224 protein-coding genes, 3 tRNA genes, 1 other RNA gene and 3 pseudogenes (2 of these 231 cut by a window edge) are annotated in these 225,953 nt (G+C 64.7%); 104 read left to right on the top strand and 127 right to left on the bottom strand.

The window, feature by feature from the left end; genetic code table 11:
• Positions 1-628, bottom strand: partial view of a TetR/AcrR family transcriptional regulator gene (locus P6U30_RS32805; protein ID WP_407166870.1) — the 5' portion only. 29 nt of this gene lie to the left of the window's left edge; the window shows 628 of its 657 coding nt (coding positions 1-628); its start codon is at positions 626-628; its stop codon lies off the left edge, out of view.
• Positions 629-726: 98 nt separating this feature from the next.
• On the opposite strand from P6U30_RS32805, the gene P6U30_RS32810 reads away from it, so the two are divergent.
• The gene (locus P6U30_RS32810) at positions 727-1,371 is read left to right on the top strand and encodes a glutathione binding-like protein (RefSeq protein ID WP_407166871.1); all 645 of its coding nucleotides are present in this window, start codon (positions 727-729) and stop codon (positions 1,369-1,371) included.
• Positions 1,372-1,435: 64 nt separating this feature from the next.
• Here P6U30_RS32810 and P6U30_RS32815 read toward each other — a convergent pair whose 3' ends face one another.
• The 9 genes from P6U30_RS32815 to P6U30_RS32855 all read right to left on the bottom strand — a co-directional run bounded on the left by P6U30_RS32815 (position 1,436) and on the right by P6U30_RS32855 (position 7,835).
• Positions 1,436-1,903, bottom strand: a complete 468-nt coding sequence (locus P6U30_RS32815) for a DUF1348 family protein (RefSeq protein ID WP_407166872.1) — start codon at positions 1,901-1,903, stop codon at positions 1,436-1,438.
• Positions 1,904-1,987: 84 nt separating this feature from the next.
• Positions 1,988-2,437, bottom strand: a complete 450-nt coding sequence (ybgC, locus tag P6U30_RS32820; RefSeq protein ID WP_407166873.1) for a tol-pal system-associated acyl-CoA thioesterase — start codon at positions 2,435-2,437, stop codon at positions 1,988-1,990.
• Positions 2,438-2,440: 3 nt separating this feature from the next.
• The gene (locus P6U30_RS32825; protein WP_407166874.1) at positions 2,441-2,815 is read right to left on the bottom strand and encodes a type II toxin-antitoxin system VapC family toxin; all 375 of its coding nucleotides are present in this window, start codon (positions 2,813-2,815) and stop codon (positions 2,441-2,443) included.
• Positions 2,812-3,003, bottom strand: coding sequence for a type II toxin-antitoxin system VapB family antitoxin (locus tag P6U30_RS32830; RefSeq protein WP_407148636.1), 192 nt, complete (start codon positions 3,001-3,003; stop codon positions 2,812-2,814). The genes P6U30_RS32825 and P6U30_RS32830 overlap by 4 nt, the downstream gene beginning before the upstream one ends.
• 84 nt (positions 3,004-3,087) lie before the next feature.
• A complete protein-coding gene (locus P6U30_RS32835; RefSeq protein WP_407166875.1) occupies positions 3,088-4,005 on the bottom strand; it encodes a metallophosphoesterase in 918 nt (305 codons plus the stop codon).
• A 179-nt stretch (positions 4,006-4,184) separates the two neighbouring features.
• Positions 4,185-5,234, bottom strand: a complete 1,050-nt coding sequence (ruvB, locus tag P6U30_RS32840; protein WP_407148638.1) for a Holliday junction branch migration DNA helicase RuvB — start codon at positions 5,232-5,234, stop codon at positions 4,185-4,187.
• A 196-nt stretch (positions 5,235-5,430) separates the two neighbouring features.
• Positions 5,431-6,048: a Holliday junction branch migration protein RuvA gene (ruvA, locus tag P6U30_RS32845; protein ID WP_407166876.1), complete on the bottom strand. Its 618-nt coding sequence runs from the start codon at positions 6,046-6,048 to the stop codon at positions 5,431-5,433.
• Positions 6,049-6,427: 379 nt separating this feature from the next.
• Positions 6,428-6,955 carry a crossover junction endodeoxyribonuclease RuvC gene (gene ruvC, locus P6U30_RS32850; RefSeq protein WP_407166877.1) on the bottom strand — a complete coding sequence of 176 codons (528 nt, stop codon included), beginning with the start codon at positions 6,953-6,955 and terminating at the stop codon, positions 6,428-6,430.
• A gap of 133 nt (positions 6,956-7,088) precedes the next feature.
• Positions 7,089-7,835: a YebC/PmpR family DNA-binding transcriptional regulator gene (locus P6U30_RS32855; protein WP_407166878.1), complete on the bottom strand. Its 747-nt coding sequence runs from the start codon at positions 7,833-7,835 to the stop codon at positions 7,089-7,091.
• 198 nt (positions 7,836-8,033) lie between these two features.
• On the opposite strand from P6U30_RS32855, the gene P6U30_RS32860 reads away from it, so the two are divergent.
• Entirely contained in the window at positions 8,034-9,794 is a 1,761-nt protein-coding gene (locus P6U30_RS32860; protein ID WP_407166879.1) for a methyl-accepting chemotaxis protein, read from the top strand.
• Between the two features lie 120 nt (positions 9,795-9,914).
• Positions 9,915-11,339, top strand: coding sequence for a methyl-accepting chemotaxis protein (locus P6U30_RS32865; protein ID WP_407166880.1), 1,425 nt, complete (start codon positions 9,915-9,917; stop codon positions 11,337-11,339).
• A gap of 133 nt (positions 11,340-11,472) precedes the next feature.
• Here the strand turns inward: P6U30_RS32865 and P6U30_RS32870 are convergent, their stop codons facing one another.
• The 5 genes from P6U30_RS32870 to P6U30_RS32890 form a co-directional block, all read right to left on the bottom strand.
• A complete protein-coding gene (locus tag P6U30_RS32870; protein WP_407166881.1) occupies positions 11,473-12,300 on the bottom strand; it encodes a TIGR00282 family metallophosphoesterase in 828 nt (275 codons plus the stop codon).
• A 2-nt stretch (positions 12,301-12,302) separates the two neighbouring features.
• On the bottom strand, positions 12,303-12,881 hold the full coding sequence (locus P6U30_RS32875; protein WP_407166882.1) for a 5-formyltetrahydrofolate cyclo-ligase: 579 nt from the start codon (positions 12,879-12,881) through the stop codon (positions 12,303-12,305).
• A gap of 248 nt (positions 12,882-13,129) precedes the next feature.
• Positions 13,130-13,290, bottom strand: a non-coding RNA gene (gene ssrS, locus P6U30_RS32880) — 6S RNA.
• Positions 13,291-13,856: 566 nt separating this feature from the next.
• A complete protein-coding gene (locus P6U30_RS32885; RefSeq protein WP_407148646.1) occupies positions 13,857-14,240 on the bottom strand; it encodes a cell division protein ZapA in 384 nt (127 codons plus the stop codon).
• Complete coding sequence (locus P6U30_RS32890) at positions 14,237-14,557, bottom strand: DUF4164 domain-containing protein (RefSeq protein WP_407148647.1); 321 nt, start codon at positions 14,555-14,557, stop codon at positions 14,237-14,239. Before P6U30_RS32890 ends, P6U30_RS32885 begins: the two co-directional genes overlap by 4 nt.
• Positions 14,558-14,891: 334 nt before the next feature.
• Between P6U30_RS32890 and tkt the strand changes: the two genes are divergently transcribed.
• From tkt to P6U30_RS32930, 8 genes are all read left to right on the top strand, one after another.
• Positions 14,892-16,874 (top strand): transketolase, encoded by a 1,983-nt coding sequence (gene tkt, locus P6U30_RS32895; protein ID WP_407166883.1) that lies wholly within the window; start codon positions 14,892-14,894, stop codon positions 16,872-16,874.
• 164 nt (positions 16,875-17,038) lie between these two features.
• On the top strand, positions 17,039-18,046 hold the full coding sequence (gene gap / locus P6U30_RS32900) for a type I glyceraldehyde-3-phosphate dehydrogenase (protein ID WP_407166884.1): 1,008 nt from the start codon (positions 17,039-17,041) through the stop codon (positions 18,044-18,046).
• Positions 18,047-18,203: 157 nt separating this feature from the next.
• Positions 18,204-19,400: a phosphoglycerate kinase gene (locus P6U30_RS32905; RefSeq protein ID WP_407166885.1), complete on the top strand. Its 1,197-nt coding sequence runs from the start codon at positions 18,204-18,206 to the stop codon at positions 19,398-19,400.
• A 55-nt stretch (positions 19,401-19,455) separates the two neighbouring features.
• Positions 19,456-20,523 carry a class II fructose-bisphosphate aldolase gene (gene fba / locus P6U30_RS32910; RefSeq protein WP_407166886.1) on the top strand — a complete coding sequence of 356 codons (1,068 nt, stop codon included), beginning with the start codon at positions 19,456-19,458 and terminating at the stop codon, positions 20,521-20,523.
• A gap of 179 nt (positions 20,524-20,702) precedes the next feature.
• Positions 20,703-21,728: a class I fructose-bisphosphate aldolase gene (locus P6U30_RS32915; RefSeq protein WP_407166887.1), complete on the top strand. Its 1,026-nt coding sequence runs from the start codon at positions 20,703-20,705 to the stop codon at positions 21,726-21,728.
• A complete protein-coding gene (locus tag P6U30_RS32920) occupies positions 21,729-22,406 on the top strand; it encodes a thiamine phosphate synthase (protein ID WP_407166888.1) in 678 nt (225 codons plus the stop codon). It abuts the gene before it with no gap.
• Between the two features lie 7 nt (positions 22,407-22,413).
• Positions 22,414-23,508: a tetratricopeptide repeat protein gene (locus P6U30_RS32925; protein ID WP_407166889.1), complete on the top strand. Its 1,095-nt coding sequence runs from the start codon at positions 22,414-22,416 to the stop codon at positions 23,506-23,508.
• A 239-nt stretch (positions 23,509-23,747) separates the two neighbouring features.
• Positions 23,748-24,542, top strand: coding sequence for an inositol monophosphatase family protein (locus P6U30_RS32930; protein ID WP_407148655.1), 795 nt, complete (start codon positions 23,748-23,750; stop codon positions 24,540-24,542).
• A gap of 95 nt (positions 24,543-24,637) precedes the next feature.
• Here P6U30_RS32930 and P6U30_RS32935 read toward each other — a convergent pair whose 3' ends face one another.
• Together P6U30_RS32935 and P6U30_RS32940 are read right to left on the bottom strand one after the other, a co-directional pair.
• The gene (locus P6U30_RS32935; protein ID WP_407166890.1) at positions 24,638-27,793 is read right to left on the bottom strand and encodes a multidrug efflux RND transporter permease subunit; all 3,156 of its coding nucleotides are present in this window, start codon (positions 27,791-27,793) and stop codon (positions 24,638-24,640) included.
• Between the two features lie 6 nt (positions 27,794-27,799).
• Positions 27,800-29,008, bottom strand: a complete 1,209-nt coding sequence (locus tag P6U30_RS32940) for an efflux RND transporter periplasmic adaptor subunit (protein WP_407166891.1) — start codon at positions 29,006-29,008, stop codon at positions 27,800-27,802.
• A gap of 486 nt (positions 29,009-29,494) precedes the next feature.
• On the opposite strand from P6U30_RS32940, the gene P6U30_RS32945 reads away from it, so the two are divergent.
• The 4 genes from P6U30_RS32945 (at position 29,495) to P6U30_RS32960 (ending at position 32,476) form a co-directional block, all read left to right on the top strand.
• On the top strand, positions 29,495-30,481 hold the full coding sequence (locus tag P6U30_RS32945) for a flagellar motor protein MotA (protein ID WP_407166892.1): 987 nt from the start codon (positions 29,495-29,497) through the stop codon (positions 30,479-30,481).
• 15 nt (positions 30,482-30,496) lie between these two features.
• Positions 30,497-30,880, top strand: coding sequence for a VOC family protein (locus tag P6U30_RS32950; RefSeq protein ID WP_407166893.1), 384 nt, complete (start codon positions 30,497-30,499; stop codon positions 30,878-30,880).
• Positions 30,881-31,909: a peptidoglycan -binding protein gene (locus P6U30_RS32955; RefSeq protein ID WP_407148660.1), complete on the top strand. Its 1,029-nt coding sequence runs from the start codon at positions 30,881-30,883 to the stop codon at positions 31,907-31,909.
• A gap of 117 nt (positions 31,910-32,026) precedes the next feature.
• The gene (locus tag P6U30_RS32960; RefSeq protein WP_407166894.1) at positions 32,027-32,476 is read left to right on the top strand and encodes a GNAT family N-acetyltransferase; all 450 of its coding nucleotides are present in this window, start codon (positions 32,027-32,029) and stop codon (positions 32,474-32,476) included.
• Positions 32,477-33,382: 906 nt separating this feature from the next.
• On the opposite strand, the gene P6U30_RS32965 is transcribed toward P6U30_RS32960, so the two are convergent.
• The gene (locus P6U30_RS32965; protein ID WP_407166895.1) at positions 33,383-33,685 is read right to left on the bottom strand and encodes a PilZ domain-containing protein; all 303 of its coding nucleotides are present in this window, start codon (positions 33,683-33,685) and stop codon (positions 33,383-33,385) included.
• A gap of 306 nt (positions 33,686-33,991) precedes the next feature.
• Between P6U30_RS32965 and P6U30_RS32970 the strand changes: the two genes are divergently transcribed.
• The 4 genes from P6U30_RS32970 (at position 33,992) to P6U30_RS32985 (ending at position 38,196) form a co-directional block, all read left to right on the top strand.
• Complete coding sequence (locus P6U30_RS32970) at positions 33,992-35,509, top strand: AMP-binding protein (protein WP_407166896.1); 1,518 nt, start codon at positions 33,992-33,994, stop codon at positions 35,507-35,509.
• A gap of 144 nt (positions 35,510-35,653) precedes the next feature.
• A complete protein-coding gene (locus P6U30_RS32975; RefSeq protein ID WP_407166897.1) occupies positions 35,654-36,625 on the top strand; it encodes a S1C family serine protease in 972 nt (323 codons plus the stop codon).
• Between the two features lie 199 nt (positions 36,626-36,824).
• Positions 36,825-37,889, top strand: coding sequence for a phospholipase (locus P6U30_RS32980; protein WP_407166898.1), 1,065 nt, complete (start codon positions 36,825-36,827; stop codon positions 37,887-37,889).
• 100 nt (positions 37,890-37,989) lie between these two features.
• Positions 37,990-38,196 (top strand): hypothetical protein, encoded by a 207-nt coding sequence (locus P6U30_RS32985; protein ID WP_407166899.1) that lies wholly within the window; start codon positions 37,990-37,992, stop codon positions 38,194-38,196.
• A gap of 170 nt (positions 38,197-38,366) precedes the next feature.
• Here the strand turns inward: P6U30_RS32985 and P6U30_RS32990 are convergent, their stop codons facing one another.
• The 6 genes from P6U30_RS32990 to P6U30_RS33015 form a co-directional block, all read right to left on the bottom strand.
• Entirely contained in the window at positions 38,367-39,038 is a 672-nt protein-coding gene (locus P6U30_RS32990; RefSeq protein WP_407166900.1) for a DsbA family protein, read from the bottom strand.
• Between the two features lie 34 nt (positions 39,039-39,072).
• A complete protein-coding gene (locus P6U30_RS32995) occupies positions 39,073-39,810 on the bottom strand; it encodes a sulfite exporter TauE/SafE family protein (RefSeq protein WP_407166901.1) in 738 nt (245 codons plus the stop codon).
• Positions 39,811-39,945: 135 nt separating this feature from the next.
• A complete protein-coding gene (locus P6U30_RS33000) occupies positions 39,946-40,668 on the bottom strand; it encodes an LrgB family protein (RefSeq protein ID WP_407166902.1) in 723 nt (240 codons plus the stop codon).
• Positions 40,665-41,051 carry a CidA/LrgA family protein gene (locus tag P6U30_RS33005; protein ID WP_407166903.1) on the bottom strand — a complete coding sequence of 129 codons (387 nt, stop codon included), beginning with the start codon at positions 41,049-41,051 and terminating at the stop codon, positions 40,665-40,667. Before P6U30_RS33005 ends, P6U30_RS33000 begins: the two co-directional genes overlap by 4 nt.
• Positions 41,052-41,115: 64 nt before the next feature.
• Positions 41,116-41,559, bottom strand: coding sequence for a PaaI family thioesterase (locus P6U30_RS33010; protein ID WP_407166904.1), 444 nt, complete (start codon positions 41,557-41,559; stop codon positions 41,116-41,118).
• Positions 41,560-41,564: 5 nt separating this feature from the next.
• A complete protein-coding gene (locus P6U30_RS33015; protein WP_407166905.1) occupies positions 41,565-41,999 on the bottom strand; it encodes an acyl-CoA thioesterase in 435 nt (144 codons plus the stop codon).
• A 99-nt stretch (positions 42,000-42,098) separates the two neighbouring features.
• Here P6U30_RS33015 and P6U30_RS33020 point away from each other — a divergent pair, with 99 nt between their 5' ends.
• Complete coding sequence (locus P6U30_RS33020) at positions 42,099-42,656, top strand: TetR/AcrR family transcriptional regulator (protein WP_407166906.1); 558 nt, start codon at positions 42,099-42,101, stop codon at positions 42,654-42,656.
• A 64-nt stretch (positions 42,657-42,720) separates the two neighbouring features.
• On the opposite strand, the gene P6U30_RS33025 is transcribed toward P6U30_RS33020, so the two are convergent.
• Positions 42,721-43,215 carry a hypothetical protein gene (locus P6U30_RS33025; RefSeq protein WP_407166907.1) on the bottom strand — a complete coding sequence of 165 codons (495 nt, stop codon included), beginning with the start codon at positions 43,213-43,215 and terminating at the stop codon, positions 42,721-42,723.
• Between the two features lie 180 nt (positions 43,216-43,395).
• Here P6U30_RS33025 and P6U30_RS33030 point away from each other — a divergent pair, with 180 nt between their 5' ends.
• Positions 43,396-43,683, top strand: coding sequence for a PsiF family protein (locus P6U30_RS33030; protein WP_407166908.1), 288 nt, complete (start codon positions 43,396-43,398; stop codon positions 43,681-43,683).
• A gap of 268 nt (positions 43,684-43,951) precedes the next feature.
• Positions 43,952-45,037, top strand: coding sequence for an AbrB family transcriptional regulator (locus tag P6U30_RS33035; protein ID WP_407166909.1), 1,086 nt, complete (start codon positions 43,952-43,954; stop codon positions 45,035-45,037).
• Positions 45,038-45,116: 79 nt separating this feature from the next.
• On the opposite strand, the gene P6U30_RS33040 is transcribed toward P6U30_RS33035, so the two are convergent.
• Positions 45,117-45,689 carry a disulfide bond formation protein B gene (locus P6U30_RS33040; protein WP_407166910.1) on the bottom strand — a complete coding sequence of 191 codons (573 nt, stop codon included), beginning with the start codon at positions 45,687-45,689 and terminating at the stop codon, positions 45,117-45,119.
• 155 nt (positions 45,690-45,844) lie between these two features.
• On the opposite strand from P6U30_RS33040, the gene P6U30_RS33045 reads away from it, so the two are divergent.
• From P6U30_RS33045 to P6U30_RS33055, 3 genes are all read left to right on the top strand, one after another.
• Positions 45,845-45,929: transfer RNA gene (locus tag P6U30_RS33045), tRNA-Leu, on the top strand.
• A gap of 222 nt (positions 45,930-46,151) precedes the next feature.
• A complete protein-coding gene (locus tag P6U30_RS33050; protein ID WP_407166911.1) occupies positions 46,152-47,522 on the top strand; it encodes a tyrosine-type recombinase/integrase in 1,371 nt (456 codons plus the stop codon).
• Positions 47,523-47,934: 412 nt separating this feature from the next.
• On the top strand, positions 47,935-48,105 hold the full coding sequence (locus P6U30_RS33055; protein WP_407166912.1) for a hypothetical protein: 171 nt from the start codon (positions 47,935-47,937) through the stop codon (positions 48,103-48,105).
• A gap of 280 nt (positions 48,106-48,385) precedes the next feature.
• Here the strand turns inward: P6U30_RS33055 and P6U30_RS33060 are convergent, their stop codons facing one another.
• The 5 genes from P6U30_RS33060 to P6U30_RS33080 form a co-directional block, all read right to left on the bottom strand.
• Positions 48,386-49,963: an FAD-dependent monooxygenase gene (locus P6U30_RS33060; protein WP_407166913.1), complete on the bottom strand. Its 1,578-nt coding sequence runs from the start codon at positions 49,961-49,963 to the stop codon at positions 48,386-48,388.
• A 161-nt stretch (positions 49,964-50,124) separates the two neighbouring features.
• On the bottom strand, positions 50,125-51,366 hold the full coding sequence (locus tag P6U30_RS33065; protein ID WP_407166914.1) for an amidohydrolase family protein: 1,242 nt from the start codon (positions 51,364-51,366) through the stop codon (positions 50,125-50,127).
• Positions 51,367-51,468: 102 nt separating this feature from the next.
• Complete coding sequence (locus tag P6U30_RS33070; RefSeq protein WP_407166915.1) at positions 51,469-51,867, bottom strand: nuclear transport factor 2 family protein; 399 nt, start codon at positions 51,865-51,867, stop codon at positions 51,469-51,471.
• A 146-nt stretch (positions 51,868-52,013) separates the two neighbouring features.
• Entirely contained in the window at positions 52,014-52,619 is a 606-nt protein-coding gene (locus tag P6U30_RS33075) for a protoglobin domain-containing protein (RefSeq protein WP_407148683.1), read from the bottom strand.
• 600 nt (positions 52,620-53,219) lie between these two features.
• Entirely contained in the window at positions 53,220-54,107 is an 888-nt protein-coding gene (locus P6U30_RS33080; protein WP_407166916.1) for a helix-turn-helix transcriptional regulator, read from the bottom strand.
• A 783-nt stretch (positions 54,108-54,890) separates the two neighbouring features.
• On the opposite strand from P6U30_RS33080, the gene P6U30_RS33085 reads away from it, so the two are divergent.
• Positions 54,891-56,549: a recombinase family protein gene (locus P6U30_RS33085; protein WP_407170596.1), complete on the top strand. Its 1,659-nt coding sequence runs from the start codon at positions 54,891-54,893 to the stop codon at positions 56,547-56,549.
• Here P6U30_RS33085 and P6U30_RS33090 read toward each other — a convergent pair.
• The 4 genes from P6U30_RS33090 to mnmA all read right to left on the bottom strand — a co-directional run bounded on the left by P6U30_RS33090 (position 56,506) and on the right by mnmA (position 59,090).
• Positions 56,506-56,582 (bottom strand) — tRNA-Met (locus P6U30_RS33090). The two genes, P6U30_RS33085 and P6U30_RS33090, sit on opposite strands and share 44 nt — an antisense overlap.
• Positions 56,583-56,698: 116 nt before the next feature.
• Positions 56,699-57,070 carry a hypothetical protein gene (locus P6U30_RS33095; RefSeq protein ID WP_407166917.1) on the bottom strand — a complete coding sequence of 124 codons (372 nt, stop codon included), beginning with the start codon at positions 57,068-57,070 and terminating at the stop codon, positions 56,699-56,701.
• Positions 57,071-57,122: 52 nt separating this feature from the next.
• Entirely contained in the window at positions 57,123-57,758 is a 636-nt protein-coding gene (locus P6U30_RS33100; protein WP_407166918.1) for a class I SAM-dependent methyltransferase, read from the bottom strand.
• Positions 57,759-57,902: 144 nt separating this feature from the next.
• Positions 57,903-59,090 carry a tRNA 2-thiouridine(34) synthase MnmA gene (gene mnmA, locus P6U30_RS33105; RefSeq protein WP_407170597.1) on the bottom strand — a complete coding sequence of 396 codons (1,188 nt, stop codon included), beginning with the start codon at positions 59,088-59,090 and terminating at the stop codon, positions 57,903-57,905.
• 356 nt (positions 59,091-59,446) lie between these two features.
• On the opposite strand from mnmA, the gene P6U30_RS33110 reads away from it, so the two are divergent.
• The 6 genes from P6U30_RS33110 (at position 59,447) to P6U30_RS33135 (ending at position 66,622) form a co-directional block, all read left to right on the top strand.
• Positions 59,447-61,033, top strand: a complete 1,587-nt coding sequence (locus P6U30_RS33110) for a flagellar hook-length control protein FliK (protein WP_407166919.1) — start codon at positions 59,447-59,449, stop codon at positions 61,031-61,033.
• Positions 61,034-61,043: 10 nt separating this feature from the next.
• Complete coding sequence (locus P6U30_RS33115) at positions 61,044-61,748, top strand: flagellar hook assembly protein FlgD (protein ID WP_407166920.1); 705 nt, start codon at positions 61,044-61,046, stop codon at positions 61,746-61,748.
• 579 nt (positions 61,749-62,327) lie between these two features.
• On the top strand, positions 62,328-62,762 hold the full coding sequence (locus P6U30_RS33120; protein ID WP_407166921.1) for a MarR family winged helix-turn-helix transcriptional regulator: 435 nt from the start codon (positions 62,328-62,330) through the stop codon (positions 62,760-62,762).
• A gap of 58 nt (positions 62,763-62,820) precedes the next feature.
• Positions 62,821-63,330 carry a 2Fe-2S iron-sulfur cluster-binding protein gene (locus tag P6U30_RS33125; protein ID WP_407166922.1) on the top strand — a complete coding sequence of 170 codons (510 nt, stop codon included), beginning with the start codon at positions 62,821-62,823 and terminating at the stop codon, positions 63,328-63,330.
• Positions 63,327-64,313, top strand: coding sequence for an FAD binding domain-containing protein (locus P6U30_RS33130; protein ID WP_407166923.1), 987 nt, complete (start codon positions 63,327-63,329; stop codon positions 64,311-64,313). Before P6U30_RS33125 ends, P6U30_RS33130 begins: the two co-directional genes overlap by 4 nt.
• Positions 64,314-64,354: 41 nt before the next feature.
• A complete protein-coding gene (locus P6U30_RS33135; protein WP_407170598.1) occupies positions 64,355-66,622 on the top strand; it encodes a xanthine dehydrogenase family protein molybdopterin-binding subunit in 2,268 nt (755 codons plus the stop codon).
• A gap of 286 nt (positions 66,623-66,908) precedes the next feature.
• Here P6U30_RS33135 and coaA read toward each other — a convergent pair whose 3' ends face one another.
• Together coaA and P6U30_RS33145 are read right to left on the bottom strand one after the other, a co-directional pair.
• On the bottom strand, positions 66,909-67,841 hold the full coding sequence (coaA, locus tag P6U30_RS33140; protein ID WP_407166924.1) for a type I pantothenate kinase: 933 nt from the start codon (positions 67,839-67,841) through the stop codon (positions 66,909-66,911).
• A 188-nt stretch (positions 67,842-68,029) separates the two neighbouring features.
• On the bottom strand, positions 68,030-69,640 hold the full coding sequence (locus P6U30_RS33145; RefSeq protein ID WP_407166925.1) for a L,D-transpeptidase: 1,611 nt from the start codon (positions 69,638-69,640) through the stop codon (positions 68,030-68,032).
• 451 nt (positions 69,641-70,091) lie between these two features.
• On the opposite strand from P6U30_RS33145, the gene P6U30_RS33150 reads away from it, so the two are divergent.
• From P6U30_RS33150 to P6U30_RS33175, 6 genes are all read left to right on the top strand, one after another.
• The gene (locus tag P6U30_RS33150; protein WP_002714638.1) at positions 70,092-70,367 is read left to right on the top strand and encodes a DUF1153 domain-containing protein; all 276 of its coding nucleotides are present in this window, start codon (positions 70,092-70,094) and stop codon (positions 70,365-70,367) included.
• Positions 70,368-70,540: 173 nt separating this feature from the next.
• Positions 70,541-72,178: a flagellar basal-body MS-ring/collar protein FliF gene (gene fliF / locus P6U30_RS33155; RefSeq protein WP_407166926.1), complete on the top strand. Its 1,638-nt coding sequence runs from the start codon at positions 70,541-70,543 to the stop codon at positions 72,176-72,178.
• A gap of 1 nt (position 72,179) precedes the next feature.
• Positions 72,180-73,265, top strand: coding sequence for a flagellar motor switch protein FliG (fliG, locus tag P6U30_RS33160; protein ID WP_407166927.1), 1,086 nt, complete (start codon positions 72,180-72,182; stop codon positions 73,263-73,265).
• Complete coding sequence (gene fliH, locus P6U30_RS33165) at positions 73,265-73,888, top strand: flagellar assembly protein FliH (protein ID WP_407166928.1); 624 nt, start codon at positions 73,265-73,267, stop codon at positions 73,886-73,888. Before fliG ends, fliH begins: the two co-directional genes overlap by 1 nt.
• A 19-nt stretch (positions 73,889-73,907) precedes the next feature.
• Entirely contained in the window at positions 73,908-74,258 is a 351-nt protein-coding gene (fliN, locus tag P6U30_RS33170; protein WP_407166929.1) for a flagellar motor switch protein FliN, read from the top strand.
• A gap of 51 nt (positions 74,259-74,309) precedes the next feature.
• Positions 74,310-75,695 carry a sigma-54 interaction domain-containing protein gene (locus tag P6U30_RS33175; RefSeq protein ID WP_407166930.1) on the top strand — a complete coding sequence of 462 codons (1,386 nt, stop codon included), beginning with the start codon at positions 74,310-74,312 and terminating at the stop codon, positions 75,693-75,695.
• 40 nt (positions 75,696-75,735) lie between these two features.
• On the opposite strand, the gene P6U30_RS33180 is transcribed toward P6U30_RS33175, so the two are convergent.
• The 9 genes from P6U30_RS33180 to P6U30_RS33220 all read right to left on the bottom strand — a co-directional run bounded on the left by P6U30_RS33180 (position 75,736) and on the right by P6U30_RS33220 (position 83,085).
• Positions 75,736-75,891, bottom strand: a complete 156-nt coding sequence (locus P6U30_RS33180; protein ID WP_407166931.1) for a hypothetical protein — start codon at positions 75,889-75,891, stop codon at positions 75,736-75,738.
• 205 nt (positions 75,892-76,096) lie between these two features.
• The gene (locus P6U30_RS33185; protein ID WP_407166932.1) at positions 76,097-76,690 is read right to left on the bottom strand and encodes a flavin reductase family protein; all 594 of its coding nucleotides are present in this window, start codon (positions 76,688-76,690) and stop codon (positions 76,097-76,099) included.
• Between the two features lie 7 nt (positions 76,691-76,697).
• Entirely contained in the window at positions 76,698-77,543 is an 846-nt protein-coding gene (locus tag P6U30_RS33190) for an ATP-binding cassette domain-containing protein (RefSeq protein WP_407170599.1), read from the bottom strand.
• A gap of 10 nt (positions 77,544-77,553) precedes the next feature.
• Entirely contained in the window at positions 77,554-78,360 is an 807-nt protein-coding gene (ssuC, locus tag P6U30_RS33195; protein WP_407166933.1) for an aliphatic sulfonate ABC transporter permease SsuC, read from the bottom strand.
• Positions 78,357-79,538 carry an FMNH2-dependent alkanesulfonate monooxygenase gene (ssuD, locus tag P6U30_RS33200; RefSeq protein ID WP_407166934.1) on the bottom strand — a complete coding sequence of 394 codons (1,182 nt, stop codon included), beginning with the start codon at positions 79,536-79,538 and terminating at the stop codon, positions 78,357-78,359. The genes ssuC and ssuD overlap by 4 nt, the downstream gene beginning before the upstream one ends.
• Positions 79,520-80,473, bottom strand: coding sequence for a sulfonate ABC transporter substrate-binding protein (locus P6U30_RS33205; protein WP_407166935.1), 954 nt, complete (start codon positions 80,471-80,473; stop codon positions 79,520-79,522). Before P6U30_RS33205 ends, ssuD begins: the two co-directional genes overlap by 19 nt.
• A gap of 39 nt (positions 80,474-80,512) precedes the next feature.
• Positions 80,513-81,463: a sulfonate ABC transporter substrate-binding protein gene (locus P6U30_RS33210; RefSeq protein WP_407166936.1), complete on the bottom strand. Its 951-nt coding sequence runs from the start codon at positions 81,461-81,463 to the stop codon at positions 80,513-80,515.
• Positions 81,464-81,506: 43 nt separating this feature from the next.
• Complete coding sequence (locus tag P6U30_RS33215) at positions 81,507-81,809, bottom strand: hypothetical protein (RefSeq protein WP_407166937.1); 303 nt, start codon at positions 81,807-81,809, stop codon at positions 81,507-81,509.
• A 70-nt stretch (positions 81,810-81,879) separates the two neighbouring features.
• Complete coding sequence (locus P6U30_RS33220) at positions 81,880-83,085, bottom strand: LLM class flavin-dependent oxidoreductase (RefSeq protein WP_407166938.1); 1,206 nt, start codon at positions 83,083-83,085, stop codon at positions 81,880-81,882.
• Between the two features lie 219 nt (positions 83,086-83,304).
• Between P6U30_RS33220 and P6U30_RS33225 the strand changes: the two genes are divergently transcribed.
• The 5 genes from P6U30_RS33225 to P6U30_RS33245 all read left to right on the top strand — a co-directional run bounded on the left by P6U30_RS33225 (position 83,305) and on the right by P6U30_RS33245 (position 86,824).
• Positions 83,305-84,414: an ATP-dependent RecD-like DNA helicase gene (locus P6U30_RS33225; RefSeq protein ID WP_407166939.1), complete on the top strand. Its 1,110-nt coding sequence runs from the start codon at positions 83,305-83,307 to the stop codon at positions 84,412-84,414.
• 297 nt (positions 84,415-84,711) lie between these two features.
• Positions 84,712-85,428, top strand: coding sequence for a peptide-methionine (S)-S-oxide reductase MsrA (msrA, locus tag P6U30_RS33230; protein WP_407166940.1), 717 nt, complete (start codon positions 84,712-84,714; stop codon positions 85,426-85,428).
• Positions 85,429-85,608: 180 nt separating this feature from the next.
• Positions 85,609-86,019 (top strand): peptide-methionine (R)-S-oxide reductase MsrB, encoded by a 411-nt coding sequence (gene msrB, locus P6U30_RS33235; protein ID WP_407166941.1) that lies wholly within the window; start codon positions 85,609-85,611, stop codon positions 86,017-86,019.
• A gap of 128 nt (positions 86,020-86,147) precedes the next feature.
• Positions 86,148-86,312, top strand: coding sequence for a DUF3309 family protein (locus P6U30_RS33240; protein ID WP_407166942.1), 165 nt, complete (start codon positions 86,148-86,150; stop codon positions 86,310-86,312).
• Positions 86,313-86,533: 221 nt separating this feature from the next.
• Positions 86,534-86,824 (top strand): hypothetical protein, encoded by a 291-nt coding sequence (locus tag P6U30_RS33245; RefSeq protein WP_407148706.1) that lies wholly within the window; start codon positions 86,534-86,536, stop codon positions 86,822-86,824.
• A gap of 95 nt (positions 86,825-86,919) precedes the next feature.
• On the opposite strand, the gene P6U30_RS33250 is transcribed toward P6U30_RS33245, so the two are convergent.
• The 5 genes from P6U30_RS33250 to P6U30_RS33270 form a co-directional block, all read right to left on the bottom strand.
• Positions 86,920-87,456, bottom strand: coding sequence for a DUF4112 domain-containing protein (locus P6U30_RS33250; protein WP_407166943.1), 537 nt, complete (start codon positions 87,454-87,456; stop codon positions 86,920-86,922).
• A 546-nt stretch (positions 87,457-88,002) separates the two neighbouring features.
• On the bottom strand, positions 88,003-88,431 hold the full coding sequence (locus tag P6U30_RS33255; RefSeq protein ID WP_407166944.1) for a DUF5413 family protein: 429 nt from the start codon (positions 88,429-88,431) through the stop codon (positions 88,003-88,005).
• Between the two features lie 207 nt (positions 88,432-88,638).
• A complete protein-coding gene (locus P6U30_RS33260) occupies positions 88,639-90,198 on the bottom strand; it encodes a hypothetical protein (RefSeq protein WP_407166945.1) in 1,560 nt (519 codons plus the stop codon).
• 35 nt (positions 90,199-90,233) lie between these two features.
• Positions 90,234-91,526, bottom strand: coding sequence for an adenylosuccinate synthase (locus P6U30_RS33265; protein ID WP_407166946.1), 1,293 nt, complete (start codon positions 91,524-91,526; stop codon positions 90,234-90,236).
• A 176-nt stretch (positions 91,527-91,702) separates the two neighbouring features.
• Entirely contained in the window at positions 91,703-91,852 is a 150-nt protein-coding gene (locus tag P6U30_RS33270) for a hypothetical protein (RefSeq protein ID WP_407166948.1), read from the bottom strand.
• A gap of 25 nt (positions 91,853-91,877) precedes the next feature.
• Between P6U30_RS33270 and ybaK the strand changes: the two genes are divergently transcribed.
• Positions 91,878-92,360: a Cys-tRNA(Pro) deacylase gene (gene ybaK, locus P6U30_RS33275; protein WP_407166949.1), complete on the top strand. Its 483-nt coding sequence runs from the start codon at positions 91,878-91,880 to the stop codon at positions 92,358-92,360.
• Positions 92,361-92,378: 18 nt separating this feature from the next.
• On the opposite strand, the gene P6U30_RS33280 is transcribed toward ybaK, so the two are convergent.
• Genes P6U30_RS33280 through P6U30_RS33290 form a run of 3 tightly spaced genes read right to left on the bottom strand, consistent with a single transcriptional unit; the run spans position 92,379 to position 94,613 of the window.
• Positions 92,379-92,597: a hypothetical protein gene (locus tag P6U30_RS33280; protein WP_407166950.1), complete on the bottom strand. Its 219-nt coding sequence runs from the start codon at positions 92,595-92,597 to the stop codon at positions 92,379-92,381.
• A 38-nt stretch (positions 92,598-92,635) separates the two neighbouring features.
• The gene (locus P6U30_RS33285; RefSeq protein ID WP_407166951.1) at positions 92,636-93,988 is read right to left on the bottom strand and encodes a cytochrome P450; all 1,353 of its coding nucleotides are present in this window, start codon (positions 93,986-93,988) and stop codon (positions 92,636-92,638) included.
• Positions 93,936-94,613 carry an acyl-homoserine-lactone synthase gene (locus tag P6U30_RS33290; RefSeq protein WP_407166952.1) on the bottom strand — a complete coding sequence of 226 codons (678 nt, stop codon included), beginning with the start codon at positions 94,611-94,613 and terminating at the stop codon, positions 93,936-93,938. Before P6U30_RS33290 ends, P6U30_RS33285 begins: the two co-directional genes overlap by 53 nt.
• A 78-nt stretch (positions 94,614-94,691) precedes the next feature.
• On the opposite strand from P6U30_RS33290, the gene P6U30_RS33295 reads away from it, so the two are divergent.
• The 6 genes from P6U30_RS33295 (at position 94,692) to P6U30_RS33320 (ending at position 99,430) form a co-directional block, all read left to right on the top strand.
• Complete coding sequence (locus P6U30_RS33295; RefSeq protein WP_407148715.1) at positions 94,692-95,465, top strand: LuxR family transcriptional regulator; 774 nt, start codon at positions 94,692-94,694, stop codon at positions 95,463-95,465.
• Between the two features lie 109 nt (positions 95,466-95,574).
• Positions 95,575-95,706, top strand: coding sequence for a hypothetical protein (locus P6U30_RS33300; protein ID WP_407166953.1), 132 nt, complete (start codon positions 95,575-95,577; stop codon positions 95,704-95,706).
• Positions 95,703-96,074, top strand: a complete 372-nt coding sequence (locus P6U30_RS33305; RefSeq protein ID WP_407166954.1) for a hypothetical protein — start codon at positions 95,703-95,705, stop codon at positions 96,072-96,074. Before P6U30_RS33300 ends, P6U30_RS33305 begins: the two co-directional genes overlap by 4 nt.
• A gap of 153 nt (positions 96,075-96,227) precedes the next feature.
• The gene (locus P6U30_RS33310; RefSeq protein WP_407166955.1) at positions 96,228-97,154 is read left to right on the top strand and encodes a DMT family transporter; all 927 of its coding nucleotides are present in this window, start codon (positions 96,228-96,230) and stop codon (positions 97,152-97,154) included.
• 95 nt (positions 97,155-97,249) lie between these two features.
• On the top strand, positions 97,250-98,059 hold the full coding sequence (locus P6U30_RS33315; RefSeq protein WP_407166956.1) for an MlaD family protein: 810 nt from the start codon (positions 97,250-97,252) through the stop codon (positions 98,057-98,059).
• Between the two features lie 216 nt (positions 98,060-98,275).
• Positions 98,276-99,430 carry an alpha-hydroxy acid oxidase gene (locus P6U30_RS33320; RefSeq protein WP_407170600.1) on the top strand — a complete coding sequence of 385 codons (1,155 nt, stop codon included), beginning with the start codon at positions 98,276-98,278 and terminating at the stop codon, positions 99,428-99,430.
• Between the two features lie 517 nt (positions 99,431-99,947).
• On the opposite strand, the gene P6U30_RS33325 is transcribed toward P6U30_RS33320, so the two are convergent.
• Positions 99,948-100,352 (bottom strand): hypothetical protein, encoded by a 405-nt coding sequence (locus P6U30_RS33325; RefSeq protein ID WP_407166957.1) that lies wholly within the window; start codon positions 100,350-100,352, stop codon positions 99,948-99,950.
• Between the two features lie 78 nt (positions 100,353-100,430).
• On the opposite strand from P6U30_RS33325, the gene P6U30_RS33330 reads away from it, so the two are divergent.
• The 3 genes from P6U30_RS33330 (at position 100,431) to P6U30_RS33340 (ending at position 103,251) form a co-directional block, all read left to right on the top strand.
• The gene (locus tag P6U30_RS33330; RefSeq protein WP_407166958.1) at positions 100,431-101,045 is read left to right on the top strand and encodes a TetR/AcrR family transcriptional regulator; all 615 of its coding nucleotides are present in this window, start codon (positions 100,431-100,433) and stop codon (positions 101,043-101,045) included.
• Positions 101,046-101,178: 133 nt separating this feature from the next.
• The gene (locus P6U30_RS33335; RefSeq protein ID WP_407166959.1) at positions 101,179-102,024 is read left to right on the top strand and encodes a metal-dependent phosphohydrolase; all 846 of its coding nucleotides are present in this window, start codon (positions 101,179-101,181) and stop codon (positions 102,022-102,024) included.
• A 279-nt stretch (positions 102,025-102,303) separates the two neighbouring features.
• Entirely contained in the window at positions 102,304-103,251 is a 948-nt protein-coding gene (locus P6U30_RS33340; protein ID WP_407166960.1) for a DMT family transporter, read from the top strand.
• Between the two features lie 246 nt (positions 103,252-103,497).
• Here P6U30_RS33340 and P6U30_RS33345 read toward each other — a convergent pair whose 3' ends face one another.
• The gene (locus P6U30_RS33345) at positions 103,498-105,183 is read right to left on the bottom strand and encodes a methyl-accepting chemotaxis protein (RefSeq protein ID WP_407166961.1); all 1,686 of its coding nucleotides are present in this window, start codon (positions 105,181-105,183) and stop codon (positions 103,498-103,500) included.
• Positions 105,184-105,451: 268 nt separating this feature from the next.
• On the opposite strand from P6U30_RS33345, the gene P6U30_RS33350 reads away from it, so the two are divergent.
• The 4 genes from P6U30_RS33350 to P6U30_RS33365 all read left to right on the top strand — a co-directional run bounded on the left by P6U30_RS33350 (position 105,452) and on the right by P6U30_RS33365 (position 109,987).
• On the top strand, positions 105,452-106,495 hold the full coding sequence (locus tag P6U30_RS33350; protein ID WP_407166962.1) for a C-terminal binding protein: 1,044 nt from the start codon (positions 105,452-105,454) through the stop codon (positions 106,493-106,495).
• Positions 106,496-106,644: 149 nt separating this feature from the next.
• Positions 106,645-107,982, top strand: coding sequence for an ABC transporter substrate-binding protein (locus P6U30_RS33355; protein WP_407166963.1), 1,338 nt, complete (start codon positions 106,645-106,647; stop codon positions 107,980-107,982).
• Between the two features lie 159 nt (positions 107,983-108,141).
• Complete coding sequence (locus P6U30_RS33360) at positions 108,142-109,098, top strand: carbohydrate ABC transporter permease (protein WP_407148730.1); 957 nt, start codon at positions 108,142-108,144, stop codon at positions 109,096-109,098.
• Entirely contained in the window at positions 109,091-109,987 is an 897-nt protein-coding gene (locus tag P6U30_RS33365) for a carbohydrate ABC transporter permease (RefSeq protein WP_407166964.1), read from the top strand. The genes P6U30_RS33360 and P6U30_RS33365 overlap by 8 nt, the downstream gene beginning before the upstream one ends.
• Positions 109,988-110,162: 175 nt before the next feature.
• Here the strand turns inward: P6U30_RS33365 and P6U30_RS33370 are convergent, their stop codons facing one another.
• The 7 genes from P6U30_RS33370 to P6U30_RS33400 all read right to left on the bottom strand — a co-directional run bounded on the left by P6U30_RS33370 (position 110,163) and on the right by P6U30_RS33400 (position 116,957).
• Entirely contained in the window at positions 110,163-110,984 is an 822-nt protein-coding gene (locus P6U30_RS33370) for a TonB family protein (RefSeq protein WP_407166965.1), read from the bottom strand.
• 106 nt (positions 110,985-111,090) lie between these two features.
• On the bottom strand, positions 111,091-112,032 hold the full coding sequence (locus P6U30_RS33375; RefSeq protein ID WP_407166174.1) for an IS110 family transposase: 942 nt from the start codon (positions 112,030-112,032) through the stop codon (positions 111,091-111,093).
• Positions 112,033-112,350: 318 nt separating this feature from the next.
• Positions 112,351-112,794 carry a TonB system transport protein ExbD gene (exbD, locus tag P6U30_RS33380; RefSeq protein ID WP_407166966.1) on the bottom strand — a complete coding sequence of 148 codons (444 nt, stop codon included), beginning with the start codon at positions 112,792-112,794 and terminating at the stop codon, positions 112,351-112,353.
• Positions 112,795-112,798: 4 nt separating this feature from the next.
• A complete protein-coding gene (gene exbB / locus P6U30_RS33385) occupies positions 112,799-113,527 on the bottom strand; it encodes a tonB-system energizer ExbB (RefSeq protein ID WP_407170601.1) in 729 nt (242 codons plus the stop codon).
• Between the two features lie 86 nt (positions 113,528-113,613).
• The gene (gene hutX / locus P6U30_RS33390; protein WP_407166967.1) at positions 113,614-114,123 is read right to left on the bottom strand and encodes a heme utilization cystosolic carrier protein HutX; all 510 of its coding nucleotides are present in this window, start codon (positions 114,121-114,123) and stop codon (positions 113,614-113,616) included.
• 11 nt (positions 114,124-114,134) lie between these two features.
• The gene (locus tag P6U30_RS33395) at positions 114,135-114,470 is read right to left on the bottom strand and encodes an antibiotic biosynthesis monooxygenase family protein (protein WP_407166968.1); all 336 of its coding nucleotides are present in this window, start codon (positions 114,468-114,470) and stop codon (positions 114,135-114,137) included.
• A 138-nt stretch (positions 114,471-114,608) separates the two neighbouring features.
• Positions 114,609-116,957, bottom strand: a complete 2,349-nt coding sequence (locus P6U30_RS33400) for a TonB-dependent hemoglobin/transferrin/lactoferrin family receptor (protein WP_407166969.1) — start codon at positions 116,955-116,957, stop codon at positions 114,609-114,611.
• A gap of 264 nt (positions 116,958-117,221) precedes the next feature.
• Here P6U30_RS33400 and P6U30_RS33405 point away from each other — a divergent pair, with 264 nt between their 5' ends.
• Genes P6U30_RS33405 through P6U30_RS33420 form a run of 4 tightly spaced genes read left to right on the top strand, consistent with a single transcriptional unit; the run spans position 117,222 to position 120,272 of the window.
• Positions 117,222-117,428, top strand: a complete 207-nt coding sequence (locus P6U30_RS33405; RefSeq protein WP_407170602.1) for a hemin uptake protein HemP — start codon at positions 117,222-117,224, stop codon at positions 117,426-117,428.
• A gap of 8 nt (positions 117,429-117,436) precedes the next feature.
• Positions 117,437-118,387 (top strand): hemin ABC transporter substrate-binding protein, encoded by a 951-nt coding sequence (locus P6U30_RS33410; RefSeq protein ID WP_407166970.1) that lies wholly within the window; start codon positions 117,437-117,439, stop codon positions 118,385-118,387.
• On the top strand, positions 118,384-119,484 hold the full coding sequence (locus P6U30_RS33415) for a FecCD family ABC transporter permease (protein WP_407166971.1): 1,101 nt from the start codon (positions 118,384-118,386) through the stop codon (positions 119,482-119,484). Before P6U30_RS33410 ends, P6U30_RS33415 begins: the two co-directional genes overlap by 4 nt.
• Positions 119,481-120,272 carry a heme ABC transporter ATP-binding protein gene (locus tag P6U30_RS33420; protein ID WP_407166972.1) on the top strand — a complete coding sequence of 264 codons (792 nt, stop codon included), beginning with the start codon at positions 119,481-119,483 and terminating at the stop codon, positions 120,270-120,272. The genes P6U30_RS33415 and P6U30_RS33420 overlap by 4 nt, the downstream gene beginning before the upstream one ends.
• Before the next feature lie 307 nt (positions 120,273-120,579).
• Here the strand turns inward: P6U30_RS33420 and P6U30_RS33425 are convergent, their stop codons facing one another.
• The 10 genes from P6U30_RS33425 to P6U30_RS33470 all read right to left on the bottom strand — a co-directional run bounded on the left by P6U30_RS33425 (position 120,580) and on the right by P6U30_RS33470 (position 133,175).
• A complete protein-coding gene (locus P6U30_RS33425; protein ID WP_407166973.1) occupies positions 120,580-122,244 on the bottom strand; it encodes a mucoidy inhibitor MuiA family protein in 1,665 nt (554 codons plus the stop codon).
• A gap of 383 nt (positions 122,245-122,627) precedes the next feature.
• The gene (locus tag P6U30_RS33430; RefSeq protein ID WP_407166974.1) at positions 122,628-123,800 is read right to left on the bottom strand and encodes a thiolase family protein; all 1,173 of its coding nucleotides are present in this window, start codon (positions 123,798-123,800) and stop codon (positions 122,628-122,630) included.
• 595 nt (positions 123,801-124,395) lie between these two features.
• Positions 124,396-125,985: a phosphoglycerate dehydrogenase gene (gene serA / locus P6U30_RS33435; RefSeq protein WP_407148741.1), complete on the bottom strand. Its 1,590-nt coding sequence runs from the start codon at positions 125,983-125,985 to the stop codon at positions 124,396-124,398.
• 236 nt (positions 125,986-126,221) lie between these two features.
• Positions 126,222-127,394, bottom strand: a complete 1,173-nt coding sequence (locus P6U30_RS33440) for a phosphoserine transaminase (RefSeq protein ID WP_407166975.1) — start codon at positions 127,392-127,394, stop codon at positions 126,222-126,224.
• Positions 127,395-127,730: 336 nt separating this feature from the next.
• Positions 127,731-128,201, bottom strand: coding sequence for a GNAT family N-acetyltransferase (locus P6U30_RS33445; RefSeq protein WP_407166976.1), 471 nt, complete (start codon positions 128,199-128,201; stop codon positions 127,731-127,733).
• Between the two features lie 21 nt (positions 128,202-128,222).
• A complete protein-coding gene (locus tag P6U30_RS33450) occupies positions 128,223-128,813 on the bottom strand; it encodes a glutathione S-transferase family protein (RefSeq protein WP_407166977.1) in 591 nt (196 codons plus the stop codon).
• A gap of 152 nt (positions 128,814-128,965) precedes the next feature.
• Complete coding sequence (locus P6U30_RS33455) at positions 128,966-129,787, bottom strand: outer membrane protein (protein ID WP_407166978.1); 822 nt, start codon at positions 129,785-129,787, stop codon at positions 128,966-128,968.
• A 182-nt stretch (positions 129,788-129,969) separates the two neighbouring features.
• A complete protein-coding gene (locus P6U30_RS33460) occupies positions 129,970-130,833 on the bottom strand; it encodes an outer membrane protein (protein ID WP_407166979.1) in 864 nt (287 codons plus the stop codon).
• Positions 130,834-131,439: 606 nt separating this feature from the next.
• Positions 131,440-132,786 (bottom strand): phosphoglucosamine mutase, encoded by a 1,347-nt coding sequence (glmM, locus tag P6U30_RS33465; RefSeq protein ID WP_407166980.1) that lies wholly within the window; start codon positions 132,784-132,786, stop codon positions 131,440-131,442.
• 212 nt (positions 132,787-132,998) lie between these two features.
• The gene (locus P6U30_RS33470) at positions 132,999-133,175 is read right to left on the bottom strand and encodes a hypothetical protein (RefSeq protein ID WP_407166981.1); all 177 of its coding nucleotides are present in this window, start codon (positions 133,173-133,175) and stop codon (positions 132,999-133,001) included.
• A 106-nt stretch (positions 133,176-133,281) separates the two neighbouring features.
• On the opposite strand from P6U30_RS33470, the gene P6U30_RS33475 reads away from it, so the two are divergent.
• The 3 genes and pseudogenes from P6U30_RS33475 to P6U30_RS33485 form a co-directional block, all read left to right on the top strand.
• Positions 133,282-134,418, top strand: coding sequence for an L-lactate dehydrogenase (locus P6U30_RS33475; RefSeq protein ID WP_407166982.1), 1,137 nt, complete (start codon positions 133,282-133,284; stop codon positions 134,416-134,418).
• A 229-nt stretch (positions 134,419-134,647) separates the two neighbouring features.
• Positions 134,648-134,770: pseudogene (locus tag P6U30_RS33480) on the top strand (alpha-hydroxy-acid oxidizing protein); the annotation flags it as partial.
• Between the two features lie 218 nt (positions 134,771-134,988).
• Positions 134,989-135,111, top strand: a pseudogene (locus P6U30_RS33485) (alpha-hydroxy-acid oxidizing protein); the annotation flags it as partial.
• Positions 135,112-135,285: 174 nt separating this feature from the next.
• Here P6U30_RS33485 and P6U30_RS33490 read toward each other — a convergent pair.
• From P6U30_RS33490 to P6U30_RS33525, 8 genes are all read right to left on the bottom strand, one after another.
• Positions 135,286-135,894: a hypothetical protein gene (locus tag P6U30_RS33490; RefSeq protein WP_407166983.1), complete on the bottom strand. Its 609-nt coding sequence runs from the start codon at positions 135,892-135,894 to the stop codon at positions 135,286-135,288.
• 192 nt (positions 135,895-136,086) lie between these two features.
• On the bottom strand, positions 136,087-136,665 hold the full coding sequence (locus tag P6U30_RS33495; RefSeq protein ID WP_407170603.1) for a hypothetical protein: 579 nt from the start codon (positions 136,663-136,665) through the stop codon (positions 136,087-136,089).
• Between the two features lie 114 nt (positions 136,666-136,779).
• Positions 136,780-137,622 (bottom strand): shikimate dehydrogenase, encoded by an 843-nt coding sequence (locus P6U30_RS33500; RefSeq protein ID WP_407166984.1) that lies wholly within the window; start codon positions 137,620-137,622, stop codon positions 136,780-136,782.
• Between the two features lie 31 nt (positions 137,623-137,653).
• Positions 137,654-138,292: a YoaK family protein gene (locus tag P6U30_RS33505; RefSeq protein ID WP_407170604.1), complete on the bottom strand. Its 639-nt coding sequence runs from the start codon at positions 138,290-138,292 to the stop codon at positions 137,654-137,656.
• Positions 138,293-138,415: 123 nt separating this feature from the next.
• Positions 138,416-140,464, bottom strand: coding sequence for an elongation factor G (locus tag P6U30_RS33510; protein ID WP_407166985.1), 2,049 nt, complete (start codon positions 140,462-140,464; stop codon positions 138,416-138,418).
• Between the two features lie 373 nt (positions 140,465-140,837).
• Positions 140,838-141,323, bottom strand: a complete 486-nt coding sequence (locus P6U30_RS33515; RefSeq protein ID WP_407166986.1) for a DUF992 domain-containing protein — start codon at positions 141,321-141,323, stop codon at positions 140,838-140,840.
• Between the two features lie 243 nt (positions 141,324-141,566).
• Positions 141,567-142,085 carry a DUF992 domain-containing protein gene (locus P6U30_RS33520; RefSeq protein WP_407148754.1) on the bottom strand — a complete coding sequence of 173 codons (519 nt, stop codon included), beginning with the start codon at positions 142,083-142,085 and terminating at the stop codon, positions 141,567-141,569.
• Positions 142,086-142,333: 248 nt separating this feature from the next.
• The gene (locus P6U30_RS33525; RefSeq protein ID WP_407166987.1) at positions 142,334-143,536 is read right to left on the bottom strand and encodes a pyridoxal phosphate-dependent aminotransferase; all 1,203 of its coding nucleotides are present in this window, start codon (positions 143,534-143,536) and stop codon (positions 142,334-142,336) included.
• A 620-nt stretch (positions 143,537-144,156) separates the two neighbouring features.
• On the opposite strand from P6U30_RS33525, the gene P6U30_RS33530 reads away from it, so the two are divergent.
• Positions 144,157-144,810, top strand: a complete 654-nt coding sequence (locus tag P6U30_RS33530; protein WP_407166988.1) for a glutathione S-transferase family protein — start codon at positions 144,157-144,159, stop codon at positions 144,808-144,810.
• A gap of 158 nt (positions 144,811-144,968) precedes the next feature.
• Here P6U30_RS33530 and P6U30_RS33535 read toward each other — a convergent pair whose 3' ends face one another.
• On the bottom strand, positions 144,969-145,175 hold the full coding sequence (locus P6U30_RS33535) for a hypothetical protein (RefSeq protein ID WP_407166989.1): 207 nt from the start codon (positions 145,173-145,175) through the stop codon (positions 144,969-144,971).
• A 42-nt stretch (positions 145,176-145,217) separates the two neighbouring features.
• Between P6U30_RS33535 and P6U30_RS33540 the strand changes: the two genes are divergently transcribed.
• Positions 145,218-145,367 carry a hypothetical protein gene (locus tag P6U30_RS33540; protein ID WP_407166990.1) on the top strand — a complete coding sequence of 50 codons (150 nt, stop codon included), beginning with the start codon at positions 145,218-145,220 and terminating at the stop codon, positions 145,365-145,367.
• Positions 145,368-145,384: 17 nt separating this feature from the next.
• On the opposite strand, the gene P6U30_RS33545 is transcribed toward P6U30_RS33540, so the two are convergent.
• Positions 145,385-145,738 (bottom strand): DMT family protein, encoded by a 354-nt coding sequence (locus tag P6U30_RS33545; protein WP_407166991.1) that lies wholly within the window; start codon positions 145,736-145,738, stop codon positions 145,385-145,387.
• Between the two features lie 209 nt (positions 145,739-145,947).
• Between P6U30_RS33545 and P6U30_RS33550 the strand changes: the two genes are divergently transcribed.
• From P6U30_RS33550 to P6U30_RS33560, 3 genes and pseudogenes are all read left to right on the top strand, one after another.
• Positions 145,948-146,760 carry a PAS-domain containing protein gene (locus P6U30_RS33550; RefSeq protein ID WP_407166992.1) on the top strand — a complete coding sequence of 271 codons (813 nt, stop codon included), beginning with the start codon at positions 145,948-145,950 and terminating at the stop codon, positions 146,758-146,760.
• Positions 146,761-146,854: 94 nt separating this feature from the next.
• Positions 146,855-147,316, top strand: coding sequence for a GNAT family N-acetyltransferase (locus P6U30_RS33555; protein ID WP_407166993.1), 462 nt, complete (start codon positions 146,855-146,857; stop codon positions 147,314-147,316).
• 288 nt (positions 147,317-147,604) lie between these two features.
• Positions 147,605-147,727 (top strand): annotated as a pseudogene (locus tag P6U30_RS33560) (aldo/keto reductase); the annotation flags it as partial.
• A 195-nt stretch (positions 147,728-147,922) separates the two neighbouring features.
• On the opposite strand, the gene P6U30_RS33565 reads toward P6U30_RS33560, so the two are convergent.
• Both P6U30_RS33565 and P6U30_RS33570 read right to left on the bottom strand, forming a co-directional pair.
• A complete protein-coding gene (locus P6U30_RS33565) occupies positions 147,923-149,152 on the bottom strand; it encodes a DUF1501 domain-containing protein (RefSeq protein WP_407166994.1) in 1,230 nt (409 codons plus the stop codon).
• Positions 149,149-150,714: a DUF1800 family protein gene (locus tag P6U30_RS33570; protein WP_407166995.1), complete on the bottom strand. Its 1,566-nt coding sequence runs from the start codon at positions 150,712-150,714 to the stop codon at positions 149,149-149,151. The genes P6U30_RS33565 and P6U30_RS33570 overlap by 4 nt, the downstream gene beginning before the upstream one ends.
• A 315-nt stretch (positions 150,715-151,029) precedes the next feature.
• Here P6U30_RS33570 and P6U30_RS33575 point away from each other — a divergent pair, with 315 nt between their 5' ends.
• Positions 151,030-151,719: an HAD family hydrolase gene (locus P6U30_RS33575; RefSeq protein ID WP_407166996.1), complete on the top strand. Its 690-nt coding sequence runs from the start codon at positions 151,030-151,032 to the stop codon at positions 151,717-151,719.
• Between the two features lie 118 nt (positions 151,720-151,837).
• Here the strand turns inward: P6U30_RS33575 and P6U30_RS33580 are convergent, their stop codons facing one another.
• Complete coding sequence (locus P6U30_RS33580; RefSeq protein WP_407166997.1) at positions 151,838-152,467, bottom strand: TetR/AcrR family transcriptional regulator; 630 nt, start codon at positions 152,465-152,467, stop codon at positions 151,838-151,840.
• A gap of 92 nt (positions 152,468-152,559) precedes the next feature.
• Here P6U30_RS33580 and P6U30_RS33585 point away from each other — a divergent pair, with 92 nt between their 5' ends.
• Positions 152,560-153,351, top strand: a complete 792-nt coding sequence (locus tag P6U30_RS33585) for a crotonase/enoyl-CoA hydratase family protein (RefSeq protein ID WP_407166998.1) — start codon at positions 152,560-152,562, stop codon at positions 153,349-153,351.
• Positions 153,352-153,471: 120 nt separating this feature from the next.
• Here the strand turns inward: P6U30_RS33585 and P6U30_RS33590 are convergent, their stop codons facing one another.
• Positions 153,472-154,179: a glutathione S-transferase N-terminal domain-containing protein gene (locus P6U30_RS33590; protein WP_407166999.1), complete on the bottom strand. Its 708-nt coding sequence runs from the start codon at positions 154,177-154,179 to the stop codon at positions 153,472-153,474.
• 189 nt (positions 154,180-154,368) lie between these two features.
• Entirely contained in the window at positions 154,369-154,602 is a 234-nt protein-coding gene (locus P6U30_RS33595; protein ID WP_407148769.1) for a hypothetical protein, read from the bottom strand.
• Between the two features lie 147 nt (positions 154,603-154,749).
• On the opposite strand from P6U30_RS33595, the gene P6U30_RS33600 reads away from it, so the two are divergent.
• The 4 genes from P6U30_RS33600 (at position 154,750) to uvrB (ending at position 159,249) form a co-directional block, all read left to right on the top strand.
• On the top strand, positions 154,750-155,652 hold the full coding sequence (locus P6U30_RS33600; RefSeq protein ID WP_407167000.1) for a LysR substrate-binding domain-containing protein: 903 nt from the start codon (positions 154,750-154,752) through the stop codon (positions 155,650-155,652).
• A gap of 141 nt (positions 155,653-155,793) precedes the next feature.
• Positions 155,794-156,015, top strand: a complete 222-nt coding sequence (locus P6U30_RS33605) for a hypothetical protein (protein ID WP_407167001.1) — start codon at positions 155,794-155,796, stop codon at positions 156,013-156,015.
• Positions 156,016-156,026: 11 nt separating this feature from the next.
• Positions 156,027-156,209: a hypothetical protein gene (locus P6U30_RS33610; RefSeq protein ID WP_407167002.1), complete on the top strand. Its 183-nt coding sequence runs from the start codon at positions 156,027-156,029 to the stop codon at positions 156,207-156,209.
• A gap of 127 nt (positions 156,210-156,336) precedes the next feature.
• Positions 156,337-159,249 carry an excinuclease ABC subunit UvrB gene (gene uvrB / locus P6U30_RS33615; protein WP_407167003.1) on the top strand — a complete coding sequence of 971 codons (2,913 nt, stop codon included), beginning with the start codon at positions 156,337-156,339 and terminating at the stop codon, positions 159,247-159,249.
• Positions 159,250-159,357: 108 nt separating this feature from the next.
• On the opposite strand, the gene P6U30_RS33620 is transcribed toward uvrB, so the two are convergent.
• The 3 genes from P6U30_RS33620 to P6U30_RS33630 all read right to left on the bottom strand — a co-directional run bounded on the left by P6U30_RS33620 (position 159,358) and on the right by P6U30_RS33630 (position 160,704).
• Positions 159,358-159,858, bottom strand: a complete 501-nt coding sequence (locus tag P6U30_RS33620; RefSeq protein WP_407167004.1) for a GNAT family N-acetyltransferase — start codon at positions 159,856-159,858, stop codon at positions 159,358-159,360.
• A 321-nt stretch (positions 159,859-160,179) separates the two neighbouring features.
• Positions 160,180-160,371: a hypothetical protein gene (locus tag P6U30_RS33625; protein ID WP_407148777.1), complete on the bottom strand. Its 192-nt coding sequence runs from the start codon at positions 160,369-160,371 to the stop codon at positions 160,180-160,182.
• A gap of 84 nt (positions 160,372-160,455) precedes the next feature.
• Positions 160,456-160,704 (bottom strand): hypothetical protein, encoded by a 249-nt coding sequence (locus tag P6U30_RS33630; protein ID WP_407167005.1) that lies wholly within the window; start codon positions 160,702-160,704, stop codon positions 160,456-160,458.
• 141 nt (positions 160,705-160,845) lie between these two features.
• Between P6U30_RS33630 and P6U30_RS33635 the strand changes: the two genes are divergently transcribed.
• The 6 genes from P6U30_RS33635 to P6U30_RS33660 all read left to right on the top strand — a co-directional run bounded on the left by P6U30_RS33635 (position 160,846) and on the right by P6U30_RS33660 (position 165,614).
• Positions 160,846-161,664: a hypothetical protein gene (locus P6U30_RS33635; protein ID WP_407167006.1), complete on the top strand. Its 819-nt coding sequence runs from the start codon at positions 160,846-160,848 to the stop codon at positions 161,662-161,664.
• A 551-nt stretch (positions 161,665-162,215) separates the two neighbouring features.
• Positions 162,216-162,653, top strand: a complete 438-nt coding sequence (locus P6U30_RS33640) for a nuclear transport factor 2 family protein (protein ID WP_407167007.1) — start codon at positions 162,216-162,218, stop codon at positions 162,651-162,653.
• Between the two features lie 346 nt (positions 162,654-162,999).
• Complete coding sequence (locus tag P6U30_RS33645) at positions 163,000-163,266, top strand: hypothetical protein (protein ID WP_407167008.1); 267 nt, start codon at positions 163,000-163,002, stop codon at positions 163,264-163,266.
• 197 nt (positions 163,267-163,463) lie between these two features.
• Positions 163,464-163,898 carry a nuclear transport factor 2 family protein gene (locus P6U30_RS33650; RefSeq protein ID WP_407167009.1) on the top strand — a complete coding sequence of 145 codons (435 nt, stop codon included), beginning with the start codon at positions 163,464-163,466 and terminating at the stop codon, positions 163,896-163,898.
• 224 nt (positions 163,899-164,122) lie between these two features.
• The gene (locus P6U30_RS33655; RefSeq protein ID WP_407167010.1) at positions 164,123-165,040 is read left to right on the top strand and encodes a hypothetical protein; all 918 of its coding nucleotides are present in this window, start codon (positions 164,123-164,125) and stop codon (positions 165,038-165,040) included.
• Positions 165,041-165,197: 157 nt separating this feature from the next.
• A complete protein-coding gene (locus P6U30_RS33660) occupies positions 165,198-165,614 on the top strand; it encodes a hypothetical protein (RefSeq protein WP_280975495.1) in 417 nt (138 codons plus the stop codon).
• A 397-nt stretch (positions 165,615-166,011) separates the two neighbouring features.
• Here P6U30_RS33660 and P6U30_RS33665 read toward each other — a convergent pair whose 3' ends face one another.
• The 3 genes from P6U30_RS33665 to P6U30_RS33675 all read right to left on the bottom strand — a co-directional run bounded on the left by P6U30_RS33665 (position 166,012) and on the right by P6U30_RS33675 (position 167,367).
• Complete coding sequence (locus P6U30_RS33665; protein ID WP_201456095.1) at positions 166,012-166,155, bottom strand: hypothetical protein; 144 nt, start codon at positions 166,153-166,155, stop codon at positions 166,012-166,014.
• Positions 166,156-166,314: 159 nt separating this feature from the next.
• Positions 166,315-166,797 (bottom strand): MaoC family dehydratase, encoded by a 483-nt coding sequence (locus tag P6U30_RS33670; protein WP_407148785.1) that lies wholly within the window; start codon positions 166,795-166,797, stop codon positions 166,315-166,317.
• 105 nt (positions 166,798-166,902) lie between these two features.
• Positions 166,903-167,367 carry a MaoC family dehydratase gene (locus tag P6U30_RS33675; protein ID WP_407167011.1) on the bottom strand — a complete coding sequence of 155 codons (465 nt, stop codon included), beginning with the start codon at positions 167,365-167,367 and terminating at the stop codon, positions 166,903-166,905.
• 328 nt (positions 167,368-167,695) lie between these two features.
• Between P6U30_RS33675 and P6U30_RS33680 the strand changes: the two genes are divergently transcribed.
• Positions 167,696-167,989, top strand: a complete 294-nt coding sequence (locus tag P6U30_RS33680; RefSeq protein ID WP_407167012.1) for a DUF4282 domain-containing protein — start codon at positions 167,696-167,698, stop codon at positions 167,987-167,989.
• 351 nt (positions 167,990-168,340) lie between these two features.
• The gene (locus tag P6U30_RS33685; RefSeq protein WP_407170677.1) at positions 168,341-168,466 is read left to right on the top strand and encodes a hypothetical protein; all 126 of its coding nucleotides are present in this window, start codon (positions 168,341-168,343) and stop codon (positions 168,464-168,466) included.
• 208 nt (positions 168,467-168,674) lie between these two features.
• Here P6U30_RS33685 and P6U30_RS33690 read toward each other — a convergent pair whose 3' ends face one another.
• Positions 168,675-169,355, bottom strand: coding sequence for an AAA family ATPase (locus P6U30_RS33690; protein ID WP_407148788.1), 681 nt, complete (start codon positions 169,353-169,355; stop codon positions 168,675-168,677).
• 156 nt (positions 169,356-169,511) lie between these two features.
• Complete coding sequence (locus P6U30_RS33695; protein ID WP_407167013.1) at positions 169,512-169,853, bottom strand: hypothetical protein; 342 nt, start codon at positions 169,851-169,853, stop codon at positions 169,512-169,514.
• 389 nt (positions 169,854-170,242) lie between these two features.
• Here P6U30_RS33695 and P6U30_RS33700 point away from each other — a divergent pair, with 389 nt between their 5' ends.
• Positions 170,243-170,947 carry a phosphatase PAP2 family protein gene (locus tag P6U30_RS33700; protein ID WP_407167014.1) on the top strand — a complete coding sequence of 235 codons (705 nt, stop codon included), beginning with the start codon at positions 170,243-170,245 and terminating at the stop codon, positions 170,945-170,947.
• 117 nt (positions 170,948-171,064) lie between these two features.
• Here P6U30_RS33700 and P6U30_RS33705 read toward each other — a convergent pair.
• The 3 genes from P6U30_RS33705 to P6U30_RS33715 form a co-directional block, all read right to left on the bottom strand.
• Positions 171,065-171,141: transfer RNA gene (locus tag P6U30_RS33705), tRNA-His, on the bottom strand.
• Positions 171,142-171,323: 182 nt separating this feature from the next.
• Complete coding sequence (locus tag P6U30_RS33710; RefSeq protein WP_407167015.1) at positions 171,324-171,758, bottom strand: phasin; 435 nt, start codon at positions 171,756-171,758, stop codon at positions 171,324-171,326.
• A gap of 312 nt (positions 171,759-172,070) precedes the next feature.
• Complete coding sequence (locus P6U30_RS33715) at positions 172,071-172,454, bottom strand: phasin family protein (protein WP_407167016.1); 384 nt, start codon at positions 172,452-172,454, stop codon at positions 172,071-172,073.
• Positions 172,455-172,781: 327 nt separating this feature from the next.
• Here P6U30_RS33715 and P6U30_RS33720 point away from each other — a divergent pair, with 327 nt between their 5' ends.
• Positions 172,782-176,441, top strand: coding sequence for a PAS domain-containing protein (locus P6U30_RS33720; protein WP_407167017.1), 3,660 nt, complete (start codon positions 172,782-172,784; stop codon positions 176,439-176,441).
• 325 nt (positions 176,442-176,766) lie between these two features.
• Here the strand turns inward: P6U30_RS33720 and P6U30_RS33725 are convergent, their stop codons facing one another.
• Positions 176,767-177,084: an ArsR/SmtB family transcription factor gene (locus tag P6U30_RS33725; protein WP_407167018.1), complete on the bottom strand. Its 318-nt coding sequence runs from the start codon at positions 177,082-177,084 to the stop codon at positions 176,767-176,769.
• A gap of 56 nt (positions 177,085-177,140) precedes the next feature.
• Here P6U30_RS33725 and P6U30_RS33730 point away from each other — a divergent pair, with 56 nt between their 5' ends.
• Positions 177,141-178,085 (top strand): threonine/serine dehydratase, encoded by a 945-nt coding sequence (locus P6U30_RS33730; protein ID WP_407167019.1) that lies wholly within the window; start codon positions 177,141-177,143, stop codon positions 178,083-178,085.
• Positions 178,086-178,314: 229 nt separating this feature from the next.
• On the opposite strand, the gene P6U30_RS33735 is transcribed toward P6U30_RS33730, so the two are convergent.
• The 4 genes from P6U30_RS33735 to P6U30_RS33750 form a co-directional block, all read right to left on the bottom strand.
• Positions 178,315-179,532: an IS4 family transposase gene (locus tag P6U30_RS33735; protein WP_407165572.1), complete on the bottom strand. Its 1,218-nt coding sequence runs from the start codon at positions 179,530-179,532 to the stop codon at positions 178,315-178,317.
• A 403-nt stretch (positions 179,533-179,935) separates the two neighbouring features.
• On the bottom strand, positions 179,936-180,580 hold the full coding sequence (locus tag P6U30_RS33740) for a GNAT family N-acetyltransferase (RefSeq protein WP_407167020.1): 645 nt from the start codon (positions 180,578-180,580) through the stop codon (positions 179,936-179,938).
• A gap of 1 nt (position 180,581) precedes the next feature.
• On the bottom strand, positions 180,582-181,232 hold the full coding sequence (locus tag P6U30_RS33745; RefSeq protein ID WP_407148797.1) for a 3-oxoacid CoA-transferase subunit B: 651 nt from the start codon (positions 181,230-181,232) through the stop codon (positions 180,582-180,584).
• Positions 181,232-181,960: a CoA transferase subunit A gene (locus P6U30_RS33750; RefSeq protein WP_407148798.1), complete on the bottom strand. Its 729-nt coding sequence runs from the start codon at positions 181,958-181,960 to the stop codon at positions 181,232-181,234. Before P6U30_RS33750 ends, P6U30_RS33745 begins: the two co-directional genes overlap by 1 nt.
• Before the next feature lie 240 nt (positions 181,961-182,200).
• On the opposite strand from P6U30_RS33750, the gene P6U30_RS33755 reads away from it, so the two are divergent.
• From P6U30_RS33755 to P6U30_RS33770, 4 genes are all read left to right on the top strand, one after another.
• A complete protein-coding gene (locus tag P6U30_RS33755; protein WP_407167021.1) occupies positions 182,201-184,159 on the top strand; it encodes an AsmA family protein in 1,959 nt (652 codons plus the stop codon).
• Positions 184,160-184,318: 159 nt separating this feature from the next.
• Complete coding sequence (locus P6U30_RS33760) at positions 184,319-185,704, top strand: ABC transporter substrate-binding protein (RefSeq protein WP_407167022.1); 1,386 nt, start codon at positions 184,319-184,321, stop codon at positions 185,702-185,704.
• 376 nt (positions 185,705-186,080) lie between these two features.
• The gene (locus P6U30_RS33765; protein ID WP_407167023.1) at positions 186,081-186,950 is read left to right on the top strand and encodes a carbohydrate ABC transporter permease; all 870 of its coding nucleotides are present in this window, start codon (positions 186,081-186,083) and stop codon (positions 186,948-186,950) included.
• Positions 186,947-187,798, top strand: coding sequence for a carbohydrate ABC transporter permease (locus P6U30_RS33770; protein ID WP_407148802.1), 852 nt, complete (start codon positions 186,947-186,949; stop codon positions 187,796-187,798). Before P6U30_RS33765 ends, P6U30_RS33770 begins: the two co-directional genes overlap by 4 nt.
• Before the next feature lie 4 nt (positions 187,799-187,802).
• Here P6U30_RS33770 and P6U30_RS33775 read toward each other — a convergent pair whose 3' ends face one another.
• From P6U30_RS33775 to P6U30_RS33785, 3 genes are read right to left on the bottom strand one after another with little or no spacing between them, the layout of a single operon-like run.
• Positions 187,803-188,612 carry an ABC transporter permease gene (locus P6U30_RS33775; protein ID WP_407167024.1) on the bottom strand — a complete coding sequence of 270 codons (810 nt, stop codon included), beginning with the start codon at positions 188,610-188,612 and terminating at the stop codon, positions 187,803-187,805.
• Positions 188,612-189,526 carry an ABC transporter permease subunit gene (locus P6U30_RS33780; protein WP_407167025.1) on the bottom strand — a complete coding sequence of 305 codons (915 nt, stop codon included), beginning with the start codon at positions 189,524-189,526 and terminating at the stop codon, positions 188,612-188,614. The genes P6U30_RS33775 and P6U30_RS33780 overlap by 1 nt, the downstream gene beginning before the upstream one ends.
• Complete coding sequence (locus P6U30_RS33785) at positions 189,523-190,623, bottom strand: ABC transporter ATP-binding protein (protein ID WP_407170605.1); 1,101 nt, start codon at positions 190,621-190,623, stop codon at positions 189,523-189,525. The genes P6U30_RS33780 and P6U30_RS33785 overlap by 4 nt, the downstream gene beginning before the upstream one ends.
• Positions 190,624-190,915: 292 nt before the next feature.
• On the opposite strand from P6U30_RS33785, the gene P6U30_RS33790 reads away from it, so the two are divergent.
• A complete protein-coding gene (locus P6U30_RS33790; protein WP_407170606.1) occupies positions 190,916-192,145 on the top strand; it encodes a tetratricopeptide repeat protein in 1,230 nt (409 codons plus the stop codon).
• A gap of 44 nt (positions 192,146-192,189) precedes the next feature.
• On the opposite strand, the gene P6U30_RS33795 is transcribed toward P6U30_RS33790, so the two are convergent.
• Together P6U30_RS33795 and P6U30_RS33800 are read right to left on the bottom strand one after the other, a co-directional pair.
• Complete coding sequence (locus P6U30_RS33795) at positions 192,190-193,713, bottom strand: ABC-F family ATP-binding cassette domain-containing protein (protein WP_407167026.1); 1,524 nt, start codon at positions 193,711-193,713, stop codon at positions 192,190-192,192.
• A 350-nt stretch (positions 193,714-194,063) separates the two neighbouring features.
• On the bottom strand, positions 194,064-196,751 hold the full coding sequence (locus tag P6U30_RS33800) for an EAL domain-containing protein (protein ID WP_407167027.1): 2,688 nt from the start codon (positions 196,749-196,751) through the stop codon (positions 194,064-194,066).
• 259 nt (positions 196,752-197,010) lie between these two features.
• Between P6U30_RS33800 and P6U30_RS33805 the strand changes: the two genes are divergently transcribed.
• Positions 197,011-198,114, top strand: a complete 1,104-nt coding sequence (locus P6U30_RS33805) for an NAD(P)/FAD-dependent oxidoreductase (protein WP_407167028.1) — start codon at positions 197,011-197,013, stop codon at positions 198,112-198,114.
• Between the two features lie 80 nt (positions 198,115-198,194).
• Here the strand turns inward: P6U30_RS33805 and P6U30_RS33810 are convergent, their stop codons facing one another.
• Positions 198,195-198,380: a YdcH family protein gene (locus P6U30_RS33810; protein WP_280975469.1), complete on the bottom strand. Its 186-nt coding sequence runs from the start codon at positions 198,378-198,380 to the stop codon at positions 198,195-198,197.
• Between the two features lie 241 nt (positions 198,381-198,621).
• Between P6U30_RS33810 and P6U30_RS33815 the strand changes: the two genes are divergently transcribed.
• The 3 genes from P6U30_RS33815 to P6U30_RS33825 all read left to right on the top strand — a co-directional run bounded on the left by P6U30_RS33815 (position 198,622) and on the right by P6U30_RS33825 (position 199,533).
• The gene (locus tag P6U30_RS33815) at positions 198,622-198,828 is read left to right on the top strand and encodes a YdcH family protein (protein WP_029085523.1); all 207 of its coding nucleotides are present in this window, start codon (positions 198,622-198,624) and stop codon (positions 198,826-198,828) included.
• A gap of 208 nt (positions 198,829-199,036) precedes the next feature.
• Positions 199,037-199,246: a hypothetical protein gene (locus P6U30_RS33820; protein ID WP_407167029.1), complete on the top strand. Its 210-nt coding sequence runs from the start codon at positions 199,037-199,039 to the stop codon at positions 199,244-199,246.
• Positions 199,247-199,281: 35 nt separating this feature from the next.
• Complete coding sequence (locus tag P6U30_RS33825) at positions 199,282-199,533, top strand: hypothetical protein (RefSeq protein ID WP_407167030.1); 252 nt, start codon at positions 199,282-199,284, stop codon at positions 199,531-199,533.
• 41 nt (positions 199,534-199,574) lie between these two features.
• Here the strand turns inward: P6U30_RS33825 and P6U30_RS33830 are convergent, their stop codons facing one another.
• A complete protein-coding gene (locus P6U30_RS33830) occupies positions 199,575-200,261 on the bottom strand; it encodes a GGDEF domain-containing protein (RefSeq protein WP_407167031.1) in 687 nt (228 codons plus the stop codon).
• A gap of 151 nt (positions 200,262-200,412) precedes the next feature.
• On the opposite strand from P6U30_RS33830, the gene purE reads away from it, so the two are divergent.
• The gene (gene purE / locus P6U30_RS33835; protein ID WP_407167032.1) at positions 200,413-200,901 is read left to right on the top strand and encodes a 5-(carboxyamino)imidazole ribonucleotide mutase; all 489 of its coding nucleotides are present in this window, start codon (positions 200,413-200,415) and stop codon (positions 200,899-200,901) included.
• A complete protein-coding gene (locus P6U30_RS33840; protein WP_407167033.1) occupies positions 200,898-202,001 on the top strand; it encodes a 5-(carboxyamino)imidazole ribonucleotide synthase in 1,104 nt (367 codons plus the stop codon). The genes purE and P6U30_RS33840 overlap by 4 nt, the downstream gene beginning before the upstream one ends.
• Positions 202,002-202,093: 92 nt before the next feature.
• On the opposite strand, the gene aqpZ is transcribed toward P6U30_RS33840, so the two are convergent.
• Positions 202,094-202,816: an aquaporin Z gene (gene aqpZ, locus P6U30_RS33845; RefSeq protein ID WP_407167034.1), complete on the bottom strand. Its 723-nt coding sequence runs from the start codon at positions 202,814-202,816 to the stop codon at positions 202,094-202,096.
• A 261-nt stretch (positions 202,817-203,077) separates the two neighbouring features.
• Here aqpZ and rpsU point away from each other — a divergent pair, with 261 nt between their 5' ends.
• Complete coding sequence (gene rpsU, locus P6U30_RS33850) at positions 203,078-203,374, top strand: 30S ribosomal protein S21 (protein ID WP_407148814.1); 297 nt, start codon at positions 203,078-203,080, stop codon at positions 203,372-203,374.
• Positions 203,375-203,703: 329 nt separating this feature from the next.
• Complete coding sequence (locus P6U30_RS33855; protein WP_407167035.1) at positions 203,704-204,240, top strand: tetratricopeptide repeat protein; 537 nt, start codon at positions 203,704-203,706, stop codon at positions 204,238-204,240.
• 15 nt (positions 204,241-204,255) lie between these two features.
• Here the strand turns inward: P6U30_RS33855 and P6U30_RS33860 are convergent, their stop codons facing one another.
• From P6U30_RS33860 to P6U30_RS33915, 12 genes are all read right to left on the bottom strand, one after another.
• Complete coding sequence (locus P6U30_RS33860) at positions 204,256-205,089, bottom strand: hypothetical protein (protein ID WP_407167036.1); 834 nt, start codon at positions 205,087-205,089, stop codon at positions 204,256-204,258.
• Positions 205,090-205,363: 274 nt separating this feature from the next.
• Positions 205,364-205,648: a cupin domain-containing protein gene (locus tag P6U30_RS33865; RefSeq protein WP_280975459.1), complete on the bottom strand. Its 285-nt coding sequence runs from the start codon at positions 205,646-205,648 to the stop codon at positions 205,364-205,366.
• Positions 205,649-205,687: 39 nt separating this feature from the next.
• Positions 205,688-207,019 (bottom strand): sodium:proton antiporter, encoded by a 1,332-nt coding sequence (locus tag P6U30_RS33870; RefSeq protein WP_407170607.1) that lies wholly within the window; start codon positions 207,017-207,019, stop codon positions 205,688-205,690.
• A gap of 91 nt (positions 207,020-207,110) precedes the next feature.
• Positions 207,111-208,208: a calcium:proton antiporter gene (locus P6U30_RS33875; protein ID WP_407167037.1), complete on the bottom strand. Its 1,098-nt coding sequence runs from the start codon at positions 208,206-208,208 to the stop codon at positions 207,111-207,113.
• A gap of 55 nt (positions 208,209-208,263) precedes the next feature.
• Complete coding sequence (locus P6U30_RS33880) at positions 208,264-209,070, bottom strand: alpha/beta hydrolase (protein ID WP_407170608.1); 807 nt, start codon at positions 209,068-209,070, stop codon at positions 208,264-208,266.
• Positions 209,071-209,272: 202 nt separating this feature from the next.
• Positions 209,273-210,673: an NAD(P)(+) transhydrogenase (Re/Si-specific) subunit beta gene (locus tag P6U30_RS33885; protein WP_407167038.1), complete on the bottom strand. Its 1,401-nt coding sequence runs from the start codon at positions 210,671-210,673 to the stop codon at positions 209,273-209,275.
• A gap of 39 nt (positions 210,674-210,712) precedes the next feature.
• Positions 210,713-211,030: a proton-translocating transhydrogenase family protein gene (locus tag P6U30_RS33890; protein ID WP_407148820.1), complete on the bottom strand. Its 318-nt coding sequence runs from the start codon at positions 211,028-211,030 to the stop codon at positions 210,713-210,715.
• 12 nt (positions 211,031-211,042) lie between these two features.
• Positions 211,043-212,167 carry a Re/Si-specific NAD(P)(+) transhydrogenase subunit alpha gene (locus P6U30_RS33895; protein ID WP_407167039.1) on the bottom strand — a complete coding sequence of 375 codons (1,125 nt, stop codon included), beginning with the start codon at positions 212,165-212,167 and terminating at the stop codon, positions 211,043-211,045.
• 142 nt (positions 212,168-212,309) lie between these two features.
• On the bottom strand, positions 212,310-212,462 hold the full coding sequence (locus tag P6U30_RS33900) for an aa3-type cytochrome c oxidase subunit IV (protein ID WP_407148822.1): 153 nt from the start codon (positions 212,460-212,462) through the stop codon (positions 212,310-212,312).
• 82 nt (positions 212,463-212,544) lie between these two features.
• Entirely contained in the window at positions 212,545-212,940 is a 396-nt protein-coding gene (locus P6U30_RS33905; protein WP_407167040.1) for a type II toxin-antitoxin system death-on-curing family toxin, read from the bottom strand.
• Between the two features lie 12 nt (positions 212,941-212,952).
• Complete coding sequence (locus P6U30_RS33910; protein WP_407167041.1) at positions 212,953-213,177, bottom strand: AbrB family transcriptional regulator; 225 nt, start codon at positions 213,175-213,177, stop codon at positions 212,953-212,955.
• A gap of 122 nt (positions 213,178-213,299) precedes the next feature.
• Positions 213,300-215,201, bottom strand: coding sequence for a M3 family oligoendopeptidase (locus tag P6U30_RS33915; RefSeq protein ID WP_407167042.1), 1,902 nt, complete (start codon positions 215,199-215,201; stop codon positions 213,300-213,302).
• Positions 215,202-215,343: 142 nt separating this feature from the next.
• Between P6U30_RS33915 and P6U30_RS33920 the strand changes: the two genes are divergently transcribed.
• From P6U30_RS33920 to P6U30_RS33930, 3 genes are all read left to right on the top strand, one after another.
• Positions 215,344-216,828 carry a sigma-54-dependent transcriptional regulator gene (locus tag P6U30_RS33920; RefSeq protein WP_407167043.1) on the top strand — a complete coding sequence of 495 codons (1,485 nt, stop codon included), beginning with the start codon at positions 215,344-215,346 and terminating at the stop codon, positions 216,826-216,828.
• A 335-nt stretch (positions 216,829-217,163) separates the two neighbouring features.
• The gene (locus tag P6U30_RS33925; protein WP_407167044.1) at positions 217,164-219,527 is read left to right on the top strand and encodes a L,D-transpeptidase family protein; all 2,364 of its coding nucleotides are present in this window, start codon (positions 217,164-217,166) and stop codon (positions 219,525-219,527) included.
• Positions 219,528-219,794: 267 nt separating this feature from the next.
• Positions 219,795-221,378, top strand: coding sequence for a DUF882 domain-containing protein (locus tag P6U30_RS33930; RefSeq protein ID WP_407167045.1), 1,584 nt, complete (start codon positions 219,795-219,797; stop codon positions 221,376-221,378).
• A 38-nt stretch (positions 221,379-221,416) separates the two neighbouring features.
• Here the strand turns inward: P6U30_RS33930 and P6U30_RS33935 are convergent, their stop codons facing one another.
• The 3 genes from P6U30_RS33935 to P6U30_RS33945 form a co-directional block, all read right to left on the bottom strand.
• Positions 221,417-223,180, bottom strand: coding sequence for an adenylate/guanylate cyclase domain-containing protein (locus tag P6U30_RS33935; RefSeq protein ID WP_407167046.1), 1,764 nt, complete (start codon positions 223,178-223,180; stop codon positions 221,417-221,419).
• A 138-nt stretch (positions 223,181-223,318) separates the two neighbouring features.
• Entirely contained in the window at positions 223,319-223,591 is a 273-nt protein-coding gene (locus P6U30_RS33940; RefSeq protein WP_407167047.1) for a DUF2312 domain-containing protein, read from the bottom strand.
• A 275-nt stretch (positions 223,592-223,866) separates the two neighbouring features.
• Positions 223,867-224,169, bottom strand: coding sequence for a DUF1244 domain-containing protein (locus P6U30_RS33945; protein WP_407167048.1), 303 nt, complete (start codon positions 224,167-224,169; stop codon positions 223,867-223,869).
• A gap of 206 nt (positions 224,170-224,375) precedes the next feature.
• On the opposite strand from P6U30_RS33945, the gene P6U30_RS33950 reads away from it, so the two are divergent.
• Positions 224,376-224,981 carry a DUF1036 domain-containing protein gene (locus P6U30_RS33950; RefSeq protein WP_407167049.1) on the top strand — a complete coding sequence of 202 codons (606 nt, stop codon included), beginning with the start codon at positions 224,376-224,378 and terminating at the stop codon, positions 224,979-224,981.
• A protein-coding gene (gene pyk / locus P6U30_RS33955) for a pyruvate kinase (protein ID WP_407167050.1) crosses the window boundary here: on the top strand, positions 224,978-225,953 show its 5' portion. The gene runs 464 nt beyond the window's last position; the window shows 976 of its 1,440 coding nt (coding positions 1-976); its start codon is at positions 224,978-224,980; its stop codon lies beyond the right edge, outside the window. The genes P6U30_RS33950 and pyk overlap by 4 nt, the downstream gene beginning before the upstream one ends.

Below are 225,953 nucleotides of genomic sequence, written 5' to 3' on the forward strand. Positions count from 1 at the left end.
CGCCATTCACGATCGCTTCGAGTTCCTGGCGCGGCACGCGGGCACGGGCGCGGATCGCGATGGTGTGGATGGTGGCCGATGCGAGATGCGCGAGCGCGGCCTCATCGGCTGTCTCCGGCAACTCGCCGCGCTCCTTGGCGAGGCGGAAGCAGATCGAAAACGCCTTGTCCAGTTCGGTGAGACCCTCCAGGACCATGGCGCGGATGTCGGGATCAGCCACCGCTTCGGAAGCCCCCGTCATCACCGTGAAGCAGCCGCGCGGCGAGTCCCCTTCGGTGTAGATGTCGAGCGCGATGGCGTAGATGCGCGCCAGCCGCTCCCGCAGCGGCGCCTCGGCGCGGAAGATGTCGACCATCGCGGCGCGCGCCTCGTCGCGATAGCGCTGATAGCTCTTGATATAGAGCGCGCGCTTGTCGCCGAACGCGCCATAGAGGCTCGGCCGGTTCATGCCGGTGGCGGCGCTGAGATCATCGAGCGAGGTCGCGGCAAAGCCGTCGCGCCTGAACAGATCGAGCGCCTTGCCGAGCGCGACGTCGGGCACGTAGGCACGCGGCCGCCCGCGCCGCTTCGGCACGGCAGGCGCATCGATCTTGGCAGCAGATGGCGGCTTTCTATTTTTTTGTACCATGTCGCATTAAATTCCTTGACGCCTTCGATATTATTCGAGACAGTACAAAAATCAACCCGGCCGGAAGATCCGCGCCCAGCACCGCCAAGGAGGCACCCATGGACCTTTATTTCTCGCCACTCGCCTGCTCGATGGCGACCCGTGTCGCGCTCTACGAGGCGGGCCAGCCGGCCAACTATCTGGAGGTCGATCCCAAGACAAAGCAGGTGCGTAGCGACGGCTCCGACTTCAACAAGCTCAACCCGCTCGGACTGGTGCCGACGCTGCGCACCGACGACGGCGTGGTGCTGACCGAGAACGCCGCGATCCTGCAATATGTCGCCGACCGCTTTCCGCAGGCCGGTATCGGCACGACATCGAGCACCGAGCGTTCGCGGTTGCATCAGTGGCTGTGCTTCATCGGCACCGAACTGCACAAGGGCCTGTTCCTGCCGCTGCTCGACAAGAAGGCGCCGCCGGAGGCCAAGACCTATGCGCTGGAGAAATACACCTCGCGGCTCGATTATCTCGAGGATCACCTGAAGGGCCGCGACTATCTGCTCGATCATTTCAGCGTCGCCGACGCCTATCTCGTCACCGTCATCAACTGGACGATGGCGACCCCACCGATCGAGCTCGCCAAATGGCCGGCACTGAAGGCCTATTACGAGCGCCTGCGCACGCGGCCCTCGGTCGCAAAGGCGATCGCGGAGGAATTCGAGCTCTACAAAGCCGAAATCGCCCGCCATAAGGCGGCGGCGTAGCGCGGTCTCTCACCACGCGTCGTCCCGGCCTAGTGCGCCATTGCGCACTCGGCCGGGACGACAACTAAAACGGCTCCGGCCCCAATCCGGGCACGTCGGCCGGCCGCGGCCCTGGGGCGGGCCAGTGGAAGCGGCGGTCTTTTTCCGCGATCGCGATGTCGTTGATCGAGGCTTCGCGCCGTCGCATCAGGCCGTGCTCGTCGAACTCCCACTGCTCGTTGCCGTAAGAGCGAAACCAGTTGCCGCCGGCATCGTGCCATTCGTACTGGAAGCGCACCGCGATGCGGTTGCCGTCGAACGCCCAGAGATCCTTGATCAGGCGGTAGTCGAGCTCCCTTTCCCATTTGCGGGTGAGGAAGGCTACGATCGCCTCGCGGCCTTGAAATACCTCGGAGCGGTTGCGCCAGCGGCTGTCCTCGGTATAGGCGAGCGCGACGCGCGCGGGATCGCGCGAATTCCACGCATCCTCCGCCATGCGCGCCTTCTGCGCAGCGGTCTCGCGGGTGAAGGGTGGCAGCGGCGGGCGTGACATCGGCGATCCCTCGCGGTTGTGATCACGCGCAAATTTATCGCGCCGACGCCAGGAGTCGATGGCTCCGCACCTATCGACCGATAGCTAGGCCAAATCGGCCTTCATCAGCGCGCGAATGGACTTCGGAATCGGCTGCGCGCGGCCGCCGCTGACGAAGGCGACGCGGACCTCGGCCTTCACAAGCACGTCATCGCCGCGCCTGACCTCCTGCGCCAGCATGATGGACGCGCCCTTCACCGCGATCGGCCAGGTCACGACGTCGAGCACGTCGTCCATTCGCGCGGGCTTGAGGAAGTCGAGCGCCATCGAGCGCACCACGAAGGCGAACCCGCCGGTCTCAGCCTCTGCCTCCTCGAACAGCGCCTGCTGCTCGGCGCCCATCAGGCGAAGATGGTTGGTACGCCCGCGCTCCATGAAGCGCAGATAGTTGGCGTGATAGACGATGCCGGAGAAGTCAGTGTCCTCGTAATAGACGCGGACCTTCATGTGGTGGCGGCCGTCGCGGATTTCGCCGTCGAGGATGGGTGAGGTCATCGGCTATTCCGCAATCCTGGCCGCGAGCGACAGCGCCTCGGCTGTTGCCAGCGCGCGCTTGTCGCGCGTCCAGAACACCGTCTCGGGTGTCAGCGCGGTGGCCGCCAGCAGATGCGCATCGACGTAACCGATGCCTGAGCCGGACAACTTTCGATTCGAGATGAAGGTCAGGACTTCGTCGGTCGTTGCGACGATCGCCTTCGGAAGTGCGTTCAGGTCATCCATCATTTCCACGATCTTCGGCACGTGTCCGAGCACCAATTCACCTATCACGAATGGATGCATGACAACCTCGCCGTGATCAAGAAGTCTCACCAGCCGCGGATCGCTACGACGAAAATGATCGATCCAGATCGACGTGTCGACGAGCACAGTCATTTCGGGCGACGGCGCGGAGGCGCCTTGGCGTCGGGTCGCGAGCCTCCCATCCGGGCGAGCCGGCGGGCGGCCTCGCGCTCGACGAACGCCTTCAATGCCTCGCGGATCACCGCGGACTTCTCCGTGACGCCGGCGAATTCCTGCGCCTTGGCAAACAACTCGTCGTCAATTGCAATTGTCGTTCTCATGGCAAGGATTCCTCGACATCAAATATAACATCAGATGATGCGAGATTCCATGCCGCTGTCGGGTCGTAGGCCGCGCAAGCGTGGTCAGGAGACCAACGGCCTCTTTGCACCGAGCGTCACCTGCACGATCTCGGGCGGCACGCCGAGGCGGAACGGCATGATGCTGCAGCCGAGGCCGCCGGAGACGATGACATCGGTCTTCAGCTTGAGATGGCCGTAGGCGAGCCGCATGCCGTGCTTCACGGGCACCGCGGGCGACCAGCCGAGCAATCGAACCTGGCCGCCATGAGTGTGTCCGGACAGTTGCAACGCGACGCGCGAGGGCACGCGGAGCGCGATGTCGGGCTCGTGGGCGAGCAGGATCACCGGTGCATCGTCGGTGACCTTGGCAAGCGTGGCGCCGAGATCGTCGGCGCCGACATGCGCGAGATGGCGAAAGCGCCGCGCCGGCAGATAGGCGAGCTGGTCGCCGAGGCCGGCGAGCCAGAACGGACGGCCGTCCTTGACGAGCCGCACCGCATCGTTCTCGTAGACCGGAATGCCCACCCGCTCCAGCGCCCGGCGCGCGATCGGGACGCCCTGCCCCTGGCGCTGCACGGCCTTGTCTTCCCAATAATCGTGATTGCCGAGGATGGCGTGCACGCCGAGCGGCGCCTTCAGGCCCTTGAGCACCGCGGCCCATTCCGACGCCGGAATGAAGCGCGTGACGTGACGAAGGCCTGCGACATAGTCACCGAGCATGACGATGAGATCGGCATTCAACGCGTTGGTGCGGTCGACAATCTCGGCGATGCGATCGAGCGACATCCAGGGATCGCAAGCATGAATATCGGCGAGCGCAGCGATCTTGAGCGGAAAATCCGCCGGCCAGCGCCGCGGCGACAGATCGTAGCGCGTGAGCGTGAGCCGAACGACCGGCTCGCTGACGCCATAGGCTGCGGTCGAGGCGCTGGTGGCGGTCAATCCGCCGACGGAGCGGAGGAAGTTGCGACGTGAAATCATGGACCTGCGATCGCTGATGCCTGATCGACCTAAGCCGCGCGATTGGAGCGGAATTGGGCCGCCTTTGTGCGGAAGGCGGGCAGATGTCGCAATGGTTACCGATGGCCTGGGCCGCGTGACGGAACCTATCGCACATTCAACTTTTCGAGAGTGCCGCGGCGGACATCACGCCCGCGCGATCAGTCCTCGTCACCATTGCCGCCGAACAGACCGAACTGCGCGGGATCGCGGTTGGGCTCGGCAAGGCCGAGATGGCGGAAGGCATGCGAGGTCAACAGGCGGCCGCGCGGGGTGCGCTGCAGATAGCCGCACTGGATCAGATAAGGCTCGATGATGTCCTCGATCGCGTCGCGCGGCTCCGACAATGCCGCCGCCATGGTCTCGACGCCGACCGGGCCGCCGCCATAGTTCAGAGCGATCGTCGTCAGATAGCGGCGGTCCATCGCATCGAGGCCTGCGCTGTCGACCTCGAGCGCGCTCAGCGCGCGGTCGGCGATGCCGCGGTCGACGGAATCGGCATCCGCTGCGGACGCAAAATCCCTGACCCGGCGCAACAGGCGGCCGGCGATGCGCGGCGTGCCGCGGGCGCGGCGCGCGATCTCGTTGGCACCGTCGGAGCTCATGCCGACGTTGAGCACGCGCGCGCCGCGGGTGACGATCTTCTCCAGTTCCTCCTCGGTGTAGAAATTCAGGCGGATCGGAATGCCGAAGCGGTCACGCAACGGATTGGTGAGCAGGCCTGCGCGCGTGGTCGCGCCCACCAGCGTGAACTTCGACAGATCGATCTTCACCGAGCGCGCCGCCGGTCCCTCGCCGATGATCAGGTCGAGCTGGAAATCCTCCATCGCCGGATAGAGCACCTCTTCCACCGCAGGGCTCAGGCGATGGATCTCGTCGATGAACAGCACGTCGCGCTCTTCGAGATTGGTGAGCAGTGCGGCAAGATCGCCGGCCTTGGCGATGACGGGACCCGACGTCGCCCGAAAGCCGACGCCGAGCTCGCGCGCGACGATCTGCGCCAGCGTGGTCTTGCCGAGACCCGGCGGACCGACGAACAGCACGTGATCCAGCGCCTCGCCGCGCTTCTTCGCCGCCTCGATGAAGATCGAGAGATTCTTGCGCGCCTGCGCCTGGCCGACGAACTCCGTCAGCGACTGCGGACGCAGCGCGGTGTCGCCGACGTCATCGGAGCGGCGCTCGGGCGTGACGATGCGGGAGGGCGTGTTCATGACGCAAAACCAGCACGAGAGCGTTGTTCTCCTTCTCCCCGCCCTTGCGGGGAGAGGGTTGGGGTGAGGGGCTGCATCCGCGAGCGAGACATGCGTTCAGACCTGTACCCCCTCACCCGGATTGCATCTGCGATGCAATCCGACCTCTCCCCGCAAGCGGGGAGAGGTAAAGAAAGGACCGGCTTCGATACGCAGCTCACTTCGACAATTCCTTCAGGCCCAGCCGGATCAGGTGCGCGGTCTCGGCACTCTCACCGGCGCTGCGCGAGGCGGCGGCGATCGCGGCGGCGGCCTGCGGCTGGCCATAGCCGAGATTGACCAGCGCGGAGATCGCATCCGTCACCGGACGCGGCGCGCGGTTGTTGTCGATCGCGCCCGAGAGCTGCACCACTGCCGGATCGACATCGGCAAAGCCCGGCGCCTTGTCCTTCAATTCGCTGACGATGCGCTCGGCGACCTTCGGCCCCACCCCCGGCGTGCGGGCGACCGCCGCCTTGTCGCGCAGCGCGATGGCATTTGCGAGGTCGGTCGGCGACAGCGTGCCGAGCACCGCGAGCGCCACTTTGGCGCCGACGCCCTGCACGGTCTGCAGCACGCGAAACCACTCGCGCTCATGATCCGAGCGGAAGCCGAACAGCTTGATCTGGTCCTCGCGGACATAGGTCTCGATCGACAGCACGGCCGCCCCGCCCGGCGACGGCAGCGCCTGCAACGTGCGGCTGGCGCAGTGCACCTGGTAACCGACGCCACCGACATCGAGGATCACATAGTCCTCGCCGTAGGAATCGATCAGGCCCTTGAGCTTGCCGATCATGATGCCACCCCGGATATGGTGCTCGCGCCGCGTTCGAGTCCTTCAGCATCAGTGAGGGACGCACCGGCGGAGGGGTTCCCTCCCCCGTTGCGGGGGAGGGCTAGGGAGAGGGGTGCCGCTTGCTCCGCCTTACGAGGCAGAGCACGGACGACGCTCACATCGTGATCGATTGTCGTACGAGCTTCGTTGATGCGTCGTCGTCGCATCGCATGGGTCTTCGCCCGCGGCTTACCCCTCTCCCCGACCCTCCCCCAACGCAAGTCGGGCCTGCCTGACTTGCGTAAATTCACGATGCGCAACCGGGGTAGACCCCAGTTGCGTGGGGGAGGGAGCCTGACGAGCGTGCTCTCCTCACGTCGTGTGAACGCGCAATCGCCCCTCATAGGTTCGCCACCTTCAGCCGCAGCGCGGCGCTCTGGCGGTGATGCGCGTGGGTGATCGCGATCGCCAGCGCATCGGCCGCGTCGGCGGATGGCGGCTCGGCTTTCGGCAGCAGAATCTTCAGCATCACCTGGATCTGGTTCTTCTCGGCATGTCCGGCGCCGACCACGGTCTTCTTGACCTGGTTCGGCGCGTATTCCGCAATCGCAATGCCGAACATTGCGGGCGCCAGCATGGCGACGCCGCGGGCCTGGCCGAGCTTCAGCGTGGCAGCGCCGTCCTTGTTGACGAAGGTCTGTTCCACCGCCGCCTCCGCCGGCTTGTAATCGCCGAGCACGGCGGCAAGCCCCTCATGGATCGCGAGCAGGCGGCTCGCGAGCGGCAGATTGTCCGGCGGCTCGACCGAACCGCAGGCGATGTAGACCAGCCGATTGCCCTCGGTCTCGATCACGCCCCAGCCGGTGCGGCGGAGGCCCGGATCGATACCGATGATGCGGACGGGGGAGCGAATCGGCTGCGATGTCATGGGGGAGTGATACCGCCTGCGCACCGGGAACGAAACACAAACGGAGCGTCATCCCCTGCCCCGCTTGTCCTGCCCGCTCGTCATCCCCGCGAATGCGGGGTCCAGTACGCCGCGGCAGTTCCGATCAAGCGCGTCAGCCACCCATCTTCGCGATCAGCGCGTCGGACACTTCGAAATTGGCGAACACGTTCTGCACGTCGTCGTGCTCGTTCAGCACGTCCATCAGCTTCAACAGCTTTTCGCCGGTCTCATCGTCGACCGAAACGGTGTTTTGCGGCTTCCAGGTCAGCGCCGCCTTGCGCGGCTCGCCGAACTTCGCCTCCAGCGCCTTGGCGACCTCGCGGAAGGTGTCCTGCGAGGCATAGACCTCGTGGCCGCTTTCGCTGGAGACCACGTCGTCGGCGCCGGCCTCGATCGCCGCATCCAGCATGGCGTCGTCGGAGGCGACGCTCTTGTCGTATTCGATGATACCGGTGCGGTCGAACATGAAGGCGACCGAGCCGGTTTCGCCGAGATTGCCGCCGGATTTGGTGAAGAAGGAGCGGATGTCGGAGGCGGCCCGGTTGCGGTTGTCGGTCAGCGCCTCGACGATCACGGCGACGCCGCCGGGACCATAGCCCTCGTAGCGGATCTCTTCGTAGTTCTCGCCATCGCTGCCGGCCGCCTTCTTGATGGCGCGTTCGATGTTGTCCTTGGGCATGTTCTCGGCGCGCGCCGCGACCACGGCGGCGCGCAGACGCGGATTCATCGCCGGATCCGGCGTGCCCAGCTTGGCCGCCACGGTGATTTCGCGCGCCAGCTTGCCGAAAAGCTTCGACCGCTGGGCATCCTGCCGGCCCTTGCGGTGCATGATGTTCTTGAATTGGGAATGGCCGGCCATGCGAGGTCTCTTCGAAGCGTCAGGTCAAAGGGGGATGGAAAACGCGGCCTTATAGGCCCCCACCGGCCAAAATCAAAGATCGGCGGGACGTTCCGTTGCAGATACTACCGCATGCCGGAATATCAGGCACCTGTTAACCATGACTTCATGCCCGGATGAGAGGATCGGCCGTCCCAATTCCCATACCCAAGGGTCCCCATGGCGTTCGGTTTGTTTCGAAGGCGAGGGCCGGAGCCGGTTGCGCCCGCCGTGAAATCAGAAGTTCCGGCCGCGAACACCGCGCCCGAAGCCATCACCTCGACCGAAAGCGATTCGGCGCGGGAGATCCTGGAACTATTGGAACTCGAGCTCGGCGGCATGATCCGTCAGCTCGAGCGCGCCGCGGGTTCGGTGGCCGCCGGTGCCGACGCCACCGCCGCGACACTCGCGACCATCCGGGCACGCACCGACGCGCTGACCGGCCGCACCACCGCCGCGCAGAGCACCGCGACGACATTCTCGGAGGCCGCCGACAGGTTCACCCATTCCGCCGAGGGCATCGGCCAGCAGGTGCGCAACGCCAGCAGATTGGCCGATGACGCCGCGGCCGCGGCGCGCGAGGCCACCGCCAATGTCGATCGCCTGCGCGAATCCTCGGCCGCGATCGGCAACGTCGTCAATCTGATCGCGCAGATCGCGCGCCAGACCACGCTGCTCGCGCTCAACTCGACGATCGAGGCGGCACGCGCCGGCGCCGCAGGCAAGGGCTTTGCCGTGGTCGCAACCGAGGTCAAGGCGCTCGCGGTGCAGACCCAGAGCGCGACCGAGGAGATCACCAAGAAGATCGAGGCATTGCAGAAGGACGCGACCGGCTCGGCGGACGCGGTGCACCGCATCTCGCAGGCGATCGAGGCGATCCGCCCGGTCTTCGAGCATGTCAACGGCGCGGTGGTCGAGCAGAACCAGATCACCGGCGAGATCGGCCAGAACGCCGCATCCGCATCTCACTTCATCGTCTCGGTCGGCACCAGCGCCGGCGAGATCGACAGCGCAACGCAGGAAGCAGCAAGGCACGGCGACAATGTCGCCAGGGCCGGCAAGGCCGTGACCGCCTTCGCCCAGAAGCTGAAGGCGCGCTGCGCGGTGCTGCTGCGCCAGGACGAGCGCGGCGATCCGCGCAAGAACGAACGTCTCCCCTGCAGCTTCAAGATCGAGATCACGACCGCGCGCGGCAGCGTCACCGCGCCGGTCTACGAGCTCGCGATGGACGGCATCCTGATCGGCGGGGCCGAGGCCGACGAGCTCCCGACACATGAGAGCCTGAGCGCGACCTTGCAGGATATCGGCGTCTGCCGGATCAGGATCGGCGAGCGCTCCAAGGCCGGCGCACAAGCGCGGTTCGAGGCTCCGACCGCCGCGCTGCGCGAGAAGATCGAAGACAGAATGTGGGCGATCCACGAGGAGAACACCGAGTTCGTCACCCGCGCGATGGAGGCAGGCAGCGCGCTGACCAAGATCTTCGACAACGCGGTCGCCGGCGGCGCGGTGGCGATCGACGACCTGTTCGACACCGACTATGTCGAGATACCGGGCACCAATCCGGTGCAGTACCGCACCAGGATGCTCGATTGGGCGGATCGCGCGCTGCCGCCGTTCCAGGAGGCATTCCTCGCCAGGGATCCGCGGATGGCGTTCTGCGTCGCGATCGACCAGAACGGCTACCTGCCCGTCCACAACAAGCTCTACTCGCATCCGCAGCGCCCCGGCGACGTCGCCTACAACACGGCCAACTCCCGCAACCGCCGCATCTTCAACGACCCGGCTGGGCTTGCCGCCGGCCGCAACCAGCGCGCCTATCTGATCCAGACCTACGCGCGCGACATGGGCAACGGCACGACCGTGATGATGCGCGAGATCGACGTGCCGATCCGCGTGCGCGGCCGGCACTGGGGCGGCTTCCGCACCGCCTACAAGCTTTGACCATTCTTGTAGCTCGAGTGCACGCTCAGGCAAGACCGACGGCGCGAATCACGCTTTCAAGATCGGAATGGAGAATGCCGCGACGGGTCGACGGGCGGTTCTGACGGGGGAAGCTCGAAAATGTCGGTCGCGCAAGCCGCAGTTCTGGACACGTCATCCGGCCGGACGCTGGCCGAACGGCTCATCGACCAGCTCGCCGACCGGATCGGCGGACTCGGTGTGGAGCTGGCCGACATCACCGGCAACGTCCAGGAGGTGGCAAGTCGCGTCAGCAACCAGTCGGAGCGCTTCCACCATTTGCAGGAGACCGCCGAGACCATGGTCTCGGCCAATCACGACATCGCCAATGCGTCGCAGGCGGTGCAATCGACCACATCCGCCGCGGTCGGCCAGATCGCGGAATCTCGCAGCGTGGTCGAGACCGCGGTCGGTCACATCGCAGAGCTCGTTGCGGCGGTCGGACGGATCGAGGCACGGCTTGCCGCGGTCGGCTCGGCGCTGAGCCAAGTCGCCAAGGTCTCGGGTTCGATCGAGGCGATCGCGAAGCAGACCAACCTGCTCGCTCTCAATGCCACCATCGAGGCCGCGCGCGCCGGCACCGCCGGTCGTGGCTTTGCCGTGGTCGCAAGCGAAGTGAAGAGCCTGGCGGAGGCGACCCGCCAGGCGACGCATCAGATTTCCGACACCGTGCGCGATCTCGACGGCCAGATCAGCAGCCTGATCGGCGAGAGCAGCGATGCCTCGCTGCGCGCAAAGAGCGCCGGCGAAGGCGCCCGACAGATTTCCGGCATCATCATGCGCGTGCAGGAAGGCTTTTCATCCGTGGGCGCCGAGATCGACAGCGTGGCGCGCGCCGCGACCTCGAATCTCGGTCATTGCGACACCGTGATCGCGGAACTGAACGAGCTTGCCAAAGGCGTCGAACTCTCCTCGCGTGACCTCAAGCACGCCGACGAGCGGGTGACGAAACTGCTCGAAACCTCGGAACACTTGATCGCGATGATCGCAGACAGCGGTGTACAGACCTCGGACGCGCCGCTGATCCGCGTCGTGATCGAGACCGCAAAGCAGATCTCGGAGCTGTTCGAGCACGCGATCGCGCGCGGCGAGATCACACTCGCACAATTGATGGACGAGAAGTACCGGGAGATAGCAGGCACCGATCCGAAGCAGTATCTCACCGACTACGTGGCCTTCACCGACCGCGTGCTGCCCGCGATCCAGGATCCGATCCAGAAGAGCGACCCGCGCATCGTGTTCTGCGTCGCCTGGGCCAAGGGCGGCTATCTGCCGACGCACAATCCGAACTACCGGCTGCCGCAAGGCCCCGATCCGGTCTGGAACAACGCCAATTGCCGCAACCGCCGCCTGTTCAACGATCGCGCGGTGAAGAAGGTGGCGGCAAACACAAAGTCGTTCCTGTTGCAGACCTATCGCCGCGACATGGGCGGCGGCAATTTCGTGCTGATGAAGGACCTGTCATCGCCGATTGTCGTCGGCGGCCAGCACTGGGGCGCATTCCGGATGGGCTTCCGGCAGAGCTAAGCGAGCACCCCGTAGCCCGGACGAGCCGTCATTGCGAGGAGCGATAGCGACGAAGCAATCCATTTCGTCACTTGCCGTGAGATGGATTGCTTCGCTCCGCTCGCAATGACGAACGGGGGCAGCAATTCGATCCTCACTTTACCCAGAACTCCGGCACCGCGGGCGCAAGCCGGCCGCCGGCGCGCACCGGCGCGACCTTCAGCGCAAGCCCGGTCGCATCGTCGGTTTCGACCGCGACCCCGCTCAGCGTTGCGGGTCCCGACGCCGGCTCGAAGCGGGCGGACGGAATGCCGGTGAGGAAGCGCTGCAGCGGCTCCTCCTTCTGCATGCCGATCACCGAATCATAGTCGCCGGTCATGCCGGCGTCGCTCATATAGGCGGTGCCGGCGGGCAGCACCTGGTGATCGGCGGTCGGCACATGGGTATGGGTGCCGACCACGAGGCTGACGCGGCCGTCGCAGAAGTAGCCCATGCCCTGCTTCTCGCTGGTTGCTTCACCGTGGAAGTCGACCACGATGGCGTCGGCGCCCCGGCGCAACGGACATGCTTCGAGCTCGCGCTCGATTGCCGCGAACGGATCGTTGGCGGACGGCTCCATGAACACGCGACCGATCGCGTTGATGACCAGCGCACGCTTGCCGTTCTTGGTGTCGATCAGCGCAGCGCCGCGACCGGGCGAATGGCGCGGAAAATTCAGCGGGCGGATCAGCCGCGGCGCGCGCTCAATGAACACCAGCGCTTCCTTCTGATTCCAGGCGTGGTTGCCGAGCGTGACCGCATCGGCGCCGGCGTCGAGCAGCTCCTGATAGATCGCCTCGGTGATGCCGAAGCCGCCGGCGGAGTTTTCGCCATTGACGATGACGAGATCGAGCGACCAGTCCCTGATCATTCCGGGAAGGTGATCGGTGATGGCGGTGCGGCCGGTCCTGCCGACGACGTCACCAACGAAGAGAATACGCAATGCTAGGCACTCCGGAAATCGAACGTCTTGCGTTCCGTTAGCACATAATCCAGCGGAACGTCGTGCGACAACGCCGGGATCGCCTTGGTTTCCTGGGCGGCGAACGCCAGTCCGACGCCGATGACATGCTTGGCCTTGCGCAGATGCGCGAAGGTATAGTCGTAATAGCCGGCGCCGTAGCCGATGCGGTGGCCGAGCCGGTCGAAGGCGGCCAGCGGCACCAGCATCACATCAGGATGCACCTCGGCCGCAGCCGGCGACGGCTCCGGGATGCCGAGCGGCCCAAGCATCAGCCTCTCATGCGGCGCCCAGGCGCGGAACGTCAGCGACTGGCCGCGCGCATTGATGCAGGGGAGCGCGAGCCGCGCGCCGTTGGCCGCAAGCTTCAGCATCAGCGGTGTCGGATCGATCTCGCTGCGGATCGGCGAATAGCCCGAGACGATCATGCCTGAGGTGATCTCGAACGGTGCGCCGCGCTTGGCCAGCGCCTCGGCGGCAGCGCGGCGTTGCTCGTCGCTCAGCGCGTCGCGCTTGGCCAGCGCGAGCGCCCGGAGTTCGGCCTTCGATGGAGATGCATGCATGACCATCTTCCGCTGTCATCGTCCGCGACAGCGGACAATCCACCATTCCAGAGACGCCCCTGTCTTGCGGCCAAGCCGCGGCGTACTGGACACCCCGCATCGACGGGGCAGGCACTGCTAGTCAATCAAACCGCCGCAACGAAAAACATCACAAACCGAAAGCACGATCCGGAAAAATGCGAAGCGTCTTCCGAGGAGATCATGCTCAAACACAGCACGAAAGCGCGATGACCTCATCGCGCTTTGAGTGCGAAGCCGCAGAGGCCGTTGGAGCGCTCGATCCCGGAGTTCCCTACGAAAGTAGGTGGGCACCATATGTCCGGGTCCACGGACCCGGCCAGGGACAGTTCCCTAAAGGATCGATAAGGCCCCGGGGATATATGGCTCCTGACGCACGACGCAGCTTCGCGAGGCTAATGTAGCCATCGTTGCCGCAATCCGCCAGCGGTAACAGAGACGCAGAGCTCACGCTTTCTCTTCATCCACCCCTGGATGGCACTTGCGGGAAGACGCGTTGGCAAAATATCGAAAAACAACCCCATGCAAAGTAGCCGGCGGTGGCTGGCGTTCGATCAGGCTACTTGACGCGTCGGGCAACTCACCGATATTCTTCCAATATTCCGAAATCAAGCAGACGCACGCTCGCCCCAGGGGGCATATGGCGTTTGCGTGCTTCTGCAACCGACGTTTCCACGTCGTCATGGCCGATAGCGATATGCGATAGCTCGCCCCACCAGGCAGGGCAATTGCACATGCCGCCTTGGGCGGCTGCGCACCTTGGGCGGCTGCGCACGTCCTCGGTCTCGTGGTTCGAGACGCGCCGCAAGCGGCGCTCCTCACCATGAGGGTCTACTAGTGTGCCGCAAAAACAAGACTTCATCCTGAGGAGCCCGCCAAAGGCGGGCGTCTCGAAGGATGGGCCACAGGGCGTTTTTCTCCCAAATGCAATTGCCCTACCCCGCCAGGGGAGGGTGATCACCCGATCGCGATCCCGCCGCCGACGGTGCGGTTGAGCACCTGCGTGGTGTGCTCGATCCGCTCGGCCGCAGCGTTGAGCGCGTTGCAGACGGCGACCTGAGTCGCGCGGGCGCGGTCGGCCGCGGCCACACGCGCGTTGCGGAGCTGTTCGACCTCTTCCTCGAGGTTGCGGATGCGCGATCCGGCGTCGACCAGTTCGTCGCAGGCGGTGAGCGCCGCCATCACCGTGAGCCGCGCATCACCGATCTCGCCGAATTTGCCGCGCAGCGATTCAATGCGCTGCTCGAGGTTTTCCGCGAGCTTGAGCAACCGCACCTCCTGGCCTTCTTCGCAGGCCATCCGGTACTGCCGGCCATTGATGGTGACGTTGATGTGGCTCATCTCGTCTCTCCGCTCTCCAGCACGGCGCGGATGGTGCCGATTGCTGCGTCGAGCTTTTCTGCGATCTCGCGATTGGCGCGCTCGAGCTTGCGCGTCTTGACCAGCGATCCGTCGAGCTCGTCGGCGAGCCTGGAGCGATCGGCGCCGAGCGCCTGAATGCGGCTCGCCAGCTCGTTCTCGTCGCGATCGGCCTCGCGCCGCCGCTCCACCGAGCTCTCCAACGCATCGAGCGCCGCCATCAGCCGCTTTGTCGCAGCATCGATATCGGCAAGTGGTGCCTCGGTATTGCCAGACCCGTTGGCGGGACGATCACTCATGACACGCGGCGCGGACCTTCATCAGTTGGTCTTGGGTAGCCTGCTTGAGACAAGCCTGCCGCACGGCAAAACCGGCGTATCGGCAAGCGGTTAGGGGATGAAATTTACGTGGCGAGCGAGGCCAGCGCAATGTCGCTGCAGAACTATGCACCGAACAATCGAAACGGCCGATTTCGAGCAACTTTTCCCCGTTTTGGGGCGTTTGATCGCCTTGGACTTGAGGATTTGAGGTGCTAATCCACCCCGCAACCCCGTAAGGCCATCACGCGCGTGTCGCGGCTGCCCGCCCCGATGCGTCCCGCAACCAACTCCTCATTTCAGGCGGACTTTCATCATGACGCAAGTCGATCACACCCGTATGGCCAATGCGATCCGTGGCCTTGCCATGGACGCCGTCGAGAAGGCGAATTCCGGCCATCCCGGCCTGCCGATGGGTGCTGCCGACATCGCCACGGTGCTGTTCACGCAATTCCTGAAATTCGATGCGGCCGACACGGCCTGGCCCGATCGCGACCGCTTCGTGCTGTCGGCCGGCCACGGCTCGATGCTGCTCTATGCCTTGCTCTACCTCACCGGCAACAAGGACATGACGCTCGATCAGATCAAGCATTTCCGCCAGCTCGGATCGACGACGCCGGGACACCCTGAGAATTTCCATACCAAAGGCATCGAGACCACCACCGGCCCGCTCGGCCAGGGCATCGCGACCGCAGTCGGCATGGCGCTGGCCGAGAAGATGCTCGCTGCCGAGTTCGGCAAGAAGATCGTCAACCACCACACCTATGTGCTCGCCTCGGACGGCGACCTGATGGAAGGCATCTCGCAGGAAGCGATTGCGCTCGCCGGCCACTGGCGGCTCAACAAGATGATCGTGCTGTACGACGACAACGGCATCTCGATCGACGGCCCGACCTCGATCGCGGATTCCGTCGACCAGGTGAAGCGTTTCAAGTCGGCCGGCTGGGCCGCAGAGCTGATCGACGGCCAGGACCCGCAGGCGATCGCCGCCGCGATCACCCGCGCGCAGAAGTCGAACAAGCCGTCGCTGATCGCCTGCAAGACCACGATCGGCTACGGCGCGCCGCACAAGGCCGGCACCGCCAAGGCGCATGGCGAGGCGCTCGGCGCCGACGAATTGAAGGCCGCCAAGGAGAAGCTCGGCATCTCGCTCGAGCCGTTCTCGGTGCCCGATGACGTGCTGAAGGCCTGGCGCGAAGCCGGTGCCCGCGGCGCCGCCGCGCACAAGGCGTGGGATGAGCAGTTCGCCCAGCTCGGCAGCCGTAAGCGCGCCGAGTTCGAGCGCCGCATCCGTCACGAGCGTCCGCAGTCGCTCGCCAAGGCGCTGCGCGCGCACAAGAAGGCGCTCCTGGAAAATCCGCTCAATGTCGCAACCCGCAAATCGTCGGAAGCCGCGATCGAGGTGATCGCCGCGGCGATGCCGATGGAATTCGTGGCCGGCTCCGCCGACCTCACCGGCTCCAACAACAACAAGGCGAAGTCAGCGGTAGCGTTCGGGGCCAAGACGCCGAAGGGCCGCTTCATCCATTACGGCATCCGCGAGCACGGCATGGCGGCGTGCCTCAATGGCATCTTCCTGCATGGCGGCTTCGCGCCGAACGGCGCGACCTTCCTGGTGTTCACCGACTATGCGCGCGGCGCGATCCGGCTGTCGGCGCTGATGGGTACCGGCGTCGTCTACGTCATGACCCACGACTCGATCGGCCTCGGCGAGGACGGCCCGACACACCAGCCGGTCGAGCACCTCTCGGCGCTACGCGCGATGCCCAACATGCGCGTGTTCCGTCCGTGCGATGCGGTCGAGACCGCCGAGTGCTGGGAACTGGCGCTCAACCGCGTCGAAGGCCCGACCGTGCTGGCGCTGACCCGCCAGAACCTGCCGCAGCTCCGCACCACGGCGCCGAACGACAACCCGTGCAGTCACGGCGCCTATGAGCTGGTGCCGGCGCAGGGCGACGCAAAAGTGTCATTGTTCGCCTCCGGTTCCGAGGTCCAGCTCGCGGTCGAGGCGCAGAAGCAGCTCGCCGAGCGCGGAATCGCGACGCGGGTGGTTTCGGTGCCGTCGCTGGAATTGCTGCTGACGCAGCCCGCCGAGCGCCAAAACGCCATTATCGGCAACGCTCCGGTCAAGATCGCGGTCGAGGCCGCCGTGCGCTGGGGCTGGGATGCCGTGATCGGCCACGATGGTGAATTCGTGGGCATGCACGGTTTCGGCGCCAGCGCCCCGGCGAAGGACCTTTTCAAGCACTTCGGCATTACTGCCGAGGCCGTCGTTAACGCTGCGCTGAAGCGCGTCTGACGCCGGCCAGACGCCCGCCGGCCGAAGGTTGAGCTTGCCGCGAAAAAGGATTACCAAAGCTCCATCTTTTCCGTCCGCGCCCGGCCGAACCGGGCGTTCCGCCGTAAAACCCTCGTGGGAGGTCTCCCGCGGGGCGGGCATCAGCTTTTAGAGGAGAGACGAGCATGGCAATCCGCGTCGCGATCAACGGGTTTGGACGTATCGGCCGCAATGTGTTGCGGGCCATCGCGGAGTCCGGCCGCAGGGATATCGAGGTGGTCGGCATCAACGACCTCGGCCCGGTCGAGACCAACGCGCATTTGCTGCGCTTCGATTCCGTGCACGGCCGTTTCCCCGGCACCGTGACCGTCGAGGGCGACTCGATCAGCGTCGGCGACAGCAAGATCAAGGTCTCCGCTGAGCGCGATCCCTCCAAGCTGCCGTGGAAGGCCCTCGGCGTCGACGTCGCGCTGGAATGCACCGGCATCTTCACCGCGAAGGACAAGGCTTCCGCGCATCTCAGCGCCGGTGCCAAGCGCGTGCTAGTCTCGGCCCCCGCTGATGGCGCCGACGCCACCATCGTCTACGGCGTCAACCACGAGACGCTGACCAAGGACCACATGGTGATCTCGAATGGCTCCTGCACCACCAACTGCCTGGCTCCGGTCGCCAAGGTGCTGAACGACACGGTCGGCATCGAGACCGGCTTCATGACCACGATCCACGCCTACACCGGCGACCAGCCGACCCTCGACACCCTGCACAAGGACCTCTATCGCGGCCGCGCGGCGGCGATGTCGATGATCCCGACCTCGACCGGTGCGGCGAAGGCGATCGGCCTCGTGCTGCCGGAGCTGAAGGGCAAGCTCGACGGCGTCGCGATCCGCGTGCCGACCCCGAACGTCTCGGTGGTCGACCTCAAGATCGTCGCCAAGCGCGCGACCGACGCCAAGGAGATCAACGAGGCGATGAAGCGCGCCTCCGAGCAGCAGCTCAAGGGCATCCTCGGCTACACCACCGCGCCGAACGTCTCGATCGACTTCAACCACGATCCGCACTCGTCGACCTTCCACATGGACCAGACCAAGGTGCAGAACGGCACGCTGGTGCGGGTGATGTCGTGGTACGACAACGAGTGGGGCTTCTCCAACCGAATGGCCGATACCGCCGTCGCGATCGGAAAGCTGCTCTAAGACAGACGATCCTGATGCCCGGCCTTGTGCCGGGCATCATCGTCTTGCTCCTCCGTCATCCCGGGGATGGTTCGAACGACCAGCCCCCGAATCTCGAGATTCCGGGTCGCTATTCCACATCGCCCGGGAATGACCGCTCAGAGTTCGAGTTGACCCCATGACAAAATCATTCCGCACCCTCGACGACATCGACATGAAGGGCAAGCGCGTGCTGCTCCGCGTCGACCTCAACGTCCCCATGGAAAATGGCCGCGTCACCGACGCCACCCGGCTCGAGCGCGTCGCTCCCACCATCACCGAAATTTCCGACAAGGGCGGCAAGGTGATCCTGCTGGCCCATTTCGGCCGGCCGAAGGGACGCGATCCCAAGGAGTCGCTCAAGCCGGTCGCCGAGGCGCTGTCGCGGGTGATCAAGCGCCCGGTCGCCTTTGCCGACGACTGCATCGGCGACGCCGCGGCCAAGGCGGTCGCAGCGCTGAAGGACGGCGATATCCTCTGCCTCGAGAACACCCGCTTCCACAAGGAAGAGGAAAAGAACGACGCCGGCTTCGTCGCTGAACTCGCAAAGCTCGGCGACATCTGGGTCAACGACGCATTCTCCGCCGCGCACCGCGCTCACGCCTCGACCGAAGGCCTCGGTCACAAGCTGCCGGCCTATGCCGGCCGCACCATGCAGGCCGAGCTCGACGCGCTCGGCAAGGCGCTGGAGGCGCCGACCAAGCCGGTGATCGCGATCATCGGCGGCGCCAAGGTGTCGACCAAGATCGACCTTCTGGAGAACCTGGTGACCAAGGTCGATGCGCTGGTGATCGGCGGCGGCATGGCCAACACCTTCCTGCACGCGCAGGGCGTCGCGATCGGCAAGTCGCTGGCCGAGAAGGATCTCGCCGCCACCGCGCTCAAGATCCTGGACAAGGCCAACGCCTCGAATTGCGCGATCATCTTGCCGGTCGACGCCGTGGTCGCCAGCCAGTTCTCGGCCAATGCGCCGTCGCATGCCTACGGGCTCGACGCGATTCCCGCCGACGGCATGATCCTCGACGTCGGCCCGCAATCGATCGCGCGCATCCATGCCGCGATCGACGATGCGGCAACGCTGGTGTGGAACGGACCGCTCGGCGCCTTCGAGCTGACGCCGTTCGACCGCGGCACGGTGGTCTCGGCGAAGCATGCCGCCGAGCGAACCAAGGCGAAGGAGCTGATCTCGGTCGCCGGCGGCGGCGACACCGTCGCGGCGCTGAACCAGGCCGGCGTCGCCGGGGATTTTTCCTACGTCTCGACCGCTGGCGGCGCATTCCTCGAATGGATGGAAGGCAAGCCGCTGCCCGGCGTCGAAGTTCTGAAGAAGGGCTGAGGGCTAACTCACATCCGATCACGCGCGAAAGCGCTGCAATACAGGGAGAAAATGAATGGCTCGCATCACGTTGCGGCAACTGCTCGATCACGCGGCTGAGCATGATTACGGCGTTCCGGCGTTCAACATCAACAATATGGAGCAGGCGCTGTCGATCATGGCCGCAGCCTCCGAGGTTGACGCCCCCGTCATCATCCAGGCCTCGCGCGGCGCGCGCTCTTATGCCAACGACGTCATGCTCAAGCACATGATGGACGCCGTCACCGAGATCTATCCGCAGATTCCGGTCTGCGTGCATCTCGACCACGGCAATGAGCCCGCCACCTGCATGACGGCGATCCAGGCCGGCTTCACCTCGGTGATGATGGACGGTTCGCTGAAGGCCGACGGCAAGACCCCCGGCGACTGGGACTACAATGTCGGCGTCACCAGGACCGTGACCAACATGGCCCATCTCGGCGGCATCTCGGTGGAAGGCGAGCTCGGCGTGCTCGGCTCGCTCGAGACCGGCATGGGCGACAAGGAAGACGGCCACGGCGCCGAGGGCAAGCTGTCGCATGACCAGTTGCTCACCAATCCCGATGAGGCCGTGAAGTTCGTCAAGGAGACCAAGGTCGACGCGCTGGCGATCGCGATGGGCACCTCGCACGGCGCCTACAAGTTCACCCGCAAGCCCGATGGCGACATCCTCGCCATGAACGTGATCGAGGAGATCCATCGCAAGCTGCCGAACATGCATCTGGTGATGCACGGCTCGTCCTCGGTGCCGCAGGAGCTGCAGGACGTCATCAACGCCAATGGCGGCAAGATGAAGCCGACCTGGGGCGTGCCGGTCGCCGAGATTCGGCGCGGCATCAAGAACGGCGTGCGCAAGATCAACATCGACACCGACAACCGCATGGCGATGACCGGCCAGATCCGGAAGGTGCTGAAGGACAATCCGGAAGAGTTCGATCCGCGCAAGTACCTGAAGCCCGCCATGGAGGCGATGACCAAGTTGTGCAAGCAGCGGCTGCAGGAGTTCAATACCGCGGGCCAGGCCAGCAAGATCAAGCGGGTGCTGACCACGGCGGAAATGGCCAAGCGCTATGCCGCAGGCGAGCTCAACCCGAAGGTCGCCTGACGGGATCGTCGCCTGACAACATTAACGGCGGGACATCGCTTCTGACGCAGTTGGGAACGGTGTCCCTGCCTAACGGGCCGCCGCCGCAACCTGCCGGCCGCGACGAACGTTTTCTAGGCAATTGCCCGAGAACCGCCTATTTTGGTTTGCAAAGGCAATGCGCTCCGGAGGACGTCTCGATGAATCTTGCTGACCTCAACAAAGTCGCCCTCGCCATGGTCACCCCGGGCAAGGGCATCCTCGCCGCTGACGAATCCACAGGCACCATCAAGAAGCGATTCGACGCCATCAAGGTCGAATCGACCGAGGAGAACCGCCGCGACTATCGCGAGATGCTGTTCCGCTCGCAGGAGGCGATGAGCAAGTACATTTCCGGCGTCATTCTCTACGACGAGACGATCTGGCAGAACGCCAAGGACGGCACGCCGCTGGTCAAGCTGATCGAGCAGGCCGGCGCAATCCCCGGCATCAAGGTCGACGAAGGCACCCAGCCGCTGCCCGCCTGCCCCGGCGAGCTCGTCACCGTCGGCCTCGACAAGCTCGCCGAACGGCTGAAGAAATATTACGAGCGCGGCGCGCGCTTCGCGAAATGGCGCGCGGTGATCGATATCGGCTCCGGCATCCCCACCATGACCGCGATCCGCGTCAATGCGCACGCGCTGGCGCGCTACGCCGCGCTGTGCCAGGCCGCGCAGATCGTGCCGATCGTCGAGCCCGAAGTGCTGATGGACGGCGACAACGACATCGACCGTTGTTACGACGTGACGCAGCGCGTGCTGAACAGGACCTTCCAGGAATTGCGGGTGCAGCGCGTCGCGCTCGAAGGCATGATCCTGAAGCCGAACATGGCGATCTCCGGCAAGAAGTGCGCCAAGCAGGCCTCGGTCGAGGAGGTCGCCGAGAAGACCGTCCGCCTGCTCAAGAGCTGCGTGCCGGCCGCGGTCCCCGGCATCGCGTTCCTCTCCGGCGGGCAGAGCGACGAGGAAGCGACCGCGCATCTCGACGCCATGAACAAGCTCGGCACCCTGCCCTGGCATCTCACCTTCTCCTATGGCCGCGCGCTGCAGGCCGCACCGCAGAAAGCGTGGTCCGGCAAGCCCGACAACATCGCCGCAGGCCAACGCGCCTTCTCGCATCGCGCCCGGATGAACGGGCTGGCGAGCACCGGCAAATGGAACGCCGGCCTCGAGAAACAGGCGGCATAGTTGGCGACCAAGCCCGTTCCGCCGCGGCCGGCGCCGCGCCTCTATCTCGCGACGCCGCCGGTCGACGAGCCTGCGCAGCTTGCGGCTGAGCTCGCCGATCTACTGGCCGCGGCCGACGTCGCGGCGGTGCTGGTGCGGCTCAGCGAGACCGATCAGCGCACCATGATCTCACGCGTCAAGGCGCTGGCGCCTGCAATCCAGAATGCCGGTGCGGCGCTGCTGATCGACGGACATCCCGAGCTCGTCGCCCGTGCCGGCGCCGATGGCGCGCATCTGAGCGGTCTCGCTACGATGGAGGACGCCCTGCCGTCGCTGAAGCCCGACCGCATCGTCGGCGTCGGTGGTCTTGCGACGCGCCACGATTCCATGGCCGCGGGTGAGGCCGGCGCGGACTACGTGCTGTTCGGCGAGCCCGACGCCAATGGACAGCGGCCCTCGGTCGAGGCGATCGCCGAGCGGCTGCAATGGTGGGACGAATTGTTCGAGCCGCCCTGCGTCGGCTTCGCCGTCTCGCGCGAGGAGGCCGAGGCATTCGCGACAGCCGGTGCGGATTTTGTGCTGGTCGGTGACTTCGTCTGGGCCGATCCGCGCGGCGCGAAAGCCGCCCTGATCGACGTCGGTGAAGCGCTTGTGCAGGCGCACGCCAGGACGATCGGAAAGGCCAGGGCCGAGGGATGACGCCGGAATGAAGTGCCTGCGTCAGATAGGTGTTGCGCTCGGCTGCACGATGCTGGCGAGCGGCGCGGTCGCGCAGCTCTCGATCACGCCGCCGGCGCAGCAGGCGCCGGCGCCAAAGAAGGAGGCTCCGAAGGAGCACAAGCCGAAGGTCCATTCGCCGGTTGCCAAGAAGCCGGCGCCGAAGCCTGCCGCACCGCCCGCGGCCGCCGCAACCCCCACTCCGTCGCCTTCGCCGCCCCCGACGACAGCCTTCGAAGACCCCAACGTCGACCTCGTCTACGGCGCCTATCAGCGCGGACTGTATAAGACCACCTTCGACCTCGCGACTGCGCGCGCCCAGTACAACAACGACGCCAAGGCGATGACGATGCTCGGCGAGCTCTACGCCAACGGGCTCGGCGTCAAGCGCGACTACGTCAAGGCCGACGAGTGGTACAAGCGTGCCTCGGACTCCGGCGACCGCGAGGCGATGTTCGCGCTCGCCATGATGAAGATCGCCGGCCGCGGCGGGCCGATCGACAAGGATTCCGCGGTCAAGCTGCTGGCCTCGGCGGCCAAGCTCGGCGAGCCCAAGGCGGCCTACAATCTCGCGCTGCTTTATCTCGACGGCCAGACCCTGCCCCAGGATCTCAAGCGCTCGGCCGAGCTGCTGCGCATGGCGGCCGACGCTGGCAGCCCTGAAGCACAATACGCGCTCGCAACGTTCTACAAGGAAGGCACCGGGGTGCCGAAGGACCTGGAAAAGGCGGCGCGACTGCTGCAGGCCGCCTCTCTCGCCGACAATGTCGACGCCGAGGTCGAATATGCCATCGCGCTCTACAACGGCACCGGCACGCCGCGGAATGTGCCGGCCGCGGTGGCGCTGCTGCGCAAGGCGGCCCGGCAGAACAGCGCGATCGCGCAGAACCGCCTCGCCCATGTGCTGGCGACCGGCGCGGGTGCGCCGCTGGACAAGGTCGAGGCGCTGAAATGGCATCTGGTCGCGAAGACCGCCGGCAAGGGCGACCCCGACCTCGACGACATCCTCGCCGACATGTCCGCCGAGGACCGCGCCAAGGGCGAGGCGGCCGCCCGGAAATGGATCGGAAACAACGTCAAATGACGCCTTGACGGCGCCACTTCCAGAGGGCACCCAGTCGGTGAACCCAAGGCGGTACCCTCTCACCCCGTCATCCTGAGGTGTGAGCCTTGCGGCGCAATCGCGCCGCCGGGCGAGCCTCGAAGGAGGCACGGCCCGGCTGGCGGCCGTGCATGCTTCGAGACGCGCGTTCCGCGCTCCTCAGGATGACGGGACTACTTTTGAACCCGCCCCGCACGATCACACCAAAGAAATCATCCATCATGCTCTACTCCGCCCTCATCAATGTCATGGTCAAAGCCGCGCGCCGTGCCGGCCGCAGCCTCAAGCGCGACCTCGGCGAGATCGAGCATCTCCAGGTGTCGATGAAGGGGCCGGCGAATTTCGTCTCGCTCGCCGACAAGCGCGCCGAGGAGATGCTCTACACCGATCTCGCCAAGGCGCGTCCGGGCTACGGCTTCCTCGGCGAGGAAGGCGGCAAGCGCGAGGGCACCGACAAGAGCCATACCTGGATCGTCGATCCGCTCGACGGCACCACCAACTTCCTGCACGGCATCCCGCAGTTTGCGATCTCGATCGCCCTCGCGCGCGAGGGCACGGTGATCGCGGGCGTGATCTACAACCCCGCCAATGACGAGCTCTATATCGCGGAGCGCGGCAAGGGCGCCTTCCTCAACGACCAGCGCCTGCGCGTCGCCGGCCGCCGCCAGCTCAACGAATGCGTGGTCGCCTGCGGGCTGCCGCATATCGGCCGCGGCAACCACCAGGTGGCGCTGCAGGAGATGGCCGCGCTGCAGACCAAGGTTGCGGGCTTCCGCCGGTTCGGCGCCGCCTCGCTCGACCTCGCCTTCGTCGCTGCCGGCCGCCTCGACGGCTATTGGGAACGCAATCTCAGCCCCTGGGACATCGCGGCGGGTCAAATCATGGTCAAGGAGGCCGGCGGCACGGTGTCCGGCATCCAGGGCAACGACGACCCGCTGCAGACCGGCCACGTCGTCTGCGGCAACGAGTTCGTGCACGGCGAGTTGATCAAGATCCTGAAGCCGCTCGGGCAGTAGACACTCGTCATGCGCGGGCTTGACCCGCGCATCCATCAACCTTCGCGAAGAGTCGCCGCTTCGATGGATGGCCGGGTCAAGCCCGGCCATGACCATCAGCGCGTCCCCGGCGCCGGCGCCGGTGGACCGTACACCTCACCCTTCTCCGTCGCCTGCTCCCGGTCGCCGGCCAGCACGCGCTGCACGCTGACGAAGAACACCGGCACCAGCAGCAGCGCCAGGATCACCACCGCGATCATACCGCCCATCACTGATGTGCCGAGCGCTTGCTGGCTGGCGCCGCCGGCGCCGGTCGCGATCGCCATCGGCAGCACGCCGCAGACGAAGGCAAGGCCCGTCATCAGGATCGGACGGAAGCGCAGGCTGCACGCCTCAATCGTCGCCGCGACCAGCGGCTTGCCCTGGGTGCGCAGGTCCTTGGCGAATTCGATGATCAGGATCGCGTCCTTGGCGGCGAGACCGATGATGGTGATCAGGCCGACCGTGAAATAGACGTCATTGGGCAGGCCGCGCAGCGTCGCCGCCACCACGGCACCGAGAATGCCGAGCGGCACGGTGAGCAGCACCGCGAGCGGAATGGTCCAGCTCTCATAGAGCGCCGCGAGCAGCAGGAACACCACCAGCACCGACAGCGCCAGCAGGAACGGCGCCTGCGAGCCCGACAGCTTCTCCTGCAGCGACTGGCCGGTCCATTCATAACCGAAGCCGCGCGGCAGCTTGTCGGCCAGCCGCTCCATCTCGGCGATCGCATCGCCCGAGGTGAAGCCGGGTTTCGCCTCGCCGGAGATGCGCACCGCCGGATAGTAGTTGAAGCCCGCGATCTGCGTCGGTCCCTTCGACCATTCGATGGTCGTGAAGGCCGAGAACGGCACCAGTTGGCCGCGGCTGTTCTTGACGTTGTAGTTCAGGATGTCGTCCGCATTCATGCGGCTGGTCTTGTCGGCCTGCACGATGACGCGCTGCATGCGCCCGCGGTTCGGGAAGTCGTTGATGTAGTTCGAGCCGAGGTTGGTCGAGATCGTGTTGTTGATGTCCTCGAAGGTGACGCCGAACGCGCCCGCCTTCTCGCGGTCGATCATCAGATTGACCTGCGGCGCCGGCGGCAGGCCTTCGACATAGACCTTCTGCAGGATCGGGCTCGCGTTGGCTTCGGTGACGAGGCGGTCGGACGCGGCGATCAGCGCCGCATAGCCCTTCTGGCCGCGGTCCTGCAGGCGGAACGAGAAGCCCGAGGAGTTGCCGAGATTGTCGATCGGCGGCGGCTGCAGCGCCGAGATCCGGGCATCGCGGATCGACGACAGCTCGCGGTTGATGTCGGCGACGATGGCGGCCGCGGAATCCTTCTCACCCCGCTCCGACCAGTCCTTCAGGGTGATAAAGGCCTGCGCAGTATTCATACCCTGGCCGAGGAAGCTGAAGCCGGTGAGAAACGTCACGTTCTCGATGCCGTCGCGCTGCAGCAGATACTTCTCGACCTTCTCGACGGCGGATTCCGTGCGCGCGTAGGACGATTCCGACGGCGTCTGCACGTCGGTCGTGATGAAGCCCTGGTCGTCGACCGGCAGGAAGCCGCCCGGCAGCCGCACGAAGCCGTAGGCGACGCCCGCAAACAGCACGGCATAGATCAGCATCAGGCGGCCGGTGCGCTTCAGCGAACCCTGCACCGTGCGCGTATAGCCGGCGCGGCTGGTGTCGAGCACGCGGTTGAACCAGCCGAACACGCCCTTGCGCGCATGGCCGTGGCCCTTCTGCACCGGCTTGAGCAGCGTCGCGCACAGCGCCGGCGTCAGCGACAGCGCGAGCAGCGCCGAGAACGCGATCGCCGCGACCATGGTGACCGAGAACTGGCGGTAGATGATGCCGACCGAACCGGGGAAGAACGCCATCGGCACGAACACCGCCATCAGCACCAGCGTAATGCCGATGATGGCGCCGGTGATCTGCGACATCGCCTTCTTGGTCGCTTCCTTGGGCGGCAGGCCCTCCTCGGCCATGATCCGCTCGACGTTCTCGACCACGACGATGGCATCGTCAACGAGGATGCCGACCGCCAGCACCATGCCGAACATCGTCAGCATGTTGATCGAAAAGCCCGCGATCATCAGCGTGGCGCAGGCGCCAAGCAGCGCCACGGGGACCACGATGGTCGGGATGATGGTGTAGCGGATGTTCTGCAGGAACAGGAACATCACGATGAAGACCAGCACCACCGCCTCGACCAGCGTCATCAGCACCTTCTTGATCGAGGCCTCGACCACCGGCGTGATGTTGTAGGGGATGTCGTAGCCGATATTGGCCGGGAAGAAGCGCGACAGCTCCTTCATCTTGGCCTCCACCGCGCTCGCGGTCGCCAGCGCATTGCCCTTCGGCGACAGCAGCACCGAAAGACCCGCGGTCGACTTGCCGTTCAGGCGCGTGTTGAACTGATAGCTGAGACCACCGATCTCGATCCGTGCGACGTCGCGCAGGCGGACCGTCGAGCCGTCATTGTTGGCGCGCAGGATGATTGCGCCGAACTCGTCGGGCGAGGAGAGCTGGCCCTTCACCAGAACCTGCGCGGAGATCTTCTGCGTATCGGTGCTCGGCTCGGCGCCGATGCTGCCCGAGGCCACCTGGGCGTTCTGCGCCGTGATCGCCTTGTTGACGTCGTCGGCGGACAGGCCGTAGCCGACCAGCTTGGCCGGATCGATCCAGATGCGCAAGGACCGCTCGGTCGAGTAGAGCGTGGCGCGGCCGACGCCGGGGATGCGGCGGATCTCACCCAGCACGTTGCGGATCATGAAGTCGCCGAGCCCCACCTCGTCGAGGCTGCCGTCGGTCGAGTTCAGCGTGATGATCTGCAGCACGGCGGAGGAGGCTTCCTCGACCAGGATGCCCTGCTGGATCACGGCGCGCGGCAGCCGCGCCTCGACGCGCTTGAGGCGGTTCTGCACCTCGACCGAGGCCTGGCTGGTGTCGGTGCCCGGCTTGAAGTTGGCGATGATCTCGACCTGGCCAAGCGAGTCGCTGGTGGACTCGAAGTTCAGGATGTTGGCGGCGCCGTTCAGCTCCTCCTCGATCAACCGCGTGACGCTGTTGTAGAGGTTCTCCGGCGACGCGCCGGGATAGCTGGTCGAGATCGAGATCGAGGGCGGCGCGATGATCGGATATTGCGCGACCGCGAGCAGCGGGATCGAGATCGCGCCGATCAGACAGATGAACAGCGCGACGACCCAGGCGAAGATCGGCCTGTCGATGAAGAAGCTAGGCATCGACGATCACCGCTGGACGTGGGCGGCTTGCTGCGCGTCCGTCGCGGTTTCGGCCGTCGCGTCGACCTGCTTCCAGAGATGCGGCCGCACCTTGTCGCCGGCGGCGAATTTCTGGAAACCCTCCACGACGACCTTGTCGCCGGCCTTCAAACCATCGGTGACGAACCACTGACCGGCCTGCAACGAGCCGGTGCGAACGGCCTGCACCGCCACGAGGTTGTTGTCCTTGACGACGTAGACCTCGCTGCCGCCGCCGCCATTGCGCTGGATCGCCTGCTGCGGCACAGCGATTGCGTCGGAATCGATGCCCTGCTCGATCTGCACGCGCACATACATGCCGGGCAGCAACACGCGGTGCGGATTCGGGAACTCGCCGCGCAGCGTCACCTGACCGGTATAGGCGTCGACCTTGGCGTCGGAAAACAACAGTTTGCCCGGCAGCGGGTACAGCGAGCCGTCGTCGAGCACGAGACGGACCTTCAACGCATCGGGCGCGATGCGGTCGAGATCGCCTCTCTCGAAGGCGCGGCGGAGCTGGTGCATCTCGCTGGCCGATTGCTGGAAGTCGGCATAGATCGGGTCGATCTGCTGGATCGTCGCCAGGCTCGTGGCATCGTTCTGCACGACGAGCGCGCCCTCGCTGACCAGCGCCGCGCCGACGATGCCGTCGATCGGCGCCCGGATCGTCGCATAATCCAGGTTGAGCTTGGCGCGCGCGACTTCGGCCTCGCGGCCCTGAACGTCGGCCTCCGCCTGCTTCAGCGTGGCGATCGCCTTCTCGTTCTCGGCCTCCGGCGCGGCGCGCTGGCTGGTCAAGGTCGCGATGCGGCGAGCCTGCAACGAGGCCTGCTCGAGCACCGCCTTGGCGCGCGACAGCGCGGCCTCGGTCGACTGCAATTCCACCTCGAACGGGCGCGGATCAATCTGGTAGAGCGGATCGCCGGCCTTGACCTCGCTGCCCTGGTGGAACATGCGGTTGACAACGATGCCGGACACGCGCGGGCGCACCTCGGAGACGCGTGTCGGCGCGATCCGGCCCGGCAACTCGCGGACCATGGCGCGTGCCTGCTGCTGCACGGTGACGACACTGACGTCCGGCTCGGGTGCCTGCGCGGCGGCGGTCGCGGTGTTCGGTTCGTCGCAGCCCGCAAGCAATGGCGCCACCACGGCCAGCATCAATGCAATGCATGCCGATTGCGCGCGAAGTCCAGACATCGGAAAGGTCGCCCTGATTGGTGTGAACACAGAAATGGCGGTGCCGCATCGACACCGCTTCGTTGACCGGCAGAAAATAAAATGTGCTTGCTGCGACGCAATGCATTCCGCGGGCGGCTCATTGTCACACAAGCCTATCGCCCTGAAACTGCGGCATCTTTTGTCGACTCACTGGATTGTGACGAAGGTTCCATCGCAAGCTGTGGTCTCCATTAAGGGATGTGTGCGCGGGAACGCGGTAATGGCGTGCGCGCAACGGCCGCATTTCGCACCTTTGCGTCGAATCGCCTCGTCCGCCGATCGGGATGGTGCGAACCGCACGGCGCGCGTGAGCAACCGGAACGTCTGCTCAAGGTGTGTGCGAAAGGCCGCCGTCAACCGAAGATTCCCGGTTCGTGGACCGGATGCGGCTTTCCTTACTTTCCTCCCTCCGCCGCTGTGCCATATTGATCGCAGATGCGGCCTTCGCGAACGGATGATCCGGCAATGCCCCCTTCCCGCTCCGACATGGAGATCGAATTGAGCAAGCTGTCCTCGCCCCGGATCTTCCTGGTGCGGATGCTGGTGTTTCTGGTGCTCTGCGGCCTGGTCGGGGTCGTGCTGTACAAGCAGATCGTCACCGCCTTCTTCGCCAATCCCGGGCTGAACGCGCTGATCGGCGCGGTGCTCCTGATCGGCATCATCCTGGCGTTCCGCCAGGTGATCCGGCTCTATCCGGAAGTCGCCTGGGTCAACAATTTCCGCATCGCCGATCCCGGCCTTGCGATCGACCGCCGCCCGAAGCTGCTGGCCCCGATGGCCGCGATCCTCGGCGGCGAGCGCACCGGGCGGATGAGCATCACGCCGCAGACCATGCGGCATCTGCTCGATTCGATCGCGACCCGGCTCGACGAGGCCCGCGACATTTCGCGCTACATGACCGGCTTGCTCGTGTTCCTCGGCCTGCTCGGCACCTTCTGGGGCCTGATCGAGACGGTAGGTTCGGTCGGCAAAGTGATCGACAGCCTCAAGGTCGGCGGCGATGCCGGCGCGCTGTTCGATGCGCTGAAGGAGGGCCTTGCCGCGCCGCTCGGTGGCATGGGCATTTCGTTCTCGTCCTCGCTGTTCGGCCTTGCCGGCTCGCTGATCCTCGGCTTCCTCGACCTGCAATCGAGCCAGGCGCAGAACCGTTTCTACACCGACCTCGAGGACTGGCTCGCCACCACCGTGCGCGGCATTTCCGGCGAGGAGTCCGCCGTCGGCGGCGAATTGCAGGGCGCGATCGACCGGCTGCGCACCGCGGTCGAAGAGGGCGGCGGCAACCGCGGCAGCACGGCCGCGATGGCCAATCTCGCCGAGGCGATCCAGGGCCTGGTTGCGCATATGCGCACCGAGCAACAGATGATCCGGGAATGGGCCGACGGCCAGGGCGAGCAGAACCGCGAGATCAAGCGCCTGCTCGAGCGCCTCGCCCGCCAACCCGAGAAGAGCTGAACCACGGAGGTCAGTTTGCTGGACCACGTCACACTCGGCGTCCGAGATGTCGAACGCTCGAAAGCCTTCTATGACGAGGCGTTGCGTTCGCTCGGCATCAGCCGCCTCTATGCAGAAGGCAACCGATTTGCGGGTTACGGCATCCGGCCAAAAGCCTTCTTCTGGATCGGCGAGCGCAACGTGATGCAGACCGGCGCGCATATTGCGTTTACAGCCAGTGACCGCGCCACCGTGGACCGATTCTACGAGGACGCGATCAAGGCCGGCGGCAGGGATAACGGACGGCCCGGAATTCGGCCGCACTATCATGCAAACTATTACGGCGCCTTCGTGCTCGATCCTGACGGCCACAACATCGAGGCCGTCTGCCACGCGCCGCAGCAAACGAAGGGAATCTGAATGGCCCTTGCCCGCACACGCCGCAGCGAATCCGCCTTCAACTACTGGCCCGGCTTTGTCGATGCTCTGTCGACGCTGGTGCTGTCGATCGTGTTCCTGCTCACAGTGTTCCTGGTGGTGCAGTTCTTCCTGTCGCAGGAGGTCACCGGCAAGGACAAGGCGCTGGAGCAGCTCAACGCCAAGATCGCCCAGCTCAACGACCTCCTGTCGATGGAGAAGCTCGGCAAGCTCAACCTCGACGACCAGATGGCGCAGTTGCGCGCCAGCCTCGCCACCGCCGAGGGCGAGCGCGACCGCATGAAGGGGCTCTATGAGGGGCTTGCGAGCTCCGGCAACGATGCACAGGGCCGCGCCAACGAGCTCAGCAAGGCGCTGGAATCCGAGAAGGGCGTCTCCGCGCGCGCGATGGCACAGATCGAGGTCTTGAACCAGCAGATCAGCGCGCTGCGCCGCCAGCTCGCCGCCCTGGAAGAGGCGCTCGACGCCTCCGAGAAGCGCGACAAGGAATCGCAGAACCGCATCACCGATCTCGGCCAGCGCCTGAATGTCGCGCTGGCGCAACGGGTGCAGGAACTGTCGAAATACCGCTCCGAGTTCTTCGGCCGCCTGCGCAGCATCCTCGGCAACCGCCCCGATATCCGCATCGTCGGCGACCGTTTCGTGTTCCAGTCCGAGGTGTTCTTCGACACCGGACAGGCAACGCTGCTGCCCGAGGGCAAGACCGAGCTCGACACGGTGGCCAGCGCGCTGATCGATATCGACAAGAAGATCCCGAGCGAGATCCCCTGGGTGCTGCGCGTCGACGGTCACACCGACGTGCGGCCGATCAGCAGCCCGGTGTTCAAATCGAACTGGGAGCTGTCCTCGGCGCGCGCGATCTCGGTGGTGCAGTATCTGGTGTCGCTCGGCGTGCCGCCACAGCGCCTCGTCGCCGCCGGCTTCGGCGAATTCCAGCCGCTCGACACCGGGCAGAACGACGACGCCTACAAGCGCAACCGCCGCATCGAACTGAAGCTGACGGAGAAATGACGAGACCCATGGCCTCGCTGCCAAGGCATCTTCACGATCGCGCGAAAGGAAGATGCCGGGGACATCTGCACTCGGACGCGCGTCGCGCTTTTGCCCGGGCATGACAATGGTTCTTCGATGACCGCTCCCTTTCGCCTTCGTCCCTATCGCGCCGCGGACGAGGACGCCGCGATCGAGCTGTGGCGCGAGACCTGGCAGCAGGCTTATCCGTCGATCGATTTCAACGCGCGCTTGGCGTGGTGGCGCGAGCGCTGGCGCAGCGAGCTGGTGCCGAACGCTTCGATCATCATCGCCGAGCAGGACGATGCGCTGATCGGCTTCGTCACCATCGATAGGCAGGGCTATCTCGATCAGCTCGTGGTCGATCCCGGTCACTGGGGCTCGCCGCTCGCAAGCGCGCTGGTCGACGAGGCCAAGCGGCTGTCGCCCGACGGCGTCACGTTGTTGGTCAACAAGGACAACGCCCGCGCCATCCGCTTCTACCAGCGCAACGGCTTCGTGCATGCCGGCGAGGACATCAACCCGACCTCGGGTCGGCCAGTGCTGAAGATGGCATGGACGCCGTGAGGGGGAAAAGCACAACGCCCGCTGCTGTCGTCCCTGCAAAAGCTGTCAAACGCGTTGCGCGGACATGACGGTGATGGAGCTAACCACCGCTCTCGCCCACTCGTCGTCCCTGCGCAAGCACTAGGGCATCTACATGTCTTCCGGAGTCTTCTCAACGACTTAGCTTAGCAACGCAGAGAAACGCCGCACTTTTGCTAAGCTCTGCTCGCGAAATGGCGTCATCGAGTGGCAAGCAAGTCCTTGATCGAGAGTCACTTTTCGGTCCGGAAAAGATGTGTAGATGCCCTAGTGCGCAAGCAGGGACCCATACGCCGCAGCGGATGTTGCGTGAACGCGACTCGGCGTTCCAGCATCGCTGAACAATGACTAACTGTGGTTATGGGTCCCTGCTTTCGCAGGGACGACACCTGGGAATAGTTCTCGCTCGATGTCTCATGCCGTCATTGCGAGGAGCGCAAGCGACGAAGCAATCTATCGCGCCGCGCCGGCGTGGATCACGAAAACAAGAAGGTGCCGATCAGCAGACCTGCCGCAAACGCCCAAAGCCCCAACGTGCAAGCTGAAACGACGCGTGCAAAGTTGCGCAAGTCCACGTCTTGCAGACTATCGTGAGCGCGATCCGTCAATTGCTGGCACCCCCCTGCGGTGGCCGCCGTGACATCTCTGACGTAGCAGACAGTCTCCACCCCATAAGCGCCCAAATGAAGGCGACAAATGGTCATGCCGGCTCACGCATTTACGCAATGCACGGAGCAGTGCGTAACGCGTCGCGAAGGGCTGGTACGCCCGACACCCTTTCCTCGAGATTACCAGCTTTATTCAAAGCCGAGCAAGACACGAAGGTGGGCCGCCGCAAGATATCGCTCAAAGATAGAGACTTGTAACGGCCCTGTCGGCCGCCGGCCTTCAGCCCGAGGCCTGGCCGTCCGCTGGCTCCGCCGCGATGAATTTGAGCCCATAGGTCTTGCCGCGGCGCCAGACGACTTCGCAAGGATGGCGTTTGGAATGATCGGCCAGCAGCCTCAGCGCGAGCCGGTCCTTGACGTCGAATACCAGTTCGGTCGTGATCTTGGCGCCGCCCGGCGAGACGTCGACCACCGCGCATTCGCTCTCGGTCACGCCATCATCGACCGTGATCCAGGCTGCGCGGTTGTTGAGCTGGCGTCGCGGCTCGCGACTGACCTTCACCCGTGCCCCGTTGCTCGCCATCGTCACGACCCTTGAGGACGTTGGGCGCCACGCGTCGTGTGACGCGGAGTGCGCACAACCGCTTCAGTCACAATGCCGCCCTTCCCGTAAAGTCCGGCTTAGCGCGATCGCTTGAACTTTACCGGAATCTTGACGCGGCTTTTAGCCAACACGGATTTCGCAATCGCATCAGCGGGATACCGATCGCACCGGAAACCTTCAACTTGACTCGGTGACGGCACTGTTGATGAAGTGCAGCCGTGGCATGCGCCACTCCCACCTGCAACAAGAGCGGCTCCAAGACGCCCCTTCCGACGGAAACGACCCATGCTGATCCCCTTAGCCGACGTGCCGCGCTGGTATGCCGAGCGCAAGCCCGCGGACGCCATCGCCGTCAGTCACGGCCACGACATGCTGACCTGGGAGCAGCTTGAGCGCAGGGCGAATGCGCGGGCGCGCGCCTTTGCCGCCAAGGGCGTCAAGCCGGGCGACTTCGTCGCGATCGGGCTGCCCAACAGCAACGCGTTCTTTGAAACCACCTTTGCGGTGTGGAAGTGCGGCGCGACGCCGACATCGCTATCCTGGCGGCTGCCGCGCGGCGAGGCGGCCGCGGTGCTCGACATCCTCAAGCCCGCGCTGGTGGTCGGCGGCGAGGCCGACTGGAACGCGCCGAACTCACTGCCGGCGAATTTTACGCCGGAAGGATTTTCCGACGAGCCGCTGACCGCGCCCATTCCGCGCTACTGGAAGGCGATGACCAGCGGCGGCTCGACCGGGCGACCGAAGGTGATCCTCGATCACGGTCCGGCGGTCCTCGAGACCACGGCACCGCTGCCGCTCGGGATTCCGTTCGAGGCATCGGTGCTCAACCCCGGGCCGCTCTATCACAACGCGCCGTTCATCCTGTCGCATTACGCGCTGGCCGGCGGTGGACGGCTGACAGGCATGGTCAAGTTCGATGCCGAGGAGACGCTGCGACTGATCGAAGCGAACCGCGTGCAATGGGTGAACTTCGTGCCGACCATGATGCACCGGATCTGGGCGCTGCCCGAGGAGGTGCGTACCCGCTACGACGTCTCCAGCCTGCAAATGGTGTTTCACATGGCGGCCCCGATGCCGCCGTGGCTGAAGGAGAAGTGGATCGAGTGGCTCGGGCCGGAGCGGATCTGGGAGCTCTATGGCGGCACTGAACGGCAGGGCGCCTGCGTGATCTCGGGCGTCGAATGGCTGGCGCACAAGGGCTCGGTCGGCAAGATCGGCGAGACCGCGAAGCTGCGCATCATCGGCGAGGACGGCAACGACGTTGCACCCGGCGAGACCGGCGAGATCTATTTCCTGCCCAATGACGGCGCCGGCACCACCTATCACTATCTCGGTGCCGCGCCGAAGCGGCGGCCGGACGGCTGGGAATCGCTCGGCGACATCGGCCGTCTCGACGAGGAAGGCTATCTCTATCTCGGCGACCGTCTCGCCGACATGGTGCTGCGCGGCGGCGCCAACATCTATCCGGCCGAGGTCGAGGCTGCGGTGAGCGAACATCCCGAGGTGCGCTCCTGCGTCGTGGTCGGGCTGCCCGATCCGGAATTCGGCCAGCGCGTGCATGCGATCCTCGAGCTCGCCGACGATGCGGATGCGCAGAGGATCGCCGACGGCATGGGCGACTTCCTGAGCGACCGGCTCAGCCGCTACAAGCATCCCGAGAGTTTCGAGCGCGTCGCGGTGGCACTGCGCGACGATTCCGGAAAAGTGCGCCGCACGCTGCTGCGCGACGAGCGCGCCGCCTGGATCAAGGAGGATCGCGCGTTCCGCATCATGCCGGCGCGCAAGACGTCAAGAGCCGATTGAGTTCAATTCATCTTGCGAGGAGCATGCCTGCACGCCACATGAGCTGTGCAGGCGGCCGCTTGGGGTATATCTTTTCACTTTCCCTGCCGGCAGAACCTCGGATTTACTCCGGGTTCCCTCGCCCTGCACGCCAGGAGACCCTTCATGCCCTCAATGACCGAATGGAAAGTGCCGCCGGCCTTTCAGCCTCGCTCCGAAGATTATCGTTTCGATCTCGATCGCGCGCTGATGAGTGTGGTCGGCCTGCATTCGATCATTCCGCCTGACGCCTTCAGCGCGGAAACGCTCGGCACCGAGCGCGCCGGCAATGGCGTGGTGATCGATGACGGGCTGGTGTTGACGATCGGCTATTTGATCACCGAAGCCGAGGCGGTGTGGCTGCATCTCGGCGACGGCCGCGTGGTCGAAGGACATGCACTCGGCTTCGATTTCGAATCCGGCTTCGGGCTGGTGCAGGCGCTCGGCCGGCTTGATCTCGACCCGCTGCCGATCGGCTCGTCGGCGGCGACAAGGATCGGCGACGATGTCGTGGTCGGCGGCGCCGGTGGCCGCACGCGATCGGTCGCAAGCCAGATTGCGGCGAAGCAGGAATTCGCGGGCTATTGGGAATATCTGCTCGACGAGGCGATCTTCACCTATCCGTCGCATCCGAACTGGGGCGGCACCGGGCTGATCTCCAACACCGGTGAACTGATCGGCATCGGCTCGTTGCAGCTCGAACGTGAGCGCTCGGGCCGCGCCGAACACGTCAACATGGTCGTACCAATCGACCTATTGAAGCCGGTGCTGAACGATCTGCGCAAGTTCGGCCGCGTCAACAGGCCGGCGCGGCCGTGGCTCGGCATGTACACGACCGAGATCGACGACCGCGTCGTCGTGGTCGGCATCGCCAGCAAGGGACCGGCAGCGCTCGCCGAACTGAAGACCGGCGACGTGATCCTCGCGGTCGCGGGCGAGAAGATGACGAGCCAGACCGACTTCTATCGCAAGCTCTGGTCGCTCGGCGCCGCCGGCGTCGACGTGCCGCTGACCGTCTACCACGAGGGCGTCACCTTTGACGTGACCTTGACCTCGATCGACCGCGCCAGGCTGCTGAAGGCGCCGCGGCTGCACTAGGGTGCAATGAGTTTCCGATCGATCGCTCTCCCTTCACCTCTCCCGCTTGCGGGGGAGGTCGCCGCGCGCAGCGCGGCGGGTGGGGGCTCTCTCCACTCAGGGGTCCTCGCTCGCGGCAATACCCCCACTCCAGCCCTCCCCCGCAAGCGGGAGAGGGAGTGCAATCCCGTCACGGCTCCAACCAAGAAAGATAGCACCGATGAGCGAGGCCGTGGTCGATAACATCGTGGCCGTGCTGCCACCACTCTTGCAGACGCTGGAATCGCTGTCCTTTGTCGCGCGCAATCTCAACCCGCCGGAGTTCGGGCGCGTCATGGAGATCGCGGGCGAGCCCGACGAGGCGTTGCAGGCAGTGCGGCCGCGGCTCGCCGACTGGCCGGAGAAATTTGCGCATATCAAGACGGCGCTGGATGCCGCCATCGACGCCGCGCTTGCGGGCTATGCCGGCCTGCGCGCGGTGCAGAACGGCGAAGGCGACCTCGTCAGCGTGTTTCGCGCGCTGCGCTATGGACCGCGGGCGCTGGAGGCGCTCTATCCGTTGACCGAGTTGCCGCCGGTCAGCAGCTTCTTCATCGCGCCGGAATTGCGCGAGGACGCCGAGTTGCAGGCCAAGCTCGCGGCCGTTCCCAATGACGACACCGGCGTCTTTCACGAGCGCAACGAGCCCGGCAGCCGCGGCGGCTTCTCGATGTACGTGCCGGAATATTACGCGCCGGATCGCGCCTGGCCGCTGGTGATGGCGCTGCACGGCGGCAGCGGCAACGGCCGCGGCTTCCTGTGGAGCTGGCTGCGCGATGCCCGCAGCCGCGGCGCCATCCTGGTCGCACCGACCGCGACGGGACAGACCTGGGCGCTGATGGGCAACGACAGCGATACGCCGAACCTGAACCGCATTCTCGACCAGGTGCGCCAGCGATGGCGCATCGACGAGACGCGCCTGCTGCTGACCGGCATGAGCGACGGCGGCACGTTCAGCTATGTCACCGGTCTCGACGGCGCCTCGCGCTTCACGCATCTGGCTCCCGTTGCAGCCACGTTCCATCCGCTGATGGCGGAGATGGCCGATGCTGATCGCTTGCGGGATCTGCCGATCTTCATCACCCATGGCCGGCTCGACTGGATGTTTCCGGTGCAGACCGCGCGGCAGACGCAGGGGCTGCTGTCAGCCGCCGGCGCCAGAGTGATTTATCGCGAGATCGACGACCTCAGCCACGCCTATCCCCGCGAAATCAACGGCGAAATATTGCAGTGGCTGAACGGGTGATTTGACGGCCGTCATCATTTCGCCATCGGAGCGCTCGCGTCAGCGGCCGGAACCAACCTCTCCGCCCCGACGTTATCCGGCCAATACCGGAGGACTCGTGATGCGAATCTTTGTCGGAATGATCTTGGGCGCGCTGATCCTGATCGGCGCCGTCTACGTCTACGATTCCATGCAGACATCGCGCGTGGCGAACGGAGAGGTGGCGCAGGAGAGCCGTACTCTGGTCAATTGGGACGTCGCAGCCCAGGACTGGAACGCGTTGAAAGCGCGAGCGCATGAGGAATGGACCAAGATCGCGTCGAAGTAACGGCGCACTTGAGACCGCAGCTAAAGCGCGATGAGATGGGGGTCGAATCGTCATCGCGCTTTAGCTGCGTGTTTGAGCATGATCTTTTCTGAAAACCGCTTCGCACTTTCCCGGATCATGCGCCAACGGCCTCTTCCGAGCGGAAGCGGCCGTCACTCGTTGCGATGAGCTCAGTTCTTCTCGATCTTGCGGCCCATATTCGCCTTGCGGGCGTCGGCGATCGCCTGCTCGAACTGAGCCATGGTGAGCACGCCGGGCACGCGATACTTGCCGACGATGAAGGACGGCGTGCCGTTGAACCCGAAGGCTTCCGCCTGCTCATTGTTGCGCGCGAGCACCGCGTCGATCGCCTTCGCGTTGGTGTCGAGATCCTTCTTGAGGCGATCCATGTCGAGGCCGGCGCCCGAGAGCAATTCGCTGATGCGCGGCTCGGTGATGCGCGAGTTGACCGCCATCATCGCCTCGTGCGCGACCAGGAATTTGTTCTGGTACCGCGCCGCAAGCGCCATCCGCGCAGCGACTTTGGACACCGGCCCCAGGATCGGCCAGTCCTTCAGCACCAGGCGGACCTTGCCGTCGTCCTGCACCACCTGGCGCAGCTCCGGTTCGAGCTTGCGGCAATAGGGACAGTTGTAGTCGAACCACTCGACGATGGTGATGTCGCCATCGGGATTGCCCGCCACCGGAATATCCGGATCGCGCAGCACCTGCGCTTCGGTCAGGACCTTCTCTTCCTCGGCACGGGCAGCTCCCGCGGCCAGCAGGGCGACGCCGGCGCCGAACAGGCCGAGCGCCTCGCGGCGGGTGGGGATGATCACGGATGGTTTTGTCAAGCGGTTCATATCTGGCTTTCGCGGGGGCCCTTCGGTTCTACGCTCAGGACCCGTGGATGTTACGCACCAGCATATAGATTGCGACCACAATAATGACAGTCGCGAAGACGGTGTTGAGTGCGCCGCGGCGTTCGGACAGGTGCCGGGCGCTGCGCGTTCCCGCCAGCCCCCCGGCGACGCCACCCGCGACGAATAGCGCGGCCAGCCCCCACGACACCAGCCCGGACCACGCATAGCTCAGGGCCGTGGTCATGCCGAATGCAGTGACGGCGACCAGCGAGGAACTCACCGCGTTCATGATCGGCATGCCGGTCGCCAGCATCAATGCCGGCACGATCAGGAAGCCGCCGCCGATGCCGAAAAAGCCGGACATGGTCCCGGTCGCGAGCCCGAGGCCGACGATCGCCAGCATGTTGTCCATGCTGAACTTGACGCCGGTCAATCCGACCCGCGCCCGGGTCTTCAGCATCAGGGCAGCGATCACCAGCATCACCAGTGCGAACAGCGCGAGCAACTTCTGTCCGTCGAGCATCTTGCCGAGGATCGAGCCGCCGAACGCGCCACACATGCCGGCGAGCGCGAACACGATCGCGCAGGACCAGATCACCGTGCCGCCGCGGGCATGGTTGGAGAGATTGATTGCGGCATTGGCGGCGACCGCGATTGCGGACGTGCCGATCCCGACATGCGGCTCGGGCACGCCGACCACATAGACCATCAACGGCACCGCCAGGATCGATCCGCCGCCGCCGACCAGGCCAAGCGAGAAACCGACCAGCATGCCCGATGCCAGTCCAAGCACACTTTGCGTTGCGGAGAAGACCAAGGGGAACAGACTCGCGTTTGAGGCCGCGACCCTAGAAGGATTTGCTGCCCGATGCCATGCCCATAGCACAAAACTGCACTGCAATTGCCGTCAGTGCACCAGAAATGTCACGGCGAGCGGCACCAGCAGCGCGGTGACCAGGGCGTTCAGGCTCATCGCGATGCCGGCAAAGACACCCGCCACCTCGTCGACCTGGAAGGCGCGCGCGGTGCCGATGCCATGCGCGGCGATGCCGACCGCAAAGCCGCGGGCGCGATAGTCGGTGATGCCGGTCAGGTTCATCAGCGGCGTCACCACGATCGCCCCCATGATGCCGGTGAGGATCACCGACACCGCCGTCAGCGACGGATCGGCATGCAGGGATTCGCTGATGCCCATGGCGACGCCCGCCGTCACCGACTTCGGCGCCAGCGACAGGATGACGTCGCGCGGCAGGCCGAAGGCCTGCGCCAGCAGCACGACGGAGACGATCGCCGTGATCGAGCCGACCGCGAGCGCGACCAGCATCGGCAGGATCGCGGCGGCGACCCGACCGCGGTTCTCGTACAGCGGCACCGCAAGCGCGACGGTGGCGGGGCCGAGCAGGAAATGCACGAACTGCGCGCCGGCGAAATAGGTGGTGTAGGAGGTCTTCGTCAGCAGCAGGAAGACGCCGATGATCCACACCGAATGCAGCACCGGATTGGCGAGCGGATGGCGGCGTGTCCTGAGCGACACCGCGTCGGCCGCCGCATAGGTCAGCAAGGTCACCGTCAGCCACAGCAGCGGCGACTGCGAAAGATAGACCCAGAGCGAGAACGGATTGTCGCTCACGGTTTGCCCTCGCCGCGCGACAACAGGCTGCTGGCCGCGACGAAGGTTGCGACCGTCGCCAGCAACGTGATGATGACCGACACCGCAAGGAGCGCCAGGATCGCGACACCGCGCTCGGCGAGCAAATCCAGCTTCTGCACCACGCCGACACCGGCGGGGATGAACAAGAGCGAGAGATTGGCCAGCATCGCGCGGCTCGTGCTCTCGACACCGTCATCGCCAAGCGGCCCGCGCGCCAGCACCGGAAAACGGTCGCGCGCCAGCAACAGCAGGACAAGCAGCAGAAGGCCGACCACCGGGCCTGGCACCGGCGCGCCAAGCGCGCGCACCACGACCTCGCCGATCAGTTGGCACACAAGGATCAGGCTAAGGTTGGCGATCATGCGAGCAGCGTCCCCACGATCCGCCTATCAGGTCGCCGCAGCCGCGGCTTGTCAATGCATTACACTACTCCCTTCGCTGCAGCGCCATCAGCGTGCCGGTCATGGTCGCGACCAGCGCCTCGGCGCCGTCGTTGTGCGCATAGGCACCGGCTTCGCAGAATGTCAGGGTCCGGCCGGGCTTGACCACGCGGGCACGAAACGTGAAGCGCTCGCCTTTGGCGGGCGCCAGCAGGTTGGTCTTGAACTCCACCGTCAGGATATCGGAGCCGGCGGGCATCAGGGTGAAAGCGGCGACGCCGCACGCATTGTCGAGCGCCGCGGTGATGATGCCGGCATGAACGAAGCCGTTCTGCTGGGTGAAGTCGGGCGAATAGGGCATCGCAAGCTCGACCTCGCCGGGCTCCATGTGCACGATGGAAATACCGAGCGTCTGCATCGCGCGCTGCCGCTCGAACATGTCGGTGGCGACGGCGCGGTAGTCCGGGTTCTTCGGCTGGAACGACGGCATCACGGTCACGCAATCGTTGGTTCTGACGGCACCAGGTGCTGCATCGCGGTGTAGCGGATCGCCGGCGCGAACGGCGCCGACTTGCGCGCGGCGCGATCCATGTGCACGGCCGTGATCTCGCAGGTCGCGGCAACCTCGCCGGTTTCCGCGTTGCGCATCTCGTGCAGCAGGCGGATCGCCTTGTCGCGGAATTCCAGGAGCCGGCTCTTGACCTCAACGATGTCGCCGGCGAGCAGCTCGCGCTTGTAGGCGATGTTCTGCTGCACGGCGGCCATGCCGCGGCCGGACTCGCGCAGATAACCCGGCGTCAGGCCGAGCCGCGCGAACATGTTCCAGCTCGCCTCGTCGAACTTGCCGACATACCACATGACGTTCATGTGGCCGACGTGATCGCAATGCCAGGGATAGACCGTGCCCCGATAGGTCGCCTCGCCTTCCATCGTGCCGTCCCGTTTTTGGTTTGTGATACGGTAGCGTATCAGCGCCCGGACGGGCTAGCAATACGGTACCGTATCACAAGGCCGCGCGCGGGAGACGAGATGACTGAGGGCAAGGGCGACGTCTGGGTGGCAGCAGGTTTCGCCGAGCTCGCGCGCTCCGGGATCGACGGGGTGCGGGTCGAGGTGCTGGCGAAGACTCTCGGCGTCACCAAGGGCGGCTTCTACCGTCGCTTCAGGGATCGCGCTGCGCTGCTCGAGGCCATGCTGTCGCGCTGGCGCGACGGCCGCATCGCCACGATCGAGAAACACACCGCGCTCGACGGCGCGACCGCGCGCGAGCGGCTGAAGGCGATCATCACACTCTATTCCGGGCATATGAACACCGAGGCGATGGCGATCGAGCTTGCGATCCGGCAGTGGGCCCGCACCGACGAGGCCGCGGCGAGCGCGGTCGCCAGCGTCGACGCCGCGCGGCTGAAGAATGTCGGACAGCTCTATCGCGCGACCGGACTTCCGGCCGAGCAGGCCGACGCCAAGGCCTTCCTGTTCTACTGCTTCATCTTCGGCCAGAGCCTGCTGTTTCTCGAACGCGGCCCGCGCAGCCGGGCACAACTGCTGGCCAAATCGGCGGACAAGCTGCTCGACGACGGGCCGTGAAGCGGGAGCCACAAAAAAGCGGCCGGCGTGGCGCCGGCCGCTCAGCAATGTCGATCAGGCGAACTCAGGCCGCGCCCTTCAGGCGCTTGTTGCATTCGCTGTAATAGCCGCCGCCCTTCTGGATCCACTTCAGCCCGCCATTGCCGCCGGTCGACTTGTTGGCGTTGTACTGGTCGACGCAGGTGTGCATGCGCGCCTTGCCTTCGGACTCCTTGGAGTATTTGGGATCGACGGCGTTGGGAAATACTGCCTGGCCTGTGGGCGTTGCGGGCGCCGCGGCGGGAGCGGCTTCCCGCTTGGCTTCCTTCGGCGCGGCCGGTGCGGGTGCAGCGGCAGCCGGAGGCGGCGCGGCAGGTGCCGCGGCCGGGGTTGCGTCGGCGCCGCACTGGGTCTTGCGGAAATCATTCCATTTCTGACCGTTGAGGCTGCCGTCGGCCTTGGCGGCCTTGTACTTGGCGCTACACTCCTGCATGGTCAGGGCATGCGCTGGCGCGCTCGCCGCAAAGGCTGCGAAACCCGACACGGCAATCACGCACAACAATCTGGTCTTGATGGTCATCCCTGGTCTCCCTTGGGGGGCAATGGCATAAGACCATTATCCTAGCGCAACCGTCGCGTGCGACAACGCGCGGGCCCGCTCGGCCGCTAAAATTTTGTCTCAGCCAAAATGTCGCACGTTCATCCGCGGTTCAGCATCGCCGCGCGACCGTCCCTGCCTCCATTCCCACGAGGTGCACCCATGATGAAGATTTCCTCGCTCGCGACCGTCGCCGCCCTTGCCACTGCCCTGGCGATGGGCGGAGCCTTCGCGCAAACCCCCGCGCCGGCTCCCGGCGCCGCTCCCGCTGCCACGGCCAAGGCGCCGAAGGAAGCCAAGCCGCGCAGCGCCGCTTCGATCGAATGCTCGAAGCAGGCGGACGAGAAGGGTCTGAAGGGCAAGGAGCGCAAGAAGTTTCGTCGTGAATGCATGAAGGAAGCCGGCGGCAAGGCGGCCCCGGCAGCGGCGCCCGCTCCGGCCAAGCAGTAAATCGACAAGGTTCACGCGCCGCGGGCGCCGGCCCGGATTGAGCGGTGCGCATCGACCAAGCGGTCGCGTATCCCCGGCGATCGAATCGCCCCGGATGGCCTCCGGGGCGATTTCTTTGCGTCGGCTCTTGCGCCGTGCGCGGACCAACCGCCTGACGGAATGTCTTGTCTCCGTCACAAATCTCGCTTGTCGCAGGTCGACCGGCCGATGCATTGCTGCAACGCGCCGATGCAATTGTTCCGTTAACGCGGATTTGCCATAAGACGGCGTGACCCTGATCCGCGCATCGATAGCACCTGCCGTTCCCAGCCGCGCCAAACTGCTCAGCGCGCTCGAGACCATCGGCATCGGAAGCGCCGGCGGGTTATTGTTCTTCTGGGCTCAGTTGCCGGGCGGGCTGATCTCCGGCGCGATGACCGCAGTCGCGATCGCTGCGCTGATGGGGCGGCCGCTCGCGATGCCGCCGGTGCTGACGCAATCGGTGCTGCTGCTGCTCGGCATCTCGCTGGGCTCCCTGATGTCGCAGCAATTGCTGCAGCACATGGGCTCCTATCCGCTCACCATCGGCCTGCTGGCGCTCGCGACCTTCTGCTCGACGTTCGGCTCGAGCTACTATCTGCAGCGCGTGCACGGCTGGGACCAGACCTCGGCCTTCCTCGCCGGCAGCCCGGGCGCACTTTCGCAGATCACCATCCTCGCCGCCGAGAAAGGCGCCGACGTCGCAGGCATTGCCGTGGTGCAGACCATGCGCGTGATCATCTTGACCGCGGCGCTGCCGATCATGCTGGCGGTGAGCGGGGTGACCCATGCCGCGCAACTGCCCCTGCCGACGGGGGCCGCCTCCCCATTCGGCCTCGCGGTTCTGATCGCGGCGTCGATTGCTGTCGCGCTGTTGCTGCGCTGGGTGAAATTTCCGGCAAGCTGGATGTTCGGCGCGATGCTCGCCTCGAGCCTGCTGCACGGCGCGGGATTGGTCGACGGCGGCTTGCCGCCCTCGATCCGCAACGTCGCACTGGTCGGCATCGGCGCCGTGATCGGCACCCGCTTCGCGCGGATGAAGATCTCGACCCTGCTCAAGCACATCAATGCCGGGATCGGATCGTTCGCGATCGCGATCCTGACCTCCGCCGTATTCGTCACGGTGATCGCGTTCACCACCCATGTGCGGCTGGCGGATGTCGTGGTCGCCTTCGCGCCCGGCGCGATGGATGCGATGCTGGCGCTGGCGCTGACGCTGCACATCGACCCGATCTTCGTCGGCGCGCATCATCTGTCGCGCTTCGTGTTCGTCACCGTCTCGACGCCGGGCATCATCCATCTGTTCGGACGGCCACAGGACGATGTCGACGATTAGGTCGAGAGCGTAGAAAGCGTAGGATGGGTAGAGCGCAGCGAAACCCATCGGCACTTCGCGGGTCAGTAATCGTGGGTTGTCACGCCCTGGCGGTCCTCGCCAGGCCCCAGGCGGCGATCGCAGCCATCAGCAGCGAGATCAATACGTTGTAGCCGGCGAGCGAGATGCCGAGGAAGCGCCACTGCACTTCGTCGCAGCGCACCACCTTGACCTTGTCCAGTTGATCCAGCAGCGAGCCGGCCTTGCCGAAATCCACCATCGGACCGGTGCAATCGGTCGGCCCCTGCCAGAGCCCCCATTCGACGCCGGCGTGGTAGGCACCGAGCCCGGCATTGGCGAGCGCCGCGAGGCCGAGGAGCGCAAGTCCGCCCAGCAGCACCGGGCGCGGTGCCTTTCTCGCGGCCGCAAGCGCGACCACCGCGCCGAGCGGGACCGCGAGATAATAGGCATAGCGCTGCTCGAGACAGAGCGGACAGGGCACGATCTCCAGCACGAGCTGGAAGAACCAGGCGCCTGCCAGGGTCGCCAAAGCGATCACTGCGATCGCAGCCGATGCCGTCAGCGCGGGATTGCCGGCTGCGCCAGCATGCGAAGGATGGGCGGTGGCGAGCGTCACGGCGGGTCTCCTGCGAGCATCATCCGGTTGGGCCATCGGCCTCCTCCATGCTCAAGGCGGGTCGTATCTCGCGAAAATACCGCTGTCGAGGCGCGGGACAATCACATCCGCGCGGGTTGACCGTGACGGGCCGCCCGCTATAGTCCGCCGCGCTTCGCGACCCGGGGCCCCCAACGGCCCTGGTCACGAATGCCCCTGTGGCGGAACTGGTAGACGCGCTCGACTCAAAATCGAGTTCCGCAAGGAGTGCTGGTTCGATTCCGGCCAGGGGCACCAACTAGCCTGTTCAGCCCCGTTCCAAATCGTCCGCAACCGTTCGCGCAGTGCTCGGAAGCCCTTGAAAAATAGGCACTTCCGCGTACAGTCTGGTTCGTCACTGTTTGTTCTCCTCCGATCCCAGCCGCCCGATTTGCTGGTATTTTTGCTGGTATCGTGCTGGTATCGGGAGAACAAACGTTCACGGCGACTTTCGCTTTTCCGAATGAAGGAATTGAGCATATGGCCGGCAAGAACGACGGCGCATGCGCCAATCCCAAGCAGATCAGGACCGACGTCGACTGCCGCGCCGCTCGACCGAAATTTGACAATGGCGCGTGGAGTCCCGCCAAGATTTCCGACGTGACCGGCGGCTGGCTCTATCTCTTCGTCACGCCGGACGTGAGCAGGCCCGGCAACGCTGCCTCCAAGCTCTGGCGGATGAGTTACCGTTTCCACGGCCGCCAGAAAACCTACTCCATCGGACCTTACGGCAACGGCAAGGATGGCACGTTCTCGCTCGCCGACGCGCGGCGCGAGCGTGACAAGGCCAAAGACCTGCTGAAGGACGGCAAGGACCCGAGCACCGAGAAGCAGCTCGATAAGCACAGGCAGGCGGCTGCCCGGCCCTTCGGGCAATGGGCCGACGAGTGGCTCGCGAAGAAGAAGGTGGAGAAAGTCAAACGCGGCAGGATCGTCGCGGTGCGCGATCCCAAGACCATCGAGGTGCTTGAACTCCGCGTCCGCTACGTCAAGAAGCGCTTCGGCAAGCTGTGCCGGCAGGACATCAAGCGTCCAGACGTGCTCGCTTTCATGCGTTCATACGAAGCCGAGGGGAAACTGGAAACCCGCGACCGCGTGCGCAGCATCGGTGAGCAAATCTGCGACTATGCCGATGTCGAAGGTGACGGCTACAATCCATTCCGCAACCTGCGTGGGCAGATGATTGCCAACATTTCGACGCCGCGTCCCGGCGTCACCGAACCACGGGACGTGACGCGCGTCTTCAAGCTCATCAGCGCACCGTGGACGAAAGCGAGGTTTGGTGACGTTGTTGGCCTTGCCTTGCGCTTCGATGCGCTGACCATTCCCCGCCCCGGCATGGTCAATGAAATGGAGTGGAGCGAGGTCGATTGGGATGCCAAACGCTGGACTATTCCAGCCACCAAAATGAAGACCGGCTGGGACCATGTGGTGCCTTTGTCACGGCAGGCACTTGCAATCCTGCGTAGCGTTCAGAAGCTGACCGGCCATCGCCGGTACGCGTTTTCGTGCTCGAAGGACGCGCCGCTATCGAACAACACGCTCAACAAGCGCCTGCGGCTGCTGGGCATTGACACCAAGACTGATCATTGCGCCCATGGATTCCGGACCACGTTCTCGACACTGTCTCACCACGAAGAGATCAAGGACGCCAAGGTATGGGATGGCGATGTTGTCGAGCTGCAGCTTGCGCATCTCGATAAATCGACCGTGGAAGGCCTCTACAAGAAGCACGGGCCGCTCGCGCTGATCGGCTCGCGCACCAAGCTGATGCAGCATTGGGCTGATCGGATCGACCACTGGCTCGATCCCAAGAAGGTGATGCCGGTCAAGGGAGGCGCGCAGGCTTGAGTCACCTAAAGCGACCTTCTGGATCGCCTGCGCCGGCATCGCAAGAATCGGTGGTTGCAGGACGCGCAAGACTCGCTTCTTGAGATGGCGGGACCATCGTACAGATCAACGGCAAACGATCCTTGCACAAAGGGTCTTCCGAGAGCCCGTCGACAAACCCAAACTCGTATATGCAAAAGTAGCGAAGAAGCGTGCCTCAATTCCGCGACGATAAGCACGAAGATAGAAGAGGCCGCCTATCATGGCGGCCTTAGATTGCCATAGGACTTTGCATCAACGCTCGTTGGAGTTCCTCAAGTGAGGCTTTGATTAGTTTGCAACGGGTTACGTGCAACTTCCAGAGGGTCGATTATGAATCAGCGGCCGACAGGTACGCCGCCTTCTGTTCGCGATGTGTCCATGACGCCGAACTGTGAAGGCGACCATCCCTAAGCACAACTACGTCAAGGAGAAGCTCGCTGTTCAGAAAATTGCCGGCCGCATGGCCTCGACCTCTAACCAGGTACTACGCTTGGTCGATCTTTCTATGCTCACGATCAGCTTGGAATCTTGGGCGGGTAAGGAAGCGTTTTTGAAAGCGTAGAGGTACTGGCGATTCTGGATTTGTACCCAGGGCGACGCAGGTGCAAGGGCTAGTTCATGCAATTCGTTGGAGCCTCCAAATCAAAACCCATAATCCGATTTGAGTCTCTGTCTGTTGGAAAGCCCGTGGCCTCATGCGTGTGCATGTCGAGGCTGTAGGTGCAGCCATTGTTGAGAGGCTGGTGCTCTGATCAGGTGAAAGAGACTGCGCGCCAATCCGCAAGCTTGGACACAGGTCTCCGCGGTAAACCTGCATCGCAGTGTACGCAGCTTTGACAGCATCAAGCCTTGACTTGATGACGTTTCTCGGTTTCCCGTCGGACCGGGAAATCTCGGCCCGTCAAGCGAGAGAAATAGGGAGCCAAGCGAGTTCCAGCGTCGCTTAGGCTGCACCGCAAGCCGACGTATCCGTCCGGCCTGATCAGATGCACGGCCGACCTACCGAATGGATGGCCTGTCTGAACTGCCCACACGACCCGTACCCAAGCCGGAATCCCTGTCTTAAGGACATGCTCGGCGTCTCCGAGATCATCGCCCGTGCTGCTGATCAACAGCGTTGTGTCACCTTGCCTTAAAAGATTATAAAGCCTGCCGCTTTGGCCGTCATCTGAGACCTCGATGTCAGGCGCCCGGTCGCCAGCCGGAATGTCGGAGCCGGGCGTGTAGTGGTCTTCGCAAATCGAGCTGTGCCGATATCCGATCGCGAGCTCCGATACGGCTTCCCCTACCCTTTGGCGGAGGCGTCCGAAACTCGACACGATGGGGACCAGGTGGTCGCGGAGATATCGTGCAACCGGGTTCTTGAGGGTTACAAATCGCGTAAGTCGATCCGAATTACGGATCACCATCTCATCTATCGGCAGACGCTCGGATTGATAGCTATCGAGCAGGGTCGGGTCCGCCATATCGCGAACGACGAATGCGAGCTTCCAAGCTAGATTGAATGCGTCCTGAATGCCGGTATTCATCCCCTGCCCGCCCGCGGGACTGTGAATGTGTGCGGCGTCGCCGGCCAGGAAGACGCGGCCCTTGCGGAGTTCTTGGACCTTCCGGTGGTGCAGGCGGAATTTAGAGAGCCAGCGAGGAGAGTGGAGCTTCATTCCACTGGGCCCTCTTTCGTCGATCAAGGCCTGGCACTCCGCCAGACTCGGTTCGTCGCCCCAGGTCTTGGGCGGATTGTCCGCCACAACTCGGTACCGCCCATCCTTCAGTGGGAAAAACGCGAGCGGCCCCTTCGCCGCCGTGAAGACGTGGAATGCAGAGGTGTCGAGGTCCCCGTCGACATGAACGTCGGCCAGCATGAACTCATCTTCGTAGCTCGCGCCCTCAAATGAGAATCCCAGCAAATGCCTCACCAAACTGTGCGCCCCATCGCACCCGATGACCCATTCGAACTCAGCATCCTCGAACGTACCGTCGACCCTGCGTAATCCGACCCGTACCGCTGAACGGTCCTGAACGCAGCCGATGAGTTCGGTCCCCCGCTCGACTTTTACTCCGTACCGGCTCAGACGGCTCTCGAATATCTCTTCAGTCTCGTTCTGCGGAAGTAACAGCATGAATGGATATGTCGTTTGCAGATGATCGAAATCGACCTGCGCAATCATGTCGCCAGCTTCGTCGAAGATCCTGCCCTGCCGGGCGGGATGGCCCTGCTTCAGGAATCGATCCACGTCCATATCCGCGATCTGCAGGATTTCCAGTGTTCGCGCCTGAACAGCGATCGCGCGAGACTTCTTCGAAATGGCGTGTTCCTTTTCAACGATTCGACATTGAATGCCGTATCGCGCGAGCTCGCAGGCCGCCACCAATCCCGTTGGACCCGCACCAACGATCAGTACTTGTTGGGTAAAGGCCATGTCTTTCCTCGTTCCTTGCGTTGCGCATTAGCATACAGGAGGAGAGGCATTCGGCATGCCATCGTCCGGCTGCCAGTGCTAAGCCGATCTCCGCATACCTCGCGTTCGAGCGCAGATGAACGAAGCGAAGATTGACGATTGGCGCCTCAACTCCCGCCTAGTCATCGCGCCAATTCATTCTTGACAATGATTCCATCCTTCATGATGAGCTTGAGGTTGCGCGACGGATCTAGAAGAACCCGGAGATCCAAAAGAGGGTTACCGTCGACGATCAGTAAGTCGGCATAGGCGTCGGGTGCAATAACGCCGAGTTTTCCTTTCTGAAGTAGAAGCTCGGCGTTAGTTGTGGTCGCAGACTTGAGAATCTCTTGAGGAGAATCGAATTCCAGCCGCACTTCGAGCTCTCTGAGCTGAGATTTTTGCGCTTCCGGCCCCCACAGATCGGTACCGAGCGCGATGGGAACCCCGCGCTGCTTGGCCCACGAATAGACTTGCTTGCCTCGGTCGATCGTGCGCTTGAGGTTGGCAACAATTTCGCGAGATAGTCCCATCTCATCTGCAGTTTCGACGCGCTGGACGAGCGAGATAAAGGTTGGATCGAAGAAAGCTTCAGCATCACGCATCTTGGCTACGGTTGATTCTTCCATGAAGTTTCCGTGCTCGATCGAACGGACACCGGAGCGCAGGCAGCGTTGCGCTCCTTCGTCGGTATAGACATGGGCCATGACGTACGTACCGCGCGCGGCTGCCTCTTCGACGACGGCCAGCAATTCTGCTTCAGAAAATTCATAGCGCGTGGCCGTTCCTTCGGCCGGAAACACGACGCCCCCGGAAACAAAAACCTTTATCTGCGTCGCACCTTTGCGCAATTCTTCGCGGGCAGCCTGCCGAACCGCATCGACGCCGTCTGTGATCATAGACATGACGGACATTGGAGTAACGTGACCGCATGGATCGGTTACTTCGGTGGGCGTTCGGAAGTCGGCTCCGCCGCCCGTCTGCGTGAGTGCCTTTCCCGAATAAAAAAGCCGGGGGCCAAGGATCTTACCCTCCTTTAGCAAGCGGGCGATGCCATAGTCCGCGCCGCCCGCCTCTCTTATCGTCGTAAATCCATCCTTTAGGCTGCTGTGCAGATAGCTCGCGGCAGCCATAGCGATCTCCGATCCTGGATAAGTCAGGTTCTTCGGGCTGAGGGAAAGCCCTGTGACGTGAGCATGTGCGTCGATGAGGCCGGGCATAAGAGTCATACCCGCAACATCGATGATGGTCATATCGGGCCGGTCGACCGATTCATCCGTCACCGCTTCGATCCGGTTGTCGCTTACCAATACGTTCAGGTTTGGTCGCAGATGCGGTTCACCATCGAGCAGGACGCTTGCGTTCTTGAACAGAATAGACGGCATCGTCTCTCACTCCGCGCTTTCTCCCTCTATCGACCCCGTCGCTTCTGGACGCTTCGTGCCCCCTGAGCACGAAGTAAATATGTAGCGGGCGGTGTCTTGTCTCTAGTCATTCTCGCCGCGATGGAATTCGTTGCGCTGGAGCACGCGGAATCCGTACCATCCCCAGTACACGCAATGGCGTTGAATCAGGCCGTCGTCGTTGAGATCCATCGCCTCGACAAAGTCCATCTGCTCGCCTTTGCCCGCATCGCGCGGGTATTCCCAGATCAACCGCTTGCCATCGGTAAAGTAACCGGTCCGATAATACTGCCGCACTGGCGGCTTTCGGATCGCTAGGATGTCAAAGAGCGGCCGAATCTCTTTGTGACCGTGCAGGTAGCCGCGATCGATGCCCAGAAGGTGTGGCACGAGCGGACTCTCGAACCAGGCATCCTCGGCATAAAGCGCGAGCAGCGCGTCCGCGTCGTTGTGCGACAGCGCATCGTTCCAGGCAAAATACATTCGCTCGATCGGCGTCGAACCGGCTGTGATCAGGTTCTTTGGCAGCGTCCTTTCGTCCATTGCGTCACTCCATCCAGCTAGTTTCCTGTTTGCTCCCACGCCCTTCGTTCGCTTTCGAATTAGTGCTTCGACGTGTTTGGGCGCGATCAGAAGTCACCTTCCCGGATATAAGGTTGCACCCACAATGTGGCCTGCAGGATCATCGACTTCCACCAAGCGTCGTACATTCGGTTGACGATGTCCGGCGGATGGCCGTTCCTGGCCAGGAATGGTCGCATCGGCACGACGATCGTCGAGCAGAATGCGAGGAGATCCCGGGCGCGGATATGGCCCAGCGTGTGGCCGTGGTCAGTCTTGTTCTTCTTGGATCGATGATGGCGCAGCCCGATTTCGTATTGATAATCGAGCCACGCCTGATCGTATTTGGCGCGAGCCGTGTCGATCACCCACTGACCGAACCGCTTTGCCACTGCCTTTGCGTACTCGCTATCTACTTCGTGCGTCTTGGGATCTTCGTCGTAAGCGCGAAGATGGGGGTGATCGAAGATGACACCGCGCCATACCTTAAGCAGGTCCTCGACCTGATCCGCGAGTACGTCTTCCGACATGCGCAGATAAACGACGTCCTCCTCTGAGAAGAGCGCTGATTTTTTCAGCTCTTCCCACTCCTCGATGGTGATTGGCGATTTGGCAACCTTGTTGGTACCGAAATCATATCCTGGAATCTTCTGTTGTTTGCCGGCGGCGTCCATTACTTGTCCTCCTGTCGTTCAACGGAACGGGTGCAATCGCTCGGCCCCACCGGGTCGCGACAACACAGAAGCGCACCCGCGCCGCATAAGTCTTGGCGGCAGTGGCTCGAACCGTTTACGTGAGCCGAACGCCGACAACTGGAGATCGTTGCATAGTGCAGACTATCAAAGTGAGACGCGTGATCTCCAAATGGTGCAGGTCCCTTATCAGAATGGCCGGCAGCTGAGCCTCACCGCTGCTAGAACGGCACACGTCGGGAGGACGTCTTTCGCTCCTCCATGTGTCAGCCGCGATCGAGCGCGCTATACGGATGCGCCGGACTGGGGTCCGATAGGCCTCCATGCGCGGCGTTATCGAATGCGTCTTCGTTCAGCAAGGCGCAACTCCAGCGATTGCCGGCCAGTCGATCCGATCATTGAGTAGTCGAGAGGATTTGTCGCCGCTATCGAGAAATGGGACGCACTATCGGTAAATAGGCCTCAGCTGTTTTGCCGTCCCTTTCTTTCGGAATGCTTCGGAAAGTGAAGCTGGCGCTCCGGTGTACGAGAGGCTTCCGGTTTCGTGCGCGCGAGTTGGATACGCACGTCGCCCGGGAGTTATCAGAGTCGTGACCGATTGCGATACTCTGACGGCGTGCAACCTGTCGCTCTGCGGAAGGTCGAACCGAAATGTGCATGGCTCGAAAAGCCGACATCGAGCGCTATTTCGACGACCGACTTTTCGGTCGCAGCCAGCAATTTCTTCGAGCGCTCGATTCTGCGGGCAAGAAGATATCGATACGGCGGAACTCCCACCGATTTTCTGAAGGCACGACAGAGGTAGTGCGGCGTCATGCCTACGATTGCGGAGACCTCTTCCAAACCGACATCGTGCACGATGTTCTCTTCGATGAAATCGAGCACTCGCTTCAATTTCCAGTCCGGTAGCGCGAGCTGCTTCGATTCTCGTCCCGATCCAGCATATCGCGCCACCAGATGTGTCGCGATATGTCTGCCGGCTGCTCCGATCAGAAGCCGGGAAAGATTGGAACCCTCTGCACATTCGGCGACCAGTTCGGCTACGGTGTGTCGTATCAAATTGTCCTCCGCCACAAGCGGGGTCTTGAAGCACAACCGTTGTCTCGGAACACCGATCTCAGACGCGATCTCCTCTACCAATGCTCGCCTCACGAACAGCAACGTAACGGCAATATCGCAATCCCATGTCCACCTTTGCGAGGTGTATGCAGGACTCACCGAAATCTTGCCGATCGGCCTTAGCTGACGTTCCCGCTTGCCTTCGATCACTCTCTCGAGCCTCGGGGTGCCGCTGTCTTGAACCGCGACACGGAGGAGGTCGAGAGGCTCGTGCTGCCAGCCGCCCGGCTCCAGATTGTACCGTTGCAACCGAATTCCATCATGCGAGACATTAAGCGTGAGCGATTGCCCAGCCTTTCGGGCGGCCAGTTCGGATCCGGAAAAGACGGAATCCACTGGAAAGGCAACCATCTGATCGCGCCTCCGACGACCTGCCCGCGCTTCGTTCGATTATGATGCTCGATCAATCTTTCGGCGAAGCGGTCGTTTCTAACTATCTTCGGATTTTGCGTGCGGCTCGTTTTGGAACTCCAACCTCCGTGCCACATTGAGGAAGATTGCGCTCTGGAGCCGCGACATAAGCATCCATTGCAAACCGTCGTCGACGTCGGACAGTCTCGCTCGCCACGGCATTGATTTCATTCTGGATCAGATTGTTCCGCCTGCACTCATGCTCGCCTGTGAGCGCCGTGGCGGAGCTTTCCGGCGCCGCGGCATCATGGGAAAACGACGATTGGGCCCTGATCGGCATCTACGCGTATCTGCAGCGCCAGGGTGAGGTGGCCGGGTGCGCCAAAACACGAGGCGCTCGAACAGAAACTGACTTCGCGAGCCGGTTACTTGGCCGAGGCGCTCTCTCCGAGCGCGTGCGTGGCTGCTCGTTACGGCTTCGCAACAGCGAAGTCTTTGGCGGCCGCAACCGTTCCAATCTCACTTTTTCTTCGCCGCGGCAGCCGAATGCTCGACGAGCTGATTGCTGCCGTTCCGCTTAGGTGCCGCCCGAGCATGATGGTAGGGGTGATCACCACCGCGGGACTTTGTCTATGGCAGGCGCGTGCACCTCGTTGAGTTGCGCGATGAATTAGAGATTGATCTTGAGGAACGCGCATCGCAAATTGTCCTTGCGGACAAGTCCAGACAAGGCAATCCTACGCCTCGCGCGCGTACTTGCTCGTCTAGCCGCGAGGGAAGATCATGAAAGAGAGCTCGCCAGCCGAAGCGACGAGGAAAAGAGCGACGATCTACGCTCGATTCTCAACCGATCTTCAGAATGAGCGATCAATTGAAGATCAGCTTTCACTCTGTAGAAGTTATGCCGAGCGCGAAGGCTTAACCGTTATCAGCACGTATGAAGATCGGGCTCGTTCAGGCGGCTCGGTCATGGGACGCGAAGGTCTTCTGCGGATGTTGGACCGCGCCCGGGAACGATCCTTTGACGTGGTGGTCGTCGAGGCACTCGATCGCCTCTCTCGCGATATGGAAGATCTCGCAGGCATCCATAAGCGACTGTCTTTTCTCGGAATCGAGATCCGTGCGGTTCATGAAGGCGTCGTCAACACCGTGCTGGTCGGCCTTCGCGGCCTAGTCGGGCAACTCTATCGTGAGGACAATGCTCATAAGGTGCGTCGTGGCCAAGCAGGGCGGGTCAAGCTAGGTCTGGCAGGAGGCGGCCTGACTTACGGATACACCGCAGTCGCCGGAAAAAACGGCGAACGGATCATCGTCGAGGACGAAGCCCAAGTGATCCGCCGCATCTTTCGGGAATACGTGGACGGTCGAACGCCTCGCGACATAGCGCACGATCTCAACAAGGAGAGGATATCACCTCCGCGAGGCCGCGCATGGAACGCCTCGACAATCAATGGCAATCTTGAGAGGGGTTCCGGCATTCTACAGAACGAGCTTTATGTGGGGCGCCTCGTCTGGAACAAAGTCAGGATGGTGAAGGATCCCGACTCGGGAAAGCGCCTGTCACGACCAAATCCTAAGAGCGAATGGCAGGTGGCTGAAGTGCCGCATCTGGCAATCATTAGTCCGGAGCTGTTCAAAGCTGCTCAGCAACGGAAGGAAGAGCGCGGTCGCGCCCACCCAAGCTATCAGCGTCGACCTCGTCGGATGCTTTCTGGCCTGCTCCGCTGCGGTTCATGCGGCTCGGGCATGGCAACCAACGGGCGGGATAAATCGGGGCGCGTTCGCATTCGCTGCTCCGCGGCGACGGAGAGCGGCACGTGTCCCGACGCTAAGACCTTCTATTTGGACGCCGTCGAGAGCGCAGTCCTCAGCGGGCTAAAGGCGGAGTTGCGCGCGCCCAAGGTTATTTCGGAGTACGTACGCACGTATCTCGACGAGCGGAAGCGCCTCGCGGCTACAGCAAACGCAAACCGGCACCGCCTAGAGCAGCAGCTTGGTCAACTAAACCGGGAGATCGAGAGGCTGGTAGATTCGATCGCAAAAGGACATGGTGATCCATCAATTCTAGGGCCGCGATCGACGGCCCTGGATGCTGAGCGAAGGCGGATACGTGAGGAGTTGCGGAATGAACCGGCCGACCCGAAGGAAGTCGCGCTGCATCCGGCCATTCTCAAACGGTATGAGGAGCAGCTCGGTAAGCTTGAAGAAGCTCTTGGGAAAGGTGTCAGTGGAGGCGACGGAGAAGCCGCAGAAGCCATCAGAGACCTAGTCGAGACAGTCACTGTGTTCCGGGATCCAGCACGTACCGGTGGTGTAGCGGTAGAAATAGCGGGCCGGCTAAATGCCCTACTCGGGGAAGAGGCCTATCCGAACCGCGTAAAAGGAGTGTGGGGAAAGGTGGTAGCGGGGGAGGGACTCGAACCCCCGACCCCAGGATTATGATTCCCGTGCTCTAACCAGCTGAGCTACCCCGCCACGGCATCGCGATCGGCGGCATGAGTGCCGCGGGCGCGAACGCGCGGCATATAAAGAGCGGGGAGCGCGCCTGTCAAGCAAACCCGGCCTCTCCTGCAACTTATTGGAGACAGGCTTTATTTCGGCCGGACCGACTGGTCGCCGCCGGGGCTGCCGGGCGGCGGAATCACCGGGGTATTGCCGCCATCCGGGGCCGGCGCGCGCATTTCGGGATCGACACCGGACGGAGGACACAGCACGCCATCGGATTTGGAGAGCTTGTCACCCAACGGCTCGCTGCTCTGGCCGGTCGTGGTTCCCTCCGACGCGTTCGGGTTCGGGTTCGGATGACCTGGCTGCTGGGTCGGCGCGCAATTCGCCGTGCGCGGAGGCGCAGGCGGCGCGGTCTGCGCCTGGGGGGTGGCCGGCGCGGGCGGCGCCTGTGCCGCGGCCACGACAGGCAGCGCCATCAGCAGACATGACAACGCGAGTGTTTGATTGATCCGCATGTAAGCCAACGACGCGGGCGCACCGATGTTCCTGGTCAGAATCGTCGCAACCTCACGATTTTCGAAAGCGGATCAACGAGAAATGCCCCAGCGGCGGCATCGGTCGCCGTTCTGCAAGGCTCACGCCGCCATGCTTGGCGGCCCAATTGGTCAGCCGTTCCCACGGGAATTCCGGACGCCAGCCGAGCCGCCGTGCCAGCGGCGCGAAGGCGAGCTCGAAGATCCGGCGCGGCCCGCTTTCGGCCCCGATGTGATTGACCAGGATCAGCTCGCCGCCCGACTTCAGGACGCGAATGAAATCGTCCAGCGTCGCTTCCGGATCGGGCACCGCTGTGATGACATATTGCGCCACCACCGCGTCAAAAAATGCGTCGGGAAAAGCGAGGTTCTTGGCGTCCATCACCGCCAGCATCTCGACATTGCTGAGGCCCAGCGCACGCACGCGCTTAAGCGCCCGCCGCAGCATCGGCTCGGAAATATCGACCCCGCACAGCTTCGTCGTGCGCGAATATTCCGACAGCGACAGTCCGGTGCCGACGCCGACATCGAGCACGCGTCCGCCGATCCGGTCGGCCTCCGCAATCGTCGACTGGCGACCGTGGTCGAACACCTTGCCGAACACGAGATCGTAGATCGGCGCCCAGCGGCCATACGCCTTTTCGACCCCGTCGCGGTCGATGTCCCCCATTACCTGCCCCAAATCACGCGATCATGATGCGACGGCTAGACGTCGCATCATGATCGCAGCCCCTTGTTTGAACCTGAGCTCCGCACAAGCGTATTCCGCGTTTGTCACGAGGGAAAACCGGTTGCCAGCTCTACGGATCATGCGCTAGCCGCGGACCGCCTCTGCGAGCGGCGCCATCGCATCCCGCGTCGCCACGCGGCTTGCGCTCGCGCTCTTGATGAAGCCGCCGCCGAGCACGCGGGGCTGCCCCGCGGGCGCGTCGTAGAACACGCAGGCCTGGCCGGGCGACACGCCCTCCTCGCCCGCGACAAGCTCGACCTCGTAGCCGCCATCGACGGCCCGCAGCCATGCCGGCTGCGGCGCGCGGGTCGAGCGGACCCGGACATACATCTCGATGCCGTCGCCGATCACGCGATCGAGCGCGCCGTCGCCGATCCAGTTGACGTCGCGCAGCGCGATCCGGTCCATCCGCAGCGCCTCGCGCGGCCCGACCACCACGCGGCGGGTCGCGGCATCGAGCTTGACCACATAGAGCGGGCTGCCCGATGCGATGCCGAGACCCTTGCGCTGACCGACGGTGAAATGAACGATGCCCTGGTGCTGGCCGATGACGTTGCCGTTGAGATCGACGATGTCGCCGGGCGCGATCGCGTTCGGCTTCAGGCGACCGATGATGTCGGTGTAGCGGCCGGTCGGCACGAAGCAGATGTCCTGGCTGTCCTGCTTGTCGGCAACCTCGAGACCGAAACGCCGCGCCAGTTCGCGGGTCTGCGGCTTGGTCATGTCGCCAAGCGGGAAGCGCAGGAAGTCGAGCTGCTCACGCGTGGTCGCGAACAGGAAATAGCTCTGGTCGCGATCGGCGTCCGCCGCGCACACCAGCGAACGCGATCCGTCGGCGAGCCTGCGCGAGGCGACATAGTGGCCGGTGGCGAGCGCCTGCGCGCCGAGCTCGCGCGCGGTTGCCAATAGGTCGCGGAACTTGACCGAGCGGTTGCATTCGATGCACGGCACCGGCGTCTCGCCGAGCGCGTAGCTGTCGGCGAAATTGTCGATCACGGATTCCTTGAAGCGGCTCTCATAATCGAGCACGTAATGCGGGATGCCGATCCGCTCGGCGACATTGCGCGCGTCGTGGATGTCACGGCCCGCGCAGCAGGCACCCTTGCGATGGGTTGCAGCGCCGTGGTCGTAGAGCTGCAACGTAATCCCCACCACGTCGTATCCCTGCGACTTCAACAGTGCAGCCGTCACCGAGGAGTCGACGCCGCCAGACATGGCGACCACGATCCGTGTGTCCTCAGGGCGACCTTCGAGATCCAGGGTGTTGAGCATCGTCAAGGGGTCATCGATCATGTCGCGGCGCGCCTTCCGGGCTCCGCGACGGGATTAAAAAGCCTGTGTCCAGAGAGCCTTAGAACGCGTCCAAGGCCTGATCGGTCAGTTCGGGACGCGTTGGAGACCCTCTCTAATATAGGCCGTATTCCGGGGAGGCAATCAGGGGAAGTGACGGGTTGCCGCGCGCGGAGGGCAAATCTTGCCGCCGGGCAAAAAGGAGGCCCCGCCGGGACCCGGTTCCGGCCTCCGTCACCCCGAGTTAACTGACTGAAATACCTTGAATTTCCGTGAGGCCCCCGGCTGGCCCGGTCCTTGCTGACAAAACGCCGGAAGTCTCTTTGCGAGGGTCGGCGGTGGTCAGCGTCAAGTCGGAAGCATTGGCAAGCCTGTCTTTCCAGGGCGCGGCGCCTCGCCCGGGGCGTCCGGACCTGGCCCAGCAGGCGGACGGTGGCAGCTTTGCCGCGCTGGTCGACAGCAACACGCCGACCAGCAACGACGACCGCGCCTACGACGGGCCGGCCACGCAGCCCCCGCCCCCACGGCGCTCCGAGGATTCGCCGTCGCCGGCGGACGCGCGCGCCCGCGATACCACCACGGCCCCCGACCGGCCGTCGCCAGACGATAGCAAGGCTGCCGGCAGCAGCGACGCGCCGCGCAAGAGCAAGTCGAAATCGAAGTCGGACGACTCCGGCTCGACCGCGAAAACCCAATCCACCGACAACAAGCCGGCGGACGCCCAGCCCGACGCTCAGCCGACTCCATCCGACAATGCGGCGGCGGCCAACGCAACCAATGTCGTCGCCACGGTCGTTCCGGTTGCCGCTGCCCCGATCGATCCAAACGCCGCAGCCACAACCACCGCGTCCACCAAGCCCGCGGCCCCGCTGGCGATCGCGGCCGCGGCGATCGCTGCGAGTTCGGCGATCGCCGGCACCGGCGCTCCCAACGGCACCGACACCGCAACCGCGGCAACCACCACCGCCAACGCCGGCAATATCGCCAAGGCGGCGGGCGTGAAGACCGAGGCGCAGGTCGCGGCCAGCGCCGATGCGACGACGACGGCCCAGGACGCTGCGACAGCGAGCGTCAGCCCAACGCTCACCGCAACGATCGCGGCCACGACACCCGCCGTGAAGGCGGCGACGCAGCAAGTCACCACACCAGCGGCCGTGAAGGATGCGGCCGCCACCGCGCCTGCCGATCAGGACGGCACCGCCGCATCCAATAATGCCGCTGCGGCGACGCCGACGACTATCGTTCCCCAGGTGACCCAGCCCGCTGCCGTCGCCGGCAAGGCGAAGGCCGCGGACGGCGCTGTGGATGCCATCAAGGCGGACACCGACGGCAACGCCGCGCCGGCGCCTGCTGCCAACGTCCACACGCCGGCACAGACATTACTCAATACGCCCGACGCCGGCACGCAGGCCGCGAATGCGCTTCCGCCGCAACTGACGACGACATCGACGACGCAGGTCACGGCACCGCAACTCACCGCGGCGACCGCGGCGCAGAATGCCGCCGTGCCGCTGAGCGGGCTTGCGGTGCAGATCGCCGCCTCCGCCAGGAGCGGCAAGAGCCGGTTCGAAATCCGGCTCGATCCAGCCGAGCTTGGCCGCATCGACGTCCGCATCGATGTCGATCGCAACGGCCAGGTCACCTCGCATCTCACCGTCGAACGGCCGGAGACGCTGTCGATGCTGCGCCAGGATGCCAACCAGTTACAGCGTGCGCTCGACAATGCCGGCCTGTCGACCGGCAACGGCGGATTGCAGTTCAGCCTGCGCGACCAGTCGCAGTCGGGCCAAAACAACAACGGCCAGCCCAATCCGAACGCCCATCGCCTGATCGTCAGCGAGGACGAGAGCGTCCCCGCAGCCAACGCCAGCCGCTCCTACGGGCGCCCATCCGGCGCGCTCGGCGGCGTCGATATCCGAGTGTAGGGAGTTCACGATGTCTGTCGATGCAACCATGCCGACGCCGGTCACTTCGGCACCAGGAACCAACACCGGATCGAGCTCCAGCAGCAACTCGGCGTCGACGACGACGAAGGGCATCGCCGACAATTTCCAGACCTTCCTGACGCTCCTGACGACGCAGTTGCAGAACCAGAACCCGCTGGACCCGCTCGACACCAACCAGTTCACCCAGCAGCTCGTGCAGTTCGCAGGCGTCGAGCAGCAGCTCAAATCCAACGACCAATTGAAGTCGCTGATCGATATCGAGAAGAGCGCGCAGTCGACCCAGGCGCTGGTGTATGTCGGCAACACGGTCGCGGTCGACGGCAGCAAGGCGCAGTTCGACAAATCCGCGACCTGGAATCTGACGGCGACACAGGCCGCGAGTGCCACCATCACGATCACGAGCTCGACCGGACAGACCGCGTATTCCGGCAGTTTCAACCTGAACCAGGGCAATGCCAGCTTCGTCTGGGACGGCAAGGGCACTGACGGCACGCAATGGCCGCCCGGCACCTACACGCTGACCGCAACCGGCAAGGACTCCAAGGGCAACGACGTCGCGATCACGACCGAAGTTCAAGGCATGGTGGATTCGGTCGACCTGACAGCCTCCCCGCCGCTGCTCTCGATCGGCGGCCAGACCTACACCACCGACAAGATCAAGCGCGTGGTGCGCACCACAACGAGCAGCAGCTAAGTTACGCCGCCGCCGCGTGGGCTGCGCGACCTTGCGCTCGGAGTGATGCGCGCGAGGGATGCATGGCCACAGCCTGCCGGTGTCGTCACCCGCGCATGCGGGTGACCCAGTATTCGAGGCAGCAGCGACTGAAATGGGAAGGCCGCGGCTTCTTCCATCGCGTCGTCCCGGCCTAGTGCGCAATTGCGCACGGGGGCCGGGACCCATACGCCGTGGCTTGTGTTGTGAATGGGACTCGTCGTTCCAACGGTGCATGACAACATGCATTCGGGGTTATGGGTCCCGGCCTTCGCCGGGACGACGGCGAGGATGTGGCGCCGCTTGTGGCTCGTAAATCCGCGATCTCGCGACATGAATTGTGCGAGCTTTGCAAGGGTCTTGCGCCGGCGGGCAACTCAGTGGCATGGGCCAACTCGGACGCGCGGCCGAGACACGCACGGACCGCAGTCGTTTGATCAAAGCAGAGATGCGAGGTCCAATCGACCTGCTGGCGTCGGATGGATCGCCCCGCGATAACCTTTTGTAAGTTATCGAATGGCCATTGCTGGTGCCACCGCACCGAACATGCTCTGATGTCGCATGACCGAACCAACCCAAGAACAAGTCGAGCAACTGACGCGCGCCTTCGAGCGCTTCACGCGCAAGTTCAAGGTGGCCGAGGCGGCGGCCGCCGCCGACAACGCGCTCAACGCACTGGACGCCCAGGCGCTGGTGTTCGTCGGGGACAATCCCGGCTGCGGCACTGGCGACGTCGCTCGCTATCTCAACGTCGCGATGACGACGATGTCCTCCGCCATCGACCGACTGGTGCGGAAGGATTTGATCTCGCGCCGCCCCCACCAGGACGATCGCCGCTCGGTGGCCCTGACCGCGACCGGCAAGGGACGGCAGGCCATCGAGGACCAGATGGCCGCCTATCGCGAAGCGTGCCGGGCGATGCTGCGTTCGCTTGATCCGCAGGAGCAGCGCGAGCTGATCCGGCTGTCGGAAAAAATCGCCGAATCGCAAACTTGAATAGTACGAACTTCGTACTATCTTGACGATCGTCCCTGGCTCGCGACAAGAGGCGACAATGGCCATCGTCATCAACGGAATGGACTATCCATTACCCGACGACCCCCGGGTTTCACTGCTCGACCTGCTGCGGGAGCAGCTTCACCTGACCGGCACGAAACTCGGCTGCAATCAAGGCGGTTGCGGCGCATGCACGGTCATCGTCGACGGCGCGCGGGTGCTGTCCTGCCTGACATTGGCGGTGCAGGCAGATGGCCGCGAGGTGTGGACCATCGAGGGCATGGCCGCGCCGGATGGCGGGCTTCATCCGTTGCAACAGGCCTTCATCGAGCATGACGGCTTCCAGTGCGGCTACTGTACGCCGGGCCAGATCTGCTCGGCGATCGCAATGGTCGCGGAATTGCGCAGGGGCGAGCCCAGCTACGTGACAGCAGATCTTGCCGAAGGTCCGCAAGGTGCGACACGCCAGGAAATCCGCGAGCGCATGAGCGGCAATCTGTGCCGGTGTGGAGCGCATAACGGCATCGTCGAAGCGATCGAGGAGTTGCTGAGCGGAGAAGCGCCATGAGGCCGTTCGACTATCGCTGCGCCACCAGCCCGACCGAGGCCCTGTCGATCGCCGGCGCGCAGCCGGGACGCTATCTCGGCGGCGGCACCAATCTGGTGGACCTGATGCGGCAGAACATCGAGGCACCTGCCGCGCTGATCGACGTGTCGCGCTTGCCTGGGATCATCGAAGACACGCCGAACGGCGGCCTGTCGATCGGCGCGTCTGTCCGCAACAGCGTGGCCGCCGCGCATCCGTCCGTACGCAGCCGCTTTCCCATGCTGTCGCGCGCGCTGCTGGCGGGCGCCTCCGCGCAAATTCGCAACATGGCCACGATCGGCGGCAACATCCTGCAAAGGACGCGCTGCCCCTACTTCTATGATGCGACCGGATCGCGCTGCAACAAGCGCGAACCCGGCAGCGGCTGCGATGCCATCGGCGGCTTCAACCGCTACCACGCCATCTTCGGCGCGTCGGAGCACTGCATCGCGACACATCCATCGGACATGTGCGTGGCGCTGGCCGCGCTCAATGCCACTGTCCAAGTCGCCGGTCCCGGAGGCGAACGCGACGTGCCGCTGCTCGATCTTCACCGGTTGCCCGGCGATCGTCCCGACATCGAGACGATTCTACAACCGGGTGAATTGATCACCGCGATCGCACTCTCGCCGAGCGCTGCCGCGGCGAACTCCACCTACCGCAAGGTCCGCGACCGTTCGAGCTACGCATTCGCGCTGATCTCGGTCGCCGCCGGGCTGGAGGTCGCAGCCGGCAGGATCGTCGACGTCACGATCGCGCTCGGCGGCGTCGCGGCGAAGCCGTGGCGTGCGCTGCGGGCCGAACAGGATTTGCGTGGTGCTGCCCCGACGAAAGAACGCTTTCTCGCGGCGGCCGATGCCGAGCTCGCCGCCGCGAGGACACTCGACGGCAACGCCTTCAAGGTCGAGTTCGCCAGAAGGACCGTCGCCGCCGTGCTGTGCGAACTTGCCGGAGTAGAGCCATGAGCAAGCTGCAAAACGCCATTGTCGGCGGTGTCCGCACCGCGATGGGCTACGTGCCCAGCAGTTGGTTGCCGGGAGGCACGCCCGATCCTTTGATCGACAAGCGCGTCAACCTCGGCACGCAACAGTCGCGCATCGACGGCCCCGAGAAGGTGCGCGGCGCTGCGCGGTTCGCCGCCGAAGTGCCGATGGACGGGCTGCTCTACGCGGCTCTCGTCCATTCGACGATCGCGCGCGGCAGGATCGCGGAGCTCGACGTCTCCGCGGCCGAGGCGGCACCTGGCGTCACGCTGGTCATGACCTATCGCAACGCACCTAGGATGGCGCTGCCGCCGCCGATCGGCCTCACCAACCTCAAGGCTGCGGGCAACAACATCCTGCCGGTGATGCAGGATCCCGAGATCCGCTGGAACGGACAGGCGGTGGCGGTGGTGCTGGCGGAGACCCAGGAACAGGCCGACCACGCCGCTTCCCTAATCAAGGTGCGCTACGAGGCGGTTGCGGCCCGCACGCGGTTCGAGGACGCGAAGGCCGATGCGCGCACGCCGGACTCGCTGATGATCGAGCGAAACCGGCTGAAGAAGGGCGACGTGCAGGCCGCCCTCCAGGCGGCGAAACAGACCGTCGATGCAGTGTATCGCACGCCCTGGCACAACCATAATCCGATCGAGCCGAACGCCGCGACGATCGCCTGGGACGGCGACCGGCTGATCGTTCACGACGCGACACAGATGCTCAACGGCACCGCGGGTTCGCTTGCCAAGGTGTTCGGCATCAAGGAAGCACAGGTCTTCGTCAGCTCGCCGTTTGTCGGCGGCGGCTTCGGCGGAAAGGCGCTGTGGGATCACCAGATCCTCGGCGCCGCCGCGGCCAAGCTCGCGCGCCGGCCGGTGCGGATTGCGCTATCGCGCGCCAGCATGCATCGCCTGATCGGCGGCCGCTCCCCGACCGAGCAGCGCGTCGCCCTTGCTGCCGACGCCGGCGGCAAGCTCAAGGGGCTGCTGCATCACGGCTTTTCCGTGAAGCCGCCGCACAGCGCCTGCGACGAGGCGTTCACCCTGACCGGCCGCTCGCTCTATGCATCTGAAACCTTCGACGTGGTGCAGCACACGCTCGATCTCGACGTGCTGGCCAACACCTTCATGCGCGCGCCCGGCGAGGCGCCCGGCACCTTCGCGCTCGAATGCGCGATGGACGAACTGGCGCATCAACTCGGGATGGACCCGATTGAGCTCCGACGCCGCAACGTGCCCGATCGCGATCCCGTCACCGGAGCGCCGCATTCGCAGAGCGACGTGATGCTGGCCTACGACCTCGGCGCCGACAGGTTCGGCTGGAATCGCCGCGCGGCGCAGCCGCGAGCGCGCCGCGAGGGCGAATGGCTGGTGGGCATGGGTTGTGCCACCGGCTCCTTTCCGTACGCGCGGATGCCCGGCATGTCGGTCCGCATCACGATCGACGCCGACGGTCATGCAACGGTGTCGAGTGCTGCGCACGAGATGGGGATGGGCACCACGACCGTGCAGCGACAGCACACCGCGGACCGTCTCGGCCTGCCGCTCGAGCGCGTCACGGTGAAGATCGGCGATACCAGCCTGCCGTTCGGCAGCTTCGCAGGCGGTTCGTCGCAGACTGCCTCGCTCGGTGCGGCGATCAATGCAGCCAGCGCCAAGCTGGCTGGCGACCTGTTGCGCTTGGCGGGCAACGACACGCCGCTCGCCGGTCTGCGGGCGAACGAGATCGAATTCGCCGATGGAGGATTGCGCAAGATCGGCAATCCCTCCCGCCACGAAAGCTTTATATCGATCCTCAAGCGCGCGGCGCGCAGCGAGATCAGCGTGACCGGTGAGAGCGGCACTCCGCTCGAGATGCTCAAATTCTCGATGCACAGCCGGTCGGCGATCTTCTGCGAGCTGCGCATCAGCGAAGTGACCGGGGAAGTCCGTATCGACCATCTTGTCGGCTGCTTTGATTGCGGCCGAATCCTCAACCCCAAGACCGCCGCGAGCCAGTTCCGCGGCGGCATGATCATGGGGATCGGCATGGCGTTGACCGAGGAGACCCTGCTCGATCCCCGCAGCGGGCGGATCATGAGCGCGTCGATCACGGACTATCATGTGCCTGTTCATCTCGACGTGCCTGACATCGATGTGCTGTGGACCGACATTCCCGATCCCCGCACGCCAATGGGTGCCCGCGGGATCGGCGAGATCGGCATTACCGGCGTCGCTGCGGCCATCGCCAATGCCGCCTTCAACGCCACCGGCCGCCGCGTTCGCGAGCTGCCACTGACGCCGGACAAGTTTTTATAGAAGCGAGGCCTGCGATCGTGGCGGCGCTTCATTGCGGGTTCGGACCGGGTGAAGTCGCCGATCCGCACATTCTCTCAGTCGTCATGGCCCGCCACCGGGTCGCGCGAACGCGCGCCCGATGACAGGCTCCGGCGGGCCATCCAGTACGCCGCGGCCTCTCGGTTCAAGCATCGGCCTCTCTGGAATACTGGATCACCCGCATGCGCGGGTGATGACGCCGCGCTGTTTGGCATGACTGCATGAATCCACGGCCTCTCAAGATGAGGACGTTTATGACGCCGCAGGATCAGGTTTCCCGCAACCAGACTTCGCCGACCGAATGGTCGGAGCGCTTGCGCAGCACGACGTCGGCCCGCGTCCGCGTGGGTTGGATGTTCTCGCGGAGATTGGCGCGATGATGCTCACGCCACAACCTGTTCGCAACCTCGCGCGCGTCCGCCGGTGGGAGGTCCCGGTAGTGATGGAAATATGAGGTGGGATCGCGGAACGCCGTTGGCTGTAGCCCGAGAAAGCGCTCGACATACCAGGACTGGATGTCGGCCTCGTCGGCGTCGAGGTAGATCGAAAAGTCGAAGAAGTCCGAGACCACGACCGGCGCCGCACCGCGCGCCTGCAGGACATTGAGTCCCTCGAACACCAGGATGTCGGGTTGCCGGACCACCTGACATTCGGAAGGCGCGATATCGCCGATCAAATGCGAGTAGACGGGCAGCGCGAGGTCGGGCTCGCCTGCCTTTATCGCCGAGAGAAACCGCAACATGCGCGGAAGATCGTAGCTGTCGGGAAAGCCCTTGCGTCGCATCAGCCCGCGCTCCTCCAGAACGCTGTTGGCATGCAGGAAGCCGTCGGTCGTCACCAGCTCGACTTGCGGATGATCCGACGAGCGCGCCAGAAGCGCGCAGAGCACGCGGGCAAGGGTGCTCTTGCCGACCGCAACGCTGCCTGCCAACGCGACAATGTAGGGCGAGCCGCGCGCCGGCCGACCGAGAAATTCCGCTTTGACCCGCGTAAGGTTACGCGCCGCCAAGAAATGGAGGTTCAGCAGGCGGGTCAGCGGCAGGTAGACGTCGCCGACCTCGGCGGTGGTGATCGGCTCATTCAAGCCGCGAAGCGCCGAGAGATCGGCATCCGACAGAGTGAGCGACGTGTTGGAACGCAATGCCGCCCAATCGCTTCGGCCGAACATCGTATATGCGGACAGCTCGTCGGACGGAGTCATTGCCATCTGTTCACGGTGGACCAGATGCATTCCACCAATTTTGCCTGGGCAAATCCAGATCCTTCAATGCCCACAAGATGCTCGCACGGGCTGGAGTCATAGATCGCTCCGACGCCATGCCTTCGGCGCGGGCGGCCGAGTGAGATGCGCCGAGTGGCCCCGGTGACGGGCGCGTCCTGTCCCGCGCGTTACCACAGGCCCCGTTGCGGCGGATAGTAGCCTTGTTGCGACGGATAGACTTGCTGCGACGGATAGCCCTGCTGCGGATAATAGTACTGGCCGCCACGTCGGCGCGTGTAGACCGCTTGAGGGGCCGCATTGCCCTGGAAGAAATTGCCGAAGAAGCCGCCGCCATCATCGCTCCAGCCGTCGCCGGCGACCTCTATACCATCGGTCCGCGGCGTCGGCTTGCGCGTGATGAAGCCGCCTTGCGGCTGGTTGCTCAGCACCGCGACGAACTCGGTGCGGTAGTTGGTCTCGCTGCTCAGCGGCTCGTCCGAGATGATGATCGAGGATTTCGGCACCGCAGTCGGCGCGATGCGATCCAGCACATCCTGCGGGATGGTGATGCGGTCGAGCGCGTCCTTGGCGTTGTCGCCGTCGTCGATCGTGACCTCGGTCCAGCGCAGGCCTGCGCCGTTACGCGCCACCGCCGTGTAGATGTGCGTGCCGATCGGCCGGTCGGGATCGCGGATCGTGACCGGAAGCTCGATGCTCGAGTCGAACACCTCGCCGCCGTCCGGCCACGGCTTGTGGGTGTTGCGGCGGACGTAAAGCTTCTGCGTCGCGCGACTGATGTAGACCGAGACCGGCTCGAGCGCGAGCTTCGCCTCGGTCGCCGCTTTCTCGGTCTCGGCCTTCTTGGTCGCAGCCGCCTTGGCGGCGTCCTTGGCGACTGCGACGGCGTCGAGCTTCGGCTGCGCAGCGGCCTTGGCGGCATCGAGCTGCGTGGCAGCGTCCGCGGCCTTGGTAGCGGCTTTCTGCTTGACGTCGTCGGCGCGCGCCCTGGCCTGGTCGGTCTTGGCCGCGGCGAGCACCTTATCGGCATAGGCGAGTTCGGCGTCGGCACGGGCTTTGAGCTTTTCCAGCTTGCGCAGCGCTGCCGGTGTGTATTGCGCGGCGTCCTTCGCCGCAGCCGCGGCGGCTTTCTTCGCCTCGTCGGCCGTCCTGGCGGCTTCCGCCGCCTCGCGTTCCAGAGCCTCGGCATGCGCCGGTGCAGCGGCCATGGCCTGCGGGTTCGGCACGAACAGCGCCGGGTGGGTGAAATCGACCGGAGCCGCATCGTTCGGCGCGATGATCACGCGCATTCCGATCCAGGTCTTGTCGAACAGGTCCTCGGCGAACTCGTAAGGCATCCGCACGCAGCCGTGCGAGGCGGCGTAGCCGGGCAATGGTCCGCCGTGCAGCGCAATGCCGTTCCAGGTGATGCGTTGCATGTTCGGCATCCACGCATCATCGTAGAGCGTCGAGTGGTGGTCCTTGTCCTTCTCGACGACGGCGAAGACGCCGGCCGGCGTCTCCCGTCCCTTGATGCCGCTCGAGACCGGCGCGCGCAGGATCCAGCCGTCGGCGTCATAGAACGTGACCTTCTGGGTCTTGATCGACACGATCGCCATGATCGGCTCGCCCGCCTCCCGCGGCGCCACCGCCTCGACGGCGGGCGCCGGGCGCGCCTGCCGCGCCGCGGCCGCGGAGGTCAGCGCCAGCAGTGCGGCGAGCGCCGCGAGCACGACGGTGGCAGGAAGGCCCCGACGTAGCATTGCCTCGGTGGATCGTGCCGTCGTCAATCGAGCAACCATGCCCTGCCCCGCTTGAAATGCCTGTCCGCGCTTGCGTCAATCAAGACATCAGGTCCCAGGTTCCTGATCAACTTGACGGCTGCCACCGTTCGCGACGCTGCCAGTCCGTTCCCGGCGACTATCAGCGCGATTCGACAACGAATCCCTCATATACGACCGCCCGGGCATGAGAAAGGTGGCGCGCGGCCGATGGCCGCGGCAAATTTTGGTGTTTCGCCGACACGCAAGCTTCGCATTGCCGGCTTCTGCCGACGGAAGCACGCGAACGTGCCGATCTCATGATGCGATCATCGGCCGCTGCCCGCCCGGGCCCAATTGCTGCCCGAATTCCGCCGTGTTCCGGGCCGTTCGAACGAGACTCGTATTGGATGCTTGGGCTTAGGTAAATTTTAAACCGGTGGGCGTAGGTTACCTTCCGCGAGTTCAGTGGTTGAGAGTTTGTGAGTACGCCATGACAGAACCCCACCGCCCGAGGGTGAAATACGTCATCGGGCCTGACGGCAGCCCGTTAACGATTGCGGATCTGCCGGCCCCCGGTACCAAGCGGTGGGTGATCCGCCGCAAGGCCGAAGTCGTCGCCGCGGTCCGCGGCGGTCTGCTCTCCCTCGAAGAGGCCTGCAGCCGCTACACGCTGACCGTCGATGAATTCCTTTCCTGGCAGTTCTCGATCGACCAGCACGGTCTGGCCGGGCTGCGCACCACCCGGATCCAGCAATACCGGCAGTAATTCCAGCAATTCCCGTAGCATTTGATGAAAACCGGCTCCGCTCCGCGAGGCCGGTTTTTTTCATGTCCGCGTTTTTGCCGCGGTTCTTAATCCCCGTTAACCAGATGGAAACCATACCCTAGGCAATAATTGCCCAGTCGGACCCGCTGGGGCCGAATCCCTGGGGGCCGTTGGTGCAAAGTCTGGTTGCTTTCCTGAGAGGTCTGGGTGCGGCCCGCCTCGCGGCCATGGTGGCGGTCACCGCCGCTCTGATCGGCTTCTTCGCCTTCGTCATCGTCCGCGTCACCACGCCGCAGATGACCACGCTGTTCACCGACCTGTCGACCGAGGATTCCTCGGCCATCGTCAAGGAGCTGGAGCGGCAGGCCGTTCCCTACGAGCTGCGCAACGACGGCGCCATCATCATGGTGCCAAAGGACAAGGTGACGCGACTCCGGATGAAGCTCGCCGAGGGCGGCATGCCCAAGGGTGGCGGGGTCGGCTACGAGATCTTCGACAAGTCGGACGCCTTGGGCACCACGAGCTTCGTCCAGAACATCAACCATTTGCGCGCGCTGGAAGGCGAGCTCGCCCGCACCATCCGCGCCATCGATCGCGTGCAGGCCGCGCGCGTCCACCTGGTGCTGCCGGAGCGGCCGCTGTTCTCGCGCGAGACGCCGGAGCCGTCCGCCTCGATCGTGCTCAGAGTGCGCGGCGCGCTGGAGCCGCAGCAGATCCGCGCCATCCGCCACCTGGTCGCCTCCGCGGTCAACGGGCTGAAGCCGCAGCGGGTCTCGATCGTCGACGAGGCCGGCCAGTTGCTCGCCGACGGCGCCGCCAGCGATGCTGATGCGTCGGTCGGCGACGAGCGCCGCACCGCGTTCGAGAAGCGGATGCGCAAACAGGTCGAGGACATCGTCTCCTCGGTGGTCGGCACTGGGCGCGCCCGCGTCCAGCTCTCCGCCGACTTCGACTACAACAAGATCACCGAGACCTCCGACAAGTTCGATCCCGAGGGCCGCGTGCTCCGCTCCAGCCAGACCCGCGAGGAATCGAGCCTCACCGCCGACAATTCCGGCCAGGTCACGGTCAACAACGAGCTCCCGGGCAACCAGAACCAGGACAACGCCGCCCGCGCCCGCGACCAGAGCAAGAAGAGCGAAGAGACCAATAACTACGAGATCTCCCGCACCACCAAGACCGAGGTCACCGAGGCCGGCCGTGTCAACCGGATCTCGGTCGCCGTGCTGGTCGACGGCAACTATTCCAAGAACGACAAGGGCGAGCTGGTCTATCAGGATCGCTCCAAGGAGGAGCTCGACCGCATCGCTGCCCTGGTTCGTTCCGCGATCGGCTTCGACCAGAAGCGCGGCGACCAGGTCGAGGTGGTCAATCTCCGCTTCGCCGAGCCGCCGATGGCAACTCCGCTGTCCGAGCCGACCGGCCTGCTCGGCATGCTGCAGTTCACCAAGGATGACGTGATGTACGTCATCGAGCTTGGCGTGATGATGATGCTCGGCCTGGTCGTGCTGTTCATGGTGGTCCGCCCGCTGGTCAAGCGGATCCTGGCAACCGACGTCGTGCCGGCACTGACCGGCGCGGTGCCCGCTCTCGCCGAGGCCGGCGCGCATGCCGGCGAAGGCACCACTGCCGCGACCGGCCAGGCCCTGATCCCGGGCGGCAGCGCCGCGGCGCAATTGATCGACGTCGCCCAGATCCAGGGCCAGGTCCATGCCCAGGCGGTGCATCGGGTCGGCGAACTGGCCGAACGCAATCCGAACGAGACCGTCTCCATCGTCCGTCAATGGCTGAGTGAACCCGCCGAGAGCTGACATGGCCGCCGTACCGCAGACCACCAACGCCAACGACATCACCAGCGTCCTCACGACGCTGGCGAGCCGGCAGAGCGGCCGGCCAAGGGGCAAGCCGCTGTCCGGCCCCAAGCGCGCGGCGATCCTGATGCTCGCGCTCGGCGAACAATATGGCGGCAAGATCTGGTCGATGCTCGACGACGACGAGGTGCGGGAGCTGTCGGTCCACATGTCGACGCTCGGCACGGTCGAAGCCGACGTGGTCGAGGACCTGATGCTCGAATTCGTCTCGCGGATGTCGGCGTCGGGCGCGCTGATGGGCAATTTCGACGCCACCGAACGCCTGCTGCAGCAGTACCTGCCGGCCGAACGCGTCACCGGCATCATGGACGAGATCCGTGGCCCTGCCGGCCGCAACATGTGGGAGAAGCTCTCCAACGTGCAGGAAGAGGTGCTGGCCAACTATCTCAAGAACGAATACCCGCAGACCATCGCCGTGGTGCTGTCGAAGCTCAAGCCGGAGCACGCCGCCCGCGTGCTCGCGATCCTGCCCGAGGACATTGCGCTCGACGTCGTGGGCCGCATGCTGCGGATGGAGGCGGTGCAGAAGGAGGTCATTGAACGGGTCGAGCAGACGCTGCGCACCGAGTTCATGTCCAACCTGTCGCAGACCCGACGCCGCGACGCCCATGAGGTGATGGCCGAAATCTTCAACAACTTCGACCGCCAGACAGAGACCCGCTTCATCACCTCGCTGGAAGAGGAAAACCGCGAGTCCGCCGAGCGCATCAAGGCGCTGATGTTCACCTTCGACGACCTGATCAAGCTCGACGCCGCCTCGGCGCAGACCTTGATGCGCAATATCGACAAGGACAAGCTCGGCGTCGCGCTGAAGAGCGCCAACGAGGAAGTGCGCGCGTTCTTCCTCGGCAATATGTCCTCCCGCGCCGGCAAGATGCTGATGGACGACATGGCCGCGATGGGCCCGGTGCGGCTCCGCGACGTCGACGAGGCGCAGGCGCTGCTCGTCAACCTCGCCAAGGACCTCGCCGCCCGGGGCGAGATCACGCTGACCAAGAACCGCGCCGACGACGAGCTGGTGTACTGATGGCCGCGCCCGCGAAATTTCTGTTCGATACGGACTTCTCGGAGCCCGACCGCGCGCGCGAGCGCGCGGCCACTCCGGCCGAGGTCGCGCAAAAAGTCGCCGATGCCGAGGCCCGGGCCTACCGCGCCGGATACGAGGCCGCGCAGCGCGAAGCCAAGGTCGAGAGCGACCGCCGGTCCGCCCAGGCGCTGGAGGAGATCGGCGTCGCCATCAAGGGCATCGCGGCGCGCTTTGTCGGCATCGAGACGCGGATGGAGACGGAAGCCGTCGATGTCGCGGTCGCAGTCGCACGCAAGCTGTGCTCCGAACTGGTCGCCCGCGAACCGCTCGGCGAGATCACCGCGCTGGTCAGCGACTGCTTTTCGCATCTGGTGTCGACGCCGCATCTGGTGGTCCGCATCAACGACGCGCTCTACGAGACAGGGCACGAGAACATCGAGCGGATGGCCGCGCAAAGCGGCTTCCAGGGCCGGCTGGTGATCCTGGCCGAGCCGACGATCGCGACCGGCGACTGCCGGATCGAATGGGCCGACGGCGGCGTGGTGCTGGAGCGCGCCGCCATCGAAGCGAAGATCAACGAACTTGTCGGGCGCTATCTGGCGTCCCGCGGTCAGGCCGGCTGACGGCGATGAGGGCAGAACAATGAGCGACACAGACGCACACGTCCCGCTTCCCGACCTCAATTCGTCCGAGGCGCCGGGGATCGACGACATCGGCTACAGCGAAGACGAACATGCCTCGCGGATCGCCGCCGATCTCGAGGCGGTGTTCGACGTGCCGGTGCAGGTCTCGGCGGTGCTCGGCCGCTCCAAGATGGAGATCGGCGACCTGCTCAAGCTCGGACCAGGCACGGTGCTCGAGCTCGACCGCCGCGTCGGCGAGGCGATCGACATCTACGTCAACAACCGCCTGGTGGCGCGCGGCGAAGTGGTGCTGGTGGAAGACAAGCTCGGCGTCACCATGACGGAAATCATCAAGGCGGAACGCTCCTAACACCCCAGATACCGCGCAGGACGCGCGCGACCAGACGAACAGGAGATACTCATGCGGCTTCTCATCGTTGGCACCCTGAAGGGCCAGCTCACGACCGCTACCAAGATCGCGATGGAGAAGGGCGCAACCGTGACCCACGCCGAGACCGCCGAACAGGCGATGAGCGTGGCGCGCGGCGGCAAGGGCGCCGACCTGCTGCTGGTCGATGTCGGCCTCGACATCCGCGACCTCGTGATCCGGCTGGAGGCCGAGCATATCCACGTGCCGATCGTGGCCTGTGGCATCACCAACGATGCCCGTGCCGCGGTTGCCGCGATCCACGCTGGCGCCAAGGAATACATCCCGCTGCCGCCCGATCCCGAACTGATCGCGGCCGTGCTCGCCGCGGTCGCTAACGACGCGCGCGACCTGGTGTGGCGCGACGAGGCGATGGGCAAGGTGATCAAGCTCGCGCAGCAGATCGCCGGCTCGGATGCCTCCGTGATGATCACCGGCGAGTCCGGCACCGGCAAGGAGGTGCTGGCGCGCTACGTTCACTCCCGCTCGGCCCGCGCCAAGCGCCCGTTCATCTCGATCAACTGCGCCGCGATTCCCGAGCACCTCCTGGAATCCGAACTGTTCGGCCATGAGAAGGGGGCCTTCACGGGCGCGATCGCCCGCCGCATCGGCAAGTTCGAGGAAGCGACCGGCGGCACGCTGCTGCTCGACGAAATCTCCGAGATGGACGTGCGGCTGCAATCCAAGCTGCTGCGCGCGATCCAGGAGCGCGTGATCGACCGCGTCGGCGGCACCCGGCCGGTGCCGGTCGACATCCGCATCATCGCGACCTCGAACCGCAATCTCACTGACGCCGTGCGCGAAGGCACGTTCCGCGAGGACCTGCTGTTCCGCCTCAATGTTGTCAATCTGAAGATTCCGCCGCTGCGCGACCGCCCGACCGATGTCCTCGAGCTGGCGCAGCACTTCGCCAGGAAATACGCCGAGGCCAACGGCGTGCCGCTCCGCCCGATCTCGGCGGAAGCCCGGCGTGTGCTCACTGCGAACCGCTGGCAGGGCAACGTCCGCGAGCTCGAGAATACCATCCATCGCGCGGTGCTGATGGCGCAGGGCGACGAGATGGGAGCCGAGGCGATCCTCACGCCCGACGGCGACCGCCTCGATCTCGCCAAGACTGCACCCGCCGTGGCGCACGCGACGCTCGCCGCCGAGCAGGTCACCCGGGCGCTGGTCGGCCGCACCGTCGCCGACGTCGAACGCGACCTGATCCTGGAAACGCTGAAGCATTGCCTCGGCAATCGCACCCATGCCGCCAACATCCTCGGCATCTCGATCCGCACGCTGCGCAACAAGCTGAACGAATATGCCGATGGCGGCATCCCGATTACCCCGGCCGGCAACGGCGCGCCGGATTATCAGCGGCTGGCGACAGCGGGCTGAGAAGCTCAAACGGCGAGGCAGTCCGCGCGACAGCCTCGCCTCACGAATAGCTCGGCGCGTCGGGCTTGCGGAAGATGTGGATGGGATCGCCAGGCGTGATGGTGCGACCGGTGAACGTCACATAGGCGTACAGCGCGAGATAGCCGATGGCAAGCGCGCCGACGAGATAGAACAGCCAGATTCCCACGCGTTTCATCGAACCATCGCGTCTCCGAGATGTCGCCGGCTTTTAATCGGTCGTTCCGCGAAGCGCCACAGGCAACATGCCGCGCCCGGCCACCGCACCGTCAGGCCGTTGAAGTCCGCCAGCGAGGCCGCGGCGCATCGAGGACTCTCGTCGTCGGCGTTCCCCCGAGGGAACAAGACTCGGGGCTCGACAGCCCACATCGCGGGCCATGATCTCACCTAGCGTGTCCCCGCGCATGGACGTGACGCGACGGCAGGCTGACCTCGGCCAGCCTTGCGGCGTCCTCTTCCTTGTCGATCGCGACATATTCGCCGTGCCAGTAGGCCAGCGCGGCGGTCCGCTGCGAGGCGATCACATCAAGCACGCGACCGATGACGATCGCGTGCGAATGCCGCTCGATCGTCTCCTCGACTTGGCAATCGATTGCGGCAAGGGCTCCGATCAGCAGCGGTACGCCTGAGGCGCGCGTGGTCCATTCGGCGCCGGCAAACCGCTCTGCCCCCTTCAGGCCGCCTTTGCCGGTGAAGCGTTCGGCGATGTCGAGCTGGTCCGCCGTCAGGATGTTGACGCCGAACACGCCGTGGCGTGCGATCAGCGGCCATGACGAGGCCGCGCGATTGATGCTGACGATCAGTGACGGCGGGTCCACCGACAGCGACGACACCGAGGTCACCGTCATTCCGGAAATCTCGCCGCCGCGCCCCGCCGTGATGACGGTGACGCCGCTGGTGAGATGCCGCATCGCGCCACGGAAGTCGGTGGCGGAGACCGCGGGCGCGACCGAGAAGTTACGGACGACGGGGTTCATGGCAACCTCACAGATCGGATGTCTCGTCAGTGCCTTCGAGCAGGTGCTTCAAGATCTCACCCTCCAGCGCGGCCAGCTCGGCAGAGCCGCGCCGGCGCGGCCGCGGCAGGTCGATCGTGACGTCCTGCGCGATGCGGCCGTCCTCGATGACCAGCACGCGGTCGGCGAGTGCCACTGCCTCGGCGACGTCATGCGTCACCAGGATCGCGGTGAAGCCCTGGTCCTGCCAGACGCGCTCGAGCAACTGCTGCATCGAGATCCGCGTCAGTGCGTCGAGCGCTCCGAGCGGCTCGTCGAAAGCGAGCACGCGCGGTTGGCTGACCAGCGCCCGCGCCAGCGCGACGCGCTGCTTCTGGCCGCCTGACAGCACTGATGGCCACTGCGCGCGCTTGTCGCCGAGGCCGACCTCGACCAGTGCCTGCTCGGCCCGCGCCTGCGCGTCGGCCGAAGCGCGCTCACGGCCCAGCCCGACTTCGACATTGGACAGCACGCGCGCCCAGGGCAGCAGCCGCGGCTCCTGGAACATGACGCGGACGTCCTGCGCACGGAGTTGCTCGCCAAAGGCAATGCTCCCGGCCGTCGATGCCTCGAGACCGGCGACGAGGCGCAGCAACGTGCTCTTGCCGCAGCCACTGCGGCCGACGATCGCGACGAACTGGCCGGCCGGAATATGCAGGTCGATGCCGCGCAACACCTCGTTGTCGCCGAACGCTTTGCGCAGGCTGCGGATGGTCAACGACAGGCCGCGGGCGGCGCCTTCCGATCTTTGCCGCAACTGCCGTGCCTTCACAACGATGTCGGCGCGATCGATCGGCTCGGCATCAATGGATTCGAAACGAAGCGCTTCTTGCATTCTCATTCACTCACTTCTTCTGGAAGGCGGGATGCCACGACAGGGTGAGCCGCTCCAGCGCGCGCGAGGCGCTGTCGGCGAGCTTGCCGAGCAAGGCGTAGATCAGGATCGAGAGCACGACGACGTCGATCAGCATGAACTCGCGCGCCTGCATCGCCATGTAGCCGAGGCCTGACGAAGCCGCGATGGTCTCGGCCACGATCAGCGTCAGCCACATGATGCCGAGCGCAAACCGCAGGCCGACGAAGATCGACGGCAGCGCGCCCGGGAAGATCACCCGGCGAAACAGTTCGCCGTCCGTCATGCCGTAGATGCGGCCCATCTCGATCAGTTGCGGATCGACGGTGCGGATGCCGTGCAGCGTGTTGAGATAGATCGGGAAGAACACGCCGAGCGCGACCAGGAACAGCTTGGCCGACTCGTCGATGCCGAACCACAGGATGACCAGCGGGATCAGCGCCAGATGCGGGATGTTGCGGACCATCTGCAAGGTCGTGTCGGTGAGTTTCGCCGACAGTTGCGACAGGCCATTGGCGAGGCCGAAGGCGAAGCCGATGCTGCCGCCGATCAGAAAGCCGATGCTGGCGCGCCAGAAGCTGACCCAGATGTTGCGGATCAGCTCGCCGGAGAGCAGCAGTTTCCATCCCGCCAGCGCGACGTCGGTCGGCGCCGGCAAGACGCGCGACGCCACAAAGCCGGTGACGCAGGCGAGCTGCCAGAGCACGATGATCGCAAGCGGCACGATCCACGGGATCAGGCCGTCGACACGGGGCAATTTCGCTGTGCGGACGCGCGGTAGACTGTCTATCAAGCTCATGAATGCGATGCCTGTTTCTGCGGACGATAGTCGTTGCCGATGGTTTCGCCGAACGGCCCGGTGTTGACGCGGATCGGCGTCACGTTGTCCGGCCGCGCCAGCGACAAGAGCGGGAACACCAGCTCGGCGAAGCGATAGGCCTCCTCGAGATGCGGGTAACCGGACAGGATGAAGGTATCGATGCCGATGTCCTGATACTCCTTGATGCGCGCGGCGACGGTGTGGGGATCGCCCACCAGTGCGGTGCCGGCGCCACCGCGCACCAGGCCGACGCCGGCCCAGAGATTCGGGCTGATCTCGAGCTTGTCGCGCCGTCCGCCGTGGAGCTGCGCCATGCGCTGCTGGCCGACCGAGTCCATTCGCGCGAAGATCTTCTGCGTGGCGGCCACTGTATCGTCGGTGACGTACTGGATCAGCTCATCGGCGGCCTTCCAGGCCTCGCCGTTGGTCTCGCGCACGATCACATGCAGGCGGATGCCGAACGACAGCTTGCGGCCGCGCTGCGCGGCAACAGTCTTCACCCGCGCGACTTTCTCGGCGACCTGATCCGGCGGCTCGCCCCAGGTCAGGTACTTGTCGACGGCATCGACGGCGACATCAATGCCGGCATCCGACGAACCGCCGAAATAGAGCGGTGGCCGCGGCGACTGCACCGGCTGGAACAATAGCCGGCCATCCTCGATCCGGATGTGCCTGCCCTCGAGATTGACTGTCTTGCCCGCCAGCAGGTCGCTGTAGACATTCAGGAACTCGCGCGTCACTGCGTAGCGCTCATCGTGACCTAAGAAAACGCCGTCGCCCTTGTTCTCGACGGGATCGCCGCCGGTGACGACATTGATCAGGAGGCGGCCGTTCGACAGCCGGTCCAGCGTCGCGGTCATGCGCGCGGCGACGCTCGGCGACTGCAGGCCCGGCCTGACCGCCACGAGATAGCGCAGCCGCTCGGTCCACGGCGCAACGGCGGAGGCCACAACCCAGGAGTCCTCGCAGCTCCGTCCCGTGGGCAGCAGCACGCCGTAATAGCCGAGCTGGTCCGCGGCCTGCGCGATCTGGCGCAGATAGTTGAAGTTCACCTCGCGGCCGCCGTGCGCCGTGCCGAGATAGCGGCTGTCGCCGTGGGTCGGCAGAAACCAGAGGATGTTGGCGTTGATTGGGGTGCTCACGTGCCCGGCCTCCATGCGACGTCAGAAATCTTGATCTGTTTGGGAATCAGGCCGAGCGTGAAGAACGTGTCGGCCACCTGTTGCTGATCCGCGATCACGGCATCGGTAATCGGCTTGATGCCGTAGGCCTGGCGCTTCAGCGCAACCTCGACCACCGGCACCGACAGCCCGATGGACGGCGCAAGCTGCTCGGCCACGGCGCGGATGTCGCCCTTGGCCCAACCATCGACCTCGCTCAACTGCGCGAGCACGAGATCGACAATCTTTGGATCGCGCTGCAGGAACGCCTTCGAGGCGAAATAGAACTGGTAGTTCGCGACGATGCCGGTGCCGTCGGCGAGCGTGTGGGCGCCGGTCGCAGCTTCCGCAGCGGCCTGGAACGGATCCCAAATCACCCAGGCATCGACCGCGCCACGCTCGAACGCTGCGCGCGCATCGGCCGGCGCCAGGAACACCGGCTCGATCTCGGAATATTTGACGCCGGCCTGCTCCAGCGCCTTGACCAGGAGATAATGGACGTTCGAGCCCTTGTTGAGCGCAATCTTCTTGCCCTTCAGCTCGGCGATCGATTTGATCGGGCTATCCTTAGGCACCAGGATCGCCTCGCCCTTCGGCGCGGCCGGCTCATAGGCCACATACTGGATCGGCGCGCCGGCGGCCTGCGCGAAGATCGGCGGCGCCTCGCCGGTGTTGCCGAAATCGATCGCGCCGACATTGAGCGCTTCGAGCAGCGGCGGCCCGGACGGAAACTCGGTCCACACCGCCGTGTAGCCGGCGGCCTTCAGCTTCTGCTCGAGCGAGCCCTTGCTCTTCAGCAGCACGAGCTTGCCGTATTTCTGGTAGCCGATGCGGACGACCTTGTCCTGGCCGTAGGATGCGCCGACCGTCGCAGCGACGATGCTGAGCGACAGCACCGCACGGGCGACCCAGCGTTGCAGCAAACGCGTCATGATGGCGTCCTTTGCATTGAATTGACCAAGGAAAAACGATCAGGTCTGGGGGTTGCGCCAGACGATGTCGCGGATCGCGATTTGCTTCGGAATCAGGCCGAGCTTGAAGAAGCGGTCGGCCACGCCCTGCTGGGTTGCGATGATCTCGTCGGTGACGGGCCCCACCGAAAAGCCGGCCCGCTTCGCTGCGATGGTCTGGATGTCGAGCGGAACGCCGGTGACGGCGGCCAGCGATTTCGCGACCTCCTCGGGATGCGCCTGCGCCCATGCCGCCGTCGACGCCGTCACATCGACGATCTGCTGCAGGAGCTGGCCGTTGTTCTTCGCAAAGTCGCGGTTGGCAATGTAGAACGAGTTGGTCTTGGTGATCTCGCGGGCGTTGACCAGAATGCGGCCGTTCTGCTTGGTCTCGCCGATCGCGAAATACGGATCCCAGATCGCCCAGGCGTCGATGCCGCCATTGGCAAAGGCCGGACCGGCGTCGGGCGGCGTCAGGTAGACCGGCGTGATGTCATCATAGGTAAGCCCCGCCTTCTCCAGCGTCTGGATGACGATGTTGTGCGCACTCGATCCCTTGGTGAAGCCGATGCGCTTGCCCTTGAGATCGGCGATGGTTGCAATCGCCGAATTCCGCGGCACCAGGATGCCCTGACCGTTGGTGATGGGCTGGCCCGCGGCATAGACGATGGCCGCGCCGGCAGCTTGGGCAAAGACCGGCGGCGAATCGCCGACCGCGCCGTAGTGCACGCTGCCGACGTTCATCGCCTCCATCATCGGCGGACCGGAGGAGAACTCGACCCATCTCACATCGATGCCTTGCGGCCGGAAATGATCTTCCAGGGCCGCGCGCTGGCGCGTGACAACCAGTACGCCGTTCTTCTGATAGCCGATACGAATGTCCTTCGCGCCTGTCTGCGCCAGCGCGCGCTGGGACAGCGCAGCTGCGGCCGCGGAGCCGAGCGAAAATTTGAGGAACTCACGACGCTTCATTGCAACGAATTCTCCTGACGATCATGCGCGGTGCGCTGCACGATCATGCGACGTCAGGATGATGGGGGCGGCCAATGAAGCTGTCGAGCACTCCGGAAAAATAGCGATGACCGCACTTTGGTGCGGGCATCGCGCATGTCGTTTCTTTCAAGTCGCAGATAGCGTGTAGCGAATTATTTTCCTCACGCGATCGCGAGGTCACTGCACAGAATGAAAACGTGATGAGATAAATCCCATGCATCGTCGGTGGTTCACCTCTCCCTTGGGAGAGGTCGGCGCGCAGCGCCGGGTGAGGGGTCACGGTCTCTCGCGCGAGCTGCGGCCCCTCACCCGATTTGCTGCGCAAGTCGACCTCTCCCCATCAGGGAGAGGTGAACCGAACACGCGGCCACACCGATTGAAGCTACTGCTCTCGATCAGCCTGCGGCGGCACTCTTCTGCCCGACATTGACCGCAAGTTTACCGTAGCGATCCCTGAACGCTTCGGTGTCGATCTCCTCGAGCTGAATCGCGCCGCTCAGCACCCCCTTCTTCCATTGATCGTGCTCGGGATCGTGCTGGAATTCCGGCATCACTTCCGTGGCGAACAATTCGAGCGACTCGCAGATATGCTCGTGCGTGTTCTTGCCGGCCTGGTTGAGCAGGATCACCTGATCGATATGCGACGAGCGGAAACGACGCAGTTTCTTGCGCAACGTCTCCGGCGAGCCGATCAAGCCGCCACGCAGCGCGGCCTCCTGCGCCTCGGGATTCTCACGCTTCCACTTGTTGTATTCGTCCCACATATTGACGGTGCCGGGTGCCGGGCGCTGCCGGTTCTGCGACTGCCCATAGTAGCGCAGCGCGAACTGGAAGAAGGTGGCGCCGTCGGCGCGCCTGCGGGCTTCCTCGTCCGTCTCGGCGCACATGAAGAACGAGACCAGCGCCATGTTCGGATTGATCTCGTAGTCGGCGAGCTTTTTCAGCCGCTTGGTGATCGCGTTGTAATAGGCGTGCACCCAGGCATGCGCGGCTTCCGCGCTGACGAACTGAAAGCCAAGCGCACCGAAGCCGTTCTGCCCTGCGCGCTCGATCGTCGGCAGTTGCGAGCAGGCCATCCAGAGCGGCGGGTGCGGCTTCTGCACCGGCTTCGGCACGACGTTGCGCAGGGGGATGTCGAAATACTTGCCATGGTGCTCGGTGCCGACCTTGGAGAACATCGGGAAGATCGCTTCGACGGCTTCCTCGAACACCTCGCGCTTGGTCTCCATGTCGCGGCCGAACGGTGTCAGCTCGGTGATCGAGGCGCTCTCGCCCATACCGAACTCGCAGCGGCCGTTGCTCAGGAGATCGAGCACCGCAACCCGCTCGGCAACGCGGGCGGGATGATTGGTGGTGAGCTGAAAGATGCCGTGGCCGAGCCGGATGTTCTTGGTGCGCTGGCTGGCGGCGGCGAGGAAGGACTCCGGTGCCGGCGAGTGCGAATATTCCTCGAGGAAATGATGCTCCACGACCCAGGCGTAATCATAGCCGAACCGGTCGGCAGTCTCCATTTGCGTCAGCGCGTTTTGATAAAGCCTGAGCTCGTCGCCGTCGTTCCAGGGGCGCGGCAGTTGCAGCTCGTAAAAGATGCCGAATTTCATCGCGTCACTCCCAAAGTCGCGCCCTCGACCACTTATGGTGGTCCCGACCGCTTGTTGTTTTGCGGCAGTCTAGTGCCGCCTCGGGTCAAGTCTAGCCTCGGGCGCGAAACTCCAATTCCGCCAAGCGGAAGCTGACTTGATCGGCACGCATGAATGTTTAGCTTGTGTTCGCTTGAGTCGCGGCGCTATCGGTCGCGCGCTCATTCCTTCCGAAAGCCCATGACGACATTTACGCCGCATCAGGACACCGCGCTGAAAGCCGTTGCCGACTGGCTGAAAGCCAAGCCCGGCCAGGGCGGCACGCCGCAGGTGTTTCGCCTGTTCGGCTATGCCGGAACCGGCAAGACCACGCTCGCCCGCCACATTGCCGAAGACGTCGACGGCGAGGTGAAGTTCGCCGCGTTCACCGGCAAGGCGGCGCTGGTGATGCGCAACAAGGGCTGCGACAACGCCTCGACGATCCATTCGCTGATCTATCGCGCCCGCGAATCCGGCGTCGAGCAGCCGAGCTTCGAATTGTGGGACGACGCGCCGGCCTCGAAGGCCAAGCTGATCGTGATCGACGAGTGCTCGATGGTCGATGCTGAGCTCGGTCGCGACTTGATGTCGTTCGACTGCCCGCTGCTGGTGCTCGGCGATCCCGCGCAGTTGCCGCCGATCCAGGGCGGCGGCTTCTTCACCGACGCCGAGCCCGACGCGATGCTGACCGAGGTGCACCGCCAGGCGCAGGACGATCCGATCGTGCGGATGTCGATGGATATCCGCGAGGGGCGCGAGCTCGAGATCGGCCGCCACGGCGAGAGCGAGGTGGTCTCGCGCAAGGAGCTCGACCCCGACCGCGTGATGGGCGCCGACCAGGTGCTGGTCGGCCGCAACAACACCCGCCGCGCCTACAACATGCGAGTGCGGCAGCGGCAGAACATCGAGGATCCCCTCCCCGTTGCCGGCGACAAGCTGGTCTGCCTGCGCAACAACCGCAAGAAGGGCCTGTTCAACGGCGGACTGTGGCGGGTCAAGGCGCGCGCGCAGTCGAAATCCAAGATCATCACCATGCGCGTGATGCCGGACGAGGACTTCGGCCACAAGGTCACCAAGGTCTCGGTCCGCGGCGAATGTTTCGATGGCGGCGTCGAGGGCGTGCCGTGGGAGCAGCGCAAGCCCTATGACGAGTTCGACTACGGCTATGTGCTGACCGTGCACAAGTCGCAGGGCTCGCAATGGGACGACGTCGTGCTGTTCGACGAGAGCTTTGCGTTCCAGGACAGCCGCGCGCGCTGGCTGTACACCGGCATCACGCGGGCCGCGAAGCGGCTGAGCGTGGTGGTGTGATCGTCCCGCAGGCGCCGACCTCATCTTGACAGCAGGCGACTGTATGACGCTCAGGCGGCACCAACATTCAGCGTCGTCCTGGCTTTCGCCCGGACGACGGGCGTGAAGAGGTCGCGGGCAAAAATCCATCACGGTGATCCCTGAACCTCGCTGATTTCCCTCACGAAACCGTGTGGCATCAGCCGTAACAAGGCGTCCGTCCGGCCGTATCTTGAGGCGTCGGAGCGAGCCTGCCCGATTGCGAATGCCGGCCCTCGCTCTAAACTGGCCCCCAAACCGCGATCCCACGAGGAACCCATGTCCCGTCGCACCCTCAGCCGCCTTTCACTGTGCGCCGCCACGATCGGCGCGTTGGCCGTCGCCGCCTTTGCCACAGCGCCGTCGCGGGCGGCGGAGGACGCCGTGATCATTCCGCCGCCTGCGACCGACGCGCAGGAGAGCGGCATCAAGACCGCGGTGCTGGCGGGCGGCTGCTTCTGGGGCGTGCAGGGCGTGTTCCAGCACACCGCCGGCGTCGTCAGCGCGGTTTCAGGTTATTCCGGCGGCAACAAGGCGACCGCGGACTACTCCATGGTCTCGACCGGCACCACCGGTCACGCGGAGTCGGTCGAGATCAAATACAACCCGCAGCAGATCTCCTACGGCAAGATCCTGCAGATCTTCTTCTCGGTCGTGCACGATCCGACCCAACTCAACCGCCAGGGCCCCGACACCGGCTCGCAATATCGTTCCGCGATCTTCACCACCAGCGACGAGCAGAAGAAGGTGGCGGATGCCTATATCGCCCAGCTCAACGCGGCCAAGGTCTATCCGAAGCCGATCGTGACCAAGGTCGGCGCGCTGCAGGCGTTCTACCCGGCGGAGGGTTACCATCAGGACTACCTGACGCTGCACCCGAACCAACCCTATATTGCGTATAACGACATCCCGAAGGTCGAGAACCTGAAGAAGATCTTCGCGGCGAACTACATCGAGAAGCCGACACTGGTGAACGGCAGCAAGGTCACCAATTGACGGAACAGTTTCCGTCATTGCGGGCCAACGGGTCGCGCGAATGCGCGCCCGATGACGGGCTCCGCGAAGCAATCCATGTCGCGATAAGCGGAGGGATGGATTGCTTCGTCGCTTCAGCGCAAGATTGCCTTGCAATTTTGTCGCGAGCTTCTCGCAATGACGACTAACGAAGGAGTTTCCATGTCCGACACCAAGACTGGCGGCAAGGTCCACAAGAGCGAGGCCGAGTGGCGCAAGGAGCTGACGCCGATGCAGTATGCCGTACTGCGCGAGAAGGCGACCGAGCGTCCGTTCTCCGGTGAATACGAGCATGAGCAGCGCAAGGGCACCTATGTCTGCGCCGGCTGCGGCCAGGTGCTGTTCGAGTCCGACCAGAAGTTCGATTCCGGTTGCGGCTGGCCGAGCTTCTCCAAGCCCGCGGTCGAGAGCCACATCGACGAGGAGCAGGACACCAGCCACGGCATGATCCGCACCGAGGTGCTGTGCTCGAAATGCGACGGTCATCTCGGCCACGTCTTCAACGACGGTCCCGGGCCGACCGGCCTGCGCTACTGCATCAACTCGGCGGCGTTGAAGCTCGACCCGAAATAGGCGCCGGTCACCACATCAACGTGATCGGCGCCACGGCCAAGGACTCGCAAGCCGGAATGTGATTTGCTGTGCTTGCGGGGCCGTCGGCGTCTCGCCGAGCGGCTGCCGCCTGTTTTGAGGAGGGCGCCATGTCGCTTGGACTGATCCTCATCATTCTCCTGCTGATTATCCTGCTCGGCGGCTATAGCGGCCGCATCCGCGGCTACGGCTATGGCCTTGGCCATTCCGGAATGGGGCTTTTCGGGGTAATTTTGGTCGTGGTCCTGATCCTGGCCTGGCTCGACAAGTTATGATCAGCATAACCACTTGAAATACATGGACTTATCGAACCGGTTCCCGTGCCATGCATGGATTCATCATGTGCCTTGTCGGGGCGGTTCTGGGGTCGCATTTCTGTCAAAGAAGCCTATATTAGCAGCGGAAATGACACGTACGGCGCGCCGCCCGTCGCAGCCCGCCGTCCCCAAAAATCCCTTCGCCGCGCTAGCGCCAAAAAGACAAGAGGTCGTCGACCATGCGTCCCATGCGTCCGTTCAACTTTAACACGTCCGCCGAACTGTTCCCCGCCGCGATCCGCAAGAAGAAACGGGCCGGCTTCGCTTATCGCCGTTTCGGCACTGCCGCCGAAGCCGTGCGCTTTGCGATGGAAGAGCTGCCCGCGGATTCCTTGAACGGCGCCTATCTGCAGGTCGAGGAAGCGCGCTTCGATCAGAACGGCATCCGCTCGCTCTATGAGAGCGAGGCCTTCCCGCTGCCGCGCCGCCCGCGTCCTGCGCCTGCCCAGACCGACGCCGACGCCGCGTAACTGTTTCTGCCTCGCCTTAACGAAAAGCCCTCGGACATTTCCGGGGGCTTTTGTTTTTGGGCCTTTTTGTTTCGGGCCTTTTGCCTGCGCAAGCGCTATTGCCGCGGCTGCTTGTCGAGCCAGCGGCGCAACAGCCGCACATTGCGGATGTTGGCACGGAACATCACGTCGAACGCATCGCCCGCAACCGGCACCAGACCGACCACGCCGTCGACGGCGACGTTGGCGAGCATCCGCGCGGTGATGTGCCAGGGCGCGCCGAGCAGGCGCGCCTCGCGCACCAGCCACAGCGAGATCGCAGTGGTGATGATGTCGCCGATCACTGGGACCAGGCCGATGATCCCGTCGATGCCGTAGCGAATCTTGGTGCCGGGCAGGATGAAGGCGACGTCGAGCAGTTTTGCGATCATCTCCAGCCGCGCCAGCCGCTGCTCGCGCGTCAGTTCGCCGAACGGATTGGCGCTGGAGGTGCGAAAATCGAACTGGAAACCGTCGAACTGCTGAAACGGCGCGGCGTCCGGAATCTCACGGCCATCCTGATCGATGACCTTGCTGCGCGCCTGCGCTCCGCCGAAGGGCGGCCGCGATCGCGAGCGATGGGGCGTGAAGATGTCGTCCTCGGGCATGGTCATGACATGGTAACGCGATTGCACGATGCAAGTTGCGGCACATTACCGCTGTGTCATGTCCGATGTCGCGCCTCTCGATTCATCGTGTCGACAAAAGCGGATGCGACGCAGCGTGTGGTGCGGCCCGAGGTCACACTCCGTCATTGCGAGCAATCCATGCCTCAGCGCATGCGGGGCGATCAATGCAATTTTGTCGCGAGCTCCTCGCAAGGTGCAGTCCGGGGCAACTCAGTGATTGGCGCGTGAGGGACGCACCGGCGGACGGGTTCCCTCTCCCCTTGCGGGAGAGGGTTAGGGAGAGGGGTGCCACACGACGTGAACTCTCCGTGTTCGTCACGGCGACAAGCAATTATGATTTGCGCGGACGATGCGCTCATCGGTCATCTCGCCCGCGGCTTACCCCTCTCCCCAACCCTCCCCCGCAAGGGGGGAGGGAGCCTGAGCAGCGTGCTCACCTCACTCTTATTTCGACAGCGACCGCAATTGGACATCTCGGCGCGCGCTGGCGCCTCGCATGGCGGAGACAGCGAGATTACAAGACGGACGACGTCATCGGGCCGACGTCGCCGGAGCTTGCAGCTCCTCGGCATATTTGTGTGCCGCCCAGGACGAGATCACGCCCGGCACGAAGCCGACCAGCCCGTAGATGACGAACTGCGCGAGGCCGCTGTCCGGTCCGTGCGAGGCATACGTCAGCGCCGCTGCGACAAATGCGATCACGCCGACGAGCAGCATCCGCACCACGGCCGAAATCGACCGGACATGCATCAGGATGTCGTCGATCGCGCCGAACATCAACGCCGGCACGATGCCGAACAGGTAGTTGTATTGCAGCGACTTCGCGAACACCGCGAACAGCTTCGCAACCTCGCCGCCATGGGTCTCGGTCCAGTAGCCCGACTGGTAGGTGGTGGCGAGCAGCAGCAGGAAGCCGCCGATGAACGGCCCGATGGCCGCGAAGATGAGGTAACGTTTCATGGCGCGCCCTTGGAGCGTAGGCATTCAGTCTAGCGCAGTCGTGCAACGGTGCTACGGGAAATTGAACTCGAAGCGTTCCTCGCTGTCGTGCCCGCTTCAAGCGGGGCATCCACTGCGCTGCAGCGTATCGGTGAACGTTCGGCGTCTCGGATATCGGGTCGCCCGGACGAGTCCAAGCGACGACGAACGGCAAGAGGCGAAAGCCCCCTACTCCCCCCACGCCGCGAAGGCTTCGTTGAAGGCACGCTCGCCCGGGGCGCCCTTCTCGATCGCGATGATGGCGCGGCGCTGGTTGGTGTAGACCAGCGGCACGTCGAACCAGGAGCGCTCCTTCAGGAGCTGCAGGTTGCGCGAGCGGTCGGCGTCGACATTAGAGAGGCCGACCAGGAAGAAGCCGTCGGTGACCTTGACCGCAAGCCCGGCGAGCGGCGTGCCGCGCGCCTGCTCGTTGGACTTCATCAGGATGCCCGGCACATTGCCGACGCCGCCATTGGCGAAGTCCTGCGGCAGGATGAAGGTCAATTCCGCCGTGTGGCTCGCCGGCAGCGAGGTGTCGGTGTTGCGGCGGAACGACATCGTCATCTTGAACTTGCGATCGGGGATGTCGATGTCGGCGCGCACGGCGATGTCGGGCTGCTGGTTGCCCGACGCCTTGACCTGTTCGGTGCGCCACACCACCGAGCCGACATATTGCTTGCCCTTCGGATCGGACGGATCCTCGTCATAGAGCACCACGCGCTGCGCCACCGGGGCGACCGGCTCGCCCGACGGCTGGCCGACGCGGTCGGCGATCTTCGGCTTCACCGCGGGCGCGGAGGCATCCTTCGGCGCCTCGACGGACGACGACGATTTGAACAGGCTGCTGACATAGGTGACGGCCGGCTTGCCCCACAGCAACCCGGCGCCGACCAGGATCAAGATGATGCCGATGACGATCGCGGTCTTGAACGGGAACATCGAGCCGGTGCGGATCCGCTTCTTCGGCTCGCGATCGGCATTGCCAGTCCGCTTTCGCTGCTGCTGTGGCGGCGGCGCGTAGCGCTCGGCCTCCTCGATCGGCTCGTCGTAGGAGAACTCCGCATCCGGATCGGCGCCCCGGTTCTCCATGTTCGGCTCGAGCCGGTCGAATTCCGGCGAGGGCGACGGCACATTGGCATAGGTCTTGCGCGCGTTGCGGCTGGCCTGCGCCGCGGCGCGGCCGAGATCGTCGGCATCGGCGGTGATGTCGCGGAAGCCGCGGACGCCCGGCGCTGCGGGCGGTACCGGCGGCGGCGCACCCTCGGCCCGGCGCGGCGCGGCCGGGCGTTCGCGGGTCGGCGGCACCTGCGCGTCGGCAGGCGGCGGCGCCGGCGCGGTCTGTGGCCGCGACGGGGCAGCCGGCGGCGCATCGGCGCGCTGGTTGCGCGGGCGCGGATCCGGTGGCGGCGGATTGGACAGGCGCGGCCGCGCGGGCGGCGGCGCAGCGGCGGCGGAATTGGCTTCCGGCGGACGGGCATTGGCGCGACGGAAGGCATCGCCACGTCCGCCGCCCGGGCGGGCCGCGTCGCGGGCGCGCTGGGCAGCCTCGGCTTCGACCTTGCGGACAGCTTCCTCCAGCGACAGCCGCTCGCGGGTGATCTCGGATTCGGAAAGCGGCGGCTGCACGCCGCGGAGCTGCTGGATCAGTGCCGCCCGCGCCCGCTCATAGAGCGCGCGGCGGCTTTCGCCGGGAGCGTTGGGGTCCAATCCGGCGATGGCACGGGCAATCAGCGGGTAGTAGTCAGCCATTTCCACACAATTGGTGGGATATAGGTAATATCCCGTTAAGCCTCGAACGGATTCTGTACCAGAATTGTATCCTCACGTTCCGGGCTGGTGGACAACAGGGCGATCGGACACCCCACCAGTTCCTCGACCCGGCGGACATATTTGATGGCCTGGGCCGGCAGGTCCGCCCAGGACCGGGCATTGGCGGTCGGCTGCTTCCAGCCTTCGATGGTCTCATAGATCGGCTCCACCCGGGCCTGCGCGCCCTCGCCGGCCGGAAGGTGGTCGACCTCCTTGCCGTCCAGCATGTAGCCGATGCAAACCTTGATGGTGTCGAACCCGTCGAGGATATCGAGCTTGGTCAGCGCCAGTCCGGCGATGCCGCAGGTCCGCACGGTCTGGCGCACCAGCATGGCATCGAACCAACCCACCCGCCGCTTGCGTCCGGTGTTGACGCCGAACTCCCTGCCGCGGCGGCCGATCTCCTCGCCGATCTCGTCATTCAGCTCGGTCGGGAACGGGCCCTGCCCAACGCGGGTGGTGTAGGCCTTGCAGATACCCAGCACATAGCCGACGGCGCCCGGCCCGAGGCCGGTCCCGGTCGCAGCCTGCGCCGCCACCGTGTTCGACGAGGTCACATAGGGATAGGTGCCGTGATCGACATCGAGCAGCGCGCCCTGCGCGCCCTCGAACAGGATGCGCTTGCCCTCGCGACGCTTGAGGTCGAGCAGCCGCCACACCGTTTCGGCATAGGGCAGCAGCTTCGGCGCCATCGCCGACAGCTCGGCCAGGATGGTCTTGCCGTCGATCTCCTCCAGATTGAGGCCGCGGCGCAGCGCGTTGTGATGCGCCAGCAGCCGCTCGATCTTGTGCGGCAAGGTGTCGAGGTCGGCGAGGTCCATCAGGCGGATGGCGCGGCGGCCGACTTTATCCTCGTAGGCCGGGCCGATGCCGCGGCGGGTGGTGCCGATCGAGGTGATGGCGTTGCTCGATTCGCGCAGCGCGTCGAGCTCGCGATGCAGCGGCAGGATCAGGGTGACGTTCTCGGCGATGCGCAGGTTGTCGGGACCGACCGCGACGCCCTGCCCCTTCAGCTTGGTGACTTCGTCGAGGAAGGCCTGCGGGTCGAACACCACGCCGTTGCCGATCACCGCAAGCTTGTTGGGGCGCAGCACGCCGGACGGCAACAGCGCCAGCTTGTAGGTTTCGCCATTGATCACGAGCGTATGGCCGGCATTGTGGCCGCCCTGGAAGCGCACGACGATGTCGGCCTGTTCCGACAACCAGTCGACGATCTTGCCCTTCCCCTCGTCGCCCCACTGGGCGCCGACGACGACAACATTGGCCATTTCGAAGCTGTTCCCTTCAGGTGTTCCTCAAACCATGATCGCGGCGAAAACGCGTCCACCCACAGCGATCATGCGGTTCATGTGCCCAGCCCAAATCACGGCCTCAGCCGTTCGCATGCAAGGCGCCTAACCGGATAAAGGAAGCGGCTCGGCTGCGCAAGCAAGAAGGGACCGTTCTAACCCTTTTGGGTGGGGTCCAACCCCTTGATATCCCCTAAAAATTCCGGAACGCGCGAGCCGGCGGCAGGCTGTCGCGAATTTAATGTTGGCGCGACCTGCGGGAAATCCTGCCGTTGGTTGATCGCCGCCGCCATTGCGACGATCATCGACTTCCATTAACCGGCTCGATCCATGCCCAATGCGACACCCGCGACGATGGCCCTGAGGAAGCTTGGCCTCGCCTTCAAGCTCCACACCTATGTCTACGATTCCAATGCGGAGAGCATCGGCTTGCAGGCTGCGGAGGCGCTCGGGGTCGAGCCGAACCGGATGCTGAAGACGCTGATGGCGGAGGTCGACGGCAGGCCGGTCTGCGCCGTGGTGCCGTCGGACTGCGAGCTCAGCATGAAGAAGCTCGCCGCCGCAATGGAGGGCAAGTCCGCGAAGATGATGCGCCCGGCCGACGCCGAGCGCCTGACCGGCTACCACGTCGGCGGCATCAGCCCGTTCGGGCAAAAGAAGCGTGTGCCGACCGCGATCGACGAATCCGCGCTCAACCATGTCACCGTCTTCGTCAACGGCGGGCAGCGCGGCCTGCAGATCGAGATCGATCCCAACGACGCCGCAGTCGCCGCCGGCGCCAGGATGAAGGCGCTGGTGGCGACGCGGGGGTGAGCCTTCGCCCTGCCCGGATCAACGCGAAGGTTTGTCGTCGGCGAGCTCGGCGCCGATGAAGTCCGAGAGCCCCGACAACTCTTCTTCCGAAATGTCGTTGACGTTGAGGCGGATCTGCATGATCGCGAGGTCAAGCAGATGTGCGGCAAAGGTCGCGCCCGCGGCCATCACGATGCCACGCTGCTGCGTCAGCACAGCGATGACATCGCGCAGCCGGCGGGCGTGCGCTTCGTTCATATCCCCTTGCCTGTTGCTGACTAGTCGTAAGTGCGTCGTCATTGGGACAGCGATTGCAATGTGGCGGCGGACGGTACGCCGACCTGTGGAACGTAGGGCATCGGATGCATCTCATCGAAATGCAGGACGCCGGCACGCGCCTGCCTGACTTCGATCTCGATCTTCATGGGCGGCGGGATCAGCGTCACTGACGCTTTCGGCCAAGGCGCCGGGTTCGGGCTGACACCGGTGAAGCGATAGGCCGCGGCGATCTCGAGCGCGAGGAGCTGGAGCTCGAGCATCGCAACCCCCATCCCTGCGCAGGCGCGCGGGCCGGCACCGAACGGGATGTAGGCGTCGGTATTGTAGCGCCGCGTCATCAGGAAGCGGTCCGGCTCCTCGAAATGCCGCGGATCGCGCTGCAACTGCCAGGGGCAGATCAACAGCGAGGTTCCGGCCTTCAGCTCACGCCCGCCGACCGTCACCGGCTGCATGACCTCGCGGGAGAACCACCAGGCACCAGGATAGAGTCGACAGACTTCCTTCACCAGCGTGGCGCTGACATCGGCGCGACGCACCGCGTCGGGACGCAATTCGCCATTGTCGTCCAGGCAGCGATCCGCCTCGCTGGCGATCGCATCCATCAGCTCCGGATCGGTCGCCATGTGGTACAGCACCCAGGCCGCAGCGGTGCCCGTCGTGTGATGGCCTGCAAGCAGGAGCGTCAGGATTTCGTCGTGCAGGTCCTGATCGGAAAGGCCGAGTTGCTCGAATTCCTTCAGGGCGCTCGTTGCACGGGCTCGCTCGCGCAGCCTCTCGACGACGGTCGACATCGCGAGCTTGGCGAACTTCCGCCGCTGCTTGCGCCGGTGCCAACCGATCGGACCAAGCGGCATTACGCGGAACATATCGTCCGCGAGGTCATCCTCGATCATGCCGACCGCCTGCACCAGCGCCTCTTCGTCACCGGAGGAGATCACTTGCGTGCCGAACACGGCGATGCAGATCGTGCGCAGCGCCAGCGCGGCGGTGAAAGTATGTGGATCGAACGAGCCCATCCGCGCCAGCTTGGCGCCGACCGCGCGGATCTCGGCGCACATCTGCGGCAAATACCGCTCGACGCTCCCCTTCGCCATGTGCTTGTGCAGCACCGCGCGGCGCCGTTTGTGCTCGTCGCCATGCAGCATCAGCGAGCTGCGACCGAACACCGGCGTCAGCTTCTTGATCAGCCGCCCCTTGCCGATCTCCGTCTCTGGCGCCTTCAGGATCGGCCGGATCAGATCCGGATCGGTGACGAGGAAGACCGGACTTGGACCAAGATGCAGCGGCTCCAGCCCCAGCGGCGCGGCATTGCCGCGTTCAAGCAGGAACCGGAGTGGATCGTGCCGGAATGCGCGAACGTCCGAAAACATGTGTGGCATCGTGGATCTCCAGTTGCCGTCCAAGGTCGAGGAAGCCGGTCAGGCGGGGGTTTTCAGCGGGGTTGAGCGGGATCTCGCCGGCGAGCGCCTGCAGCGGGCGGCCGAAGCGATCGTTGCCGATCACCTGCGGCGGGCCGTAGCGGCGGGTGTGGATGCCCATGCGCGTGAGGAAGCGCTCATAGGCGGGGTCGGCCATCGCCACCAATGCTTCGGCCCCGCGCAATTCGGCAAAGCGAAACATCAGCGCGTAGTTCAGTCGTCCGACATGCGCGTTTGCAGCGCCGGACAGCACGCCGAAGCGGCTGATCTCCCAGGCATCGGAGCAATTGGGGAAGCGACCGACCGCAAGCTGCGGAAAGACGGACTCGGTGAGATAGGGATGATCGGTGCGGATCGCGCGGAAACCGCCGACCAGCTCCGGGCCAAAGAACAGAAGACAATGCTCGGTATACCAGGTGTCGAACTGATCGCGCTCGACGTCGCCGGTCGTGGTCAGCAGCCAGCCACGCTGGTCGACGAACAGACGCTTGCGCAGCCTGAGCATCGCCTCGACGCAGGCCGGATCGCGCTCTTCAGTTGTGATGATGGCGTGATACGCCTCCAAAGGGTGCGACATTGCTCTGCCTCCAGATTCCGCGACATCTGGGACAAAAAGGCGTAGTTATGGTACCCCCAATATCGGGGGTTTTAGGCGATGGGCCTGGAAGAAGCGATTTCAAGCATCGAGACGTCGCAAACGATAGACGAGCTTCGCTCATCGCTGCATCGGATCATCCAGAACTACGGCTTCTCAGGCTTCACCTTCATCGATGCTGGCCGCCCCGAACTCGACATACCCTATTATACTGGCACGCACCCTCCGGCTTGGGAGCGGACCTATTTGCAAAACGATTTCGTCCATTGCGATCCGGCGCTGGCGCGAGTGCGGCGAACCAACACGCCGTTTCACTGGGGCACCCTGAAGCTGCCGGAGCGGCAGGGCCGCAAGCGCCCTCCGGAGCTCAAGATGATGGACGCCGCGCACGATCACGGCTTTCAGCAAGGCCTCGTCGTGCCCTTCCATTACCGCGACCGGCTCGGCGCCATCCATTCGAGCTCGACGGTGTTCTTCTGGGAAGACCAGCCGCGCGCATTCGACAAGCTGTTCCTCTGCCACCGGCACGAGTTGCACCTGCTCATGGTGTATTGGGTGCAGCGGGCAATGGATATCGTCAATCGCGACCAACGAAACGCACCGGCGATTCTGAAGCCTGCCGACGCCGCGGAAACCATCACCCTCACGGGCCGCGAGAAGGAGGTGATGGCCTGGGCCGCCCGCGGCAAGACGGTCGCCGATACGGCGCAGATCCTCGGTATCTCGCCGGAGACCGTGGAAGGCTTTGTCAAACAGGCGCTGCGCAAGCTGAACGCCTCCAACAAGACCCACGGCGTCGCAAAGAGCATCGCGCTCGGAATCATCGACCTGTGAGGTCCGCTCCGGTCCAGGCGACGTATCCGGGTTGGATTCGCCTCGCCAATCGCTCCCTGATTGCATTCGCGCGTTATCTTGGTAATAAGGTGCGGGCCGGATGAATGGCATGCGATCATTTCCGTGGTTCTGCGATGATGCCGTGCATCCGAAGGATTTGCAGCGGACCGGCAAGGACGCCGATCGTCCCAAGGTGATTTCCATGTTCGAGAAGCGCGCCACGAGGGCGAGTCGCCGATGACAGGACGATCCCGCGAAATCGATCAATTCGTGAAGGCGCGCTGGCGCGCCATCGGGCTGTCGCCGAACGATCTTGCTGAGGTGCTCACGACGGTTGCGGAGCGGCCTGCGAAGGCCGGCCATGACGAGAGCAGCGTCGGCGGTGGCCGGCTGATGCACGTCGCCACCGCCCTGGGATTGGCCAGCGGGTGCGACAGCGCAGGGGCGTGCGGATCGGATTCGCCCGACACCATACCCGCCGAGGCATTGCTCGAATTGAGGTTGCTACGGCTGTTCCGCGACCTGCACGACCCCGACACAAGGCGGATGCTGGTCCAACTGGTCGAACAGATCGTCAAGCGCCAGGGCGCGCCGCGCAACGCGGATTGAGCTCGATCCCTCACGGATTGTGCATGGTCGCGATGCATCAGGTCCCATTGATGGCGCGCCAGAATCCGTGTCTGTGATGTGAGCCGGGGAGTCCAATCCGGCCCGGCGGCTGCGCGCCGGGCGGACCGCGGCGTCGTCAACCCGGTCCTTTGAATGTCCGCTTCCGAATCCGCCACAACGCCTGCGTCCGGTTCCTGGATCGCCAACCAGCCGTACCTTCTGCTCTGCATCACCGCGATGTGCTGGGCCGGCAACGCGATCGTCGGCCGGCTCGCGGCCGGACATATTCCACCGGTGACACTGTCCTTCCTGCGTTGGACCGCGGCGTTCCTGATCATCCTGCCGTTTGCCTGGAAGCATATGGTGCGAGACTGGTCCGCGATCCGCAGCAAGCTCGGCATCATGATGCTGCTATCGATCACCGGCATCAGCGCCTTCAACACCCTGCAATACTGGGCGCTCGAGCACACCCAGGCGCTGAACACGCTCTTGCTGCAATCCGCGGCGCCGCTGGTGGTCGCGGTGTGGTCGCTGATCCTGCTCGGCGCGCGGCTGACGGTGGCGCAGGCGCTCGGCGTGCTGCTATCGCTCTGCGGCGTGCTGGTGATCCTGCTGCATGGCGATCTCACCACGCTGTCGAAGATCGAGTTCAACAAGGGCGACCTGATCTTCACCGTCGCGCTGATCATCTTCGCGCTGTATTCGGTGCTGACGCTGAAGCGGCCCAACATCCACGGCCTGTCGGTCGCCTGCTTCACGTTCGGCTGCGGCGCGCTGTTTCTGGTCCCGTTCTTCATCTGGGAACTCAATGCGCGCCCGGTGATGCAGCTCACATCAGGCAATTTGCTCTCGCTATTCTATGTCGCGGTGTTCCCCTCGACGGTGGCCTATATCTGCTTCAACCGCGGCGTGCAGCTCATCGGCGCCAACCGCGCCGCGCCGTTCTTCCACATGGTTCCGGTGTTCGGCACCGTGATGTCGATCGTGTTCCTCGGCGAGCATCCGCAGGCCTTTCATTTCATCGGTTTCGCCCTGGTGCTAGCCGGCGTCTTTGCAGCGTCCCGGAAGCAATCGGCGTAATGCTCAATTCGCGCCCGCGGCAGAGACGACCACGCGGTGACTATCGGCCGGAAATCCGCTATCTCTAGGCCCGCTTTGCGAACAGGTCTTGAACAATGGCGCGCGCCAGCAATGTGATGATCGGCACCCTGACGCTCGCCTTGATCGCGGGCTCGCTGGTCGGCTGGCTCGGCTATCAGCGCTATGCCGGCATCAAGCGGCAAGTGCCGTTCCGCGTGATCTTCGAGGGCTCGGCCTCCGGTCTGCGCCGGGGCGGCAGCGTGAACTTTGCCGGCGTGCGGATCGGCGAGGTGGTCTCGATCAGGCTCGACCACCACCGCGTGGTCGCGATGACGCGGATCGAGAACGACGCGCCGATCAAGAAGGACACCGAGGTCGGCCTCGAATTCCAGGGCCTGACCGGGATTGCCGCGATCTCCTTCACCGGCGGCACCGACGCCGCGCCTCCGCCGGACCGTGGCGCGGACGGCATTCCGGAGCTGACCGCCGATCCCGAAGGCACGATGGGCGTGCCGGAAAAGCTGCGCCGCGCGCTTGGCAACGTCGACCGTGCCATCATCGAGAACGAGGCCGCGGTCAAGGACACGCTGCAAGGCTTCGAGAACTTCACCAGCTCGCTGTCCGGCAACGGCGAACTGGTCACGAGCTTCGTCGATGCCGCCGAGACCGGCGTCAACGCGGTCGACGACAAGATCACCGCCACCGACAAGTTCATCAACAGCCTCGGCAGCGAGAAATACGGCGGCAAGCTGCTGCCGACCGTGATCTCGCTGCGCGAGCTGATCCAGAGCTTCGACAAGAAGTCCGGCGTCTTCATCGCCGAGACCCGCAGGACGCTCGGCGACGTCAGCCAGTCCGTCAACAAGTTCAACGAGAGATTTGTCGGGCCCGGCGGCAGGCGCTGAAGCGCGATGAGACTGCATCGTCATCGCGCTTTGTTTGCGCATGATCTCCGTGCAAACGCTCCCGCGTTTGCCGCGGGGAAAACCGCTTCACACTGTTCCGGATGATGCGCTAGGCTGCGCCATCAAGAACCAAGAACAACGGAAACGCCCAACGTGCACGATCGGACCACCGCGCCCTCTCCACCTCCCGTCACCGTGACCCGCGCCACGAGCGCCGTGCCGAGACATCTGCGACGCTATCTCACGCTCGACGATTTCGAGCCGCAAGCGCGCCGGCTGCTGCCGAAATTCCTCTACGGCTACATCTCCGGCGGCGCCGAGACCGACGCGGCGCGCACCGACAATCGCAAGGCATTCGACGAATACGGCTTCGTGCCGCGGGTGCTGAAGGACGTCTCCGCCCGCGACCAGACCACGACGCTGTTCGGCAAGACCTACGCCTCGCCGTTCGGCATTCCGCCGATGGGTTCGTCGGCGCTCTGCGCCTATCGCGGCGACATCGTGCTGACGCGCGCCGCTGCTGCGGCCAACGTGCCGATGATCCTGTCGGCGTCGTCGCTGATCACGCTGGAGGAGGTCCGCGCCGCCAATCCTCAGGCCTGGTACCAGGCCTATCTCGCCGGCGTCGACGCGCGCATCGAGCCGCTGGTCGATCGCGTCGCGGCCGCGGGCTACGACACCTTCGTCGTCACCGCCGACGTGCCGGTGCCGCCGAACCGCGAGAACAACATCCGCAACGGCTTCCAGGTGCCGCTTGCGATCACGCCGCGGGTCTTCTGGGACACCGTCACGCATCCGGACTGGCTGCTGAACACGTGGGCGCGCACGGTATTCAACCACGGCATGCCGCATTTCGAGAACATGGACGCCAAGCAGGGTCCGCCGGTGCTCTCCAAGAACCTGATGCGCAATATCGGCAACCGCGACCAGCTCGCCTGGAAGCATGTCGAGCTGATCCGCAAGCGCTGGCCGGGCAAGCTTGTGGTCAAGGGACTTATCTCGCCGGAGGATGCGCGGCTGGCGCGCGAGCACGGCTGCGACGGGGTGATGGTCTCCAACCATGGCGGCCGGCAGCTCGACTACACGGTCTCCGCATTGCGCACGCTGCCGGAGATCGCGGCACAGAAGGGCGATATGACCGTGATGGTGGACGGCGGCATCCGCCGCGGTACCGACGTGATCAAGGCGCTGGCGCTCGGCGCCGACTTCGTGTGGGTCGGCCGCCCGTTCCTCTACGCCGCTGTGGTCGCAGGCGAGGCCGGTGTGGCACGCGCGATCTCGCTGCTGCACGCCGAGATCGACCGCGACCTCGCCCTGCTCGGCATCCGCAGCCTGAAGGAGATCACGCCCGATCTGGTGCGGAAGTTTTAGAGAGGCGTACGGTGGTGGAGGAGCTCGCCACCGCAGGTGCGCGCGGCCAAAATATCGAAAACAACCCCATGCAAAGGAGCGGCCGGCTGCCGGCGTTCGACAAGGCAGCTTGACCTGTCGGGCAAATCAGGTATAAATTTCTAATATTCCGAAGTCATACAAGCCCCGCTGCCCGCCCTTGCGAGACGTCATTGAAGGCAGCCCCTGCCCGCTGCGCCCTTCGGGCCTAGCGATCTCCCAGCGAGCGCAGGACAATCGCACATGACATTTGCAGAGGCGGTCCGCCGGCTTCGTTTGCCTCTCCCGCTTGCGGGGGAGGCCGACGCGCGCGTAGCGCGCGGCGGGTGGGGGCGGGGGCTCTTTCCACGATGTGACTCGTGGAGAGAGCCCCCACCCCAGCCCTCCCCCGCAAGCGGGAGAGGGAGTCGACTGCCGGTGTCGTTGCCCCTCCCATCTCATATGCAATAGCCCTGCCCGCGAGCGGGAGAGGCAAGACAAGATCAGGCATCAGACAAGATCAGGCATAGCGTGCCGCGCCCATGCAGAGCGCGGTGATGGCGAGCAGCCCGGCTGCGATGCGCTGGGCGACCGCGAGGCGCGAACGTGCCGCTGACGCGTCGCCCGCGGCATTGCGCAACTGCCTCACAGCACCGCCACCGAGGATGATCTGCACCACGACCGCGGCGAGCGCTGCGATCGCTCCGCCCGCCAAGATCTGCTCGGACAGCGCGAACGAGCCTTCGTGAACCAGACGCCACAGCGTGGCGCCGGTCACGATCGCCACCGTGGCGGCGCCGATCTGCGGGACCAACAGCTTTTCGCCGCCGAGGCCGCCGGTGCGCGCCAGGGTGAAGCTCGACCCGGCCCAAAACACCGATGACAGAATATGAAGGGACAGCGCTATGATCAGGACGGTCTGCATGATGTCGCTCCCACAACAAGGCTCTGGAAATTAGTTATACATAATGTATAGTCAATTCGACGAAAGCAAGGCAAGCGAATGCCGCCGCGCAGCTATGTGAGTTCGGTGCGCAACGCGGCCGCCGCCGAGACGCGCGATCGCGTGATCGAGGCGGCGGCGCGAACGCTGCGCGGGGAAAACATCGCCCGGTTCTCGCTGGACGTGGTGGCGAAGGCGGCCGGCGTGACGCGGCTGACCGTCTACAACCAGTTCGGCTCGCGGCGCGGGTTGTTGGAGGCGGTGTTCGACGAGATCGCGAAAGCGGGCGGGCTGCATGGGCTCGCAGACGCCATGGCGATGGCCGATCCGCGCGCCGCGCTCGACCGCCTGGTCGAAATCTTCTGCGCGTTCTGGAGCCGGGACTCGGCGGTCGGCCGGCTGCATGACGCGATGGTGACCGATCCCGAATTCGCCGAGGCCGTGCGTGACCGCAACGAGCGCCGCCGCAAGATCTTCACGACGCTGGTCGACCGCATGGCCAAGAAGGGCGCTTCACCACAGATCCGCAAGGATGCAGCCGACCTGCTCTTCACGCTGACGAGCTATCCGACCTTCGCCTCGCTCAGCGCGGGGCGGTCGAGAGATGACGCCTGCCGGCTGGTGCAGCGCGCTTGCCACGCTGCGGTCGCGCCGCTGTCAAACCCGTCGACCTGAGCGCCTGCCCCACCCGTCATTGCGAGTTCGGACCGGGCCGCGATCCAGCCGCAAAGATTATGTCATATGGCGGCGCTACGCTAGAATGGGGCGGCCCCTGCTTGCAGGCGGTGCGAACGCGGAGGTCAGGGCCATGATGACCCTTCCCGAACTTGCGGCCGACGCTCTCGGCAAATTCCTCGGCGAGTACATGCAGCGCCGGTTCGGCACGTCGCAGACCCAGCTTGTCGAGACGGTGCCCTCGATCGCGCGGATCGCGATCGAATGCATCGGCAACAGCGATGCGCTCTTTCACAATGTCGAGCACACCATGCTGGTGACGCTGGCCGGCCACGACATCCTGCGCGGGCGGGCACTGCATTCGCACATGACCGCAGAGGACTATGCCCATGTCATCATCGCCTGCCTCATGCACGACATCGGCTATGTGCGCGGGTTGTTCGAGGCCGACGACGCGGACGGCTATCTGATCGCCGCCGACGGACGCAAGGTCGTGCTGCCGCGCGGCGCATCGGATGCCGCGTTGATGCCCTATCACGTCGACCGCTCCAAGATGTTCGTGACGGAGCGGATCAAGGGCATCGCCCAGCTCGACCGGGGACGGATCGCACACGCCATCGAGGGCACGCGCTTTCCGTTGAGCGCCCCGAACGACAACGGAGCATTCGACGAGGATGCCGCATTGCTGCGCGCCGCCGACCTGATCGGGCAGCTCGGCGATCCCAACTACATCCGCAAGGCCAACGCGCTCTACCTGGAGTTCGAGGAGGCCGGGCTGAACCGCGAGCTCGGCTACAATTCGCCGGCCGACCTCGTCAATCTCTATCCCCAGTTCTACTGGGATAGCGTCGCGCCGCATGTCCAGAAGGCGATCCGCCACCTCAACATCACCTCGGCCGGACGGCAATGGATTGCCAATCTCTACGGCAACGTCTTCCGCGCCGAGCGCGACATCTCGCTGTCGGGGCCGCAGAAATAGGCAGGCACTGGGCAGAAGAACATGGCCCCGTCACCCTGAGGAGGCCGCGCAGCGGCCGTCTCGAAGGGCAACGGCCCGACTGGGGCCGTGCATCCTTCGAGACGCGCTACGCGCTCCTCAGGATGACGGGATTACGTTCGCACGGTCCGATGGCGTCTCTCGCGATGATGACATCAATGATCGGGCAGCAGCCGGACAGATTGAGACGCGCCGCGCATGGCACCAATCCGCTCTTTCGTCTTGCCGCAGCGCCAGATTCGGGCACAACATCAGCCAATAATGGCCGACCTCCGCGCTTTGCCCGCCGCTCCTCCCGTTCATCGCTCGCCGTTGCGCTGGCTCAACAACCAGCCCTATCTGCTGCTCAGCCTGACGTCGCTGTTCTGGGCCGCCAACATCGTGCTGGCGCGCCATGTCGGCAGCCATGTGCCGCCGATCACGCTGACCACGATTCGCTGGACCGGCGTCTTCCTGATCCTGCTGCCGTTCGCCTGGCCGCATCTCAAGCAGGACTGGCCGAAGCTGCGCGGCGCGCTGCCGCTGATGCTGCTGCTGTCGGCGACCGGCTTCGCGTTCAACAACGCGATCTCCTATTGGGCGATGCAGTATACCGAGGCGCTGAATGCGCTCCTGATCCAGTCGGCTGGGCCCCTCTTCGTGGCGCTGTGGTCGCTGATCCTGTTCGGCGTCCGGCTGACGCCGGCGCAGCTCGCCGGCATCGCGATCTCGCTGGCCGGCGTGCTCACCATCATCCTGCGCGGCGACTTCTCCGCGCTCGCCAGCATCAGCTTCAACAGGGGCGACATCATGTTCGGCTCCTCGCTGGTGTCGTTCGGGCTCTATTCGGCGCTGATCCCGCGCCGGCCGAGGATCCATCAGCTCTCGCTGATCTCGTTCACCACCTGCTGCGGCGCACTATTGCTGCTGCCGTTCGCATCCTGGGAGTTCGCAAGCGGCGCGCGGCTGCAGTTCGACCTTCTGACCATGGCGACGCTCGGCTTTGTGCTGATCTTTCCGTCCACCCTCGCTTATCTGTTCTTCAACCGCGGCATCGCGCTGATCGGCCCGAACCGCGCCGCGCCGTTCTTCCACCTGGTGCCGGTGTTCGGCTCGGCGATGGCGATCCTGCTGCTCGGCGAGACGCTCGCGCTGTTTCACCTGATCGGCTACGCGCTGGTGCTCGCCGGCGTCGTGATCGCCTCGCGGCAGGCATCGGCCAAGCGCTAAAGCGGGATGGGGTTAAGTTGAATCGAGTCACGGCGGTTTCGGTCGACCTCTCCCCGTCGGGGAGTCGGATTGCATCGTCAGATGCGATCCGGGTGAGGGGCTTCGCGCTCTCGATAGACCGTAACCCCTCACCCGATTTGCTGCGCAAATCGACCTCTCCCAAGGGAGAGGTGACCTCCGCCGCTGTTTCAGATCAAGCTAATCCCATCACGCGCTAAGTTCGCCGATCCACCCTACGCGATCGTTTTACGCCGCGCGGACCTTCTGCAGGAATTCGTCGACCGCGTTGCGCAGCATGCCGGACTGGGTGTCGAGCTCGCGGGCGTTCGACAGCACGTCGCTGGCCGCGGTGCCGGTCGCCGCGGCTGCGGTGGTGACGCCGCCGATATGCGCCGAGATCTCGCTGGAGCCGGCCGCGACTTGCTGGATGTTGCGCGCGATCTCGCGGGTCGCGTCGCCCTGCTGGTCGATCGCGGCCGAGATAGAGACGGTGATCTCGCTCATCTGGGCGATGGTCGCGGTGATGCCGCCGATCGAGGTCACCGCCTCGCCGGTGGAGGCCTGCATCGCCGCGACCTGGGCGGAGATTTCCTCGGTGGCCTTCGCGGTCTGGTTGGCAAGCGCCTTCACCTCGGAGGCGACCACCGCAAAGCCGCGGCCGGATTCGCCGGCGCGCGCCGCCTCGATGGTGGCGTTGAGCGCGAGCAGATTGGTCTGGGCCGCGATGGAGTGGATCAGCTTGACCACCTCGCCGATCTTCTCGGCTCCCGTGGAGAGCGCCTGCACGGTCGCGTTGGTGCGTTCGGCATCGGCCACCGCCTGGCTGGCGACCTCGCTGGAGCGAGCCACCTGGCGGGCGATCTCGGCAACCGAGCTGGACAGTTCTTCGGCCGCGGCGGCGACGGTACCGACATTGTTGGATGCGCTGTCGGACGCCGCACCGACGGTCGCGGCACGCGCGCTGGCATCGCTCGCCGTCGCGGTCATCGATTGCGCGGTGGTCTGCATGCCGGCGGCGGCTGAGGCGACCGAGCGGACGATACCATTCACGCTGCGCTCGAAATCGTCGGCGATGTTTTCCATCGTGGAGCGGCGATCGGCGGCGGCGCGGGCCTGACTCGCGGCCTCGGCCTGCTCGAGGTCGCGGATCTTGACCGCGTTGTCCTTGAAGATCTGCACGGTCGCCGCCATCGCGCCGACCTCGTCGCTGCGGCTGACACCGGGAATCTCGCCGTCGAGCTTGCCGTCCGCGATGTCGCGCATCCGGGCGCCGAGCAGGTTCAGCGGCCGGGAAATGCTGCGGCCGATCAGCCAGGCAGCCGATCCCGAGATGATGCCGATGCCGACGATCGCGAGGCCGAGCAGCCAGATGATCGGCCGCATCTTGGTGTCGAGATCGTCGAGATAGACGCCGGTGCCGACGAACATGTTCCAGCCGGGGATCGCGACCGCGTAGGACAGCTTGCGGATCGGCTCTTCCTGGCCCGGCTTCATATATTCGTAGCGCAAGGTGACATCGCCCTTGGCGGCCACGCCGTCGCGCAACTCGCGCGCCAGCTTGCGGCCGTTGGTTTCAACATCGAGGCGATTCTGCCCGATCTGCTTCGGGTCCGGAGCAAGAACCGTGACGCCTTCCATCGTATAGGCAAACACATAGCCCGAGCCGTTGTCATAGCTCAGCGTGTTACCGCGACGGCCGAACTCGGCGATCGCCGCGTCCTTGGTCAGTTGGCCCGCATCGACCTGCTTCTGCAGCCCGATCGCCATGTTGCGCGCCATTTCGGCGATCGCCTTGCTCTGCTCGAAACGCGCGTTCACCATCTCACGCTGCATGAGGTAGCCGGCGAGGATGCCTGCCGTGCACAGACCAAGGAGCGTCACCCCCACCAGAATGCCGAGCTTGGGGGTGATCTTCAGATTTGACAGCTTCACGGGGATCTCCGGGCGGGAAACGCAGCGCGATTGGTGGATTGATTCCGCACACCGTAATATGAGAGCCTTTACCCGTTGGTTACGGAGGTTCCCCGTAGTAGCCCGGAGACCAGAGCGCGGACCAACCGGCAATTGTGGAGGAGCCACTGGAGAGCCACTCAAGTCGCATAGACGTAAATGGCGGCGGCGCAAGGCCGTGGCCCAAGCAAGAAGCCAAGCAAGAACAACGAGCAACAAAAGAACAGAAGACTCACATCGGGAGCACGCAATGTCGAAATTCAGAGTGGTCACGCCGAAGGGCGCGAGCTTCACGGTCGCCGGCGGCGGCTACGACTATGAAAAGGAGGCGCTCGATCCGATCGGCGCCGAGATCGTCGAGGCTCCGGCCAACGAGGCGGAATTCATCGCCGCGGCCAAGACCGCCGATGCGATCTACGCCAAGGGCATGCCGATCACCAAAGCGATCATCGACGCGCTGGAGAACTGCAAGGTGATCACGCTCGGCAGCGTCGGCGTCGACTCGGTCGACGTGAAGGCAGCGACCGCCCGCGGCATCCCCGTCACCAACATCCCCGACACCTTCATCGAGGAAGTCGCCGACCATGCCATGATGCTGCTGCTCGCCGGCTTCCGCCGCCTGATCGAGCAGGACAAGATGGTGCGCTCCGGCCGCTGGGCCGAAGGCCGCCCGGCACTGTTGAAGATTCCCCGTCTGATGGGGCAGACGCTCGGCTTCATTTCGTTCGGCCGGGTTGCGCGCGCGGTGGCGAAACGCGCCGCTCCGTTCGGCTTGCGGATGATGGCCTACGATCCATTCATCCAGGAAACGCTGATGTATGACCACGGCGTGATACCGGCGACGCTGTCGGAGGTGCTGTCACAATCGGATTTCGTCTCGATGCATGCCCCCGCCAGGCCCGAGGTGCATCACATGCTGACCGAGAAGCATTTCCGCCAGATGAAAAAATCGGCCATCTTCATCAACACCGGGCGCGGCGCCACCGTCGACGAGGAGTCGCTGATCAAGGCGTTGCAGGAGGGCTGGATCGCCCACGCCGCGCTCGACGTGCTGGAAAAGGAGCCGCCGTCGCACAACAACCCGATGCTCGGGATGGACAATGTTACCTTGACCGCCCATGTCGCCTCGGCCTCGGCACGTTTTGACGAGGCGCGCAAGCGTCGGGTGGGCTACGAATTGTCACTAGTGCTGCAAGGCATGTGGCCGGTAAGCTGCGTCAACCCGTCGGTGCTGCAGAACACCGCGCTGCGCCGCTGGCAGCCTGTCAGCATGGATCGCGGTCCAAACAGCTAGGCGGCGTCGAAGCGCCGTCGCGCGACCAGCCATCCCGCATTCGCGTACGGGACGGGCTCGGGCTTGCGCGAGGGCGCGCCGGAACGAATGAGAACCTTCACTGGTGGCCAACGCCGGGAGGGAAACATAAGAACAAGGAGAGAAACGAGATGAAGACCGAGATTACGCGCCGCGACGCCTTGGCGCTGGGGGTTTCCGCCGCAGCACTGGTCGCGACCGGCGCGTCGGCGCAGGATGCGTCGAAGGTGAAGGCCGCCGACGCGGCGGCGCCGTCGCTGCCGATCGAGAAGGGCGCGTCCTTGCGGATGCTGCGGCCGGTGCGCTTCGTCCAGGCCGACGAGGACGTGTTCCGCGCCAATGCCAAGAAATTCACCGACAAGACCGGCGTCGAGATCAAGGTCGATTTCGTCGGCTGGGAGGACATCAACCAGCAGACCGCCGTCACCTCGAACTCCGGCGCCGGCCCCGACATGATCATCGGCTTCGGCGACGCACCGCACATCTATGTCGACAAGCTGGTCGAGCTGACCGATGTCGCCGACTATCTCGACAAGCGCTATGGCGGCTGGCTGGCGCTGGCGCGGCGCTACGGCATGCGTTCGAAGTCCAAGACCTGGATCGGGCTGCCGTTCGGCGCCTCCGGCGGCCCCCTCGTCTACCGCAAGTCGCTGGTCAACGCCGCCGGCTTCGACAAGGTGCCGGAAGACCACGCCGGCTTCCTCGAGCTCTGCAAGAAGCTGAAGGCGGCCGGCAAGCCCGCCGGCTTCGCGCTCGGCAACGCCGTCGGCGACGGCAACGGCTTCGCCAACTGGCTGTTGTGGTCGCACAACGCCGCGCTGCTGGATGAGGAAGGCAATATCATCATCAACAGCAAGGAAACGATCGCCGCGCTGAAATACCTGAAGGAGATCTATCCGACCTTCATTGCCGGCACGCCGTCTTGGAACGATGTCTCCAACAACCGCGCCTACTCGTCGCAAGAGATCGGCCTGACCGCCAATGGCGTCTCGCTGTACTTCTCGCTGAAGAACGATCCCGCGACCAAGGCGATCGCCGACGACACCGAGCATCAGTTCCTGATCAAGGGGCTGGCGCAGACCTCGCCGATGTCGGGCCTGACCCTGAATGCGATGGTGTTCAAGCACAGCAAGTACCCCAACGCGGCGAAGGCGTTCCTGCAATTCATGCTCGAACACGAGCAATACGAGCCGTGGCTCAACGCCAACTCCGGCTACTGGTCGCAGCCGCTGGCGGCCTATGCCGACGCCGCGGTGTGGTCGAGCGATCCCAAGGTCGCGATCTTCAAGGACACGATGAAGAGCCCCTATTACAACGGCTATAAGGGGCCGATCTCGACCGCGACCGGCGCCGTCAACGCCGACTACGTCCTGGTGCAGATGTGCGCATCGGTCGCAACCGACGCAGCAACGCCGGAAGCCGCCGCGGCGGAAGCCGAGCGGCGGGCCAAGCGATACTTCCGCCGCTGAGCTGAGCACACCTGGATCAACCGTCATTGCGAGCGAAGCGAAGCAATCCATAGCGCCGCAAAGGAGGAATGGATTGCTTCGTCAGCGGAGTTTATCGTCGGGCCGGCCAGCGGCCGGACCCGTTGGCTCCTCGCAATGACGACAGCGCACGAGTATTCAATGTCTGTAACGACCCTGCCATCGCGAGGAATGGCGCTGCGCCAGCCGAACTGGCTGATGCGCCTGTTCGATTATAAACCATTCCTGGTCGTGGTGTGCCTCACGCCCGCGATCGGCCTGCTCGCGGTGTTCCTGACCTATCCGCTCGGCCTCGGCATCTGGCTCGCCTTCACCGACACCACGATCGGCCGCGGCGGCGTCTATGTGGGGCTGGAGAACTTCCAGTACCTGCTGAGCGATCCCTTGTGGTGGAGCGCGGTGTTCTACAGCATTTTCTACACCGCGGTCGCGACCTTCGGAAAGTTCGCGCTCGGCTTCTGGCTGGCGCTGCTGCTCAACAATCACTTCCCGCTCAAGAGCCTGATCCGCGCCATCGTGCTGCTGCCGTGGATCGTGCCGACCGTGCTGTCGGCGCTGGCCTTCTGGTGGATCTACGATCCGCAATTCTCGATCATCTCCTACGTTCTCGTCGACGTACTGCATTGGCGCACCACCAATGTCGATTTCCTCGGCTCGCCCTGGCCGGCGCGGTTCTCGCTGATCGCGGCCAATATCTGGCGCGGCATCCCGTTCGTCGCGATCTCGCTGCTGGCGGGATTGCAGACCATCTCGCCTTCGCTCTATGAGGCCGCGATGCTCGACGGCGCCACCGCCTGGCAGCGCTTCCGCTACATCACCTTCCCGATGATGATGCCGATCCTGGCGATCGTGATGACGTTCTCCATCATCTTCACCTTCACCGATTTCCAGCTCGTCTACGCCATCACCCGCGGCGGTCCGGTCAATTCGACCCACCTGCTCGCAACGCTGGCGTTCCAGCGCGGTATCGCCGGCGGCGAGCTCGGCGAGGGCGCAGCGATCGCGGTGTCGATGATCCCGTTCCTCGTGTTCGCGACGCTGTTCAGCTACTTCGGCCTCGCACGCCGCAAATGGCAGCAGGGAGAAGCCAATGACTGACGTCGCAGCCCAATCGAGCAACGTCGGCAAGGCCACGCCCGACACGATGGCATGGGATTCCCGCGCGCGGCGGGCGGTGATGATCTATCTGCCGCTGGCCTGCTTCGTCGTGATCCTGCTGTTTCCGTTCTACTGGATGGCGATCACCTCGTTCAAACCCAACGCGGAGCTGCTGAACTACAAGGAGCACAACCCATTCTGGATCACCTCGCCGACGCTCGCGCATATCAAGCATCTGCTGTTCGAGACCGATTATCCGCGCTGGCTGAAGACGACGATGGTGGTCGCGATCGGCTCGACCTTCCTGTCGCTGTTCGCCTCGACGCTCGCCGCTTACGCGATCGAGCGGCTGCGCTTCCGCGGCAGCCCCTATGTCGGCCTCGGTATCTACCTTGCGTATCTGGTGCCGCCGTCGATCCTGTTCATTCCGCTCGCCACCGTGATCGTGCAGTTCGGCCTGTTCGACTCGCCGATGGCGCTGATCCTGGTCTATCCGACCTTCCTGGTGCCGTTCTGCACCTGGCTTCTGATCGGCTATTTCAAGTCGATCCCCTACGAGCTCGAGGAGTGCGCGCTGGTCGACGGCGCAACCCGGCTGCAGATCCTGCGGCGGATCACGCTGCCGCTCGCGGTGCCCGGCCTGATCTCGGCCGGCATCTTCTCCTTCACGCTGTCCTGGAACGAGTTCATTTACGCGCTCGCCTTCATCCAGAGCGGCGCCAACAAGACCGTGCCGGTCGCGATCCTGACCGAGTTGATCACCGGCGACGTCTATCAGTGGGGCGCGCTGATGGCGGGCTCGCTGCTCGGCTCGCTGCCGGTGGCGCTGTTCTACTCGCTGTTCGTCGACTACTACGTGTCGTCGCTGACCGGCGCGGTGAAGGAGTAGCCAAGCGGTCATCAGATCGGAGCGGGCACACTCCATCTTCGTCATGCTGAGGTGCGAGCGAAGCGAGCCTCGAAGCATGCACGGCCGCAGTCGGGCCGTCGCCCTTCGAGACGGCCGCTTCGCAGCCTCCTCAGGGTGACGGTGAGAGGGATTGCGCAGACCGAGTAGATCCGCACTACCTCGGCACAAAGGCGACCGGCACGCTGAAGATCATCGTGCCCTGGGTGATCTCCGTCGGAAACGCCGGAAACGGCTGGGCCTGGCGAACCATCGCCAGTGCACGTGCGTCGAAGGTCACATTGCCGGAAGAGCCGCTGAGGCGGCTCGACAGCACCTGTCCGCCGCGTCCCAACGTGAAGCTCAAATGGACCACGCCGCGCTGGCCATTGCTGCCGGGCGGATAGGAGTGGAAGCGCATCAGATGCGCGCGGACGCGCTGGTTGTAGGCGGCGACTGCCGATGCGGATGCACCTGCGCTGATCGATGACGCCATCGGCGCCCGACGCTCGGCGCGCGACGGCGCACTGGTGCGCGGCGCGGGCACAGAATCCGACGGATGCTTGGCCTCGCGGCGAACCACCTTCGGCTTCACCGGTGCCGGTTTCTGCTCGGGAATGACCTTCGCGGGCTCCACCTTCGGCGGCGAAGCCTGCTGCGTCGGCGCCGGCGGCGCGACCACGTCGGGCTTGTCCTGCGGCGGTGTCGGCGCAATCTGCTCCTGTACGGCCTGCGCGGCCACGGGCTCCGGCGGCGCGGCATCCGCCTCCTGCATGACGGGGCCTGGCGGCACCTCTGCGGGCGTGATCTCGGGTGAGGAAGTGATCGGCGTCAGGTCCACCAGGACAGTCGGCACCGCGACGCCCGGCGGCGGCGCGGAGGCCCAGCTCAGGCCGAGCGCGATGACTGCCGCGTGTATCGCGAGGATCGCCACGGCCGAGAGGCCCCAGCAACGCAACCCAGCCTCATCGCCCGTGTCGTGCAGCGCAAAGGCGTTCATGGCGCGCAGTGATCGTCATTATTGGAATCGGAGGATCCGCCCGCATCACCTCTCCCCATCGGGGAGAGGTCGGCGCGAAGCGCCGGGTGAGCGACTATCTGGATTGTCAAGTTGCATTGGGGTAAGCGGCACGCGCATCGCGTGCTTTGGCGTTGAGGCGGACCAGGAGCTTGCGGGCGAGCGCAATGCGCACGACCATTTTCTCCTTGCCAGCCTTGAGCAGCCGGTCGCGGAACTCGCCGAGGCTGTTGTCGTAGCGGGCGGCGATGGCCGCGACGAGGAAGAGGATGGAGCGGACGCCGGCGCGGCCGCCGCGGGTGGGTCGCTTACCCTTGCGCTTGCCACTGTCATTGGCGATCGGGGCGAGACCGGCAAGCTTGGCAATGGCCTTGTTGGACACCGTGCCGATCTCCGGCAGCTCGGCATGGAGGCGGGCGACGGTCCGTCCGGCAACGCCCTTCATCTCGCGCCAGGTCTCGGCGAGCTTTGCCCACAGCGGGTCGTCATCGATCATCGAAGCGATCTCCCCTTCGAGCGAGAGGGATTGGCGCTTCAGCAGGACGATCACCTCGTCAATGCTCGCACGCATCTCGCCGTTGTCGAACATGCTGGCGCGGCGCTGCTTCTGGACGGTCAGATCGTCGGTGACCTGTCTGAGCCTTGTCACCAGGGCCTTCAGCCGCTGCTGGGCTTCGCTTGGCAGCGGGGTCGCTGCCAAGTTCTTGGCATGGGCGAAGCGGGCAATCACCGAGGAATCGATCCGGTCGGTCTTCTCCAGAATGCCCATCGCCTCGGCATAGCGCCGGACGCTGCGGGGATTGGTCAGCGCGCAACTGATCCCCTCCTCCCAGAGCCCGACGAACACCCCTCGCTCGTAACCGCCACTGGCCTCCATCACCGCCAACGTGACGGCGTGCTCGCGACAGAACGCGGCCAGCTTGGCAATGCCTGCGGCATCATTATCGAAGCTCGCAAACCGTTGTCCGGGTTCGATACAGGCATCGAGCCTGGCCTTCGAAACGTCCACTCCACAAATCGTCTTCTTCACGGTAACCTGCCTTGTCCATGCGATCGGAACTCAAGCGACTGTTCGGTCGTGCGTGACATGGCGAAGATCCCAGAGCTCACCCACGGTTGTAGCCGGAGGGGCAAACGGGCGACATCGCCACGCGCTTTGGCCGGTGGCCACCGGCCAAAGCGCAAGTCGCTTCCATCGCACAAATCATGGCCGTGCAGATACAAGGGGCCTCTAGTCCCATGAGGGAGCGCAACCCCTCACCCGGATCGCATCTCGCGATGCGATCCGACCTCTCCCACAAGGGGAGAGGTGGACTTCCGAGACGACAGCCGTTTCCCTTCATCGACATCAGCTTCGCCCGTCGAGACCGACCAGCGCGATCTTGAGATAGCCTGCGTTGCGCAGCAGGTTCATCACCTCCATCAGGTCGCCGTAGCTGACCGCCTTGTCGGCACGCAGGAAGATGCGCTCGTCCCGGTTGCCGTGAGTGGCGCCGTCGAGTGTCATTGTCAGCGCATCGCGCGCGATGACGTCCTCGCCGACCGCGACCGAGAGATCCGGCTTCACGGTGACGAACACCGGCTTGTCCGGCCGCGGCTGCGGCTCGGCGGTGCTGGCGGGCAGGTCGACGCCGAGATCGACGGTGGCGAGCGGCGCTACCACCATGAAGATGATGAGCAGCACCAGCATCACGTCGATGAACGGCGTGACGTTGATCTCATGCGCCTCGACGAGATCGTCGTCGCGGCGCCGGCCACCGAGCGCGCCGCTGGAGCCGAGCTTGGCGCCCATCTCCCTACTCCGCCGCGTGCGCCAGCCGAAGCAGGCTGCGATCGCCCTCCCGGCTGACCAGCAGCATCACCATCGCGGAGGCATCGCCGAGCAGCGCGCGATGCGCCGCGATCACCCGCGTCAGATGGTTGTAGATCACGACCGCGGGGATCGCCGCGATCAGGCCGAGCGCGGTGGCGAGCAACGCTTCCGCGATGCCCGGTGTGACCACCGCGAGGTTGGTGGTGTGGGCCTCGGAGATGCCGATGAAGGCGTTCATGATGCCCCAGACCGTGCCGAACAGGCCGACGAACGGCGCGGTGGCGCCGATCGTGGCGAGCACGCCCGTGCCCCGCGCGATCTGCCGCGACATCGCCGCTTCAACCCGTTCGAGCCGGAGCGCGATGCGCTCCTTGAGGCCATCATCGAACAGGCCGCCGGAGAGCGTCGCCTCGCGCGCCGCGGACCGGATGATCTGCGCCACCGCGTCGCTGCCGTCGCGGCTCGCCTGCTCGACCTCGATAAGCCGGGTGTCGCGCTCGAGCAGGCCGATCCACTGCCTGGCGATCGCGGTCTTGCGTCTGATCTCGACGGTCTTGGCGAGCCAGATCGTCCAGGTGACGAGGGAGGCGAAGGCGAGCCCGATCATCACGGCCTTCACCACGATGTCGGCGCTCTGGAACATGCCCCAGGGCGAGAGGTTGCGCGGCAGCAGCGCGGTGTCGGTCGCAGCGTCGCTCACATCAGGTGGCATGACGCCGAGCACGGCGACTGGCACCGTCCAGATGCTTCGCCCGAGCCATCGCTGCGACATGATCGCCTCCCGTCCCTATCCAGTTATCAGCCCATTCTTGGCGCCAGCCGATCCGCCAGCGCGTGGAAGCGCCGGAGCTGGTCACCGCGCAGCGCGCGCGTATCGTCGCGGCCGACGAACACCTTGAACATGATGCCGCCGGCCGAATTGATGAAGGCGATGAATGCCGACGTCTTGCCCATGAACGGACGTTCGACGAAGGCGATCGCCGCGCAGCGCTCGTGACGAAGATGGCCGTGCAGGCCTTTCGGCTGCATCAGGTTGAAGTAACCGCGGCCGACCTCACCTTTCGGAATTGCTCCGGTGAACTCGAAGATCGCATCCTCGGTGTGCACGATCAGCGTCACCTCGCCCCATTCTGCGATATCCTGCATCGCGGCTGCGAATTCGCCGGCGCCGAATTGCACCATGCTGTCCGGCAGCGCCTCGAGCACCGTACGCGGCGTGACCTTGCGCTCGCGCGCGACGTCCTCGATCACCGCGCCGGGATTATCGGCCATATACGCCTTGAGGTCGGCGAGCTCGGTCGAGAGCATCGATGCCTCCGTCACGCTGCGGCGCCCTTCCTGCGCTCGGTAATCAGCACCTCGAATCCCTCGAACTTGGGATGGCCGAGATAGAGGCTGCCGCCGGTCTCGTTGCCGGCGCGGGAATGGGCGCGGCGGAACGCCTCCGACTTGGTCCAGGCCTCGAACGCGGCCTTGTCCGCCCATACCGTGTGGGTCGCATAGAGCGTGTGGTCTTCGGCCTCCGGGCCCTTCACCAGGTGAAACTCGATGAAGCCCGGCAGATCGCCGAGATAGGATTCACGGGTCTTCCAGACCGTCTCGAAGGCTTCCTCCGAGCCCTTCTTCACCTGAAACCGGTTCATTGCGATGAACATGAAAGAGTTCTCCTGTTTGCGGCGGACGCCTCTGGCGATCCTGCCGGTTGATCTCGTTGATAACATGAACACGCCAAGGCCGCGCTGGGGGCACCAGCGCGGCCGGAGCAACCTGGATGGAAGGATCGGCTCGTCGCGTCACGCTCCACCGAGGTGAATCTTCAGCCCGGCCTTGTAGACGGTGCCCGGACCAGGGCTCGAGAACAACACGTCGTTCTGCGTGGTGCCGTCGGTCGAACTGCCCGGGATCGCGTAGGGCCGGTAGTACTGGTTCAACAGGTTGTCGACCGACGCCGTGAAGGTGATGTCCTTGGTGGCGTTCCAGGTCAGATAGAGATTGACGAGCTCATAGGCCGTCGAGGGCAGATAGCCCGCCGGAAGATCGTTGTTGGCGCCGAATGACGACCACTGCGCCGCGATCGTCAACGTGCGGTCGAGCAGGCGCACGCCCGCCGTCGTCGTCACCTTGCGCGGCGTGATCGTGGCGAGACCGATATTGGTCTGGGTGTTCTTGCCCCGCATCAGGTGACCACTGAGACCAAGGAACCAGGTGCCGGCGTCGTACATCGTCTCGGCCTCGATGCCCTCGATGCGGGCATGCGCGATGTTCTGGTATTGGTAGAACTGGCTGAAGGAGCCGAACGGCGGCACCGGGGTCGGCGTCGAGGCGACCAGATCGATATAGCCGTCGACATCGTTGCGGAACACGTTGATCTTGCCGCGGAACGTATCGCCGGCGGAGAAGATGCCGTCATACTTCAGGTTGACGCCGGCTTCCTTGTTCTTGCCGACCTCGGGCCGCAGGCCGGGATTCGGCAGGAAGCAGAACAGGCCGCTGGTGCCGTCGGGGCAGACAAAGAACGCCGGGCCGCCGCCGGTCGCGTGGCCGCCGGCAATCAGCGTCTCGGTGATCGACGGCGCGCGATAGCCCTCGGCGTAGCTGACATAGGGCGTGAAGCCCGCGACCGGCGTAACGCCGACCGTGATCTTCGGCGAGAAGCGATCGCCGCTGGTCGAGGTGTTGAAGGAACTGAGATCGTAGCGGTCGTACCTGACGGCGCTGACGATTTCGAGCCAGCTCGAATAGTTCTGCTTCAACTGAACGAAGCCGCCGGACACCGTGCGCTGCCCGCCGGGAGTCGTGATGTTGGAGTTGCCGCGGCCATCGAAGGTCTGGACGTCGTCGCGGAAGGCATCGAAGCCGTAGGTGACGGCGTTGCGCCACTCGCCGATGTCGAAGCGCGAGGTGTTGTTGACGTCGAGGCCGACCGTATCGAGCGAATAGCCGCGCTTGTCGCCGACGCAGCCGGAGATGTTGTTGCCGGCAATGCCCGCCCCGCAATAGGCCGATCCAGACGTGCTGTAGTGGTAGGTCTTGGTCTGGTCGTTGTCGGTGCGATTGCCGTAGACCGAGATGTTCCAGTCGAACAGCATGTCGTCCGGCCTGGAGTATTTCCAGCTCAGCGTACCCGTGTAGTTCCTAACGTCGGATGCGTAGACCGACGAGCCCTGGTACAGCGCGCGCTGCGCCGCGGTCAGCACCGGGCCGCGATTGAACTGGCCGATGTCATACTGATAATCCTGGAACACGCCGCCGAGCTTGATCTCGTGACCTTCGGCCGGACGGACTGTCACCTTCATCAGGCCGCCGGCGATCTCGTTGCCGGTGTTGCCGATCTCAGTGCCCGAGCCGTCCTTGTAATTGCCCTGGGTGCGATAGACGGCGCCGCCGAACACGTCGACATTGGGATCGACCCGCACTCCGCCGAACACCGAGCCCATGCCGCGATCCCGGTTGGTGCCGTAGGAGCCCGACATGTCGACGCCCCAGCGCTCGCCCGGACGCAGCACATCGTCGATATCCTTGGTACGGAACGAGACCACGCCGCCGATCGCGCCGGAGCCGTTGATGTTCGCGGTCGGGCCGCGCACCACATCGACGCCGCCGATCAACTCGGGATCGAGGAAGAACGAGCCGTTGGCGTTGTGGCCGGTGCGCTGATAGTTCTGCCGCGCGCCGTCGACGACCACGGCGACACGGCCGAAGTCCTGCAGGCCGCGGATGTTGATCACGGTCGACGGATCGTCGCCGCGCTCCTGGACCGAGACGCCAGGCACATTATAGAAGATGTCGGACAGCCGGTTCGGCTGCAGGCCCTGAATCTTCTCCAGCGTCACGACGCTCACCGGCGCCAGCGTATCGATCGCGCGCTCATCGGTCTTGTTCGCAACCGCCGTGATGGTGTCGAGCGATTGCACCGGCACCGCGCCGATCTGCGCCCGTGCATTGATGGGTGAAGACGCGGCCTGCTGCTCGGCCGGCGGCTTCGCCGGCTTGCGCTTCGCCTGCTTGGGCAGCGCCGGCGCGGGCCGCGCGGCCGACGGATCAGCGGTCTGGGCAAGACTGCCCTCCGACATGGTTGCCGCAAATGAAAACATTGACGCGCCCACAATCAGGGCGCGCGAATACCTAGCCCCGTCAGCCATACCAGCCCCAGCCCGATGATCGCTTGTTGGTTTGGCTGGCGTGCGCTCGGCAACGTGCGAGCGGCTTGCTGGCTAACGATGTCATTGCGATGCGGGCCACCCGCCCGCATCGTGTGACGATTGGTTACGTGCCGGCAACAAAGCGGTCAAGAATGCGGCGACGCTGTTTACATCGATTGTAAAGTGCGGCCGTTGGAATGCGCCTTGGCCCGCTTATACAAACATACATCATCCCCAAAAATTCGAAGGCGCAGCACCAGGACAATGTCGGCAGCTTCCGGAGACAACAGCGGCGCGGCCGGAAGGCCTACGGAAAACGCTTCGAGCGCAGCTAAAACCCTGATCATGCGCGGAAATCGCATCGACAGCCGCGACCTGTTTGCCGCCGAGCGCGAGATCATCATCGCGCATGGCGAAGAGAATTACCGATTGCGGCTGACGTCGCAGAACAAGCTGATCCTCACCAAGTGACATCAACGATGACAATTTGCCGCACGCTCGCCCTGCTCACGCTCTGCTGCCTGCTGTCACCGGAGATGGCGACCGCCGAGGGTCTCACCGTGCACGACGCCCGCGACCGCGACGTCGTGATCGACGACCCCTCGCGGATCGTCTCGATCGGCGGCGCGATCACCGAGATCCTCTATGCGCTCGGTTTCGAGGACCGCATTGCCGGCATCGACTCGACCAGCCTCTATCCCCCGACTGCGCTGCGCGAGAAGCCCGACGTCGGCTACATGCGCCAGTTGTCGCCCGAGGGTGTGCTCGGGCTTCACCCGACGCTGGTGCTGGCGGCGCAGGGCTCCGGTCCGAAGGAGACCATCGACGTGCTGGAGGCTGCCAAGGTGCCGCTGGTGCTGGTGCCCGAGACGTTCTCCGAGGCTGGGCTCGTCGAGAAGATCAAGGTAGTCGGGCATGCCATGGCTGCCGATCGGCGCGCCGCCTGCCTGGCCGCAGCGGTGGAGACCGATCTCGCGCAACTGCGTGCGCTGCGCGCCAAGGTGACGAAGCCGGTGCGCGTGATGTTCGTGATGTCGTTGTTGAACGGCCGTGCCATGGCCGCAGGTCGCAACACCGCCGCGGACGAGATCATCCAGCTCGCCGGTGCCGTCAACGCGATCGACGGCTTTGACGGCTACAAGCCGATCAACGACGAAGCCATCGTGGCGGCGAAACCCGATGTCGTGCTCTCGATCGACCGCGGCAAAGACTCGCTCAGCGCCCAATCGATCTTCGGCCATCCGGCCTTCGCGCTGACGCCGGTCGCTGCCAACAAGACCTTCGTCTCGATGGAAGGGCTTTACCTGCTCGGCTTCGGGCCGCGCACTGCCGCGGCGGCGCGCGATCTCTCACTCAAGCTCTATCCAGAGCTGGCGCCGCAGGGCGAGACCTTCAAGCCCGTCGTCCTGACGGCCAACTGCCGGCAATGAGCGTGCTGGCCGAAGGCCGTCCGCACGGGACGAAACGCCGGGTCGGCGCTGCGCTGCGGCCTGCGGCCTCGCTCACGCTTGCTTGCCTGCTCGCCGCCCTGGCCGGCACCGCCCTGGTCGCACTAACCGTCGGTGCCGCAGGCATTCCGCTGGCGCGGCTGCCCGCGGCGCTCGGCCTGTGGATCGACGACGGCACCAACCCGCTCGTCGCACGCGACCAGCTCGTGCTGTGGTCGATCCGGATCCCGCGGATCGCGGCGGCCGCGATGATCGGCGGGCTGCTCGCTCTCTCCGGCGCGGTCATGCAGGGCCTGTTCCGCAATCCGCTCGCCGATCCGGCGCTGGTCGGTGTCTCCTCGGGCGGAGCCCTTGCCGCCGCCGCGGCGATCGTATTCACCGACAGCCAGCTCGGCGAGGCCCTGCGCGTCCTGCAAAACCAGCTATTGCCGATCGCAGCGTTCGGCGGCTCACTGCTCACGACCATGATCCTCTATGCCATCGCCAGCCGCGGCGGGCGGACCTCGATTGCGATCTTCCTGCTGGCGGGCCTTGCGATCGCCGCGATCGCCAATGCCGGCATCGGGCTGCTGGTGTTCGCGGCCGATGATCGCCAGCTCCGCGACATCACGTTCTGGCTGCTGGGATCACTGAGCGGCGCGACCTGGGCCAAGGTCACGATACTGGCGCCGGTGCTGGCGATCGCTGTTGTCGCATGCCTCGCGATCGCACGCGGGCTCGATGTGCTGGTGCTCGGTGAAGCCGAGGCATTTCACAGCGGTGTCGACGTCGAACGGCTGAAGCGGATCGCGATCGTGCTGGTGTCGGCGATGACCGGCGTCGCGGTCTCGGTCTGTGGCGTGGTCGGCTTCGTCGGCATCGTGGTGCCGCATCTGTTGCGGCTCGTGATCGGGCCGTCGCATCGTCTGCTGCTTCCGGCCTCCGCGCTTTCGGGCGCGATCCTGCTGGTCGGCGCCGATACGGTGGCACGTACCGTCGTCGCGCCGGCGGAGATGCCGATCGGCATTCTGACCGCGGCGATCGGGGCGCCATTCTTCCTCGCGATGCTGCTGCGCCAGCGCGGATTGATCTCGCTGTGACCGACCTGCTCGAGGCGCAGGCGGTGTCGATCGCAGTCGGCGGCGCGACCCTGGTCGATGCGGTATCGCTGCAGATCGGCGCCGGCGAGATGGTCGCGATCGCAGGTCCCAACGGGGCCGGCAAGTCGACCCTGCTGCGCATGCTGTCCGGCGACCTCCGCCCGTCGCGGGGGACGGTCCGCCTCAAGCAGCGCGACATCCACGCCTACGGGCCGCGCGCGCTCGCGCAGCATCGCGCTATGCTGTCGCAGCACGTCAACGTCAGCTTTCCGTTCACGGTCGAGGAAATCGTCACCATGGGCGCCGGCGAGAGCCCGCGCGCCGCGGCTCGCGGGCTGGTCGAGGCCGTGCTGGACGAAGTGGGCCTGACGCATTTCCGCGCCCGGCAACTGCCGACGCTGTCCGGCGGCGAGCAGCAGCGCGCGCATTTCGCCCGCGTGCTGGTGCAGCTCGCCTGTGGTGAAGCAAGGCACGGCCCCGGCCTGTTGCTATTGGATGAGCCGACCTCAAGTCTCGATTTGCGGCACCAGCTCGATCTTGTCGAGATCGCGCGGCGACGCGCGCAGCGCGGCACCACTGTGATCGCGATCCTGCACGACCTCAATCTCGCAATGCGATTCGCCGACCGCATCCTGCTGCTGCATCGCGGCCGCCTCGCCATCGACGGCGACCGCGCCACCGTGATGCGGCCCGAGACGATCAGGCAGATCTTCGAGATCGACGCGACAATCCAGCACACCGACCACGGCGTGCCGTTCCTGCTGCCGCAAACCATGCGGCCGATCTAGTCCATCACGGTCCAGCGGAAAGGCTTTCGCCGTTTCTCCGCTCGCGGTGGGATGGGTCGCTTCGCCGCGAAGCCTGTCATCCAGCGCTAGAGCATGGTGGGATTAGCTTGATCTGAAACAGCGGCGGAGATCACCTCTCCCTTGGGAGAGGTCGATTTGCGCAGCAAATCGGGTGAGGGGTTATGGTCTATCGAGAGCGCAAGGGCCCTCACCCGGATTGCATCTGACGATGCAATCCGACCTCTCCCCGACGGGGAGAGGTCAACCGAAGCCGCCGCGAGCCGATCCAACCTAATCCAATCCCGCATTAGCCTGCCGGCACCATCACGACGCCCTTGTCCTTCGGCCAGCGCATCCGCCAGGCGAAATTGATGTCTCTGACCTCACCGGGCTTGGCCTCGAACGCCCATTCCAGCACGCCGCGCTTGTCGCGCAGATTGGTGGTGGTCGCGGGCGTGCTCGACGGCAACATCTCGACCACGATGTCGTTGGTCTCGCTGACCGGCAATTGATCGAGGACCGCGACCTTGACCGGGAAATCGTGACCGTTGCGCACCGTGGTCTTGAACGCACGCTCGTCGGTCTTCGACGTCGTCACGATCAGCCCGGCGGAGCCCTCGTTGCGCTTCACCACCGTACGCTCGATCTTGACCTTGTCGTCGGCGCCGAAGCCGAGCCGCACCGTCTCGTCCTTCGCGGTCGCCGTCATCCGGCCCCGGCCGACGAAGATGCCGTCACGGTAGATCGACACCCGCCCCGGCAGCAGCGGCGCGTCGTCGCTCTGCACAAAGCTCGCCTCGAGGAACGCGGTGGGATCGATCACCGGGACGGCGCGGATCGCAAGATCCGGCACGATCACAGCCGTCGAGATCCGCAAGCTTTTTGCACTCTCATTTGCCGCAACACTGACGCGTCCTGGAATCCTGAAGGTAGCCTGGAAGGCACCGATCTCGGCGGTCGCCTCGCGCTCCTCGGCATGCTTGCCGAGCGAGGCCTCGCCCTGCTCGACCTCCGGTGCCGGCGCAAGCGCCGAGCGCTGCATGCTGTCCAATGCCTTGGCTGCCGCGATCGGTCGCGGTGGTAACGGATACTGCACGATCAGCGAATTGAGGTCCGGTGCGCTGCCGCCGCGCGCGACGCGGACGGTGGAGACGCCGAGCGTGACGTTCGACCAGTCCTCCCCGGTCGCTTGCGTGATCTCGGCGCGGCGCACCAGCTCCATCGCCGGCTTGCGATCCCTTGCGCCGGTGTCGAGACGAGCGTCATAGAGTGGGATCCAGCGGGCGTTGGGCACCGAATAGGTCACCCGCAGCGTCGCCCTGGTCGCGGCCGTGGAAGCGACGTCGATCCGAACCTCGAGCTTGCTCGGCGGCTTGGCGGCGCGGTCGGCTTCGAGCCGCGCGACCTCGCGATCGATGTCGCGTTGCTTGCGCTTGGCGTCACGGATCGTGCTGTCAGCGGTTGCGACTTCGTCCGCGACGGCCGCAAATGCGGCGCGCCATTCACTGACCGGGCGCGCCTCGCCCTTCTCGCCGAGGCCGGCCGGCGAGGCCTCGGCAAAGCGGGTCGCGAATTTGCGCCGCGCCTCGGCGGCCGCAATCGTGCCCTGCAGATCGGCGCGTTCATCCTTCAGCGCCTCGATGCGCTTGTCGATCTCCGGCAAGTCGGCCGGCGCGATCTTACGCGGCTCGCGCGTGTCGATCGCACCGATCGACAGCCTCGCAGCCGCCTCACCTTCGACCCGCAACGAGGACGGATCGAGCAGCAACGGGAAATCCTTTGCGACCAGCGTATTGTCGCCGGCAGGCAGGTCCAGCGTGATGACGCGGGTAACGCTCGCGCCATCCGGATAGACGGTGACCGCGTCGATATTCGAGGTCGCGTCGAGATCGGCCGCATGGAGCGGCCCGGCCGCCAGGGCAGTGACCAGCACCAGGCTGGTGGTCACCAGACAATTCGCAATCAATCGCATTGATATCCCTCCGAGAAACATCGCGTGGCACGCGAGGCGCGAAGGTGCGCCGGCGTCGCGGAGCACGCTTGCTCGTGGTGAGACGCGACGAAGAAGCGACTGGTTCGATTGAGGTTTCGGTGCGGCGTGATCGTGGCGTACCGGCGGCTGCGTCATGGTGCGGTGATGTCCGAGGTATCGCTTTGTCGTCATTGCGAGGAGCGAAACGACGAAGCAATCCATCGCTTCCCATGCGCGGAGGAATGGATTGCTTCCGCCTTTGCCAAGGCTTCGGCGGACAAGTCGCTTCGCTCGCAATGACGGGCATGGAGTGAGCACAAAAAAACACGGCGCCCGAAGGCGCCGTGCTGTCGTCGTCCGAACGTCTTGGCCGAGCCGAGACCTCAGCTATAGATCTCGAACAGGCCCGCGCCGCCCTGGCCGCCGCCGATGCACATGGTCACGACGCCCCACTTGGCCTTGCGGCGACGGCCTTCCTGCAGCAGGTGGCCGGTGAGACGCGCGCCGGTCATGCCGAAGGGATGGCCGATCGCGATCGAGCCGCCGTTGACATTGTACTTCTCGGGATCGATGCCGAGCTTGTCGCGCGAATAGAGGCACTGGCTGGCGAACGCCTCGTTGAGCTCCCAGAGATCGATGTCGTCGATCTTCAGGCCGTGCCGCTTCAAGAGCTTCGGCACCGCGTAGATCGGACCGATGCCCATCTCGTCGGGCTCGCAGCCGGCCGAGGCCCAGGCGACGAACCGGCCCATCGGGTTGAGACCGCGCTTCTCGGCATCCTTGGCTTCCATCAGCACCACGGCGGCAGCGCCGTCGGAGAGCTGGCTGGCATTGCCGGCGGTGATGTACTTGCCGGGACCCTTCACCGGCTCGAGCTTGGCGAGACCTTCCAGCGTGGTCTCCGGACGGTTGCACTCGTCGCGATCGACGACGTAGTCCTTGATGCTCTCTTCCTTGGTGACCTTGTCGACCACCTTCATCCTGGTCTTCATCGGGACGATTTCGTCCTTGAATTTGTTGGCCTGCTGCGCGGCCGCCATGCGGCGCTGCGACTCCAGCGAATACTCGTCCTGGTATTCACGGCTGACCTTGTAGCGCTCGGCGACGATGTCGGCGGTGTCGATCATCGCCATGAAGATGTCGGGCGCGGTCTTGAGCAGATCCGGATCGATCGATTCCTTCGGCGAGCCGCCGCCGGGAATCGAGATGCTCTCGACGCCGCCGGCGACGATGCAATCCGAGCCGTCGGAGCGGATCGAATTGGCGGCCATCGCGATGGTCTGCAGGCCCGACGAGCAGAAACGGTTCACCGAGACACCGGCGGTCGACTTCGGCAGACCGGCGAGCAGCGCCGCCTGGCGGCCGATGTTCGGCGCGCCATGCGCGCAATTGCCGAGATAGCAGTCCTCGACATACTCCTTGTCGACGCCGGCGCGATCGACGGCGTGCTTGATCGCGTGCGCGGCGAGCGACATCGGCGGGGTGATATTGAATCCGCCACGGCCGGACTTCGCCAGGCCGGTGCGCGCATAGGAAACGATTACGGCTTCACGCATAGTTTTCTCCCTTCGAGATGACGGTCATTGTGGCGTGTCATGGCCCGTTCGTACACATATTTCGGCGGCTGCAACAGGAATACCACGCGTCTCAGAACGATAAACGCCGCCCCCGAGGCCGGAGACGGCGTTCTGTTCCGCAGATCGGAATATCAGACAGTGAGAACTCGAACGGCGATGACGAGGACACCGCGCTCCCTATCCCGCTTGCGGGGGAGGGTTGGGGTGGGGTATCGCCGCGATCGACAATCTTTGTGATGAAAGAGCCCCCACCCGGATCGCATCTACGATGCGATCCGACCTAAGAGCGAGCTTCGCTCGTCTCGACCCCGCAAGCGCAGGGCTATCGCATATGCCGCCCTTGGGCGGCTGCGCACGTACTCGGCCTCGTGGTTCGAGACGCGCCGCAAGCGGCGCTCCTCACCATGAGGGTCTACCGTTGTGCCGCAAGACAAGACCTCATCCTGAGGAGCCCGCCAAAGGCGGGCGTCTCGAAGGATGGCCGCAGGGCGTTTTTCTCCCAAATGCGATTGCCCTACCCCGCAAGCGGGAGAGGTGAAGCGAGTGCGTGGACAAGCGGGCGAACGATCACAGGTCAGAAGCTCAGCGCCTTGGCCTGCTTCACCTGCGGCAGCGCCTGCACCTTGGCAAGCACGTCCGCCGGCACCGCACCGTCGACCTCGACCAGCGCGATGGCGTCGCCGCCCTGCTTGACGCGGCCGAGATGGAAGGTCGCGATGTTGATCTTGGCGTCGCCGAGCAGGCTCGCAAACGCGCCGATGAAGCCCGGCTTGTCCTCGTTGGTCACGTAGATCATCGACTTGCCGAACTCGGCGTCGACGCGGATACCCTTGATGTCGACGAGGCGCGGCTTGCCGTCGGCATAGACGGTGCCGGACACCGAACGCACCTGTCGCTCGGTGGTGACGGTGACGGTGATCAGGCTTTCATAGTCGCTCTGCGCGGCGCGCACGACCTCGTCCACCACCATGCCGCGCTCCTTGGCGACGACGGGTGCCGAGACCACGTTGACCTCGCCCAGCATCGGCCGCAGCAGACCCGACAGCACCGCCGAGGTGATCGCCTTGATCTTCATCTCGCCGACATGGCCCTCATAGGTGATCTGGGTCTTGAGGATGCCGCTCTCGGTGAGCTGGCCGGCGAACGAACCGAGCTTCTCGGCGAGCTCGATGAACGGCTTCAGCTTCGGCGCCTCTTCCGCGGTGATCGAGGGGAAGTTGACGGCGTTCGAGATTGCGCCGGACAACAGGTAATCCGACATCTGCTCGGCGACCTGCAGCGCGACGTTCTCCTGCGCTTCGGTGGTGGAGGCGCCGAGATGCGGAGTGCAGATCACGTTGGGATGGCCGAACAGCACGTTCGCGGTCGCCGGCTCCTCGACGAACACGTCGAAGGCGGCGCCGGCGACATGCTTGGAGTTGAGCGCCTCGACCAGCGCCTGCTCGTCGACCAGGCCGCCGCGCGCGCAGTTGATGATGCGAACGCCCTTCTTCATCTTGGCGATCGCGGCCGCGTCGATGATGTTGCGCGTCTTGTCAGTCAGCGGCGTGTGCAGCGTGATGAAATCGGCGCGCTTCAGGAGGTCATCGAGCTCGACCTTCTCGACGCCGATATCCTTGGCGCGCTCCGGCGAGAGGAACGGATCGAACGCAATCACCTTCATGCGCAGGCCGAGCGCGCGGTCGGCGACGATCGAGCCGATATTGCCGCAGCCGACCACGCCCAGTGTCTTGGCGGTGATCTCGACGCCCATGAAGCGGTTTTTCTCCCACTTGCCGGCCTGGGTCGAGGCATCGGCCTGCGGGATCTCGCGCGCCAGCGCCAGCATCAGGGTGATGGCGTGCTCGGCGGTCGTGATCGAATTGCCGAACGGCGTGTTCATCACGATGATGCCCTTGGCGGTCGCCGCCGGAATCTCGACATTGTCGACGCCGATGCCGGCCCGGCCGATCACCTTCAGCTTCTTCGCCTTCTCGATGATCTTGGCGGTCGCCTTGGTGGCCGAGCGGATCGCGAGGCCGTCATAGTTGCCGATGATCTCGGCAAGTTTCTCCTTGTCCTTGCCGAGGTTGGGCTGGAAGTCGACGTCGACGCCGCGATCCTTGAAGATCTGCACGGCAGCGGGAGATAGCGCGTCGGAAATGAGAACTTTGGGTTTGGACATGTGGATGTTTCCTTTGCCCCACAGAGGGAGCAGGCCGCTCGGGCCGATGTGGTGAAGTCTCTGATCACTTCTCCCTCTCCCCGTTCTTACGGGGAGAGGGTTGGGGTGAGGGGCAGCCGCGGGCGAGGAACAAGCCGAAAGGGCCCCTCACCCGGATTGCACGGGACGATGCTGCGCATCGCCCGGAGAAATCCGACCTCTCCCCGTAAGAACGGGGAGAGGTGACAAGAGAAAACTTACGCCGCTTTGGGCAACGCTGCCTTGGTCTCGGCGAAGGCCCAGTCGATCCACTGCGTGAGCAGCTCGACGTCCTTTGCTTCAACGGTGGCGCCGCACCAGATCCGCAGGCCCGCCGGCGCATCGCGGTAATACGCGAAGTCGAAGCCGGCGTTCTCCTTCTCCACCAGCGCGACCAGCTTCTTGCAGAAGTCGGCTTGCGCTTCTGATGGAAGCGAGATGATCGCGGGATCGGTGAACTTCAGGCACACCGAGGTGTTGGAGCGGATCGCGGGATCCTTCGCCAGGAAATCGATCCACGGCGTCTTCGCCTTCCAGTCGGCAAGCACCTTGGTGTTGGCGTCCGCACGCGCGATCAACGCCTTCAGGCCGCCGATCGACTTCGCCCAGTTCAGCGCGTCGAGATAATCCTCGACGCAGAGCATCGACGGCGTGTTGATGGTCTCGCCCTCGAAGATGCCCTGGTTCAGCTTGCCGCCCTTGGTCAGGCGGAAGATCTTGGGCAGCGGCCAGGCCGGCTTGTAGGTCTCCAGCCGCTCGACCGCGCGCGGCGAGAGGATCAGCATGCCGTGTGCGGCCTCGCCGCCGAGCGCCTTCTGCCAGGAGAAGGTGACGACATCGAGCTTGGCGAAGTCGAGCGGCTGCGCGAAGGCGGCCGACGTCGCGTCGCAAATCGTGAGGCCTTCGCGGGTCGCGCTGATCCAGTCAGCGTTCGGCACGCGCGCGCCCGAAGTGGTGCCGTTCCAGGTGAAGACGACGTCGGACGCGGGGTCCACCTTGGAGAGATCGGGGATTTCACCGTAAGCCGCGTTCAGCTTGGTGACGTCCTTGAGCTTCAATTCCTTGACGATGTCGCTGACCCAGCCTTCGCCGAAGGATTCCCAGGCGAGCGTGGTGACGGGCCGCGCACCGAGCAGCGACCACAGCGCCATCTCGACCGCGCCGGTGTCGGAGGCCGGCACGATGCCGATCTTGTAATCGGCAGGGACTTCAAGCACCTCGCGCGTCAGCTCGATCGCGAGCTTGAGCTTGGCCTTGCCGATCTTCGCACGATGCGAGCGGCCGAGGGCGGCGTCCTTGAGATTGTCGGGGTTCCAGCCGGGGCGCTTGGCACAGGGGCCGGAGGAAAAATGCGGCACATGGGGCCGCGAAGCGGGCTTCGCTGCAGTCATAATCTACCCTTCCAGATAGCTGCCTCTCGGTGGGGAGAGGTTTCCCGCCGCCGGAAATAGTGGAAAGGCGTCAGAACGTCAAGAAACTTCGGATATGTCGGCCGGATATCGGCATCACGGCTGATTGATGGGGCATCGTCGACACGCGGCGCCAATTCCGCCGGCCCGTGAAACCACGGGAATCGGCAACTCCCCGGCCGAAGAGCGGCCTGCGCTCGCTCCACTCTCCCCGTCAGATCCGAGGATGGATTGCGTCGCGAAGCCTGTCATCCGGCGGCGCTTCGCGCCGGACCGATGGCTCGCAATGACGGGGCCGCATGCCTTCGCGCCAGCGCGTTAGAAACGAATCGTCATGCCGACATGGCTGCGTGCGAATCCAAGCCGCTCATAGAAGCGCTGCGCATCGACGCGGGTATGATGCGTCAACAGTTCGACGAGCATGCACCCCTTCGCGCGCGCTTCCGCGATCGCCCACTGCACAAGCTGCTCGCCGATGCCGCGGCCGCGGCAATGCTTTGCAACGCGCACGTCCTCGAGCAAACCGCGCGAGCCGCCTTGCGAGCTGATGCCCGGCAGGACCGCCAGTTGCAGGCAGCCGACGACGGTCCCCTCGCCGTCGACGGCGACGACGAGCTGCAGGTTAGGATCGCGATCGACCCGCTCGAATGCCTGATAGTAGCTTTGCGGCAGCGGATCCTCGATCCGCTCGCGCGCGCTGCCGAGCGGATCGTCCGCCAGCATACCGACGATGGCGGCGACGTCGTCGCGGCGAGCCCGGCGAATGGTGGCGGATGTCGGTGCGGTCATGGTCGTTCGTTCCGTTTCAGGTCAGCGTGCCGGCGGCAGGCCAAGCGCGCGCTCGGCATCGGCAATCCAGCGGTTGATCGCGGGATAGCGATCGAGGTCGAGGCCGCCTTCATGGGCGACCCGCGTGTAGGCGAGCAGCGAGACATCGGCCAGCGAGACGGCGTCCCCGACCAGGAAGCGGGCGCCGCCGAGATGCCGCTCCAGATGATCGAGCGCCACATAGCCGCGCTTCACCAGGTTCGGATCGAGATCCGCCACCGCCTTGCCGAGATACACAATGTGAAAGCGGCAGACCGCCACGTAGGGCTCGTGGCTGTTCTGCTCCCAGAACATCCACGCATCCATCTGCGCCGCGCGATAGGCATCTGTGGGGATCAGGTCGCTGCCGCGCGCGAGATAGCGGATGATGGCGTTGGACTGGGCCAGCGTGCGGCCGTCGTCCAGCTCGACCGTGGGCACCTGGCCCCAACCGTTCAGCTTAAGAAACTCGGGCGTCCGGCTCCCGCCCTTCATCGTATCGATCTCGATCCACGTGTAGGGCAGCGCCAGTCTGTCGCACACCCATTTCACCTTCAGGCAATTGCCCGAATTGGCGTCGCCGTAGATTTTCATGTGGTTGCGCTCCCTCGGCTCGATCGCGGCGGCAGACCCGCTTGTCCGAAATCAGGCCCGAACAACAAGCAAGCGCGACGAGGATTCATCGCGCTTCAAGGAGAGATATCGGAACAGCGACGCTGTTCGCTGTCAAGCCGTGCGGTGGTGCGTCAAAACTTGTAGCCGACGCCGACGCGCACCGTGTTGATGTTGGTATCGACGGTGGACGTGATGCGGCTGTACTCCCACTCCGCGCGCATGAAGAGACCGGCCATCAGGCTCACATCGACGCCAAGGCCGCCGCTATAGCCGTACACCAGGTGATTGTGCAGCACATCGGAGGCGCTCAGGGGCATCAGCGATGTAAACGACCCTGGCGCTCCCGTGGCGCTGATGGCGTCCGAGACGGTGACGAAGCGCGTGATATTGGCATTGCCCAGCGCGAAGCCGCCGAACATGTAGGGCAGGAAGCAGCCCCAGGCATAGCCGGCGCGGGCGCGGAAGGTGGCGAGGTCCGTGATCTCGATTGCGGCCCCCGAATCGACGCGCACGTCATGGAACATGCTGTCCGACAGCTTCGTGCCGCTGACCAGCTCCTTGGTCGCGATCGACGTGCCGCCGAAATTGTTGGCGTGCATGTAGCTCATCTCGGCTCCGACGACGACGTCATCGAACTGCACGTTGTAGCCGACGAAGCCGCCATAGGCCGGCGAGCGCTGCGATTGCTTGCCGAGCCCGAGATTCCAGTTTGCGACATCCATCTGCTGGATCACGTTGTGATCAAGCAGCGCAGAGAGCATGTTGGCGTTTGTCCCGCTGAAATTCTCGTCGGACGATCCATAGCCGGCCTGTCCGCCGATATAGAAGCCCTCCCAGTTGGTGGTCGGGCGGGCCAGCCCCTCAGTGAAGCCGCCGCGCAGCACGGGCAGATCAGCCGCGTGCGCGCCGGTCACCGCCCCGAACATCATCGCCGCCAGCAACAACCTACGCATCGCAACGCTCCATCCAACTCATCAAATTATGCGCTGATCATCGCCTGTTAACCTTAACCAATCGTTGTCGCCGGCCGCTTTCGGCATGCTCTCATTGCAGAGCTTGCGATATCGGCGACAAAGAAAAACGGCGCGGGATGATCCCGCGCCGTTTGCAATCGTTAGCCGGTGAAGACCGGACATTAACCCTTGGTGATCAACGGGGGCGGCGGCGCATAGACCGGCCCGGCGTCCAGATTCCAGCGCACGCCGAGCATTACGTCGTGCGAGGTGAGGTCCTTGATGGTGAAGGGGCTGCCGTTGCTGAATGAACCATCGAACGCGCGCGTGGGACCGGTGGTGGCGTCGCCGAGGTTGATGTAGCGATAGGCCAGATCGAGCGTCACGTTCGGCGAGATCTTGTAGGCGAGGCCCGCATGGAGGGCCCAGGCAAAGTTCCATTTGCCGGCATCGGCTCCGTAGGTGACGCTGTTATTGAGAGTGCCGACCGGGAAGTAGATCACGCCGTCGTCGCGGAACCCGCTGATCTGGTTGTAGGCCGCGCCGACGCCGGCGCCGATATAGGGCGTCACGCACCACCAGGTGCCAAGATCGACATAGGCGTTCGCCATGACGACCCATTCCGACTTGCTTGCACTGTAGTTGTCGGCCGCGGCGAAGCCGGCGAATGCTGCATTCAGCGGGATGTTCTGGGAGCCGTGGAGATTGGCCTTGCCGCGATATTCGCCGGTGAGATCGGCGCGGAACCAGTTGTTGAACTGATAGCCGACGCCGAGCTTGAAGAGCGGCGAGCTGTCAAAGCCGAAGCCGTTGTTCTGCAGCGCGCCCGGGAAGTTGGCATTGACGGAATCAATGCTTCGGCTGTGCAGGCTGTCCATGCGCTGGTTGGTCATGCCGATATCGCCGCGCAGATACCAGCCGCCGAAGTCAGCCACCGGCGGCGGTCCATAGGCCGGCGGTGGGGCGATGGGCATATCGGCGGCGAACGCCGCCGAGGACAGCAGGGATGCCGCGCCCGCGGCAATCAAAGACTTAACACTACGCATTGGCTTCGTCCTTTGGCCAGTGAGGCGAACACGCAAAAGCCCCACGTCTGAAACTCACGGGCCGAACGATGCCAGCAAATGCTTAAGCGGCACTTAACCCTAATTTTTAAGGTTGACGATCCCTCACCGACTTTCGCGCAATCGCGCCTTTGCTGTCGCGAGTGATGCAATCACGGCACAGCAAAGATGGCGATTCGGCCGCAAGTCCTAACGATACGTTGACGAATGGGCCTTGCTGCAGCGCGTGGAACGCGCGCCTGTTAGCGAATGCTTAACCCGATCGCCGCGGCGGTGACAGCGACCAGTCGCATGAGCCGATAGCGCAGGCGGGCCATCCAGTACGCCGCGGCCTCTCGATTCAGACATCGACCTCTCTGGAATACTGGATCACCCGCATGCGCGGGTGATGACACCGCGCTTCGCCGACCTGGAGCTCACTCACTTTCTTCCTGGCAGCTCGCGGCAAAATCGCGAAGCGATTTTGCGCTGAAGTGACGACTTGTCCGCCGAAGCCTTGGCGAAGGCGGAAGCAATCCATGCTTCCGCGCGCGACACGAAGGATGCTTCGCGGCGCCCGTCATCAGGCACGCATTCGCGCGGCAGGTACTAAGCGGCGGCGGCGTGGCCGAGTGCGCTGACGATATTGTCGACGACCTCTTCGACCAGGATACGGTCGTCGCCCTCGCCCATCACGCGGATCACCGGCTCGGTGCCGGACGGGCGAATCAAGAGCCGGCCGTGGCCATTAAGGCGGTTCTCGCCGTCGGTGATTGCGGACTTGACCTCGGCGTCGTCGAGCGGCTTGCCGCTGCGGTAGCGCACGTTCTTCAGGATCTGCGGCAATGGATCGAAGCGCCGGCAGACCTCGGACACCGGGCGGCGGAGCTTCTGCACCACGGCCAGCACCTGCAGCGCCGCCACGAAGCCGTCGCCGGTCGTCGAGTAGTCGGACATGATGATATGGCCCGATGGCTCGCCGCCAAGATTGTAGCCGCCGGCGAGCATCTGCTCGAGCACGTAGCGGTCACCGACTGGCGTACGGATCATGTGCATGCCGTTGCCTTGAAGGAAGCGCTCGAGCCCGAGATTGGACATCACGGTGGTGACGATGCCGGGCTTGGCGAGGCGCCCCTCTTCCTTCCAGCTCTGCGCGATCACCGCGAGCAACTGGTCGCCGTCGACGATATGCCCGCGCTCGTCGACCAGGATGACGCGATCGGCATCGCCGTCGAGCGCGACGCCGATATCAGCGCGCATCTCGCGCACCTTCTTGGACAGCGCCTCGGGCGAGGTCGAACCGCATTCCTTGTTGATGTTGAAGCCATCGGGTTCGACGCCGATCGGAACGACGTCGGCGCCGAGCTCCCACAGCGCTTCCGGAACCACCCGGTAGGCCGCGCCGTTGGCGCAATCGATCACGACGCGGAGACCTTCGAGGCTGAGGTCGCGCGGCAGCGTGCGCTTGGCGAATTCGATGTAGCGGTCATGGACGCCGTCGATGCGGCGAGCGCGGCCGAGGCTGGCGCTCTGCGAGAGGCGGCGATCGAGCGACTCGCCGAGCAACTGCTCGATCTGCTTCTCGACGTCGTCGGACAGCTTGAAGCCCTGCGGGCCGAACAGCTTGATACCGTTGTCCTCGAACAGGTTATGCGACGCCGAAATCATGACGCCGAGATCGGCCCGCATCGACTTGGTCAGCATCGCAACCGCAGGGGTCGGGATCGGGCCGAGCAGCAACACGTCCATACCGACCGAGGTGAAGCCCGCGACCATGGCGTATTCGATCATGTAGCCGGACAGCCGTGTGTCCTTGCCGATCACGACCCGATGGCGGTGATCGCCCCGCTGAAACACCAGACCTGCGGCCTGCCCCACCTTGAGTGCAAGCTCCGGCGTGATCAGCCCATTGGCGCGGCCCCGGATCCCGTCGGTCCCAAAATATTTACGGCTCATGTCACCCCCAGCGTGGGCCTCTCGAACCCACCCGCCGAGAACGCCCCAATGCCCGCCATTTTAGCGTGCATCGGCCTTATAATGTGTCAGCCGCTAAAATGGCTTCAAAAAATATGATGAATCATTACCGGCATCGAATCACGTGATTCGAAGCTAAGCCCTTGTGAAATAAAGGATTACTCCTTTGGGACGCAGCCGACCCGGCGAGCGCCTCACTGTCCCTTGCCCTTGCGCAGGACGTGCCGGTCCTCCTTGCTGGGCGCCGGCTGGGTCACGTTGACGGGGTCGGAACCCGGAAACGTCTCTTCCAACCCCTCCTCCAGGGCATCGTCCAGCCGACGCTTTTCGGCATTCTCATTCGCTTTCGGCTTGGAGCCTGATTGCGTCATCGCGCTCTCCCATCCGTCGTCGATTTGGCAGGCCTCCCAACCATGCTAGATGACGGCAACACCGTACATCTGCAAGACTTGCGACAGAGGAAGGCCGGGAACGTCCATGAAGCACATTACCTGCATCGAAGATTTGCGTCAGCTTCACAAGCGCCGGGTGCCGAAGGCATTTTTCGATTACGCGGACCGCGGCTCCTACACCGAGGACACGCTGCGCGCCAATTCCGCCGACCTGCAGCAGATCAAGTTCCGCCAGCGCATCCTGGTCGACGTGTCCAAGCGCAACCTGTCGACCACGATCCTCGGTGAGCCCGCAGCGATGCCGCTGATCCTGGCGCCGGTCGGCCTGCTCGGCATGCAGCATGGCGACGGTGAGATCTATGCCTGCCGCGCGGCGCAGGCGGCGGGCATTCCCTTCACCCAAAGCACGATGTCGATCTGCTCGATCGAGGATATCGCGGCGGCCGTCGACAAGCCGTTCTGGTTTCAGCTCTACGTCATGAGGGACCGCGGCTTCATCAAGTCGCTGATCGAGCGCGCGATCGCGGCGAAGTGCTCGGCGCTGGTCTTGACCGTCGACCTGCAGGTGATCGGTCAGCGGCACCAGGACATCAAGAACGGCATGACGGTGCCGCCGGAATGGTCGCTGTCGAAGCTGGTCGATTTTGCAACCAAGCCGGCCTGGGTGTCCGGCGTGCTGCGCGGCAAGCGCCGCACGTTCGGCAACATCGCCGGGCACGTCAAGGGCACCGAGGACCTCACCAAGCTGTCGGAATGGACCGCCTCCCAGTTCGACACCTCGCTGAACTGGAAGGACATCGACTGGATCCGCAGCATCTGGCCGGGCAAGCTGATCCTGAAGGGCATCCTCGACGTCGAGGATGCCGAGCTCGCCGCCAAGACCGGCGCGCAGGCGATCGTGGTCTCCAACCATGGCGGCCGTCAGCTCGATGGTGCGCCATCGTCGATCGAGGTGCTGCCCGAGATCGCCGATGCGGTCGGCTCGAAGATGGAGATCATGTTCGACGGCGGCATCCGCACCGGCATGGACGTGATGCGCGCGCTCGCGCTCGGCGCGAAATCCTGCATGATCGGCCGCGCCTATGCCTATGGCCTCGGCGCCGGCGGGCAGGAAGGCGTCGCCAAGGCGATCGATATCCTGGCGAAGGAGCTCACCACCACGATGGGGCTGTGCGGCGTCAACACGATCGCCGAGATCGACGACCACGTGCTGGCCGTGTGATGGAGCCGCTGTCGCCTCTCACGCAATCGTCATCCCGGCGAAGGCCGGGACCCATTACCCCAAATGCCGGTTTGGCGAAGACTGAGGCCACAGCGTTTTCTAACGATTCGCGACGGTGGCTATGGGTCCCGGCCTTCGCCGGGACGACATCGTTGAGCGAGCTTTGCTCCCCTTACATCGGTGGGGTAATTCCGTCGCGGCCGACATTGACACGATTGGCTTCCAGCCTGCCGGCGGCCAGGAAGGCGTCGCCAAGGCGATCGATATCCTGGCGAAGGAGCTCACCACCACGATGGGGCCGTGCGGCGTCAACACGATCGCCGAGATCGACGACCACGTGCTGGCCGTGTGATGGAGCCGCTGTCAATCGTCGTCCCGGCGAAGGCCGGGATCCATTACCCCAAATGCCGGTTTGGCGAAGACTGGGGCCACAGCGTCTTCTAACGATTCGCGACGGTGGTTATGGGTCCCGGCCTTCGCCGGGACGACATCGTTGAGAGAGCTTTGCTCCCCTTACATCGGTGGCGTAATCCCGTCGCGGCCGACATTGACACGGTTGGCTTCCAGCCTGCCGGCGGGCAGGAAGGCGTCGCCAGGGCGATCGATATCCTGGCGAAGGAGCTCACCACCACGATGGGGCTGTGCGGCGTCAACACGATCGCCGAGATCGACGACCACGTGCTGGCGGTGTGATGTAGCCGCTGTCGCCTCTCACGCAATCGTCGTCCCGGCGAAGGCCGGGACCCATTACCCCAAATGCCGGTTTGGCGAAGAGACTGGGGCCGCAGCGTTTTCTAACAATTCGCGACGGTGGTTATGGGTCCCGGCCTTCGCCGGGACGACATCGTTGAGAGAGCTTTGCTCCCCTTACATCGGTGGCGTAATCCCGTCGCGGCCGACATTGACACGATTGGCTTCCAGCGTGCCGTCGTCCTTCTTCGCCGCGCCGAAGATGATGATCTTGGCGCCCGGCTTGATCTCGGACTTGTCCCCGGCCACGAAGGTCACCACCGGCGTGCCGGGCGGCACCACGACTTTCTTCTCGCCGTCCTTGTACTTCACCAGGATGTTCTGGCCCTCGGTACCCTTCACCGTCTCCGCGACCGTCGCATTGGTCATGGTCGAGTTGGCCCGCAGATCCCAGGGACGGAAACCTTCCGCGGCGCCGCGCTGGTTTTCGGGAAAGATGTGCACCGCGATCGCCTTCTGTGTTCCGTCCGGCTCCGGCATCGCGGTGACGCCGATGTAGGAGCCCGGCTTGATCTCGGACAGGTCGGTCTTGGCAACGCCGAACACCGCCACATTGTCGGTCATGCGCACCTTCATGTCGGTGCCCTCGCGCGATTTGATCGATAGCACCGGGCCGTCGACAGCCTCGATGGTGCCGCGGATGCGCACCGTCGGCGGCTGCTGTGCGGATGCGAGCGAGGCGAAGGCAACGGCGAGCAACGCCGCGATCAAAGACGATTTTGGCATGATGGTTGTCCCCGAGGATTGGCTGACAGATGTGGAAACACCGGCGACGTGCAGGTATTCCAAAGGCCCGTTGCCCGGATGGAGCGAAGCGACATCCGGGGACCTCAGCGCTCGGCACTGTCGCGAGTGTCGCGGAACCTGTCATCGGGTACGCGTTCGCGCGACCGTTGGCTCCTCCGCGCTACCGAACCATCACATCGGCGGGGTGAGCCCATCGCGGCCGACGCTCACGCGATCGGTCTCGATCGTGCCATCCGGCCCTTTCTTCATGAACGCGATGACCTTGGCGCCGGCCTTCAGGTCCGACTTGTCACCTGGAACATAGGTCACAACCGGCGCCTCGGGCGGCACCACGACTTTCTTCTCGCCGTCCTTGTATTTCACCAGCAGCGTATGACCGTCATTGCCGACGACGGATTGCGCGACCGTCGCGTTTGTCATGCTGCTGTTGGGTTTGAGATCCCACGGCCGCGAGCCTTCGCCGGTGCCGCGCATGCTCTCGGGGAACACATGCACCTCGACCGCCTTCGGCACGCCATCGGGGCCGGGCACCGTGGTGGTGCCGATGAAGGAACCGACCTTGATGTCCGACAGCGCGACCTTAGTGAGGCCGAGCACAACGACGTTGTTCGTCATGTGCAGCTTGACCTCTTCACCGCTGCGTGACTTCACCGCGAGCGTATCGCCGTCGACGCCTTCAATGGTTCCACGAACCCGCGTCGGCGTGGGCGGTTGTTGCGCGAGCGCATAGAGCGTGGACGCCGCCACCATCGCTAGCGCGATAGATGGACGGACGAATGGATTGGGGCGGAACGGCATGACGTGATCTCCGGGTCGTAACCTGACCCAACACTGGACCCCTGCCTGGCGACGCTATTCCGTGCCTCAAGTCTTTGTGAGATCGGCCTCGACCAGCGCGCGCAGTTCAGGCGTGACTTGCGGACGCTGCCCGAACCACAACTCAAAGCCGCGCACCGCCTGGTGCAAGAGCATGCCGAGCCCGTCGGCGGTATCAAGCCCGCGCGCCTTTGCCGCTGCAAGCAGCGGCGTCACTAGCGGCACATAGACGATATCGGAAACAACGGCTGATTGCGGCAACCGGCCGACATCGATCTCGAGTGCTGGCTGGCCGTGCTGCCCGAGCGATGTCGTGTTCACCAGCAGCCCTGCGCGCGGCAGCAGCTCGTTGACCGCTTCCCAGCTCGCGGGAACAACGTTGCCGCCAAGCTGGTCGGCGAGCGCGCGAGCGCGATCGATCGTGCGGTTGACGAGATGGACACGCGCAATGCCACGCTCGATCAGGCCGAACACCACTGCACGCGCCGCGCCGCCGGCGCCGAGCACCAGCGCGTCCTCGGCCTTGTCCCAGCCGGGCGCGCAGGCGTCGAGATTGTTGATGAAGCCTTCGACATCGGTGTTGGTCGAACGCAATTCGCCGTCGGCAAACCACAGCGTGTTGGCGGCGCCGATGGCGCGGGCGCGGTCGTCCGGCGTCGACAACGCAAGCGCGCGCTCCTTGTGCGGGCGCGTGACATTGGCGCCGACGAAGCCGCGCAGCGACAAACGAAACAGGAAATCCTTGAAATCCTCCGGAGGCACCGCCTCGATCACATAGCCGCCTTCGATGCCGAGCGTGCGCAGCCAGTAATGATGGATCAGCGGCGAGCGGGAATGCGCCGCCGGCCAGCCGATCAGGCATGCGGCGCGGGTTTTGGAGGACGATGTCATGTCCGTGACATCGGCCAAGCCGCGGTCGCTGTCAATCCGTCCGCTTCGCGGTTTGGGCCGCCAGGATGCTGAGCGCCAACGCGGTGCCCGCAGCGAACCAGATCGCCGCGAGATTGATCCAGCGGTAGGCAAGTGCCCCGAGCAGCGCACCGGCGACCAGCGCCGCCCACAACAGCAGATTGGGCAGCCAGGCCCAGCCCGCGCCGCCGGTCAGGGCCGCGGCGATCAACTGGCCAACCTTGACCAGCGCCCCGGTGACATAGGTGAGACCGAGCCCGCCGCCGTCGAGTTGAAATACGGCGTTCTCCAGTCCCATAGCCAACACGATCGCCGCGATCGCGCTGTTCGGCCGACCGAATTCGTGAGCGGTGGCGGCGAGCGTGAGCAGCAGCGCCTCGGCGAGCAGGATCACGGGCTGGCGATGCGCGATGCGGCTGAGCACGATCAAGCTGCCGGCCGCCGCGCCTACGACGAACAGCACAATCAGCCCGAAGGCCTCCAAAGCAGGCCTCCAATCCGCCTCGGAAAGGCTCACGCCAAGCCGGGTCGAGTTGCCGCTCATGAAGGAGACGAACAGACCGCCGAGATGCAGGTAGCCGATGCCGTCGACATAGCCGGCGAGCCCGCTCAGCGCGCACGCCAGCATCACGTTGCGGCGGGATTCAAGCATGCGTTTGGAAACTGCCAAAAGCGCATCTCATCAGTCATTCCGGGATGGTCCGACGGACCATACCCGGAATTTCGAAATTCCGGATCCGCTCGCTGGCGCGAGCGCTCCGGAATGACAATCAGATCACGCCGCGTCGCGATGTGCGGCGATGATCTGGTCTGCGGCGCGGCCGGTCACTTCGGCCATCCGGTCGAACTGACGGGTGAAGCCGCCGGCGCCGGCGGTGGCCGAGCGCAGCTCCACGATGAGGTCGCCGATCTCGGCTTCCGGCATCGTGGCGCGGACGCAGTCCCATCCGGTCCAGCCATCGCGGGTGTCGAAGCCGAGAATCTGCCCGCGGCGCGCCGACAGGATCGCATTGATCTTGGCGGTCGCCTCAGTGGGACAGACGATCTCGACCATATGGATCGGCTCCAACAGCACCGGCTGGCACTGCGGCAGCGCTTCGCTGATGCCGATCCGCGCCGCGGTGCGGAACGCGAGATCGGAGGAATCCACGCTGTGATAGGAGCCGTCGGTGAGCGTGACGTCGATGTCGATCACCGGGAAGCCGAGCGGCCCGCGCGCCAGAGCATCGACGACGCCCTCTTCCACCGCGGGAATGTAGTTGCGTGGCACCGCGCCACCCACCACCTTCTCGTGGAACTCGAATCCCGAGCCGCGAGGCTTCGGCTTGATGTCGAGCACGACGTCGCCGAATTGGCCATGGCCGCCGGACTGCTTCTTGTGCCGGCCGCGCTGGGTGATCGGCTTGCGGATGGTTTCCTGGTAGCCGATCGCGGGCGGATGCGATTTGACGTTGACGCCGAAGCGGTCCTTCAGTCGCTCCTGCGCGACGCGCAGATGCATCTCGCCCTGTCCCCACAGCACGGTGTCGTGGGTGTGCGGATTCTGCACCATCGTGAGCGATGGATCCTCCTCGTTCAACCGCAACAGCGCCTGGCCGAGCTTGACGTCGTCCTTGCGGTCGGTCGCGGCGATCGAGATCGACAGCACCGGCGCGGCCGGCTCAACCTTGGCGAGCGAGGCGGGCGCGGTCTTGCCGCTCGAGACCGTATCACCAGTCTTGATCGCATCGAGCTTGCCGAGCGCAACGGCGTCGCCGGCCTCGGCCGACGAACGCTTGCTGTCGTGCGCACCGGAAACCGCGAGGATGCCGGAAACGCGGCCACTTTCGCCGGACGACGATTGCAACGTCGCGCTGTCCTCGAGGCGGCCCGCAAGCACGCGCGCCAGCGACAGCTTGCCGCCGTGCTGCAGATGCACGGTCTTGAACACGTAGGCCAGCGCATCCTTCGCATCGGACGTGCCAAGGCGCTTCGCGGTCTCGGCAACGCCGGGCGCTTCATGGCGCAGCGCCTTCATCAGCCGCAGCACGCCGTTCTCGCGGATCGCCGAGCCGAGCAGCACCGGGCAGATCAGCCCTTCGCGCAGTTCGCGCGCCAGATCATCGAACACCGCGTCGCGCGGCGGCTGAATATCCTCCAGCAGTTGCTCCATCAGCGCGTCATCATGGTCGGCGAGCTTCTCCAACATCGAGAAGCGCGCTTCCTTCTCGCGATCGAGGTCGCCGCCCTTGAGGGCTACGACCTCCGATGGCTTGTGCTCGCGGTAGACGAAGGCGCGCTCGAGCGCGAGATCGACGAAGCCTTCGATCAAGTCGCCGTTCCAGATCGGAATCTGGCGCAGCACCAGCGGCACGCGCGAGGCGGGCTGCAGCATCGCGAGCGTCTCGCGGATGCGCTCGTTGGCACGATCGATCTTGTTCAGGAACAGGAAACGGGGAATGCCGAGCTCCTCGAGCTCGCGCAGGATGATTTGCAGTTGCGGCAACTTCTTCTCATCGGCCTCACAGACCACGACCGCGGCATCGATCGCCGGCAACGCGGCACGCATGTCGTGCGCGAATTCAACCGAGCCGGGACAATCGATAAAGGTGTAAGTGTCGCCCATGAAGGTGGTGGAGGCGGCGGTCAAGCTCACGCCCATCTTGTGCTGACGCGCCTCGGGGGTGGCATCGCCGACGGAGGTTCCGGCATCGACACTGCCGGCAGTCTTGACGGCGCCCGTGCGCGCCATGATCGCTTCCAGAAGTGTGGTTTTACCGCTTTGGAAAGGGCCCACCAATGCAATGCACCGTGGACCTCGGGGACTTCTGACGTCTTGTCCCATTGCCGCCTCCTCGTGCTGGAGCTCGGCCCGTGATTGGGTCGGCGACCGTTCATGCTCTGCCTGCGTCAGGCGTTTGGCAAGCGGGAAAACGTCGCTGCGGTGCGGCGTCTTGCAACCTTGCCGCGATCAAGCGACGGGCCGGCTAATGTTCGGATTTTCGCGCCTTGTGCTCCAGTTCCGTAGCTGGCGACGGCGCGAAGTCACGCCAACGTGTCGCGATCGCACGCAGGTGCCGCACGGCAGGTGACCCATCTTGCTCGCGCCACGCGATCGTGAGCGGCGCAGTGGACCATCGGGCGCGAGCGGAACGCTGTTCTCGTCTCCGGAATGGCGCGCAGCCTCTTCGGCAAGCCAGGAGTAGCCCGCGCTACGGTTAGCGTCCCGGGCGTAGCTCGAGGCTTTCCAGCCCGGCGGCGAGATTGACGCCGACCTGGCCTTGCACGCTCAGCGGCTGCAACGCGATCGTGTTGTCGGAGCCACCGATCAACACGTTGCCGCCGACACCGACACCAAGCGTTGCGCTGCCCTGCGCGCCGGCATAGTCGCCGGAGAGCGCAGCCGGCCCGAGCCGCGCAACCGGAGCGTAGACGCCCCAGGCCAACACCGACTCCTGTGTGATGCCGAGGTCGATCCCCACCTTGCGGATGGTCGCGATGTAACGATCCTCCGGCACGCCCTCGGCGCGCAGCACGCAGCCGAGATTGGTGACCGAGCCGACGATGAATCCGATGCTGGCGCCGCCGCGGCATTCCAGGACGCCGACCTGCACCCGCTGGATCGGCTGCTGCGCGGTGACGCTGGCGATCGAGGCCGCCAGCGCAACGACGGCGGCACCGGCGAGAAAGATGAAACGACGCATGGTGGGGGGTCTCCGGCTGAAGGCGTGATGCGAGCAGAGAGCAGAGCGGGTGCCGTGCCCCTGGCGCCCGCGCTTGCTATGCCATATCACACGACGCCGCGCCAGAATGAGCGGTATTCAACTCCGGATTGTGACAGCATGTGGCGGCGTTGCCGTCGGTGCCAAGTCCCCGCGACCGGCACGAGATAAAAACAAGAGACAAAAAAGAGGCCCGCTTTCGCGGGCCTCTTGGACTTCATCGGCTTAGTGGTGGTGATGCCGGCGGTGATAGTGCCGGCGCGGGCCGCCAACGCGGACCGGTTCGAGGTCAAGCGCGGCAATGCCGGCCGCGACGTTGAAGCCGGCCTGGCCTTGCAGGCTGATCGGCTGCAGCGCATAGGAATTCGCCGGTCCGCCGACGAGGAAGTTGCCGCCCGCACCGAGGCCGACCGACGCGTTGACGCCGACGCCGCCATAGCTGCCGGCGAGCGCACCGCGCGGGACGCGGGTGACCGGCGCGCTGACCGCCCAGGCGAGCTGCGTCTGCGCGGTGACGCCGAGATCGAGGCCGACGCGGCGCACGGTCGCAATGTAAGCCTCCGGCCGGCGGCCTTCGGTCTGGAAAACGCATTCGAGCTGAGTGACGGAGCCGACGACGAAGCCGACATTCTGCCCGCCCTGGCACTCGAGGACGCCGGCCTGAACGACCGGGGGTGCTGCGTTGGCGGTGGCGATCGGCGCCAGCAGCGCGAGCGTGGCGAGGGTTAGTGTCGAAAGTCGCATTAGTCTGTCTCCGCAAGTGGAACTGAATTGCGCGCGGACAGAAGGGAAGGGTCGTGTCCAAAACAAGGCAGACCGCAAAGACGCCGTAAAAACTTCCGGCGTGTGACTATTGGGATGTGCGTGATCACGCGACAGATGAGCGGGATGTGATTTGACACGCGCGTGTTGGATTCACCGCGCGCTCGACTGCAAAACGCGCGACAACGCTCCCGCAGCTTGTGCGGGAGCTGATCTCGTTCGCAAGCGAGTTATCGCAGATTGCCGCAGAAGCGCTGGATGCGTTTGCAAGCGTCCTCGAGATCCGAGGTCTTGGTGGCGTAGGAGATACGGAATGCGGGCCCGAGCCCGAACGCCGATCCTTGCACAACGGCGACGCCCTCGCTCTCGAGCAGCTCGGTGACGAAATCCTCGTCATTGCCGATCAGCTTGCCCGACGGCCCCTTCTTACCGATCGTGCCGGCGCAGGACGGATAGACGTAGAATGCGCCTTCGGGGCGCGGGCATTCGATCCCGCTCGCCTGGTTCAGCATCGACACCACGAGATCACGGCGCTCCTTGAACACCTTGTTGTTCGCGGGGATGAAGTCCTGCGGACCGTTGAGCGCCTCGACGGAAGCCCACTGTGCGATCGACGACGGGTTCGAGGTCGACTGCGACTGGATCGTCGCCATCGCCTTGATGAGCGGCGCCGGACCACCGGCGTAGCCGATGCGCCAGCCGGTCATGCAATAGGCCTTCGAAACGCCGTTCACGGTCAGCGTGCGCTCGTAGAGCGCCGGCTCGACCTGCGCGGCGGTGGTGAAGACGAAGTCGTCATAGACCAGGTGCTCGTACATGTCGTCGGTCATCACCCAGACATGCGGATGCCTGACCAGCACGTCGGTGATCGCTTTCAGCTCGGCGCGCGTATAGGCCGCGCCGGTCGGATTCGACGGCGAGCACAGGATGACCCACTTGGTCTTCGGCGTGATTGCCTTCTCGAGATCCTCGGGCTTGAGCTTGAAGCCGCTCGCGGCCGTGCAAACCACGGGCACCGACTCGCCACCGGCGAGCGCCACCATTTCGGGATAGCTGACCCAGTACGGCGCCGGGATGATCACCTCGTCGCCCGGATTGATGGTCGCCATCAGCGCGTTGTACAGCACCTGCTTGCCGCCGGTACCGACGATGACCTGGTTCGGCTTGTAGGTCAGGCCGTTCTCGCGCTGGAATTTGTTGATGATGGCTTCCTTCAGCTCCGGAATGCCGCCGACATCGGTGTACTTGGTCTTGCCGCCCTCGATCGCGCGGATCGCTGCCAGCTTGATGTTGGCGGGGGTGTCGAAGTCCGGCTCGCCGGCGCCGAGGCCGATGACATTGCGGCCCGCGGCTTTCAGCGCGCGTGCTTTGTCCGTGACCGCGATCGTCGCGGACGGCTTCACACGGTCGAGCGCAGCGGACAGGAAGGCCATTATCATCTCCTGGCAAACGTCGTGAGCGGTCGGCCACGACTTGATTTGGATGGGATCAAACTACCCTAGGCCTCTCGTCGCTGCGTCGCAAGAAGCTTGGCGGCAAAGCCCGAAATCTTTCGCGCATGGCTTCAGGCGCGCGCAACATTCCGAAAGTTCCGGCCTCAAATCGCTCATATCCGGCAAGGGCCGCCAAGAGCTGCAATGGTCGGACCGGCCTGCCGCCGAGGCTCCCCGTCCATGCTCATCGCGGACGAAATTGCTCCGAGGACAATGCGCCGCGCAGCGAGATCTCCGAGCCTCGCCGGACGATCCAGGCGCATGCCATCTCCAGCCCGGGGACGGCTGGCCCGGCGCACGTTAAGGTTGATGGCGGCTTCGTGTGTCGAGAGGCGGCGCGCGAGCATCGCGCAAGCGTGATCCGAGTTGTTCTGCCGTGTTGATGGAATCGTTCTGCGCGCGTGCAGTGCGGTAGGCGTTTCGACTTTTTCCACTGTCCGGGACTTGCGACGCTCCCGCATCGGCATCATTGTTTAGGCGCGTTGCGGCGTGACAGGCCGTGCGCCAAGTCGCGCAGTCTTCGAGCCTTCCGTCTTTCGAGCGAGTGAAACCCCGACGCAATGTACAAGCTCTATTCGATGCAGCGTTCCGGCAACAGCTACAAGGTTCGCCTGGCGCTCGCCGTGCTGAACACACCGTACGAAGCGATCGAGATCGACATCCTGCGCGGCGAGAGCCGCACGCCGGAATTCCTGGCCAAGAACCCGAGCGGCCAGGTGCCGTTGCTCGAAGTAGCCGACGGCCGCTACCTCGCCGAGTCCAACGCCATTCTCTGGTACGTTACCGCCGGCACGCCGCTGTCGCCGGAATCACGGATCGAGCGCGCCGAGGCGCTGCAGTGGATGTTCTTCGAACAGCACGCGCTGGAGCCGAACATCGGCGCCGCCTATTTCTGGCTGTCGCTCGTCAGGGGCGGACGGGATCTCCAGACGCACGCGCTCGAGGACTGGATGGAACGCGGCTATGCAGCGCTGCAGGTGATGGAAAATCATCTCAAGAACCACGCCTATTTCGCCGCCGAGCAGCTAACGGTCGCCGACATCGCACTCTACGGCTATACCCACGTCGCCGACCGCTGCGACTTCGATCTCGGCACCTTCCCGTCGATCCGGGCCTGGCTCCGGCGGGTCGAACAGACCCCGGGCTTCGTCTCCATGGACTGGCAGGCGGGAACCGAGAACGAGCCGCCGGCCCGCCTCGTCGCCGGCCTCTGAATAGCGGGGACAGCGGGAAAACTGCCCAAATAGCGGGCAAAACCGCGCCCGCTGCCCTGTTTCTGCCGTTTTCCCGGCTTTCGCCGCCGCAATATTGCCGGCAACGACCGTCAGATTCGATCGGATGTCGCGGGTGATTCGCCCGCGTCTTGAAGGATTTAGACCATGATACGGTCGTCCGGCACGGCAGGCTTCCAGAGCTGCCCTGCCCCTGTCGCATCGCCCCGGCTGACCAATGCGATCGCCGCCTCGCTCGCGATCTGCGCGCTTACGCTTTGCCTTGTCGTCACGATCACGGTGCTGTCGAGCAACGTCACCATGGCGATGCCGATCCCGTCATAGCTCAGATTTTCGAAGGTAAGCACCTTTCCGCGCCAAGGCGCGGTGGAGACAACGCGGCTCGAACGATGAAGACACCCGTCGGACTTGTGACCGTGACGTTGACGGTGGCGATCCTGCTCGCCGCCTCGCTCTTGATCGTGACCGGCACGCGCGGCGAAGGGCGCGCACATCCGATGCGCGTCATGCCGCATGCCGCCACCCCGGCCGCCCGATAGCCCCCCCCCCCGCGCGGTCAGCTCCATTTGTGAAAGATGAAGAACGCGCCGACGGCGATGAAGGCAAAGCCCAGCACGTGATTCCAGCCCAAGGGCTCCTTCAGGTACAGCACCGAGAAGCAGGCAAACACGACCAGCGTGATCACCTCCTGCATGGTCTTGAGCTGCGCTGCCGAATAGACCGCGCTGCCCCAGCGATTGGCCGGCACCGCCAGCCAGTATTCGAAGAAGGCGATGCCCCAGCTCACCAGAACGATGATGGGCAGCGGATGCCCCTTGAACTTGAGATGGCCGTACCAGGCAAAGGTCATGAAGACATTCGAGGCAAACAGCATCAGAATCGGCAGCAGCGAAGGCGAAATGGCAGGCATCGATGTCCTCTTGAAATCCGACAGGCAGTAACCCGGCCGCGCGGAGCCGGGCTTCAGGCCGATCTGCATATCATTTGATTTGAAAGCATTGAAAGCTCGCGCGACCGGAGCGAGCACACCTTAACGCTGATAACGGAAAAGGCGGTGGGGTTGCGGACCAGGCGCCAAGTTACGGCCCTATGGTTTGCTCGACAGCGGCGAGAACGAGCATGCGGTACGACTGGCGTGCAATTTCAGGTCCGGCTCTGACGACGGCGACCGCGCTGGCCGCCTTCCTGATCGATCGTCACATCGTCCCGGTGCCCAACCCGGCGCCGCTGTTCGTCTGTATCGTCGCGCTCGCAAGCTCGATCAGCGGCATCAGCTCCGGGCTGATCAGCGCCGCGATCGCCGTTTCGGCCTCCGCACTGTTCTTCCTCGATCATCGCGCAGTGCCGGGTTATGACGCCGCCGACGTTGCGAGGATGCTGATGCTGGCGGCCACCGCTGCCGGCACGGCGGTGATCACGGGATTGCTGCGCCGGAAATGGATCGATGCCTTCGCGGCCGAGCAGGAGCACCACGCCACCGCGGCACGGCTCGCGGCCGCGCTCGACCAGGTCGACATCGGCATCGTGCTGCTCGACGCCGATACCCGCGCCGAATTCATCAACCGTGCCTTTCGCGACTACTTCGCGCTCTCGGACGCGCAGGCCGATTCCAAGCCACCCTTCATCGCGCTGATGTATCACGCCCGCGACACCGGCGCGTGGCAGATGCCCGAGGACGAACTGGGGGCATTCATCGCGGAGCGCACCGCGCACATGCGCGCGGGCGATTCCACGCCGATCACCCTCAACCTGGCCGGCGGCGAGGTGCTGCGCTTCAGTTGTACGGCGCTGCCTGACGGCGGCCGCATGCTGAGCTACACGCCGGTGACCGATCTGGTGCGGCATACCGACCACCCCGCCGAGGCCGAGTACTATCGCTCGCTGCGTGGCAGCGAACATCAACTGGCGCGGCTGTTGCGCGCCGCCGAGTAACGCATCGCGCCTTTGCATGGCATTTGATCCCGCACGATCTCGACGATAGAACGTGACAGGCCGCTCGCGCGCATCGCTCAACGCAGGATCACTCATGTCCGACGACGTCACCATTCGCTTCGTCACCCGGGATGACTACGCCCAGTGGCTTCCTTTGTGGGACGGTTACAACGCATTCTACGGACGCTCGGGACCGACGGCGCTGGCGCCCGAGATCACCGCCGTGACGTGGCAACGCTTCTTCGACGCTTACGAGCCGATGCATGCGCTGGTCGCCGAGCAGGGCGGCAAACTGCTCGGGCTGACGCACTACCTGTTTCATCGGTCGACCACGGCCATCGAGCCGACATGCTACCTGCAAGACCTCTTCACCAACGAGGCCGCGCGCGGCAAGGGCGTCGGCCGCGCCCTGATCAACGGCGTCTACACGCAGGCGAAGCTCGCCGGCTCGCCGCGGGTCTATTGGCAGACCCACGAGACCAATCACACGGCGATGCAGCTCTACGACAAGGTTGCGGAGAAGCCGGGCTTCGTCATCTACCGCAAGATCTTCTGAGGGGCCTGCCGAGGCTTTGTGGACAAGGTCAGGTGTCACCGGCGCGTTACAATGCGCCGCTAGGCTCCGGCTTGCGTAAGATCAGGCCCCCCGTCTCGGATCTTCGCCCCGAGCGGTCCCCGTCAGTCGCCGCGTCTGACCGGGACCGCTTTTTTTGCGACGTTGCCCTGCGCCACGGTAGGCCCGCACCTTGCTCCGCGCGACAATGCGGATCGATTTTCGGAGACGCTGCGCGCTCGACAATCTCGTCCGTCAGGGCAAGGTGCGCTACATCGGCAACCCCAACTTCCTGGCCTGGCGGGCGTCATCGCCGGCGCCACCCGCCCCGAGCAGATCGAGCAGAACGTCAAGACGATTGGCTGGAAGCTGAGCGCGGAGGAGATGGCCGAGATCGACCGGATCACGAAGTAAACGCTTGCTGTCGTCCCTGCGAAAGCAGGGACCCATAACCGCAGGTGCTCGTGGCTAGACTTGGATGGGGCCCCAACGCGTTCCAACAATAATCAACGGTGGTTATGGGTCCCGGCTCGCGCGGAGCCTGTCATCGGGCGCGCATTCGCGCGACCCGTTGGCTTGGCCGGGACGACACCGTGGTTGGCACGCGCTCTAAGCCACCAACCCCTTCATCGGCTTCACCGGCGCGCTGTCGGGGAATACCGCGTCCGCCAGCGCGCGCTCGCCGATGCCGAGCTGGTCGTGCAGCACGCCCTTGATCACCGCGCGGAGGTCGGTGGTCGGAGCGAGGTCGCGGGACTGGTAGAGGTTGGCGGGTTTCAGCCCTGGCCAGTCCGTGATCATGCGGCCGCCCTTCACCGCGCCGCCAGCGAGCAGCGCGATGGTGCCGGTGCCGTGGTCGGTGCCCTCGGTGCCATTGATGCGCGCGGTGCGGCCGAACTCGGTGGCGACCACAATCACGGTGTCGCGCCAGCGCTCCCCCAAGCCGCTCTCGAATTCCGCCAGCGCGCCGTCGAGGCCGCCGAGCAGTTGTGCGAGGCGGCCGACCGGACCACCCTCATTGGCATGGGTGTCCCAGCCGTCGAAGGCGAGCGCGCCGATGCGCGGGCCGTCGTCGGCCGCCATCAGCTTGGCCGCGCCGCGCGCCACCAGCCGCATCGCGCCGGTGCCGTTGATGCCGGGCTTCGGCTTCATGTCGCTGCCCTGCGCCTGCTTCTCGAGCTGCAGACCCTGCGTCAGCGCACTTGCGAGCGCGGGATCGCGGTGCTGATAGAGATCGACGAGCCGCATCGCGGTGTCGTCAGCAGCCTGCGGCAGCGCGACCGGCGACCAGCCGACAGTCGGCGCCGCGCCGCGCAGCACCAGCGGCGTGGTCGGGCCGACCGCGAGCGCGCTCATCACCCGCTCGCCCTTCGGCAACGCCTCCAGCGCGCGGTTGAGCCAGCCGGACTGCACGCGGCCCGGCCCGGGGAAGCCGCTCTCGAGCACGTCCTGTCCGTCGAAATGCGAGCGATCGCGATAGGAGGTCGCAACCGCATGAACCACCGCAGCCTGCTTGGCGCGGTACATCCGCGCGAACTCCGGCATCGCGGGATGCAGGCCGAAGAACGGATCGAGCATCACCGCCGCGTTCGGCCCATCGGCCTTCAGCGCGATCGCGCCGTGCAGGCCGGCATAATCGGGATCGCCGATCGGGGCGACGGTGGCGAGCCCATCGAGCGCGCCGCGCAGGACCACGACGACCAGCCGCGGATCGCGGCCATCGGCCGCGCGCGCGAATTTCGGCAGGTAGGCCCAGGCCGCAAAGGACGCGCCGCCGAGCAGCAGCGCACGGCGCGATGTCGCCTGCATCGTCAGGCTCTCACAGCACTCCATCGTCATCTCCTCTGGAATTCCGGCGACATCAGCAGCAGCGCCAGCGCCTGCTGGCGCGATTCCGCGCGCTCGACGGTGCGCCGGGTCTCGGGCGAGGCCGCATCCGCTGCGGCGAGCTCGAGCAGGTCGCGCGGGTCGAGCCGGTCGCCGAGCGTGGCGCCGAGCTGCGCGGAAATATCGAGCCGCAGCTTCAGCCCCTCCGGCGCAGCCCAGGCCGCGCTGGTATCGGGGAAGCCGTTCGGGCCGGCCGGCGTCCACAGCGGCTGGCCGAGCACGCTGAGGCCGTTGAGATAGCGGCCGGGATCATCGGGGGTGCGCGCCAGCAGGCGGCCGGTTGCGATCAGGAAATCGTAGGGGCTGCGCATCTTGGTCAGCGGCGCCTGCCAGGCCTCGTCGGACTGGACGAGCGCGGTCGCGACCGCCTTGAGGTCGCCGTCGGTCGTCGTGAAGACGTCCTGCAATCGCGCAACCAGGACCGGTGGCGGATCGTCAGCGACGAAATGGCGAACCAGCTTGGTCGCGATGAACTTCGCCGTCGACGGGTGCCGCGCGATGTCTGACAGTACCGCCTCGCCCTGTGCGATGCCGGTTTGCGCATAGGTCTTGCCGAGCACTTGCTGCGGACCCGGCTCGTGTGCATTGGCATTGAACACGAAGCTGCCGGGCGCGCCGATCCGGCCCTGCCGGCCGGCGAAGGTCCACCCCGTGATCACCCGCGCGAACGACGTCACGTCGTTCTGCGTGTAGCCGCCGCCGACGCCGAGCGTATGCAGCTCCATGATCTCGCGCGCCAGGTTCTCGTTCAGCCCGCGGTGTCGGTTGACGCCGGCCCGCGAGTCCGGGCCGAGCGATTGCTGGTTGTCGAGGAAGAACAGCATTGCCGGATGCTGCTCGACGGCCTTCAGCATGTCGGCGAAACGGCCGAGCACATGCGGGCGGATCGCCTCGCGCTCGAACGAGCCCGCCCACATCCGCGCCAGCGCACCCTTGTTGGCCGAGATACAGAAATGATTGGACCAGAACACGACGAGACGTTCGACGAAGCCGCAATCGGCGACCACGCCGCGCTGCAGCCGCGCCAGGGCCTCGGCACGGAACGTCTTCTGGATGATGTTGAGTGGCCGTGCCGGCGGCTTCTGTGGATCGGCCGCAGGCGGCATCCCGGCCGGCATCATCGCCGCGTTGGCGCTGTCGGCCGTCCGCGCCGGTGCCTGCATTGTGGGATCCTTCGTCGCGATCTGCTTGGCGGCGCTGGGCAGCGACAGGTTGCGCCGCTGCGGCTGCATCGCATCCTGCGCCGGCATTTCGCTTGGAGCGGACTGCGCAACCTTCGCGGCCTCGCGCGCCTTGCGAATCTCGAACTGATAGTCGAACACTTGTTTGCCGAGTTCCGGCGTCGAGAGCAGACCTGGAACTTCGAGCAACCCGCCGTTTGGGCGCGACAGTTCCGCCGTCACGAAGCCGCGCGGATCGGATGCGGCGTTGATGAGATCGCCGGATGCGCCGCCGCGCGCACCAAATCCGAAGCGATTGAGCGCGACCAGGGCGGCGTGCGAATCTCGGGCCATCTGAATTCCCTCGGCGGCATATTCCCGCTATATCTGCGCGGGATCATAGCGCGGCTCGAGATGAACCCGGGATTAATTCGTTGATTAAATCGCGGTTAGGAATGCGCCTCTCGTCATGACCGATCGATCTGAAAAATCCTCGCCGCGCCGCCTCGCTTGCACGACATGCGGTGCCGAATTCTCCTGTACGCTCGAAGGACCGTGCTGGTGTTCCGATGAGGGCTTTCGCCTGCCGATGCCGACCGACGGCGGCGACTGCCTGTGTCCCGCATGCTTGCGGAAGCTGGCCGAACAACACGCAGGCGTGACTGCGGCGTGAGCGAGCGATGGACCGTCGATGCCGTCCTGCTCGACATGGACGGCACCCTGCTCGACACTGAGAAAGTCTATTTCGACAGCCTGGTCGCCGCGCTGAACGGCTGCGGCTACATTGACGGTGTCGTCGCGCTGTGCCACTCCATGGTCGGCCTGCCCGGACCGGCCTGCGAGGCGTTGCTGCTCGACCGCTATGGCGCCGACTTTCCGCTCGCTGACATCAATCAGGCCTTTCTCGATCATCGCGACGCCATGATGCGATCGGGCCTGCCGCTGAAGCCCGGCACGCTGCCGCTGCTCGACGCACTTGCCGCCGCCGACCGCCCGATGGCAATCGTCACCTCGTCGTCGCGACGCTCGGCCGAGCGCAACCTCACCCTCGCCGGCATCCGCGAGCGCTTCGACACGCTTCTGACCCTCGACGACGTCACCCACGGCAAGCCGGACCCGGAACTCTATCTGAAAGCCGCCGCGCATCTTGGCGTGGCGCCGCAGGCCTGCGTCGCGGTCGAAGACTCCAACCATGGCGTCGCGGCCGCACACGCCGCCGGCGCCATCACGCTGATGGTGCCCGACATGGCGCCGCCGACCGAAGAGACGCGCGCGAAATGCGCGGCCGTGTTGCCGGATCTGAATGCCGTGTTGGCGATGCTGTGCGCGCGGGGCGCATTCGCGCAACGGTTGGTTTAGCCGTCATTGCGAGGAGCCAACGGGTCGCGCGAACGCGCGCCCGATGACAGGCTCCGCGACGACTTGTCCGCCGAAGCCTTGTCCGCTGAAGCCTTGGCGAAGGCGGAAGCAATCCATGTCACCGGTTGTGACGCGATAGATTGCTTCGCTTCGCTCGCAATGACGGAGACTGTTTTGCCAGCGCCGCCTCGATCAGCGACCGCGCCGCCTCGCCCGCGGTCTCCATATAGCTCGCGTCGCGATGCAGCAGCACGACGGCGAATGAGCCGTCCAGCAGCAACAGCGTCTGCCGCGCGAGCCGCAGTGGATCGGCGATGCCTTCCGCCGCGAAGGTCGCGCGCAGCCAGTCCTCGAACTTCTTCTTGTGCGCGGCACCGATCTTGATCGCGGGATGGCCGGGCATGTTGGCAAGCTCGGCCGAGGTACGCAGGAAGCCGCAGCCCTTCCACTTCGGGTGCCGCGCCGAGAGCGCCAGATTGCGGAAGATCGCCTCCACCTTCACGGGTAGGCCGCCGTCGGCTTCCGCGAACCATTTCCGGAACAGCGCCAGGTTGGGCTGATCGCGCGCGGCGAGATAGGCGGCGACGAGATTGTCCTTGCTCCTGAAGTGATAATACAGCGTCCGCTTAGTGAGGCCGGCCTTGGCCGCCACCTCGTCGACGCTGACGCGCCTGATGCCTTCGTTGTAGAACAGCGCGCTTGCGGCCTGGATGATGCGTTCGCGGGCGGGTTCGGACGGTCTGGGCATCCGCCGTATGTATACTGACCAGTGAATATACACAAATCGCCACCGCTCCTACAGTCCGCTCCAGCCCATGCGCCAATGCCGGAGACCACATCATGACTGCGCCCATCCTGCTCGACATCGACGACGGAATCGCCCTCATCACGCTGAACCGCCCGGAGCGGCTGAACGCGCTGAGTTACGCGCTGATCGACCAATTGATGGCGGCGCTCGACCAGATCGAGGGCGATGGGGCAGTGCGCGCGGTGATCCTGACCGGCGCGGGCGAGCGCGCCTTCTCCGCCGGCGCCGACATCCACGAATTCACGGAGAGCGTGAAGCAAGGCCCGGCGGTCGCGGTGCGCGATTTCGTGCGCCGCGGCCAGGCGATGACTGCGCGGCTCGAGGCATTCAAGAAACCGGTGATCGCCGCCGTCAACGGGCTCGCCTTCGGCGGCGGCTGCGAGATCACCGAGGCCGTGCATCTCGCCATCGCCAGCAATCGCGCGCAGTTCGCCAAGCCCGAGATCAAGCTCGGCATGCCGCCGACCTTCGGCGGCACGCAGCGGCTGCCGCGGCTGGCCGGCCGCAAGCGCGGGCTGGAGCTATTGCTGACCGGCGATCCGTTCTCGCCGGAGCATGCGCTTGAGATCGGGCTCGTCAACAGCGTCGTGCCGCACGATCAGTTGCTGAACGCCGCCCGCGCGCTGGCCGGCCGCATTGTCGGGCATTCGCCAGCTTCCGTCAGCAGCGTCATCACCGCGACGACGCGCGGCCTCAACATGCCGATTGCCGAGGGCCTGCTGGTCGAAAGCGAGCAGTTCGCCGCGCTGGTGCCGAGCCGTGACCTCGCGGAGGGGCTGGCAGCGTGGCAGGAACGGCGGGCGGCGAAGTATGTCGGGGCTTGACCTGTTCCCGCAAAGCTAACTCGTCATGCCCGGGCCTGACCCGGGCATCCACGACGTCCCGCGTTCAAGAACGTAGATGGCCGGGTCAAGCCCGGCCATGACGAATGGAGAGGCGCTGCCCTACCGCACCACGGCGGCGGTCTGCCCGAACAACAGCTTGCGCTCCTCCTCGGTGCGGATCGCGGGCTGGCCGAAATTCGGGTTGACCTCCTTCGCCTTGGCATAGGCGCGCTCGGTCGCGGGACGCTTGCCGATGGTCTCCAGCCAGCGCTTCAGATGCGGAAAATCGTCGATGTTCTGGCCCTGGTTCTTGTAGGGCACGACCCAGGGATAGCTTGCCATGTCGGCGATCGAGTAGTCGCCGGCGATGAATTCGCGGTCGGCAAGGCGCTTGTTGAGCACGCCATAGAGCCGGTTGGTCTCGTTGACATAGCGATCGATCGCATAGGGCAGCTTCTCGATCGCGTAGTTGCGGAAGTGATGGTTCTGGCCGGCCATCGGCCCGAGCCCACCCATCTGCCAGAACGTCCACTGGATCGCATCGTAGCGGCCGTAGAGATCAGCGGGCAGGAACTGGCCGGTCTTCTCGGCGAGATAAAGCAGGATCGCGCCGGATTCGAAAATCTGTAGCGGCTTGCCGCCGCCCTTCGGCGCATGATCGACGATGGCGGGAATGCGGTTGTTCGGCGCGATCGCCAAGAACTCCGGCTTGAACTGGTCCCCCTTGCCGATGTTGACCGGGAAGATCTTGTACTCCAGCCCCGTCTCCTCGAGAAACATCGTGATCTTGTGGCCGTTCGGCGTGGTCCAATAGTGAAGGTCGATCATGGGACGATCCTGCGTTGAGGCGCGCGCATGCGTCGCCAAAGAAGATGCGATTGCATGAATTTGGGCGCAAAGCTCCCGATGAGTCAATGGCAGCTTCGTGGCGCGCGCAAATGTGATGGCGCCCAACCGCCTCAACGAGCGTCCGATCGGCAGATGACCTCGTCGCCGGCGAGAGGTCGATTCGCCCAATCAGTGCATCCGGCCGTGCTCGCGCAAAAATCGCTCGCCGCTTTCCGTCACGGTCACGCGCATGCCTTCGATCGAGGGACGGCGCGCGACGTAGCCGCGATCGACGGCGTCCTCCCAGATCGTCAGCCGCGGGCATGAGGTCCGCCAGGTCTCGATCACCTCGGCATAGGGCCGCGGCTCGCGCGCGATCCATTCGACGAGATCGAGCACCAGGGCATCCGTCGTCTCCGCCATCCTACGTCTCCTGTGTTTCCACAAGCGCGTCGCGCAAGCCTGACCTGCAAGCAACCTCGAACCAATATGCCATGGTTCTCCCGCCCTTGGCCCGTCGCCGCAAACTGAGTTATCTTGCTCTTGCATCAGTTTTCCTGAGGGTCATGCATGCGGCGGCTGCTCTTTCTCAACGGCATCAAGGCGTTCGAAGCCGCGGCGCGCACCGGCAGCTTCGCCGGCGCGGGCCAGGAGCTCAACGTCTCGGCCGCGGCGATCAGCCGGATGGTGCATCTGTTGGAAGAGCGGCTCGGCGTCGCGTTGTTCGAGCGCAAGGCGAACCGGCTCGTCACCACCCAGGCGGGCCGCGCCTATCAAAGCGGGTTGACCCCGATCTTCGACGCGCTGGCGAGCCTGACCGCGCAGGTCACCGCGTCGAGCGCGCGCGTGCTGACCGTCGGCGTCGGGCCGACATTCGCGATGAAATGGATGATCCCGCACCTCGCCGACTTCCGCAAACAGGAGCCCGACATCGAGGTGCGGATCACCACCGGCGGCATGCAGGTGCCGTTCGCCGACGACTGGAGCTGCGGCATCCAGCTCGGCGACGGCGAATGGCCGGGCCTCGTCGCCGAGCCGCTGTTCGCCGCCGACCTGTTGCCGGTGTGCACAGCGCGGCTGGCCAACGGACTGAAGCGTCCGGCCGATCTCAAGGGCCCGAGCCTGATCCGCGTCGCGCATTCGCCCGACGATTGGCCGTCATGGCTGAAGGCCGCCGGCGTGCCGCGGCTCACCGCGCGCGGACCGGAATTCCAGTTCTACGGCCAGGCGCTGCAGGCCGCCGTCGACGGGCTCGGGGTTGCGATGGGGATCCGGCCCTATATCGATGACGACCTCGCCGCGGGCCGGCTGGTGGCGCCGTTTGCGCGCAGCGTGCCAAAGGGCATGCGCTGGTATCTCGTCTATCGCGGCTTCCGCGCCGAGCAGCGCGACTTCGCCGCGTTCCGCCGCTGGATCATCCGCGCTGCGGCTGAGCCTGCGACGCGTCAGAAGGGCGCCCGCAACGCCGGTTGACGGGTTCGGCGCGCCGGCTGGTGCCGATCCATCGTTCCGCTGTTGCCGCGCACAGATAAAACTTGCCGCTTGTGAACTCGCTCACATTTGGCGATCCGCCCGCGTGCTTGGCTCAACCGAGCAGAATCCCGGAGGTCGCGCATGATTTACGGCGGTTTTCAGATCAAGTCGTTCGAGGTGGGGACGGGGCAATGGCACGCCAGGATTCAACGGGTCGATCACGAGCCGGTCGTCATCGATGGAATCTCGTTTCCGACGCTCGACATCGGCTTTGCCTGGTCCGATCAGGATGCAGCGATCGCCGACGCCAAGAAGCATATCGACCAGTTCCGGCGACGCTCCGGCATGACAATGCCGTCCTGACTGTCGACACCGTGGTCGGCCTCGTCCCGCAGCTCACGGCTTGGCCGCCGCAGGTCAGAACGAACTGCCCGGACTGTGCGACCGAGCTCGAATTGCTGCGCGTCATTCCCGGCCGCTCCGCACAATACTGGACCATGCGCTGCGCCGGCTGCGGCGGGATCCATCTCGACGTCGTCGACAGGCCCCACGCGTGAGGCGCTCCGGTCGCGGCTCAGAGCGGGACGAGAGGTCTTGCTGACATCTGCTGACAGCAGAGCTGCCGTTTAAGTCCTCGCGTCCTTTGCCCTTTTCTCGCTGCCGGACTCGTCCCATATTCCGGCCATGGCGAAAACACCAAGCACTCCGAAAAAGCCCGGCAAATCCCCCCGATCCAAAGCGCACCGGCCCGAAGTCCAACCGATCGGGCCTGCGCTCGCCGAACTGCTCAATCCCGCGATCAATCGCGGCGACGCCGGCATGGGCTCCGGCACCGGATTGCAGCCGCCGCCGGACAATTCCTGGGACCGCCGCTCCGGCGGCGAGGCCGCCGCGCACCGCGCGCGGGCGTCGACGCGCGGAACCAGCGAACAAGTCGCCAAGCGCGACGCCTCAGGCTTCGACGAAGCGCCGCAGGCCAATTACGGCACCTCGGCCACCGTCCCAACCCTCGATCCGGAACTGGCGCGGCAGCTTGGGCTACCGACCGTCGAGGATGACGACGAGGCGCTGGCGCGGCCCCCGCGCAGCAAGATGGAAGCGCTCGGCGTCAAGGCTACTGCCGACGCGCTGGAGCATTTGATCCGCGACGGGCGTCCCGAGTTCCGCAAGGACGACGGCTCGATGAAGGTGTGGACGCCGCACCGGCCCCCGCGCCCGGAGAAATCCGAAGGCGGCGTGCGGTTCGAGATCAAGTCCTCCTACGAGCCGAAGGGCGACCAGCCGACCGCGATCGCCGACTTGGTCGAAGGCATCAACCGCAACGACCGGACGCAGGTGCTGCTCGGCGTCACCGGCTCGGGCAAGACCTACACCATGGCCAAGGTGATCGAGGCGACGCAACGCCCGGCGCTGATCCTGGCGCCGAACAAGACGCTGGCCGCGCAGCTCTACGGCGAGTTCAAGAACTTCTTCCCCAACAACGCGGTCGAGTACTTCGTCTCCTATTACGACTACTACCAGCCCGAGGCCTATGTGCCGCGGACCGACACCTATATCGAGAAGGATTCCTCGATCAACGAGCAGATCGACCGCATGCGCCACGCCGCGACGCGCGCGCTGCTGGAGCGCGACGACGTCATCATCGTGGCTTCGGTGTCGTGCATCTACGGTATCGGCTCGGTCGAGACCTACACCGCGATGACCTTTGCGCTGAAAAAGGGCGAGCGCATCGACCAGCGGCAACTGATCGCCGACCTCGTCGCGCTGCAGTACAAGCGCACCCAGGCCGAGTTCACCCGCGGCACCTTCCGCGTCCGCGGCGACGTCATCGACATCTTCCCGGCGCACTATGAGGACCGCGCCTGGCGCGTGAACCTGTTCGGCGACACCATCGAGACGATCGAGGAATTCGACCCGCTCACCGGCCACAAGCAGGACGAGCTCGAATTCATCAAGATGTACGCCAACTCGCACTATGTGACGCCGCGCCCGACGCTGGTGCAGGCGATCAAGTCGATCAAGTCGGAGCTGAAGCAGCGCCTCGACCAGCTCAACGACCAGGGCCGCCTGCTGGAAGCGCAGCGGCTGGAGCAGCGCACCACCTTCGATCTCGAGATGATGGAGGCGACCGGAAGCTGCGCCGGCATCGAGAACTATTCGCGCTATCTCACCGGGCGCCGTCCCGGCGAGCCGCCGCCGACGCTGTTCGAATATGTGCCCGACAACGCACTGATCTTCGCCGACGAGAGCCACGTCACCATCCCGCAGATCGGCGCCATGTTCCGCGGCGACTTCCGCCGCAAGGCAACGCTCGCCGAATACGGCTTCCGCCTGCCCTCCTGCATGGACAACCGCCCGCTCCGCTTCGAGGAATGGGACATGATGCGGCCGCAGACGGTCGCAGTGTCGGCAACGCCGAGCGGCTGGGAGTTGAACGAGAGCGGCGGCGTGTTCGTCGAGCAGGTGATCCGTCCGACCGGACTGATCGATCCCCCCGTCGACATCCGTCCGGCCCGCACCCAGGTCGACGACCTGGTCGGCGAGGTGCGCGCCACCGCCGCGGCCGGCTATCGCTCGCTGATCACGGTGCTGACCAAACGCATGGCGGAGGACCTCACCGAATACCTGCACGAGCAGGGCATCCGCGTCCGCTACATGCATTCCGACATCGACACCATCGAGCGCATTGAGATCATCCGTGATCTTCGCTTAGGCGCGTTCGACGCGCTGGTCGGCATCAACCTGTTGCGCGAGGGCCTCGACATCCCCGAATGCGCGCTGGTCGCGATCCTCGATGCCGACAAGGAAGGCTTTCTGCGCAGCGAGACCTCACTGATCCAGACCATCGGCCGCGCCGCGCGCAACGTCGACGGCAAGGTGATCCTCTATGCCGACAGCATGACCGGCTCGATGGAGCGCGCGATGGCCGAGACCACGCGCCGCCGCGAGAAGCAGGTCGAGTACAACAACGCCAACGGCATCACGCCGGAGAGCGTGAAGAAGTCGATCGGCGACATTCTCAACTCGGTCTACGAGCGCGACCACGTGCTGGTCGAGATCGGCGACGGCGGCGTCGCCGACGACGTGATCTCGATCGGACATAATTTCGAGGCCGTGCTCAGCGACCTCGAAACACGGATGCGGGAAGCCGCCGCCGATTTGAACTTCGAGGAAGCCGCCCGGCTGCGCGACGAGGTCAAGCGCCTGCGCGCCACCGAGATGGCCGTGGTCGACGACCCCACCGCCAAGCAGAGGGTCGTGCAAAACCGCGCCGGCGCCTATGCCGGGGCGAAGAAATACGGCGAGGCCGCAAACCTGCCGGCCAGCGCGCTGAAGAACAAGTCCGCCGCGACCTCGATCAAGGCGAGCCGCGGCGGCAAGAGCGGCTCACGGGTGCACAAGCCCGATCTCGACGAGATGCACGGCCCGGAATCGCTGCCGTTCCGGGCGAGCAGCGTGCTGCCGACCAAGCCGTTCGGCAGCACCAGCCGGATCATCCAGCCGACCAACTCACGCGAGTCCGGCCCGGAGTTCGGTCCCTCGCCGAGGTCGAGCGGCGGCGCGCCGGGCAAGCGCGGTGGGTGGAAGAAGCGGTAGGCCGCGCACCGGGCTTCTCGCCTTCCTGCGCAAGCACCGGCGATATTGGCGCGACGCAGCCGAGGATCGAGGGGATGATAGCGGCTACGGACAGCATCATCTCCCGCATCAGGCTACGTCGAACGCCTCATGGTAGCTGACATTCCCGCGCGGCGGCTCGCCGGTCAGCACGAGACGCTGGAAGTACGGGCTCGCCTCACCGCCATAGGTCAATGCCGGGTCGCTGATGAAACCGAAGCGGCCGTAATAGGCGGGATCGCCGAGCACGACGCAGCCCTCAGCGTCCAGCGCCGCGAGCCGCGCGAGACCTTCGCGGATCAGCGCACGGCCGATGCCCTGCCTTTGCATCTCCGGTGCAACGGAGACCGGGCCGAGGCCATACCAACGCCCGGCCGCGTGATCGATTCGAACCGGCGAGAACGCGACATGGCCTAGGATGCTTCCGTCGTCTGATGTCGCCACCAGCGAGACGGCGAGCGCGCCGGCCTGGCGCAGCGCTTCGACAATGCGCGGCTCCGCGCCGCTACTGTAAGGCGCCGTCTCGAACGCCATTGCTGTGATCCGGCTGATCGCCGCGGCGTCTTCAACTCGTTCATCTCTGATCTGCATGTCGCAGATAGAGCATACGGGCTGGCGACGGCAAGGCCTTGCCGGTGCGACAGATCGGCAAACGCTCGCGACCACCGCGGACCGCAAGAACGCAGACGCGCCTCATCTCAGCCGTCATGCCCGCGCAGGCGGGCATCCAGTACGCCGCGGCCTCTCGATCAGGCTCGGGCACCGCTGGAATAGTGGATCACCCGCATGCGCGGGTGATGACGCCTGAGCAGGCTGTTCGACATTGTCGCGGAGCCTGTCATCGGGGCGCGTTCGCGCGACCCGTTGGCTCCTCGCAACGAACAGATTGGTTGCGCGAGCCTGCGCCCGTGCCTAACCCGACCGCTTGTTGCTGGTGTTCTGCGTCAGGTTGCCGTGCGCGGCCTGCTCGCGGATGTTGTGCTTCTCGTCGTCGCGGTGGCCCTTGGTGGTGTCGAGGGGAACACCGGGTGCGCTGCCGGGGCCCTTATGGCTCTGATTGTCTTCGGGAACGGGCTGGACGTTTCTTGTCTTTGGTTTCGTCATCAATGTCTCCGTTACGCAAAGGAGACAACGCCGCCCTCGCGAGCGGCGTTCCGGAAACCCCGGATTACAATTTGTCGCGCGACGTCACAGCCTGTCCTGCTGCCTGTTCGGCGGTGTCGGCTGCGCCGGTTGCTGCTGTTGGCGCATCTGCATCTTGGCGTGATGGCGGCCATAGAGGCAGCCCGCGGCAGCACCGAGCACGCCGTGATGGCCTGCATAATGTCCGGCGACGCCGCCGACGATCGCGCCCTTGATGCAGCCCTTGGCGTCGGCAGCAGACGCGGCGGCAAATGATGCGATGGCAAAGATGGCAGCGAACAAGACGGATCTCATATCGTGGCTCCGGCGCAATCCTGCCGCGTCAACGGTGAAGCCGGTCCGCCCGTTCCCGCGCGGCCTGCGCAGAAAACCGCTGCGCATCCGGCCGGATCGTGCTCTAAATGCTGCGGTACTGCAGACCGTCTGTTCAGGATCATGCCGAAACCACCGATCAATTGGGTTGTTGCGCTGACGTTCGGCACTGCAGCCCTGTTCATTGCAGAAGCGGCTCCGGCGCAGGATAACGATCGCGCGCTGCTCTCGACCTTCTGTGCCGCGGCCAACATCAAGGGATCGGCCTGCACGCGCGCGAGGTCCTATCCGAACGCCGCCGGCCGCGCCTGCGATGTGACGCTGACACAGGAGCGTTATGCCGGACGCTTCCTTGCGGCCAATTCCCCCCTGCTCGTCGTCAACTATGAGAGCGAGTGCGAGTCCCACGTCACCGATTTCGGCGGCGTCGCCCTGTTCGCAAAGAATGGTCAGGCCTACCGCTTCGTCCGCTTCGTGCCGGGCGCGCAGGGCCATGACTGCATCGTCCTGCCGCGGGACGAGCGACAGGATGTGCTGGTCTGCGCGGTCGGCCATATGGGCCAGGGCAATCTCGATAGTGCGGTGGCGCGGATGGAGTTTACGAGCAAACCCGGCAAGGGCATCGCGATCTCGCCCGACTTCCTGCTCAGGGCCGAGGATACCGTGAGCGCCTACGGCTCCAACGTCGTGACCTGCAATGAAGGGCCGAAATATTTCGATCTCTCCAACTTGGCCGCCGGGCCGCGCCGGAATTCGGTCGCCATCGATGTCGAATATGCCGACGACGAAACCATCCGCACCGCCTGCGGCGAAGGCTTTCCGAAGCCGAAGGAGTTGTTCTACGACCTCGCGGCGGGCGAGGCCCTCGTGCCGCCGGGCTACGAAAAGAAGGGGCGGTTCACGATCGACCTCTTAACCCGCAAGATCGCGCCGGCGGATTAAGCCATCACCAAGCGCCCGGCGCGACGGCGAACCGGCCGGCCCCGGAGGAGAGCAGGGCCCTGACCAGCGTCAAAACCGGCTCGCCGCCGGCAGCGTGCAGGCTATCTGGCGACGACGTCAGCGATCTTGTGGTCGGACGGAGTCACGATGAGCACCCGCGGATGCGTCGCCCATGTCGCCCCAACCGGACACCCGCGGGGAGGTTTCATTAATTCGCGGATAGCTGGACCCGCGTGCTTCACGAATGCGAAGCGTCACGTGCGCACGTGGACCCCACATCGCCTCACGGAGGGCGCGCCAGACGGTCGCCATCGTTCCAGTTCGACCTCCTCACCTCGACCTCTTCCGCCTTGGCGACGCTTCAGGCACCGCGGAACCCTCATTCTGCATGCGTTCCCCGGCGAAGCATACGCCTTGAATGCTGAACCAAAATTCCTCCTGCCGCGTCAAAATAGCTGTCAGAAGACTTGGCATATTTGTCGGTTGATCGTGGGCCGGTTCGGTTCACAATGCGGGGCAAGGCGAGTCGGACCAACCGGCCGGAGTCGAACATGGGCGAGGATCTGAACCGACGGCGCGTGCTGAACTTCCTCGATGTCTACTATGCAGGCGGCATCGAGGGCGCGCTCGATCGCTGCAGCGACGACATCGCGTTCCTGGCCAATGCGCCGATCGACATCCTGCCGCATATGGGCCAGCACCGCGGCAAGGCCGCGCTGCGGCAGATGTGGACCACGATCCACAACCGCTATTCCGACATGCGCTACGAGGCGCCGATCGTGGTGGCCGAGGGCGACAGGGTCGCGGCTCAGCTCCGCGTCTTCTTCCGCAAGCGCGACAACGCGCGCGTGGTGCAGTTCGACGTCGCGGTGTTCTACACCCTGCGCGAGGGCAAGATCACCGAAATCCGCGAGATCATCGACACCTTCGATCTGGTCCAGCAGGTGCTGGAGCGCGACATCGCGGCGACGCTGACCACCGGTCTCTAGAGCATGATGGGATCAGCTTGATCCGAAATAGCGGCGGAGGTCACCTCTCCCTTGGGAGAGGTCGATTTTGCGCAGCAAATCGGGTGAGGGGTTACGGTCTATCGAGAGCACAAGGGCCCTCACCCGGATTGCATCTGACGATGCAATCCGACCTCTCCCCGACGGGGAGAGGTCAACCGAAGCCGCGGTGAGTCGATTCAACGCAACCCCATCCCGCTTGAGCATCGCGGCACGGTCTCGCGGCCTGACCTGTTCGCCCGCAAAATCCTTACGCCAATGATGAACCTCGTCGACGCAATATTGACCAACTACATGGCTTGTTGCGCTTGTCGGGGCTGAAACCATCATGAAAGTCGCATTGCTGGCGCTGCTCGGGCTTGCCCTGGGTGCCCTTGGCGGCGCGGCCCTCGGCATCGGGGCCGGCCTCGCATGGGTCGAGATCTTCAGAACCACAGATTTTGAAGGCTATAGCGGCATGCTGGTGTTCTTCACCTGTATGCCGCTGGGTGCCGCGATCGGCGGCATCGGAGGCGCCTTGCTGTTCGCGGTGGTGGCGGTCCGCGACGGCGCGATCGCGATCGAGCAGCAACCGGTCCGACGGCGCGAGCGCTAACCACGCTGAGAGGCAGGCCTCCCTTTGCATTTGCAAAGTTCCCGCGCAATTGTGCATTGCAAAAATGTCATTTGTGTTTTGGCCGATCCGCACTATCTGGGGCAGCAATAGTGATGTGCAGCAACCTGGCACGGTGTCGGCGCTGACGCCCCTGCCGCCTGCTTGCTTTGAAAATCCAGTTTCAGGAAACACGACAAATGACAGAGCACAGCCTCTGGCGTTTTTCGCGCGCATTGCATCGTGCGATCAACGAACGCCAGCTTGAGGACATTGAGCCCTTGCTCGACGACGAGGTCGAATGGGCGATCTATGGGCCAATCGACCTGTTTTCGTTTTTTGGTCAGCGGCGGGGCAAAGCCGCCGTACTCGAGGTCATCAGGCAGATCGGCGAGAATCTGCGGGTCCACCGCTTCGATCGCGAACGGATCATGCTGGGCGTGGACTCGGCGGCTTCGATGCTGCGCTATTCGCTCACCGCGCTCGACTCCAACAAGCCGATCTCGCTGCGGCTCGCGCACTTCGCCCAGTTCAAGGCCGGCAGGCTGACCAGCTTCCGCGTGCTGGTCGACAGCTTCGACCTCGTCGAGCAGACCGTGGGCTATCCGATCCATCTGCCGCGCATCGCGGTCTGACCAGCCTTAGGGGATTTCACTGTTCGTCATGTCCGGGCTGTCGTCCCGGCTCCGCGGTCTGCTTTTTGCCAGCCCCGAGCGGGCCGCACGGGTTGCCGGAACGTCTTGCGCGACTACATGCTTGGCGCGCGGGCCCGGACATGGCGATAGCTTGCCCCAGGACCTTGCCACAATTTCGTACCACGGGAACCGCATGTTGCGGCTCTGGAATTCGCGGGCTGGGAATGACCTCCACATCACGATTTGGCTCGGCAAGGCTGCCCCTTCTGGCCGCCGGCTTCAGCTTGGCCATGGCGCTTTCGGCCGCGGCGCAGACGCTTCCCGGCGGGGATGACACCGGGCCGGCCCCGGCGACCGAACAGGCGGCGCCGGCCGCCGATGCCAACGACACCGACATCCTGAAGGATATCGACGAGAGCAAGCTCGACTGGAGCCAGCTCAACACCGATTCCACCACCCTGCCCACGCTCCTGCCGAAGGGCGCGGCCAAGCCGAGCAGCACGGCCAGCAACGATCCGTCCTGGTCGTCCAGCCTCAATGCCAACGGCACGTCGGGCGTGTCGGTCAAGCAGTCGATCTCGCCGTTCCTCGACACCCGGGTGGGTGCAGACATGACAGTGGCACGGCAGGGCACGCTGACGACGTCGGAGGAGTTGTCGGAACAGATCGCCAATGGCGGCAGCCTGCCGGAGTCCGGAGGCTCCGCCTGGGCCTCGATATCAGCGCCCGGCGTGGCCTCGATCTGGGACAAGACCTCGGTCGAAGCCCGCGTCGATCCGGGCGCCGAGCAGAGCAAGATCGGAACGACCCTGAGCAAGTCGGTGCCGCTGTCGGACCAATATTCGCTCACCCTGCAGAACGGCTACAACATCACCCAGCAGGGCGTGGTGCCGATGCCCGGCATCGTCAGCCATCCGTGGCGTAGCTATGATACCGACCAGTCGGCCAAACTGTCGGTCAATGACACCGGCACCAGCATCACGGCAGGACAGACCCTGTCGACCTCCGACGACCGGTGGCTGCGCCGGATCGGCGCCGAACAGAAGTTGTTCGACGGGGTCACCGTCTCGGGTTCGGTCGGCGAGACCGCGCAGGGCACGACCAGCAAGAGCATCAGCGCCGGCTTCAAGCGGACGTGGTGAAGAATCCGTTAGTCTTGTCGTGCTAATGATCGACCATTGCCGCAACTTGGCCCAGATGCGGCCAAATTCGGCGGGACTCATAGATCTGCAACTATCATCACATCAATTCGTCGTGCGGGGGACAGCCGCGCTTCGCCATGCGAACAGGGGAAAGCCGATGAACGTTACCAACCGATCCGAAGACGCTGAGACGAATTCGGACGTCGACACCAACCTCGCCGCCGTCTCGGAGGTCGAGGCTGGTATCCGCGACTTCGTGCGCAACGACATCGCCTACCTGCGGCGGCCCGTGGCGAGCCCGGAGACCGCGCCGGTCGAGCCGAACACCGACGCCACCGTCAACAACGTCAACTCGCTGATCCAGCGCGTCGCCGGTACGTCGCTTGCCGAGATCGAGAAGCTGATCTCGGAACTCGAGAGCCTGCGCGACCTGCTGCATGCCGAGGGCCAGCGCGTCCAGCGCGAGATTTCCGGCTATGCCCAGCTCAGCCAAGCTGCGATGAAGTCGACGCGCATGATCGCCGACAACGTCACGCAGTGGAAGCGCGCCGCCGACGGTCTGCGCAACAGCTAATCTGGCACCTGCACCAAGGCTGACAGCCGCCGCCTCTCCCCAACGGGAGGCGGCGGCTTCATTTTTGTGACGGCGGCAAGAAGCATTTTCGGCTCTGATTGAATCAGAACCGAAGCCCCAGATTCTTGCTTTGACCCGTTTTCCTCACGCGAGCCGGTATCCACTTCGCTCGAAAAAAACGCTCGTAGAGCAGGCGCGAGCCAGTGCTCGCGGCGAACGGCATCTGTGACTGTGTGATGCAACACATCACACAGACAATTCTTGCAGGAATTGAGCCTTGGATGCGGAAGCCGCAGCAAACTGCTGGCAGTGCCGACCGTCGTGATGGCGTTGGTCTGGAAACGATAGAAACGCGCGCCTGCGAATCGGGATCAGCGTCTGGTGAGAGGACTCCGAGCTACCGATTGATGCTCGCGGTGGTCTCGAACGAGTAGTCGCCGTCGGCAAAGCCCTTCACGACCATTCCGGTGGCCAGCATCACAACGAGCGTCACCGTTGCGAAGATCAAGCCGACCAGTTTCAGCGCGCTGCGATCTGCCATGGGTATCCCCTGAAGCTGTGTCCCCCAACCATAGGCAGGCACAAACGTTCACAACGCGTTAGCAAAAAGCGCGTTTCACGCAACGCACAACAGCGTGGGTCGCTGTAAGTGATCCGCTAACCATGGCGTTCCAGCAACATCAGATGCCGGCGGGCAACATCAGGAACCCGGATGCCGTCGCGGCACGAATGCGGTCGCGAGGAAGGAGAACACCACTTCACCGCGCTGGTTGGTGCCGGTGTTGCGCGCCTGCAGGATGCCCCATTCCGGCCGGCTCGAGGAGGTGCGCTTGGTCTCGACCTGGTTCGAGAAGCTGACGGTGTCGCCGGCCAAGACCGGACGGATCCAACGCAGTTCGCGGAAGCCCGGCGAAGGTCCCCACACCGCGACCGGCTCGCCGCGCGCGGCGGCCTCGGCCGAAAGCCGCTTGCCGTCGGCGACCAGCAGCTTCATGCACACGGCGGCGACGTGCCACCCCGACGCGGCAAGGCCGCCGAACAGCGACTTGCGCCCCTCCTCCTCGTCGAGATGGAAACGCTGCGGATCGAACTGCGCGGCAAAGCGCTTGATGTCCTCGGCGGTGAAGGTGAACGAGCCGAAGTCGCGCCGCGCGCCGATCTCGATATCTTCAAAAAAGCGCATGCGCACAACGTCCTGACTTGAGCATGATCTTGGCGCAAACGCCTTGCGCCGGTCGCGGGGAAAGCCGCGCCACACGATTGGCCGACGCGGCCCTTCGGGTCCGCATCATGCCTCTCCGCCCGCCCCATCGCGACGGCTCACGATGATCGGCGACTCCATCTCGCACAGCACCTCGCCGCGCGCGTTGCGGATCGTGCCCTTGAAGGTGACGATGCCCGTGCTCGGCCGGCTGCGCGAGACGCGCGCTTCGACGACGTCGACGTCCAGCGTCAAGTCGTCGCCCGGGCGCAGCGGCGCCATCCAGCGCATTTCATTGACCCCGGGCGAGCCGAGCGAGGCGGTGCGGCCGATGAAGCCGTCGAACAACATTCGCATCATCAGCGAGCCGAGATGCCAGCCCGAGCCGGACAGGCCCCCGAGCATCGACTTGCGTGCCGCCTCCTCGTCGAGATGCATCGGCTGCGGGTCGTATTCGGCGGCAAAGGCGAGGATGTCCTCGCGAGTGACGTGGCGCGGGCCGAACGTCCCGAAGCGGCCGGGCCTGAAATCTTCGAAGGTCAGTGTGGTCATTGGGTGAGGATATGCCGGAAGGAAGCCCGATTGTGGCCGTTATTTGCAGCAATCACAACCTGTCCACTCGCATAGCTCGTCCCTGACTTGCCCGGCGCCCGGTTCGGGGCTAGCCCTTGGCCGCAAGGGGACAAGCCAGACGGACTGCGGCATCCATCCCTCGTGGCGAAGAGACGCTTCCAACTCCGTCTCGCGCCATGCGGCCCGGCTGGTGACCTCGATATTCGAGAGGCTTGCTTCGCAAGCTGCTCGGGATGAAGTGATCAAGCCGGTTGTGACGCAGTAGGATGAGACGCGAATCATATTCGGCTTGCCGGGAGAACCACCGATGTTCGATTTCCAGGATCTGTTTCAGTGGGACCGTTTTATTACGCCCACGATCATCAAAACGTTCTACTGGCTGGTGATCGGCGTCATCGTGCTGTTCGGGATCTCCGGCATCCTGTCTGCCCTCTCCGCCATGGCGATCAGCCCATTCGTCGGGTTCATCCTGCTGCTCGCATCGATCGCCAGCATCATTGTCGGCATCGTGTTCTCGCGCATCGTCGCCGAATTCATCCTGATCGTATTCCGCATCAACGAGCATCTCGGCGCGATCCGCGACCAGGGCGGAATGCGCTGAGGCTGCCCGCAAAGCGCAGGCTCCCGGTGAAGAAAACATGAATGCGCCGCCGCGAAGTTGAAGGCTGCGGCAAGCCGGAATCTTAGAGCTTTTGGCCTATTGCCTCCCCTGGGACGACATCGGGGAGGGTCCATGAACGCAAAGTCCCTCACGATCCGCGCTGACTGGCTTCGCGCCGCGCACGACGACGCCGCCCGATGCGCACCCGCCGTGGTTAATCCGCGGTAGCACCTGTGGTCAAATCCGAGCGAAATTGCGGCCGGGATCTTAAAGCCGGTCGCGTATCACCGTCACCGCCACAAACAAGAATTGCGCGGGGGCGTCGTGAGATCGGAAGTGCGTTCGATTGGCGTGAGGTCCAGACTTGTTGCCGAGCAGGGCTTCACGACCGCGGATATTTTATGGGCTGTCGGCATCTGGTCGGTGATCCTGACCCTGGCGCCGGTGATCATTTTCTACATGCTGATGGTGGCGTAGGCCACCTGCTTCGTCATTCCGGGATGGTGCGCAAGCACGAGAGCTCAGGTGCGCAAGTTTGCGCACCGGGGAATCTCGAGATTCTCAGGTGCGCAACTGCGCACCATAGCTCATGCTTCGCATGCCCCGGAATGACATTTCAAATGCTCAACGCCACAAAAAACGCGCGGGAGACGCGCGTTCTTTCAGTTCGGATCAGGCTGCGCGACTACGCCGCCTGCTTGTGCATCGCGCCGGACGCCGACGCCGAACCGCGGATCGCCTTGATCGAGCGCTCGATCGCGGCCCACAGCCGATTGATTTCGGCGGCGGCGCGGCCTTCCGCGGAATATTCGCGGGCGCCCTCACCCTGGCCCAGCGCCATCAGAAGATCGGCGCGATTGGTGATCTGGCCGCTCCACACCGGCGCGCGGAATTTCACCAACGCTTCACGGGCGATCGCAACGATGCGGCTTTCGACGCCGTCGCGCTGCGCCGGGGCGCCGTTGATCACGACCGCATAGGGCTTGCGAACCGAGCGGCAGGTCTGGATCGTTTCCTGCACCGCGTTGACGTCGAACACGCCGGGTCGCGCCGGAATGATCACCATGGTGGCGTGCTTGATCGCGTCGCCGACCACAGCCGAGAGATTCGGCGGCGTGTCGATGAACACCCATTCGATGCCGTCACGCTGAGCCTGAGCGATAATGCCGCCGACCGAATTCACTGCCGTCTTGATCGGTGGCTCGTTGGTGCCGCGCAATTTGTGCCAGAGAGTCAGCGAGCCCTGCGGATCGGCATCGATCAGCAGACAGGGCTTCGTTGCCTTGTGCACTTGCGCGGCAAGGTGAGCAGCCAGGGTACTTTTCCCCGAGCCCCCCTTACGCGAAGCGAAAACAATGACGTTCATACCTTGGCCTCCAGATTGACCCCAGAAGGCAAAAATGAATCAGCCCGTTGATTCGTGGAAGAAAAAAAACTTGCAATCCGCAAAGTCGCCTGAATTACCGGCACGTTCTGGCTTTTGAGTCACACCTCGCAACGACACAACTGGAAATCGAGCGAGTTAACCGCTCGATTTGACTCCTCGTGCGCGCTTTGCGGCGCGTTTGCTGCGCTCGCGCTCGATCCATTTGCGTTCGACCCAGCCGAGCAATTGCGCGGTCGGCTTCTGCAGGAACGGGACGTCCTGTGCGAACAAAAGGAGTCCGAGCGGCAGCATCCAGAGCCCGAGCACCGGCAGGAAGCTGAAGATGCCACCGAGGATCAAGAGGATCGCGAGCGGAATCCGTACATAGCGCGACGACGGCTTGCGCAGCCACGCGACGAACCGCGCCGGCCGCGCCGGAAGCCTGGCCTCGAACCAGGCGAAGTGCCGATCGATTTCCTGTCTGTAAAACTCGTTCACACATCTCTCCCGATCCATCCCGCGCAAGGCGCGATGGCGTCTTCATCCGCACCGAATACCAAACCGGAGAGATGATGCTGCGTGACAGCGTCACAAGGCGTCAGTCTGTCGCGTGCATGGCTCTTGAAATCGCGGTGACGCCATCCTTGCGCGGCCGGATCGCCGGTCGCATTTCGCGCGCGGTCGGCTTGGTCGCCTTCTTCAGCCGGTGCGAGTGCACCGGCACAGGGAAAGAAGGGGCTCCGGCTCCGGGCGCGAGCACGCCGCCGGCGGGTTGTTTCTCGATATGTCCGGAATCGGGAACTTAGCCAAGCGCCCTGAGGCCGAAGACGCCATTGAGTTGCCCAAGTCGGAGCCGCCTACTTTGGGTTTTAGACGGGGCCGCGCCCGTGAACCCTGACCAATATCTCTTAGGACTTCTCAACGCGTTTGCACGCCGCTCATTGATATTCGATACGGCAATAGGCTTTGTGGAAAGCCAAGCCGTGTTCAAGGGCGCCGTTGTGACGTCGTTGCTGTGGCTGGCGTGGTTTCAGCGAGACCCGGATCAAAAACTGCGCCGGTCGGTGGTCATTTCAACGCTTGCGGCGACGATCGCGTCACTTCTGCTCACGAAGATCATCAGGTTTTATCTGCCGTTCCGGCTGCGCCCCATCCATGATCCCGCGGTCGGCTTCACACTGCCTTACAACGTCAGCACCGAGACATTGTGGAACTGGGGCTCCTTTCCGAGCGACACGTCCGCATTTGAATTTGCGTTGGCTGTTGGTGTGTTCATGATCTGGCGCCGCTGGGGCTGGCTCGCGATCCTGTACAGTCTTGTGGTGATTTCAATTCCGCGCGTCTATCTCGGCTATCATTATCCGTCCGACATCGTCGCCGGCGCTCTGATCGGTGCCGTTGTCACGCTCATCATGAGCGGCGAAAAAATCAGGATAGCTCTGAGCCGGCGCCTGTTGCTTTGGAGTGATGAGTATCCCGGCGTCTTCTATTGCGCCTTCTTCCTTTTCACATACGAGGTCGCGGCGGTGTTCGAGAACACTCGCCAGATCCTGACCGCTGCCTGGAAGCTCTCACACCATTCGGTTTGGTAGGGGCACACTCTTACCAAGGGAGCTGGCATTCGGCATCAGGCAGCGGCCGCGCCTGGCGCCGAAAAATAGGTCCAGCATATCAGTAGGATGACGAGACTGCGGGCAATTCAACTGTAGTGGTACAGTTGGGTGGGCTCGAACCACCGACCTCCTGTTCCACAGACAGGCGCTCTAACCAACTGAGCTACAACTGCATCCTGGCACGCGGCCCTCAAGGCGGGCGGCGATTTCGGGCGGAAACTAGGTGCAACGCCGGACTTTGGCAAGGCCGTAACGCAGCGATTTCCGCGACAATCTAAGGCCGGTTCGACGACTTCCTCCAGCAAAAAGGCCCGGACCACGGCCCGGGCCTTCCGCGAACGTGAAGCGGACGCGATCAGGCGGCCGGCTTGTAATACTTCGAGGCGCTGGCCTTGATCGGCTCGGCGGCTTCGGCAGCGACCTTCTGGCCGAGCTCGGCCAGTTCCTTGGCCTGCGCGGTGTAGGTCTCGAACTGCTTGCGGGTGTGCGAGGTCCACAGCTCCAGCGCCTCCGACGGCGACTTCACGCCGAACAGCTCCTGCGCGAAGTCGAGCGAGGAGGTGGTGTTGGCCTTGAAGAACTCGATCAGCTTGGCCGAGTACTCGCTGGCGCCCTTGCTGACGCTGGTGAACACGGCCTCGACCGTGCTGTTGTGGGTCTCGGCAGCGTCCTTGAAGCGGGCGTAGCTGTCGCGGGCCTGCGACACGCCCTTCTCGGCGAACGCGCGCATCTGTTCGGGAACCTCAAAGGGAATGATCGAAGCGGAAAACGGATCGGACGGGTTGGTCATTGACGTGCATCCTTCGCAACGGGTGACTCAATGTGACCCTTGCGAACGCCCCGGAGCCTGGAAAACCGGAACGTCGAATGGATCACGCTGCCTTGGTTCACGGGAATGCCCAATTGGGGCATGGCCAATTAAACACCCATATATGTCAATTTTGTGCAACGCAACGTGAAATCGCTGCAATGCCGCAACTTTTGACCGAATCGGATGCAGGTCCCGCGGCGGGCCTCAACGCCGAGGTGGCAGCGCCGGGATGCGCCGTCATCCCCGGGGATGCCGCAATCCCCGGGGAATACCGAGCTAGAATGCGCGGGCTCAGTTCTTCGGCTTCACCGCGTTCATCGCGGCGCGGCTGATGATGTGACCCATCTCGCTGGCCTGGTCGGCGAGCGCGCGCATCTGGCTCTGCACATACTCGCTGTGCAGCTTCATGATCTCGGCCAGGTCCTTGGCCTTGACCAGCGATTGCGCATAGTTCAGCGAGTCCTGGACGTTCTTTTCGGCATAGGCGAACGCCCTGCTGGAAATGTCCTTGGCGCCGGCGCGCACGCTGGCGTTGCGCTCCTCGATCGAGCCGGCGGTCGCCTGCGCGGTGGAGACGAACTGCTCGAATGCCTTGCGCGCCTGCTCGAAGCTCGCTTCCGCCATCGATCGCATATCCTTGGGGATCTCGAATTGCTCACGCCCGTTGTCGCTCATGATCGCGCTCCTGTTGGCTAGGTCTGGGCTCGCCGCGGGCTCGATCGGCCCATGGGGACCTCGATCGCGATGCCGCGTCGCTGATGTGACGCGGTGCCGCGGTTCCGGCCGGTCGGTCGCGGCGCGTCTCGACAACGCAAAACGCCTGTGGATCGTTCAGGCAAGTTAACGTTATCCCGCCTTTGCCGTGGCACATCAGGCGCAGCCGTGGACCTGCCGCCGCCCGCTTGCGATACTAACGATCCGTTAAGGCTGTCATTCCCTGGCCGCCGGTATTTCTGGCGATCGAGGAAGAGAAGCTAACCCCATGCGGTCAAATCTTGCGTGATGAATGACGCGGAATTCCAGATCCAGGCGCTCAGCGATCACAGGCTAGCGGATCACGCGGCGAGCGCCCAACCTGCATGGCTGTGGTCGGCCGACGGCGCGCGGATCCTGTGGGCCAATCCGGTCGGCGCGCGGGTGTTCGGTGCCGCCGGCGGCAGCGAGCTGGCGAAGCGCGTGTTCGGCCCGGCCGATCCGCATCGCCGGCAGGTCGCCCGTCTCGGCCGCAGCCTCGTCGCCACGGGGGCGGTCCGGCTGGAGCGGCTGCGCGGCTTCGGGGCGGCGCCCGGACTGCTCGCGACCTGCGGCTGCGCGCGGATCGACCTGCCCGACGGCAACCATGGCGTGCTGGTCGCCGCGCTTAATCCAACAGGCCGCGTGATGCCGCTGACTGAACGGTTGCAGCGCCTGGTGCAGGAGATCGCCGACCGGCCGGCTGCGGCCTTCAGCGCCGATGGCCTGCTGATCGGCGCCAACGAAGCGGCGCGCCGGCTGCTCGGCCTTCACGATCTTTGCGACGCCGGCCTCGATGCCGCGCGCAGCGAGGCGCTGAAGCAGGGCCGCGCGGCTGCAAGCATCGGGATCGGCCGCGTGGTGCTGCAGCGGATCGGCCGCGGCGCCGACACCGCGCTGATCGCGCTGATCAAGCCGGCCCCGCATCCGGCTGCACAGACCGAGCCGGCGCCGCCGGCTGCGCCCGAAACCGCCGCGGCGCCGGAGCAACCTCCCGCGCCCCCTGTCAACGAACACGTCGTTGCCAACGACGCAGCGCCCGTGCCGGCCGACAGCCCCGCAGCCGTCTTCGCGCAGTTCGACGCGCTGGAGGTGCCGCAGGACATGCCCGCGGAAGACCCCGCCGAGCCGATCGTTGACGTGCCGCCGCCCGCAGAGCCGTCGGCCGTCACCGCAGCAGAAGCGTGCGCAGATCCCGCGCCGGCCGAAACCGCCAAAACGCATCGCGACCTCGCGGAAGACACCGCGGTGGTCGAGGCGGCGCTGACCGAAGCGCCGATGAAGGTGATGGCCGAAGAGCAAGCCGCGGTGCCGCCGCTCGCGGCCTGCCCCGACGTCAAGAGCGACGCAGGCCCGCCGGTCCCGGAGCTCTCCGCACCACCGGTCGCCCCAATCTCCCCGCCTGGCGCAGCCACGGAATCGCCGGTACCGCCATCGGCCGAGCTGCTGCCCGCGGCGCTCGCGACTGCCAGGACGTCATCGTGGCTCGACGAGCCCGTGCTCGGCACGCGCCGGCATCCGCTGCGCTTCATGTGGCAGATGGACCATGAGGGCCGCTTCTCGCTCGGCTCGGACGAATTCACCCGGCTGATCGGCATCCACACCGCGGCCGGTTTCGGCCGGCTGTGGAGCGAGATCGCCGAGACCTTCGGGATCGATCCTGAAGGCCGCGTCATGCAGGCATTCGCCACCCACAACACCTGGAGCGGCATCACGCTGAGCTGGCCGGTCGACGGCGGCGGCCGTTTGCCGGTGGAGTTGTCGGGCCTGCCGGTGTTCGACCGCAACCGAACGTTCGCCGGCTATCGCGGCTTTGGTGTGTGTCGCGACCTCGACGGGCTTGCGCGACTCGCCGCATTGCGTCGCTATGAGTTCTTCAGCGGCCCGGCCGCGCCGCAACCGCTATCGGCGAGCGCCGCGCAGGCGCGCGCCGAGACGCCGCCCGGACCCGCGGCCCCCGGGCCGGCGCCGGGCCATCCTCCGCCCGCAGCAGCGCCGCCCGATACTGCACCACCGACCGAGGACGTGACCGAGCCGACAGCATCCGAGACTTCACACCAAGCCGATCTGGACCCCGCCGTGGAAACGACCCAGGATACGCGCCAGGACATGCGCGACGAGACGCCACCGAATGTGGTGCCGTTCCGCCTCGCCGGTGACACCCGGCCGCCGTCGCTGACGCCGGTCGAGAACAACGCCTTCAACGAACTCGCCCGCCAATTGTCGGCGCGGCTCGAGAGTGAAGCGGGCCTCGCGACCACGACCGAACGACAAGAGAGCGAGGCGAATGCCGAACAGCCGTCGGCGACCGAGCCGCCCGCGAGCGAACCGCCGCGCGAAGAGCGCACCGAGAGCCCGAAGGCCGACTGGCTGGCGCAGGCCGCGCCGCCGCCGCGCGCCGACTCCAGACGTGACCGGGCGCTGCTCGACCTGTTGCCGGTCGGCATCCTGATCTACCGGCTCGACCGCCTGCTCTATGCCAACGCCGCGTTCCTCGCGCGCATGGGCTACGACAGCCTGCATGCGCTGGAAGCCGCCGGCGGGCTTGATGCGCTCTATGTCGAGCCGGGCGTCCCGCATGGGAGCAGCACGTCAGGCGCCGGCACGCCGGTGACGATCTCGGCAGGCCAGACCGCCGGTCACGACGCGCAGTCGGTTTCCGCAGAGGCGCGGCTGCACACCATCTTCTGGGACGACGACTCCGCGTTGGCGCTGATCTTCTCGCGCACCCATGACGAGGACGCGGCGATCGCAGCGGCGCTGTCGGCGCAGGATGCGGCCCTCGCACCGATCGTCGAGCCTGCACCGCCGCAGGCCGGGCAGGCCGATGCCGAGGAGCTCGGCGCGATCCTCGACACCGCGGCCGAGGGCATCATCATGTTCGATGCCGAGGGCAACATCCATTCCTGCAACCGCAGCGCGGAGGCGCTGTTCGGCTATGACGGCGAGGAGTTCGTCAAGCATACGCTCGCCGACCTGTTCGCGCCGGAGAGCCGGCACGAGATCTTCCAGTATCTCGCCAGCCTGAAATCGGCCGGTGTCGCCAGCCTGCTCGATCATGGCCGGGAGACGCTCGGTCAGGTGCGCCAGGGCGGCGTCATTCCGCTGTCGGTGACGATGGGCCGCACCCGCGCCGACGGGCCGAACTTCTTCGCGGTGTTCCGTGACCTCACGCAAGCCAAGACGAGCGAGAGCGAATTGCGCGAGGCACGACGGCTCGCCGAGCGCGCGGCGAACGGCAAATCCGATATGCTGGCGCGGATCAGCCACGAGGTGCGCACGCCGCTCAACGCCATCATCGGCTTTGCCGAGGTGATGATCGGCGAGCGCTTCGGCGCGCTCGGCAACGAGCGCTATGTCGAATACATGAAGGACATCCGCGCCTCCGGCGAGCGGGTGATCGCTGTTATCAACGACCTGCTCGATCTGTCGCGGATCGAGACCGGCAAGCTCGATCTCGCCTTCACCGACCAGAATCTCAACGAGATGGTCGAGAGTTGCGTTGCGGTGATGCAGCCGCAGGCCAACCGCGAGCGCATCATCATCCGCACCTCGCTGGCGCACATGCTGCCGCCTGTCGTCGCCGATGCCCGGGCGCTGCGCCAGATCACGCTGAACCTGATCGGCAGCTCGATCCATCTCGCCAATGCCGGCGGCCAGGTGATCGTCTCGACCGCGCTGTCCGATTTCGGCGAGGTGATGCTGCGGGTGCGCGACACCGGGCAGAGCCTCAACGACAACGAGGTCGCCGCCGCGCTGGAGCCGTTCCGCGCGCCGACCCCGTCCGATCACACCGCCTCCGCCGGCGTCAGCCTGTCGCTGACCAAGGCGCTGGTCGAAGCCAACCGCGCCAAATTCCAGATCAGGACCGCCGGCCGCTCCGGCACGCTGATCGAGGTTGTGTTCTCGCACGCGGCAGCGCGGGCGTGATGAACGATGCACACGCGCAGCGCCTCACGGTTGGCGTAAGGAGGGCATCGGCGGAAGGGCTCCCTCCCCCCTTGCGGGGGAGGGCCGGGGAGAGGGGCGCCACACGACGCGCTCTTTCGATTTGCGCTTCAACGACACACAATCACAATTGCGATAGCAACGCTTTCGTCAAACATCTCGCCCGGGCTCACCCCTCTCCCCAGCCCTCCCCCCGCAAGGGGGGAGGGAGCCTGACCGGCGTGCTCACCTTACGCGGCTGCCGCGGCTCACATGACTGATGCGACGGCAGGTGGTAGCAGGCTCGCTCGAGCCACTGCCACAGCAATCATATCTTCTCCACGATCGCCGCCTTCATGCGCGCGATCTCGGACTCGTTGCGCTTGTAGAACGTCCACTGCTTGACGCGCTTGGCGTTCAGCAGTCCGGCCTGAGTCAGGATCTTCAGATGCTCGCTCACGGTCGGCTGGCTGACGCCGAGCTTCTCGGCGATCAGCACGCCGCAGACCCCGTCCTTGACCAGATCGCCGTCGACCTGGGCGCGGAAATGCGCCTTCGGGCGCTTCAGCCATTGCAGGATCAAGAGCCTGCGATCGCTGGCCAGCGCGCGCAAAGCCGACTCGACGTTTGCATCTGACGAAGGCATATTGCTAATTAGCTAAGTGACTAACTGCTGTCAACGCCCGCCTGAGGAGACCGCCAGTGACCGAGATAACGTCACAAGAGATCACGCAATGCGCGGCGCTGATCCGGCCGCATGTCAGGCGGACACCGGTCGTCGAGCTCGATGGCAGCGAGTTCGGCCTGGCCGCAAATCCGCTGACGCTGAAGCTCGAGCTGCTGCAGCATGCGGGCTCGTTCAAGACCCGCGGCGCCTTCGCCAACCTGCTCGCGCGCGATGTGCCGGCCGCCGGCGTCGTCGCGGCCTCGGGCGGCAATCACGGCGCGGCGACCGCCTATGCCGCGATGCGGCTCGGCAAACCGGCCCGGATCTTCGTTCCGACCGTGTCGTCGCCCGCCAAGGTGGAGCGCATCCGCGGCTATGGTGCTGATCTCGTCATCGAAGGCGACCGCTACGCCGATGCGCTCGCCGCAAGCGAAATCTGGGCGCAGCAGAGCGGCGCGATGCCGGTGCCGGCGTTCGACCAGCGCGAGACCATCCTGGGCCAGGCCACGCTCGGCCTCGAGCTCGATCGGCAGGCGCCCGATATCGATACGGTGCTGGTCTCGGTCGGCGGCGGCGGCCTGATCGCGGGCATCGCCGCATGGTATGCCGGCCGCATCAAGGTGATCGGTGTCGAGCCGGCCGCCGCGCCGACGCTGACGCGCGCGCTCGCGGCAGGCCATCCGGTCGATGCCGAGGCCGGCGGGATCGCCGCCGATTCGCTGGCGCCGCGCCGGATCGGCGAGCGCGTCTATCCGGTCGCCGCGAAATATGTGCATAGCACCGTTCTGGTGTCCGACGACGCGATCGCCTCGGCTCAGGACACGTTGTGGCGCGCGCTGCGCATCGTCGCCGAGCCGGGCGGCGCCGCGGCATTTTCCGCGCTGCTGTCGGGAGCCTACACGCCGGAAGCCGGCGAACGCGTCGCCGTCGTCATCAGCGGCGGCAACACCACGGCGGTGGATTTCGGCCGCACGCGCTGACCGCTCGTTCCGGCGGCGTCGCGAGAATGCGACGCTACGTGCCCACTCACACTGTCATCGCCCGGCTCGACCGGGCGATCCAGTACGCCGCGGCCTCTCGGCTCCGTCACAGCCGCCTCTGGAATACTGGACCACCCGCATGCGCGTACGCGGGTGATGACATCGCGTGGTGTGGGGCTATGCGTCGAGAGCCCTCCTCGTTGTCGTCCCTGCGAAAGCACTATGGCATCTACACGTTTGCGGTGCCGTATACGAGGATTTGGAAGCGAGCCATCCCGATGTGGAAGGTGATTGGTCCAGGTGGGCGATGCGAGGCGTAGCCGGTCCATCCGCCGAGCTTTGCGATGATCCACGCCGCCCAGGCGACAGTGTTGGGGCGATGGTGGTTCTTCTGGAGCTCGGTGCGGCCTTTCAGGGTTTTATTGATGGCCTTGAGCGCGTCGATCTCGTCCGGCGTGAACACAAATTCGGCCGGCAATTCTTCACCGCCATTGCGGGCTTGGACAAGCTGGATGACGAGACATGCCACTCTGGTGGCGATCGCCACCAGTTTGATCAGGCCTTCAGCGCTGTCGAGCTGACTATCCTCGATGCGCAGACCCTGGCTCTTCAGCGAGCGGAAGAGCTGCTCGATGATCCAGCGCTGCTTGTACCAGGAGACGATCCGCCAGGCATCGGCGGCGGTGGCGACCGGATGGGTGGTCAGGAGCAACCAATGAATGGGCTGGGCGCCCTTCGGGGGGTGCAACTCGACGACTTCGACGAAGCTGACTTTGACGCCCTCCGCCAAGTCTTTCACGCCGGGGCGCTGCGGCCGTTTGAGCACAACGGTTCCAAAGCACATGGAGAGGTGGGCCTGGCGAGCGCTGCGATCCATCCGCTGCGGCAGATCGATCACCGCCTTGCCGCAGAAGCCGGCCCGCCCGACTGCCTGATAAAGCGTGCCGCCATCGACCAGCGCATGGTCGTGCATGGCGCGCGACAGAAGGTGGACATTGTCAGCGGGCGTCAGCGCCCAGTGGGCGAAGAAATCTCCCTCGCGGTCGTTGACGACGGTGATCATACCAGCTGCGGCCAGAACATCGCGGCCTTGCTCAGCGGTCGTCACCCAGCGCGCCGACTCCTTGTCGGCCAAGGCTCGCTTCTCGTGAGCGATCTTCGCCGTGCGCTTGCGCGTCCACACCTTGCCGCCAGTGAGCCCGAGACAGACCCCGCTGTCGGCATCGACTGCCATCATGGCATGCAGCAGCACGCCACGCGCGTTGCCTTTGCCGACCTTGCCCAAGCCGCGCCGATGTCCCGGACGGGTGTGGAACTTGATCTCGCTGGTATCTTGGATTGCCAGCACATGTCGCCCGCTGACCGCGGCTGACGTCTGCAGGCTCCAGCCTTCAACCAGCTTGTCGGTCGTGACCCGTGGATTGTTCACAAACCGCCAGAACGCCATGTTCGCAGCCCAGTCGCCCTGCGCCATCTGGCGCAAACAGACGTTGCGCGTGCAAAGCACAGCCCGGAGAAGCGCCGCCCCCTTTTATCAAGGCGAACGTCTCCAAACTTGCCAAGGGACAAATCCGGTTCCTGCTGCATCTCTGGCGCTCCTTCGAATCAAAACGCCAGACAGAGAATCATACAAGTCGCTGCGGCGACCGCACATCATGCCGTCCCGAGTCAATCTGTCGCGCCCCAAAGATGTGTAGATGCCCTAGTGCGAAAGCAGGGACCCATAACCACCGGCGCTGATTGTTACGCGAAGCTGGGACGACGAGTCCCTTCCACTACACAAGCCGCGGAGTATGGGTCCCTGCTTTCGCAGGCACGACGGTCGTGTTTGTGGTCGCGGTGTGCCCGCCTCAAATCGCCCGCGAAAATCTGCGAAACCCCGGCGCGCCGGTCAGCGCTTCGAATGCGGCGTCGCGCTTCTCTTCGGCGAAGGCAAAGCCGGCCTTGGTGTAGCAGCGTTCGGCGGCCTGGTTGCCGATCACGAACGAGATCGATGCCTGCGCAAACCCCGCCGCCTTGCCGTCAGCAAGGGCGCGGGCGATCAGGGGCTGCACCAGGCCGCTGCCGCGATGCGAGGCTGCCGTTGCGACGTGCTCGATCAGCCAGTCGCCCTCGCCGCCCTGAACCCAGCAGTTGCGAGCGTAGCTGCCGCGCGCGATCATCGCATCGGCATCGATGCCGAGCAGGGCCGCGACCTCTTCGATCGCAGCGCGCGCGGCCACGACCGTTCCCGCGGCCGGCATGGCGCACAGCGCCGAGGCCGGCACGCCATCGACCTCGGCGATCAGGAAATGAGCGACGTGGTACCATGACCGCGCCCGCGCAACCGCGAGCCGAGTCATGAACGCCAGGCATTCGCCTTCCGGCCGATCGAGCGCGATGTCGAACCAGCCGCGCGGCAACGGGCCGCGCTGCGCGGCCAGTACGATGCCGGCGATGAAACCGGCGTCGTCGGATCGTGCGGGACGGATCTGGGATCGTCCCGCTTCGAACATCTCAGGTGTTCTTCAGCGCGACGCGGAATTCGGCTTCGGTCTTGGCCTTGACCTCGTCGAGCGTGACGCCGTCGGCCAGCTCGATCAGCGACATGCCGTCCTTGCCGTGCTTGTCGATCGTGAACACGGCGAGATCGGTGACGACCATATCGACCACGCGCTCGCCGGTCAGCGGCAGGTTGCACTTCTTCAAGAGCTTCGGGCCGTCCTTGGCGGAATGCTCCATCACGACAACGACGCGCTTGACGCCGGCGACGAGGTCCATGGCGCCGCCCATGCCCTTCACCATCTTGCCGGGGATCATCCAGTTGGCGAGGTCGCCGTTCTGCGCGACCTGCATGGCGCCGAGGATCGACAGATCGATATGGCCGCCGCGCACCATGCCGAAGGAATCGGCCGAGGAGAAATAGCTGGTCGAGGGCAGCTCGCTGACCGTCTGCTTGCCGGCATTGATCAGATCGGCGTCGACCTCGTCTTCATAGGGGAACGGACCCATGCCGAGCATGCCATTCTCGCTCTGCAGGCTGACGTCCATCCCGTCCGGAATGTAGTTGGAGACCAGCGTCGGGATGCCAATACCGAGATTGACGTAATAGCCGTCGCGCAGCTCCTTGGCAGCGCGTGCCGCCATCTGTTCGCGGGTCCAGGCCATCAGACTTCTTCTCCGGTTGCAGCCGCCGTGGGGCGCGGCCTTGTGTTGCGGAACTCGATGCGCTTCTTGGCGGTGCCGACCTCGACGATGCGCTTCACGAAAATACCGGGGGTATGGATGTGATCGGGATTGAGCTGACCTGCCGGCACCAGGTGCTCGACCTCGGCGACCGTGACCTTCGCCGCGGTCGCCATCATCGGGTTAAAATTGCGCGCGGTCTTGCGATAGATCAGGTTGCCGGCGGTGTCGCCCATCCAGGCGTGGACGATGGCGAGGTCGGCGAACAGGCCGCGCTCCATCAGGTATTTCTCGCCGTCGAACTCCTTCACTTCCTTGCCCTCGGCGATCAGCGTGCCGACGCCGGTCTTGGTGTAGAAGGCCGGAATTCCGGCGCCACCGGCGCGGATGCGCTCGGCGAGGGTGCCCTGCGGGTTGAACTCGAGCTCGAGCTCGCCGGCGAGATATTGCTGGGCGAACAGCTTGTTCTCGCCGACATAGGACGAGATCATCTTCTTGATCTGGCGTGTTTCCAGCAGCCGGCTCAGGCCGATGCCGTCGACGCCGGCATTGTTGGAGACAACCGTCAGGCCCTTCACGCCGGCGTCGCGAATCGCGTCCGACAGGGTCTCGGCGATGCCGCAGAGGCCGAAACCGCCCGACATGATCATCATGCCGTCCTTGAGAAGACCATCGAGGGCCGATTTGGCGTCGGGATAGACCTTGTTCATGCAATGAATACCTGATGGAGGGCTAACGGCTGTGACATCACGGATTATTAGGCGAATTCTTCGCAATGCGTCAATCACGGCCGGGCTCGGCTCCGGGAGGCACCTGCGACATCCGGATGGCCTTGAAAGCGACAAGAAAACCCTTCAAGTTGCGAGGGTTGGCGCGGGCTTAACTGCGCAGCCCGCAATGTTCCAACAGCAACCTGACAACCTCCAACCCGACCGGACATGTCATTGACGATGGCCCAAGGAATAAAGCGCCTGGGGATGCCGATTGCGGCATTGCTCGGCCTGGCGCTGATCGCCCTGGTCGGGACATCGTGGTTCCTCAACCGGGACGCGCTGCAACGTGCGGTGGAAGCGCAGATCCGTGCCGTCACCGGGCTTGAGCTGGTCGTCAACGGCAATATTGATGTCTCGATATTTCCCGGCAGCTATGTCTCGTTCCACAATGTCGGACTGAAGGGCGCCACCACCATCGATCCCGCCTTACAGGTCGACGTGCTGACCGCGAACCTGCGCCTGCTGCCCCTGCTGCTGCGGCGGTTCGAGATCGCCGACGTCATGATGCTCCGCCCGCATATCCACGTGGTGCGCGACGCCGCCACCGGCGAGAGCAACTGGACACCGTTCGTCGAGACCATCGCAAAGGCGATGACGCCGGGCTCCGAGAACCAGGTGTCGTTTTCCGAGATCCGCATCCAGGACGGCGAGCTGAATTACGAGGACGCGACCAATCGCGTGTCCGAGGAGCTCGGCGACATTGACTTGTCGCTGGCCTGGCCCTCGATCTCGCGCTCGTTTGCGGCAACCGGCCAGTTCGACTGGCGCGGCGAGCGTGTCGACGGCTCGATCAGTGCCAGCGATTTCGCCGCGCTCTTGTCGGGCGACCGCTCCGGCCTGAAGGCGCGGCTCGCCAGCGCGCCGCTGAAAGTTGCGTTCGACGGGACCGTCGCCAATCGTACCAGCCTGATGATGGAAGGCGTCACCACCATGGACAGCCCGTCGCTGCGCAATGCGCTGCGCTGGATGGGCCAGGCACCTCCCAGCGGCGGAGGCGGCTTCGGCCGCTTCGCGCTGAAGGCGCGCACCAATGTGGTCGGCGGCTCGGTCGCACTCACCAATGTCAATGTCGAGCTCGACGGCAATGTCGCCGAAGGCGTGATGACCTATTCCAACAACGGCCGACAGACGCTGCAGGCGACGCTCGCGGCCGGCAACCTCGACTTCACGCCTTACATCTCAACCTTCCGCCTGCTCGCCAGCGGCCAGCGCGACTGGAACAGGCAATTGTTCGATCTGTCGTCGTTGTCGAGCGTCGATCTCGACATGCGCCTGTCGGCGGCGAAGGTGACGGTGGGGCCGTCCAAGCTCGGCCGCACCGCGTTCGGCGCGAACTTGCGCGGCGGCGCGCTCGCGCTCAGCGTCGGCGAGGCACAGATGTATGGCGGCATCGCCAAGGGCTCGTTCGCGGTGGCGCGCTCGGATGCGGTCGCCGACGTCAGGGCGCAATTCCAGTTCAACGATGTCGACCTGCAGGCCTGCGCCAGCGAACTGTTCGGCATCACCAAGCTGTCCGGCCACGGCAACCTCAACGTCTCACTGACGGCATCCGGCTCGAGCCCGTTCGGCCTGGCGCAATCGCTCGATGGCACCGCGACGTTGACCGGACACGACGGCGCGATCGCGGGCTTCAATGTCGAGCAGCTTCTGAAGCGGCTGGAGCGACGGCCGCTGTCGGGCGGCGGCCATTTCCGCTCCGGCACGACGCCCTACGACAATCTCAACATCTCGGTGAAATTCGCCGACGGCGTCGCGACCGCCGAGGACATTCGGGTCGAGAGCCCGGCGGCGCGGATCACGCTGACCGGCACGGCTTCGGTGCCGGCGCGCGAATATGATCTGAAGGGCGTCGCCAGCCTGACGGCGGCATCCGGCGGCGGCACCGGGTTCGACCTGCCCTTCGTGGTGCAGGGACCCTGGGATGATCCGCTGATCTTCCCCGATCCGGAAAGCCTGATCCGCCGCTCGCCCGCATCCGCGCCGCTGCTCGATGCGGTGAAGGATCGCAAGACCCGCGACGCGGTGCGTTCGGTGATCGAGCGCTTCACCGGAGGCGGAAAATCCGGCACGGCGGATGCCGCGGCACCGGCGCCGGCCAGCGCACCGGCGTCGGCCGAGAATCCAAAGTCGAACTGATCGAGCTGCAGGTTTTCCGCCCGGTGCGACCATGCCTCGTCATCTGTGCGCCGCGCGGCCCCCTACACAAGTTGGCGGTGCCGCCACCTTTATCAGGTCACAGGCATGCGCTAGTGTTTTCTCCAACCGGTTAATACCGGCGTGAAAAGGGAGAATAATGTGAGGTCCAAGGTTATTGGTGCGCTTTCGCTCGCGGTCGCTGCGGTCGGCCTGTTCGCGGCCACGGCCCCCGCTTTTGCCCAGGGCAAGACGATCACCGTCTGGTGGGGCAAGGGCTTCTACAAGTCCGAAGACGACGCACTGCTCGAGACGATCAAGAAGTTCGAGGCCAAGACCGGCATCAAGGTCGAATTGTCGCAATACGCGATCCAGGACATGATTCCGAAGACGGTCGCCGCGCTCGATTCCGGCACCGTGCCGGATGTCGCCTATTCCGATTCCTATGACGTGCAGGCGCAGGGCAAGTGGGCCTACGAGGGCAAGCTCGAGGATCTCTCGGACATCCTGCTGCCGATGAAGGACGCGTTCGCGCCGAACACGCTGGAGACGGCGCTGCTCTACGACGACGTCGCCAAGAAGAAGGCCTATTACGGATTCCCGCTGAAGCAACAGAGCATGCATGTCCAGATCTGGGGCGACATGCTGGAGAAGGCCGGCTTCAAGCAAACCGACATCCCGACCAAGTGGGAGGACTACTGGTCGTTCTGGTGTGACAAGGTGCAGCCGGCGATCCGCAAGGCGACGCGCCAGCGCATCTACGGCGTCGGCCAGCCGATGGGCGTGGAATCGACCGACTCCTTCCAGTCGTTCTACACCTTCATGGACGCCTACCACGTCAAGCTGGTCGACGACGACGGCAAGCTGCTGGTCGACGATCCCAAGGTGCGCGATGGCCTGATCCACGCGCTGAAGGATTACACCGACACCTACATCAAGGGCTGCACGCCGCCCTCCTCCACGACCTGGAAGGACCCGGACAACAACGTCGCCTTCCACAACAAGACGATCGTGATGACCCACAACTTCACGATCTCGATCGCGGCGAAGTGGTACGAGGACTCCACCAACCCGGCGCTGACCGACGCGCAGCGCGCCGCCGGCAAGCAGGCCTATGAGCACGACATCATTACTGCATCCTTCCCGAAGGCACCGGACGGCTCGACGATCAAGTACCGCTCCGACGTCAAGACCGGCCTGATCTTCGCCAACGCCAAGAACAAGGCCGAGGGCAAGGAGTTCATCAAGTTCCTGCTGCAGGAAGAGAATGTCCGTCCCTATATCGAAGGGGCGCTCGGCCGCTGGTTCCCGGTGACCAAGGCAAGCCAGGCGAGCCCGTTCTGGCAGGCCGACCGGCACCGCAAGGCGGTCTACAACCAGTTCATGGGCGGCACCGCGCCGTTCGATTTCACCAAGAACTGGAAGTTCACGATCCTCAACAACGAGAACGTCTGGGCCAAGGCCATGAACCGCGTGGTGAGCGAGAAGGTGCCGGTGGACAAGGCCGTCGACGAACTGATCGCCCGCATCAAGCAGGTCGCGGGCTAAGGCACACGATGCCGGCCGCCGCGAACGTATGTCTCTGTCGTCCCTGCGAAAGCAGGGACCCATACGCCGCGGCGGTCGTTTTGAAGGACGTTGGTCATCGGCTTTCGCAAAACAGCAAGAGCCGGTGGTTATGGGTCCCTGCTTTCGCACTAGGGCATCTACATGTCTTCCGGAGTCTTCTCAACGACTTAGCTTAGCAACGCAGAGAAACGCCGCACTTTTGCTAAGCTCTGCTCGCGAAATGGCGTCATCGAGTGGCAAGCAAGTCCTTGATCGAGAGTCACTTTTCGGTCCGGAAAAGATGTGTAGATGCCCTAGTGCTTTCGCAGGGACGACGACGTAGGCGCACGCGACATCTCGCGACAAGAGTAACCGTATGGCGATCACACTTTCTGCATCCGATGCCTCCTCGCCGCCCCTGTCGGCACGGCTGTCGCCGCCGCAGGTCTGGGGCATCGTGCTGCTCGCGCCCTATCTGCTGGTGTTTCTCGCCTTCGTGCTCTATCCGGTCTGCTACGGCCTGTGGCTCGCGCGTCATCCGGCGAGCTATGTCGCGCTCTATAACGATCCGATCTTCGCGCGCGCCGCAGTCAACACGCTGATCTTCCTGGTCATCGGCATCAACATCAAGATGCTGATCGCGCTGTTCCTCTCCGGCTTCTTTGCCCAACAGCGTCCCTGGATCCGATGGTTGTCGGTGATCTTCATCCTGCCCTGGGCCGTGCCGTCGATCCCGACCATCCTGTCGGTGCGCTTCATGCTCAATCCCGAATGGGGCATGGTCAACCAGCTCATCTTCAAGTTCACCGGCGACGACGGCCCGAACTGGCTGAACGATCCGACGGTCGCGCTCGCGATGGCGATCGGCGTTCACATCTGGAAATCGCTGCCGTTCTGGACGCTGATCCTGTTGACCGGGCGGCTTGCGATCTCGCACGACCTGTACGAGGCATCCGACGTCGACGGCGCCAGTTGGTGGCAGAAATTCCGCTACATCACCTGGCCGTCGATGCAGACGCTGTACGTCACCTGCACGCTGCTCTCGATGATCTGGACGCTCGGCGACTTCAACAGCGTCTATCTGCTCACCGGCGGCGGGCCCGCCGATCTCACCCACGTGCTGTCGACGCTCGGCATCCGCTATCTCAGGCTCGACCAGCTTTCGCTTGCGATGGCCACGATCGTGTGCGCAATGCCGTTCGTGCTGCCGCTGGTCTATTTCATGATGAAACGGTTGTCGCGATGAAGCTGCCCACCCTCCGCGAAGTCGGCACCGAAGCCAAGCTGCTCTTGATCGGCATCCCGGTCTTCATCTGGACCATGGTGCCGATCTACCACATGTTCGTGTTCGCGATCTCGCCGAAGGAAGACGCGTTCTCCGGCAAGCTCTGGCCGGACCATCCGACGCTGCATAACTTCTCGATCGTGTTCCACCAGCAGCACTACTTCCTGCGCGACTTCTGGATCCAGTTCTGGAATTCGACGGTGATCGCGCTCGCCGCCGGCGCGCTGACGCTGTTCGTCGCGACCGCCGCCGCGTTCTCGATCTCGCGGCTGCGCGTGCCCGGCGGCCGCGCCGTGATGAACCTCGCGCTGTTCACCTACTTCATCCCGGCCGCGTTCCTCGCCGTGCCGATGTACCGCACCATGGGCAACTACGGCCTGCTCAACAATCACTGGTCGCTGATCCTGGCGATGGTGACGATCGCCTCGCCTTACGCGATCTGGGTGCTGAAGCAGGCCTCCGACAAGCTTCCGGTCGAGTTGGACGAAGCCGCGACGATGGACGGGGCCACCACGCTGCAATTGTTCCGCCTGGTTTACGTGCCGCTGATGATGCCCTCGCTGGTCGCGATCGGCACCTACGCGATTCTGCTTGCGTGGAACGAATATCTCTATGCGTTCCTGCTGCTGTCGAACGACACCGAACTCACGCTGCCGGTCGCGCTCGGCAACTTCCTCGCCGCCGACGACTCGCCGTGGGAGCTGTTGATGACCACCGGCTTCATTTACGCGCTGCCGCCGGCCGCGATCTACTATGCCTTCAAGCGCTACATGGTGGGCGGCCTGACCGCCGGCGCGGTCAAGTCGTGAGCTCTCACAGCGGCGCGGCGCTCTCGCCGCGCGCATTCGACAGCTTCGAGGCGAATGAGGCGATCACGATGATCACGGCGATCAGCGCGATCACCAGCGTGCAGATCGCATTGATCTCGGGCTTCACGCCGAGCCGGACCTCGGAATAGATCCGGATCGGCAGCGTCGCCGAGCCGGGACCGGTGGTGAAGCTCGCGATCACGACGTCGTCGAGCGACAGGATGAAGGCCAGCATCCAGCCCGCGACGATCGCGGGCACGATCTGCGGCAGCGTCACCAGCAGGAACGCCTTCACCGGATTGCAGCCGAGATCGATCGCAGCCTCCTCCAGGCTGCGGTCGAGCGCGGTCAGGCGGGACTGCACCACGACGGTGACGAAGCACATCGTCAGCGTAGTGTGGGCGATGGTCACCGTCCAGAAGCCGCGCTCGGCGTTCAGCGCGACGAACAGCAAGAGCAACGACAGGCCGGAGATCACCTCGGGCATCACCAGCGGCGAATACAGCATGCCGGAGAACAGCGCGCGGCCGCGGAACCGCTCGCCGCGCGCAAGGCCGATCGCCGCCAGCGTGCCGAGCAGGGTTGCGAGCGTCGCCGATACCGCGCCGACGGCGAGACTCATCCACGCGGCTTCCAGCATGGCCGTGTCGCTGAAGAACTCGTGGTACCAGCGCAGCGACCAGCCGCCCCACACCGTGACCAGCCGCGAGGCGTTGAACGAATAGATCACGAGAATGACGATCGGCAGATAGAGGAACGCAAGTCCCAATGCCAGCGACGTCATGTTGAAACGGGTGAGCCTGGTATGTGCCATCAGCCGCGACCTTCGAGCTGGCGCCGTTGCAGACGATCGTAGAGCACGAGCGGCGGCACCAGCAGGAGGAGCAGCGCGATCGCCGCGGCCGATGCCACCGGCCAGTCCTTGTTGGTGAAGAACTCGAGCCACAGCGTCTGCCCGATCATCAAGGAATTGGAGCCGGCCAACAGGTCGGGGATCACGAACTCGCCGACGATCGGGATGAAGCAGAGCAGCGCGCCGGCGGCGACCCCACGCAGCGACAGCGGGAACGTCACCAGCCAGAACGCCTGAAGCGGCGAGGCGCCGAGATCGCCTGCGGCCTCCAGCAGCGATGCATCCATCCTGGAGAGCGTCGCATAGAGCGGCAGGATCATGAACGGCAGATAGGAATAGACAATGCCGAGATACATCGCGCTATCGGTCGACAGCCAGACCACCGGCGCGGAGACAACGTGCAGCGCCAGCAGAACCTGATTGAGCAGGCCGTCATGCTGCAGGATGTTGATCCAGGCATAGATGCGGATCAGGAACGAGGTCCAGAACGGCACGATCACCAACATCATCGCGACGCCCTGCCAGCGCTGCGGCAGCCGGGCCATGCCATAGGCGATGGGATAGCCGATCACGAGCAGGATCAGCGTCGAGGTCACCGCGACGACGAGGCTGCGCAAATAAGACAGAATGTAGAGATTGTCCTGAAGCAGCAGCCTGAAATTGTCGAACGACAATTGCGAAAAGGCGGCCGCCAGCGCGGCGCGGCCCTCGGTGAAGTCGAAGACCGGCGTATAGGGCGGCTGCGCGATCGCGGTCTGCGACAGGCTGATCTTCAGCACGAAGCCGAATGGCACCAGGAAGAACAGCACCATCCAGAGATACGGCGCGATCGCGGCAAGTCGCGCCGGCCGGGCGAAGATGCGGCGCGCGCTCATTGCTCCAGCACCAGGCAATCGTCGGCCGTGAACCACGCCACCACGCGCTGGCCGGCGAGATAGGCATCGACATCGAGCCGCGCGGTGTTGGCCATCGACGAGCGCACCACCGCGCCCGATTCCAACTTCACTCTGTAGGTCGTGACACCACCGAGGTAGTTGACGTCGGTGATGACGCCCTCCAGGCGATTGATCGCCTGCGACGTGCCTTGGTCTGACATCGACGCACGGTGCGACAGCTTCACCTTCTCGGGGCGGATCGCGACGCTGACGGTCTCCTTCGACACTGGTGGCGTCGAGTCATTGACCGAGAGTGACCCTGCCTCGGCGGTCGAGACTGTCAGCCGGCTATGTTCGCGGGACACGACCTGGCCGCTGAACAAATTGATGTCGCCGACGAACTCGGCGATCCAGCGGGAGGCCGGCGCCTCGTAGAGATTGCGCGGGGTAGCGACCTGGACGAGGCGGCCGGCATCCATCACGCCGATCCGCCCGGCCATGGTCATCGCTTCCTCCTGGTCGTGGGTGACGATGATGAAGGTCATGCCGAGCCGGCGCTGCAGCTCCATCAGCTCGTTCTGCGTGCTCTCGCGCAGCTTCTTGTCGAGCGCCGCCAGCGGCTCATCGAGCAGCAGCACCTGCGGACGACGTGCCAACGAGCGCGCCAGCGCCACGCGCTGCCGCTGTCCTCCCGAGAGCTGGTCGGGCTTACGCTTCTCCATGCCTTCGAGCTTGACGAGAGCGACCATCTCCGCGACGCGGGTCGCGATCTCGGCGCGCGCCATGCCGGCACGCTTCAGGCCGAAGGCGATGTTGTCGCGCACCGACAGATGCGGGAACAGCGCATAGTTCTGGAACATCATGTTGACGGGGCGCTCGTGCGGCAGCACCCGGGCGATGTCCTTGCCGTCGAGCAGGATGCGGCCCTCGTCCGGTGTCTCGAAGCCGGCAAGCATGCGCAACAGCGTCGTCTTGCCGCAACCGCTCGGACCGAGCAGCGCGAAGAATTCGCCGGCACGGATGTCGAGCGAGAGGTTGTCGACGGCGCGGAAATTGCCGAACGACTTGGCGATGCCTTCGATCCGCAGCAAAGGCATCTCCAGCGCGGCCGCTTTTGGCGGCGGCCTTGCTTCCTGCGTATTCGTTTCGCTCGGTATCACGTCGGTCCCCGATTCCCTGCTGGTTCGACAAAGCGCGCAAGCTAGCGGCGGATCGTCAGCCGCTCAACTGCTTCGCACGACAACTGCCGCAATATTGTCGCGCCTCGCATCTCTGCTAGACTTCGCGTCCAATTCGGGAGGACAACCGATGAACCACGACCGCTATGGCCTGCCGCTGACGACCGCGTCCGACCGTGCCGCCGCGCATTATGTCGACGGCGTCGATCGCATGCTTGCAGCCCTGCACGGCGCGGATGCCGCGTTTGACGCGGCGATTGCCGAAGATCCCGATTTCGCGATGGCCCATATCGGGCGCGCCCGCGTGCATCAGCTCAACATGGAAGGGGCCGGGGCCCGCGCCAAGGCGGCCACGGCAAGGCGGCTTGCGGCGGCCGCCAGCCCGCGCGAGCGCCAGCATGTCGAGATCATGGCGTCTGTGATCGAGAGCCAGCCCAAAAAGGCCGTGACAGCCGCCGAGCAACATCTCACCGAATATCCGCGCGATGCACAGGTGCTGTCGCTGTTGCTCGGCGCCTTCGGCCTCTACGCCTTCTCGGGCCGGGCCGACCACGATGCGGCGCGGCTGGCGCTCTGCGAACGCTACGCGCGCGACTATGGCGAGGACTGGTGGTTCCTGACTTATCATGGCTGGTCACTCACCGAGGCGGGCCAGGTCGTCTCCGGCCGCGCCATCACCGAGCGCGGCTACGCGCTGAAGCCCGAAAATGCCGGCGCCGCCCACGCCGTGGCGCATGCGCTGTTCGAGCAAGGCGACGGACGCGAAGGCCGCGCTTTTCTATCGGCCTGGCTGCCGGCGAACGAGCGCACCAGCTTCCTGCAAGGCCATCTCGCCTGGCATCTCGCCCTGATCGACCTCGAAGAAGGCGACGCCGACGCGGCGCTCGACATCTACGAGCGTCATATCAAACCGGCAGGCCGGCCCTACCCGCCGCTCAACATCTACACCGACACCGCCTCGCTGCTGTGGCGGCTCTCGCTCGCCGGCAAGGCCGACCTCGCGTCCCATTGGAAGGATGTCGCCGCCTATGGCGACAGCCATTTCCCGAAGGCCGGCGCGCATTTCGCCGACGTGCACCACGCGCTGGTCGCGGCCGCCACGGACGGCGGCGCGCTCGATCGGCGGCTTGCCGAGATGGACGCGCGGCAGGCCGACGGCAAGCTGGCGCCCGGCCCGTCCGCTATCGGCCTCTGCCGGGGAATCGCCGCCTTCGCTGCGGGCGATCACAATGAAGCCGTCCGCATCCTCGCGCCGCTGATGCCCGAGCTGGTGCGGATCGGCGGCAGCCACGCCCAGCGCGAGCTGTGGGAGGACACGTTCATCGTGGCGTGTCTTCGCGCCGGTCAGGGTCGGCAGGCGGCTGACCTGATCGGGGATCGATTGCATCGCCGCCCGTCCCGGCGCGACCTCGCATGGTCGCAGGAGGCCGCACGGCAATAGCCGTGCTCAATCCTCATGGCTGTCGGTGCAGCGTCGGCGACGCTCTAGCCTGCACCGGCCGACGCAAAGAAGCGATCCGGCCCATCGACTTCCACCAGCTTCCTGGCTCCGATCAGCCAGAACCGGTTGGCCACCGTCCGCACGAACTGGCGATCATGCGACACCAGCAGGCAACTGGCCTGACGTTCGATCAATTCCTCCTCCAGCGCCTCCTGGCCCTCGATATCGAGGTGGTTGGTCGGCTCATCGAGCAGATAGAAGTTGGGCTCAGTGAGCCGCAGCACAAGCATGCCGAGACGGGCCTTCTGCCCGCCCGACAGCCGCCCGATCGGGCGCCTTTGCATCTCGATCGACAGCCCAATCCCGGCGAGCAGGCCGCGCGCCCGCTGATCGCCAACCTCGAAGCGGCCGACGATCGCGCGCATCGGGGTGTCGGTGTCGGGGAGATCGGCAAGCGCCTGGTCGCAATAGCCTGTAACCAGCGACTCCGTGGCCGTGATCTCGGCCGGTGCCGCCTCCGCCGCCTCGATCGCCTGACGCAACGCGGTGACCAACCGGGTCTTGCCCGCACCATTCGGGCCCAGCAGCACGATCCGGTCGCCGTTGCAGATGAACTGCTGGCCGGTCCTGAACAGCAGCCGTCCGTCCGGCGTCGCAATCGCGGCGTCGTTCAGCCTGATCAGCACCTTGGCGTGGGTGTCGCGATTGGCGAGCCTGATGGTGCCGGCCGATCGTTCCACATGCGCGGGCTTTGCCGACTCCTCCAGCTTCTCGGCACGCTGTTTCAATTGCCTGGTCTTTGACAGCAGAAGATCGCTGCCGGAGTTGATGCCGAGATTGTTGAGCTTCGCGGCCTGCTGGCGGAGTTGCCGGACGGTCTTCATATCCTTTTGATGGCGGCGCGCATCGGAGGCATCGAGCTCGTCCAGCACCGCGCGCGCCCGCGCATAGGGCAACGCGAATAGCTGCGACCGCTCCGGGCGCAGGAACAGTGTCCGGTTCGTCGTTGCATCGAGAAAGGCGCGGTCATGGCTTGCGATCACGACCGGCATCTCGCGCGGCAAGGCGTTCAACCAGGTTTCGAGCCGGCCGATCTTGGCGAGGTCGAGATGGTTGGTCGGTTCGTCGAGCAACAGGACATCAGGCTCGGTCACCAGCACGCGGGCGAGCATGGCAAATCGCAACCAGCCGCCACTGAGTTGCTTCAGCGGCTTCCCCCACAGCTCCGCGGGCACTTCCAGCGATTGCAGGGCGACGTCGACCCGCCAGCTTTCGTCGGCCTGTCGCTCGCCGGAGAGCGCCTCAAGCACCGCGGCATGGAACGGCCTATCCAGCAGAGCCGGCGGTGCGTCCTGCGCGACATGACCGATGGCCAGCCCGCGCGATCTGCTGATCTCGCCTTCATGGGCCTCCATCGCGCCCGCGATGCAGCGCAGGAGCGTAGATTTGCCGCGGCCGTTGGCGGCGACGAGCCCGATCCGATCGCCGGCATTGATGACAAAATTCAGTTGGGAAAACAGCGGCGCGTTCAGCGTCACGCCGAGATTGCGGACATTGATGAGGGTCACGATGATTCTCTGGTCTGGCCGGCCGTCGCGACATCCGGGGCGTGCAGCCTGCAACGGATGGGCGTGTCAAAGCGCGGCGAGGGATTGAGGTGCAGGCACGAACTCGACAGTTCGGCGCCGCACGGCCACGAAGGGCAGACCAGGAAGAGATGTTAGACGAGTTTCCGGTCAGCCCTGCAAACGCATTTGCAGGGCGTTGACGGGGCCACGCCTGAAGTGGTGATCGAGAAATATCGCCACGACGCAGCCCTCCTTTCTCGGCTGGAAGTTGTGCTGCTCCGAGATGTAGCCGGGCATACAGCGGATGGCAAGCTCATCCGGCTGATCCAGTCCGGCGACGGGAATCCCGCCTATCCGGCCTTGCGCACGGATTCCACGACCTGGCTGCCGCCGACCAGCGCGGCAAAATGGCCGACCGGCGCGGGCCGGCCGATCAGATAGCCCTGTACCGCGTCGCAGCCTTCCTCGGAAAGGAAGCCGAGCTGCGCCTCGGTCTCGACGCCCTCGGCCACGATCGACATTTCAAGGCCGTGGCCGAGATCGATGACGGCGCGCACGATCGCTGCCGATTGGGGATTGCGGCCGAGATTGATGACGAAGGCGCGGTCGATCTTGATCTTGTCGAACGGAAACGCCTGCAGGTAGCTCAGCGAGGAATAGCCGCTGCCGAAATCGTCCATCGAGATGCGCACGCCGAGTGTCTTGAGCCGCCGCAGCAGCGAAAGACCGCGGTCGAAGTCCTCGATCAGCACGCCCTCGGTGATTTCGAGCTCGAGCCGGTCGGGCCTCAGCCCGGTCTCGAGCAGAATTGAATGGACGAGGCCGACGAGGTCGCCATGGGTGAACTGCGCCGGCGACAGGTTGACCGCGATTTGCAGCGGAGCCGCCCATGACGCCGCTTCCCGGCAGGCTTCGCGTAGGATCCATTCACCCATCTCGACGATCAGGCCGCTTTCTTCCGCGAGCGGGATGAAATCGCTTGGGGGCACGAAGCCGCGCACCGGATGGTGCCAGCGCGCCAGCGCCTCGAACCCGATGATCTCGCTGCCGGCAACGCTTCCGCCCGCCGCCGCCTGCGGCTGGTAGTAGAGCGACAATTCGCCGTTCTTGATGGCGACCGACAGCTCCTGGTGCAGCACGCGACGGTCGCGGATCTGCTGGTCCATATCGGGCTCATAAATCGAGATCGTGCCGCGCGACTTCGCCTTGGCGCGAAACAGGGCCGCACCCGAATTGGCGAGCAGCGAGGCCGCGTCGGAGCCGTTATGCGGGAATACCGCGATGCCCGTGGTGAGGCCGGTACGCACCGCCTTGCCGTCGATTGCAAAATCCTGTCCCAACGCTTCGGCGGCCTGCTCGGCCAGCGCAATGCCGGCCGCGGGCTGCCTGCCGTCGATGATGAGGCCGAATTCGTCGCCCGACAGCCGCGCGACCACGCCGCCGCGCGCCACCGTCTGCAGGCGTTGCGCCACCTCGATCAACACCTTGTCGCCCATCGCATGGCCGAAGACGTCATTGATCTCCTTCAGCCCGTCGAGGTCGACGCAAAGCACGGCGAATTCCTCGTCGGTGCCGGCGCAAGCCTCGATCATCTGCGTCAACGCCTGGAGGAAGGCGGCGCGGTTCGGCAGGTCGGTCAGGCCGTCGTGATAGGCCATGTGCGCCATGCGTGATTCAGTCTGGCGCCGGTCGGTGACGTCTTCATGGGTCTTGATCAGATATTGCGGCTCACCATTGTCGTCGAGCACGGTCATGCGGCGGGTCAGAAACAGCCGCAGCCCGTCCTTGGTCGAGATCGGATGCTCCTCGGCGATCATGCTGCGCTTGCGGATCGCGGCCTCGTCGCGGGCGATGATCAGCTTGGCTTCGCGCGGGTTGAAGATATCGGCGGCGGTGAGACCCGTGGCATCCTCGCGGCGGCGGTTGAGGATCGTCTCGGCGCTGCGGTTGGCCAAGAGATAGCGGCCGTCGCTGACGCGCTCGACGATCAGCGAGACCGGAATATTGTCGACCACGAGCTCAAGGAATTTCTTGTTGTTCTCCAGCTCGCGTGACAGCGAGCGGCGGTCGGTGACGTCCTCGAACAGGGCGATCAGGAATTCCGGCTCGCCGGCCTCGTTGCGGGCGACGACACGATTGGAGGCGAGGATGCGCTTCTCCGAGCCGCGCTCCACGAAGAATTCGCTGCGATGATAACCTTCCGGCGCGTCCAGTGCCGCGCGGTCCGCGGTCTCGATACTGGCAGCGGTCTCGGGGCGGAAGATCTCGTCGGCCCGCTTGCCGACGATATGATCACGCGAGAAGCGAGAGAAACGTTCGAACGCGCGGTTGGCGAAGATATAGCGGCCATCCTCGATGTTCTTGGCCGCGACGCAGACCGGGACGTTGTCGAGCACGGATTCCAGGAATTGCGTCGTCGAGGCGAGCTTGCGCGACAGCTTACGCTGGTCGGTGCAATCGAGGTGCGTTGCGACCGACCCTCCATTCGGCAGCGGGAAATACCTCACAAGCACGGACCTGCCGCCCGGCAGTTCGGTGACCAGTCCCTCAGGTGCCGCGGCCTTTGCAAAATAATCCTCGGCGCTGACGTCGAGCATGCCACGGCTCCGGCGCAGCTCCAGAAGCTCGGTGCCGCTCATGTTGCGCCTGATATCGGCGCGGGACAGGCCGTGGATATCGAGATAACGATCGTTGCAGAAGACGATTCGCCCGCCCGCATCCGTCATCACCACGCCCTGATTCAGGTGGTTGAGGGCCGACGAGATAAAGACATTGCGGCGCAGTTGGGCTCGCTTGGCCTTACGCAAGGCTGACAGGATCCAGAGCCCGACCGCGGCGAGGAACGACGCGACGACGACGCTGCCGATCAACAGCTCCCAGATCACGCTGGGGTCGAGGTCACCGAGATAGGTCGACGGCGCGAAGGCGCTGGGCGCCGACCAGGCCGTGCCACATGACGTGACGACGGCGATCAGGCCAAGCACTATCTTCGCCGGAATCGAATTCTTCCTGCTTGCCTGCCAATTCTTGCCAGCCATCAGCCACCCGCGGATTTTCCGAGGGAGTGTCCGGCTTCGGCGGTTTGGATCGGGTAAACGCGATCCGATGCAACTTGCAAATGCGACCTGATTTACGGCAATTGCCCTGACATGATTAATAGGCCACTAACAGGGACGGGCGCCGCAACTATCGAAGACAGCCCAAGCACTTGCCAAGAAACTTGGCGGGGCAAAACAATGATGATTGCGCGCGATGGCATCCTGTCGTTGCGCCGGAATGCCGGATCTGAAGGACGACATGGACAGGGTTGATTGCGTGATCGTGGGTGCGGGGGTGATCGGCCTCGCAGTGGCGCGCCGGCTGGCACAGGCCGGTCGCGAAGTGATTGTCATCGACGAGGCCGAGGCGATCGGCACGGTGACCTCGTCGCGGAACAGCGAGGTGATCCACGCCGGCATCTACTATCGTGCCGGCAGCCTGATGGCGCGGATGTGCGTCGCCGGCAAGCGCGCCCTCTATCGCTACTGCGCCGAGCACGGCGTCCCGCACAAGAATTGCGGCAAGCTGATCGTCGCCACCACACCTAAGGAAACCGAGAAGCTGCAGTCGATCCGGGCGCATGCCGCGGCCAATGGCGTCGACGACATGCAGCTCTTGTCGGGCGAAGCGGCACGCGCGATGGAGCCGGCGCTGAACTGCGACGCGGCTCTGCTGTCGCCGTCCACCGGGATCATCGACAGCCACGCCTACATGCTGGCGCTGCGCGGCGATGCCGAGGAGGCCGGTGCGGCATTTGCGTTCTACACGCCGCTCACGCGCGCCAAGGCTGCCGCAGGCAGGATCGAGATCGAGGCCGGGGGCGAGGCGCCGATGACCTTGGCGTGCGACCTCTTGATCAACGCCGCCGGCCTCGGTGCACCGGCCGTGGCGCGCAGCATCGAGGGCATGCCGGTTGAGTTGATACCGACGGCCTACCTGGCCAAGGGGAATTATTTCAGTTGCAGCGCGCGGGCGCCGTTTTCGCGGCTGATCTATCCGGTGCCGGAGCCCGGCGGGCTCGGCGTTCACCTCACTCTCGATATGGCGGGCCAGGCAAGGTTCGGTCCCGATGTCGAATGGATCGATCGCGTGGATTATGCCGTCGACCCGGCGCGGGCCGAGCGCTTTTATCCGGCGATCCGGAAGTATTGGCCGACCCTGCCGGACGGCGCCTTGATGCCGAGCTATTCAGGAATTCGGCCAAAGATCGTGCCGCCGGCGGTCGCGAACCAGGATTTCCTGATCCAGGGTCCCCGCGACCACGGCGTCGCCGGCCTGATCAACCTGTTCGGAATCGAGTCACCCGGCCTTACGTCATCGCTCGCCATCGCCGATCATGTCGGCGAATTGGCCGGGCTTTGAGCAAATGCAATTCCGCGAGGATGGGCGCTCGAGCGTCCATCCTGATGCGGAAAGGCTTGGTTAATTTCTGCGGGGAGTGGCTAGTGGATGGTACTGTCCGCGGTTTGCTTCAACCGCTCGATCTCGTCCTTGACCATCAATTTACGGCGCTTCAACTCGAGAATTTGCAGGTCGTCTACTGAAGGGTGCACGAGCGCTTCGTGCAGTTCGTTTTCGAGAATTTTGTGCTTGCGCTCGAGTTCGACGAGATGAGCTTGTATTGCCATACGAACACTCCTCGGTGGGTTAAACCTCAGGGTCGATCCGGACCGCTGAGTGTACACAAGTGGGCGAAGGTGTCGATGGGGAACGCAAAATGCCGCAGTCAGCTTTATCCGCCCATCTGTTGCCAATCGTGACTATGGAACCAGTTCAGCTTGCGCCGCGCGCCCCCAAGGACGATATTTCAACAGGCGGCGAGTGCTTCGCCCGCCACAACCTTATCGTGCTTATCAGTTAACGTACACCATGAACGATCAGGATGAGCGCGAACTCCACGCCGAGCTCGCACGTCTGCAACAAGAGCACCGCGACCTCGACGCCGCGATCGACGCGTTGCATCAGTCGCCCGCGCCGGACCTCCTGATGCTGCAGCGCTTGAAGAAGCGGAAGCTGCAATTGCGCGATCGTATCGCCTTCATCGAGGATCAGATCACGCCCGACATCATCGCGTGAGGCGCACAGGTCTGCATGCCACGCGATCCGGCGGCAATGGATCCGGTGGATCGGCTGGTTGCGCAGGTGCTTGTCCCCGTCATCCACAGCCGGCCGCCCGCTTCACGTTCGCGGCAACGGATCGCGACCGCGGCGGTCGCTCTTGACTCCTCTAGAACAAATAGAGAACATATTGGCCCAGCCGCCAGCCATAAGAGGGAGTTTCGCCATGACCGCACCGCCGTCCCTGCCCGACAACAGCCGCTACGAGCGGGCCTGCGACCAGGCCATCGCGATGTGCGACGGCAACCTGCGCAGCACCATCAAGGCACTGATCATGGCCAATGAATATCTGGAGACCGAGATCGAGGAGCTGCAAGCCGCGATCACCGCGCGGGGCGCTCCCGGAGTGACGCAGGCGGCCAGCGACGCCGCCTGATCTTCGAGGAGCAAATCCATTTCGAGGAGCAAATCATGGCTGATGTCACCTATTACGTGGCGCTGCCGTTCGTGCAGGACGACGATGGCACGCCGGTCGCGGGCAACGCGGAGGAATGCCAGAGTTCTGCAATCGCGTTGCGGCGCGCCGAGATGATGTCGCGGATGCCCGGCGCTATCGGTGCCGTCGCGTTCAGCCGCACCGGCGATCCCGCCATCGGCGAGTTTGGCGATGCCAAGCTGTTGCGGGCCTTCGGCAAGGTGCCGGAAGGTTTGGGCATGCCCTAACCTTGGGTCTTGGGTCCAGTCGTGGGCCCTAGTCTCGGGCCTTAGTCCTGGGCCTCGTGGCGCCGCTGTGCCTTGCGCACATACATCGCGCGGTCGGCCTCATCGAGGGCGCGCTCGACGTCCGAATGCGCGCCGAGAACCGCAACGCCGGCCGATGCACCGGCAACGACCTTGCTGCCGCGGAAGACAAAGGTCAGGCGGTCGATCACGCCTTCGAGCATTGCGGCCTTGGCCCTGGCGTCGGTCTCGCTGAGATTCCATAGCAGGATGGCAAACTCGTCACCGCCGAGCCGGCCGATCACGTCGGAGGCGCGCACCTCGCCCGACAGGGCTGTAACGATCGCCTTCAGCACCTCGTCGCCCGCAGCGTGCCCGAACGCATCGTTGATCGGCTTCAGACGATCGACATCGAGCACGATCAGCGCGCCCGAGGCATGGTAGCGCTTGATGAAGGCGATCGCGCGGACGAGCTCGCGCTCGAAACCGCGCCGGTTCAGGATATCGAGCAGGAAATCGGTTTCGGCATGGGCCTGCAGTTCCTCGATCCGGGCCTGGGCCCGCGCCAGTTGCGCCTTCAAGCGGCGAATTGTCGATTTATCGTCGGAGGCGACCGAGTCTCGCGAGGAAGCTGCGGTTCCGCTCCGGCCCGGGCCGACTTTGCGCGCGACCGCGGTGGTTTTCCGCCGTTTTGCTGCCCCGGCAGCGGTCGCGGTCGTCCTTTTCTTCATGCGCATCCTTGTTGAGGCTTGCTTATGAAGGCTTGCCGGGATTCACCAAGACAGGATAGTCCATTCTCACTCTCCTGCCACGCCTTGGATGACGCCCGGGCCGTCCCTATAATCGGTCCATGCGTTTGGTTTCCTGCACAGAATAGACGAAATGACCGCCCCGATCGCCATCATCATGGGAAGCCAATCCGATTGGGAGACCATGCGCCATGCCGCCGAGACTCTGGCAGCTCTCGGCGTCGCCTGCGAGACCCGGATCGTTTCCGCCCACCGCACCCCGGACAGGCTCTATGCCTTTGCCAAGGGGGCGAAGGCCGCCGGCCACAAGGTGATCATCGCCGGCGCCGGCGGCGCAGCCCACCTGCCCGGCATGACCGCGGCGCTCACGGAACTTCCGGTGTTCGGGGTTCCCATCGAATCGAAGGCGCTGTCCGGCGTCGATTCGCTCTATTCGATCGTGCAGATGCCGGCCGGGATTCCGGTCGGAACCCTCGCCATCGGCAAGGCCGGCGCGATCAATTCCGCCCTGCTCGCGGCGAGCGTGCTCGCCCTCAACGATCCCGCATTGGCAGGCCGGTTAGCGCAGTGGCGCCAACAGCAGACCGACGCGGTGAAGGACAATCCGGAGGCCTCGGCGTGACAGCTTCGACCGTAGTGAAGCTGAAGCCGGGCGACACCATTGGAATCCTCGGCGGCGGACAATTGGGCCGCATGCTCGCAATGGCGGCGGCACGCCTGGGGCTCAGGTGCCAGGTGTTTTCGCCGGACCCGGATTCCCCGGCCTTCGACGTGGTGCAGAGCGCGACCTGCGCGGAATATGCCGACGTCGAGGCGCTCGAACTGTTCGCCAACGACGTCAACGTCGTCACCTATGAATTCGAGAATGTGCCGGCTGCAACCGCGATGGTGCTCGCCGCACGGCGTCCGGTGCTGCCCGCGCACACGATTCTTGAAACCACGCAGGACCGGCTGATCGAGAAGGACTTCGTCAGCAGGCTCGGCATCGGTACCGCCGACTATGCCGACGTGTCCTCGGTCGGCACGATCCGCGCGGCGATCGAGCGCATCGGCCTGCCCGCCGTGATCAAGACCCGCCGCTTCGGCTATGACGGCAAGGGCCAGGCAATCATCCGCGCCGGCGACGATGTCGAGCAGATCTGGCAGGACCTCGGTACCAAGTCGGCGATCCTCGAAGCGTTCGTTCCGTTCGAACGCGAGATCTCGGTGATCGCGGCGCGCTCGGCCTCTGGCCAGGTCGAATGCTTCGACGTCACCGAGAACGAGCATCGCGATCATATTCTGAAGATCTCCCGCGCGCCCGCCGTCATTCCCGAACCGCTCGCCGCGCAGGCGCGCGCCATCGCCGAGAAAATCGCAACTGCGCTGGACTATGTCGGCGTGCTGGCAGTCGAAATGTTCGTGGTGCCCGGCAATGGTGCGCCGACGGTCCTGGTCAATGAGATCGCGCCGCGCGTGCACAACTCCGGCCACTGGACGCTCGACGGCGCCTCGATCTCGCAGTTTGAGCAGCACATCCGCGCGATCGCCGGTTGGCCGCTGGGCAAGCCGGTGCGTTACGGCGAGGTCACCATGACCAACCTGATCGGCGACGATATCCTGGACTACGAGCGGTGGCTCACTGTTCCGGGCGCAACTGTGCATCTCTATGGCAAGGGCGCACCGCGCCCCGGCCGCAAGATGGGCCATGTCACCCAGGTGGCCCCGGCCCGCAAGCCGTAAGTCACGGTCTGTCGCGGCGGCGCCCGGCAGACCAATGACGACAGACGAATGGAAATGGGATCGTGAGGATCACGATCCCATTTGTTGCTTGATCACGCGGTCTTCGCACCGGCGACGACACCGGTCGGCGCGTCGCTGACCCAGCGATAGATCACGCCGCCCAGCGCGCCGCCGATCAACGGCGCCACCCAGAACATCCAGAGCTGTGCGAGCGCCCAGCCTCCAACGAACAGTGCAGGTCCCGTGCTACGGGCCGGATTCACCGAGGTGTTGGTGACGGGAATGCTGACGAGATGGATCATCACCAGCGCAAGCCCGATCGCGAGCGGCGCAAAGCCCGCCGGCGCCTTGCCATGGGTCGCCCCCATGATGACGAACAGAAACATCATGGTCATCACCACTTCGGTGATGAAGCACACCACCATGCTGTACTGACCGGGCGAGTGCGCGTCATAGCCGTTCGATGCAAAGCCCTTGGCCACGTCGAACCCCGGCGCACCGCTCGCGATCACGTAAAGCAGTGCAGCGGCCACGATCGCGCCGACGACCTGGGCAATGATGTAGGGCAGGATCTGGCCGGTCGGAAAGCGCCCGCCTGCCGCCAGCCCGACCGTGACGGCTGGATTGAGATGACAGCCCGAGACATGCCCGATCGCGTAAGCCATGGTGACAACGCTCAGGCCGAACGCAAGCGACACACCGACAAGACCGATTCCGACCTGCGGAAAGCCGGCCGCAATCACCGCGCTGCCACAGCCTGCGAAAGTCAACCAGAACGTGCCGATGGCCTCGGCCGCATACTTCTTCATATCCATGTCGCATCTCCCCTATTTCCAATGTCCGGGTTTCAAAACGCCGGGAGCGGCCCCGATCTCGGCGCCAAATCACCCAAATCAGGGCCACACAGGGGCAGTTTCGCCGCATTTCGTGGCTTTACTAGGCCCGAAAGTCACTCCACCGGTGGACATCGACGCATTTGTCTGATACATGCGCCCCCCTAGGGTTAAGAGGCAGGCCTTTTGCCGCCCCTTGCTTTGCCAGAATTCCGAACCGATCAATTCAAAAGAGGATGCCGCGTGCAGGTTCTCGTCCGCGATAACAATGTTGACCAGGCTCTCAAGGCGCTGAAGAAGAAGATGCAGCGCGAGGGCATTTTCCGCGAGATGAAGCTCCGCGGTCACTACGAAAAGCCGTCCGAGAAGAAGGCCCGCGAAAAGGCCGAAGCCGTCCGCCGCGCCCGCAAGCTGGCGCGCAAGAAGCTGCAGCGCGAAGGCCTGCTGCCGATGAAGCCGAAACCGGTGTTTGGCGCGGGTCCGGGTGGCGACCGCGGTGGCCGTGGTGGCGCAGGCGGTGCTGGTCGCGGACCGCGCTGAGCCGTTTTACCGATCTGGATGTCTAGCAGCGCGGGCCTCGGGCCCGCGTTGTTGTTTTGCAGCAAGCGGCATTTCGGGTTAGAGCGTTTTCGAGCGAAGTGGATACCGGTTCGCGCGAAGAAAACGCGTCAAACAAGAATCTGGAGCTTGGGTTCTGATTCGATCAGAACCGAAGCTCCAGCAATGCAAAATCACCTGCAAGAGCATTTTGCACGATGGCTGTTCCGGCGCCCCGCCCCCGTTCCGGACCTCTGTGGCGCCATCGTGCGGCGCAATTGATCGCCCTTGCAATTGCGCTCGGCCTCCCTCTCGGGGGTTGCTCCATCGACTTGGGATCATGGGGCTCGGACGACAAACCGAAACCGTCAGCCGCTGCCGAGAAGCCGGCCGACACGATCACCGCACAGAATATCAGTGACGCCAAAGATCACGCGGCGCGCGGCCAGACGTTTGCACACTCCGGCAAGACCGACGAAGCGCTGACAGAGTTCGATCAGGCGCTGACGGCCGATCCCTACAACATCCAGGCTCTCTATGGCCGCGGCCTGATCTATCAGGGACAGGGCCAGCACCAGCAGGCGATCGACGATTTCACCGCCGCGAGCGGCCTGTCACCGCAAAAGGCCGAGCCGCTGCTCGGCCGTGCCACCAGCTATCTCGCGCTCGACAAGACCAAGCAAGCCGCCGCCGACGTCGACGAGGCCGTCCAGGCTGATCCCAACAGCGCGGCAGCGTGGAGCGTGCGCGGCCAAGTCTATGAGCGGCTGGGCGAGAAAGCCAAGGCAGCGGCGTCCTACAACCGCGCGCTCGCCCTGCGGCCAAAGGACGACAGCGCGCGCAACGGCCTGGCGCGCACCGGCGGCTAGAGCGCCTTTAAGCGGCTACTTCGGCAGAACCGCGTGGAACACCGACTTGGCGGCCGACAGCATGTCGTCGGCCACGGTGTGATCCTTCGGAGGCAGCGGCTCGGATGCTTCAGCACGCAGATCAAGCGGTGCGCGGGCGACCGGAATGTCGGCGGGCGGGGTCAGGCGATCGGTGTCGGATGCGTCGGCCGCATAGGGCGGCCGCGGCTGCGACGACTGATTGACCGATTGATCGGTCGGGCTGGAGACCATGATCGGCGGCGGCAGCGGCCGAATCGACGACGCAGGCGCGGGACGCTGCGCCTCGGGCAGCCGGGCCATATCGGCCGGGCGCGGCTCCTGGCGGACGGCCTCCTGCGTACGTGGCGGGCTCTCCTTGCGCAGCCGCTCGATCGCTGCACGGGCGAGATCGTTGGCGTCGCGGCCTTCGCCCGGCGCCGCTTCAGTTGCGGGAGCTGCCGGCGTGACCTTCGCCACCGCCTTCGGCGCCGCGTGGTGATGCGAGTCGGCAGGGATGCTCGCAGTCTCAGCCGGCGCATCGGCGGATTTCACGTCGGCTGATTTTTCGGCGGGCTTTTCGGTGACGGTGGCCTTCTCGGACGCCGACCGTTCGCTCAGCGTCCGCTCGGAGATGCCCTTGGCCTTCACGCCAGCTTCGGGGAGGCTGCTGACGACGGTTGGCTTCTCTGCGGGCTTGGCGACGACGGGCGTGGCAGTGGCATTGACCGCCGTCGTGGCCGGCGCTTCCGGCTTGGCGACGATGTAGTGGTTAACGATGTACGCCCCGATGATGGTCGCAGCCACCGAGGGAAAGATGTCCATCGCGAATTTCTTCAAGTAACTCAGCATGGCCCTGCCACTCCCCGCCCCGGATTTCATGCTGGAACTTTGAGGCACATTGAGGGATCAACTGCGTCGGATCGGTGGCAAACGCCTGTTCCGCCGTCACCTTTAGTGTCACTTCAGTTTCAGCCGGAGGCGGCTTCGCGCGCAAAATCGCAGCACCGCCTCCGTCTTCCAGATCATCGTGCAGCCGTTAACGCGCGATGAATTTCCACACCCGCCGACACCGATCTGCCATTCCGAAGTCGCAATTCGGCCGTGGACCGGCCGGCAGCGGTCCTCAGGGTTTGAGTTCGACCTCGAGGAACACGATCTCGCTGGCCGTCTCGTTGAGCACGTCGTGCTGGACGCCCGCCTTGCGGAAGTAAGACTTGCCGACGCCGAGCTGGGCCTTCGAGCGCTCGCCGTTCGGCGCCACGATCGTCATCTCGCCTGCAGTGATCGGCACGATGACGTAGTCCATCTCATGGGTGTGGGGACCGGTGGCACTGCCCGGCGCCAGCCGCCATTCGGTGACCCGCACCTCCGGCGTATCGACCTGAACGTCCGATGCAGCACTGAGCATGATAATTTCTCCACGTTGACGCGAATGCCGGATCCGCAATTAATGGAGAACAGGGGCTATTGGAAGCAAGGTCAAGAGCAGAAACAGCGGAACGAGAACGCTGGAGGCGATCAACAGGTAGCCGAAGAAGCTCGGCATCTTGATGCCGCGCTCCGTGGCGATCGCGGCGATCATGAAGTTCGGCGCGTTCCCGATATAGGTCAGGGCCCCCATGTACACCGCTCCCATCGAGATCGCGGACAGCGTGCCCGAGAGCGCATTCATCAGGTTGTCGACGTTGCCCCCGGCGAGCTTGAAGAACAGCAGATAGGTCGGCGCATTGTCGAGAAACGCCGACATCAGACCGGTGTACCAGAAATAGGCCACCTCCTTGGGGGTGCCGTTGGGCTCGGTGACCGCCGACAGCAGCCAGGCAAAGGCGCCATCCTTGCCGGCGTCTAGCATGGCCAGCACCGGGATGATGGCGACGAAGATCGCCGCGAACAGCTTCGCAACCTCGCGGATAGGCTCCCAGGTGAACCCGTTGGCTTCGCGGTGTTCGTCGCGCGTGAGCCAGAGCGACAACAGCGCGATCACGATCAGCATGGCGTCGCGCACGAGGTTCTGCAGTTCGAGATGAGTGCCGATGATGTCCACGGCGATTCCGGGCTTCCAGCTCGCCGACAGCAGGATGCAGCCCACGATCGCGGCAATCAGCGGGATGTTGAGCAGCCCCCGGACCCGGATCGGGGCAGACGAGGATCCGGTAAAGGCACCAGCCCGTTCGCCCCGGAAGCGCCAAGCGTCAATGACCACGAAAATCGCCAGCAGCGAACCGGCAACAATGAGCGTCTGCAGCCAGAGGCTTCGCGTGGTCCAGAAGAAATCCACCCCGTTCAGAAATCCGACGAACAGCGGCGGGTCGCCCAACGGGCTCAACGCACCGCCGACATTGGCCACGAGGATGATGAAGAAGATGACCACATGCCTGTTGTGAGGGCGAGCGAGGTTTGCGCGGATCAAGGGCCGGACCAGGATCATGCTTGCGCCGGTGGTGCCGACGATGCTCGCCATCGCCGTGCCCAGCGCCAGGATGACGGTGTTGCTGAGCGGCGTTCCCCTGATGTCGCCGCTGACGACGATGCCGCCCGCGACCGTATAGAGCGCGAACAGCAGCACGATGAAGCTCAGATATTCGGCGAGCAGCGCGTGGGTGACGGCAGCGAGCATCGCCGTGCCGCCGGCGAGCCACCAGATCGAGACGAGCGTCACGATGGACCAGGCGGCGGCGATCTTTCCGTAATGGTGATGCCATACCCTGGGGAACAGCAGCGGCCCCGTCGCGATCGAGAGCAGCAGGCCGACAAAGGGAAGCGCGAACGGCCAGCGCATCGCCGCGCCATCGAGCGTGGCGGCGTCCGCGGAATGTGGGAAGAACAGGAGCAGCAGGGCCGCTACCGGCAGATATCTCATCAGGCGAGCGCTACGGCACGAAGACCATGAATACGAACAGGGCAAACACAACCATGTGCACGAGCCCGAACAGGATGTTGGTGCGGCCAGTGCCGAAGGTGAGCATGCTGACCATGAAGGTGAGCAGCAGGATCAGCATATGTTGGTTGCTGAGCCCGAGCACGAGCTCCTTGTCTAGCATATAAGCGGCAACCGCCACGGCGGGAACGGTGAGGCCGATCGTCGCGATCGACGAGCCGAGCGCGAGATTGATGCTCTTCTGCAGATCGTTCTTGCGCGCTGCCGACACCGCCGCGACGCTCTCCGGCAGCAGGATCAGCAGCGCGACCACGACGCCGGCAAAGGCCGGCGGCGCCCCGATCTTCGCGGTGACGACGTCGACCACGAGGGAGAACTTCTTGGCCAGCAGCACGACCGAGAGGAGCGCCACCAGCAGCAGCACAATGCTGATCGCCAGCATGCGGTCCGATAACGCCGCGCCATGCTCGGCCGTCTCGTTGGCGCCGCTCACGAAATAGTCGCGATGGCGGATCATCTGGGTATAGAGGAACACCGCATAAAGCAGCACGGTGACGGTGCTCACGACCGCAAGCTGGGCGGTGGAATAGACCGGCCCGGGCGCGGTCAGCGTGAAGTTCGGCATGTCGAGGGTGATGGTCGCAAGCACGAACAGCACGCTAAGATACAGGTTCGCGCCGGTGATCTGAAAATCCTGCTCGCGATACCTGATGCCGCCGATGAAGATGCACAGCCCGACCAGGCCGTTGCAGACGATCATCACCACGGCGAACACGGTGTCGCGCGCCAACGTCGGAGCCGGCGTATCGCCGAGCATGATGGTCGCGATCAGCGCGACCTCGATGACGGTCACGGCGAGCGTCAGGAGCAGCGTGCCGTACGGTTCACCGATCCGCTCGGCGATCATCTCGGCGTGATGGACGGCCGCGAACACGGTGCCGAACAGAACCACGAGCAAGACGGCCGCGAACAGCCAGCCTGTGGCCGATGGCGCGAACACGTAACCCGACGCCGTGACTGCGGCAAACAACAGCGCCGCCAGGACGGGAAACAGCCAAGCCGACCGCGGCATCGGTCCGTGTGCGCTCATCTCGTCTGCCCCCTAATTCGACTGGACCCGATTATGCGACAGACAATCGCCGCCGTCAGCCTCCCGCAGTGTTGATAAACCGCCGAGCGGTCTCGATCGCACCGAAATCATCGAGGTTGTCATGTCCGCCGCCCGGGAAGCGGACAAACTGCTTGGGCTCGTGCGCGAGGCCGAACAGCCGCTCGCCGAAGCTGACCGGGATCACCGGGTCGTCCGCGCCGTGCATGATCAGAAGCGGCACGTTGACCCGAGCGATGCGCCGGTCGGAGTGGAACTGGTCCCGCATCAACGGGCAGACCGGGACGAAGCGAAACAGCGCGCCGGCGAGATCCGCCGTCGAGGTGTAAGGCGCCTCGAGGAGCAGCTTGCCGACCGGATGTTCGGCGGCCATCGCGACAGCCACGCCGGTCCCGAGCGAGAATCCCCAGGCCACGATTTGCTTTGCGCTGTAGCGCGCGGTCGTGAACGCATAGGCGGCCTCGGCATCCAGCAACAATCCGCGCTCGCTCGGCGTCCCGCTCGAGCCCGCATAGCCCCGATACGACAGCGCGACCAGCCCGGTGCCGTCAGCCGTGATGTCCTGGAAGCGCGTCACGCGGCGAGCCAGGAGGTCGGCATTGCCGGGAAAGAACAGGACGACGGGCCGGCCCGGCTTCGCCGGCACATGCCAGACGATGACCCGCTCGCCATCGGCCGTGGTCAGGAGATGCTCTTCGGCTTCAGGAAATCCCGCTGCATCCGGCGCGGTCCGCCCGGCCGGCGGAATCGGAAACAGCATGTCGCGTTGCTTGACGAACAACACGGCGACCCCGACGAGATAGACGACAACAGCGGCGATCAGCAGCCACCTCAGGGTCGTCATCACCAGCGCCATCCAGGTCGCCGTCGTCACGTCGGGCGTCGGAGCTTGAGCAGCCTCTCAACGTCGGACCTGATGCTCTCCGGCATAACACGGCACGCGCAAACCCGCGCATGCACCGCGCCCCAATTGATGCGCCCTTCGCGCGTGGCCCCGGGCGGCACGCGATGCAGTCGATGCCACGCCCGGTTCAGGGCCATCGGCGTCAGGCCATCGCCTTGACGATGTTCTCGGTGACCTTCTTGGCGTCGCCGAGCAACATCATGGTGTTGTCACGGTAGAACAGCGGATTGTCGATGCCGGCATAGCCAGACGCCAGCGAGCGCTTGATGAACATCACGGTGCCGGCCTTCCAGACCTGCAACACCGGCATGCCATAGATCGGCGAGCTCTTGTCCTCTTCCGCGGCGGGATTGGTGACGTCGTTGGCGCCGATGACGAAGGCGATATCGGCCTGGGCGAACTCCGAGTTGATGTCCTCGAGCTCGAACACCTCGTCATAGGGCACGTTGGCCTCGGCGAGCAGCACGTTCATGTGGCCCGGCATGCGGCCGGCAACCGGATGAATGGCATACTTCACCTCGACGCCTTCCTTCTTCAGGAGATCGGCCATTTCGCGCAGCGCGTGCTGGGCCTGCGCCACCGCCATGCCGTAGCCGGGCACGATGATGACCTTGGAGGCGTTCTTCATGATGAAGGCGGCGTCATCGGCCGAGCCCAGCTTGGCCGGCTTCTGCTCGCCGCCGCCGCCGCCGGCGGCCGCCGTCTCGCCGCCGAAGCCGCCGAGGATGACCGAGATGAACGAACGGTTCATCGCGTGGCACATGATGTAGGACAGGATCGCGCCCGAGGAGCCGACCAGCGCGCCGGTGATGATCAGCGCCGAGTTGCCGAGCGTGAAGCCGATGCCGGCCGCGGCCCAGCCGGAGTACGAGTTCAGCATCGAGATCACGACCGGCATGTCGGCGCCGCCGATCGGGATGATCATGAGCACGCCAAGCGCCAGCGCGAGGATGACGATCAGCCAGAAGTCGAGCGCGCTGCCCGACAGCACAAGCCCGACGATGAAGAACACCAGCGCCAGGGCGAGCACGATGTTGATGATGTGGCGGAACGGCAAGATGATCGGTGCGCCGCTCATCCGCGCCGAGAGCTTCAGGAACGCGATCACCGAGCCGGTGAAGGTCAAGGCGCCGATCGCGACGCCGAGCGACATTTCGACCAGGCTCTGCGGATGGATGTTGCCGGGCGTGCCGATGTCGAAGGCCTCAGGCGCATAGAACGCGCCGGCTGCGACCAGCACCGCGGCCATGCCGACCAGCGAGTGGAACGCGGCGACCAGCTCGGGCATCGAGGTCATCGGTACCCGGCGTGCGATCACGGCGCCGATGCCGCCGCCGATCGCGACCGCGAGGATGACGAGCAGCCAGGCGACGCCGTCGGCCGGCGGATGGCTCGCAAGCGTGGTGCCGACCGCGATCGCCATGCCGATCATGCCGAGCAGATTGCCCCGCCGCGAGCTGGCCGGGCTCGACAGGCCGCGCAGCGACAGGATGAACAGCACGCCTGCCACGAGATACAACAGTGCAGAGAGATTGGCGCTCATCTCAGGCCCCCAATTTTCCTCATCCCGAGGTGTTTGCGCTTACTTCGACTTCTTCTTGTACATCGCCAGCATGCGCTGGGTGACGAGGAAGCCCCCGAAGATGTTGATGCAGGCGAACACCAGCGCCACGAAACCGAAGCCGCGGGCCCAGCCCGAGCCGCTCGAGACCATGCCGACGCCCACCGCGAGCAACGCGCCGACCACGATCACCGACGAGATCGCGTTGGTCACGCTCATCAATGGCGTATGCAGTGCCGGCGTCACGGACCACACGACGAAATAGCCGACGAACACGGCGAGAACGAAAATCGACAGCCGGAACACGAAGGGATCGACGGCCTGCGCGAGATGCTCCATGGCTTGCTCTCCTTAACTCGGCTGGAAGCTGGGATGGATGACGGCGCCGTCTTTGGTCAGCGCGGTGGCCTTCACCAGCTCGTCATCCCAGTTGACCGCGAGCGCCTTGTTGGCCTTGTCGACCATGGTCTCGATGAACGAGAACAGGTTGCGCGCATAAAGGCTGGACGCCGAGGCTGCGACGCGGCCGGCGACATTGGTGTAGCCGACGATCTTGATGCCATCGAGATCGACTACCTCGCCAGCCTTGGCGCCCTCGACATTGCCGCCGCGCTCGACCGCGAGATCGACCAGTACCGAGCCCGGCTTCATCGACCTCACCATCTCGCTCGAAACCAGCTTCGGCGCGGGGCGGCCGGGGATCAGCGCGGTGGTGATGACGATATCCTGCTTCTTGATGTGCTCGGCGGTCAGCGCAGCCTGCTTGGCCTGGTACTCCTTGGACATCTCCTTGGCGTAGCCGCCGGCGGTCTGCGCGTTCTTGAACTCCTCGTCCTCGACGGCGAGGAATTTGGCACCCAGCGATTCCACCTGCTCCTTGGTGGCGGGGCGCACGTCGGTCGCGGTGACGACGGCCCCGAGCCGCCGGGCGGTCGCGATCGCCTGCAGGCCGGCAACGCCGACGCCCATCACGAACACCTTTGCGGCCGGAACAGTGCCGGCCGCGGTCATCATCATCGGAAAAGCACGGCCGAAGGCTTCGGCGCCCTCGATCACCGCCCGGTAGCCCGCGAGGTTGGCCTGAGAAGATAAAACGTCCATCACCTGCGCGCGGGTGATGCGCGGCATCAGTTCCATGGCGAAGGCCGCAATGCCGGCATCGGCCATCGTCTTGAGCGCGGCCTCGTTGCCGTAGGGGTCCATGATCGCGATGACGAGCGCGCCGCGCTTGTATTTGGAGAGTTCGGAGGCCTCCGGACGCTTCACCTTGATGACGATGTCGGCGTCCTTGACGGCGTCTGCGCTGACGGTGGCGCCGGCCGCGGTGAATTCCGAATCGGGCAAGCCGGACTTGATGCCCGCGCCGGGCTCGACCGCTATCTCGGCACCCAGCGCCTTGAACTTCTTGATGGTATCGGGCGACGCCGCAACCCGCGGCTCGGACGGATCAATTTCCTTGGCAACGGCAATCTTCATGGGCCCTCCGGCGGCGCGAGCGGCGCACGCGTCTTCAAACTAGCGTTATTTTCGCCAGATTGGATACCCGGTTTTTGCCACCGGGTTGGACAGGAAAGTGCTGCGCCGCCAAGGCCGGCAGCGCCGCAGCCGATCTAGGGGATTAGAGCAGGAAGTAGGCCATCAGGATGAGAATGATGGCGACGCTGATGGTGCCGTATTTGACCAGCATGAGGAAGCCCTCATAGGTCTGCTCATGCGCCAGGTAGTCGTTGCCGTCAGCGGTCGTGTACGCCACTTCGCTATGGTCTGCCATCCTTGTCCCCAGTCAGAAATTCGTTTCTCGCGAGCCATTACCGCAATCGCGGTGGCAGGGCAACGGCGCGGTCCCGATCGGGTCATTCGGAAGGCCAATTGTCCCGGATCCACCGGGCCAAACTGTCCTCGCTGACCTCGCCGGCCGCGAGGGAGAGGATCATCGACGTGGCGTGCGCCGGCTCCGGACTGAATCGAACGCTGTTCTTGTGAAGGAAGACCATCATTGTCATGAAGGCCATCCGTTTGTTGCCGTCGACGAAGGCGTGATTTTTCGCGAAGCCGAAGGCGTAGGCCGCCGCCAGCTCGGCCAAATCCGCTCGCTCATAACGCCATTTGTTGATGGGACGCTCAATGGCCGAGTGCAGCATCCCCCGATCGCGAAGGCCTGAAGCGCCGCCGAAGCGACGCAACTGACGGGCGTGCAGGGCAACGGCTTGGTCGACCGTGATCCAAAGCGGTTCATTCGGGTCGCTCATGCGAGAGACCCGTCACTTCGCGAGCGTCGCCAGCGTGTCGCGATATTTGTCCATGACCTCGTCGGCGATTTCCATGGTCCGCTCGAAGTCGGGATCATACGGAAGTGCCTGAAAACCTCCCCCCGGAAGCTCAGTGATGTGCAACTGCTGACCGCGCTTGAGGTCAAGCCGCTGCATCAATTCGCGAGGAAGCAGCAGCCCGTCGGAATTTCCGATCTTCTTGATTTCGATCTTCATGGCCGGAACTCATCTGCACGGCGATCGGGAACAGCGCACCATGCATTATACATCTGTATAACGCAGTTTCATCGTGCGTTCAACAGGTGTTTTACAATGAAGTTGATGGCCCGCCAACCGCTTCAGCCCATCGCCTCCAACTCGTCGATCATCCCGGCGATGACCGACAGACCGCCATCCCAGAACTTCGGGTCCTTGGCGTCGAGCCCGAATGGCTTGAGCAATTCGGAATAGTGCTTGGTGCCGCCGGCAGCGAGCATGTCGAGATAGCGCTCGGCGAAGCCTTCGGCGGCGTGCTCGTAGACCGCATAGAGCGAGTTCACCAGGCAGTCGCCGAAGGCATAGGCATAGACATAGAACGGCGAATGGATGAAGTGCGGGATGTACATCCAGAATGTCTCGTAGCCCGGCTTGATCTCAATGGCGGGCCCGAGGCTTTCGCCCTGCACGCTGAGCCAGAGCTGGCCGATCCGCTCGGCGGTGAGTTCGCCGTTCTTGCGCTCGGTGTGCACGGCGCGCTCGAAGGAATAGAACGCGATCTGCCGCACCACGGTGTTGATCATGTCCTCCACCTTGCCCGCCAGCAGCGCTTGGCGCTGTTTGGCGTTCTTGGTCTGGGACAGCAGCCGCTTGAAGGTCAGCATCTCCCCGAACACGCTCGCGGTCTCGGCCAGCGTCAGCGGCGTCGGCGCCATCAGCGCGCCGTTCTTCGCCGCCAGCACCTGGTGGACACCGTGGCCGAGCTCATGCGCGAGCGTCATCACGTCGCGCGGCTTGCCCTGATAGTTCATCAGCACATAGGGATGCGCCGACGGGGTGGTCGGATGCGAGAACGCGCCGGGCGCCTTGCCCGGTCGCACCGGCGCATCGATCCAGCGATCGGTGAAGAAGCGCTCCGCGATCTCGGCCATCCGGGGCGAGAAGCCGCGATAGGCCGACAGCACCATGTTGCGCGCCTCGGGCCAGGCGATCGTGCCTGATGCCGCGAACGGCAGCGGCGCATTGCGGTCCCAGTGCGCCAGCTTCTTCTTTCCGAACCAGCCCGCCTTCAAGGCGTAATAGCGATGCGACAGCTTCGGATAGGCCGCGCGCACGGAGGCGACCAGCGCGTCGACCACCTCGCGCTCGACCCGGTTGTTGAGATGGCGGGAATCCGCGACATCCTGGAAGCCGCGCCAGCGATCGGAGATCTCCTTGTCCTTGGCGAGCGTATTGGTGACCAGCGCGAAGGTGCGCTCGTTATCCTTGAAGGTCTTCGCCAGCGCCTGCGCCGCCGCCTTGCGCTTGTCGCCCACCTTGTCCTGCAACAGGTTCAGCGTCGGCTCGATCGCCAGCTCCTTGCCCGCGACCTTGAAGCGCAGGCTGGAGATGGTCTGGTCGAACAGCCGGTTCCAGGCCGCGTAGCCGCTCTGTGCCTTCTCGTGAAAGAGCTGCTCGACACGATCCTCGAGCTGATACGGCTTGTCCTTGCGCAGATCCTCGATCCACGGCCGGTAGTGGCCAAGCTCGGGCTCGGCCATCGCGCGCTCGATCACGTCATCGTCAACGCGATTGAGCTCGAGCGAGAAGAACAGCAGATGCACCGAGGCTGCCGTCAGCCGCTCGGACACGTCGCCGTAGAATTTCGAGATCGCGGGATCGACGCTGTCGCCGGCGTGCACGAGGCCGGCGTAAGAGCCGAGCCGGCCGGCGAGATCGTCGATCGCCTCGTAGCGCCTGATCGCCTCGGCGAGCCATTTGCCGCCGCCATCGCGAGCGGTATTTTCCGCGAGCTTGCCTTTGTAGTCGGTCTCAAACGCGACGCAATCTGCATCCATTCTGGTCAGGTCGCGCGCGACTTCCGGCGCGTCGATACCGGAGTAGAGATCTGCCAGATTCCATTCGGGCAGCTTGCCGGTCTTGTTGGCCGCCTTTTTCGTCGCCGGTTTTGCGGCGGCGGATTTGCGTTGGGCGGTCGGCTTGCGGAGTGCGGCTTCTTTGCGGAGAGCAGACTTGTTGGGAGCAGATTTGGAGCGCGAGGTCATCTTGTTCGAAACCCTACTTCAGTCGGAAAGACGGCGGCGGCAGCGGAATGAATGCGGGATGGCAACGTTTAAGAGTGCGTTAATCGGCATCGGCGACAGTGCCCCGATTCGAGACAGATAATCGTAGCGTGCGGGGAAAACCATGGCTGCCACCATTTTGATCGCCGATGACGACGCAGTACAGCGTCGTTTGGTTGAAAACATGGTGCAGAAGTGCGGCTATGAGCCTCTCGTGGTGGATAGCGGCGACGCGGCCGTGGCTGCACTCACCGCCCCCGAGGCCCGCGCGATCGACGCCGTGGTGCTCGATCTAGTGATGCCCGGGCTCGACGGCCTTGGAGTCCTCGCAAAGATTCGTGAAGCTGGTTTGAACGTCCCGGTCATCGTCCAGACTGCGCATGGCGGGATCGACAATGTGGTGTCTGCCATGCGTGCCGGCGCCCAGGATTTCGTCGTCAAGCCGGCCAGCTTCGAACGGCTGCAGGTCTCGTTGCGCAACGCGCTCAACGCCTCCGCGCTCAAGGGTGAATTGCAGCGCATCCGGCATAGCCGCGAGGGCCGGCTGACTTTCTCCGACATCATCACCCGCAGCGAAGCCATGACCGGCGTGCTGCGCACCGCCCAGAAGGCGGCGGCCTCGACCATTCCGGTGCTGATCGAGGGCGAATCCGGCGTCGGCAAGGAGCTGTTTGCACGCGCCATCCACGGCAGCAGCGAGCGCAAAGCGAAGCCGTTCGTCGCCGTGAATTGCGGCGCGATCCCGGACAACCTTGTTGAATCGATCCTGTTCGGCCACGAGAAGGGCGCCTTCACCGGCGCCACCGAGCGCCATCAGGGCAAGTTCGTCGAGGCCCATGGCGGCACGCTGTTTCTCGACGAGGTCGGCGAATTGCCGCTGGCCACCCAGGTGAAGCTGTTGCGCGCGCTGCAGGAAGGCACCGTCGAGGCGGTCGGCGGACGCAAGCCGGTCAAGGTCGACGTCCGCATCATCTCGGCGACCAATCGCAAGTTGCTCGACCTCGTGAAGGGCGGCCAGTTCCGCGAGGACCTGTTCTATCGGCTGCACGTCCTGCCGCTGACCATTCCGGCGCTGCGGCAGCGGCGCGAGGACATTCCGCATCTGTTACGGCATTTCCTGGCGCGCTTCTGCGCCGAGGAAAACCGCAGCATCACCGGCATCAGCGGCGAGGCGATGGCGCATCTGTCTCAGCTCGATTGGCCCGGCAACATCCGCCAGCTCGAGAACACGGTGTACCGCGCCGTGGTGATGAGCGACGGCGACCAACTCGGGCTCGCCGATTTCCCGCAGGCGACGGCGCATGCGGTGCCCGAGGGCAAGTTGTTGCAGGGCGAGCCGCTGGTCGTATCGCCCTCCACGGCGCCCGCGATGAATTCTGGTAACGAAATACCCATTATGCTGCCCGCCGCGGGCAACCTTTCGATGCTCAACGCCTCCGGCGATGTGCGTCCCCTGGAAGACCTCGAAAACGAAATCATCCGCTTCGCGATCTCGCACTATCGCGGGCAGATGTCGGAGGTTGCGCGCCGCCTCAAAATCGGCCGGTCGACTCTCTATCGCAAGCTCGACGACGCCGCGGCCGGCTCGCGCGCCACCGACGCCAACTAGGGTTTGTGGCCGCTTGGCTTTGTGGCCGTGCTGTGGCGCACGCAAATGGCCGCCCACGGGAACCTCTTGAACCGTGGCCTTGCGGTGACAGACAAACATCGGGCTGCGTGGCAAAAAACGCGCAGCCCGAATGAAATCAGGTGGTTCGGGGTCAGTTTGTCGTGAGTTGCCCCCGCATGGCGCTGGCTGCATGAGAGGGGCGTCTGTATCGTCTGCGTTGGTTGCGTGCAGGCGTTGCGAGTTGATTGAGAAGGCCGGCGCTTCCGCGCAAGCTGCGAGACCAAACACTGACTTGAGCTGCTCAATGCAAGGGCAGTTTCGCCCAGGGGGTGACGATGCGTGACTGTTCGAACGACCGTCAGGGATTTGACCGCGTATTGATGGCCATCGCGGCAACCTTCCTCACGGTGTCCGCGACCGCAGCTTTCGCACAGGACACATCTCGCTCCAGCCCCGCGGAACTTGCCATCGACGCCGCGATCCCGCGCCCTGAACCCGCCAATGTGCCGCCGCCGACCGCGAGCGATTTCAAGCTGGACACGACCGCCGCGCTGCCCGACGCCACGAAGAAGGCGACCGATACGAAGCCGGTTGATGCACAGGCGACCGACGCCAAGCCGACCGATGCCAAGCCCACCGATGCCAAGCCCACCGATGCAACGCCCAGCGGCGCCAAAGCCGTTGATGCAAAACCGGCCGACGTGAAGCCGGCCGAGCCGAGCGCGACTGCGACGACGACCGAACCGAAGCCCGCGGACGTTGCCACCACGCCGCCAACCGACAGCAAGCCCGCCGACGCGCCGAAGACTGACACCGCGGTCGCGCCCGCAGCGGCACCAGGCGCGGCAACGGCAGCGGCGCCCGCGACAACTCCTGCCCCTGCAACGGCAGCGGCGCCTGCGGCGTCCCCGGCTCCTGCGACTGCTGCGGCGCCAGCAACCGAGCCCGCCAAAGCCGCGAGCAACGTTCCGGCCGAGGATCAGCCTGTCGCCGACAAGCTGCGCGAGCTGCTGGCCAGCAAGACCTTGCGCACCTTCGACCGCAAGAACGAACGCGCGGCGGCCGAGAAATTCTATTCAGCCCGCGACTATGCCCCGGTCTTCACCAAGGCCGGCAAGCTGACCGAGGCCGGCAAAGGCGTGATTGCGCGTCTGAAGGATGCGGCCTCCGACGGCCTTGATCCGGACGACTATGTGGTGCCGGACTTCACCGCCGCGACTTCGCCCGACGCGCTGGCCGAAGCCGAGCTGAAGCTCGCCGGCAGCATGCTGGACTACGCGCGGCAGGCGCAGAGCGGTCGCATGCATTGGTCGCAGGTGTCGGCGGACATCCTCTATCCGGAACACCCGATCGATCCGGCGGAAGTATTCGCGCATGTGACGGGGGCGAAGGACGCCTCGAGCGCGCTCGACAGCTACAACCCGCCGCACAAGCTCTACAAGGAGCTGAAGAAGAAGCTCGCGGAGCTGCGCGGCCAGGGCGACGGCCCGGTCGTCCGGATCGCCGAGGGGCCGACGCTCCGTTATGTCGCTGCGCGCGGCAAGAAGCAGGCGGTCGAGATGGATGATCCGCGCGTGCCGGACCTGCGCAACAAGCTCGGCATCACCGAGAATCCCGAGAGCACGACGTATGACGCGACGGTCGCCAGGGCGGTGGAGAAATTCCAGAGCAGCGTCGAGCTCAAGCCGACAGGCGTTCTCGATGACCGCACCGTGAAGGCGCTGAACAGCCCGAAGCGTGACAAGCAAATCGACACCGTGATCGTCAACATGGAGCGTTGGCGCTGGCTGCCGCGCCAGCTCGGCGCCGCCAATGTCGGCGATGCCTATGTGATCCTCAACATCCCCGACTACACGCTGAAGGTGATGCAGAACGGGGCGCAGGTCTGGTCCACCCGGGTCGTGACCGGCAAGCCCGGCCAGCATGCCACGCCGCTTCTGACCGAGACGATGAAGTACATCACGGTCAATCCGACCTGGAATGTGCCGCCCTCGATCATCTACAACGAGTACCTGCCGGCCTTGCAGCAGGATCCGACGGTGCTGCAACGCATGGGCCTCAGGCTCGAGCGAAACCGCGACGGCACGATCCACATCTCGCAGCCGCCGGGTGAGGCCAACGCGCTCGGCCGCATCCGCTTCAATTTCCCGAACAAGTTCCTGGTCTATCAGCACGACACGCCGGACAAGTACCTGTTCGCCAAGCAAGAGCGCGCCTTCAGCCATGGCTGCATGCGGGTGCAGAATCCGGACCAGTACGCCTCCATCCTGCTCAACATCACTGAGCCGAACGCGCGCTACACGCCGGAGCGGATCCGCAGCATGTACGGCTCCAGCGAAGTCGACCTGAAATTTCCGACGCCGATCCCGGTCAACATCACCTATCAGACCGCGTTCGTGGATGACGCCGGCAAGCTGGAATTCCGCAAGGACATCTACGGCCGCGACGCCACCATGCTGTCGCTGCTCAGGAACAGCCGCGGCAAGGACCTCGAAACGGTGGTGGCGCATGCACAGCCGAGCTACGCGCGGCCGCCGAGCAGCAGCCTGCCCGCCGGCGTCAACGTCGCCGGTGACAACGGCGGTTGGAATTCCGGACCGAGCTTCTTCGAGCGCCTGTTCGGGGGATTCGGACAGCCGGAGCCGCAGCCGGTGCGCCGCGGCCAGGCCCAGCAGCAGCGTCGGATCTACACCCGCTGAGCTGTGGCTTCCGGCCCAATTTCGGTAGATTTTGAAGTGAAATCAACGATTTCGTCCAAGAGATGAGATCGTTGATTTTAACCATTTCCGGTCGCCGTCGCGGTACCGGGCTATTTTTCGCCACACTCAACCCGTTAGTTAACGCCCAACTTGGGGGCGGGTCGGTAAACCTCGGTTAACCCTCCCGCTTTAAGAAAGCGTTCACCGTCATTCGCAGGGGGTCTGCGAAGATGCCGACCGAACGCTCGTCGACTGGGTGGGCTTATAGTGCTGGCTGTTTTCGCACGCCGCTTCATTCCGCTGTCGCTGCCTAAGGCCGGTTACCAAGTCGGCCTCACCTCGCTATTGCTCCTGGCCGGCGCCGGGTCGGTTCACGATGCGACCGCGCTGAACGAGACCCGCACCCTCTCCTTCCACCACACTCATTCCGGCGAAGACCTCACTGTCACCTTCAAGCGCGATGGCCGCTACGACGAAGCGGCGCTGAAGCAGCTCAACCACTATCTGCGCGACTGGCGCAACCAGGATGAGACGGTGATGGACCGTCACCTGTTCGACATCCTCTGGGAAGTCTATCGCGACGTCGGCGGCAAGCAGCCGATCCAGATCATTTCCGCCTACCGCTCCCCCGCCACCAACGCCATGCTGCGCCGCCGCTCCTCGGGCGTTGCGCGCCACAGCCAGCACATGCTGGGGCACGCGATGGATTTCTACATTCCTGGCGTGCCGCTCGAGCAGATCCGCTACGCCGGCCTCCGCCTGCAGCGCGGTGGTGTCGGCTTCTATCCGACCTCAGGCTCGCCCTTCGTCCATCTCGATACCGGCAGCATCCGCCACTGGCCGCGCATGACGCGCGAGCAGTTGGTCAGGGTGTTCCCGGACGGCCGCACCGTCCATGTCCCGACCGATGGCACGCCGCTGAAGGGATATGAACTCGCCAAGGCCGACATCGAGCGACGTGGCAATGGCGACAACGCAGCGACCATCGCCAGGCCGAGCCTGTTCGCCAAGCTGTTCGGCGTCGGCAAGTCGAACGACGACGAAGATGATGCTGCTGCGCCCGTGAACGACAAACCGACGGCCAACGCTGTGGTCGCCGCCGCAGCGCCCGCCAAGCCCGCCGATCCCGTTCCGATACCGCGCGCCAAGCCACAGATCGTAGCCGCGATCCAGCTTGCGGCGGCGGACGCGCAACTCGTTCCGACGCCCAAAGATAAGCCGCAGGTCCAGGCCGCCGACAACAGCAGGCCGCAATCACCCGCCGACATCATCAACGCCCGCGGCTTCTGGGGCGATGCGACGGCCACGCCGAAGCAGGCCTCGCCGGAGCAGATCGCGGCGCTGAAAGCCCGCGAGGCCGTCGGCGCCGCCGATCCGCAAGCAACCGCCAGCGCGACGGAGAACTTCAACAAGGCGCTCGCCTATGCGCCGGCCACGTCCTCGCCGGTCGACCACGCCAACATCGTTGCGGCGTCCGCGCCGGTTCCACGCAGCGTGCGCCCGACCCGCAACGCTGCCGCGGCAGCCACCGAGATCAACACTGTTGTCGCCAAGGGCGCACAGGGCCAGGGCGTGATCATGACGTCGGCCCGCATCTCCGCCGCCAAGGGCAACGACACCTGGATGCGTGTCGTGCTGTTGGCGCCGAGCGCCAGCAACGGCATGCTGACCACGGTGCTTGGTGATACCGACATGAGCCTGATGCGCGCTCACTTCATCAAGCCGGAGACGTCGGTCGCCATGACCTTCTCGGATGATCCGATGATGGGGATGACGTGCGACCGCTTCTCGGGCACCGCCACCGCCGTGCTGGCGACCCAATCGTTCGTGCGCACCGCCTCGCTGCGCTAAACTTCAACCCCAGTCACTCGTGTTCGCGCCCAGCCGCCTCAAGCCGGCAGCCCGGCCTTGAGCAGGCCGGCCTCGTAGCGCGCCCGGTCGAGGTCGTGCTTGTAGTGCTGGGTAGCCAGGTGCGCAGCGACCGAGAACGCCGGCTCCCGCTTCAGCACCTCGGCGGCGTGCGCGCCGGCTGCCACCCCGTCACCCATCTGTGCCAGTGTCGCCGCAAGGAAGGCGTGATGGGTGTGATCGGGCCGCGTGACGCGCGAGAACGCGTCGGCGGCATCGGCGTATTTTTCGGCACAATAGCAGGCCCGGCCGAGATGGCTCCAGAAGCGCTCCGGATGGTACGGGTTGAGGCGCATTGCCCGCCTGATCCAGTCGATACCCTCCTCCGGCCGCCCGAGCCAGGTCAAGAGCTCGCCCTGCTGCACGACGACGAGGTCGTAGTTCGGGTTTAGGGCGAGCGCACGTTCCTGATGGAAGGCTGCCTTGTCGTGGTCGTCGCGATTGAGGTTCAGCGCGGCGAGGATCCGATGCACATCGCTGTCATTGTCGTCGAGCTTGAGCGCGATCTCAAGCTCCGCGGCCACCTGCTCGAAGGTCGCGTCGCGATCGTCGCACCAATTATAGACCCAGGTCTGCCCGAGCACGCAGGCCCGCCAGGCATGCGCGTGGGCATAATTGGGGTCGAGCACAATCGCCCGCTCCAGCAGACGTTGCGCTTCGGCATTGTCGTCCCGCGCCGAGCGATGATGCAGAACCTTGGCGGCCAGCACGCATTCGTAGGCCGCCATGTTGTCGGTCGGCTTGCGCTTGACGCGATCATGGGCGGCCGCCTCGACGCGACCCGGCAAGGTCGCCACGATCGCGCGCGTCATCTCGTCCTGGATCGCGAAGATGTCGGCAAGCTCGCGGTCATAGCGCTCGGCCCAGACGTGGCGGTCGGCTTCTGCGTCGATCAGTTGCACCGTGACGCGGATGCGGCCGCCCGCCTTGCGCACGCTGCCCTCCAGCACGTAATCGACCGCGAATTCCTTCGCGACGTCCTGCACCTTCACGGCCTTGCCCTTGTACACGAAGGTCGAGTTGCGCGAGATCACGAGCAGATCGTGGAAGCGCGACAGCTCGGTGATGATGTCCTCGGTGAGGCCGTCGGCGAAGAACTCCTGCTCGGGATCGCCGCTCATGTTGACCAGCGGCAACACCGCGATCGAGGGCTTCCTGGCGACCGCGGGCGCTGTGGTTCCTTGCGCATGCGCCGGGGCGGGCGTTGCATCGGAGTCGAGATGAATGCGGAAGACGCGGATCGGGCGGGCGATGTTCTTGACGGTCTGATCGCCGAGATCCTCGAAGCTCAAATCCTCCAGGCGATCACCGACTTGGTCGCGGACCGCGGCCGAAATACAGATGCCGCCGGGCTCGGCCAAAGTTTCCAGGCGGGACGCAACATTGACGCCGTCCCCGAAGATGTCGTTGCCGTCAACGATCACGTCGCCAAGATTGATGCCGATGCGAAACTGCATCCATCGCGCCGGCGCGACGTCGGTATTGCGCTTCGCCATTCGGCGCTGCACCTCCGCGGCGCACAGCACCGCATCGACGACGCTGTGGAATTCGACCAGCATGCCGTCGCCGGTGGTCTTGATGATGCGGCCGCGGTTCTTGCTGATGGCGGGATCGATCAGTTCGATCCGGTGGGTCTTGAGGCGCGCAAGGGTGCCCGTCTCGTCAGCTTCCATGAGCCGACTGAAGCCGACCATGTCAGCCGCGAGGACCGCAGCGAGCCGGCGCTCTGGTCCTGGCACATCCATCTGCGATCTGCCCGGTTATTCGCCGAGCAGTGTAGCAAATCCCGGAAATGGACCCAAGACTTATCGGCCAAGACTTATCGGCCCAGCCCTTGAAGCGACATCTTGAACGAGCCCCGCCCGCCGAACGGAGCCGCCGGCTCACAGCATCCCGAGCGCCTGCATGTAGGTCTCGAGAATGGTCTCCTGCTCCTGGCGCTCGTTCGCATCCTGCTTGCGCAGGCGTACGATGGTGCGCAGCGCCTTGACGTCGAAGCCGTTGCCCTTGGCCTCGGCATAGACGTCACGGATGTCGTCCGAGATCGTCTTCTTCTCTTCTTCCAGCCGCTCGATGCGCTCGATGATGGACTTGAGCTGGTCCTTGGCAAATCGCGTTGCGGGCTCTTCCTGAATGGCGGCAGACGTGGTGGCCATCGCGTACTCCTGAAATGGCATTGAAATGTCGCGCGAATACGCGCCACGCGCACCGCTTGTTGCGGGCGACCCTCGATTTTGAAGCGCGTTCCGTCAAGGAAACATCGCACTCATCCACAGCGCGCCCACAGGAGATGCGGGTAGGCATTTGTCCAGCATAGTCATTCCGGGATGGTGCGGCAGCACCAGACCCGGAATCTCGAGATTCCCCGATGTGCAATTGCGCACCTGAGCTTCGATGCGTGCGCATCGCCCCGGAACGACATCACATGGGCTTAATGTCCGGGGTGCGATTTCTTCATCGCAGCGAGCTGCTCGGGCGTGGCACTGCCCTGATATTTGGCCTTCCACTCCTCATACGGCATGCCGTAGACCGCCTCGCGGCTCTCGTCCTTGCTGACGGCAATCCCCTTGGCGTCGGCCTCTTCCTTCATCCAGTTGGACAGGCAATTGCGGCAGAAGCCGGCGAGGTTCATCAGATCGATGTTCTGGACGTCGGTCCGGTTGCGCAAGTGGTCGACGAGGCGCCGAAAGACCGCGGCCTCGAGTTCTGTTCTGGTTTTGTCGTCAATGTCCATTGCCGTCATCCCGATGATTCGTCGGCATCATATTTGCAGCCATATTCCCAACAGATGGGAATTGTCACAGTTTTTGCCATATCGCCGCGCAAAAGCGCCGGATCGGCCCCATATGCCGCCTGGTAACGCGGAAATGCGCGTCCCGACCGTTGACAGTTCCAGGCGGGGCACGCGAAATCGTCAATGATTTGATATAGCTTCGCCGCATGAGTCCAACAGATTCCCCCGCATCAGCCACCCGTGCCATCCGCCTGATCCAGGCCGGCGTCCTGCCGATGCTGGCAATTGCCGCGGCCTGCCTGTGGACCAGCCCGGCGGCCGCCGATTTCCGGCTGTGCAACAACACCTCGAGCCGGGTCGGGATCGCGCTCGGCTACAAGGACGCCGAGGGCTGGACCACCGAAGGCTGGTGGAACGTGTCGTCGCGCGCCTGCGAGACGCTGCTGCGCGGTAATTTGGTCGCACGCTACTACTACATCTACGCGCTCGATTATGATCGCGGCGGCGAATGGTCCGGCCAGGCGTTCATGTGCTCGCGCGACAAGGAATTCACCATCAAGGGTACCGAGAATTGCCTAGCGCGCGGCTATGACCGCACCGGCTTCTTCGAGGTCGACACCGGCGAGCAGCGTGCATGGACCGTCCAGCTGACAGAGGCCAACGAACAACAGCCGCAGAAACTGCCGGGAATGCCGGGCGGAGTAGCTCCGGACAATCCCGGAGCAATGCCCGGCCTGCCAAATCCGCCGGCCGCAGCGCCTCCGGGCGCGTCTGGTCTGCCGCCAGCCGCAACGCCCGGAAGCAAACAATGAGACGACTGCGTCGCATCAAGATCCTCGCAACCCTCGGGCCGGCCTCCTCGGACAGCGCGATGATCCGCAAGCTGTTCGAGGCCGGCGCCGACATGTTCCGCATCAACATGAGCCACACCCCGCACGACAAGATGCGGGAACTGGTCAAGACCATCCGCAATGTCGAATCGAGTTATGGGCGGCCGATCGGCATCCTGGTCGACCTACAGGGGCCGAAGCTGCGGCTCGGCGCCTTCGTGGAAGGGTCGACGCAGCTCAAGAACGGCCAAACTTTCGTTCTCGATTCCGACAAGACGCCGGGTGACAACAATCGCGTGCAGCTTCCCCATCCGGAGATCCTGGCTGCGCTCCGTCCGGGCCATGCGCTTTTGCTCGACGACGGCAAGGTCCGGCTGATCGCCGAGGAAACCTCCCCTGAGCGCGCCGTGACGCGCGTGGTGATCGGCGGCCGGATGTCGGATCGCAAGGGCGTCAGCCTGCCCGACACCGATCTGCCGGTCTCGGCGATGACGGCAAAGGACCGCGCCGACCTCGATGCCGCGCTGACCACCGGCATCGACTGGGTTGCGCTTTCCTTCGTGCAGCGCGCCGAAGACGTGCACGAGGCCAAGAAGATGATCCGCGGCCGCGCCGCCGTGATGGCCAAGATCGAGAAGCCGCAGGCGATCGACCGCCTCGCCGACATCATCGATGCGTCCGATGCGCTGATGGTGGCGCGCGGCGATCTCGGCGTCGAATTGCCGCTGGAGCGGGTGCCGAGCCTGCAGAAGCAGATGACGCGCATGGCGCGTCGTGCCGGCAAGCCGGTGGTGATCGCCACCCAGATGCTGGAATCAATGATTCAGACGCCGGTGCCGACGCGCGCCGAGGTCTCCGACGTTGCCACCGCCGTGTACGAAGGCGCCGACGCCATCATGCTGTCGGCGGAATCGGCCGCCGGCAAGTTCCCGGTGGAAGCGGTCTCGACCATGA

Source organism: Bradyrhizobium sp. ORS 111 (assembly GCF_045571485.1).
Taxonomy (GTDB): Bacteria; Pseudomonadota; Alphaproteobacteria; order Rhizobiales; family Xanthobacteraceae; genus Bradyrhizobium.

Coding starts and splice junctions, on each gene's coding strand:
- P6U30_RS33555 (WP_407166993.1), top strand. CDS start 146,855: ATGTCCGACGACGTCACCATTCGCTTCGTCACCCGGGATGACTACGCC.
- P6U30_RS33800 (WP_407167027.1), bottom strand. CDS start 196,751: ATGGCTGGCAAGAATTGGCAGGCAAGCAGGAAGAATTCGATTCCGGCG.
- P6U30_RS33750 (WP_407148798.1), bottom strand. CDS start 181,960: ATGAACAAGGTCTATCCCGACGCCAAATCGGCCCTCGATGGTCTTCTC.
- ybgC (WP_407166873.1), bottom strand. CDS start 2,437: ATGACCTCACCCATCCTCGACGGCGAAATCCGCGACGGCCGCCACCAC.
- P6U30_RS33290 (WP_407166952.1), bottom strand. CDS start 94,613: ATGTCGCACCCTTTGGAGGCGTATCACGCCATCATCACAACTGAAGAG.
- ruvC (WP_407166877.1), bottom strand. CDS start 6,955: ATGACATCGCAGCCGATTCGCTCCCCCGTCCGCATCATCGGTATCGAT.
- P6U30_RS33625 (WP_407148777.1), bottom strand. CDS start 160,371: ATGACGAAACCAAAGACAAGAAACGTCCAGCCCGTTCCCGAAGACAAT.
- fba (WP_407166886.1), top strand. CDS start 19,456: ATGGCTCGCATCACGTTGCGGCAACTGCTCGATCACGCGGCTGAGCAT.
- P6U30_RS33070 (WP_407166915.1), bottom strand. CDS start 51,867: ATGTATTTTGCCTGGAACGATGCGCTGTCGCACAACGACGCGGACGCG.
- P6U30_RS33175 (WP_407166930.1), top strand. CDS start 74,310: ATGCGGCTTCTCATCGTTGGCACCCTGAAGGGCCAGCTCACGACCGCT.
- P6U30_RS33825 (WP_407167030.1), top strand. CDS start 199,282: ATGGCTGATGTCACCTATTACGTGGCGCTGCCGTTCGTGCAGGACGAC.
- P6U30_RS33495 (WP_407170603.1), bottom strand. CDS start 136,665: ATGGTGGCGGCGTCCACGCTCTATGCGCTCGCGCAACAACCGCCCACG.
- fliG (WP_407166927.1), top strand. CDS start 72,180: ATGGCCGCCGTACCGCAGACCACCAACGCCAACGACATCACCAGCGTC.
- P6U30_RS33810 (WP_280975469.1), bottom strand. CDS start 198,380: ATGGCAATACAAGCTCATCTCGTCGAACTCGAGCGCAAGCACAAAATT.
- ssuD (WP_407166934.1), bottom strand. CDS start 79,538: ATGGAGGCCGGGCACGTGAGCACCCCAATCAACGCCAACATCCTCTGG.
- P6U30_RS33565 (WP_407166994.1), bottom strand. CDS start 149,152: ATGACGATGGAGTGCTGTGAGAGCCTGACGATGCAGGCGACATCGCGC.
- P6U30_RS33600 (WP_407167000.1), top strand. CDS start 154,750: ATGCGGCGGCTGCTCTTTCTCAACGGCATCAAGGCGTTCGAAGCCGCG.
- hutX (WP_407166967.1), bottom strand. CDS start 114,123: ATGCTCTCGACCGAGCTCGCCGACCTCAAGGCGTATATGGCCGATAAT.
- P6U30_RS33475 (WP_407166982.1), top strand. CDS start 133,282: ATGAAGCACATTACCTGCATCGAAGATTTGCGTCAGCTTCACAAGCGC.
- P6U30_RS33940 (WP_407167047.1), bottom strand. CDS start 223,591: ATGGCCACCACGTCTGCCGCCATTCAGGAAGAGCCCGCAACGCGATTT.
- P6U30_RS33640 (WP_407167007.1), top strand. CDS start 162,216: ATGGGCGAGGATCTGAACCGACGGCGCGTGCTGAACTTCCTCGATGTC.
- P6U30_RS33355 (WP_407166963.1), top strand. CDS start 106,645: ATGAAGACCGAGATTACGCGCCGCGACGCCTTGGCGCTGGGGGTTTCC.
- P6U30_RS33115 (WP_407166920.1), top strand. CDS start 61,044: ATGTCTGTCGATGCAACCATGCCGACGCCGGTCACTTCGGCACCAGGA.
- purE (WP_407167032.1), top strand. CDS start 200,413: ATGACCGCCCCGATCGCCATCATCATGGGAAGCCAATCCGATTGGGAG.
- P6U30_RS33440 (WP_407166975.1), bottom strand. CDS start 127,394: ATGACTGCAGCGAAGCCCGCTTCGCGGCCCCATGTGCCGCATTTTTCC.
- P6U30_RS33830 (WP_407167031.1), bottom strand. CDS start 200,261: ATGAAGAAAAGGACGACCGCGACCGCTGCCGGGGCAGCAAAACGGCGG.
- P6U30_RS33340 (WP_407166960.1), top strand. CDS start 102,304: ATGGCCGACCTCCGCGCTTTGCCCGCCGCTCCTCCCGTTCATCGCTCG.
- P6U30_RS33410 (WP_407166970.1), top strand. CDS start 117,437: ATGACAATTTGCCGCACGCTCGCCCTGCTCACGCTCTGCTGCCTGCTG.
- P6U30_RS33425 (WP_407166973.1), bottom strand. CDS start 122,244: ATGCGATTGATTGCGAATTGTCTGGTGACCACCAGCCTGGTGCTGGTC.
- P6U30_RS33755 (WP_407167021.1), top strand. CDS start 182,201: ATGGCCCAAGGAATAAAGCGCCTGGGGATGCCGATTGCGGCATTGCTC.
- P6U30_RS32940 (WP_407166891.1), bottom strand. CDS start 29,008: ATGTCTGGACTTCGCGCGCAATCGGCATGCATTGCATTGATGCTGGCC.
- ssuC (WP_407166933.1), bottom strand. CDS start 78,360: ATGAGCTTGATAGACAGTCTACCGCGCGTCCGCACAGCGAAATTGCCC.
- P6U30_RS33605 (WP_407167001.1), top strand. CDS start 155,794: ATGATTTACGGCGGTTTTCAGATCAAGTCGTTCGAGGTGGGGACGGGG.
- P6U30_RS33905 (WP_407167040.1), bottom strand. CDS start 212,940: ATGAGCGACCCGAATGAACCGCTTTGGATCACGGTCGACCAAGCCGTT.
- glmM (WP_407166980.1), bottom strand. CDS start 132,786: ATGAGCCGTAAATATTTTGGGACCGACGGGATCCGGGGCCGCGCCAAT.
- P6U30_RS33875 (WP_407167037.1), bottom strand. CDS start 208,208: ATGAGCGCACACGGACCGATGCCGCGGTCGGCTTGGCTGTTTCCCGTC.
- P6U30_RS33100 (WP_407166918.1), bottom strand. CDS start 57,758: ATGGGGGACATCGACCGCGACGGGGTCGAAAAGGCGTATGGCCGCTGG.
- P6U30_RS33330 (WP_407166958.1), top strand. CDS start 100,431: ATGCCGCCGCGCAGCTATGTGAGTTCGGTGCGCAACGCGGCCGCCGCC.
- P6U30_RS33060 (WP_407166913.1), bottom strand. CDS start 49,963: ATGGCCTTTACCCAACAAGTACTGATCGTTGGTGCGGGTCCAACGGGA.
- P6U30_RS33400 (WP_407166969.1), bottom strand. CDS start 116,957: ATGGCTGACGGGGCTAGGTATTCGCGCGCCCTGATTGTGGGCGCGTCA.
- P6U30_RS33735 (WP_407165572.1), bottom strand. CDS start 179,532: ATGGCGTTCTGGCGGTTTGTGAACAATCCACGGGTCACGACCGACAAG.
- P6U30_RS33050 (WP_407166911.1), top strand. CDS start 46,152: ATGGCCGGCAAGAACGACGGCGCATGCGCCAATCCCAAGCAGATCAGG.
- P6U30_RS33405 (WP_407170602.1), top strand. CDS start 117,222: ATGTCGGCAGCTTCCGGAGACAACAGCGGCGCGGCCGGAAGGCCTACG.
- P6U30_RS32990 (WP_407166900.1), bottom strand. CDS start 39,038: ATGAACCGCTTGACAAAACCATCCGTGATCATCCCCACCCGCCGCGAG.
- P6U30_RS33460 (WP_407166979.1), bottom strand. CDS start 130,833: ATGCGTAGTGTTAAGTCTTTGATTGCCGCGGGCGCGGCATCCCTGCTG.
- P6U30_RS33890 (WP_407148820.1), bottom strand. CDS start 211,030: ATGGAGCATCTCGCGCAGGCCGTCGATCCCTTCGTGTTCCGGCTGTCG.
- exbD (WP_407166966.1), bottom strand. CDS start 112,794: ATGGGCGCCAAGCTCGGCTCCAGCGGCGCGCTCGGTGGCCGGCGCCGC.
- P6U30_RS33455 (WP_407166978.1), bottom strand. CDS start 129,787: ATGCGTAGGTTGTTGCTGGCGGCGATGATGTTCGGGGCGGTGACCGGC.
- P6U30_RS33770 (WP_407148802.1), top strand. CDS start 186,947: ATGAAGCTGCCCACCCTCCGCGAAGTCGGCACCGAAGCCAAGCTGCTC.
- P6U30_RS33015 (WP_407166905.1), bottom strand. CDS start 41,999: ATGGAAGGCGAGGCGACCTATCGGGGCACGGTCTATCCCTGGCATTGC.
- P6U30_RS33240 (WP_407166942.1), top strand. CDS start 86,148: ATGTCGCTTGGACTGATCCTCATCATTCTCCTGCTGATTATCCTGCTC.
- P6U30_RS33590 (WP_407166999.1), bottom strand. CDS start 154,179: ATGATCGACCTTCACTATTGGACCACGCCGAACGGCCACAAGATCACG.
- coaA (WP_407166924.1), bottom strand. CDS start 67,841: ATGACTCCGTCCGACGAGCTGTCCGCATATACGATGTTCGGCCGAAGC.
- P6U30_RS33500 (WP_407166984.1), bottom strand. CDS start 137,622: ATGACATCGTCCTCCAAAACCCGCGCCGCATGCCTGATCGGCTGGCCG.
- P6U30_RS32905 (WP_407166885.1), top strand. CDS start 18,204: ATGACAAAATCATTCCGCACCCTCGACGACATCGACATGAAGGGCAAG.
- P6U30_RS32925 (WP_407166889.1), top strand. CDS start 22,414: ATGAAGTGCCTGCGTCAGATAGGTGTTGCGCTCGGCTGCACGATGCTG.
- P6U30_RS33205 (WP_407166935.1), bottom strand. CDS start 80,473: ATGACGCGTTTGCTGCAACGCTGGGTCGCCCGTGCGGTGCTGTCGCTC.
- P6U30_RS33510 (WP_407166985.1), bottom strand. CDS start 140,464: ATGGGACAAGACGTCAGAAGTCCCCGAGGTCCACGGTGCATTGCATTG.
- P6U30_RS33040 (WP_407166910.1), bottom strand. CDS start 45,689: ATGGCCCAACCGGATGATGCTCGCAGGAGACCCGCCGTGACGCTCGCC.
- mnmA (WP_407170597.1), bottom strand. CDS start 59,090: ATGCTCAACACCCTGGATCTCGAAGGTCGCCCTGAGGACACACGGATC.
- P6U30_RS33715 (WP_407167016.1), bottom strand. CDS start 172,454: ATGAGCGACAACGGGCGTGAGCAATTCGAGATCCCCAAGGATATGCGA.
- P6U30_RS33570 (WP_407166995.1), bottom strand. CDS start 150,714: ATGGCCCGAGATTCGCACGCCGCCCTGGTCGCGCTCAATCGCTTCGGA.
- P6U30_RS33895 (WP_407167039.1), bottom strand. CDS start 212,167: ATGAAGATTGCCGTTGCCAAGGAAATTGATCCGTCCGAGCCGCGGGTT.
- P6U30_RS33670 (WP_407148785.1), bottom strand. CDS start 166,797: ATGCGCTTTTTTGAAGATATCGAGATCGGCGCGCGGCGCGACTTCGGC.
- P6U30_RS33190 (WP_407170599.1), bottom strand. CDS start 77,543: ATGCAAGAAGCGCTTCGTTTCGAATCCATTGATGCCGAGCCGATCGAT.
- P6U30_RS33745 (WP_407148797.1), bottom strand. CDS start 181,232: ATGGCCTGGACCCGCGAACAGATGGCGGCACGCGCTGCCAAGGAGCTG.
- P6U30_RS33415 (WP_407166971.1), top strand. CDS start 118,384: ATGAGCGTGCTGGCCGAAGGCCGTCCGCACGGGACGAAACGCCGGGTC.
- P6U30_RS33585 (WP_407166998.1), top strand. CDS start 152,560: ATGACTGCGCCCATCCTGCTCGACATCGACGACGGAATCGCCCTCATC.
- gap (WP_407166884.1), top strand. CDS start 17,039: ATGGCAATCCGCGTCGCGATCAACGGGTTTGGACGTATCGGCCGCAAT.
- P6U30_RS33635 (WP_407167006.1), top strand. CDS start 160,846: ATGCCGAAACCACCGATCAATTGGGTTGTTGCGCTGACGTTCGGCACT.
- P6U30_RS33210 (WP_407166936.1), bottom strand. CDS start 81,463: ATGAAGCGTCGTGAGTTCCTCAAATTTTCGCTCGGCTCCGCGGCCGCA.
- P6U30_RS33780 (WP_407167025.1), bottom strand. CDS start 189,526: ATGAGCGCGCGCCGCATCTTCGCCCGGCCGGCGCGACTTGCCGCGATC.
- P6U30_RS33280 (WP_407166950.1), bottom strand. CDS start 92,597: ATGAACGAAGCGCACGCCCGCCGGCTGCGCGATGTCATCGCTGTGCTG.
- P6U30_RS33920 (WP_407167043.1), top strand. CDS start 215,344: ATGGCTGCCACCATTTTGATCGCCGATGACGACGCAGTACAGCGTCGT.
- P6U30_RS33860 (WP_407167036.1), bottom strand. CDS start 205,089: ATGCTGAGTTACTTGAAGAAATTCGCGATGGACATCTTTCCCTCGGTG.
- P6U30_RS32830 (WP_407148636.1), bottom strand. CDS start 3,003: ATGAGAACGACAATTGCAATTGACGACGAGTTGTTTGCCAAGGCGCAG.
- P6U30_RS33220 (WP_407166938.1), bottom strand. CDS start 83,085: ATGAAATTCGGCATCTTTTACGAGCTGCAACTGCCGCGCCCCTGGAAC.
- P6U30_RS33315 (WP_407166956.1), top strand. CDS start 97,250: ATGGCGCGCGCCAGCAATGTGATGATCGGCACCCTGACGCTCGCCTTG.
- ruvB (WP_407148638.1), bottom strand. CDS start 5,234: ATGAACACGCCCTCCCGCATCGTCACGCCCGAGCGCCGCTCCGATGAC.
- P6U30_RS33540 (WP_407166990.1), top strand. CDS start 145,218: ATGAAGACACCCGTCGGACTTGTGACCGTGACGTTGACGGTGGCGATC.
- P6U30_RS33130 (WP_407166923.1), top strand. CDS start 63,327: ATGAGGCCGTTCGACTATCGCTGCGCCACCAGCCCGACCGAGGCCCTG.
- aqpZ (WP_407167034.1), bottom strand. CDS start 202,816: ATGGATATGAAGAAGTATGCGGCCGAGGCCATCGGCACGTTCTGGTTG.
- P6U30_RS33285 (WP_407166951.1), bottom strand. CDS start 93,988: ATGTTTTCGGACGTTCGCGCATTCCGGCACGATCCACTCCGGTTCCTG.
- ybaK (WP_407166949.1), top strand. CDS start 91,878: ATGCCCAATGCGACACCCGCGACGATGGCCCTGAGGAAGCTTGGCCTC.
- fliN (WP_407166929.1), top strand. CDS start 73,908: ATGAGCGACACAGACGCACACGTCCCGCTTCCCGACCTCAATTCGTCC.
- P6U30_RS33520 (WP_407148754.1), bottom strand. CDS start 142,085: ATGCGACTTTCGACACTAACCCTCGCCACGCTCGCGCTGCTGGCGCCG.
- P6U30_RS32810 (WP_407166871.1), top strand. CDS start 727: ATGGACCTTTATTTCTCGCCACTCGCCTGCTCGATGGCGACCCGTGTC.
- P6U30_RS33310 (WP_407166955.1), top strand. CDS start 96,228: ATGTCCGCTTCCGAATCCGCCACAACGCCTGCGTCCGGTTCCTGGATC.
- P6U30_RS33675 (WP_407167011.1), bottom strand. CDS start 167,367: ATGACCACACTGACCTTCGAAGATTTCAGGCCCGGCCGCTTCGGGACG.
- P6U30_RS33305 (WP_407166954.1), top strand. CDS start 95,703: ATGACAGGACGATCCCGCGAAATCGATCAATTCGTGAAGGCGCGCTGG.
- P6U30_RS33740 (WP_407167020.1), bottom strand. CDS start 180,580: ATGTTCGAAGCGGGACGATCCCAGATCCGTCCCGCACGATCCGACGAC.
- ruvA (WP_407166876.1), bottom strand. CDS start 6,048: ATGATCGGCAAGCTCAAGGGCCTGATCGATTCCTACGGCGAGGACTAT.
- P6U30_RS33710 (WP_407167015.1), bottom strand. CDS start 171,758: ATGACCAACCCGTCCGATCCGTTTTCCGCTTCGATCATTCCCTTTGAG.
- P6U30_RS33870 (WP_407170607.1), bottom strand. CDS start 207,019: ATGCGCTGGCCGTTCGCGCTTCCCTTTGTCGGCCTGCTGCTCTCGATC.
- P6U30_RS33005 (WP_407166903.1), bottom strand. CDS start 41,051: ATGATCGCCAACCTTAGCCTGATCCTTGTGTGCCAACTGATCGGCGAG.
- P6U30_RS33300 (WP_407166953.1), top strand. CDS start 95,575: ATGCGATCATTTCCGTGGTTCTGCGATGATGCCGTGCATCCGAAGGAT.
- P6U30_RS33010 (WP_407166904.1), bottom strand. CDS start 41,559: ATGCCGTCGTTCCAGCCGAAGAACCCGGACTACCGCGCCGTCGCCACC.
- P6U30_RS32965 (WP_407166895.1), bottom strand. CDS start 33,685: ATGGCGAGCAACGGGGCACGGGTGAAGGTCAGTCGCGAGCCGCGACGC.
- P6U30_RS33815 (WP_029085523.1), top strand. CDS start 198,622: ATGAACGATCAGGATGAGCGCGAACTCCACGCCGAGCTCGCACGTCTG.
- exbB (WP_407170601.1), bottom strand. CDS start 113,527: ATGCCACCTGATGTGAGCGACGCTGCGACCGACACCGCGCTGCTGCCG.
- P6U30_RS33595 (WP_407148769.1), bottom strand. CDS start 154,602: ATGGCGGAGACGACGGATGCCCTGGTGCTCGATCTCGTCGAATGGATC.
- P6U30_RS33085 (WP_407170596.1), top strand. CDS start 54,891: ATGAAAGAGAGCTCGCCAGCCGAAGCGACGAGGAAAAGAGCGACGATC.
- P6U30_RS33885 (WP_407167038.1), bottom strand. CDS start 210,673: ATGAGCGCCAATCTCTCTGCACTGTTGTATCTCGTGGCAGGCGTGCTG.
- P6U30_RS32995 (WP_407166901.1), bottom strand. CDS start 39,810: ATGCTGGTCGGTTTCTCGCTTGGCCTGGTCGGCGGCGGCGGATCGATC.
- P6U30_RS33260 (WP_407166945.1), bottom strand. CDS start 90,198: ATGGCTGACTACTACCCGCTGATTGCCCGTGCCATCGCCGGATTGGAC.
- P6U30_RS33550 (WP_407166992.1), top strand. CDS start 145,948: ATGCGGTACGACTGGCGTGCAATTTCAGGTCCGGCTCTGACGACGGCG.
- P6U30_RS32945 (WP_407166892.1), top strand. CDS start 29,495: ATGCCCCCTTCCCGCTCCGACATGGAGATCGAATTGAGCAAGCTGTCC.
- P6U30_RS33785 (WP_407170605.1), bottom strand. CDS start 190,623: ATGCCTTTGCTGCGGATCGAAGGCATCGCCAAGTCGTTCGGCAATTTC.
- P6U30_RS32835 (WP_407166875.1), bottom strand. CDS start 4,005: ATGATTTCACGTCGCAACTTCCTCCGCTCCGTCGGCGGATTGACCGCC.
- tkt (WP_407166883.1), top strand. CDS start 14,892: ATGACGCAAGTCGATCACACCCGTATGGCCAATGCGATCCGTGGCCTT.
- P6U30_RS33360 (WP_407148730.1), top strand. CDS start 108,142: ATGTCTGTAACGACCCTGCCATCGCGAGGAATGGCGCTGCGCCAGCCG.
- P6U30_RS32960 (WP_407166894.1), top strand. CDS start 32,027: ATGACCGCTCCCTTTCGCCTTCGTCCCTATCGCGCCGCGGACGAGGAC.
- P6U30_RS33660 (WP_280975495.1), top strand. CDS start 165,198: ATGAACGTTACCAACCGATCCGAAGACGCTGAGACGAATTCGGACGTC.
- P6U30_RS33525 (WP_407166987.1), bottom strand. CDS start 143,536: ATGGCCTTCCTGTCCGCTGCGCTCGACCGTGTGAAGCCGTCCGCGACG.
- P6U30_RS33295 (WP_407148715.1), top strand. CDS start 94,692: ATGGGCCTGGAAGAAGCGATTTCAAGCATCGAGACGTCGCAAACGATA.
- P6U30_RS32970 (WP_407166896.1), top strand. CDS start 33,992: ATGCTGATCCCCTTAGCCGACGTGCCGCGCTGGTATGCCGAGCGCAAG.
- P6U30_RS33135 (WP_407170598.1), top strand. CDS start 64,355: ATGGGCTACGTGCCCAGCAGTTGGTTGCCGGGAGGCACGCCCGATCCT.
- P6U30_RS33665 (WP_201456095.1), bottom strand. CDS start 166,155: ATGGCAGATCGCAGCGCGCTGAAACTGGTCGGCTTGATCTTCGCAACG.
- P6U30_RS32935 (WP_407166890.1), bottom strand. CDS start 27,793: ATGCCTAGCTTCTTCATCGACAGGCCGATCTTCGCCTGGGTCGTCGCG.
- P6U30_RS33065 (WP_407166914.1), bottom strand. CDS start 51,366: ATGCCGTCTATTCTGTTCAAGAACGCAAGCGTCCTGCTCGATGGTGAA.
- P6U30_RS33805 (WP_407167028.1), top strand. CDS start 197,011: ATGGACAGGGTTGATTGCGTGATCGTGGGTGCGGGGGTGATCGGCCTC.
- P6U30_RS33655 (WP_407167010.1), top strand. CDS start 164,123: ATGACCTCCACATCACGATTTGGCTCGGCAAGGCTGCCCCTTCTGGCC.
- P6U30_RS33125 (WP_407166922.1), top strand. CDS start 62,821: ATGGCCATCGTCATCAACGGAATGGACTATCCATTACCCGACGACCCC.
- P6U30_RS32865 (WP_407166880.1), top strand. CDS start 9,915: ATGTCGGTCGCGCAAGCCGCAGTTCTGGACACGTCATCCGGCCGGACG.
- P6U30_RS33645 (WP_407167008.1), top strand. CDS start 163,000: ATGAAAGTCGCATTGCTGGCGCTGCTCGGGCTTGCCCTGGGTGCCCTT.
- P6U30_RS33900 (WP_407148822.1), bottom strand. CDS start 212,462: ATGGCAGACCATAGCGAAGTGGCGTACACGACCGCTGACGGCAACGAC.
- P6U30_RS32815 (WP_407166872.1), bottom strand. CDS start 1,903: ATGTCACGCCCGCCGCTGCCACCCTTCACCCGCGAGACCGCTGCGCAG.
- P6U30_RS32980 (WP_407166898.1), top strand. CDS start 36,825: ATGAGCGAGGCCGTGGTCGATAACATCGTGGCCGTGCTGCCACCACTC.
- P6U30_RS33145 (WP_407166925.1), bottom strand. CDS start 69,640: ATGGTTGCTCGATTGACGACGGCACGATCCACCGAGGCAATGCTACGT.
- P6U30_RS33650 (WP_407167009.1), top strand. CDS start 163,464: ATGACAGAGCACAGCCTCTGGCGTTTTTCGCGCGCATTGCATCGTGCG.
- P6U30_RS33255 (WP_407166944.1), bottom strand. CDS start 88,431: ATGAAACGTTACCTCATCTTCGCGGCCATCGGGCCGTTCATCGGCGGC.
- P6U30_RS33250 (WP_407166943.1), bottom strand. CDS start 87,456: ATGACCATGCCCGAGGACGACATCTTCACGCCCCATCGCTCGCGATCG.
- P6U30_RS33580 (WP_407166997.1), bottom strand. CDS start 152,467: ATGCCCAGACCGTCCGAACCCGCCCGCGAACGCATCATCCAGGCCGCA.
- P6U30_RS33395 (WP_407166968.1), bottom strand. CDS start 114,470: ATGTTCATCGCAATGAACCGGTTTCAGGTGAAGAAGGGCTCGGAGGAA.
- P6U30_RS33150 (WP_002714638.1), top strand. CDS start 70,092: ATGACAGAACCCCACCGCCCGAGGGTGAAATACGTCATCGGGCCTGAC.
- P6U30_RS33910 (WP_407167041.1), bottom strand. CDS start 213,177: ATGAAGATCGAAATCAAGAAGATCGGAAATTCCGACGGGCTGCTGCTT.
- P6U30_RS33025 (WP_407166907.1), bottom strand. CDS start 43,215: ATGACCATCAAGACCAGATTGTTGTGCGTGATTGCCGTGTCGGGTTTC.
- P6U30_RS33880 (WP_407170608.1), bottom strand. CDS start 209,070: ATGACGACCCTGAGGTGGCTGCTGATCGCCGCTGTTGTCGTCTATCTC.
- P6U30_RS33430 (WP_407166974.1), bottom strand. CDS start 123,800: ATGCGTGAAGCCGTAATCGTTTCCTATGCGCGCACCGGCCTGGCGAAG.
- P6U30_RS33765 (WP_407167023.1), top strand. CDS start 186,081: ATGGCGATCACACTTTCTGCATCCGATGCCTCCTCGCCGCCCCTGTCG.
- P6U30_RS33725 (WP_407167018.1), bottom strand. CDS start 177,084: ATGCCTTCGTCAGATGCAAACGTCGAGTCGGCTTTGCGCGCGCTGGCC.
- serA (WP_407148741.1), bottom strand. CDS start 125,985: ATGTCCAAACCCAAAGTTCTCATTTCCGACGCGCTATCTCCCGCTGCC.
- P6U30_RS33470 (WP_407166981.1), bottom strand. CDS start 133,175: ATGACGCAATCAGGCTCCAAGCCGAAAGCGAATGAGAATGCCGAAAAG.
- P6U30_RS33030 (WP_407166908.1), top strand. CDS start 43,396: ATGATGAAGATTTCCTCGCTCGCGACCGTCGCCGCCCTTGCCACTGCC.
- P6U30_RS33865 (WP_280975459.1), bottom strand. CDS start 205,648: ATGCTCAGTGCTGCATCGGACGTTCAGGTCGATACGCCGGAGGTGCGG.
- fliH (WP_407166928.1), top strand. CDS start 73,265: ATGGCCGCGCCCGCGAAATTTCTGTTCGATACGGACTTCTCGGAGCCC.
- P6U30_RS33775 (WP_407167024.1), bottom strand. CDS start 188,612: ATGGCACATACCAGGCTCACCCGTTTCAACATGACGTCGCTGGCATTG.
- P6U30_RS33530 (WP_407166988.1), top strand. CDS start 144,157: ATGTACAAGCTCTATTCGATGCAGCGTTCCGGCAACAGCTACAAGGTT.
- P6U30_RS33620 (WP_407167004.1), bottom strand. CDS start 159,858: ATGCAGATCAGAGATGAACGAGTTGAAGACGCCGCGGCGATCAGCCGG.
- P6U30_RS32985 (WP_407166899.1), top strand. CDS start 37,990: ATGCGAATCTTTGTCGGAATGATCTTGGGCGCGCTGATCCTGATCGGC.
- P6U30_RS33325 (WP_407166957.1), bottom strand. CDS start 100,352: ATGCAGACCGTCCTGATCATAGCGCTGTCCCTTCATATTCTGTCATCG.
- P6U30_RS33945 (WP_407167048.1), bottom strand. CDS start 224,169: ATGGACATTGACGACAAAACCAGAACAGAACTCGAGGCCGCGGTCTTT.
- P6U30_RS32930 (WP_407148655.1), top strand. CDS start 23,748: ATGCTCTACTCCGCCCTCATCAATGTCATGGTCAAAGCCGCGCGCCGT.
- P6U30_RS33075 (WP_407148683.1), bottom strand. CDS start 52,619: ATGGACGCCGCCGGCAAACAACAGAAGATTCCAGGATATGATTTCGGT.
- P6U30_RS33335 (WP_407166959.1), top strand. CDS start 101,179: ATGATGACCCTTCCCGAACTTGCGGCCGACGCTCTCGGCAAATTCCTC.
- P6U30_RS33935 (WP_407167046.1), bottom strand. CDS start 223,180: ATGGATGTGCCAGGACCAGAGCGCCGGCTCGCTGCGGTCCTCGCGGCT.
- P6U30_RS33505 (WP_407170604.1), bottom strand. CDS start 138,292: ATGCTTGAATCCCGCCGCAACGTGATGCTGGCGTGCGCGCTGAGCGGG.
- P6U30_RS32885 (WP_407148646.1), bottom strand. CDS start 14,240: ATGAGCCACATCAACGTCACCATCAATGGCCGGCAGTACCGGATGGCC.
- P6U30_RS32875 (WP_407166882.1), bottom strand. CDS start 12,881: ATGCATGCATCTCCATCGAAGGCCGAACTCCGGGCGCTCGCGCTGGCC.
- P6U30_RS33720 (WP_407167017.1), top strand. CDS start 172,782: ATGAATGACGCGGAATTCCAGATCCAGGCGCTCAGCGATCACAGGCTA.
- P6U30_RS33365 (WP_407166964.1), top strand. CDS start 109,091: ATGACTGACGTCGCAGCCCAATCGAGCAACGTCGGCAAGGCCACGCCC.
- P6U30_RS33225 (WP_407166939.1), top strand. CDS start 83,305: ATGACGACATTTACGCCGCATCAGGACACCGCGCTGAAAGCCGTTGCC.
- P6U30_RS33690 (WP_407148788.1), bottom strand. CDS start 169,355: ATGAACGTCATTGTTTTCGCTTCGCGTAAGGGGGGCTCGGGGAAAAGT.
- uvrB (WP_407167003.1), top strand. CDS start 156,337: ATGGCGAAAACACCAAGCACTCCGAAAAAGCCCGGCAAATCCCCCCGA.
- P6U30_RS33630 (WP_407167005.1), bottom strand. CDS start 160,704: ATGAGATCCGTCTTGTTCGCTGCCATCTTTGCCATCGCATCATTTGCC.
- P6U30_RS33925 (WP_407167044.1), top strand. CDS start 217,164: ATGCGTGACTGTTCGAACGACCGTCAGGGATTTGACCGCGTATTGATG.
- P6U30_RS32825 (WP_407166874.1), bottom strand. CDS start 2,815: ATGACTGTGCTCGTCGACACGTCGATCTGGATCGATCATTTTCGTCGT.
- P6U30_RS33445 (WP_407166976.1), bottom strand. CDS start 128,201: ATGACCGCACCGACATCCGCCACCATTCGCCGGGCTCGCCGCGACGAC.
- P6U30_RS32860 (WP_407166879.1), top strand. CDS start 8,034: ATGGCGTTCGGTTTGTTTCGAAGGCGAGGGCCGGAGCCGGTTGCGCCC.
- P6U30_RS33180 (WP_407166931.1), bottom strand. CDS start 75,891: ATGAAACGCGTGGGAATCTGGCTGTTCTATCTCGTCGGCGCGCTTGCC.
- P6U30_RS33680 (WP_407167012.1), top strand. CDS start 167,696: ATGTTCGATTTCCAGGATCTGTTTCAGTGGGACCGTTTTATTACGCCC.
- P6U30_RS33950 (WP_407167049.1), top strand. CDS start 224,376: ATGAGTCCAACAGATTCCCCCGCATCAGCCACCCGTGCCATCCGCCTG.
- P6U30_RS32915 (WP_407166887.1), top strand. CDS start 20,703: ATGAATCTTGCTGACCTCAACAAAGTCGCCCTCGCCATGGTCACCCCG.
- P6U30_RS33450 (WP_407166977.1), bottom strand. CDS start 128,813: ATGAAAATCTACGGCGACGCCAATTCGGGCAATTGCCTGAAGGTGAAA.
- P6U30_RS33820 (WP_407167029.1), top strand. CDS start 199,037: ATGACCGCACCGCCGTCCCTGCCCGACAACAGCCGCTACGAGCGGGCC.
- P6U30_RS32855 (WP_407166878.1), bottom strand. CDS start 7,835: ATGGCCGGCCATTCCCAATTCAAGAACATCATGCACCGCAAGGGCCGG.
- P6U30_RS33515 (WP_407166986.1), bottom strand. CDS start 141,323: ATGCGTCGTTTCATCTTTCTCGCCGGTGCCGCCGTCGTTGCGCTGGCG.
- P6U30_RS32955 (WP_407148660.1), top strand. CDS start 30,881: ATGGCCCTTGCCCGCACACGCCGCAGCGAATCCGCCTTCAACTACTGG.
- P6U30_RS33545 (WP_407166991.1), bottom strand. CDS start 145,738: ATGCCTGCCATTTCGCCTTCGCTGCTGCCGATTCTGATGCTGTTTGCC.
- P6U30_RS33080 (WP_407166916.1), bottom strand. CDS start 54,107: ATGGTTGCCTTTCCAGTGGATTCCGTCTTTTCCGGATCCGAACTGGCC.
- P6U30_RS32975 (WP_407166897.1), top strand. CDS start 35,654: ATGCCCTCAATGACCGAATGGAAAGTGCCGCCGGCCTTTCAGCCTCGC.
- msrB (WP_407166941.1), top strand. CDS start 85,609: ATGTCCGACACCAAGACTGGCGGCAAGGTCCACAAGAGCGAGGCCGAG.
- P6U30_RS33790 (WP_407170606.1), top strand. CDS start 190,916: ATGCTTGCAGCCCTGCACGGCGCGGATGCCGCGTTTGACGCGGCGATT.
- P6U30_RS33095 (WP_407166917.1), bottom strand. CDS start 57,070: ATGCGGATCAATCAAACACTCGCGTTGTCATGTCTGCTGATGGCGCTG.
- P6U30_RS33265 (WP_407166946.1), bottom strand. CDS start 91,526: ATGGCCAATGTTGTCGTCGTCGGCGCCCAGTGGGGCGACGAGGGGAAG.
- P6U30_RS32890 (WP_407148647.1), bottom strand. CDS start 14,557: ATGAGTGATCGTCCCGCCAACGGGTCTGGCAATACCGAGGCACCACTT.
- P6U30_RS33270 (WP_407166948.1), bottom strand. CDS start 91,852: ATGATCGTCGCAATGGCGGCGGCGATCAACCAACGGCAGGATTTCCCG.
- P6U30_RS33490 (WP_407166983.1), bottom strand. CDS start 135,894: ATGCCAAAATCGTCTTTGATCGCGGCGTTGCTCGCCGTTGCCTTCGCC.
- P6U30_RS33120 (WP_407166921.1), top strand. CDS start 62,328: ATGACCGAACCAACCCAAGAACAAGTCGAGCAACTGACGCGCGCCTTC.
- P6U30_RS33245 (WP_407148706.1), top strand. CDS start 86,534: ATGCGTCCCATGCGTCCGTTCAACTTTAACACGTCCGCCGAACTGTTC.
- P6U30_RS33020 (WP_407166906.1), top strand. CDS start 42,099: ATGACTGAGGGCAAGGGCGACGTCTGGGTGGCAGCAGGTTTCGCCGAG.
- P6U30_RS33370 (WP_407166965.1), bottom strand. CDS start 110,984: ATGAACGCCTTTGCGCTGCACGACACGGGCGATGAGGCTGGGTTGCGT.
- P6U30_RS33915 (WP_407167042.1), bottom strand. CDS start 215,201: ATGACCTCGCGCTCCAAATCTGCTCCCAACAAGTCTGCTCTCCGCAAA.
- P6U30_RS33350 (WP_407166962.1), top strand. CDS start 105,452: ATGTCGAAATTCAGAGTGGTCACGCCGAAGGGCGCGAGCTTCACGGTC.
- P6U30_RS33185 (WP_407166932.1), bottom strand. CDS start 76,690: ATGAACCCCGTCGTCCGTAACTTCTCGGTCGCGCCCGCGGTCTCCGCC.
- msrA (WP_407166940.1), top strand. CDS start 84,712: ATGTCCCGTCGCACCCTCAGCCGCCTTTCACTGTGCGCCGCCACGATC.